Source organism: Thioclava sp. DLFJ5-1 (assembly GCF_002020115.1).
In the GTDB taxonomy this organism is placed as follows: domain Bacteria; phylum Pseudomonadota; class Alphaproteobacteria; order Rhodobacterales; family Rhodobacteraceae; genus Thioclava; species Thioclava sediminum.
In genome coordinates, this window is sequence record NZ_MPZU01000002.1 from 112,415 (window position 1) to 337,045 (window position 224,631).

217 protein-coding genes, 1 tRNA gene and 1 riboswitch (2 of these 219 only partly in view) are annotated in these 224,631 nt (G+C 64.4%); of the genes, 120 read left to right on the forward strand and 98 right to left on the reverse strand.

Annotated features, from left to right (window positions below):
* Positions 1–695: the 5' portion of an aconitate hydratase AcnA gene (acnA, locus tag BMI86_RS07870; protein WP_078540571.1), read on the reverse strand. It extends 2,056 nt beyond the left edge of the window; 695 of the gene's 2,751 nt are visible here — the first part of the coding sequence; its start codon is at positions 693–695; its stop codon lies beyond the left edge, outside the window.
* Between the two features lie 307 nt (positions 696–1,002).
* Between acnA and BMI86_RS07875 the strand changes: the two genes are divergently transcribed.
* The 6 genes from BMI86_RS07875 (at position 1,003) to BMI86_RS07900 (ending at position 5,027) form a co-directional block, all read left to right on the forward strand.
* Complete coding sequence (locus BMI86_RS07875; RefSeq protein ID WP_246831665.1) at positions 1,003–1,845, forward strand: DUF1223 domain-containing protein; 843 nt, start codon at positions 1,003–1,005, stop codon at positions 1,843–1,845.
* Positions 1,846–2,039: 194 nt separating this feature from the next.
* Positions 2,040–2,393 carry a 30S ribosomal protein S6 gene (gene rpsF, locus BMI86_RS07880; RefSeq protein ID WP_078520924.1) on the forward strand — a complete coding sequence of 118 codons (354 nt, stop codon included), beginning with the start codon at positions 2,040–2,042 and terminating at the stop codon, positions 2,391–2,393.
* Between the two features lie 22 nt (positions 2,394–2,415).
* Positions 2,416–2,640, forward strand: a complete 225-nt coding sequence (gene rpsR / locus BMI86_RS07885) for a 30S ribosomal protein S18 (RefSeq protein WP_038073027.1) — start codon at positions 2,416–2,418, stop codon at positions 2,638–2,640.
* Between the two features lie 12 nt (positions 2,641–2,652).
* A complete protein-coding gene (rplI, locus tag BMI86_RS07890; RefSeq protein WP_078540572.1) occupies positions 2,653–3,276 on the forward strand; it encodes a 50S ribosomal protein L9 in 624 nt (207 codons plus the stop codon).
* Between the two features lie 209 nt (positions 3,277–3,485).
* Positions 3,486–4,649 carry a YihY/virulence factor BrkB family protein gene (locus BMI86_RS07895; RefSeq protein ID WP_078540573.1) on the forward strand — a complete coding sequence of 388 codons (1,164 nt, stop codon included), beginning with the start codon at positions 3,486–3,488 and terminating at the stop codon, positions 4,647–4,649.
* A gap of 87 nt (positions 4,650–4,736) precedes the next feature.
* Positions 4,737–5,027 (forward strand): hypothetical protein, encoded by a 291-nt coding sequence (locus BMI86_RS07900; protein ID WP_078540574.1) that lies wholly within the window; start codon positions 4,737–4,739, stop codon positions 5,025–5,027.
* A gap of 109 nt (positions 5,028–5,136) precedes the next feature.
* Here BMI86_RS07900 and tig read toward each other — a convergent pair whose 3' ends face one another.
* Entirely contained in the window at positions 5,137–6,465 is a 1,329-nt protein-coding gene (tig, locus tag BMI86_RS07905) for a trigger factor (protein ID WP_078540575.1), read from the reverse strand.
* Positions 6,466–6,965: 500 nt separating this feature from the next.
* Positions 6,966–7,922: a hypothetical protein gene (locus BMI86_RS07910; protein WP_168173811.1), complete on the reverse strand. Its 957-nt coding sequence runs from the start codon at positions 7,920–7,922 to the stop codon at positions 6,966–6,968.
* A 331-nt stretch (positions 7,923–8,253) separates the two neighbouring features.
* On the opposite strand from BMI86_RS07910, the gene BMI86_RS07915 reads away from it, so the two are divergent.
* The 4 genes from BMI86_RS07915 (at position 8,254) to BMI86_RS07930 (ending at position 13,334) form a co-directional block, all read left to right on the forward strand.
* Positions 8,254–9,507, forward strand: coding sequence for a tyrosine-type recombinase/integrase (locus BMI86_RS07915; protein ID WP_078540577.1), 1,254 nt, complete (start codon positions 8,254–8,256; stop codon positions 9,505–9,507).
* A 179-nt stretch (positions 9,508–9,686) separates the two neighbouring features.
* Entirely contained in the window at positions 9,687–10,364 is a 678-nt protein-coding gene (locus BMI86_RS07920; RefSeq protein ID WP_078540578.1) for a VWA domain-containing protein, read from the forward strand.
* A gap of 4 nt (positions 10,365–10,368) precedes the next feature.
* Entirely contained in the window at positions 10,369–11,115 is a 747-nt protein-coding gene (locus BMI86_RS07925; RefSeq protein ID WP_078540579.1) for a PP2C family serine/threonine-protein phosphatase, read from the forward strand.
* 2 nt (positions 11,116–11,117) lie between these two features.
* Complete coding sequence (locus tag BMI86_RS07930) at positions 11,118–13,334, forward strand: topoisomerase DNA-binding C4 zinc finger domain-containing protein (RefSeq protein WP_168173812.1); 2,217 nt, start codon at positions 11,118–11,120, stop codon at positions 13,332–13,334.
* An 894-nt stretch (positions 13,335–14,228) separates the two neighbouring features.
* Here BMI86_RS07930 and BMI86_RS07935 read toward each other — a convergent pair.
* From BMI86_RS07935 to BMI86_RS07985, 11 genes are all read right to left on the reverse strand, one after another.
* Complete coding sequence (locus BMI86_RS07935) at positions 14,229–15,068, reverse strand: NgoMIV family type II restriction endonuclease (protein WP_078540581.1); 840 nt, start codon at positions 15,066–15,068, stop codon at positions 14,229–14,231.
* On the reverse strand, positions 15,068–16,039 hold the full coding sequence (locus BMI86_RS07940; RefSeq protein WP_078540582.1) for a DNA cytosine methyltransferase: 972 nt from the start codon (positions 16,037–16,039) through the stop codon (positions 15,068–15,070). Before BMI86_RS07940 ends, BMI86_RS07935 begins: the two co-directional genes overlap by 1 nt.
* 807 nt (positions 16,040–16,846) lie before the next feature.
* On the reverse strand, positions 16,847–19,990 hold the full coding sequence (locus BMI86_RS07945; protein ID WP_078540583.1) for a DUF927 domain-containing protein: 3,144 nt from the start codon (positions 19,988–19,990) through the stop codon (positions 16,847–16,849).
* A gap of 52 nt (positions 19,991–20,042) precedes the next feature.
* The gene (locus BMI86_RS21225; RefSeq protein WP_168173813.1) at positions 20,043–20,198 is read right to left on the reverse strand and encodes a hypothetical protein; all 156 of its coding nucleotides are present in this window, start codon (positions 20,196–20,198) and stop codon (positions 20,043–20,045) included.
* 550 nt (positions 20,199–20,748) lie between these two features.
* Positions 20,749–21,111 carry a hypothetical protein gene (locus BMI86_RS07955; protein WP_078540585.1) on the reverse strand — a complete coding sequence of 121 codons (363 nt, stop codon included), beginning with the start codon at positions 21,109–21,111 and terminating at the stop codon, positions 20,749–20,751.
* A gap of 137 nt (positions 21,112–21,248) precedes the next feature.
* Complete coding sequence (locus tag BMI86_RS07960) at positions 21,249–21,485, reverse strand: hypothetical protein (RefSeq protein WP_078540586.1); 237 nt, start codon at positions 21,483–21,485, stop codon at positions 21,249–21,251.
* Positions 21,482–21,721 carry a hypothetical protein gene (locus BMI86_RS07965; RefSeq protein ID WP_078540587.1) on the reverse strand — a complete coding sequence of 80 codons (240 nt, stop codon included), beginning with the start codon at positions 21,719–21,721 and terminating at the stop codon, positions 21,482–21,484. The genes BMI86_RS07960 and BMI86_RS07965 overlap by 4 nt, the downstream gene beginning before the upstream one ends.
* Positions 21,718–22,179, reverse strand: coding sequence for a hypothetical protein (locus BMI86_RS07970; RefSeq protein WP_078540588.1), 462 nt, complete (start codon positions 22,177–22,179; stop codon positions 21,718–21,720). Before BMI86_RS07970 ends, BMI86_RS07965 begins: the two co-directional genes overlap by 4 nt.
* A gap of 8 nt (positions 22,180–22,187) precedes the next feature.
* Positions 22,188–22,433 carry a hypothetical protein gene (locus BMI86_RS07975; protein WP_078540589.1) on the reverse strand — a complete coding sequence of 82 codons (246 nt, stop codon included), beginning with the start codon at positions 22,431–22,433 and terminating at the stop codon, positions 22,188–22,190.
* Positions 22,430–22,771: a hypothetical protein gene (locus BMI86_RS07980; RefSeq protein WP_078540590.1), complete on the reverse strand. Its 342-nt coding sequence runs from the start codon at positions 22,769–22,771 to the stop codon at positions 22,430–22,432. The genes BMI86_RS07975 and BMI86_RS07980 overlap by 4 nt, the downstream gene beginning before the upstream one ends.
* A 699-nt stretch (positions 22,772–23,470) precedes the next feature.
* Positions 23,471–23,555, reverse strand: a tRNA-Leu gene (locus BMI86_RS07985).
* Positions 23,556–23,728: 173 nt separating this feature from the next.
* Between BMI86_RS07985 and BMI86_RS07990 the strand changes: the two genes are divergently transcribed.
* Positions 23,729–24,268, forward strand: a complete 540-nt coding sequence (locus tag BMI86_RS07990) for a Hint domain-containing protein (RefSeq protein ID WP_168173814.1) — start codon at positions 23,729–23,731, stop codon at positions 24,266–24,268.
* A 280-nt stretch (positions 24,269–24,548) separates the two neighbouring features.
* Positions 24,549–25,211 (forward strand): Crp/Fnr family transcriptional regulator, encoded by a 663-nt coding sequence (locus BMI86_RS07995; RefSeq protein WP_168173815.1) that lies wholly within the window; start codon positions 24,549–24,551, stop codon positions 25,209–25,211.
* Between the two features lie 14 nt (positions 25,212–25,225).
* Here BMI86_RS07995 and BMI86_RS08000 read toward each other — a convergent pair whose 3' ends face one another.
* On the reverse strand, positions 25,226–25,981 hold the full coding sequence (locus tag BMI86_RS08000) for a Crp/Fnr family transcriptional regulator (RefSeq protein WP_078540593.1): 756 nt from the start codon (positions 25,979–25,981) through the stop codon (positions 25,226–25,228).
* A gap of 215 nt (positions 25,982–26,196) precedes the next feature.
* On the opposite strand from BMI86_RS08000, the gene BMI86_RS08005 reads away from it, so the two are divergent.
* From BMI86_RS08005 to BMI86_RS08020, 4 genes are all read left to right on the forward strand, one after another.
* Entirely contained in the window at positions 26,197–26,394 is a 198-nt protein-coding gene (locus tag BMI86_RS08005; RefSeq protein ID WP_078540594.1) for a hypothetical protein, read from the forward strand.
* Between the two features lie 76 nt (positions 26,395–26,470).
* Positions 26,471–27,871 carry a surface lipoprotein assembly modifier gene (locus BMI86_RS08010; RefSeq protein ID WP_078540595.1) on the forward strand — a complete coding sequence of 467 codons (1,401 nt, stop codon included), beginning with the start codon at positions 26,471–26,473 and terminating at the stop codon, positions 27,869–27,871.
* Between the two features lie 284 nt (positions 27,872–28,155).
* Positions 28,156–30,573 carry a calcium-binding protein gene (locus BMI86_RS08015; RefSeq protein ID WP_078540596.1) on the forward strand — a complete coding sequence of 806 codons (2,418 nt, stop codon included), beginning with the start codon at positions 28,156–28,158 and terminating at the stop codon, positions 30,571–30,573.
* Between the two features lie 26 nt (positions 30,574–30,599).
* The gene (locus BMI86_RS08020) at positions 30,600–31,205 is read left to right on the forward strand and encodes a hypothetical protein (protein ID WP_078540597.1); all 606 of its coding nucleotides are present in this window, start codon (positions 30,600–30,602) and stop codon (positions 31,203–31,205) included.
* A 175-nt stretch (positions 31,206–31,380) separates the two neighbouring features.
* On the opposite strand, the gene BMI86_RS08025 is transcribed toward BMI86_RS08020, so the two are convergent.
* The 3 genes from BMI86_RS08025 to BMI86_RS08035 form a co-directional block, all read right to left on the reverse strand.
* Positions 31,381–32,685: an HlyD family type I secretion periplasmic adaptor subunit gene (locus BMI86_RS08025; RefSeq protein WP_078540598.1), complete on the reverse strand. Its 1,305-nt coding sequence runs from the start codon at positions 32,683–32,685 to the stop codon at positions 31,381–31,383.
* Positions 32,682–34,349, reverse strand: a complete 1,668-nt coding sequence (locus BMI86_RS08030; protein ID WP_246831666.1) for a type I secretion system permease/ATPase — start codon at positions 34,347–34,349, stop codon at positions 32,682–32,684. Before BMI86_RS08030 ends, BMI86_RS08025 begins: the two co-directional genes overlap by 4 nt.
* Positions 34,350–34,541: 192 nt before the next feature.
* Entirely contained in the window at positions 34,542–36,107 is a 1,566-nt protein-coding gene (locus BMI86_RS08035) for an NAD(P)H-hydrate dehydratase (protein ID WP_078540600.1), read from the reverse strand.
* A gap of 186 nt (positions 36,108–36,293) precedes the next feature.
* On the opposite strand from BMI86_RS08035, the gene BMI86_RS08040 reads away from it, so the two are divergent.
* The 15 genes from BMI86_RS08040 (at position 36,294) to cysE (ending at position 50,737) form a co-directional block, all read left to right on the forward strand.
* The gene (locus BMI86_RS08040; RefSeq protein ID WP_075775041.1) at positions 36,294–36,632 is read left to right on the forward strand and encodes a P-II family nitrogen regulator; all 339 of its coding nucleotides are present in this window, start codon (positions 36,294–36,296) and stop codon (positions 36,630–36,632) included.
* A gap of 71 nt (positions 36,633–36,703) precedes the next feature.
* A complete protein-coding gene (gene glnA, locus BMI86_RS08045; RefSeq protein WP_078540601.1) occupies positions 36,704–38,110 on the forward strand; it encodes a type I glutamate--ammonia ligase in 1,407 nt (468 codons plus the stop codon).
* Positions 38,111–38,408: 298 nt separating this feature from the next.
* Positions 38,409–38,840, forward strand: coding sequence for a glyoxalase superfamily protein (locus tag BMI86_RS08050; protein ID WP_078540602.1), 432 nt, complete (start codon positions 38,409–38,411; stop codon positions 38,838–38,840).
* Positions 38,841–38,921: 81 nt separating this feature from the next.
* On the forward strand, positions 38,922–39,476 hold the full coding sequence (locus BMI86_RS08055; protein WP_078540603.1) for a sugar O-acetyltransferase: 555 nt from the start codon (positions 38,922–38,924) through the stop codon (positions 39,474–39,476).
* Positions 39,477–39,540: 64 nt separating this feature from the next.
* Positions 39,541–40,470 carry an ACP S-malonyltransferase gene (gene fabD / locus BMI86_RS08060; RefSeq protein WP_078540604.1) on the forward strand — a complete coding sequence of 310 codons (930 nt, stop codon included), beginning with the start codon at positions 39,541–39,543 and terminating at the stop codon, positions 40,468–40,470.
* 221 nt (positions 40,471–40,691) lie between these two features.
* Positions 40,692–41,429, forward strand: a complete 738-nt coding sequence (gene fabG, locus BMI86_RS08065; protein WP_078521048.1) for a 3-oxoacyl-[acyl-carrier-protein] reductase — start codon at positions 40,692–40,694, stop codon at positions 41,427–41,429.
* A gap of 215 nt (positions 41,430–41,644) precedes the next feature.
* Complete coding sequence (locus BMI86_RS08070) at positions 41,645–41,878, forward strand: acyl carrier protein (protein WP_075775036.1); 234 nt, start codon at positions 41,645–41,647, stop codon at positions 41,876–41,878.
* A gap of 106 nt (positions 41,879–41,984) precedes the next feature.
* A complete protein-coding gene (gene thpR, locus BMI86_RS08075; RefSeq protein ID WP_078540605.1) occupies positions 41,985–42,557 on the forward strand; it encodes an RNA 2',3'-cyclic phosphodiesterase in 573 nt (190 codons plus the stop codon).
* A gap of 120 nt (positions 42,558–42,677) precedes the next feature.
* Positions 42,678–44,087 carry a GGDEF domain-containing protein gene (locus BMI86_RS08080; RefSeq protein WP_078540606.1) on the forward strand — a complete coding sequence of 470 codons (1,410 nt, stop codon included), beginning with the start codon at positions 42,678–42,680 and terminating at the stop codon, positions 44,085–44,087.
* 121 nt (positions 44,088–44,208) lie between these two features.
* Entirely contained in the window at positions 44,209–45,471 is a 1,263-nt protein-coding gene (fabF, locus tag BMI86_RS08085) for a beta-ketoacyl-ACP synthase II (protein WP_078540607.1), read from the forward strand.
* Positions 45,471–46,637, forward strand: a complete 1,167-nt coding sequence (gene mltG, locus BMI86_RS08090; RefSeq protein ID WP_078540608.1) for an endolytic transglycosylase MltG — start codon at positions 45,471–45,473, stop codon at positions 46,635–46,637. Before fabF ends, mltG begins: the two co-directional genes overlap by 1 nt.
* A 106-nt stretch (positions 46,638–46,743) precedes the next feature.
* On the forward strand, positions 46,744–47,160 hold the full coding sequence (locus tag BMI86_RS08095) for a hypothetical protein (protein WP_246831667.1): 417 nt from the start codon (positions 46,744–46,746) through the stop codon (positions 47,158–47,160).
* Entirely contained in the window at positions 47,072–49,555 is a 2,484-nt protein-coding gene (locus BMI86_RS08100; protein WP_168173816.1) for a glycoside hydrolase TIM-barrel-like domain-containing protein, read from the forward strand. Before BMI86_RS08095 ends, BMI86_RS08100 begins: the two co-directional genes overlap by 89 nt.
* 1 nt (position 49,556) lies before the next feature.
* Entirely contained in the window at positions 49,557–49,901 is a 345-nt protein-coding gene (locus BMI86_RS08105) for a hypothetical protein (protein ID WP_078540611.1), read from the forward strand.
* Positions 49,902–49,930: 29 nt separating this feature from the next.
* Positions 49,931–50,737: a serine O-acetyltransferase gene (cysE, locus tag BMI86_RS08110; RefSeq protein WP_078540612.1), complete on the forward strand. Its 807-nt coding sequence runs from the start codon at positions 49,931–49,933 to the stop codon at positions 50,735–50,737.
* A 201-nt stretch (positions 50,738–50,938) separates the two neighbouring features.
* Here the strand turns inward: cysE and BMI86_RS08115 are convergent, their stop codons facing one another.
* The 4 genes from BMI86_RS08115 to BMI86_RS08130 all read right to left on the reverse strand — a co-directional run bounded on the left by BMI86_RS08115 (position 50,939) and on the right by BMI86_RS08130 (position 55,217).
* Positions 50,939–52,297 (reverse strand): pyruvate dehydrogenase complex dihydrolipoamide acetyltransferase, encoded by a 1,359-nt coding sequence (locus BMI86_RS08115; RefSeq protein ID WP_078540613.1) that lies wholly within the window; start codon positions 52,295–52,297, stop codon positions 50,939–50,941.
* 12 nt (positions 52,298–52,309) lie between these two features.
* A complete protein-coding gene (locus tag BMI86_RS08120) occupies positions 52,310–53,698 on the reverse strand; it encodes a pyruvate dehydrogenase complex E1 component subunit beta (RefSeq protein WP_078540614.1) in 1,389 nt (462 codons plus the stop codon).
* 14 nt (positions 53,699–53,712) lie between these two features.
* Positions 53,713–54,738, reverse strand: coding sequence for a pyruvate dehydrogenase (acetyl-transferring) E1 component subunit alpha (gene pdhA / locus BMI86_RS08125; protein WP_078520888.1), 1,026 nt, complete (start codon positions 54,736–54,738; stop codon positions 53,713–53,715).
* 182 nt (positions 54,739–54,920) lie between these two features.
* Positions 54,921–55,217: a septum formation initiator family protein gene (locus BMI86_RS08130; RefSeq protein WP_152844401.1), complete on the reverse strand. Its 297-nt coding sequence runs from the start codon at positions 55,215–55,217 to the stop codon at positions 54,921–54,923.
* A 266-nt stretch (positions 55,218–55,483) separates the two neighbouring features.
* Here BMI86_RS08130 and BMI86_RS08135 point away from each other — a divergent pair, with 266 nt between their 5' ends.
* The gene (locus BMI86_RS08135) at positions 55,484–56,428 is read left to right on the forward strand and encodes a glycosyltransferase family 92 protein (protein WP_168173817.1); all 945 of its coding nucleotides are present in this window, start codon (positions 55,484–55,486) and stop codon (positions 56,426–56,428) included.
* Here BMI86_RS08135 and BMI86_RS08140 read toward each other — a convergent pair.
* From BMI86_RS08140 to BMI86_RS08150, 3 genes are all read right to left on the reverse strand, one after another.
* Positions 56,390–57,313, reverse strand: a complete 924-nt coding sequence (locus tag BMI86_RS08140) for a hypothetical protein (RefSeq protein WP_078540616.1) — start codon at positions 57,311–57,313, stop codon at positions 56,390–56,392. The genes BMI86_RS08135 and BMI86_RS08140 overlap by 39 nt on opposite strands.
* Positions 57,314–57,524: 211 nt before the next feature.
* Entirely contained in the window at positions 57,525–58,418 is an 894-nt protein-coding gene (locus BMI86_RS08145; protein ID WP_078540617.1) for a fructose bisphosphate aldolase, read from the reverse strand.
* Between the two features lie 223 nt (positions 58,419–58,641).
* A complete protein-coding gene (locus tag BMI86_RS08150) occupies positions 58,642–59,838 on the reverse strand; it encodes a phosphoglycerate kinase (RefSeq protein ID WP_078540618.1) in 1,197 nt (398 codons plus the stop codon).
* A 181-nt stretch (positions 59,839–60,019) separates the two neighbouring features.
* On the opposite strand from BMI86_RS08150, the gene BMI86_RS08155 reads away from it, so the two are divergent.
* Both BMI86_RS08155 and BMI86_RS08160 read left to right on the forward strand, forming a co-directional pair.
* Positions 60,020–60,526 (forward strand): peptidylprolyl isomerase, encoded by a 507-nt coding sequence (locus BMI86_RS08155; RefSeq protein ID WP_078540619.1) that lies wholly within the window; start codon positions 60,020–60,022, stop codon positions 60,524–60,526.
* Positions 60,519–61,124, forward strand: a complete 606-nt coding sequence (locus tag BMI86_RS08160; RefSeq protein WP_078540620.1) for a peptidylprolyl isomerase — start codon at positions 60,519–60,521, stop codon at positions 61,122–61,124. Before BMI86_RS08155 ends, BMI86_RS08160 begins: the two co-directional genes overlap by 8 nt.
* Before the next feature lie 117 nt (positions 61,125–61,241).
* Here BMI86_RS08160 and BMI86_RS08165 read toward each other — a convergent pair whose 3' ends face one another.
* Positions 61,242–62,177, reverse strand: coding sequence for a nucleoside hydrolase (locus BMI86_RS08165; protein WP_078540621.1), 936 nt, complete (start codon positions 62,175–62,177; stop codon positions 61,242–61,244).
* Positions 62,178–62,372: 195 nt separating this feature from the next.
* On the opposite strand from BMI86_RS08165, the gene BMI86_RS08170 reads away from it, so the two are divergent.
* Positions 62,373–63,146: a hypothetical protein gene (locus BMI86_RS08170; RefSeq protein ID WP_078540622.1), complete on the forward strand. Its 774-nt coding sequence runs from the start codon at positions 62,373–62,375 to the stop codon at positions 63,144–63,146.
* Between the two features lie 87 nt (positions 63,147–63,233).
* Here BMI86_RS08170 and BMI86_RS08175 read toward each other — a convergent pair whose 3' ends face one another.
* Positions 63,234–64,235, reverse strand: a complete 1,002-nt coding sequence (locus BMI86_RS08175; RefSeq protein ID WP_246831668.1) for a Fe(3+) ABC transporter substrate-binding protein — start codon at positions 64,233–64,235, stop codon at positions 63,234–63,236.
* A gap of 231 nt (positions 64,236–64,466) precedes the next feature.
* On the opposite strand from BMI86_RS08175, the gene BMI86_RS08180 reads away from it, so the two are divergent.
* The 8 genes from BMI86_RS08180 (at position 64,467) to BMI86_RS08215 (ending at position 76,752) form a co-directional block, all read left to right on the forward strand.
* Entirely contained in the window at positions 64,467–67,841 is a 3,375-nt protein-coding gene (locus BMI86_RS08180) for a transglutaminase family protein (protein WP_078540624.1), read from the forward strand.
* 21 nt (positions 67,842–67,862) lie between these two features.
* Complete coding sequence (locus tag BMI86_RS08185) at positions 67,863–70,298, forward strand: circularly permuted type 2 ATP-grasp protein (protein WP_078540625.1); 2,436 nt, start codon at positions 67,863–67,865, stop codon at positions 70,296–70,298.
* Positions 70,299–70,302: 4 nt separating this feature from the next.
* Positions 70,303–71,181, forward strand: a complete 879-nt coding sequence (locus BMI86_RS08190; protein WP_078540626.1) for a transglutaminase family protein — start codon at positions 70,303–70,305, stop codon at positions 71,179–71,181.
* Between the two features lie 222 nt (positions 71,182–71,403).
* Entirely contained in the window at positions 71,404–73,002 is a 1,599-nt protein-coding gene (locus tag BMI86_RS08195) for an ABC transporter substrate-binding protein (RefSeq protein ID WP_078540627.1), read from the forward strand.
* 160 nt (positions 73,003–73,162) lie between these two features.
* Complete coding sequence (locus tag BMI86_RS08200; RefSeq protein ID WP_078520874.1) at positions 73,163–74,170, forward strand: ABC transporter permease subunit; 1,008 nt, start codon at positions 73,163–73,165, stop codon at positions 74,168–74,170.
* A gap of 5 nt (positions 74,171–74,175) precedes the next feature.
* On the forward strand, positions 74,176–75,075 hold the full coding sequence (locus BMI86_RS08205) for an ABC transporter permease subunit (RefSeq protein ID WP_078520873.1): 900 nt from the start codon (positions 74,176–74,178) through the stop codon (positions 75,073–75,075).
* Between the two features lie 4 nt (positions 75,076–75,079).
* Positions 75,080–75,913, forward strand: coding sequence for an ABC transporter ATP-binding protein (locus BMI86_RS08210; RefSeq protein ID WP_078520872.1), 834 nt, complete (start codon positions 75,080–75,082; stop codon positions 75,911–75,913).
* The gene (locus tag BMI86_RS08215) at positions 75,910–76,752 is read left to right on the forward strand and encodes a dipeptide ABC transporter ATP-binding protein (protein ID WP_078540628.1); all 843 of its coding nucleotides are present in this window, start codon (positions 75,910–75,912) and stop codon (positions 76,750–76,752) included. The genes BMI86_RS08210 and BMI86_RS08215 overlap by 4 nt, the downstream gene beginning before the upstream one ends.
* Before the next feature lie 359 nt (positions 76,753–77,111).
* Here the strand turns inward: BMI86_RS08215 and BMI86_RS08220 are convergent, their stop codons facing one another.
* The 5 genes from BMI86_RS08220 to BMI86_RS08240 all read right to left on the reverse strand — a co-directional run bounded on the left by BMI86_RS08220 (position 77,112) and on the right by BMI86_RS08240 (position 82,764).
* The gene (locus BMI86_RS08220; protein ID WP_078540629.1) at positions 77,112–77,879 is read right to left on the reverse strand and encodes a crotonase/enoyl-CoA hydratase family protein; all 768 of its coding nucleotides are present in this window, start codon (positions 77,877–77,879) and stop codon (positions 77,112–77,114) included.
* On the reverse strand, positions 77,876–79,552 hold the full coding sequence (locus tag BMI86_RS08225) for an AMP-binding protein (protein WP_246831669.1): 1,677 nt from the start codon (positions 79,550–79,552) through the stop codon (positions 77,876–77,878). Before BMI86_RS08225 ends, BMI86_RS08220 begins: the two co-directional genes overlap by 4 nt.
* An 89-nt stretch (positions 79,553–79,641) precedes the next feature.
* Positions 79,642–80,919 (reverse strand): organoarsenical effux MFS transporter ArsJ, encoded by a 1,278-nt coding sequence (arsJ, locus tag BMI86_RS08230; protein ID WP_078540631.1) that lies wholly within the window; start codon positions 80,917–80,919, stop codon positions 79,642–79,644.
* Positions 80,916–81,914 carry an ArsJ-associated glyceraldehyde-3-phosphate dehydrogenase gene (locus BMI86_RS08235; RefSeq protein WP_078540632.1) on the reverse strand — a complete coding sequence of 333 codons (999 nt, stop codon included), beginning with the start codon at positions 81,912–81,914 and terminating at the stop codon, positions 80,916–80,918. The genes arsJ and BMI86_RS08235 overlap by 4 nt, the downstream gene beginning before the upstream one ends.
* 10 nt (positions 81,915–81,924) lie before the next feature.
* Entirely contained in the window at positions 81,925–82,764 is an 840-nt protein-coding gene (locus tag BMI86_RS08240) for a helix-turn-helix domain-containing protein (protein ID WP_078540633.1), read from the reverse strand.
* Between the two features lie 474 nt (positions 82,765–83,238).
* On the opposite strand from BMI86_RS08240, the gene BMI86_RS08245 reads away from it, so the two are divergent.
* The 5 genes from BMI86_RS08245 (at position 83,239) to BMI86_RS08265 (ending at position 91,555) form a co-directional block, all read left to right on the forward strand.
* Positions 83,239–85,179 (forward strand): dynamin family protein, encoded by a 1,941-nt coding sequence (locus BMI86_RS08245; RefSeq protein ID WP_078540634.1) that lies wholly within the window; start codon positions 83,239–83,241, stop codon positions 85,177–85,179.
* Positions 85,176–86,252 (forward strand): dynamin family protein, encoded by a 1,077-nt coding sequence (locus BMI86_RS08250; RefSeq protein WP_078540635.1) that lies wholly within the window; start codon positions 85,176–85,178, stop codon positions 86,250–86,252. Before BMI86_RS08245 ends, BMI86_RS08250 begins: the two co-directional genes overlap by 4 nt.
* The gene (locus BMI86_RS08255) at positions 86,249–88,390 is read left to right on the forward strand and encodes a dynamin family protein (protein WP_078540636.1); all 2,142 of its coding nucleotides are present in this window, start codon (positions 86,249–86,251) and stop codon (positions 88,388–88,390) included. The genes BMI86_RS08250 and BMI86_RS08255 overlap by 4 nt, the downstream gene beginning before the upstream one ends.
* 13 nt (positions 88,391–88,403) lie before the next feature.
* Entirely contained in the window at positions 88,404–89,828 is a 1,425-nt protein-coding gene (locus BMI86_RS08260; protein ID WP_078540637.1) for a GTPase, read from the forward strand.
* A 206-nt stretch (positions 89,829–90,034) separates the two neighbouring features.
* A complete protein-coding gene (locus BMI86_RS08265) occupies positions 90,035–91,555 on the forward strand; it encodes a bifunctional UDP-sugar hydrolase/5'-nucleotidase (protein WP_078540638.1) in 1,521 nt (506 codons plus the stop codon).
* 263 nt (positions 91,556–91,818) lie between these two features.
* Here BMI86_RS08265 and BMI86_RS08270 read toward each other — a convergent pair whose 3' ends face one another.
* Complete coding sequence (locus BMI86_RS08270) at positions 91,819–92,286, reverse strand: Lrp/AsnC family transcriptional regulator (protein ID WP_075774978.1); 468 nt, start codon at positions 92,284–92,286, stop codon at positions 91,819–91,821.
* A gap of 114 nt (positions 92,287–92,400) precedes the next feature.
* Between BMI86_RS08270 and putA the strand changes: the two genes are divergently transcribed.
* Positions 92,401–95,820, forward strand: coding sequence for a bifunctional proline dehydrogenase/L-glutamate gamma-semialdehyde dehydrogenase PutA (gene putA, locus BMI86_RS08275; RefSeq protein ID WP_078540639.1), 3,420 nt, complete (start codon positions 92,401–92,403; stop codon positions 95,818–95,820).
* Between the two features lie 6 nt (positions 95,821–95,826).
* Here putA and modC read toward each other — a convergent pair whose 3' ends face one another.
* The 7 genes from modC to BMI86_RS08310 form a co-directional block, all read right to left on the reverse strand.
* Positions 95,827–96,903 carry a molybdenum ABC transporter ATP-binding protein gene (gene modC, locus BMI86_RS08280; protein ID WP_143594759.1) on the reverse strand — a complete coding sequence of 359 codons (1,077 nt, stop codon included), beginning with the start codon at positions 96,901–96,903 and terminating at the stop codon, positions 95,827–95,829.
* Entirely contained in the window at positions 96,903–97,598 is a 696-nt protein-coding gene (gene modB, locus BMI86_RS08285) for a molybdate ABC transporter permease subunit (protein ID WP_078540641.1), read from the reverse strand. The genes modC and modB overlap by 1 nt, the downstream gene beginning before the upstream one ends.
* Positions 97,595–98,344, reverse strand: coding sequence for a molybdate ABC transporter substrate-binding protein (modA, locus tag BMI86_RS08290; protein WP_078540642.1), 750 nt, complete (start codon positions 98,342–98,344; stop codon positions 97,595–97,597). The genes modB and modA overlap by 4 nt, the downstream gene beginning before the upstream one ends.
* Positions 98,345–98,484: 140 nt before the next feature.
* A complete protein-coding gene (locus BMI86_RS08295; protein WP_078540644.1) occupies positions 98,485–99,585 on the reverse strand; it encodes a c-type cytochrome in 1,101 nt (366 codons plus the stop codon).
* Positions 99,582–100,862 carry a c-type cytochrome gene (locus BMI86_RS08300; protein ID WP_168173818.1) on the reverse strand — a complete coding sequence of 427 codons (1,281 nt, stop codon included), beginning with the start codon at positions 100,860–100,862 and terminating at the stop codon, positions 99,582–99,584. Before BMI86_RS08300 ends, BMI86_RS08295 begins: the two co-directional genes overlap by 4 nt.
* A 16-nt stretch (positions 100,863–100,878) precedes the next feature.
* Positions 100,879–101,532 carry a cbb3-type cytochrome c oxidase subunit II gene (locus tag BMI86_RS08305; RefSeq protein ID WP_078540647.1) on the reverse strand — a complete coding sequence of 218 codons (654 nt, stop codon included), beginning with the start codon at positions 101,530–101,532 and terminating at the stop codon, positions 100,879–100,881.
* Positions 101,529–103,103: a cbb3-type cytochrome c oxidase subunit I gene (locus tag BMI86_RS08310; RefSeq protein WP_246831670.1), complete on the reverse strand. Its 1,575-nt coding sequence runs from the start codon at positions 103,101–103,103 to the stop codon at positions 101,529–101,531. The genes BMI86_RS08305 and BMI86_RS08310 overlap by 4 nt, the downstream gene beginning before the upstream one ends.
* Positions 103,104–103,734: 631 nt before the next feature.
* On the opposite strand from BMI86_RS08310, the gene BMI86_RS08315 reads away from it, so the two are divergent.
* Complete coding sequence (locus BMI86_RS08315) at positions 103,735–104,064, forward strand: DUF202 domain-containing protein (RefSeq protein ID WP_078540648.1); 330 nt, start codon at positions 103,735–103,737, stop codon at positions 104,062–104,064.
* Between the two features lie 60 nt (positions 104,065–104,124).
* Positions 104,125–104,970, forward strand: coding sequence for a fumarylacetoacetate hydrolase family protein (locus BMI86_RS08320; protein ID WP_078540649.1), 846 nt, complete (start codon positions 104,125–104,127; stop codon positions 104,968–104,970).
* A gap of 61 nt (positions 104,971–105,031) precedes the next feature.
* On the opposite strand, the gene kdsA is transcribed toward BMI86_RS08320, so the two are convergent.
* The 3 genes from kdsA to BMI86_RS08335 are packed head-to-tail and all read right to left on the reverse strand — an operon-like array spanning position 105,032 to position 108,354.
* Positions 105,032–105,865: a 3-deoxy-8-phosphooctulonate synthase gene (gene kdsA, locus BMI86_RS08325; RefSeq protein WP_078540650.1), complete on the reverse strand. Its 834-nt coding sequence runs from the start codon at positions 105,863–105,865 to the stop codon at positions 105,032–105,034.
* Between the two features lie 37 nt (positions 105,866–105,902).
* Complete coding sequence (locus tag BMI86_RS08330) at positions 105,903–107,717, reverse strand: capsule biosynthesis protein (RefSeq protein ID WP_078540652.1); 1,815 nt, start codon at positions 107,715–107,717, stop codon at positions 105,903–105,905.
* Positions 107,701–108,354 carry an ATP-binding cassette domain-containing protein gene (locus BMI86_RS08335; RefSeq protein WP_078540654.1) on the reverse strand — a complete coding sequence of 218 codons (654 nt, stop codon included), beginning with the start codon at positions 108,352–108,354 and terminating at the stop codon, positions 107,701–107,703. The genes BMI86_RS08330 and BMI86_RS08335 overlap by 17 nt, the downstream gene beginning before the upstream one ends.
* Positions 108,355–108,509: 155 nt before the next feature.
* Here BMI86_RS08335 and BMI86_RS08340 point away from each other — a divergent pair, with 155 nt between their 5' ends.
* Positions 108,510–109,091, forward strand: a complete 582-nt coding sequence (locus BMI86_RS08340) for a uracil-DNA glycosylase family protein (RefSeq protein WP_078540656.1) — start codon at positions 108,510–108,512, stop codon at positions 109,089–109,091.
* Positions 109,088–109,888, forward strand: coding sequence for an SseB family protein (locus BMI86_RS08345; RefSeq protein ID WP_078540658.1), 801 nt, complete (start codon positions 109,088–109,090; stop codon positions 109,886–109,888). The genes BMI86_RS08340 and BMI86_RS08345 overlap by 4 nt, the downstream gene beginning before the upstream one ends.
* A 21-nt stretch (positions 109,889–109,909) precedes the next feature.
* On the opposite strand, the gene BMI86_RS08350 is transcribed toward BMI86_RS08345, so the two are convergent.
* Together BMI86_RS08350 and BMI86_RS08355 are read right to left on the reverse strand one after the other, a co-directional pair.
* Entirely contained in the window at positions 109,910–110,818 is a 909-nt protein-coding gene (locus tag BMI86_RS08350; RefSeq protein ID WP_078540664.1) for a formate/nitrite transporter family protein, read from the reverse strand.
* Positions 110,819–110,866: 48 nt separating this feature from the next.
* Positions 110,867–111,844, reverse strand: a complete 978-nt coding sequence (locus BMI86_RS08355; protein WP_078540666.1) for a Gfo/Idh/MocA family oxidoreductase — start codon at positions 111,842–111,844, stop codon at positions 110,867–110,869.
* A gap of 118 nt (positions 111,845–111,962) precedes the next feature.
* Between BMI86_RS08355 and BMI86_RS08360 the strand changes: the two genes are divergently transcribed.
* Positions 111,963–112,196, forward strand: coding sequence for a hypothetical protein (locus BMI86_RS08360; RefSeq protein WP_078540668.1), 234 nt, complete (start codon positions 111,963–111,965; stop codon positions 112,194–112,196).
* 89 nt (positions 112,197–112,285) lie between these two features.
* On the opposite strand, the gene rpoH is transcribed toward BMI86_RS08360, so the two are convergent.
* The 3 genes from rpoH to BMI86_RS08375 all read right to left on the reverse strand — a co-directional run bounded on the left by rpoH (position 112,286) and on the right by BMI86_RS08375 (position 115,855).
* Entirely contained in the window at positions 112,286–113,185 is a 900-nt protein-coding gene (rpoH, locus tag BMI86_RS08365; RefSeq protein WP_078520844.1) for an RNA polymerase sigma factor RpoH, read from the reverse strand.
* A gap of 178 nt (positions 113,186–113,363) precedes the next feature.
* On the reverse strand, positions 113,364–114,806 hold the full coding sequence (gene cls, locus BMI86_RS08370) for a cardiolipin synthase (protein WP_168173819.1): 1,443 nt from the start codon (positions 114,804–114,806) through the stop codon (positions 113,364–113,366).
* Complete coding sequence (locus BMI86_RS08375; protein ID WP_078540670.1) at positions 114,803–115,855, reverse strand: RluA family pseudouridine synthase; 1,053 nt, start codon at positions 115,853–115,855, stop codon at positions 114,803–114,805. Before BMI86_RS08375 ends, cls begins: the two co-directional genes overlap by 4 nt.
* On the opposite strand from BMI86_RS08375, the gene BMI86_RS08380 reads away from it, so the two are divergent.
* From BMI86_RS08380 to queF, 6 genes are all read left to right on the forward strand, one after another.
* Positions 115,854–116,189, forward strand: coding sequence for a DUF6476 family protein (locus BMI86_RS08380; protein ID WP_078540671.1), 336 nt, complete (start codon positions 115,854–115,856; stop codon positions 116,187–116,189). The genes BMI86_RS08375 and BMI86_RS08380 overlap by 2 nt on opposite strands.
* Positions 116,179–116,676, forward strand: coding sequence for an rRNA maturation RNase YbeY (gene ybeY / locus BMI86_RS08385; protein ID WP_078540672.1), 498 nt, complete (start codon positions 116,179–116,181; stop codon positions 116,674–116,676). The genes BMI86_RS08380 and ybeY overlap by 11 nt, the downstream gene beginning before the upstream one ends.
* A gap of 162 nt (positions 116,677–116,838) precedes the next feature.
* Complete coding sequence (locus tag BMI86_RS08390; RefSeq protein ID WP_232621786.1) at positions 116,839–117,606, forward strand: hemolysin family protein; 768 nt, start codon at positions 116,839–116,841, stop codon at positions 117,604–117,606.
* Positions 117,607–117,624: 18 nt separating this feature from the next.
* Positions 117,625–119,190, forward strand: a complete 1,566-nt coding sequence (lnt, locus tag BMI86_RS08395; protein ID WP_078540673.1) for an apolipoprotein N-acyltransferase — start codon at positions 117,625–117,627, stop codon at positions 119,188–119,190.
* A 10-nt stretch (positions 119,191–119,200) separates the two neighbouring features.
* A riboswitch (SAM-SAH riboswitch) is annotated at positions 119,201–119,250 on the forward strand.
* A 7-nt stretch (positions 119,251–119,257) separates the two neighbouring features.
* Positions 119,258–120,424 (forward strand): methionine adenosyltransferase, encoded by a 1,167-nt coding sequence (metK, locus tag BMI86_RS08400; protein ID WP_078540675.1) that lies wholly within the window; start codon positions 119,258–119,260, stop codon positions 120,422–120,424.
* A gap of 322 nt (positions 120,425–120,746) precedes the next feature.
* Positions 120,747–121,208: a preQ(1) synthase gene (gene queF, locus BMI86_RS08405; RefSeq protein WP_078540677.1), complete on the forward strand. Its 462-nt coding sequence runs from the start codon at positions 120,747–120,749 to the stop codon at positions 121,206–121,208.
* 99 nt (positions 121,209–121,307) lie between these two features.
* Here queF and BMI86_RS08410 read toward each other — a convergent pair whose 3' ends face one another.
* Complete coding sequence (locus BMI86_RS08410; RefSeq protein WP_078540679.1) at positions 121,308–121,739, reverse strand: DoxX family protein; 432 nt, start codon at positions 121,737–121,739, stop codon at positions 121,308–121,310.
* Positions 121,740–121,934: 195 nt separating this feature from the next.
* On the opposite strand from BMI86_RS08410, the gene BMI86_RS08415 reads away from it, so the two are divergent.
* From BMI86_RS08415 to BMI86_RS08485, 15 genes are all read left to right on the forward strand, one after another.
* Positions 121,935–122,381: a DMT family transporter gene (locus BMI86_RS08415; RefSeq protein ID WP_078540681.1), complete on the forward strand. Its 447-nt coding sequence runs from the start codon at positions 121,935–121,937 to the stop codon at positions 122,379–122,381.
* A 33-nt stretch (positions 122,382–122,414) separates the two neighbouring features.
* A complete protein-coding gene (locus BMI86_RS08420; protein ID WP_078540683.1) occupies positions 122,415–123,161 on the forward strand; it encodes a tRNA (guanine(46)-N(7))-methyltransferase TrmB in 747 nt (248 codons plus the stop codon).
* Between the two features lie 59 nt (positions 123,162–123,220).
* The gene (gene aroA, locus BMI86_RS08425) at positions 123,221–124,570 is read left to right on the forward strand and encodes a 3-phosphoshikimate 1-carboxyvinyltransferase (protein ID WP_078540686.1); all 1,350 of its coding nucleotides are present in this window, start codon (positions 123,221–123,223) and stop codon (positions 124,568–124,570) included.
* On the forward strand, positions 124,567–125,076 hold the full coding sequence (locus BMI86_RS08430) for a hypothetical protein (RefSeq protein ID WP_078540688.1): 510 nt from the start codon (positions 124,567–124,569) through the stop codon (positions 125,074–125,076). The genes aroA and BMI86_RS08430 overlap by 4 nt, the downstream gene beginning before the upstream one ends.
* Positions 125,073–125,681: a d(CMP) kinase gene (locus BMI86_RS08435; protein WP_078540690.1), complete on the forward strand. Its 609-nt coding sequence runs from the start codon at positions 125,073–125,075 to the stop codon at positions 125,679–125,681. The genes BMI86_RS08430 and BMI86_RS08435 overlap by 4 nt, the downstream gene beginning before the upstream one ends.
* Before the next feature lie 9 nt (positions 125,682–125,690).
* Positions 125,691–126,257: a hypothetical protein gene (locus tag BMI86_RS08440; RefSeq protein WP_078540692.1), complete on the forward strand. Its 567-nt coding sequence runs from the start codon at positions 125,691–125,693 to the stop codon at positions 126,255–126,257.
* A gap of 96 nt (positions 126,258–126,353) precedes the next feature.
* On the forward strand, positions 126,354–126,959 hold the full coding sequence (locus BMI86_RS08445; RefSeq protein WP_168173820.1) for a glutathione peroxidase: 606 nt from the start codon (positions 126,354–126,356) through the stop codon (positions 126,957–126,959).
* 197 nt (positions 126,960–127,156) lie between these two features.
* The gene (gene rpsA / locus BMI86_RS08450; protein ID WP_078540696.1) at positions 127,157–128,836 is read left to right on the forward strand and encodes a 30S ribosomal protein S1; all 1,680 of its coding nucleotides are present in this window, start codon (positions 127,157–127,159) and stop codon (positions 128,834–128,836) included.
* Positions 128,837–129,138: 302 nt separating this feature from the next.
* Positions 129,139–129,426: an integration host factor subunit beta gene (gene ihfB, locus BMI86_RS08455; protein WP_075774953.1), complete on the forward strand. Its 288-nt coding sequence runs from the start codon at positions 129,139–129,141 to the stop codon at positions 129,424–129,426.
* Between the two features lie 6 nt (positions 129,427–129,432).
* Positions 129,433–129,789: a LapA family protein gene (locus BMI86_RS08460; protein ID WP_152844360.1), complete on the forward strand. Its 357-nt coding sequence runs from the start codon at positions 129,433–129,435 to the stop codon at positions 129,787–129,789.
* A 1-nt stretch (position 129,790) separates the two neighbouring features.
* Complete coding sequence (locus tag BMI86_RS08465; protein ID WP_078540697.1) at positions 129,791–130,471, forward strand: phosphoribosylanthranilate isomerase; 681 nt, start codon at positions 129,791–129,793, stop codon at positions 130,469–130,471.
* Between the two features lie 113 nt (positions 130,472–130,584).
* The gene (gene trpB, locus BMI86_RS08470) at positions 130,585–131,817 is read left to right on the forward strand and encodes a tryptophan synthase subunit beta (RefSeq protein ID WP_078540698.1); all 1,233 of its coding nucleotides are present in this window, start codon (positions 130,585–130,587) and stop codon (positions 131,815–131,817) included.
* A 139-nt stretch (positions 131,818–131,956) separates the two neighbouring features.
* Positions 131,957–132,490, forward strand: coding sequence for a PepSY domain-containing protein (locus tag BMI86_RS08475; protein ID WP_078540699.1), 534 nt, complete (start codon positions 131,957–131,959; stop codon positions 132,488–132,490).
* 82 nt (positions 132,491–132,572) lie between these two features.
* On the forward strand, positions 132,573–133,082 hold the full coding sequence (locus BMI86_RS08480) for a hypothetical protein (protein WP_078540708.1): 510 nt from the start codon (positions 132,573–132,575) through the stop codon (positions 133,080–133,082).
* Between the two features lie 30 nt (positions 133,083–133,112).
* Entirely contained in the window at positions 133,113–133,670 is a 558-nt protein-coding gene (locus tag BMI86_RS08485) for a LuxR C-terminal-related transcriptional regulator (RefSeq protein WP_078540710.1), read from the forward strand.
* 4 nt (positions 133,671–133,674) lie between these two features.
* Here BMI86_RS08485 and BMI86_RS08490 read toward each other — a convergent pair whose 3' ends face one another.
* Entirely contained in the window at positions 133,675–134,568 is an 894-nt protein-coding gene (locus tag BMI86_RS08490; RefSeq protein WP_078540712.1) for a LysR family transcriptional regulator, read from the reverse strand.
* Between the two features lie 127 nt (positions 134,569–134,695).
* Between BMI86_RS08490 and BMI86_RS08495 the strand changes: the two genes are divergently transcribed.
* Both BMI86_RS08495 and BMI86_RS08500 read left to right on the forward strand, forming a co-directional pair.
* Positions 134,696–135,100, forward strand: coding sequence for a DoxX family protein (locus BMI86_RS08495; RefSeq protein ID WP_078540714.1), 405 nt, complete (start codon positions 134,696–134,698; stop codon positions 135,098–135,100).
* A gap of 12 nt (positions 135,101–135,112) precedes the next feature.
* Complete coding sequence (locus BMI86_RS08500) at positions 135,113–135,916, forward strand: VOC family protein (RefSeq protein ID WP_078540716.1); 804 nt, start codon at positions 135,113–135,115, stop codon at positions 135,914–135,916.
* Positions 135,917–135,960: 44 nt separating this feature from the next.
* Here BMI86_RS08500 and BMI86_RS08505 read toward each other — a convergent pair whose 3' ends face one another.
* From BMI86_RS08505 to BMI86_RS08515, 3 genes are all read right to left on the reverse strand, one after another.
* The gene (locus BMI86_RS08505; RefSeq protein ID WP_078540718.1) at positions 135,961–137,025 is read right to left on the reverse strand and encodes a 5-(carboxyamino)imidazole ribonucleotide synthase; all 1,065 of its coding nucleotides are present in this window, start codon (positions 137,023–137,025) and stop codon (positions 135,961–135,963) included.
* Positions 137,018–137,503 (reverse strand): 5-(carboxyamino)imidazole ribonucleotide mutase, encoded by a 486-nt coding sequence (purE, locus tag BMI86_RS08510; protein ID WP_078540720.1) that lies wholly within the window; start codon positions 137,501–137,503, stop codon positions 137,018–137,020. Before purE ends, BMI86_RS08505 begins: the two co-directional genes overlap by 8 nt.
* A gap of 102 nt (positions 137,504–137,605) precedes the next feature.
* Positions 137,606–137,824 carry a DUF465 domain-containing protein gene (locus BMI86_RS08515; RefSeq protein WP_078520817.1) on the reverse strand — a complete coding sequence of 73 codons (219 nt, stop codon included), beginning with the start codon at positions 137,822–137,824 and terminating at the stop codon, positions 137,606–137,608.
* Positions 137,825–138,056: 232 nt separating this feature from the next.
* On the opposite strand from BMI86_RS08515, the gene BMI86_RS08520 reads away from it, so the two are divergent.
* Together BMI86_RS08520 and BMI86_RS08525 are read left to right on the forward strand one after the other, a co-directional pair.
* Positions 138,057–138,467 carry an Hsp20 family protein gene (locus BMI86_RS08520; protein WP_078540722.1) on the forward strand — a complete coding sequence of 137 codons (411 nt, stop codon included), beginning with the start codon at positions 138,057–138,059 and terminating at the stop codon, positions 138,465–138,467.
* 23 nt (positions 138,468–138,490) lie between these two features.
* The gene (locus tag BMI86_RS08525; RefSeq protein WP_078520815.1) at positions 138,491–138,718 is read left to right on the forward strand and encodes a DUF1150 family protein; all 228 of its coding nucleotides are present in this window, start codon (positions 138,491–138,493) and stop codon (positions 138,716–138,718) included.
* 33 nt (positions 138,719–138,751) lie between these two features.
* On the opposite strand, the gene BMI86_RS08530 is transcribed toward BMI86_RS08525, so the two are convergent.
* The 7 genes from BMI86_RS08530 to BMI86_RS08560 form a co-directional block, all read right to left on the reverse strand.
* Positions 138,752–139,189: a paraquat-inducible protein A gene (locus BMI86_RS08530; RefSeq protein WP_078540724.1), complete on the reverse strand. Its 438-nt coding sequence runs from the start codon at positions 139,187–139,189 to the stop codon at positions 138,752–138,754.
* 36 nt (positions 139,190–139,225) lie between these two features.
* On the reverse strand, positions 139,226–139,999 hold the full coding sequence (locus BMI86_RS08535) for a DNA repair protein (RefSeq protein WP_246831671.1): 774 nt from the start codon (positions 139,997–139,999) through the stop codon (positions 139,226–139,228).
* A 127-nt stretch (positions 140,000–140,126) separates the two neighbouring features.
* Entirely contained in the window at positions 140,127–140,873 is a 747-nt protein-coding gene (locus BMI86_RS08540) for an ATP-binding cassette domain-containing protein (RefSeq protein WP_078540730.1), read from the reverse strand.
* Positions 140,870–141,661, reverse strand: coding sequence for an ABC transporter permease (locus BMI86_RS08545; RefSeq protein WP_078520812.1), 792 nt, complete (start codon positions 141,659–141,661; stop codon positions 140,870–140,872). Before BMI86_RS08545 ends, BMI86_RS08540 begins: the two co-directional genes overlap by 4 nt.
* Positions 141,658–142,707: an alanine racemase gene (gene alr, locus BMI86_RS08550; RefSeq protein WP_078540738.1), complete on the reverse strand. Its 1,050-nt coding sequence runs from the start codon at positions 142,705–142,707 to the stop codon at positions 141,658–141,660. Before alr ends, BMI86_RS08545 begins: the two co-directional genes overlap by 4 nt.
* A 69-nt stretch (positions 142,708–142,776) precedes the next feature.
* Entirely contained in the window at positions 142,777–143,487 is a 711-nt protein-coding gene (locus BMI86_RS08555; RefSeq protein ID WP_078540740.1) for a hypothetical protein, read from the reverse strand.
* A 38-nt stretch (positions 143,488–143,525) separates the two neighbouring features.
* On the reverse strand, positions 143,526–144,281 hold the full coding sequence (locus tag BMI86_RS08560; RefSeq protein WP_078540750.1) for an RNA methyltransferase: 756 nt from the start codon (positions 144,279–144,281) through the stop codon (positions 143,526–143,528).
* A gap of 100 nt (positions 144,282–144,381) precedes the next feature.
* Between BMI86_RS08560 and BMI86_RS08565 the strand changes: the two genes are divergently transcribed.
* Together BMI86_RS08565 and BMI86_RS08570 are read left to right on the forward strand one after the other, a co-directional pair.
* Complete coding sequence (locus tag BMI86_RS08565) at positions 144,382–144,999, forward strand: thiamine phosphate synthase (protein WP_078540751.1); 618 nt, start codon at positions 144,382–144,384, stop codon at positions 144,997–144,999.
* A complete protein-coding gene (locus tag BMI86_RS08570) occupies positions 144,999–145,673 on the forward strand; it encodes an AAA family ATPase (RefSeq protein WP_078540752.1) in 675 nt (224 codons plus the stop codon). The genes BMI86_RS08565 and BMI86_RS08570 overlap by 1 nt, the downstream gene beginning before the upstream one ends.
* Positions 145,674–145,734: 61 nt before the next feature.
* Here BMI86_RS08570 and BMI86_RS08575 read toward each other — a convergent pair whose 3' ends face one another.
* From BMI86_RS08575 to BMI86_RS08620, 11 genes are all read right to left on the reverse strand, one after another.
* Complete coding sequence (locus BMI86_RS08575) at positions 145,735–147,108, reverse strand: cytochrome P450 (protein ID WP_078540754.1); 1,374 nt, start codon at positions 147,106–147,108, stop codon at positions 145,735–145,737.
* Complete coding sequence (locus tag BMI86_RS08580) at positions 147,105–148,379, reverse strand: hypothetical protein (protein ID WP_078540756.1); 1,275 nt, start codon at positions 148,377–148,379, stop codon at positions 147,105–147,107. The genes BMI86_RS08575 and BMI86_RS08580 overlap by 4 nt, the downstream gene beginning before the upstream one ends.
* Positions 148,380–148,435: 56 nt before the next feature.
* On the reverse strand, positions 148,436–149,128 hold the full coding sequence (locus BMI86_RS08585) for a M48 family metallopeptidase (protein WP_078541366.1): 693 nt from the start codon (positions 149,126–149,128) through the stop codon (positions 148,436–148,438).
* A gap of 47 nt (positions 149,129–149,175) precedes the next feature.
* Positions 149,176–149,796 (reverse strand): DedA family protein, encoded by a 621-nt coding sequence (locus tag BMI86_RS08590; RefSeq protein ID WP_078540758.1) that lies wholly within the window; start codon positions 149,794–149,796, stop codon positions 149,176–149,178.
* Positions 149,793–150,167, reverse strand: a complete 375-nt coding sequence (locus BMI86_RS08595) for a hypothetical protein (RefSeq protein WP_078540766.1) — start codon at positions 150,165–150,167, stop codon at positions 149,793–149,795. Before BMI86_RS08595 ends, BMI86_RS08590 begins: the two co-directional genes overlap by 4 nt.
* Positions 150,164–151,345, reverse strand: coding sequence for a VWA domain-containing protein (locus BMI86_RS08600; RefSeq protein ID WP_078540768.1), 1,182 nt, complete (start codon positions 151,343–151,345; stop codon positions 150,164–150,166). The genes BMI86_RS08595 and BMI86_RS08600 overlap by 4 nt, the downstream gene beginning before the upstream one ends.
* A 13-nt stretch (positions 151,346–151,358) precedes the next feature.
* Complete coding sequence (locus BMI86_RS21230) at positions 151,359–151,526, reverse strand: hypothetical protein (protein ID WP_165756950.1); 168 nt, start codon at positions 151,524–151,526, stop codon at positions 151,359–151,361.
* 52 nt (positions 151,527–151,578) lie between these two features.
* Positions 151,579–153,069: a DUF2927 domain-containing protein gene (locus tag BMI86_RS08605; RefSeq protein ID WP_246831672.1), complete on the reverse strand. Its 1,491-nt coding sequence runs from the start codon at positions 153,067–153,069 to the stop codon at positions 151,579–151,581.
* A gap of 373 nt (positions 153,070–153,442) precedes the next feature.
* Complete coding sequence (locus BMI86_RS08610) at positions 153,443–154,429, reverse strand: methyltetrahydrofolate cobalamin methyltransferase (RefSeq protein WP_078540773.1); 987 nt, start codon at positions 154,427–154,429, stop codon at positions 153,443–153,445.
* Positions 154,426–155,319: a 5,10-methylenetetrahydrofolate reductase gene (locus tag BMI86_RS08615; RefSeq protein ID WP_078540775.1), complete on the reverse strand. Its 894-nt coding sequence runs from the start codon at positions 155,317–155,319 to the stop codon at positions 154,426–154,428. The genes BMI86_RS08610 and BMI86_RS08615 overlap by 4 nt, the downstream gene beginning before the upstream one ends.
* 14 nt (positions 155,320–155,333) lie before the next feature.
* On the reverse strand, positions 155,334–155,645 hold the full coding sequence (locus tag BMI86_RS08620) for a virulence factor (RefSeq protein WP_078520799.1): 312 nt from the start codon (positions 155,643–155,645) through the stop codon (positions 155,334–155,336).
* A 315-nt stretch (positions 155,646–155,960) separates the two neighbouring features.
* Between BMI86_RS08620 and BMI86_RS08625 the strand changes: the two genes are divergently transcribed.
* On the forward strand, positions 155,961–156,401 hold the full coding sequence (locus BMI86_RS08625) for a hypothetical protein (RefSeq protein WP_078520798.1): 441 nt from the start codon (positions 155,961–155,963) through the stop codon (positions 156,399–156,401).
* A gap of 54 nt (positions 156,402–156,455) precedes the next feature.
* On the opposite strand, the gene BMI86_RS08630 is transcribed toward BMI86_RS08625, so the two are convergent.
* Positions 156,456–157,370, reverse strand: coding sequence for a LysR family transcriptional regulator (locus tag BMI86_RS08630; protein WP_078540777.1), 915 nt, complete (start codon positions 157,368–157,370; stop codon positions 156,456–156,458).
* Between the two features lie 373 nt (positions 157,371–157,743).
* Here BMI86_RS08630 and BMI86_RS08635 point away from each other — a divergent pair, with 373 nt between their 5' ends.
* The 5 genes from BMI86_RS08635 to BMI86_RS08655 all read left to right on the forward strand — a co-directional run bounded on the left by BMI86_RS08635 (position 157,744) and on the right by BMI86_RS08655 (position 162,501).
* Positions 157,744–158,961, forward strand: a complete 1,218-nt coding sequence (locus BMI86_RS08635; protein ID WP_078540779.1) for an ABC transporter substrate-binding protein — start codon at positions 157,744–157,746, stop codon at positions 158,959–158,961.
* Positions 158,962–159,033: 72 nt separating this feature from the next.
* The gene (locus BMI86_RS08640; RefSeq protein ID WP_078540781.1) at positions 159,034–159,807 is read left to right on the forward strand and encodes an ABC transporter ATP-binding protein; all 774 of its coding nucleotides are present in this window, start codon (positions 159,034–159,036) and stop codon (positions 159,805–159,807) included.
* Positions 159,808–159,818: 11 nt separating this feature from the next.
* Positions 159,819–160,526 (forward strand): ABC transporter ATP-binding protein, encoded by a 708-nt coding sequence (locus BMI86_RS08645; RefSeq protein WP_198453301.1) that lies wholly within the window; start codon positions 159,819–159,821, stop codon positions 160,524–160,526.
* A 54-nt stretch (positions 160,527–160,580) separates the two neighbouring features.
* Entirely contained in the window at positions 160,581–161,486 is a 906-nt protein-coding gene (locus tag BMI86_RS08650; RefSeq protein ID WP_078520793.1) for a branched-chain amino acid ABC transporter permease, read from the forward strand.
* Between the two features lie 94 nt (positions 161,487–161,580).
* Positions 161,581–162,501 carry a branched-chain amino acid ABC transporter permease gene (locus BMI86_RS08655; protein ID WP_078541367.1) on the forward strand — a complete coding sequence of 307 codons (921 nt, stop codon included), beginning with the start codon at positions 161,581–161,583 and terminating at the stop codon, positions 162,499–162,501.
* Positions 162,502–162,642: 141 nt separating this feature from the next.
* Here the strand turns inward: BMI86_RS08655 and BMI86_RS08660 are convergent, their stop codons facing one another.
* Positions 162,643–162,825 (reverse strand): hypothetical protein, encoded by a 183-nt coding sequence (locus tag BMI86_RS08660; RefSeq protein WP_078540785.1) that lies wholly within the window; start codon positions 162,823–162,825, stop codon positions 162,643–162,645.
* Positions 162,822–163,370 (reverse strand): hypoxanthine phosphoribosyltransferase, encoded by a 549-nt coding sequence (gene hpt, locus BMI86_RS08665; RefSeq protein WP_078520791.1) that lies wholly within the window; start codon positions 163,368–163,370, stop codon positions 162,822–162,824. The genes BMI86_RS08660 and hpt overlap by 4 nt, the downstream gene beginning before the upstream one ends.
* Positions 163,371–163,454: 84 nt before the next feature.
* Here hpt and BMI86_RS08670 point away from each other — a divergent pair, with 84 nt between their 5' ends.
* Complete coding sequence (locus tag BMI86_RS08670) at positions 163,455–163,913, forward strand: type II toxin-antitoxin system RatA family toxin (RefSeq protein WP_078520790.1); 459 nt, start codon at positions 163,455–163,457, stop codon at positions 163,911–163,913.
* 78 nt (positions 163,914–163,991) lie between these two features.
* Here the strand turns inward: BMI86_RS08670 and BMI86_RS08675 are convergent, their stop codons facing one another.
* From BMI86_RS08675 to BMI86_RS08690, 4 genes are all read right to left on the reverse strand, one after another.
* On the reverse strand, positions 163,992–165,170 hold the full coding sequence (locus BMI86_RS08675) for an ammonium transporter (protein WP_078541368.1): 1,179 nt from the start codon (positions 165,168–165,170) through the stop codon (positions 163,992–163,994).
* A gap of 179 nt (positions 165,171–165,349) precedes the next feature.
* Positions 165,350–165,823 (reverse strand): CinA family protein, encoded by a 474-nt coding sequence (locus BMI86_RS08680; protein WP_078540787.1) that lies wholly within the window; start codon positions 165,821–165,823, stop codon positions 165,350–165,352.
* Entirely contained in the window at positions 165,820–166,329 is a 510-nt protein-coding gene (locus BMI86_RS08685) for a phosphatidylglycerophosphatase A (protein ID WP_078540789.1), read from the reverse strand. The genes BMI86_RS08680 and BMI86_RS08685 overlap by 4 nt, the downstream gene beginning before the upstream one ends.
* 4 nt (positions 166,330–166,333) lie before the next feature.
* A complete protein-coding gene (locus tag BMI86_RS08690) occupies positions 166,334–167,461 on the reverse strand; it encodes a bifunctional 2-C-methyl-D-erythritol 4-phosphate cytidylyltransferase/2-C-methyl-D-erythritol 2,4-cyclodiphosphate synthase (protein WP_078540790.1) in 1,128 nt (375 codons plus the stop codon).
* A gap of 216 nt (positions 167,462–167,677) precedes the next feature.
* On the opposite strand from BMI86_RS08690, the gene dusB reads away from it, so the two are divergent.
* The 5 genes from dusB (at position 167,678) to BMI86_RS08715 (ending at position 174,849) form a co-directional block, all read left to right on the forward strand.
* Positions 167,678–168,658, forward strand: coding sequence for a tRNA dihydrouridine synthase DusB (gene dusB / locus BMI86_RS08695; protein WP_281480108.1), 981 nt, complete (start codon positions 167,678–167,680; stop codon positions 168,656–168,658).
* Entirely contained in the window at positions 168,655–169,722 is a 1,068-nt protein-coding gene (locus tag BMI86_RS08700; protein WP_078540791.1) for an ATP-binding protein, read from the forward strand. Before dusB ends, BMI86_RS08700 begins: the two co-directional genes overlap by 4 nt.
* A gap of 3 nt (positions 169,723–169,725) precedes the next feature.
* On the forward strand, positions 169,726–171,096 hold the full coding sequence (locus BMI86_RS08705) for a response regulator (protein ID WP_078540792.1): 1,371 nt from the start codon (positions 169,726–169,728) through the stop codon (positions 171,094–171,096).
* A 139-nt stretch (positions 171,097–171,235) separates the two neighbouring features.
* Positions 171,236–173,452 carry a PAS domain-containing sensor histidine kinase gene (locus BMI86_RS08710; RefSeq protein ID WP_246831673.1) on the forward strand — a complete coding sequence of 739 codons (2,217 nt, stop codon included), beginning with the start codon at positions 171,236–171,238 and terminating at the stop codon, positions 173,450–173,452.
* A complete protein-coding gene (locus BMI86_RS08715) occupies positions 173,449–174,849 on the forward strand; it encodes a sigma-54 dependent transcriptional regulator (protein ID WP_078520784.1) in 1,401 nt (466 codons plus the stop codon). The genes BMI86_RS08710 and BMI86_RS08715 overlap by 4 nt, the downstream gene beginning before the upstream one ends.
* 102 nt (positions 174,850–174,951) lie before the next feature.
* On the opposite strand, the gene BMI86_RS08720 is transcribed toward BMI86_RS08715, so the two are convergent.
* The 6 genes from BMI86_RS08720 to BMI86_RS08745 form a co-directional block, all read right to left on the reverse strand.
* Positions 174,952–176,280, reverse strand: coding sequence for a branched-chain amino acid ABC transporter permease (locus tag BMI86_RS08720; protein ID WP_078540794.1), 1,329 nt, complete (start codon positions 176,278–176,280; stop codon positions 174,952–174,954).
* Positions 176,277–177,284: a branched-chain amino acid ABC transporter permease gene (locus tag BMI86_RS08725; protein ID WP_078540795.1), complete on the reverse strand. Its 1,008-nt coding sequence runs from the start codon at positions 177,282–177,284 to the stop codon at positions 176,277–176,279. The genes BMI86_RS08720 and BMI86_RS08725 overlap by 4 nt, the downstream gene beginning before the upstream one ends.
* 3 nt (positions 177,285–177,287) lie before the next feature.
* Complete coding sequence (locus tag BMI86_RS08730; protein WP_078540796.1) at positions 177,288–177,992, reverse strand: ABC transporter ATP-binding protein; 705 nt, start codon at positions 177,990–177,992, stop codon at positions 177,288–177,290.
* Positions 177,989–178,849 carry an ABC transporter ATP-binding protein gene (locus tag BMI86_RS08735; protein WP_078540797.1) on the reverse strand — a complete coding sequence of 287 codons (861 nt, stop codon included), beginning with the start codon at positions 178,847–178,849 and terminating at the stop codon, positions 177,989–177,991. Before BMI86_RS08735 ends, BMI86_RS08730 begins: the two co-directional genes overlap by 4 nt.
* A 104-nt stretch (positions 178,850–178,953) precedes the next feature.
* Positions 178,954–180,138, reverse strand: a complete 1,185-nt coding sequence (locus BMI86_RS08740; protein ID WP_078540798.1) for an ABC transporter substrate-binding protein — start codon at positions 180,136–180,138, stop codon at positions 178,954–178,956.
* 191 nt (positions 180,139–180,329) lie between these two features.
* Positions 180,330–181,358 carry a GlxA family transcriptional regulator gene (locus BMI86_RS08745; RefSeq protein ID WP_108722344.1) on the reverse strand — a complete coding sequence of 343 codons (1,029 nt, stop codon included), beginning with the start codon at positions 181,356–181,358 and terminating at the stop codon, positions 180,330–180,332.
* A 222-nt stretch (positions 181,359–181,580) separates the two neighbouring features.
* On the opposite strand from BMI86_RS08745, the gene BMI86_RS08750 reads away from it, so the two are divergent.
* Positions 181,581–182,951, forward strand: coding sequence for a 3-deoxy-7-phosphoheptulonate synthase class II (locus tag BMI86_RS08750; protein WP_078540799.1), 1,371 nt, complete (start codon positions 181,581–181,583; stop codon positions 182,949–182,951).
* Positions 182,952–183,055: 104 nt separating this feature from the next.
* Here the strand turns inward: BMI86_RS08750 and BMI86_RS08755 are convergent, their stop codons facing one another.
* Positions 183,056–183,826 carry a PAS domain-containing protein gene (locus BMI86_RS08755; RefSeq protein ID WP_078540801.1) on the reverse strand — a complete coding sequence of 257 codons (771 nt, stop codon included), beginning with the start codon at positions 183,824–183,826 and terminating at the stop codon, positions 183,056–183,058.
* 174 nt (positions 183,827–184,000) lie between these two features.
* Here BMI86_RS08755 and BMI86_RS08760 point away from each other — a divergent pair, with 174 nt between their 5' ends.
* Genes BMI86_RS08760 through BMI86_RS08770 form a run of 3 tightly spaced genes read left to right on the forward strand, consistent with a single transcriptional unit; the run spans position 184,001 to position 186,107 of the window.
* The gene (locus BMI86_RS08760) at positions 184,001–184,939 is read left to right on the forward strand and encodes a YicC/YloC family endoribonuclease (RefSeq protein WP_246831674.1); all 939 of its coding nucleotides are present in this window, start codon (positions 184,001–184,003) and stop codon (positions 184,937–184,939) included.
* Positions 184,940–184,944: 5 nt separating this feature from the next.
* Positions 184,945–185,589 (forward strand): guanylate kinase, encoded by a 645-nt coding sequence (gmk, locus tag BMI86_RS08765; protein WP_078540803.1) that lies wholly within the window; start codon positions 184,945–184,947, stop codon positions 185,587–185,589.
* Positions 185,586–186,107, forward strand: a complete 522-nt coding sequence (locus BMI86_RS08770) for a gamma carbonic anhydrase family protein (protein WP_078540804.1) — start codon at positions 185,586–185,588, stop codon at positions 186,105–186,107. The genes gmk and BMI86_RS08770 overlap by 4 nt, the downstream gene beginning before the upstream one ends.
* On the opposite strand, the gene BMI86_RS08775 is transcribed toward BMI86_RS08770, so the two are convergent.
* Entirely contained in the window at positions 186,104–186,457 is a 354-nt protein-coding gene (locus tag BMI86_RS08775; RefSeq protein WP_078540805.1) for a hypothetical protein, read from the reverse strand. The two genes, BMI86_RS08770 and BMI86_RS08775, sit on opposite strands and share 4 nt — an antisense overlap.
* Positions 186,458–186,754: 297 nt before the next feature.
* Between BMI86_RS08775 and BMI86_RS08780 the strand changes: the two genes are divergently transcribed.
* The 4 genes from BMI86_RS08780 (at position 186,755) to BMI86_RS08795 (ending at position 190,921) form a co-directional block, all read left to right on the forward strand.
* The gene (locus BMI86_RS08780; RefSeq protein ID WP_078540806.1) at positions 186,755–187,813 is read left to right on the forward strand and encodes an ATP-binding protein; all 1,059 of its coding nucleotides are present in this window, start codon (positions 186,755–186,757) and stop codon (positions 187,811–187,813) included.
* Positions 187,814–187,944: 131 nt separating this feature from the next.
* Positions 187,945–189,090, forward strand: a complete 1,146-nt coding sequence (locus BMI86_RS08785; RefSeq protein ID WP_078520771.1) for a Ppx/GppA phosphatase family protein — start codon at positions 187,945–187,947, stop codon at positions 189,088–189,090.
* Positions 189,090–189,824, forward strand: a complete 735-nt coding sequence (locus BMI86_RS08790) for an RlmE family RNA methyltransferase (protein ID WP_078541371.1) — start codon at positions 189,090–189,092, stop codon at positions 189,822–189,824. The genes BMI86_RS08785 and BMI86_RS08790 overlap by 1 nt, the downstream gene beginning before the upstream one ends.
* Positions 189,825–189,949: 125 nt before the next feature.
* Entirely contained in the window at positions 189,950–190,921 is a 972-nt protein-coding gene (locus tag BMI86_RS08795; RefSeq protein WP_078520769.1) for a GAF domain-containing protein, read from the forward strand.
* 94 nt (positions 190,922–191,015) lie between these two features.
* Here the strand turns inward: BMI86_RS08795 and BMI86_RS08800 are convergent, their stop codons facing one another.
* From BMI86_RS08800 to BMI86_RS08820, 5 genes are all read right to left on the reverse strand, one after another.
* Positions 191,016–191,666 (reverse strand): aspartate/glutamate racemase family protein, encoded by a 651-nt coding sequence (locus BMI86_RS08800; RefSeq protein ID WP_078540807.1) that lies wholly within the window; start codon positions 191,664–191,666, stop codon positions 191,016–191,018.
* Positions 191,667–191,672: 6 nt separating this feature from the next.
* Positions 191,673–192,509: an ABC transporter permease gene (locus BMI86_RS08805; protein ID WP_078540808.1), complete on the reverse strand. Its 837-nt coding sequence runs from the start codon at positions 192,507–192,509 to the stop codon at positions 191,673–191,675.
* A gap of 3 nt (positions 192,510–192,512) precedes the next feature.
* Complete coding sequence (locus BMI86_RS08810) at positions 192,513–193,370, reverse strand: ABC transporter permease (RefSeq protein WP_078540809.1); 858 nt, start codon at positions 193,368–193,370, stop codon at positions 192,513–192,515.
* Positions 193,371–193,445: 75 nt separating this feature from the next.
* Complete coding sequence (locus BMI86_RS08815; protein WP_078540810.1) at positions 193,446–194,711, reverse strand: extracellular solute-binding protein; 1,266 nt, start codon at positions 194,709–194,711, stop codon at positions 193,446–193,448.
* Positions 194,712–194,742: 31 nt separating this feature from the next.
* Positions 194,743–195,717, reverse strand: a complete 975-nt coding sequence (locus tag BMI86_RS08820; protein WP_078540811.1) for an ABC transporter ATP-binding protein — start codon at positions 195,715–195,717, stop codon at positions 194,743–194,745.
* 228 nt (positions 195,718–195,945) lie between these two features.
* On the opposite strand from BMI86_RS08820, the gene BMI86_RS08825 reads away from it, so the two are divergent.
* The 4 genes from BMI86_RS08825 (at position 195,946) to adh (ending at position 202,098) form a co-directional block, all read left to right on the forward strand.
* On the forward strand, positions 195,946–196,632 hold the full coding sequence (locus BMI86_RS08825; protein ID WP_078540812.1) for a GntR family transcriptional regulator: 687 nt from the start codon (positions 195,946–195,948) through the stop codon (positions 196,630–196,632).
* On the forward strand, positions 196,629–197,447 hold the full coding sequence (locus tag BMI86_RS08830) for a GNAT family N-acetyltransferase (protein WP_078540813.1): 819 nt from the start codon (positions 196,629–196,631) through the stop codon (positions 197,445–197,447). Before BMI86_RS08825 ends, BMI86_RS08830 begins: the two co-directional genes overlap by 4 nt.
* Positions 197,448–197,928: 481 nt before the next feature.
* Positions 197,929–200,304: a S8 family peptidase gene (locus BMI86_RS08835; RefSeq protein ID WP_168173821.1), complete on the forward strand. Its 2,376-nt coding sequence runs from the start codon at positions 197,929–197,931 to the stop codon at positions 200,302–200,304.
* Between the two features lie 267 nt (positions 200,305–200,571).
* A complete protein-coding gene (adh, locus tag BMI86_RS08840) occupies positions 200,572–202,098 on the forward strand; it encodes an aldehyde dehydrogenase (RefSeq protein WP_078540815.1) in 1,527 nt (508 codons plus the stop codon).
* 104 nt (positions 202,099–202,202) lie between these two features.
* On the opposite strand, the gene BMI86_RS08845 is transcribed toward adh, so the two are convergent.
* On the reverse strand, positions 202,203–203,096 hold the full coding sequence (locus tag BMI86_RS08845) for a helix-turn-helix domain-containing protein (RefSeq protein WP_078540816.1): 894 nt from the start codon (positions 203,094–203,096) through the stop codon (positions 202,203–202,205).
* Between the two features lie 108 nt (positions 203,097–203,204).
* Entirely contained in the window at positions 203,205–204,089 is an 885-nt protein-coding gene (miaA, locus tag BMI86_RS08850; protein WP_143594745.1) for a tRNA (adenosine(37)-N6)-dimethylallyltransferase MiaA, read from the reverse strand.
* Positions 204,090–204,207: 118 nt separating this feature from the next.
* On the opposite strand from miaA, the gene pyrH reads away from it, so the two are divergent.
* The 14 genes from pyrH (at position 204,208) to BMI86_RS08915 (ending at position 217,067) form a co-directional block, all read left to right on the forward strand.
* The gene (gene pyrH / locus BMI86_RS08855) at positions 204,208–204,939 is read left to right on the forward strand and encodes a UMP kinase (RefSeq protein ID WP_078520757.1); all 732 of its coding nucleotides are present in this window, start codon (positions 204,208–204,210) and stop codon (positions 204,937–204,939) included.
* An 89-nt stretch (positions 204,940–205,028) separates the two neighbouring features.
* Positions 205,029–205,592, forward strand: a complete 564-nt coding sequence (frr, locus tag BMI86_RS08860; RefSeq protein WP_078540818.1) for a ribosome recycling factor — start codon at positions 205,029–205,031, stop codon at positions 205,590–205,592.
* 51 nt (positions 205,593–205,643) lie between these two features.
* Complete coding sequence (uppS, locus tag BMI86_RS08865) at positions 205,644–206,402, forward strand: polyprenyl diphosphate synthase (protein WP_093477136.1); 759 nt, start codon at positions 205,644–205,646, stop codon at positions 206,400–206,402.
* Entirely contained in the window at positions 206,399–207,196 is a 798-nt protein-coding gene (locus tag BMI86_RS08870; RefSeq protein ID WP_279627338.1) for a phosphatidate cytidylyltransferase, read from the forward strand. Before uppS ends, BMI86_RS08870 begins: the two co-directional genes overlap by 4 nt.
* A gap of 3 nt (positions 207,197–207,199) precedes the next feature.
* Positions 207,200–208,378, forward strand: a complete 1,179-nt coding sequence (gene dxr / locus BMI86_RS08875) for a 1-deoxy-D-xylulose-5-phosphate reductoisomerase (RefSeq protein ID WP_246831675.1) — start codon at positions 207,200–207,202, stop codon at positions 208,376–208,378.
* Between the two features lie 3 nt (positions 208,379–208,381).
* Positions 208,382–209,722 (forward strand): RIP metalloprotease RseP, encoded by a 1,341-nt coding sequence (rseP, locus tag BMI86_RS08880; protein ID WP_246831676.1) that lies wholly within the window; start codon positions 208,382–208,384, stop codon positions 209,720–209,722.
* Between the two features lie 123 nt (positions 209,723–209,845).
* Positions 209,846–210,019 (forward strand): hypothetical protein, encoded by a 174-nt coding sequence (locus BMI86_RS21235; protein WP_165756949.1) that lies wholly within the window; start codon positions 209,846–209,848, stop codon positions 210,017–210,019.
* 289 nt (positions 210,020–210,308) lie between these two features.
* A complete protein-coding gene (gene bamA, locus BMI86_RS08885) occupies positions 210,309–212,561 on the forward strand; it encodes an outer membrane protein assembly factor BamA (RefSeq protein ID WP_143594746.1) in 2,253 nt (750 codons plus the stop codon).
* Between the two features lie 9 nt (positions 212,562–212,570).
* Positions 212,571–213,458, forward strand: coding sequence for an OmpH family outer membrane protein (locus tag BMI86_RS08890; RefSeq protein ID WP_078540822.1), 888 nt, complete (start codon positions 212,571–212,573; stop codon positions 213,456–213,458).
* 122 nt (positions 213,459–213,580) lie between these two features.
* A complete protein-coding gene (fabZ, locus tag BMI86_RS08895) occupies positions 213,581–214,042 on the forward strand; it encodes a 3-hydroxyacyl-ACP dehydratase FabZ (RefSeq protein WP_078520753.1) in 462 nt (153 codons plus the stop codon).
* A 4-nt stretch (positions 214,043–214,046) separates the two neighbouring features.
* Entirely contained in the window at positions 214,047–214,844 is a 798-nt protein-coding gene (gene lpxA, locus BMI86_RS08900; RefSeq protein ID WP_078540824.1) for an acyl-ACP--UDP-N-acetylglucosamine O-acyltransferase, read from the forward strand.
* Positions 214,841–215,656 carry a UDP-2,3-diacylglucosamine diphosphatase LpxI gene (lpxI, locus tag BMI86_RS08905; protein WP_078540826.1) on the forward strand — a complete coding sequence of 272 codons (816 nt, stop codon included), beginning with the start codon at positions 214,841–214,843 and terminating at the stop codon, positions 215,654–215,656. Before lpxA ends, lpxI begins: the two co-directional genes overlap by 4 nt.
* Positions 215,653–216,804, forward strand: coding sequence for a lipid-A-disaccharide synthase (gene lpxB, locus BMI86_RS08910; RefSeq protein ID WP_078540828.1), 1,152 nt, complete (start codon positions 215,653–215,655; stop codon positions 216,802–216,804). The genes lpxI and lpxB overlap by 4 nt, the downstream gene beginning before the upstream one ends.
* The gene (locus tag BMI86_RS08915) at positions 216,804–217,067 is read left to right on the forward strand and encodes a hypothetical protein (RefSeq protein ID WP_078540830.1); all 264 of its coding nucleotides are present in this window, start codon (positions 216,804–216,806) and stop codon (positions 217,065–217,067) included. Before lpxB ends, BMI86_RS08915 begins: the two co-directional genes overlap by 1 nt.
* A 21-nt stretch (positions 217,068–217,088) precedes the next feature.
* Here BMI86_RS08915 and BMI86_RS08920 read toward each other — a convergent pair whose 3' ends face one another.
* The 4 genes from BMI86_RS08920 to BMI86_RS08935 form a co-directional block, all read right to left on the reverse strand.
* Positions 217,089–218,459, reverse strand: a complete 1,371-nt coding sequence (locus tag BMI86_RS08920; protein WP_078540831.1) for an aspartate aminotransferase family protein — start codon at positions 218,457–218,459, stop codon at positions 217,089–217,091.
* 47 nt (positions 218,460–218,506) lie between these two features.
* Positions 218,507–219,982, reverse strand: a complete 1,476-nt coding sequence (locus tag BMI86_RS08925; protein WP_078540832.1) for an NAD-dependent succinate-semialdehyde dehydrogenase — start codon at positions 219,980–219,982, stop codon at positions 218,507–218,509.
* Between the two features lie 102 nt (positions 219,983–220,084).
* The gene (locus BMI86_RS08930) at positions 220,085–220,567 is read right to left on the reverse strand and encodes an Lrp/AsnC family transcriptional regulator (RefSeq protein WP_078541375.1); all 483 of its coding nucleotides are present in this window, start codon (positions 220,565–220,567) and stop codon (positions 220,085–220,087) included.
* 61 nt (positions 220,568–220,628) lie between these two features.
* Positions 220,629–222,107: an MFS transporter gene (locus BMI86_RS08935; protein WP_078540833.1), complete on the reverse strand. Its 1,479-nt coding sequence runs from the start codon at positions 222,105–222,107 to the stop codon at positions 220,629–220,631.
* A gap of 499 nt (positions 222,108–222,606) precedes the next feature.
* On the opposite strand from BMI86_RS08935, the gene BMI86_RS08940 reads away from it, so the two are divergent.
* The gene (locus BMI86_RS08940; RefSeq protein ID WP_078540834.1) at positions 222,607–224,454 is read left to right on the forward strand and encodes an alpha/beta fold hydrolase; all 1,848 of its coding nucleotides are present in this window, start codon (positions 222,607–222,609) and stop codon (positions 224,452–224,454) included.
* Here the strand turns inward: BMI86_RS08940 and BMI86_RS08945 are convergent.
* On the reverse strand, positions 224,451–224,631 hold the final stretch of the coding sequence (locus BMI86_RS08945; protein WP_078540835.1) for a cisplatin damage response ATP-dependent DNA ligase. Its footprint extends 1,394 nt past the window's final position; 181 of the gene's 1,575 nt are visible here — the last part of the coding sequence; its start codon lies off the right edge, out of view; the stop codon is at positions 224,451–224,453. The two genes, BMI86_RS08940 and BMI86_RS08945, sit on opposite strands and share 4 nt — an antisense overlap.

Genomic DNA, 224,631 nt, shown 5'->3' on the forward strand with positions numbered 1-224,631 from the left:
CCAAGAACGGCCGCGCCGTTGACCATGGTGGTGTGGCTGTCGGTGCCGACGAGCGTGTCGGGATAGGCGACTTCGGTGCCGTCCTGATCCTTGTCGGTCCAGACGGTCTGGGCGAGATATTCGAGGTTCACCTGGTGGCAGATGCCGGTGCCCGGCGGAACCACGCGGAAGTTCTCGAACGCGGTCTGGCCCCACTTGAGGAACTTGTAGCGCTCGATGTTGCGCTCGTATTCGCGGTCGACGTTCATCTGGAACGCGCGCGGGTTGCCGAATTCGTCGATCATCACCGAGTGGTCGATCACGAGGTCGACGGGCACGAGCGGGTTGATCTTCTGTGCGTCGCCGCCGAGACCCTTGATGCCGTCACGCATTGCCGCGAGGTCGACCACGGCCGGAACGCCGGTGAAGTCCTGCATCAGCACGCGGGCGGGGCGGTAGGCGATCTCGCGCGGGTTCTTGCCGCCTTGCTCGGCCCATTCGCCGAAGGCTTTGATGTCGTCGGCCGAGATCGTGAAGCCGTTATCCTCGAACCGCAGAAGGTTCTCCAGAACCACCTTCAGCGAGGCGGGCAGCTTCGAGAAATCACCCAGGCCAGCCTCGGTGGCGGCGGGGATCGAGTAATAAGCATAGGTCTTCGAGCCGACGCTGAGTTCGCGGCGGGTCTTTGCGGTATCCTTACCGGTAACGATGGGCATGAGAATGGCCTCCCTTCAAGGGTCCTAAGGGTGTCGCTGGCGTGTGTTTGCCCCAAGCGCGCGATCCGTTCAAGAGGGTCGGGGCATTTTTAGTATACCATTGCACACAAAAACACGCGACTGGAGCGACCCAGCGTCATCTTGAACCGCGCTTGGGCCGTATACGTTGGACATATATCGTTTCGCGCGCCCGGACAGAAAGAAATCTCTCAAAACATTGATTAGGCATGGTCTGAGCAGAAACGCTAGGTATAAAGACGGCGAAGTGAGGAGTGTTTTTCGAGTGCGCGCAGGACGTTTGACCGCGATGGGAGCTGCTTTCGCCGCAGGGCTGGTAAGCTTTGCGGAATTTGCGTCTGCCCAAGGGGCAGCCGACGCGCCGCCCGGGATGCGTCTCAACGCGTCCGAGGCGCTCCTCGACCAGATGGCCTCCGAGAAGTCCGACACCCCCGCGAAGCCGAACCCCGTGGCGCCCGATCCCGACACCGAAGGCGAGCACGACCCGGTCGTGGTTGAGCTTTATACCTCGCAGGGCTGCTCGTCCTGCCCGCCGGCGGATGCGCTTTTGAAGGAGCTCACGGATCGGGACGATGTGATCGCGCTGGCGCTGCATGTCGATTACTGGGACTATCTCGGCTGGAAGGATCCCTTTGGAAAGCCTGAGTTTTCCGCCCGTCAGAAATCCTATGCGATCGCCGCGGGCGAGCGCACGGTCTACACCCCGCAGATGATCATCGCGGGCCGCGAGGCCCTGATCGGGCCGCAGGAAGCGGCGCTTGATGCCGCCATCGCGCGCGAGAGCGACGCCCATCCCGAGGTCGATCTAAAGATCACGGGAGAGGGCGATCATTACGAGATCGCGCTGAGCCCCGTCGATAAGCTTGAGACACCCGCGATGGTGCAGCTCGTGCGCTACAAGCCCTCCGCCACGGTCGACATCCTGCGCGGCGAAAATGCCGGGCGCACGGTGACCTACAAGAACATCGTCACCAGCCTGACCGGCATCGCCGAATGGGACGGGCGCGCGCCGGTGACACTCTCGGTCGATCTCGACGGGGATGCGCCCGCCGTGGTGATCGTTCAGGAATCCCGCCCCAGCAAGAACGGCCCGCTGCCCGGTCCGATCCTCGCCGCAGGTCAGCTCGACTGACCGGGCCGGGTCGAGCCCGTCAGGGCAGGGCGCAATCGCCCCTTCGGTACCCTGATTTTTCCTTGCATCCAGACGCGCATCCCGTATAAGGCCGCATCTTCCGCGTTTGCTATGAACCGGCGGAGCCTCTCGTGTTGGGTTGCGGAAGTATCAGACGCCCAACTTTGAAGCCGCCTCGAAATACAGGAGTTCGCATGCCGCTTTACGAGCATGTCCTCATCGCGCGTCAGGATCTGTCCAACGCGCAGGCCGAAGGCCTTGTCGAACATTTCTCCACGGTCCTGTCGGACAACGGCGGCAAAGTCGTCGATTCCGAATACTGGGGCGTGAAGACCATGGCCTACAAGATCAACAAGAACCGCAAGGGCCACTACGCCTACCTGCGCACCGACGCCCCGTCGGCAGCCGTGCAGGAAATGGAGCGTCTGGCCCGTCTGCATGACGACGTGATGCGCGTCCTGACCATCAAGGTCGACGAGCACGAAGAGGGCCCCTCGGTCCAGATGCAGAAACGTGACGAACGCGACAACCGTCGCGAGCGCCGTTGATCGGTAGACAGGAGTAGACACCATGGCAAAACCGTTTTTCCGCCGTCGTAAGGTCTGCCCGTTCTCGGGTGAGAACGCGCCGAAGATCGACTACAAGGACACCCGTCTTCTGCAGCGCTACATCTCTGAGCGCGGCAAGATCGTCCCCGCCCGCATCACCGCCGTCTCGGCGAAGAAGCAGCGTGAACTGGCCCGCGCGATCAAGCGCGCCCGTTTCCTCGCCCTGCTCCCCTACGCCGTGAAATAAGGAGACCGACCGATGGAAGTGATCCTTCTCGAACGCGTGGCCAAGCTCGGCCAGATGGGTGACGTCGTCACCGTCAAGGACGGCTTCGGCCGCAACTACCTGCTGCCGCAGGGCAAGGCGCTGCGCGCCAACGAAGGCAACATCAAAGCTTTCGAAGAGCGCAAGGCCCAGCTCGAGGCACGCAACCTCGAAACCAAGAAAGAAGCCGAAGCTCTGGCGTCGAAGCTCGACGGCGAGACCTTCGTCGTGATCCGCTCGGCCTCGGATGGCGGCAACCTCTACGGCTCGGTCACCACCCGTGACGCGGCGAATATCGCCTCGGAGCAGGGGTTCTCGGTGGACCGCAAGCAGGTCATCATCCGCCAGCCGATCAAGGTTCTCGGCCTGCATGACGTCGAAGTGCACCTGCACCCCGAAGTCGTCGCCGAGATCCAGCTCAACGTCGCACGTTCGCCTGAAGAGGCCGAACTGCAAGCGTCGGGCAAGTCGATCCAGGACGTGGCGGCCGAGGAAGAGGCTGCAGCCGAATTCGAGATCGCCGAACTGTTCGACGATATCGGCGGCGCGACCTCCGACGACGACGAGGGCGGCCCCGTTGCCACCCCCGAGTCGGCCGAAGACGAAGACAAGGCCTGATCGGTCGCTTCGACCTTTCAGTCTTAAAGATAGAGAACCGCGCCTTTCGGGGCGCGGTTTTTTCATGCTTGCCTGTTGGGGTATTCCTGTCGAAATATGTCTAATGACATGGTTGGGCCCCGACGCGCCGCGCAGACCCCGGAACCGCGTGCCGCAATCCGGCGTTGGCCCCTAAATAGCCTTCAGGGCTTTGAAAACAGGGGACACGCATGACGAAACGATCGGGGCAGGGCCCACGCGAAGACGCATCGAGCCGACGCGACCGGCTCGTGCAGGTGGGGCTTCTGGGCTTCGGCGCCTATCTCATGTGGCGGCGCTATCAGGACGATCGGCAGGCCGCGATCCACGGGCCGACCGAAGGCCGCAGCGCCCGTCATGTTCCCGCGACCCGCACTGATCGCTACGACCGGCCCGCCGACCGCGCGCTGGGGCGTCAGGCGGCCAGCCCGTTCGACATCCCCCGCGCGGGCTGGAAGGCCATCGCCAAGCGCGCTTACGGCCAGATCGACGAGGACCGCGTGCTGGCCGTCGCGGCGGGCGTGACTTTCTACGCATTGCTCGCGCTGTTCCCGGCGTTGACCGCAACCGTCTCGATCTACGGCATTTTCGCGGATCGCCAGACCATGCTGCAGGACCTCGATGCGCTGAAGAACGTCATCCCGCCCGAGGCCTTGACGTTGATCCGCAACCAGTTGGAGCAGCTCATCGGGTCGAGTTCGAACGCGCTCGGCCTTGCCTCGATCTTCGGCGTCCTTCTGGCGCTCTGGTCGGCCAATGGCGGCGCGAAGGCGATGATCGGTGCGCTCAACGTGGCCTATGGCGAAAAGGAGCGGCGCAGCTTCGTGCAGCTCAACGCCTTCGGGCTGGGCATGACGATCACCGGGATCGTCATGGTCTGCGCGCTGATCCTCGTCGCCGCCGTGCTGCCCGTGATGCTCGACTACATCCCGATGGGTGGGGCGCTGGATGCGGTGCTGCGCTGGGGGCGCTGGCCGGTGATGGCGCTGGTGCTGGTGGGGATGCTGATGCTGCTCTATCGCTACGCGCCCGCGCGCAACGCGCCGCGCTGGATCTGGGTGGTGCCGGGGGCGATCGCGGCGTCGATCCTGCTGCTGATCGTCTCGGCGGGCTTCTCCTTCTACACCTCGAACTTCGCGAATTACTCGAGCACCTATGGCTCGATCGGCGCGGTGGTGGTGCTGATGATGTGGATCTGGCTCTCGACGACGGCTGTTCTTCTGGGGGCCGAGATCAATTCCGAGGCCGAGCATCAGACCGCGCAGGACAGCACCATCGGAGACCCGCGTCCGCTGGGCGCGCGCAACGCCGTGGTGGCCGATGCGGTGGCGCCTGCGCCCGCGCGCAAGGGCTGAGCGGGGCGGGGCGCGCGAAACGAGCCTCAAAATCGCCGTTTTTACGGGGAATCCTGTTCGGGCAAGCAACCCTGACGAGGCCCCGACATGCGGCTGTTTTCGATCCTGCACTTCGCGCTGACCCACACGATCCTCGTGACGGGCGGGCTTTTGTACCTGCACGATCCCGAAGGCGCGCGCGACCGGCTCGCCTCGGCGGGCGAGGTGCTGCGCACCGCGATTTACGACCGGATCGAACCGGGCAATCCGGCGGCGGATCGCACGGCGTCCCTGAAGGTGGATCGTGCAGCCCAGAAGCTGCGCGAGGTGGCGACCGCGACCGATCTGCCCTCGCTGATCCCGAACGCGAAATTCCTGAAAGTACCGACCGCGGAGTGAGGCGCGAAGAGAGTGGCGGCGGGCGCGATCCGCGCCGCGTCCCATCCGCAAACGCAAAAGGCCGCCCCGAGAGGCGGCCTTCGCTATTACTGGGCTGAGCGCCCGAAGATCACAGCTCGTCGAGCTTCTCGATCTCTTTCTGCAGCTCTTCCTTGGTGACTTCCTTGTCGTCCACCTTGGCTTCGCCAGCGATGTAGTCGACGACCTTGTCTTCGAAGAGCGGCGCGCGCAGCTGCTGCTGCATCTGCGGGTTCTGCTGCACGAATTCGAAGAAGGCGCGCTCCTGACCCGGGTACTGACGTGCCTGGTTCATGATCGCCTGGGTCATCTCGGCGTCGGAGACCTCGATCTCCTGCTTGCGACCGATTTCGGCGAGCAGCAGGCCAAGGCGCACGCGGCGCTCGGCGAGGGTGTTGTGCTCCTCGGTGGTCTCGATCTCGCCATGGTCATGGCCGTGATCGTCCGGGTTCTCTTCGTGATAGAGCTGGTGCGCGATCTGCTTGGCCTCGGCTTCCACGAGCGAGGGGGGCAGGTCGAACTTCACCTGATCGTCGAGCTGGTCGAGCAGGCCACGCTTCATCACCTGACGCGCAGCGCCCTGGTACTCGGCTTCCAGACGCTCTGCGACCTGGGCTTTCAGCGCGGCGAGGTCTTCGGCGCCGAACTGCTTGGCCATCTCGTCGTCGATCTCGGCAGCCTTGGGCGCCTTCACTTCGTGGACCTTGCACTTGAACAGCGCTTCCTTGCCCGCGAGATGCTCCGCACCGTATTCGGTCGGGAAGGTCACGGTCACTTCGACGTCGTCACCGGCTTTCGCGCCGACGAGCTGCTCTTCGAAGCCCGGGATGAACGAGCCCGAACCGACTTCCAGCGGGTAGCCTTCGCCCTTGCCGCCTTCGAACGCTTCACCATCGACGAAGCCTTCGAAGTCGATCACGACCTGATCGCCGTTCTCGGCAGCGCCTTCTTTGGTTTCGAAGTTCTTGGCGGTCGCGGCGAGGCTTTCCAGCGCTTCGTTCACTTCGCCCTCATTGGCCTTCACGACCAGACGCTCGAGCTTGACGCCCGACAGATCGACATCCGGGATTTCCGGCAGCGCTTCGTACTCGACGGTCACGACCACGTCGTCACCCTCTTTCCAGTCTTCGCCGTCCTTCATCTCGATCTTCGGCTGCATCGCGGGGCGATCGCCGGTTTTCTCGAAATGCTCGCTCATCGCGCCGTCGACCGATTCCTGCATCGCTTCGCCGAGGATGCGCGGGCCGAATTGCTTGCGCAGCATCGCCATCGGAACCTTACCCTTGCGGAAGCCCTTCATCTCGATCTCGGGCTGCGCTTCGGAAAGCTTCGCGGTGACCTTCTCGTCGAGTTCCTTGGCGGTGATGGTGATCTCGTAGCCGCGCTTGAGGCCGTCGTTCTGGGTCTCGGTGACCTGCATGGTTTGTCCTTTGTCTCTGGGCGCCGCGCGGATCGCGGCCGGTTCTCGAATTTCAGGCGTCCTTCTATTGAGCCTCAGCCATGGTGGCAAGGCGAAAAGGGGCTGCGGGGCGGCCTCCGGGCGGTGAAATACGCGCGCGGGCGGGCGCGTGCGAGGAGATGCCGGGAACACAGGATCGAGAGCGGGCAGGGCGGGCGCTGACAAAGCGGCGCAAGGTGCGGCGCGCGGCTGTAGCGCATAGGGAGGGAAGTTGCAGCCGGGACGCACCACCCCACAATGGTCGCCCCGGCCGCGAATCCGGGATTGCGCCGAACGGGCGCGTTGTCGTGATCTCTCCCCGCTTCGGCGAATCCGCCCCCTTGTTTGCGGAGCCCAAGCAGGGACGTCACGATCTCCCTTACCGTCATCCTAGGTCAGAAGTGTTTGAAACTGATCGGTCATTTTCGGACAGATCGCGTCTTTGCGGCCCGTGTTGCGCCCGGAAAACCGCCCTCTCGTCCTTAGGCGGCGGCGCGCCAGCCGCGTTCGACGCATTCGAACTTCACTGCCTGCCTGCGGAAGTGATCGCGCACGAAACCGGGCGCGAGCCAGAGGCGGCCCCGCCTGCGCGGCAATTCCCATCCAAGGTGGCCCGCCTCTTCGGCCTTCTGGATCATCCGCTTGATCTTCGAGACCGAGATCAGGAATTGCTCCGCCAGAGCGGCGATGCTGACCGGTTCGAGATAGATGCGTCCCTCGGTCTCGCGCAGGTCGGTGAGCATGCGGATCAGCGCATGGAGCAGGATGCCGCCGGTGTCGGAGCCGAGGAAATGCGCCATCGAGGGCGGCGGCGCGCGCCATTCGGGATCGGCGCGGATGATCTCGACCATGTGCCGCTGCATCGCGAAGGGAAGATCGGGATCGCCCCGCGCCGCTGCCAGCCGCGCGCCACCGTCGAGCATATCGAGGCAATGCAGATGCCCCTCGCACCAGCGCCGCATCCCCTGTTCGGCGATGGGCGTCGTGGTGACGGGCCGCAAGCGCCGGTCGCCCTTCGTCTCGCTCGGCGGGGCGAGCAGGCCATGCACCTCCATCTCGCCCAGATACTGGCTCAACGTCTTGCGGTTGATCTCGACATGGGGCGTCAGCGCCGCAAGAAGGCGGCCCGGCGTCAGCTCCGGAGCGTCCGACCCCGTCTTCGCCCGCATCGCCAGCGCGAAGCTGGTCTGGCTGACGAGCCAGCGCCGATGCGAGGCCATGTGCCGCGCGATCCGCGGTGTCTGCGCCTGCACATCGAGCAGCATCGTTGCCACTACTTTCTGGGCGGCGAAGAAATTCGGATTGGCCGCAATCGCGTCGCGGCTGAGCGCGTGGCTGGAATTGGGGGAGCGCGAGCCGGACTCCGGCGCGTCTTCGACAGGCCGCCGGGGCGGCATTTGCGGGCCTTCGACCATCACGCCTCCCACGCTTTCGGTCACCAAAGCGGGGGCGTAGCAGGCCCGCGCAGCCATCCGAAATTAGCACGCTCGCGTGATAAGGCGAGGGTATCTTGTGATATTCCGCAAGTGGGAAGTGGTGCGGGTGAAGGGACTCGAACCCCCACGCCAAAGGCGCCAGAACCTAAATCTGGTGTTGGGACTATTTCGGGCGTCAGATGTGACATTTTGCGGAAAAGCGCGTCAGCTTGAAGCCCATTGATATTACAGGAAAAGTCAGCATAACTTGTCCCTGCAAAGCGATTTCAGGGAATCTGGTGCTTTGAGTGACTTTTTCATTCTCTGCGTAGCGGTATTGTAGCGGTAAGGACATATGGCAAGACGGATCAAACTGAGCAAGGCGACCATTGAACGGCTGGATTTCGAAAAAGACGGGCAGTGGGTAACCGACACTGAGGTCCCGCAGCTCCTTGTGCGAATCTATCCAACCTCGAAGAGATACGTCACCCGCTGGACCTCCGCGAAAGACGGCAAGCGCAAGCAAGAGGTGATCGGCGATGTAGCCGATATGAGCGTGGCAACAGCTCGTGATCGGGCGCGTAAACTGGTGGCAAATGACCGTGCCCGCGAGGTCGAGACGCTTGGCGATGTATTCGCAGAATGGGAGGAGCGACACGCCAGAAAGGTCAGTGTCGCCCACGCCGAAGAAATCCGGCGGACTTGGCGAAAGCACATCGAGCCTGACCTTGGCAAAATGAAGTTGGGCAGGATAACTCACCGGGTTTTGCAAGACTGGTATGACAAAAAGCGGCGAGAGCATCCCGTCACGCCTTCGGGTAGGCCACAAGCCAAGCCGAATTCTGCCGCGACCGTGCGGCGCTGGATCGCATATATCAGCAAGCTGCTGGCAATCGCCCGGACGCAGGGCTGGATGACTGGGAACCCCGCCGAGGGGTTGGAAATGTCCACGCCGCATAGGAGGTTGGACGTATTCACACAAGAGGACGTGCAGGAGCTGTCCGAGGCTCTGACGGCCCATCATGCCCGGTTTCCCATCGGAGTCGAGCTGATCCGCATGCTGTTGCTCTTCCCCTGTCGAGGCGTCGAGGCTCGCGAAATGCAGTGGGGCGATCTGGACCTAAAGGTAGGGACTTGGACGATCCCGGCATCCCGCTACAAAACACACAAGGACAAGGTTTTTCCGCTTGGGCCGTTGCAGGTAAAGCACCTCGAGAGCATCCCGAGGCGGTCCGAGAAATATGTTTTCCCCATGGTGACCGACTATGCGAGGCCCTGCGCGAAGAGCCATCAGCGCCATGTATGGGAAACCCTCAGGCCGAAGCCGCTGGGGATTCATGCGCTGCGCAAGACCATTGCGACGATGCTGCTCAACAAGCAGGTGCCGCTTGAGATGGTGTCGCTGATGCTCGGGCACTCTTCAACCTTGGTGACGCAACAGGCCTACGCGCACTTGAATCCGCAAGCCGCACGGCAGCACTTGGAGAAGTGGGGGGCGATCCTTGAAGATGATCTGCCCGAAGAGGATGACCCAGAAATGCGGGAACTGCTTGAGGCTCAGGCTTCGATCGCGAGACAGATTGCGAACAGGAAGCGGGGAGCGGGTTGAGGCACGGTCAATCGTCGTGTTTATCAAACGATCCGATGGGATATTGCCGCGAGGTGAACTCAGTCTTGACGAAGTCCTCTAAGTCATGCTGCTTATTTACGCAATCAACCGAGAGGCCTGAGACAGCACCGCTGAATAGGCCTCGAGGTTCTTTATGAAAAGTACCGTTGGAGATAAACATGAGCGATTTCGATCAAGAGCCATTCAGTGATGCGGAATTCGCGGAAAACCCAGAGCAGCGCTGCCCGGTAATCTTACTGTTGGACACCTCCTATTCCATGAGTGGCGCGCCGATTATGGAGTTGAACGAAGGGCTGGCCACTTTGCGGCAGGAGCTCATGGGTGATCCCATGGCTGCGAAGCGCGTGGAATTGGCGATGGTCACCTTCGGCCCCGTCGAAATTAAGTCGGACTTTGCGACGGTAGACTCATTTTTTCCTGAAACGCTCGTGGCGGACAGTATGACCCCGATGGGCGAGGCAATCGTAACCGGGCTAGATATGCTTCGAGAGCGTAAAAACCGCTACCGCGAGAATGGTGTGAAATATTACCGCCCGTGGGTGTTTTTGATAACTGATGGCGCTCCAACCGACAGTTGGGATGAAGCTAAGCGGCGTGTGCATGAAGGCGAAGAGCGTAAGGAGTTTATGTTCTATGCTGTAGGCGTGGATCAAGCAGATATGACCGTTTTGGGGCAGATTGCAGCGCGGCAGCCGCTAAAGCTAAAGGGATTGGCTTTCAAGGAGCTTTTCCAGTGGCTGTCCAGTTCGCTCAGCGCGGTGTCGCAGTCCAACCCCGGTGATGCCGTCCCGTTGGATAATCCTGCTGCCCCAGATGGGTGGGCGGTAGCGGAGTAATAAAATGGGGTGGCGATGGGCTTCCGCGTCCGTAATCGGAACTTCACACCTTCATAGCGGTGACAGATTGCAGGATGCATACGCGGTCTCGGAAGTCGAAAATGATGGGATTTTTGCGGTAGTTTCGGATGGTGCAGGCAGTGCTCAATTCGGTGCATATGGTGCGTGGCTCACGTGCCGTTTGCTTTCAGTGCGATTCCGAGAGTGGGTAAGGGCTAGTCACGGTCTGCCTTCCAACGAGATAATGGAAGACTGGATCGATGAGCTGCGGGATCGAATTTCGGCGATTGCAGCTCGACGTGGTTCGACGCCACGGCAATTTGCCTCGACTTTGGCTTCTGTCATTGTCACGCCGGATGAAGTGGTTTCGTTACACATCGGCGATAGCGCGATTGTGGGTAGGCGTGGATCGGAATGGGATGTGCTTTGCTGGCCTGAGAACGGAGAATATGCCTCCAGCACGTACTTTGTCACCGACGATCCTGCTCCGCGTTTGAATATGACACGTCTTCAACGAGAACATGACGCGTTCGCCTTGTTCTCTGATGGTGTCGGTGATCTAGCCCTGTCGCATTTAGAGCAGTCCGCTCACCTTCGTTTCTTCGAACCCATGTTTCGCCCGCTTGATGGTACATCGGATGAAGGACGCCTTGTCGGGCTGTCTGCTAAACTCTCCGATTATCTTGCAGGACCGTCGGTTTGTGGCCGTACCGACGATGACAAGACGCTAATCCTTATATCGGAGACGTGAGCGTGCAAGAGGTCATCATCGGTAAAGACCGACTGTCGCTTGTAGATTTGATCGGAAAAGGAGGTGAAGGCGAAGTTTATTCGGTCCAAGGCCGTTCCGGACAGGCTGTCAAAATCTACAGTCCGAGCTTACGCACCAAGCGAGAAAGCAAAGTGCGTGCGATGGTCGGCGAGGGGCTCGCAGTCAAGACTGATCTTGTCGCCTATCCCGGTGAGGTGGTCACAGACCATACTGGGAGCTTTCTCGGCTTCGCTATGAGGCTTGTTTCGGGTTATCGCCCCTTACACGAGCTCTACAGTCCGAAGTCTCGTCAGCGCCATTTCCCGAAATCGGATTACCGTTTCATTGTGCATGCGGCGCTGAACGTCGCTCGCGCAGTTGGGAATGTGCATCAGACTGGGTGTGTTATCGGAGATCTAAACCATTCTGGGGTGCTTGTGGCGCAAGACGCGACCGTCGCGTTGATCGATGCAGATAGCTTTCAGTTCACGCAGAATGGTAAGTCATATCCCTGCGTGGTCGGGGTGCCTGACTTCACCCCTCCGGAGCTGCACGGCAAAAATCTTGCCTCCGTTGAGCGTACCATCTCGCACGACAACTTCGGACTTGCGGTGGCGCTCTTTCAGCTTCTTTTCATGGGTCGTCATCCGTACGCAGGGCGCTATTCTGGCCCCGATATTTCTATGGGCGACGCCATCGCCCAAAACCGGTTCGCATTCTCACTTCTTCGCCAAGCCTTAACGCAGACGCGCCCACCACCCGGCGCGCTGACGCTCGACATGTTCCCGGATCAAGTTTCCGATGCATTCGAGCGTGCGTTCGGATTGATACCAAGCGAGCGACCTAGCGCTTTGGACTGGGTTCATGCCCTCAAGAAACTGGAAGTCTCGCTAAATCGCTGCAGCAAGGTAAAAACGCACTACTATCCCTATGCTGCTGGCGGATGCGTTTGGTGCAAGCTGTCCGCGAAAAGCAGCTTTGACATGTTCCCGGATTTAACCGCTGCCGAACCTAATATCGCGAGCGATGAACGAGGTACGGAGCAAGCGATCCGCGAGATTTTGGCGTTTCGCTTCCCGACGGCTGGTCAGCTTCTTCCTACGGTCAGTATCCCGTCGACTGCTAGTGACACATTGAGGCAGGCGCAGAACCAGGAGAAGTCTCAAAACAAGAAACGGGCCGTCGTCGGCTTCCTGATCGCGGCTGTGGGCATTGGAGGAGTTATGGCAGGAATAGTGGCGAACCCATTGTTCTTTCTTTTAGTGCCCGCCGCACTGTCGGCTACTTCTCTGCTTCCCGATGTCCCCACTGTTAGAAATTCTGCTTATCTGGAGGCCTTCACTTACGCCGACGAAAGAGTGCATCGCGAACTAAATGCCTTAGCGCAGCGAAGTGGCTTGAGCGAAGCGCTGAAAATGTATCGCGATCTTGAAGCAGCAATAGCTGACTACAAGGCTCATGATGACCGGCTCGCGCGAGAAGTCATGGTCATGAAATCCGGTAGGGAGGCGCGTCAGAGGCAAGCGTATCTGGATCGCTATTCGATCCGTCAGGCTAATATTTCTGGTATCGGCTCTGCTAAAAAGGCGACGTTGGTCTCTTTCGGGATCGAAACAGCCGCTGACGTAAACAGTTCTGCTGTGGGTCGAATTCCGGGCTTCGGTGATGTTATGACTGGTAAGCTTGTTGCATGGCGCCGGAGGCTCGAAACTGGGTTCAGGTATAACCCAACACCGAATGCGCAAGACGTCGCCGATGAACAAGCACTTCGTGGAAGGTATGCGGCAGAGAAGGCGAAGCTAGAAGCAACGATCCGCAATGGATTAGTCGCTCTTCGGAATGCCAAGGTTCGGCTAGATGCACTGCCCGATAAGGCTAAGCACGATAGCGCTTTGAATGAAGCTCTTACTACTCGCGCGCAAGCCGAACGTGATCTTCGCGAACTCGCTCTTTCCGTTCCGAGTTCCACGGTGGCGCTCACGGTTCCCTCGAAGGTGCCGGGAAACCTAGCTCCGAAGAACAAATACAAAGCCGTAGGGGCAGCCTCTACGGCAGCTCCTACGGCGCAATCATCTCCAGTCCGCTCGACTACTACGCCAACTTGCCCAAACTGCGGGTCAAGAATGGTCAAGAGAACGGCGCGGAGAGGAAGAAATCGGGGCGGACAGTTTTGGGGATGCTCGCGATACCCACATTGCAAGGGCACGCGAAGCCTGTGAGATGAACTGCGGAGGTGCGAATTGCCTACTTATGCTCACTAACAACGCGCTGTGTTCACCGTGCGCTCCGGCGCGTGTGTTAGCCCATTGAACAACGACATAGTTCACGTCTGAGGTGGACTAAGTGTAACGGAAGTTGCGCCCAGAGGTTGAAAAAGACAGGTTTCAGCTCACCCGAAAAGGTGAAGTTGCACTCAACTTCGTTCGCAGCCGCCGGGGGGCTCGATGGGGTAGGGGGTGTATCCCCTTGGGTCCCTTAATGCATTGAAAATAAATGAAAAATATCTCTCATAGATCGTCGCTCCCCTTTCATCTGAGCATTGTGAGGCAGTCTGATGAAGTTAGTAAGCAACTCGCGTCTTGCTATGAGCTAGGCGGCTCCGTACGTCGGACGAGCGGAAACTCCAAAGGGTTCAAGCGAGCTGTGGGGGCATTCTCCGATACTTTTGCACCCTTAGGCTAGTGAGAAGGCAGGCAGGTCTCACCGCGTAATCATGAGCTGGCCCGTGCGAGCGCATCCGGGTATGGTAGGGGGCGCAGCGGCGCTGGCGCGCGTTATCGCGGATGCCTGTTAGCCAAATATACTTGGATGATTCGTCCCTTGTGTGCTGCCTAGATGTTGGGTCAAGAGGACATTTTTCGACCGAGAAAATGGCCGATCCGGACCCGGTTTCCCGTAAGTCTATGTATTGTAAAGGCTTCGCGTTTCGGCGGGGGCGAAGTTGGTTTACATAATGCGGGCTATCGGACTCCACCTACTAAAAATCACGAAAAATTGAAGTCGGGCGGGGGCCACTCTCCTTTGAAGCGAGAGTGGGGCGCTAGCTTGCGTGATGTATCACATGCAACATTCGGAATGTGTTGCTGTGCTTCCGGTGTGCGGCGGCTTGATGGTCATATCACTAGGTCTAAGGGTAGATCGGAAATATCTCTCAGGCGCTGCCCCTCGATCATTGTCTCTACCAGTTCAAGGGTCTCGCGCTCTTGTTCGCGAAGAGTGTCGACAAGTTCAGGCAGCGCGAAGTGATACACGCAGTCCATGTCACCTGTCCCGAGCGCGATCGCTGCGATACGTGATGGCGCAGGCTCAGCGGTGACTGCCACGATATGGGGTAGGCGGCCTTTGCGATTTCGGACTAAGTTGAGGGCCTCAGAGCGCGTGTTTTGAACTCGATCCGAACGGATCGTGAGTTTGCAACTGATGGATGCGTGTAAGGTGGCGCGCGCGCCGTTACTCGCACGTAGCGGTGTTCGCCGCGCAACCGTCTCATCCACCAAGACGCCTTGACTATTGATTGTCTCGTCAGCCTCGGGCTGACGCAGTACGACCACGTCAGGCTTGATCAAGTAGTCGGTCCCGAGAAGCGTGCGCAGCTCTTTATTCTCCATAGCTAGCGCACGGAGTTCATCTAGATGGCTGTATTGGTCGAATTGGGAAATCGCGAGCCCTTTCTCAACCGCGAAGGTGCCGGGGCGTAGGTGTCCCAGTTGGGCAAAGCAAGCTGCCACAAAATGTTGGGTTGCGGTTTCGAACATGCTGCCAGAGGTCTGGCCTGCGGGCTTCTCAGCTACGCTCTGCGTTGCACCAATCTTCGCGACCACTCGTGTGGCGATTTCTCTACTTGGCCGGTTCGATACATCCGCGATTGAGGGTACGCCGTTCGTCTCAGTGATGGGACCGGCGAGACATTCCGCGTGGAATTTCTTCCGAGCTTCCTTTAGCCAAGCCTGCATCACGCCACCGCGTAGAGACGGCGCGCCGTGATCGCCTTGCGAAGGTTTCGCGCAACGGCCTGCGCGACCGGTGGGGGGAACGCATTCCCGACTTGCCGATAGGCGGCGGTTTTGCGTCCCGCGAACTGCCACTCGTCGGGGAAACCTTGAAGGCGGGCGACCATGCGAACCGTCAGCCGAGGCATCCCAACGAAATCAGCGTCGGGTGCTTCATCGGCGATGGTCTTGCCATTCACCCCTAAGGCTTCCCACGCACGCTTGGCGCGTGTCGGGCCTAAATCGGGTCCGCCGTGTTTTTTCGAGCCGCCCACGATAGTGGGGGCAATTTCGTCTGCTTGATCGGCCCACTCATCCGCGCCGTGCCAACCCTTCGCCGCCATGAGGTCATGAAGGCGCTCACCGACAGTAGGTGGGTGCATATTGCCGCCTTTTGGCCATTCGAAGTTTTCGGAATAGTTGTCATGCACAGCGACGATTACGACGCGGGGACGGAGCTGCGAAACGCCGAAATCAGAGGCATTGTAGAGATGCCACTCCGCAAACGTGTATCCCATTGCTTTCAGTTGGGATTTCAACTTTTGGCGGTAGTCGTGAAAGACCGCATCCAAGAACCCGCGCACGTTCTCGAGCATAACTGCCTTCGGACGCACTTCGTCGACGACACGGAGCGCGTCGGGAAACAAGTCACGTTCGTCCGCTGCACCAAGCTGTTTGCCAGCTTTCGAGAAGGGTGGGCAGGGCACACCGCCAGCAACGAGATCGACCCCGGCGAAAGGGCGTGCATCGAATCGCGTTAGGTCGGATTGAGGGCCTTCAAGGACGTTCCATTCGCTGCGGTTCAGGTTGAGTGTCTTTCGACACCAGTCATCAACCTCTACGCAAGCCTGATGCGAAAAGCCCGCTTGTTCGATCCCAAGCGCCTGTCCGCCCGCTCCAGCGCAAAGTTCGATTGAAGTGAGTCTGCCCCGCATTTCGTGCCTCTTATGAAGTCTTTCCCGATATACAGCGTGAACGCGAACAAAATGTCAACGCGAGGAGGAGGCCGAAAGCGCGCTTGCGCTGGAAAACGCACACTCTCTACAGTCCAGAATGTTCTTTTAATGTTCTTGCTGCTAGACACAGGTCATGCCGTCTTTGCAAACGCCCGCACATCCACACCCGTCGAAGCGCCCGTTCTCTCTTGGAGAGGCCGCTCGGGCGGGAATGCTCTTGGTCGTGCGCTGCAATCTGTGTCGCCGCACCGTTCACTATCTAGCTGCCGATCTCGTCGAGGTGGGGGCTCCACCAAAGCGCCCGGCGCGATCATGGGCGGGGGCGTGTCGGCAGTGCAGGAAAGCTGATTACCTGCGGGTTGATCTGCGCGCGCCGCATCCGGGCGACGTAGGGCAGCTCATCGTGAGGCGGCCCGGACCGGCTAGAGTGGTGCGGGACTGGCGGGACGTTCCGCTTTGACCTCGGGCGGAATTCGGGCGGCTCGGGCGGAATTTGAAAACCGAATTCCGCCCCGGATTCACCCTTATTTTATTGGCCGGGCGGCAAGGGCGGCCAAGGCGGAATTATATTTGAATGATTCTATAAAAAGGCTCTCTCTTCTTCTCTGCGTGAGGAAGTGCCTGCGCTTCACAGATTGCGCTGGAATTTTTCCGCCCTTTCCGCCCTTTCCGCCCGGCCCTTATTTTACTGGGCGAAACACGGGCGGAATTCGGTTTTCAAATTCCGCCCGTGTCCGCCCCAAGCCCCAAAACGGGAAGGACCGCCTAACGGCGGCCCTCTCCAACTCACGCAACCCGGTCGAACGCCGTTCGGCCTCGGGGTAGAAGCCCGAGCTTTGCTCGATCAATCCGGAGGTTCTTCACCTCGCCTCCAATCTCTGGGGGCAGCTTGTTGTGGAAGTTGTTCTTCCCGCTCGGCACGAGAGCTCCGCACTGCTTGAGCGCCTTCACCAAGCCCGAGCGGGTTCCGCTCAGCCCGAGCTTCCCGACATCCTCAACAGCCTTCCAGTCCAGCACGATCAGCTTGTCTGTGGTCCAGCCCAGCGCCTCACCGTAGTGGCGCGCGTCTTCGTCCTCGGCGTCGATCAGAGCCCGCCCGATGTTCCGCACCACCCACGACTTGAATCCTTCAAGCAGGGATGCTTCCCCCTCTGTGGCCTTGCCCTCGTCGCTGTTCTTAAACGTATCCCACGCTGTGGCGACCGCCGCGCGGACCTTCTCGGCGTCGGGCAGAAGATCGGCTTCACATGCCAGCTCGCCCGCCACCTGCATCAGAGCAAACACCTTTGACGCGCGCGCCTGTGCCGGGCTTGCGTCGCCTGCCAGCTTCTTCACGGCTTCGCCGATACGCTGGCGCAGCTCTGCTCCGCGCTCGTGCCAGCCCTCTGCAATGAGCCAGCGCACGAAGGCAGGCCCGGCGTGCCCGAAGTTTGCCTTCACGCTCTCAACGGTCTGGATCGTGTCCGCGCTGACGCGCGCCACCCCCGTCACATCCACGTCAGGAAAACGCGCTGACAGGCCTGTCTTGTAGTCGCCACCTGCGCTTGTAATCGTGGTGCGCAAGCTGCGCTCGTTCGAGAAGAAGGCGAAGACCCGGAAATCAGCTTCTTCGGCGAGCCCGGCACTTACGTCGCGCCCGCGCATCCGCGACTTGCCCGAGCCCGAAGCGAGGTTGAATAGGGTAGGCCCGAGGGTTTCGGCGTTCTGCATGCGCCCGATCTCGTCGAAAGCGCCGAACGACTCCGAGGTCCGCGCGGCAATCAGCTCGATGGAGTTTGCCGTGCCGGACATGCCGAACAAGACGCCCTTCTTGTCGCGCGGCGTGGCCCAGACCGATGCGCCGAGCGCGAGTGCCAGGGTCTTACCGAGACTCGAGTCCCCTGACAGGTTCACGCCGCACCCGTCCAGCTCGGCGAGGGCGAGGAGGGGGCCGCAGAAGCCGCCCGCGAGGCCCAGAAGCCAGTGGAAATTGGGAGGGGCTTCACCGACGCTCTGGCAGGCCGCGTTAGCGGCGTTTTTCCAGCCCTCCAGCGTGCCCATCGGATAGGGGTCTTTCACGGTCGCGCCCGTGTCGAGACGGTAGGGCGCGGCATCGGCGGGAGCCACCGGGATATATTCGCCCGTCGGACACATGAAGCCTGCGATCTTTCCCCCGCGATCTTGCACCCATCCAGAGCGGGGCACAGTCGGCACGTGCCGCCGGGGATGGATTTGGCGGAACAGGTTCAACAGCGGCTCGCGCGTCTTTCGCGTCACAAGGAGATGCATGCCAGCATCGGCCAGCTTTTCGATCACGCCGCCGCCGCCGTCGCGGACAAGGTCCGCCATTTGTAAGGTGGCTTCCACCTCAGCACCGTTCACGTTGGTGAAGGAGATGATCACGCCCGCGCCCGCATCCCCGGCGAGGTTCGACGCCCGCCCGATGACGTCAAACCGCTGGCAGAGCGGGGCTTCTTCGTCATCTTTGATCATCCCCCAGATCAAGCTGCCCTTGATCGTGAAAGCCTTCGGCAGCCAGTCCTTCTCGGGCTCGAAGCGCGTCTCGTCCTCGCCCGGCGTCGGATCGGTGGCCTCGTCGTCCGTGTCCTCGTCAGGAAGTGGCACAAGGTAGTCGTCGTCTGTCAGCGCCTCTTCGGGAAACCACCCATCGGCGATTGCCTTCTTGATCATATCGAGGCGGTCGCGGTCGGCGCAGGAGTTGTGCTTACAGGCCCACGTGAATCCCGTGTCGCCGTCGGCATCCCGCACGTGGCAGGCCGTGTCTTCCGGGTCGCCCGCGTTGCCGTGCCATTCGTCATGCGGACACTCGACCACCAAAAGCCCGCCCTTGTCGTCGCGCACCTTGTCTGGGGCCTCGGCCTCCAAGAGCCGGGCGATCTCCAAGCGCTTGCCATACTTCGCAGCCCACTGTCGCGCGGGCATGTCGGCAATCAGGTCGTTGTCAGCGCCTGCGCCTGCCTCTTCAAAGACGTTCTGCGGCCCATTCTTGCCGACCTCGGGCAGCTCCTGAATTGTCAGGCCCCGTCCACGGATCACGTCTAGCGCGAAGTCCGCGCCCGGTGGATGGGAGGGCATGTAGAAGACGCGCGAGACGTCGAGGCATGACTCGTCCAGTATCACCCCGATAAGCTGCGCGAGCCCGCGCAGTTTCGACATGTAGAGCGCCTGCGCGCCTCGTTGGGTGGTCGCAAGCGATGCGATCAACAGAGGTTCGGCAAGGGGGAACAGGAGACGGAACTTCTCAAGTGGAGCATGGTGCAGAACGATCTGCACACCTTTCTCGTCGTGGTCGGTTCCGACAACTTCAAGCGTTTCGATGATGTGCGGACGAAACTTGTCCGACAGGAGGCCGCGCATCTCTTCGCTCGTCGGATCGCGGTCGATCCCGAGCGTCTTCAAGGTCTTGTCACGGCCCACCCGCGTTTCGGTCGTGCCATCCGAAAACGAAGTGTAACCGATCACGGCAAGAGCCAGCTCTTCGGCTCGGTCGAGCGCCTTCAAGTAGGAATCTCCGGAGTCGATATCGAGCCCCATCATCTCGACGGTTTTCATGCCATTTGCGCTGCGCGAGGTGTATCCGGCAGCTTTGGCAGCCGCGCCCATGACAGAAGGGAAATACCCCTTTTTCTTCTTGGTGAGGTGCTTGGTGAATCCGCCCTTCTTGTCATCGCCTTCGAGCCACTGGCGGAAGCTCGCAGAGGGGCTGTTTGTCCAATCTGTCTGCTTTGCATCCCGGTTGATGTTCTTGGGCCACAGGAAGGTCATTTGGCGGTCGAGAAGGGCCTGCCATTCGGGCGAGTCCTTCCCGCTCACGCTGGCGTCGTTCAACTGCAAAGTCTCGTCACCTGAAAGCGAGTCGCCCGAAAGCGGGTCGTCAGGCTCTACGAGCGGGGCGCTGTCGTCGAAATCGGCGGGGTCGTGCTTGGTCATGTTTCCTCGTGGGTGTGGGTAGGTGGTGGCCCGCTGACGCGGGCCATGGGCGTCATGCCGCCTCTGCAAGGGCGGTGAGTTCGTCGCTCGTCCGCGCGATCTGGGCAGCCAGCTCGCGGGTCAGCGGCAGCTCGGTGAGGCGCACCAAATCGTGCGCGAGGCGTTGCAGGGCGATCTCGGTGGCAGTGTGGGTGGTAGTGTCGGTCACTTCGTGTCCCTCATTTTCGATTGGTTGAAGCGCGCTGATCCAAGCGCCTCACGAAGCTACGCAGAGCGGCAGAGTCGAGTCAACACGTTGTTTTACAAGTAAAAATTCGGCTTGAAGCTGAACTTGCGATTGGGCGAAATGGGGAAATGTCACATTCGCTGTCTCGGACCAAATCCCAGATTTCCGAGCGCTAGGAGTGGGCTAGGTGGCTGAACCTTCACGCGGTGAAAATCTTCGGTTCGGTGAAAAGGCACATCGGCCCGCAAAATGTCACTTTGCCTGACACACACGCCTCAAAATATTACGCCACGTCATCGCGAGCGGCGGCCCTCATCGGCGGGCGGGCAGCGCGTAATTCGGCCCTCACGCACGAGCGCTGCCACTTCGAGCTGGAGCCGTGCCTCTTCCTCTTCAACCTGTTCTGGCGTCCAAGATGCGCGGAGCGCTGCGACTTTGCGCTGACGCGCACCGGCTGCACGACGCTTTGCGCGGGTCTTGTCGTCGGATCGCACGCCGGGGAGCGGAATGATTGGTTGATCGAGCCACCCCATTACGCGACCTTCTTCGGCTGCTTGGCGAGTTCGCTTTCGACCCCGTCGGCAAGTATGCCGTCAACGTCTAGAAGGTCGAGAGCTAGCCCGAAGTCCTCGGCGTGGAGCCCCTCAACGGGCACAGGCGTGCCTTTCCCCCGTCCAGATCTCCACGAGCCATCCTCTTGGGGGCGAAAACCAGCAACGCGCGCGGCAATGTGCGCGAAGCGTGGCCCGATATAGGAGGTGATCTCGGTGAACTGGGCGGCGGAGAGGATATGTCGCTCGCGCTGGGTCCCGGCGTCGGGCATCTGATCAAGGAGGAGGCGGGATAATTCCATGATGAGGAGCCGTTCGAGCCAAACTTGATAGGCTGTTTTCATTTGTGGGTTCTCTGTCTTTTCGAGGAGGAGGAAGGAGCGCGGCGGGACGGTCTGGAGGCGTCCCGCCGCGAGCCCGGCGGCAAAATGGCAAACCGCCGGGGAAGCCGCGCGCGCAAGCACTGGCGCGCGGTGTTCTGTCAGGTGCGCGTCGCTGAGGCGCGCCCGCGTAGCGCGTTTCGGCGCGCTTCGTCGGTCGAGACGCTGGGGCGCAGCGCGCTCGCGACCATGGAAAAATCGGCGGCGCCGATAGGTTCACCGTCGATGAAGAGGCGAGTCAGGTCGCGCCGCACGGGCGAAAAGAAACGGCTCATGTCATCGAAGGTGCCGCCCTGACGCTTGATTTCCGCTAGGACATGTTTCGCGCGCGGGGTCATAACGCCACCTCGTGGAGCTGAGCGATACCATTCTGATCGGTCCCGGCGGGGCTCTCGCGCCATCCGAGTGCCTGCCCCAGAGCCCGGACCTGCTCGCCCTTGAGGTGGATTCCCTTGCCGCTGCCCTCGGGGGCGAAGAATGCTCCGGTCAGGCCTGCCCAGCGGATATGGCAGAGCCAATCGCCCCCGCCTGCGCGGCGGCAATATGTGATCAGTTCTTCGACGGTAACCATCATGCAAGCCCAACTTTGCGCGCGTAGCTGAGACGTGCACTCGCCGGAAGCGCTTGAATCGCGCGCATGGCGGCAGCCGTCTCTTCGGGACTGAGACGGGCGCGCTCTTCGCGGGGGCGGGCGGCTTCGATCTCGCGTCCAAGCGACATTTTCTGCGACGGATTCAAGCGCGAGATTTCAGCGTGAGCGGCGCTCTCGGGGTCGCTGAGTTGTCGCGCCAGCTCGGCTTTTTGGGCCGCAAGCGCCACCTGCGGCAGCCGCTTCGCCTCTTCCAGCGCGGAGTCGGTCAGCCCCATATCGGTAAGACAGGCGAGGCGCACGCTTGCCACTTGTTTGCAATCATCGGGCGTCAGCTCGATCCCGATTTGGGAGGCGTCGGCGATCAGCTTCGCGCTGGCAGCTTCAAACCGCGCCTGCGCAAGTTGGTCGCTCGCGAGGATGTTGTCGAATGTTTCCGTCATGGTGATCCTTAGTAGTGGGCCTGTATGAGGACCGTTTGCACGGCCCCGTCGAGGTCGATTTCTTGTGGGGGCGTCTGGCCCGCGAGCGCGTCGATCTCGACATTCGACAGGCGACAGGCAGAGCGGAGCGATCCCCGAAGGGCCTCCTCCATGCCCAGCGCCTGCGCGATGCCATCTTCGTCGCCACCGATCCGGGCAATGAGGCGGCAAGCTGGGGCGGATGCGAGAACATGGGGGAGGAGCGGAGAGGTCATGCTGCTAGCTCCAGCTCGGTGGGGGTTGGTGCGCTCGAATGCACGAGCGCAATAGCGCGCGCCCACGGTCCCCAATCAGGCAGCCCGCCGCGATCTCCCGAGATGACATAGGGAAGCGTTTGCGGCGTGGCGGTCACGATATGCCAGAGACGAGGGACGTCGCCGAGATACGCGGTCACGCCCCGAGCGGAGCCCGCGAGGGCAGCGAAGAAATTCCGGCGAACCGCCGAAGCTCGCCCCGCCATCTCTGGGTCGCAGGCGATCCAGTCGGACAGGTCTGCGAGGTGCGGCATCTGATCGAGCGTGGCGATGAACAGGGAGCCGTCATCGCGCGCCATGCGAACAAGCTCGGGGGCAGCTCCGCGATACTTCTTTTTCAGGCGCGGTAGGGCGAAGGGGAGCGGATAGCGCCGGGGGTGGCCGTCATACGGTAGCCCGGCAAGGTGCACCGAGGAGGTGTCGCGGCCTACGGCGCAGCATGCGGCCCAGTCTTCAAGTGTAGTTGTCAGCATTTTAGCGAATGATTTCCTTGACTTACAACTACATCATACATTTTGCTTGACTTTTTGTCAATGCTTTCGACAAAACGGTCGCTAAGGTCTGGGAAAACACAGATATGATTCGAAAAATACGAACTTTTCGACAGAAAAACAGGTATTTAGGTGGGGCATCACTGATTCGGTTTTGTGCCGCTAACGCGGCCCATCCCCCACGCTCCCAATCCCGGTCCCGGCGGCTCGGCGTCTCACCTCGTCGGCGCGCCAAAGAAAAACCCGCGCCGAGGTGGCGCGGGTGTGTGTGTTGGGTGGTGGTGTCGGCGGGGCGGTGTGCTCTGGTGGTCGTCGGCGTCAGCCGAGAGGTCATTCCCCCGGAAAATCAGCTTCAAGCCCACGGCGAAGGAAAAATATTCGGCTTCAAGCTGATCGGGGATTTACCGCTACAGTGGGCAGCCTTCGCGTAGCGGTAGTGGCGCGGTAGCGGCGATTTCGAGCTTCTGGGAGCTGGCGTTGATCAAGAATTTCTCTTGTATTTCAACGTGGTGCGGGTGAAGGGACTCGAACCCCCACGGATTGCTCCGCCAGAACCTAAATCTGGTGCGTCTACCAGTTCCGCCACACCCGCATCAGGGGCGTAATAGCAACAGCCTGAGGGCTCGGAAAGAGGAAGATGCGATTTTGCTCGTCTTAACGCGATGGTGAGGGTTAGCCTTTATCCAAAGGCGCGTCAGACGCCGAAGTTACGAGTAGGCAAGAGCAGGTATCGCCATGGGACAGGCACCAGGGCGGGGGGATGGCATGGCCATGCTCCGCCAGATCATCGAATCCAATCCACGCCACAGCCTTCCGGGCCCGGCCGGTCCGGATGTGGCCGAGCGCGCAGCGCCGCCCGAGGCGCGCAGGCCCACGCCGGATCTCAGCGCGGGGATCGCCGCCGGGGCGCGGGTCTACACACTGGACGGGGCCATCCCGATCGAATTTCTCGAACCCGGCGACCGGATCGTGACCCGCAGCGGGACATGCAGGCTCAAGGCGTTACGGGCGGGCGACTATGTGGGCGCGCTGATCCGCATCTCGCCCGGCGCGCTTGGCCATGACCGGCCCGGGGCGCCGCTGCTGATTGCGCAGGCCGCGCAACTGATGATGCGCGACTGGCGGGTACAGGTGATCTACGGCACGCGTGAGGCGCTTCTACCCGCGCAATCGGTCGTCGACGGCCACTATGTGACGTTGGGCCAAGGCCGCGCGCGGCTCTTCGTGCTGGAATTCGAGACGCCCGAAGTGATCTATGTCGATGGTGTGGAAATGGCCGCTGCAGTGGCAAGCGTCGACGCCTGATCGACGCGGAACTCCCGACAATTTTCATAAGTCTCAGGGGGTTGCGAGGCGTCGTCTCGTCACATCTGCGATAGTGATTTGACATAAACGTACCTGATCCCGCGCTTGTGTTGACAGGATGATATGTCATTTGCATAGTCTTATTATGCACTAGGGGACGAGTCCGCAGTTTCGCTGCGAAACGCGTGGTTAAATCTGTTCGGAGATTTTGATGACGGCACCTTTGCGAAATGCAGAGGCGATCTTGCATTGCGCGGGTTGCGCTGGACGTAACCATGGCGTGTGCGGATCCCTCTCGGATCGAACCCTCGCCCGGGTTGCGCAACGGGCGCGCGCGATCTCCGTCGCGGCCAATGACCGGCTGTGCGAGGAAGATGTCACCTGCCACCACATCGCGCTGGTTCAGAGCGGCATGTTGCGGATGCAGAGCCATTCGCTCGCGGGGCGTCGCAAGATCACGGGGCTCGTCGTTCCGGGCGACAGCATCGGGCAGATCATCCGGGGCACGCGGGACACCGCGATCGAAGCCGTGATCGACACCAGACTTTGCCTGTTCGAGTCGGCGAACTTCGCTCAGCTGATTGAGCAGGAGCCCGAATTGCGCCGGGCCCTGTGTCATCAGGCGGAAAACTGGACCGAGAAAGCGCGGCGGTTGAGCTTGCTACTGGGTGCCTATGGACCTGCGAGCCGACTGCGCGCGCTGCTGCTGCTGGCGCCCAGTATTATGCCTTGGAAAGCCCTGCGTGACGGGGGTGGCGTGTTGACGATGCTGCTGCCGCGTCAGGACATCGCCGATCTCATCGCCACGACGCAGGAGACGGTCAGCCGCTCGCTGCATCAGTTCCAGAAAGACGGGCTGATCGAGATCCTGAACGCACGGCAATTCCGCCTGAACGACCTCGAGGCGCTGTCCGAAGGGCTGGAGGAGGCCCTGGAAAGCTGAGCGCGCCCGCGCGCTCAGTCGTCGCGCATCTCCAGCGAATTCCCGGAGATTTCGATAAGCGTCTCGAGTTTGGCGATCTCGATATCATAAGGCGTGACGATCCGGATCGCGCCCTCGCGCTCGAGCTGATGGAACGCCCGGCTCAGAGATTCCGGCGAGGTGCCCAGCAGATGCGCTATATCGACCCGCTTGATATGGATATGCAGGCGCAGCTGGATGGGCGCATGCGCGGTGCCTTCGAGGGTCCGGTATTTGTGGCGGCTCAGGATGATCAGGAGCGAGGCGAGCCGCTCGACGACTTTCGAGCTTCCCAAGACCATCACCCACTCGCGCGCGGCGTCGAGCTCGTCGAGAATGCTCAGCAGGAACAGCCGCTCCGCCTCATGCGAGCGGGCGATGATCGCTTCGAATTTCTGCCGGTCGCAGGTCAGAACCGCCCCGTCGCTGAGCGCCTCGATCCGGTAGCCGGAGGGGCCGTTGAAGGCGCGCCCGAACATGTCCGACGGCGTGATCAGCCCGATGATGTGGCGGTGCCGGTCCTGCAGGGTTTTCGACATGGCGAGAAACCCGTCGGTCACGAAGCCAATCCGGTCCGCGACCTCGCCGTCTTCGATCAGCACATCGCCCGGCGAAAAGCGAATGCTTTGCCAGAGCGGCATCATCTCGCTGCGCAAATCCTCCGGGAGTACGTCGAGCAGGCGCTGCAATTTTCCCTGCGCCACCACGCCCTCGATCTCGACCGGCTGTCCGGATTTCGGATGCTCGTTCATGCGTCTCCTCTCCCTGTCGCGGGAAGGATTCTAGTCCGGGTAAGATCGGGATGCGAGAGCTACGAGGTCGAAAAGCCGGGATTGTGCCGGTCTTTTCTGCGCCTCTCATCATGAAGTTGCAGGAAAAATCGCGCGGCACGGGTAGCACGTTGATCGGCATCAAAGAATCACGCTGAACAGTCACGGTAAAATATCTTGCAACAAAGGAGAGACAGATGAAAAACCTGCTTATCATTCTTGGCCTGACTGCGGCTCTGGCTGGCTGCGAGACGATGACCGGTCCGGCAGCTTCCGACATGACCGATGAGGCGATGACCGCTCCGGCGGGCACCTCGACCGCCACCACGGACACCTCGGGCACCCACACCAATACGCAAGACCAGGATCGCTCGCGCGAGCAAGCGTCGCAATAATCTGACACGGGCGGCGAGGGGCTGATGCATCTCGCCGCCCGCATTGTCTGGGGCGCGCGACCTCAAAGGGGTGACGATGACCGAAGGCCATATCGACGGGCGCAAACTGCGGCGCGCTTGGCGTTTTCTGTGCGGCGGGGCGATGGCTCTGCTGCTTGTCTTGGGGCCCGGTCCCGCGGTCGCGGAGGCTCCCGTCGCTGGTGCTATCACCGACGCGGCGCTGTTGCAGGTGTTGCGGTCGGGCGATTGGCCCGCGGCGGAGGCAGCGGCGCGCGCGCGCTTGGCGCGCAATCCAGACGATGTGGGCGCGCTTGTCGTGCTGGCGCGGGCGCTGCGGGGGCAGGGCGACGCGGCAGGCGCGAAGGCGGCGGCCACCCGCGCCAATGCGCAGGCCCGGACGCAGCAGGAAAAATATGTCAGCGCGGTCGAGATGGCGGCGGCGAGCTACGATCTCGGGCATCCGTTCGCAGCCCAGCTCTGGCAACGCCGCGCGATCGAAATGGCGCCCAATGATGCGGTGCGCGCGTCGAGCGTGCGGGACTATCGCGTCCTGTCCGCGGCCAATCCGTGGAGCTTCTCGGTGAATTTCGACGCGGGCGCGTCGAGCAATGTCAACAATGGCAGTCTCGCGGATACGGTCGATATCGGCGGTATCGACTTCACGCTCAATCCCGATGCGAAGGCGCTGTCGGGCTACGAGATTTCGCTGTCGCTGAAGGCGCGCTACAAATTCGCAGGGTTTGGGGAGTTGCCCGCGAGTTTCGGGGCGCAGATCTACACCAAACAGGTGGTGCTGTCGGGCGATGCGAAGGACTCGGTGCCCGATGCGCGTGGCTCGGATTACGCGTTCAACGCGGTCGAGGCGACGCTGGGGCAGGCGCTCAGCCCGGCTGATGCCCCGCTGCGCTATCGCGTCGATCTTCTCGCGGGCAAGAACTGGTATGGCGGCGACGACCTGAGCAACTATCTGCGGGTTTCGGGCAGCGCGCAGTGGGGCGATCCACGGCGTTCGCTCACGCAGGTGACGCTCTCTGGCGAACGACAGTTGCGCCTCGACAATTTCCGCAACTCGGCGAATGTGGTCACCGCGAGCCTGAGCCATCACCGGCGGCTTGAGGGAGGGGATCGGCTGGGGCTGTCCTTTGCCCTGCGCGACGCGTCCTCGGAGGCGGTCGAGATCGATCATCGGGCGATGCTTGCGGGCGTATCTTACGATTTCGCCAAGCCTTTGGCCGGGACCGTCACCGTCGGCGCGGCGCTGGAACTGGAGCGACGCGATTATGATGCGACGCTTTACGGGCCCGGCGCACGGCGCGACACGCGCGGGCGGCTGGCGCTGCAATTCGGGTTCCCGAAGCTCGAGTTCTACGGCATCTCGCCGACCCTGCGGCTGGAGGGCGAAGAGACCCGCTCCAATGTCGATTTCTACGACAGCTCGCAGGTGAAATTGCGGCTCGGACTGCGGTCGAATTTCTGACCTCGCGCCCCGGTTTGGGGCTTTCATCTGTAAATATTGCGATTTCTGCGACTAAGTGGTCACGCTGCCCATCTCCTCTCGATTTCGTTGACACACATCAATGCGAATCACGAAGTGCTCACGGGAATGTGAGCCGTGGCTGACGGTAAATTCGCAGTGAAATCAGAGAGATAGGTCTCTATTTCCTGACTGGACGCCATTTGACGTGGGGACGCGGCGGATGACGGGAGGGCAGGTGCCTGAGGGGTCATCGGTTCGCTCATATGGATAGAGGGGACGCAGATATGGCGACACAAATTGACCCGAGTAACGTCGACGATTGGGACGAACCGCTGAACACCGACCCGATGTTCCGCTCGTCGCATGTTTTCAGCACGGCGGATATCACGGTGACCTTCGACGGGATGACGGTCGGGAACTCCGAAGACCCGCAGGCGGTCTTTGATACCGTCGACGATCCGAACGATCCCGAGGATACCAAGATCACCAAGGAGGGGGTGACGCTTTATCCGATCGACAGTGAATTCGGCTACTACGTCTCGGATTTTCAGAATGCCGAACAGAAAGAGCTCGATGGCGACTATGCCGAGGGTTGGGCGGGCGATGTCTACGATTCCGAGGGCAATCAGCTTGGCCTCGTGATCTCCGACGCGCCGACCGATACGTTCAAGACGCCTGCCGTTTACGGCACTTGGCTCGCGGGTCTGGGCGGCAACACGGTGAAGGCCTCGACCGAGCATTACGTCGTGATGCAGAACATCCTGTCGGACCAGCGTTTCCCGGGGGATACCGAGGCGCTCTATCCGCTCGACGACGAGCTTTTCATCGTCGGCGGTGAATATGATGGGAAGTCGGTGCGCGGCCTGCTCGAGGGAGAATATGAAGGCATCACGATCACCGACACCAACGGTGACGGCAAGGTCGACATCAAGGATATCCTCTCCGCCAACGAAACCGAGATCGACAGCAATATCGCGGTCAGCAGCGACTACTCGGTGACGCTGAAGGATGACGGAAAGCTGCTCTATCGCTGGGGCAACACGATCAAGAAGCCCAATGATGTGCGTCTTGAAGCGACGATGGACCTGCCCGACGAGTGGAGCGAGTACAACCCCTACACCTCGCTGCGTAACATCTACCACGTGACCGAGGCCGAGCTGGTCGTGCATCACACGATCACCAACAACCCCAACGACCAGATCCGTCCCGAGGATTTCGAGAACGAGGCCGCGATCGGCACGTTGCCGGAATATATCATCGTACCGGACTACAACCTTGACGGGCAGGGTGCCCGTGAGGTCTGGATCACCGCCGATGACTACTATGCGGGGGATGGCACGCTCTACGAGGCAGGCACGATCCTGCGCGACGATCTTCTGGCGCAGCAATGGGCAGCGAGCGATCTCGCGACGATCGGGGCCGAGGATGGGGCGGCGGGCTTCACCAATGCCTGGTACACCACGATGGACCGCGAGCCCTTCGAGCCGGTGCTGAACGAAGATGGCACCGAATATGCCGATAGCGGTCCGCGCTGGCGTCTGAAGACCGACAAATATGGGCAGGATCTGCCCTCGGTGGTGATCCCGATCGACCCGAGCGACGAGCCGCCTCCCACCAATGACGAGGTGAAATACGAGGTCGGCGCAGAGACCCAGACGGTGATCAACCTGCTCGATTGGGGCTATCCCGCCCAGCCGCTCTCGGTCAGCTCGGGCTGGCAGGACAAGCCCGGCGAGGTGTCGGTCAACGGGATGAACTATTCCGACGGCTTCGATATGGCGGTCTACATCAAGGGCGACATCAAGCCCGCGACGATCTACAGCGCCGAGCTGCTGATGGATTACGAGCTGGTCACGCCCTACGCGGTCGGAGCTGATGTCGTCGGCACGGACGGGAATGATTTCCTTGTCGGGATCGGCGCGAACGCCTTCACGGGCGGCGCGGGCACCGATCTCTTCGTCCTCACCTACGGCTCCTCGGTCGAGGGCGTGCCGCTGACTGCGAGCACGATCAGCGATTTCGAAGTTGGGACCGATGCGATCGGCCTGATCGGTCTGGGCGTCTCGGACACGAATTTTGCCGACAACATCTCGCAAGTGGTGAATGGGACCAATCTTGAAATCTACCTCGATACGGATGGAGCCGAAATCGGCGCCGAGCCGGTTCTGATCGCAACGCTGACCGACGTGGCGGGCGATCTCGGGCCGAGCGGAGGGCTCGTCATGGAGGAAGACTTCCTTCTGGCCAACCCGGGTGCGGGCGATGATCCGGACACAACGGGCCCCAACGAGATCATCGGTACCGATGCGAGCGAGACGCTGATGGGGACCCCGGGCGACGACATCATCACGGCGCTGGGCGGAAACGATATCCTCTACGGCCTTGCGGGCACCGACCTGCTCGACGGGGGTGCCGGGCTCGACCGTCTCTATGGCGGTCTGGACGCGGATGGGTTCGTCTTCGCAGAGGGCACCACGCTCGACATCGTCTACGACTTCGAAGACGGGGTCGACATGATCGCACTCGACGGGGGGCTGACCTTCGCCGACCTCGAGATCACCAGCTACCGCACGACGGGCACTCAAATCACCGCAGGTGACGACCGGATGATCCTGCGCGATGTGGATGTGAGCCTGATCACCGAGGATGATTTCACAACCGTCGATCAATTTGTCGCCGACATGACGCTCGTGAGCGTCTGATCCGGGTTTCTAGAAGGACAATACGAATGAACAACAAAGTAACTTTCATCGCACTGGCGGCTGCGGCCGCCACTCTCTCGGCCTGCGGCGGCAGCGGAACCACGGTCAACACCGCCCCCACCTATGCGGAACTCGTGGCGCGCGCCGATACGGCGGCGGCTGGGGTCGTGGATCTGAGTACCGGGGATGTGACTGGCGGACGCGACGATGTGCCGAATTCGGGTACGGCCAGCTACACCGGTTACGTCAAGGGCGACCTTGACAGCGGCGGGACGTTAATCGGCGAGCTATCGCTCGACGCGAATTTCTCGGGCGGGACGGTCACCGGCTCGGCGACGAATTTCCAGCACTCGACGAAGGACGCCTATACCGGCTCGCTTACGCTTTCCGGCGGGACGATCACCGATAGCGGCGTTGTCGGGACGGCCGATACCTTCGGAGGCAGCCTCGATGGGACGCTCTCCAACGGCGGCACCGATTACACCACCTCGATTTTGCTCGACGGCGAATTCGTCGGCGGGAGCGGAGCAACGCTGCCCGACAATATTGCTGGCTATGCAGACGGAACGCTTGATGACGGGGTGACGAACGATGCGTTCACCGGGGCGTTCATCACCACGCAAGCGCCCTGACCACCCCCGCTTTCATCAGTGGTACCGGAAGGGCCCGACGGAGCGATCCGCCGGGCCTTTCTCATTCCTCCCTCGTGGCGCAACGCTCTGCTACTGATCAAGATGAACGGCCCGGCGATGTATCCGCCGGGCCGTTCATCTTTATCGTTCGTGATGCTGCTTGAAGCGGCCCCCCTCATTCCCCCCGGAAGGCGCGGTTGAAATAGACCGTCAGCGGTTGGGTCAGGTAGGACAGCGGCGTCCGGGCATCGGTCTTGAGGAAGGCTTCCACCGGCATGCCGGGCATCAGCTTGACCTCCGGCAGGGCGGCCAGCGCTTCCGGATCGGGCTCCACCGTCGCCTCGTAATAGGTCTCGCGGTTCACCTCGTCGGTCTGCACGTCGGGCGAGACCCGCAGCACCTCGGCCGGGATCGCGGGGGTGGTGCGGCGATTGAAGGTCGAGAATTGCAGCGAGACCTGCTGGCCGGAATAGACCTGATCGATGCTCGTCGGATCCACGCGGACCGAGACGTAGAGCGGCTGATCGCTGGGCACGAGGAACATCATCGGCTGGGCGGGTTGAATGACCGATTGCAGCGCGAAGACCTGCGAGCCGAACACCACGCCATCGACCGGCGCGCGCACGTCGAGCCGTGCGAGCTTCTCGCGCAGGGTGTTTTCGCGTTCGACCAACGAAATCTCGTTATATTGCAGGTCGCGCAGCTGGGTGATCGCGGCCTCGCGGCGATCCTCGGACAGGCCCACCACTTCGATCTCGAGCGCCGAGATCCGCACGCGCGCTTCCGCAATGACAGAGTTCAGCCGCCCGATCTCGCCGGTCAGCTTGGCATGTTCGCGTTGGGTGGCGAGCACGCGCGAGGCTTCCATCAGCTTGCGCTCGTAGAGGCTCTGCTTGTCCTCCAGCTCCTGCGACACGAGATCGAGCTGCTCCATCAGCGAGACGCGCTGCGCCTCGACGCCTTCGATCTGCTTTTCGATCTGCTGCTGTTGCTCGCGCAGCTGGTTGATCTTCTTGGCCATCGTCGCCTGACGCGCGGCAAAGAGGTTGCTCTGGCCCTCGCGTTGCTGGGCGACCTGTTCGGGGTCGAGCATCGGGAAGTCGGGCAATACGGTGAAATCGACCTTTGCCAGATCGTCGCGCTCGGCGGCCAGCCGAGCCTTGCGCACCGCGATCTCCAGAAGCTGCGCCTGCACGATCGCAAGCTCCGAGCGCAGGAAGGTCCCGTCGAGGCGCAGCAGCACGTCGCCCGCGTGCACTTGATCGCCATTATGGGCGAGGATTTCGCCCACGACGCCACCATCGGGGTGCTGGATCACCTGCCGTTCGCTCTCGACCTTGACCACGCCGCGGGACACGACCGCGCCGTTGATCTTCGCGCCGACGCTCCAGGCGCCCATGCCGCCGACGAGGAGGGTGATCGCGCCGAAGCCTGCGGCGAGCAGAAGTCGGCTATTTGCGAAATCGGAGGATTTGCTCATTTCTCGGCCCTCATCGTCAGAATGCGTTGCACGTCCTGCGCGTTCTTGATCATCGACTGGATGACCTCGTCGCGCGGCCCCTGCGCGGTGATCTGGCCGCTCTCGAGGATCACGAGGCGCGAGCAGGCTTTGATCGCGTTGGTGCGGTGGGTCATCAGCACGACCGATTTGCCTTCCTCGGTCATCGCCTTCACCACGGCGTTCAGCGCCTCGGAGCCCTCGGAATCGAGTGCCGAGTTCGGCTCGTCGAGCACCAGAAGCACCGGATCGTTGTAGAGCGCGCGGGCCAGACCCAGCCGCTGGCGCTGGCCGCCCGAGAGCTGCGCGTCGCGCGCGCTGATCTGGGTGTCATAGCCCTTGGGCAGTTGCAGGATGATCTCGTGGATATGCGCTTTCTTTGCGGCGGCCACGACCCGCTCGGCATCCGGCGATTGGGCCATCTGCGCGATGTTCTCGGCGATGGTGCCGTCGAAGGTCTTCACCACCTGCGGAAGATAGCCGATGAACTGGCCCAGCCGTTCGGGGCTGTATTGGTCAAGCTTGGCGGCGGCGAGGCGCACCTCGCCCGCGGTGGGGGAGACGAGACCCACAAGCGCCCGCGCCAGCGTCGTCTTGCCCGAGCCGCTCTTGCCGATCACGCCGATGGCTTCACCCGGCGCGACATCGAAGCTCACGTTATACAGGATCGGACGCTCGCCGCGCTTGCGCGAGACCGAAACGCCGCGCACCGAGAGATCGCCCGTCGGCGCGGGCAGTTCGGTCGGCTTGCGCGCCTCGGGCACGGAGCCCAGAAACGCCCGCAGCGAGGCCCAGCCGTTGCGTGCGCGGTGCAGCAGCGTCCATTGGCCCAGCACCTGCTCGACCGGGGCCAGCGCACGGCCCAGCAGGACCGAGCCCGCAATGATCGCGCCCGCCGTCATCTCATGTTGCAGCACCAGATAGGCGCCTACGGCCAGCACTGCCGATTGCAGCAGCATCCGGAAGCCCTTGGAGAACGCGCCGAACGCGCCGGTCCAGTCGGCCGCGCGCAGCATCTTGCGTTGGCCCTCGGTCTGGGTGTCCTGCCAGCGCGCGCGCATGGTCTCTCCCATGCCTTGCGCCCAGAGGTAATCGGCCCCGTCCTCGACCTGACGCGCGATCTGGTTGCCCGCGAAAGAGGTGCCCTGCGCCTCGGTCAGGCGGGTCTGGGTGAGCCAGTGGTTGAGCAGCGAGGTCACGACCAAAAGCGCACCGCCCGCCAGCGCCAGCCAGCCCAGAAACGGGTGGAAGATGAAGATCGCAGCGGCGAAGACCGGCGTCCACGGAATGTCCAGCAGCGACAGCAGCACCGGCGAGGCGAAGACGGTTTTCACCGCATCGAGGTCCTGCAGCGCGCTCGCGCCCTTGTCGGTGCGCCCGAGTGCTGCGCGCTCCAGCGAGGCGCGGAAGACCCGGTCGGAGAGGTTGGCATGAAGCCGTGCGCCGACCCGCGCCATCACGCGGGCGCGGACGAATTCCAGAATGGTGTAGAAAAGGTAGAGGAACACCACGAGGCCGAACAGCGCGACCAGCGTCTCTTCCGAGCGCGAACCGATCACCCGGTCATAGACCTGCAGCATGAAAAGCGGCCCGGTCAGAAGCAGCAGATTGGTGAAAAAGCTGAACAGCACAGCCGAGCCGATCAACCCCCGGCTCCCGGAAAAAGCGCGCCGCATTTCCGACCGCGCGCCCGAAGAAGAAAGTCCCACGCCAATACCCCAAAGTTGCGTATCCCCGGGTTCATTTTCACGACGCGGTGAGGGGTATCATTGATTGATGTCAATTTTGCGCGAGGCAGGTCGAAAAAGCTGCGCGGGCAGCCGGGCGCGCGGGTAGCGTCAACCCTGCGCCATCAGCGCGCGCAGCACCTGCGGGACCGCTTCGGGGAGGTCCTCGGCGATCAGGCCGGGGCCGAAGCTGCGCGCGGCCTCGACATGGAGCCAGGCGGCGGAGGTCGCGGCGTCGAAGGGTTTGAACCCGCGCGCAAGCAGCCCCGCGATCAACCCGGCCAGCACATCGCCTGCGCCTGCGGTCGCAAGCCACGGCGCTGCGCGGTCCTGCGTCGCCGAATGCAGCGCGACGCGCCCGTCGGGGTCGGCAATCGCGGTATCCGCCCCTTTGAGCAGCACCGTGCAGCCCGCGCGCGCCGCGGCTTCGCGGGTGGCGTCCAGCTTGGAATAGGTCGGATCGTCGCCTGACAGCTTCTCGGCCAGATCGGGGAACAGCCGGTTGAACTCGCCCGGATGCGGGGTCAGCACGCAATCCGCGTGAAGCTGGCCGAAAAGCACGCTCGGATCCTCGGCAAAGGCGCTGAGCGCATCGGCATCGAGCACCGTCGCGCGTTTGCCCCAAAGGGCCGCCGGCACCATCTCCTGCGCGCGCGCCATGCCCAGACCGGGGCCGAGGCAGAGCGCGTTGAGACGGTCGTCGCCCAGCATCCCGCGCAAGGAATAGGCGTCGGGCAGGGCGTTCAGCATGATCGCGTCGAGATGGGCGGCGTTCTCGGCCAGCGCCTTGGGCGGGCAGGCGAGCGTCACCAGCCCCGCGCCGATCCTGAGCGCCGCACGTGCCGCCATCCGCCCAGCACCGCCTTTGCCCGCGCCGCCCGAGAGCACCAGCGCATGACCGTGGCTGTATTTGTGGCCCGCCTGCTTCATCAGGAAATTCGACGGGCGGTCGATCAGCTGCGCTGCCCCGGGGGGCGCATCCTGCGGCAGGCCGATATTGGTCACGATGAGATCGCCGCGCATCGACGCGCCGCCGCCGGGCCGGTCGGGCCCGTCCGAGGGGTCGAGGTAATGGCCGCATTTCGCGCGATGGAAGCTGACCGTCAGATCGGCCGGGAAAGCACCGCCGAGATTGCGCCCGCTATCCGAGGAAATCCCGCTGGGAATATCGACCGCGACAAAACGCGGGCGCGGTCCCGAGGGATTGGAAAAGCGTCGCGGATAAATCCCGCGCCATGTCTTCGCGGTGTCGTCGGGCATCGGACGGGTCAGGCCGGTGCCGAACAGCGCGTCGATCACCAGCCCGCCCTCCATCTCGTCGATCCGGTCCTCGATCGCGGCATCGTCCCAGGGCAGGACCGCGCCGATCTGCATCCAGCGGTCGTGATTGGTCTGCGCGTCTGGGGGCAGGCGGGTCGGGTCGCCATAGGCGTAGCAGGCGATGGTCCAGTCGCGCTCGGCCAGAAGCCGCGCGATCACATAGCCGTCGCCGCCATTATTGCCGGGACCGCACAGCACCACCGCCTGCGAGGGTCCCGGATCGGGCCAGCGCGAGAAGATCGCCGTGACGACGCTTTCCCCGGCGCGCTCCATCAATTCAAGGCCCGTCACCGCGCCGCTCTCGATCTCGGCGCGTTCGCATTGGCGCATTTGGCTCGCGGTCAGGATTTCGTGCATGGTCCTCGGGTCTTCAAAGGAATCGTTTTCAAACTGCTGCTTTTTTGTGCTACTTGCACGAATAGCGGGCGCGGCTTTCGGAATTCCGATCCCCATTCCGCTCCCGTCCAGCCTAGCCGATTGCGGGGGCTTTGGGAAAGTGGTCTGAGGGGGTCGGAACGAAGACCTGACGGAGGAGTCGGCGGCATGAAAAAGGTGGAGGCGATCATCAAGCCCTTCAAACTCGATGAGGTGAAAGAAGCACTTCAGGAAGTTGGTATTCAGGGCCTTTCGGTGATCGAGGTGAAAGGGTTCGGACGCCAGAAGGGCCATACCGAGCTTTATCGCGGCGCCGAATATGTCGTGGATTTCCTGCCCAAGGTGAAGATCGAGATGGTGCTGCCCGACGACCTCGTCGACGCCGCCATCGAAGCGATCACGAATGCCGCGCGCACCGAGAAGATCGGTGACGGCAAGATTTTCGTCTCTCCGATGGAGCAGGCGATCCGTATCCGCACCGGCGAGTCGGGCGACGACGCGCTGTAACTTCCGCCATTCCCGCCGGGCCTCGTTGCGGGTCCGGGGATAACCCAAGCTCAACGAAAGGGTAATGTGACATGAGCATCAAGGACGCTCTCAAACTGATGAAGGACGAAGACGTCGAATACGTCGACGTTCGCTTCACCGATCCGCGCGGCAAGCTGCAGCACGTGACGCTGATGCATACCGAGGTCGACGAAGATTTCTTCGAAGAAGGCTTCATGTTCGACGGCTCCTCGATCGCGGGCTGGAAGTCGATCGATCAGTCCGACATGAAACTGATCCCGGACGCGTCCTCGGTCTATATCGACCCCTTCTACGCCGAGAAAACCATGTGCGTGCACTGCACCGTGGTCGAGCCCGACACCGGCGAACCCTATGCCCGCGACCCGCGCGGCACCGCCGAGAAGGCCGAAGCCTATCTCGTCGCCTCGGGCATCGGTGACTCGGCCTTCTTCGGTCCGGAAGCGGAATTCTTCCTCTTCGACGACGTGAAGTTCTCGGTCTCGATGAACAAGGTCTCCTACGAGGTCGATGCGCTCGACGCGGCCTGGAACACCGACACCGATTACGAGATGGGCAACATGGGCCATCGTCCGGGCGTCAAGGGTGGCTACTTCCCGGTCAACCCGGTGGATGACGCGCAGGACCTGCGTTCGGAAATGCTCTCGACCATGAAGCGCATGGGCATGAAGGTCGACAAGCACCACCACGAAGTGGCCTCGTGCCAGCACGAGCTGGGCCTGATCTTCGGGACGCTGACCAAGCAGGCCGACGACATCCAGAAGTACAAATACGTGATCCACAACGTGGCGCACGCCTATGGCAAATCGGCGACCTTCATGCCGAAGCCGATCGCGGGCGACAACGGCACCGGCATGCACGTGAACATGTCGATCTGGAAGGACGGCAAGCCGCTCTTCGCAGGCGACAAATACGCCGACCTGTCGCAGGAAGCGCTGTACTTCATCGGCGGCATCCTGAAGCACGCGAAGACGCTCAACGCCTTCACCAACCCGTCGACCAACTCCTACAAGCGTCTGATCCCGGGCTTTGAAGCTCCGGTTCTGCGCGCGTATTCGGCACGTAACCGTTCGGGCTGTGTCCGTATTCCGTGGGCTGAATCCCCCAAGGCAAAGCGCGTCGAAGCCCGTTTCCCCGATCCGTCGGCGAACCCCTACCTGTGCTTCTCGGCTCTGCTGATGGCTGGCCTCGACGGCATCAAGAACAAGATCGACCCGGGCCCGTCCTCGGACAAGGACCTCTACGATCTGCCGCCGGAAGAACTGGCCGCGATCCCGACCGTTTGCGCCTCGCTGCGTGAAGCTCTGGAATCGCTCGAAGCCGATCACGACTTCCTTATGGCCGGTGACGTGTTCACCAAGGACCAGATCGAGGGCTACATCGCGCTCAAGTGGGAAGAAGTGTACGCGTTCGAGCACACCCCCCACCCGGTGGAATACAAGTACTACTACTCCTGCTAAACGGGAGAGGGACAGTGATAGGAAGGGGCGTCCGGTCGGGCGCCCCTTTCGCTTTTGAGCCTGAGATATCTTTGGGCCTCCGATATGGCGGTTTCGCATCGGCGGACGCCGGGTAAAGCCACATCCCTTGACAGACGCACCCGCGCCGCCCATCTGTCGGGCCTTGGCTGCCGGATGCCTGCCGCCCGCGGGGTGTGACCCATGGTGAAATCCGGTTCACGATCGCTCTCCATTCTTTCGGGGGCTCTTCGGCAATGCGGGCCCCGAAGCGGTGGATCATCCCCGTGGAGACGAGACGATGACTGTAAACACAGTGAAAGACGTGAAGGCGCAGGCGCGCCGGTTGAGCGAGGCGATGGCGCGCGCGGGGACTCCCGTTGCGCTGTCGAAAGCCTATGAGCTGACCGCGCAGGCGGCGGGGCATGCCGATTGGAACACGATGGTGGCGGCGCTCAAACGCGCCGAACCCGCGGCGCAGGCGCCGGGCTATGCCCTCGGCGATACGGTGCGCGGGCGCTATCTGGGCCATCCGGTGAGCGGGCGCGTCCATGCGCTGCGCCGCAAGGGCGAGACCCATTACGACATCGAGATCGCGCTGGATGAGCCCGTGGATGTGGTTGAAAGCCCGGCATTTTCCTCGATGCGGCGGCGTGTGCGCGCGACCATTGGCGCGGATGGGCGTTCGATCGGGCGGCGCTCCGACGGGGTCGCGCATCTCGAACTGGACTGAGCAGAAGGGGCGCATCTAGCGCCCCTTTTTCTTTGCGCGCGGCTGGGGCAGGATCGTCCGGCGAGATGGCGGGGAGGGATCATGCGCTCTGAGAAGGATAAGATGCTGGCGGGCGAATTGTATCGCGCCGAGGGCCCGGAGATCGAAGCCGATGTGGCACGGGCTGCTGCGTGGATGGATCGGTTCAACGCTACCGTCGCGCATAGTGCCGAAGAGTGCCACGCGCTGCTGACGGAGCTGTTCGCGGACGTGGGGCAGGGCGCGCGCATTCGCCCGCCATTTCATTGCGATTACGGCAGCAATATCCGGCTCGGGGCCGGGGTTTTCCTGAATTACGACTGTGTCATTCTCGATGTGGTTGCGGTCACGATCGGCGATCGGACGCAGATCGGGCCGAAGGTGCAGATCCTGACCGCCGATCATCCGCGCGATCCGGAGGCGCGCAGGACGGGGCTGGAATTCGGACGGCCCGTGCGGATCGGCGAAGATGTCTGGATCGGCGGCGGCGCGATCATCCTGCCGGGTATCACGGTGGGCGATGGCGCGTTGATCGGTGCGGGTGCGGTGGTGACGCGCGACGTGCCTGCGGGCGCTACGGTCGCGGGTAACCCGGCGCGGATCATCGGCAAGGCTTAGCGAAACTTGCCCCGCCGCGCCCTTCTCGCTAAGGGAAACCAAAGATCAATCAGGAGGATCAGGCATGAGCCGCGCATTCGTATTCCCCGGTCAGGGCGCACAGGTCATCGGCATGGGCAAGGCATTGGCCGACGCCTATCCCGCGTCGAAAGCGGTGTTCGAAGAGGTCGATGAGGCGCTCGGGCAAAAGCTGAGCCAGCTCATCTGGGAAGGCGAGCAGGACGAGCTGACGCTGACCGCCAACGCGCAGCCCGCGCTGATGGCGACCTCGATCGCAGCCCTGCGCGCGCTGGAGGCCGAAGGCCATGCAGTCACCGATGCGGCTTATGTCGCGGGTCACTCGCTGGGCGAATATTCGGCGCTTTGTGCGGCGGGTTCGCTGAGCCTGGCCGACACCGCGCGTCTGCTGCGCGTGCGCGGCGATGCGATGCAATCGGCGGTGCCGGTGGGCGTGGGCGCGATGGCCGCGATCCTCGGGCTCGATTTTGAGGCCGCGTCGAAAGTCGCAGCCGAGGCGGCGCAGGGCGAGGTCTGTCAGGCCGCGAACGACAACGATCCGAGCCAGGTCGTGATCTCGGGCGACAAGGCGGCGGTCGAACGCGCCACGGTGCTTGCCAAGGAAGCGGGCGCGAAGCGGGCCGTGATGCTGCCGGTCTCCGCACCGTTCCACTGCGCGCTGATGCAGCCCGCAGCCGATGCGATGGATGCCGCGCTGGCGGGCGTCGAGATCAAGGCGCCGGTGGTGCCGCTGGTCGCCAATGTCCGCGCCGAGGCGGTGAGCGACCCGGCCCTGATCCGCGAGCTGCTGGTCGAGCAGGTCACGGGCTCGGTGCGCTGGCGCGAGAGCGTGGCGTGGATGGCCGGTCAGGGCGTCGACGAGATCTGGGAAATCGGCGCCGGCAAGGCGCTTTCGGGCATGATCCGCCGGATCGCGAAAGAGGTGACCTGCCGCGCGGTCGGCACGCCGGAGGATATCGCCGCGCTGAAAGGCTGAGGGCTGCGCCGGGGGATCTTCCCCCGGACCCCCTGGGATATTTCCATCGAGAAGAAGCTTAGGCCGACCGGTTCGAAAGCGAATTGGTCGGCTTTTTCATGCGGTTGTGATCGCGATGCGCCTGTCGCTTTGATGCGCGCAACCATGGCGTGTGGCACTTAGAGTTCCCTAACGGCGCTTTCGCTGCTAAGAGAGCGCCAACTTAGATAAGAGGTAGCATGATGTTCGATCTGAAAGGCAAACGCGCGCTTGTCACCGGGGCTTCTGGCGGGATCGGCGCCGAAATCGCGCGGGCCCTCCATGCGGGCGGTGCATCGGTGGCACTGTCGGGCACGCGGGTCGAGCCGCTCGAGGCACTGGCCGCCGAGCTGGGCGAGGGCGCGTATGTTTGCCCGGCGAATCTGAGCGATCCGGAATCGGTCGAGGCGCTGCCGAAAGCGGCGATCGAGGCGATGGGTGGTCTCGACATTCTCGTGAACAATGCCGGCATCACGCGGGACCAGCTGACGATGCGGATGTCGGACGAGGATTGGCAATCGGTGATCGACGTGAACCTGACGGCGGCGTTCCGCCTGATGCGTGCGGTTCTTCGCCCCATGATGAAAGCGCGTTGGGGCCGGATCATCAACATCACCTCCGTTGTCGGGCAGACCGGCAATCCCGGTCAGGTGAACTATGCGGCCGCCAAGGCGGGTCTCGTTGGTGCGTCGAAATCGCTCGCGCAGGAAGTCGCGACGCGCGGCGTGACGGTGAACTGCGTGGCGCCGGGCTTCATCGAGACGCCGATGACGGAAAAGCTCACCGAGGCTCAGAAGGACGCGATCCTGTCGGGTATCCCGGCCGGGCGCATGGGCACGCCGGAAGAAATCGCGGCTGCGGTGCGCTACATCGCAAGTCCCGAGGCGGGCTACGTCACCGGTGCGGTGCTGCACGTCAATGGCGGCGGGACGATGGCCTGACGTCTTTGTGACCCTAGGGCACGAAGGCCTTTGATAGGATAGAGAAACGTCTTGCCATGGGCCACGGCAATCGCTAAGAGCGCTGCAGACGGGCCGGGCGGAAAAGCCACGGCTCTGAATTGCGGTCTTCGGGTTGACCCGGGGCGCGCGGGTTGAGACGCTCGTAATCGAGCAAGCATGAACGGGCTAGGCCCTATAAACTTTGAGGAATTGACATGAGCGACATCGCTGATCGCGTGAAGAAGATCGTCGTGGAGCATCTCGGCGTGGAAGAGGACAAGGTCACTGAGAGCGCCTCGTTCATCGACGACCTCGGTGCGGACAGCCTCGACACGGTCGAGCTGGTCATGGCCTTCGAAGAAGAGTTCGGCATCGAGATCCCCGATGACGCCGCCGAGAACATTCAGACCGTCGGCGATGCGGTGAAATTCATCTCGGAAGCGCAGTAAGCCTTTTACGGCTAACGCTGAGAGAGAGTTAAGGGCGGCGCTTCGGGGAACCGGAGCGCCGCTTTTCTTTTGCGCAAAGCGCGCGCCTGCGTTCGGGGGAGGGAAGATGCGGAGTTTCGTCGCGATCGAGCTGCCCGAGGCGCATGTCGAGGCCATCGAGCGGTTGCAGCAGGCTCTGGGCGCGGGCCGGATCGTGCAGCCCGAGAACCTGCACCTGACGCTGGCGTTTCTAGGCGAGATCGACGCAGGCCAGCTCGAGGCGCTGGACGAGGGGCTGCGGGCCATCGACTGGGCGCCCGGGCCGGAGGTGGTGCTGGCGGGGCTGGAGATTTTCGGCAGTGCCGCGCGACCGGAGGCGCTGGTGCTGGGCGTGCAGGCCGATCCCAACCTCGACCGTTGGCACCGCGCGGTGATGGGCGCTGCGCGTCTGGCGGAGATCGACCTGCCGCGGCGGCGGTTTCGCCCGCATGTCACCCTGGCGCGGTTCGGCAAGCGCGCATCTCCGGGGGATTTGTTGCGGCTGGGGCGACTCATGGCGGCGGAAGGCGCTGTGAAGCTGCCCGCCTTCACGCCCGAGCAGGTGGCGTTGATCCAGTCCATGCTGGGACACGGGCCGCCGCGGCATGACGTTTTAATGCGCTATCCGGATGAAAAATCTGTGCAATTCGCGAAGACCTGACCGAAAGTGCAATCGTGCCCGCGCGGCTGTTAACCCTTCGTTAACGAATTAGGCGTCCCTTGGAGAGGTCGCGGGTGCTTATGTAAAATGCCCTTCTGCCCGCGCAGTTGAGGTCACGTTATGTCTGTGTTTCGCCGGGCTCGGGTTCTGATCCGTCCTCTTTTGGTTTTCGCCGCCGCGCTTGCGGGGTTGGCTCTGCTGGCGCAGATGGCCACCGCGCTGTCGGGCGAGGATATGGTCGTGCGCGCGCTCACGTCGTGGAACGCGATGGGCGCGTGGACGGCGCTGGCCATTCTGGCGATGGCGGGCGCGATTGCGTTTCGGCGCGAGGCGCCGAATGTGGCGCGCGGGCTGGCGGCGGGAACGCTGTTGCTGTGCCTGTTCTCGAACTTTGCGGAGGTCTATGACCTGAGCGGTGCGCGGGCGATCGGGGGAGGCGCGGCCGCGCTCCTGGGGATCACCGCGGCGGGGTTCTTCGCGCTGGAGGCGGGTGCTTATCTGTTTGGAACGATTGCCTATCTGACGGTGTTCGGCGGGGCTTTGATGTACCTGCTGTCGCACAGTATCGCGACCAGCCGGCTGGCGGAGGGCGTGTCGATCGGGGCGGCGCTGGCGATCATGTGTCTCGCCTATGCGGGGCTCATCTGCCGCAGCGATCGTGGGGTGATGCGGGTGCTGCTCAACGAGCATGCCTCGGGGCGGCAGGCACGGGCGCAGATGCTTCTGGGGGTCGTCGCGCCCTTCCTGCTGGGCACGTTCTACCTGCTCAGCGATCAGGGGAGTCAGGTGCGCGCGGAGCTGCTGTTGCTGGTCGCGACCATCGTGGGGGTGAATATCGGGCTGATCATCCTGATGGCCGTGTCACTGGAGCGGGTGGATCATGCGCGCCGCAAGGCCGAGCGGGAGCTGGTGAACCGGGCGATGCGCGACGGGCTGACGGGGCTGTTCAACCGGGAGATGCTCGGGCGGCGTTTCGCGCAGTATTTCACGCAGGGGATGCGCGAGCAGGTGCCTTTCACGGCGCTGATGGTCGATCTCGACCATTTCAAGCAGATCAACGATCTGGGCGGGCATTCTCTGGGCGATCGCGTTCTGCGCCGCACGGCGCGGGCGATGCGGGCGCAGCTGCGGCTGGAGGATACGATGGCGCGGGTCGGCGGCGAGGAATTCTCGGTGATCCTGCCGGGGGCAGGGCTGGTCGAGGCGCTCGAAGTGGCGGAGCGGCTGCGCGCCTGTGTGGCGGGGCTGCGTTTCGAGGATCAGTACGGCGCGGCGCTGCAGGTCACTGTCTCGATCGGGGTGGCCGAATGGGAGCGCGGCGAGGAGCTGCGGAGCCTCTATGCGCGCGCCGACGGGGCGCTCTACGCGGCGAAGAATGGCGGGCGCGACCGGGTGTTGCTGGCGCCGCCCACCGCTCAGATGCGCTGTACCGCGCAGGCGTTGCCGCCCCTGAGCGCGGGGCGGGCGCCGACGGCTGTGCCGACGCTCCCGGCACGGCAGACTGAACCGGTTCGCGCCCCGCAACGCTAGCCCCCTCACGCGCCGTCCGTCCTGAACGGTAACCCGCCTGTCGCAATGGGTTATGATTGCGCCTTTGCGCGCCCCCGTGTATCAGGTCTGCCAAGATATTTGGCTGAGAAAGAGGTCGGGCATGCGTCGGGTAGTAGTCACGGGTCTGGGAATGGTCACGCCGCTGGCTTGCGGCGTCGAGGAGACCTGGTCGCGGCTTATCGCGGGACAATCGGGGGCGGGCGCGATCTCGCGCTTCGATGCGTCCAATGTGACCACGAAATACGCCTGCGAGATTCCGCTGGGCGACGGGTCCGACGGCACATTCAATGCCGATGACTGGATGGAGCCGAAAGAGCAGCGCAAGGTCGACGATTTCATCCTCTACGGGATGACCGCGGCGACGCAGGCGGTGAAGGATTCCGGCTGGGAGCCGCAGGACGAAGAGAGCCGTCTGCGCACCGGTGTGATGATCGGCTCGGGGATCGGCGGCCTCAGCTCGATCGCGGATACGGCCGTACTGATCAAGGAAAAGGGCGTCCGCCGGGTCAGCCCGTTCTTCATTCCGGGCGCGCTGATCAACCTCGTCTCGGGACAGGTCTCGATCCGCTTCGGCTTCAAGGGGCCGAACCATGCGGTCGTGACCGCCTGTTCGACCGGCGCGCATGCCATTGGCGATGCGGCGCGCCTGATCATGCTCGGCGATGCCGATGTGATGGTCGCGGGCGGCGCGGAGAGCCCGATCTCGGAGATCGGCATCGCGGGCTTCAATGCCTGCAAGGCGCTGTCCACGAAGCGCGGTAACGAGCCGGAGGCTGCGAGCCGTCCGTGGGATGCCGATCGCGACGGGTTCGTGATGGGCGAGGGCGCGGGCTGCGTCGTGCTGGAGGAATATGAGCACGCCAAGGCGCGCGGCGCGAAGATCTATGCCGAGGTGCTGGGCTATGGTCTGTCGGGCGACGCCTATCACATCACCGCGCCGTCCGAGGATGGCGATGGTGGCTTCCGCGCGATGAAAGCCGCGCTGGAGCGGGCCGATCTGAACCCCGATCAGGTGGATTACATCAACGCGCATGGCACTTCGACCATGGCCGACGTGATCGAACTGGGCGCGGTGCAGCGCCTGCTGGGCGACGCGGCCTCGAAAGCCACGATGAGCTCGACCAAGTCCTCGGTCGGCCACCTTCTGGGGGCTGCCGGCGCGGTGGAGGCGATCTTCTCGATCCTCGCGATCCGCGATCAGATCGCACCGCCGACGCTGAATCTGGAAAATCCGCCGGAAGAGGCCGTGATCGACCTCGCGCCGAAGACCGCGGTCAAGCGCAAGATCGACGTCGCGCTGTCCAACAGCTTCGGCTTCGGTGGCACCAATGCGAGCCTCGTGATGGGCAAGGTGGATAGCTGATGTGGCGTAACATCGTCTCGAATTTCCTGACGCTGCTGATCGTCATTCTCGTCGCTCTGGGCGGGTTGGTCGCCTGGGCGAAGAACCAATATGTCGAGCCGGGCCCGCTGGCCGAGGCGATGTGCCTTCGCGTCGCGCCGGGCGAAAGCCTGCAGGGCGTGTCGTCCAGTCTGAAAGACAAGGGGGCGATCTCGTCCTCCTATCTGTTCCGCACGGGCGCGCAGTATGAGGAAAAGGCCGACAAGCTTAAATTCGGCTCCTACCTGATCGAGCCGAACGCTTCGATGCAGTCCATCGTCGGGCAGATCACGTCGGGCGGGCCTTCGACCTGCGGCTCGGAACTGGTGTTCCGGATCGGCGTGAACGGCAACGAAGTGCTACTGCGCGAGCTGGACCCGACTACGGGCGATTATCAGAAGGTCGCGGAGTACAATCCCGAGAGCGAGAAGCCGCCCGAAGGGTTCGAGGACAAGGCCGACCGTGCCGATGTCCGCACCCGCGTGACGGTGGTCGACGGTGTGACCAGCTGGCAGATCGTGCAGGGGCTGCAGGAAGCGAGCTTCCTGTCGGGCAAGATCGACGGGGTGCCGGGCGAAGGCACGCTTGCACCTGACAGCTACGAGGTGACGCGCGGCGCCGACCGGCAGGCACTGATCGATCTGATGGCCGATCGCCAGTCGAAAATCCTCGCGGATGCCTGGGACGGACGCGCCGAGGGGCTGCCCTATGACAATCCGCAGCAGGCGCTGACGATGGCGTCGATCGTCGAGAAGGAAACCGGTGTGCCGCAAGAGCGCCCGGAAGTGGCGAGCGTCTTCATCAATCGCCTCGAGAAGGGGATGCGTCTGCAGACCGACCCGACGGTGATCTACGGCGTGACCGAAGGCAAGGGCGTGCTGGGCCGCGGTCTGCGCCAGTCCGAGCTGCGCAAGGCGACGCCCTACAACACCTATGTCATCGACGGGCTGCCGCCCGGACCGATCGCGAATCCGGGCAAGGCGGCCATCGAGGCGGCGCTGCATCCCGATTCGACCGACTACCTGTTCTTCGTAGCCGATGGCTCCGGTGGACATGCGTTCTCGAGCACGATCGAGGAGCATAATCGGAACGTAGCGAAGTGGCGCGAGATCGAGAAACAGCGTCAGGAAGACGCGTCAAGCAACTGATAAAGCAGAAAGAACCCCGGTTTGCGCCGGGGTTTTTTCTTGACCAGATTGCACAACCCAGAATTTAGAGCTTGACTTTGCGAACGCTCTCGGGTAGAGATTTGGCATGCTAGGAGAAGTGGGCAAGCGCCGCGGGGAAACCCGACGGCGTTTTTTCATGACTCTCGAACGAACCAACTTGGAACGGGTGGGTTCGTCAGTGATGCAAGACAACAAAGTGAACGAGGCGGGGGCGCCGGTCGATCTTCTGGATCAGACCGAAGCGCTCTATCGGGACGTGGCCGAGGAGCTGGCGCAGGCGCTGCAGGGGGTGCGGCGCGGCGACATATCCGAGGCGAAAGCGGCGGTGCAGGCGGTCAAGGACCTCCGCACCGCTTTTCATTTGGTGATGGAGGAACGATCGCGTGTCGAGAAACTCCGCAGACAGCTGGCAGGTGTCGCCGCCGGACGCGATGGCGCGCTCGACTTCGATGCCGCCAGAGCTGAAATCGGGCGCCGCCTGGCTCGCCTCCGCGACGCCTGAGAGCGTCGAGGCGTTTCTCGACGGGCTCGACGACAATGCATTGCTCGCGCTGCCCTGGATCTTCGAGTTCTGGGCGCTCGATCATCAGCTTCCGCCCGAGGGGGATTGGAAGTCCTGGGTGATCATGGGCGGACGCGGCGCGGGCAAGACGCGGGCCGGGGCCGAGTGGGTGCGTGCGCAGGTGGAAGGCGCACGCCCGCTCGACCCCGGGAAGGCGCGGCGCGTGGCGCTGGTCGGCGAGACCTTCGATCAGGTGCGCGATGTGATGGTGATGGGGGAGAGCGGGATCTTGGCCTGCTCTCCGCCCGACCGCAGGCCCGATTGGGAAGCGGGGCGCAGGCGGCTTGTCTGGCCGAACGGGGCGACGGCGCAGGCCTTCTCGGCCTATGAGCCCGAGGCGCTGCGGGGCCCGCAATTCGACGCGGCCTGGGTCGATGAGTTGGGCTGCGCGGCGATCGACAAGGGTACGAACGAGCCCAACAAGTTCCTCGACCCGAAAAGCTCGGAAAGCGCGCTGCCGCATTACTCGGATGGGCGGCGCGATGATTACATCCAGATGCAATATCTGCGGGCGATGACCGAGTATTGGGGGGCAGAGGCCAACAATCCGATCTCGGAATATTACGGTGGGCCGATGGTGGATATGGCGCGCGCGCATGTCTGGGCGTGGGATGTGCGGCCCTATCCGCAATTTCCCGGTCTGCCGGAGGTGTGGGACGACGCGGCGAATTACGCGCGGGGGCATTGGATTTCGGGGCGGGCGACGGCACAGCCTCTGGCGCATGTCGTGGGCGAGATTTGTGCGCTGGCGGGGGTCGAGGTGTTCGATGTAAGCGCGCTGCACGGGGTGGTGCGCGGATATGCGATGCCCGGGGGGATCACGCCGCGCGGCGCGTTGCAGTCGCTGAGCCTGATCTACGGTTTCGATGCGGTGGAGCGCGACGGGGTGCTGGTGTTCCGGATGCGCGATGCGTCAGTCGATGCGGAGGTGATGCCTCCGCTACTGGCGCTGGATGGCGACGATCAGAGCCTTGAGACGCGCCGCGCGCCGGAGGCGGAGATCGCGGGACGTGTGCGACTGGCCTATGTCGAGGCCGATGGCAGTTTCGAAACCCGCGCCGTCGAAGCGATCTTCCCCGACGAGGAAAACGGACCCGCCTCTGCGAGCGAGGCGCCCCTGGCGCTGACGCGGGCGGAGGGAATGCGCGTGGTGAACCGCTGGCTCTCGGAGGCGCGCGTGGCGCGCGATACGGCGCAGTTCACGCTTCCACCCTCGATGGGGTGGCTCGGGCCGGGGGATGTCGTGGTGCTGCAGACCGAGGAGGGCGCGCGGCGCTACCGGATCGACCGGATGGAGCGCGCCGAAGCGATCCGCGTGGAAGCGGTCCGGGTGGAGCTGGGGATCTATGAGGCCTCGGAAGAGACCGACGAAGTTGCGCGGATCGAGAGCTTCACGCCGCCTGTGCCAGTCACACCGGTATTCCTTGATTTGCCATTGCTGACAGGCGCGGAAGATCCTTATGCGCCGCATCTGGCCGTCACGGCGAGCCCTTGGCCGGGAGCGGCAGCTCTGTATTCCGCGCTCGAGGATGCGGGCTATGCGCTGAATACCAAGATCGAGACGCAAGCCGCGATCGGGGTGACACAGACGATCTTGCCGCATGCGCAGAGCGGGCTCTGGGATCGCGGGCCGAGCTTGCGCGTAAAGATGCTGTCGGGGGCCTTGGAAAGCGCGAGCGAAGAGGGTGTGTTGGCGGGACTGAACGCGATGGCGATCGGGGATGGCTCGTCTGATCTCTGGGAGGTGTTCCAGTTCCGGGCCGCCGAGCCCGTGGAGCCGGGCGTCTGGGATGTCTCGATGCGCTTGCGCGGGCAGGCTGGGAGCGATGCGCTGATGCCCGGTGCGTGGCCGGAAGGTTCGGTCGTCGTGCTGCTCGACGGGGCGCCGCGCCAGATCGAGGTGCCGCCCTCGGCGCGAAATCAAGCGCGTCACTACCGGGTGGGACCGGCGGGGCGGGGCTATGATGACCCGTCCTATATTCATACGGTTCAGGCCTTTGCGGGCATCGGGCTGCGACCCTTGTCGCCCTGTCATTTGCGCACGCAGGCGCTGGGCGGTGATCTGCGGCTGAGTTGGCTGCGGCGGACCCGGATCGGGGGCGACGACTGGGAGGCGCTGGACGTGCCTTTGTGCGAGGTGTCGGAGCGCTATCGGGTGAGGGTGCTCGAAGGGCAGGCGGTCCGGCGCGAGGTGATCGTGAGCGCGCCGGATTGGACCTATGGCGCGGCAGAGCGCGCGGAAGACGGGATGATCGGCGCGCCGAGCTTCGAGGTGGCGCAGGTCTCGGATGTCTTCGGGCCGGGGCTGCCGGCGCGGCTGACCTGGGCGGGGTGAGATGCGCGCGGTACTGGACGGCGATGTGATGGCGTTGGCGCGGGTGGTGATGCTCTGGCCCGATGCGCGGCGCATGGACCGGCTTCACCGACTCCTCGACCGGGTTCATGCGGCGGACCTCTATTGCAAGCGATTCCGCCGCGCGCATCCGCACTGGGGGAACGGCTCGGTTCTGAGCATGGCGCTGGGCCTGCCGCGGGCGAAGGCCGGGCCGGGCGATCCGCGCTATCTGCAGGCGCTGGGCTATGTCTGTGCGGGGATGGCCGCGTGGCGCTTGACGCGACAGCCCCTTAAGCGAAATGACGAAACGCCCCTTCCTTTATTCGCCGGAAAGCCTATGTGTTAAGTTCTTGCGCGCGAAGAGGGAGTAATCCGATGAACAAGCAGATGGCCAAGGTTACCACCGTCGATCCGGTCTGGACGCAGATTTGCGACGAGGCGCGGGCTGCGGTGCGCGACGAGCCGCTTCTGGGGTCCTTGATCCATGCCGGGCTCTTGCATCATCCGACGCTCGAACGGGCGCTGGCCTATCGTTTCTCGATGAAATTGGCCTCGGCGGAGATGAGCGAGCAGCTTCTGCGTGAGATCGCCGAGGAAGCTTTCGCTGCCGATCCTGCCTTGGGGCAGGCGGCGCGGGCCGATCTGGTGGCCGTGCACGAGCGCGACCCGGCCTGCCACCGGCTGATCCAGCCGCTGTTGTTCTTCAAGGGGTTTCAGGCGCTGCAAAGCTACCGGATCGCGCATTGGCTGTTCACGAACGGTCGCCGCGACATGGCCTATTTCGTGCAGATGCGGACCTCCGAGCTGTTCGGCGTGGACATCCATCCCGGCGCGAAGATCGGGCGCGGCATCATGATGGACCATGCCCATTCGATCGTGATCGGCGAAACGGCTGTCGTGGGCGACAATGTCTCGATGCTGCATTCGGTGACGCTTGGCGGGACCGGCAAGGAAGACGAAGAGCGTCACCCGAAGATCGGCAATGGCGTGCTGATCGGGGCGGGTGCGAAGGTGCTCGGCAATATCCATGTCGGCGATTACAGCCGGATCGCGGCGGGTTCGGTGGTGCTGGAAGACGTGCCGTGCTGCAAGACCGTAGCCGGGGTTCCCGCGAAGATCGTGGGCGAGGCGGGCTGCGACCGTCCCGCGCGCGAGATGGATCAGCTTTTGCACAGCAAGTGAGAGCATTTCATATGGATTAGACAGGCGGGGCTTCAGCCCCGCTTTTTTCATGTCGCGAACAGGTCTGCGATGAGCACGCTCGCGAATTCAGACCTCGCGCATGGGTCTTCCCCTTGGTGGAAATATCCCGGGGGGTGAATTCGCGAATGCGAAAAGGGGGGCAGCGCCCCCCTTTCCTGCGTTTCAGACTGTACGGCCCGATCAGGCCAGCATCAGCATCGGGTTCTCAAGGTTCTCGCAGATCGCCTTCATCAGCTCCGCGCCGAGCGCCCCGTCGATCACGCGGTGATCGACCGAGAGCGTCATCGACATGACGGTCGCCACTTCGATCTCGCCCTCGTCATTCACGACCGGCTGTTTGATCCCTGCGCCGACGGCGAGGATCGCGCCATGCGGCGGGTTGATGACCGCGTCGAAATTCTCGATCCCGAACATGCCGAGATTGGAGATCGCGAAGCTGCCGCCCTGATATTCATGCGGCGCGAGCTTGCGGTCGCGCGCACGGGTGGCGAGGTCCTTCATCTCCGCGGACAGCGTCGAGAGCGACTTCATCTCCGCATCCTTCAGCACCGGGGTGAACAGCCCGCCTTCGATTGCGACCGCGACGGCCACGTCCGAGGGCTTCAGCTTGAACACCTTGTCACCGGCCCAGACCGCATTCGCATCCGGCACCGATTGCAGCGCCAGCGCGCAGGCCTTGATGATGAAGTCGTTGACCGACAGCTTCACGCCGCGCCCCTCGAGCTGCTTGTTGAGCTGCGAGCGGAATTTCATCAGCGCGTCGAGCTTGACCGAGCGGCGCAGGTAGAAATGCGGGATCGTCTGCTTGGCCTCGGTGAGACGCGCGGCGATCGTCTTGCGCATCCCGTTGAGCTCGATCTCCTCGTAGTCGCGCCCCTCATACATCTTGGCGATGGCCGAGGAGGAGACGGTCGGTGCTGCCGGGGCAGGGGCCGCGGCCTCCGCTTTCGGCGCGTCCGCCTTGGCCGGGGCTGCCTTGCCACCTTCAGCGGCTTCGACATCGGCCTTCACGATACGACCTTTCGGACCCGAGCCCTTGAGCGCGGACAGATCGACGCCCTTGTCGGCGGCGATGCGGCGTGCGAGCGGCGAGGCGAAGACGCGCTTGCCATCCGCATCCTGCGGGGCGGCGGGCGCTTTCTCGGTCTTCGGCGCGGCGCTCGGGGCCGACTTCGATCCGCTTTGCTTCGCGGGCGCGCTGTCGGCGTCCTTGGTCTCTTTCGCATCCTCGGCGGCTTCGGCTTGCGCCTCACCGGGAACGGGGCTCTCGGCCTCGTCCACGGCGGAGGCATCCTCGCCCTCTTCCAGCAGCACGGCGATCGGGTCGTTGACCTTCACGCCGGAGGTGCCTTCCGAGACGAGGATCTTGCCGATCACGCCTTCATCCACGGCCTCGAATTCCATCGTGGCCTTGTCGGTCTCGATTTCCGCGATGATGTCGCCAGAGGAGACTTCGTCCCCCTCTTTCACGAGCCATTTCGCGAGCGTGCCTTCCTCCATCGTGGGCGACAGGGCGGGCATCAAAATCTGGGTTGCCATTGCGCTATCCCCTTACCGGTAGGTGACTTTTTTGACCGCATCGACGACCTCGTCCGAGGTCACGAGCGCCATTTTCTCGAGGTTGGCCGCGTAGGGCATGGGCACGTCCTTGCCGGTGCAGTTGATCACCGGCGCGTCGAGCCAGTCGAAGGCGCGCTCCATGATCACGGCCGACAGGTGGTTGCCGAAGCTTGCCACGGGGAAGCCTTCCTCGACGGTCACGCAGCGGTTGGTCTTGCGCACCGAGGCGAGCACCGTGTCGTAATCCACCGGGCGCAGGGTGCGCAGGTCGATCACTTCCGCGTCGATGCCCTCTTTCTCGAGCTTGTCGGCGGCTTCCAGAGCGTGGCTCATGCCGATGCCCCAGCTGACGATGGTGACATCCGACCCTTCGCGCCAGATCTTCGCCTTGCCGAAGGGGATGGTGAAGTCCTCCAGATCCGGCACCTCGAACGAACGCCCGTAAAGGATCTCGTTTTCGAGGAAGATCACCGGGTTCGGGTCGCGGATCGCCGATTTCAGCAGGCCTTTAGCATCGGCTGCCGAATAGGGCTGCACCACTTTCAGACCCGGAACATGGGCATACCATGCGCCGTAATCTTGGCTGTGCTGGGCCGCCACACGGGCTGCTGCACCGTTCGGACCGCGGAACACCATCGGCGCGCCCATCTGGCCGCCCGACATGTAGAGCGTCTTCGCGGCCGAGTTGATGATCTGGTCCATCGCCTGCATGGCGAAGTTGAAGGTCATGAATTCGACGATCGGGCGCAGGCCACCGAAGGCCGCACCGACGCCGAGACCGGCAAAACCATGCTCGGTGATCGGGGTGTCGATCACGCGGCGGTCGCCGAACTCGTCCAAGAGCCCTTGCGTGACCTTGTAGGCGCCCTGGTATTCGGCGACTTCCTCGCCCATCACGAACACGCTGTCGTCGGAGCGCATCTCTTCGGCCATCGCGTCGCGCAGCGCCTCGCGGACGGTCTGCGTCTTCATCGGCGTGCCTTCGGGCCAATCCGGCGTGGTGTCGGGCTTGGGCATGTCGTCGTCCGAGGATTTCGCCTGAGCGGGAGCCTTCGCGGGCTCGCCTTCGTCGTCGCTTTCGGCGGCGTCCGACCCGGTATCGGGCGCTTCGGCCTCTTCGGCGGCGGAGGCGTCTTCGCCTTCTTCCAGCATCACCGCGATCGGGTCGTTGACCTTCACGCCGGAGGTGCCTTCGGCGACGAGGATTTTGCCCAGCGTGCCTTCGTCGACCGCTTCGAATTCCATCGTGGCCTTGTCGGTCTCGATCTCGGCGATGATGTCACCGGCCGAAATCTCGTCACCCTCTTTCTTGAGCCATTTCGCCAGCGTGCCCTCTTCCATCGTGGGCGAGAGCGCGGGCATCAGAATCTTGGTTGCCATCTGTCTTTCCCCCCTCAGGCGTTCTGCGGCGCGACATCGGTATAGATGTCGGTGTAAAGTTCATCCGCGGAGGGCTCGGGGCTCTCCTTGGCGAAATCGGCGGCGCCGTTGACGATCGCCTTGATATCCTTGTCGACCTGCTTGAGCTCGTCCTCGGTCGCGTGCTTGCCGGTCAGCAGAAGCTGGCGGATATGCTCGATCGCGTCGCGCTCTTCGCGCATCTTCTGCACCTCTTCGCGGGTCCGGTATTTCGCCGGGTCCGACATCGAGTGGCCGCGATAGCGATAGGTCTTGATCTCGAGGATGTAGGGGCCCTTGCCCGAGCGGCAGTGCGCGACGGCCTTCTCGCCGGCCTGCTTCACCGCCAGCACGTCCATCCCGTCGACTTCTTCGCCCGCGATGCCATAGGCGATGCCGCGCTCGTAGAAGTCGGGCGACTTGGTCGCGCGCTTCACGCTGGTGCCCATGGCGTATTGGTTGTTCTCGATCACGAAGACGACCGGAAGATCCCAAAGCTGCGCCATGTTGTAGGTCTCTGCGACCTGACCCTGGTTCGCCGCACCATCGCCGAAATAGGTGAAGGTGACGTTGTCGTTGCCCTTGTACTTATCCGCGAAGGCGAGGCCCGCGCCGATCGGCACCTGCGCCGCGACGATGCCGTGGCCGCCGTAGAAATGCTTCTCTTTCGAGAACATGTGCATCGAGCCGCCTTTGCCCTTCGAGTAGCCGCCGTCGCGGCCCGTGAGCTCGGCCATCACGCCTTTCGGGTCCATCCCGCACGCGAGCATGTGTCCGTGGTCGCGATAGGAGGTGACGCGCTTGTCGCCTTCCTTCGCCGCAGCCTCGAGGCCGACGACCACCGCTTCCTGCCCGATATAGAGGTGGCAGAAGCCGCCGATCAGACCCATGCCGTAAAGCTGACCCGCCTTCTCTTCGAAGCGCCGGATCAGCAGCATGTCATGGTAATATTGCTTGAGTTCCTCGGCCGAGACATTCGCGCCCGCTTTGGCGCCGCTCGCCGAGCCTTTCCGTGCTGCCATTGGTCAGACCTCCCTTGGCCGGAATAGTTTAGCGTTAAACCATTCCTTACAACAATGCCGGGCCGAAGGCAATGACCCTGCGGTATCGCAGGGCAGGAATGGCGCTCACGTTTCAACTAGGGCCGGTGAGGCGGTTTTCGAGCGATGTTTGTGCCGCGAAAATGGGCAGACCTGTAAGGCTCTCAGCGGATCACGATCTCGTCCGAGCGCATCGCGCCCAGCACTTCGCGCGCCCGGCTGTCGAGGAGGTCCAGATCGAGGTAATCGTCGGAGAGGCGATGGGTCAGGTTGGCCATCCGGTCGACCTTGGCGCGCAGGGCATCACGCTCGGCGCGCTTGGCGTCGATCTCCGCTTCGATCTGCACGCGGCTGAGAATCCCGTAACGCCCCTGCACGGCGGCAAAGGCGAAATAGGCGCCCAGCACCACCGCTACGGTCACGAAAATCAGAGGCCCGATCGTGGGGCGTCTCATCACCATTGTCCTGCCTCGCTTCTTCGCTGGTCGCGTGCCTGTCCCCCAGACCCGCGCCACGGCCTCTGACGGGCCCTGTGTCTCGAATCATGTCACATGTGATTCGTCATTGGAATCCCCCGGATGATCAATTCTGCAAAGATTTCGCATGCCGTTGCGCACTGTGTTGCGCATTCAGCGGTCCGCCTCGCACGCGTGGCCCCGCATGCGCGCAGACTTGCCCCCGCGCGCGCATCTGGCTAGGCAGGTTTCGCAGCAGGAAAGGCGCGTATGTGAGCATCTCCGGGTTCATCAAGGCGGTCGGGTCGAAGAAGATGCGTCTCTTCGGCATCACCGCGCCGCCCGCAGCCGAAGGGCGCGAGGGGCTGGCCCTCGTCGCCATCGTGAAGAACGTGGGCGACTACATTCTCGAATGGCTGGAATTTCATACGGCGGCCGGGGCGCGCCACGTCTTTCTCTATGACAATGGATGCGCTGACGACACGCTGGCCAGGATCGCGGCGTCGCCCTTCGCGCCGTCCGTGACGGTCACGCCCTGGCGCATGGCGGGTTATGATCCGGCAACGCAGCGCCGCATCTCGCAGCAGGTCGGGGCCTATGCCCATGCGGTGACGACCTTCGGCGCCGATTTCGAGCGCATGGCCTTCATCGATATCGACGAATTCCTCGTCCCCGATCCCGGGCTGAGCCTGATGGACGCGATCACGCAGCATGGCGATCACTCGAACATCTCGCTGCCCTGGCACATGTTCGGCCATGCGGGCCATGAGACGCGCCCCGACGGCTGGGTGACGCGCGCCTTCACCGATCGCGCGCCGGTTCCCTACGCCCGCGACAGCGATCTTCTGCGCTTCAAATGTATCGTCGATCCGTCCCGCGTCTCCGCGGTGGGCGTGCATAGTTTCGAGACCGTGGATATGGGCGACCGCACCGCCAACGCGGCGGGGCAGGTGGTGTCGAACCGCGCCCGCAAGCAGGAGAGTTTCTTCACCTCCAGCCCGCTGCAGCTGAACCACTACTATCTGCTGTCGAAAGCCGAGCTGGAAACCAAACTCGCGCGCGGCCCGATCAATTTCGGCGGCGCCGAAGGGTATCGCAAACGCGTGCTAGAAAAAGTGGCCGAGATCGAACGCGCGCCGGTCGAGGATCGCAAGGCGGTGGCGTATTATGACGCGCTCTCAGCCCAGCGGGGCGGCGCGGGTAATAATTTCGGTTAACTGCCGCGCGAGGGCGGCCGGCTCGACCGCCGCGCGCATCGCCTCCATCCGGTCCAGCGCGTCACGCCAGAGCGGTCCGCCGTAGCTGTCCCGTGCCAGCCGGAACGTCTTGGTGATGCTCTCGGGCGTCGGGTCGGTCAGAAACGGATAATCCGCACCGAGCATTTCCACCGCATCGTCGACATCGCGATTGACGAGGATATTCGCGTTGCAGGCCGCGGCGGTGAAGCCCTTCGTAAACGGTTTGTAGCCGCGATTGACGCCATGCGCGGTCTGGCTCTCGGGGCGCACCCCATAATGCAGCGCGAAGCTCCCGATCCGGGGCAGGGCGCGTTCGAAATCCTCGACGACCGAGATATCGACCGTTTCAACCTCGGCGCGGATCGCCTCGGGGATCATCGCATTGTCCGGTCGCCCGATATAGCCGCAGGAGAAACCGGACCGCTCGGGCAGCGGCAGCGCCTGCAGGCGTGGGTCGAAATGGTGATGCAGCAGCTCGACCGGGCAGGACAGTCCCTTGTCGGCGCAAAGGTCTCGCAGCGCCTGTTGGCCGCGCAGTGAGGCCGCAATCAGCAGGTCGAACAATTCGGGCCGCACATGGCGCAGCTTCATGTCGACCACATCCTGCGCGACGGTGATCCCGCGTTTGCGCAGCGGGGCCAGATGCGCGCGCGTCAGGTGTTTCGCGGCCGATTTCACGAAGATACACAGCGCGCCGCGCGGAATGCTGCGCGCCACTGCGCGCATCGCAATCGGCGGCATCACGAGCGCATGGAACGGATGTACAAACAGAGTGATCCCCGGATCCAGATGGGGTCTCAGCAATTCGACTAGCTGCTCGGCCCGCATATAGGCCGACCCACGCTGCGCGAGCGGCCGCGCCATGCGACGAAACAGAACGACATGTCGTTGCACGGAGCCTGCACCTTTCCTGTCTGGGATGTTCAGCTTTAGCGTGTCCCGGCGCGACGCCGCAAGGTCGTGTGCGATGCAAAAAGCGGGCCGCCTCCCGACGCCCCGCTTCGGCTTGGTTCAAATATCCCGGGGGAACTCCCGCAGGGAGTGGGGGCAGAGCCCCCTGATCGGTTAACCGACCTTACCCCGCCACCGAGGCTGCGTGGATCGAGGTGATCGCCTCTTCCAGCATCGCGTTGAACTCCGCGTCCGACTGCTGGGCCGAGAGGCCCTCCGTCAGCGCACGCGAGAAGGACGCGATCATCCCGGTGTTCTTGGCCAGCTTCTCGTTCGCCTCGTCGCGCGAATAGCCGCCCGAGAGCGCCACGACCTTCAGCACCTTCGGGTGATCGACCAGCGGCTTGTAGCGGTTCGGCTCGGTCGGCAGCGAAAGCTTCAGCATCACCTGCTTGCCCTCGGGCACCGTGTCGAGATGGCTGAGGATCTCGGCCAGCAGCATCTGCTCGGCCTCGTCCTTGTCAGCAATCGAGATCGTCACTTCCGGCTCGAGGATCGGCACCAGACCGTGGCTCAGCACCTGCATCCCCAGCTCGAACTGCTGATCGACGATCGCCTTGATGCCGCCGACATTGGCCGCCGAGATCACCGACCGCTCCTTGGTGCCGAAGATGCCCGCCTTGACCGCGCGCGACAGCAGATCGTCGAGGCCTGGGATCGGCTTCATAAGCTGCACGCCGTTCTCTTCGGCCTCCAGCCCCTTGTCGATTTTCAGGAAGGGCACCACGCCGCGCTTTTCCCAGAGGTAAGTGGCGGTGGGCGTGCCATCGATCTCGCGATCCATCGTCTCCTCGAACAGGATCGCGCCGACCACTTTCTCGCCGGTGAAGGCGGGGGATTTGATGATCCGCGCGCGCATCTGGTGGATCAGGTCGAACATTTCCTCTTCGCCGTTATAGGCGTCTTCCTCGATCCCGTAGAGCCGCAGCGCCTTGGGGGTGGAGCCGCCCGATTGGTCGAGGGCTGCGATGAAGCCGTTGCCCTCGCGCATCTGCTCGGTCTGCTTGGCGTTGGACATGGAAATTCCTCCTGCGGGATATGGTGTTGTCAGAAGGGATAGTTTCCGCGCCGGGGCGATGCAACGCTGGTGACGCTAACATCGCGAAATGGCGTGAATTTTGGCGTGACCTCGCCGCTACGCGCCGTCCTGCGCCGCGAAAAGACGCGCAAATGAAAAGGGCCGGGGCGCTCTCGCAGCCCCGGCCCGATCGGTCTCTGCGCCCTGTCACAGGGCGCGAAGTTCAGCTTTGCTGGTCGAGCGCGGCCACGCCCGGCAGGACCTTGCCTTCCATCCATTCGAGGAAAGCACCGCCCGCGGTCGAGATATAGGAGAAGTCCTTCGCCGCATCGGCCTTGTTGAGCGCCGCGACCGTATCGCCGCCACCTGCGACCGAGATCAGCTTCTCGTCGCGGGTCAGTTCGGCCGCTTTTGCCGCCGCCGCATTGGTCGCCGCATCGAAGGGCGCGATCTCGAACGCGCCGAGCGGGCCGTTCCAGATCAGCGTGCGCGAGTTCTCGAAGACCTTCGTGATTTCCTCAACGGATTTCGGACCAGCGTCGAGGATCATCGCATCCGCCGGGCAGGCGTCATTGGCCACGGTCTCGTTCTCGGCGCCCGCCTTGAACTCGCGCGCCACGACCACGTCGACGGGCAGGTGGATCTTGCAGCCCGCATCCTTGGCCTTCTCCATGATCTCTTTCGCCGTGCCCGCCATGTCGCGCTCGGCCAGCGATTTGCCGACATCGATGCCCTGCGCCACGAGGAAGGTGTTCGCCATGCCGCCGCCGATGATCAGGTGATCGACCTTGGCCACCAGATTGCCCAGCAGGTCGAGCTTGGTCGAGACCTTCGCGCCGCCCACGACCGCCGTCACCGGGCGCTCGGGGTCGCCAAGGGCCGCCTCGAGCGCCTTCAGCTCGGCTTCCATCAGGCGGCCGGCGGCTGCGGGCAGGATCTTCGCAATGCCTTCGGTCGACGCGTGCGCGCGGTGCGCAGCCGAGAAGGCGTCGTTGACATAGACCTCGCCAAGCGCGCCCATCTCGGCGGCCAGCATCGGATCGTTCTTCTCTTCGCCGGCGTGGAAGCGGGTGTTCTCCAGCAGCAGAACCTCGCCTTTCTGCAGCGCGCCCACGGCTTCCTTGGCGGGGCCGCCGACGCAGTCCTTGGCGAATTTCACCGGGAAGCCGAAGGCCTTCTCCAGCGCGGGCACCAGCGGCTCGAGGCTCATCTCGGGCACGACCTGACCCTTGGGGCGACCGAAATGCGCCAGCAGCACCGGCTTGCCGCCCTTCGACATGATGTCCTGCACGGTCGGCACGATCTTCTCGATGCGCGTCGCGTCGGTCACTTTTCCGTTCTCCACGGGCACGTTGATATCCACGCGCACCAGCACGACCTTGCCGTCCAGATCGACCTCGTCGAGGGTTTTCCAAGCCATGAAATCACTCTCCCTATCTGCGCAGGGGACCATCGTGAATGTGGCCCGCTCCCGCGGCTTGCATTCTTCATGCCTGCGGCGATGGGTCGCGTCAACACGGCTGACCGAACTGCGGCGCTTTGTCCTTGCCGCGCAAGGGTCTCGCTCCTATGGTCAGCCCAAATTTTCAACGGAGGACCCAATGGCCGATATCAAGGATCCCGAGAACACGATCATCATCGAGCTCAAGGACGGGCCGGTCGTGATCGAGCTTCTCAGCGACGTCGCCCCGAAACATGCCGAGCGCATGAAGCAACTCGCCCGCGACGGCGCCTATGACAACGTGGCCTTCCACCGCGTGATCGAGGGCTTCATGGCCCAGACCGGCGATGTCGCGAACGCGAATATGGAAAAGGACTACAATCCGGGCCGCGCGGGCACGGGCGGCTCGCAATATCCCGACCTTCCGGCGGAATTCTCGAAGCTGCCGCATGATCGCGGGACGCTCGGGGCTGCGCGCTCGCAGAACCCGAATTCGGCCAACTCGCAGTTCTTCATCAACTTCAAGGACAACCATTTCCTCAACGGTCAATACACGGTCTATGGCCGCGTGATCTCCGGGATGGAGAATGTCGACAAGATCGCGCGCGGCGAGCCGCCGCAGAACCCCGACCGGATGATCTCGGTGAAGGTGGCCGCCGATGCGTAATATCCTGCGCCGCACCGTTCTCGCCGCCGCCGCAAGCCTCGTCGTCGCAGCCCCCGCTGCTTTCGCACAAGACAGCTCGGGCGTGGCCGATACCGGCGGGCCGAAGCTCGTCCTGCAAATCGGCGGTCAGACCGAAGGCAAGGTCGTGATCGACCTGCTCACCGACAAGGCCCCGAAATCCGCCGAACGCCTGATGACGCTCGCCAAGGAAGGCAAATACGACGATGTCGTCTTCCACCGCGTGATCGACGGCTTCATGGCCCAGACGGGCGATGTGCAGTTCGGCAAGAAGGGCGGAGATACGTCGATGGCCGGTATGGGCGGCTCCGATCTGCCCGACCTTCCGGCGGAGTTTTCGAACATCTCCTTCCAGCGCGGCATCGTGGGCATGGCCCGCTCGGCCGATCCGAACTCGGCCAATTCGCAGTTCTTCATCATGTTCGCCCCCGCGCCCCATCTCGACGGGCAATATACCGTCGTGGGCCATGTCGTGAGCGGCATGGATGTGGTCGACAAGATCAAGAAGGGCGACGCCGCGCGCAACGGCGTGGTCGACGACCCCGATTACATCGTCAAGGCGACGGTGGAAGACAAGTAAACCGGGCAAGGGGGCTTCGGCCCCCTTTCTCTTGCGCAGGCTTCCACTTTCGGCTTGGCCCAAATATCCCGGGGGGGCTTCGCGTCAGCGAAGCGGGGGCAGAGCCCCCTGCGCGTGTTACAGCCGCGCGATCCGCTCTGTCAGGAGCGTGTAGAACCCGTCCGCATCCAGATCGCCCATGAACATCGCATTCGGCGCCCGGTCGGTCACGCGCCACCAGTCGGCGACGGTCATGCCCATGGTCAGCTCCGATGTGGTCTCGATCTCGACATTGATATGCCGCCCCGTGAACAGGTCGGGCTTGAGCAGATAGGCGATCACGCAGGGATCGTGCAGCGGCGCGCCCTCGGAGCCGTATTTCGCCATGTCGAAGCGCTCGAAGAAATCGGTCCAGCTCGCGACCGCGTGGCCGACGCGGGTGCCGAGATTGCGGAACGCCTCGATGCGGGCGCGGGTGGTGAGCGCCTTATGCGTCACGTCGAGCGGCATCACCACCAGCGGCACGCCCGATTTGAATACGATCTCGGCGGCCTGCGGATCGACATGGATGTTGAATTCGGCGGCGGGCGTGGTGTTACCCACCTCGAAATAGGCGCCGCCCATCAGCACGATCTCGGCGATCTTCTCGGCGATGTCGGGGGCGCGTTGGAGCGCGGTCGCGATATTAGTGAGCGGGCCCAGCGGGCAGAGCGTGATGCTGCCGGCGCGATGGGCGCGCAGCGTCTCGATCAGGAAGTCGACCGCGTGTTGGTCCTGCAGCGGCATCTGAGGCTCGGGCAGTTCGATCCCGTCGAGCCCGGTCTTGCCGTGGACATATTCCGCCGTGACCAGGTCTCGCGCGAGCGGCCGGTCGCAGCCCGCATAGACCGGCACATCCGTCCGCCCGGCCAATTCGCAGACCACGCGCGCGTTCTTGGACGTCAGCGGCAGCGGCACGTTCCCGGCGACACAGGTGATCCCCAGAACTTCGAGGTCGGGGCTGGCCAGCGCCAGCAGGATCGCCACCGCGTCATCCTGTCCGGGATCGGTATCGATGATGATCTTGCGCGCCATTTTCGCCTCCTTCGCGGGTCCGGCGCGACCTTGGCGTGGTGTCGCGGCGATGTCCAGATATGGGGAGGGGTGACCCTCGGGCACACCAAATCGACATTACCTATGCGTGTGTTCGCCGCGAAGCTTTCCTGCGAGCGGCCACATTTGGCCACATTCGGTCTCTAGACCACTATCTGCAGGGAAGGACACCCAGACATGAACCAGCATCACATCTTCATCGCAGCGCCCGCTTCGGGTGGAATGAGTGGCCAGATGGCACGCACGCTTGGCTGTGGGCAGGACGCTTTGGCTCGCGCAGGCTATGGTCCGGCGGTGATCGGGGCTGCGGCTGGCGGACGTGTCCATCTCGATTCGCAATTGATCGGCGATGCGGCGGCGGGGCTCTATCACCTTTTCGCCCGGGCTCAGGAACGGGCCGAGCGGTTCCGCGAGGCGCTGAGCGGTTCGGTCGGGCGCGTGGTGCTCTACGCACCGAGCTATGAAGACTATTACCCGGCGCTCTGGCGTGATCTCGCCGCGCGCCGTCCGCTCAAGCCCTTCGCAGAGTTGACGCCGCGCCTGATGGCGCGTCCGCGCCGCTGGGTGAACGTGGTGCGCGATCTGAAAGCCGGTCTCAACCCGCGCGAAATCATCGTGTTGCCGCATGGCTCGAAGATCGGCGAGGCGATGGCCGCGCTGGTGCCGGGCGCCTCGCTCGATCCCGCGCCCGATGCTGAGACCGCCCATGCCGATACGGTGATCGCGATGATGCAGCGCCTGCACCATTCGGGCGTCGTGATCGGGCCGAAACAGAAACGCCGTCTGGCGCGGTTCCATCACCAGCAGCCGCAAGGCACGCCGATCGCCGAGTTCGATCCGCTCGACCGGGCCTCGCTGCAGCGTCGCTACGAGCAGGATCTGGAACAGATGGCCGCTATCGACGGCGTGCGCATCGGCCCCGACGAGGCGCTGCAGATCGCGGCCCAGTAACCGCTGCGGTTGCGCTCCAATTCCGGACAATGAGAAAAGCGGCGCCCGCTGGACGCCGCTTTCTGTGTTTTTGATGCGGGAGCGCGATCAGCCGTCGAGATCGACCTCGTCGATCAGCTTCAGCGCGGTCGGGCGCAGCTCGGCCAGTTTCGCGAGGTCCAGCGTGTCCGGCGTGAATTCGCCCCAGCTTTGCACCAGTTCGGAGCGCGCAACGCCCGGCTTGATCGGGAATTCGTGGTTGGTCTGGGCGTAGATTTCCTGCGCCTCATCCGAGACGAGGAATTCCATCAGCTTGAGCGCGTCCTCGCGGTTCGGCGCGGATTTGGTCATCGCCATGCCCGAGACGTTCATATGGGTGCCGCCTTCCTCGAAAACCGGGAAGGTGATGCGCACGGAATTGGCCCATTGCGCCTGCTCGGGATCGGCGAGCATCTGACCCATGTAATAGGTGTTGCCCAGCGAGATGTCGCATTCGCCCGCCCAGATCGACTTCACCTGGCTGCGGTCGTTGCCCTCGGGCGTCTTGGCGAGGTTCGCTTTCAGACCTTCGAGCCATTCCTTGGTCGCCTCTTCGCCGTGATGGGCGAGATAGGCCGAGGTCAGCGCGACGTTGTAATCCGAGGTGAAGGAGCGGGTGCAGATGCGGCCCTTCCATTTGTCGGAGGCGAGGTCTTCATAGGTCGTCACCTCGCCATCGGCCACGCGCTCTTTCGAGGCATAGACGATGCGGGCGCGCGAGGTCAGACCGAACCAGTGGTTCTCCGGGTCGCGGAATTCGGCGGGGATCGCGTCTTGCAGCGCCGGGTCCTCGACCGCCTGCGTCACGTCCGCATTCACCACTTCGCTCAGCCGCGCGATGTCGACGGTCAGCACCAGATCGGCGGGGGAGCGGTCGCCCTCGGCTTTCAGGCGCTCGACCATGCCTTTCTCGACATAGGCGATGTTCACCGCGATCCCGGTCTCTTCGGTGAAGGCGTCGAGCACGGGCTGGATCAGTTCGGGCTGACGGTGGGAGTAGATGTTCACATCCGCAAGCGTCGGCGTGGCGAGGGCCGTGCCCATCAGGGCGAGGGCGAGGGTCCGGGTCATTGAAGTCTCCATTCGCGTTTTCGTGAGCGAAGAGGTAGCGGTCGCTCACGAACGCGTCAATGCCTGAGTGAATTGATCGGAAATATTTTGCCGCTGCCTGCCTGCCCGCTTTTTGGGCGTTCGATTGACCAATGGGCAGGGGCAGGGCGCATTTTTTGAAATTGCGGCTTTTACCGGAGCGCCGCCTCCGTCATCGTGAAATCGCGAAGACTTATTGCGGGAGCGAGACTTATGGCGATCCATGCCAGTATCTATCACCTGACCCATTACACCTATGACCGCCCCGTGACACTCGGCCCGCAGATCATTCGCCTGCGGCCTGCGCCGCATTCGCGCACCCGCGTGATCTCGCATTCGCTCAAGGTCTCGCCCGGCGGGCATTTCGTGAATCACCAGCAGGACCCCTACGGCAACTGGCTCGCGCGCTTCGTCTTTCCCGAGCCGGTGACCGAGCTGAAGATCGAGGTGGACCTGACGGCGGACATGACCGTCTACAACCCGTTCGATTTCTTCACCGAGGAATTCGCCGAGGAATGGCCCTTCGACTATCCCGAGGAGTTGCGCGACGACCTGTCGATCTACCGCACCCCAGAGCCGGAAGGCCCGCTGTTGGCGCAGTTCATCGGCGAGATCGACTACACGATCAAAGGGACGGTCAATTTCCTCGTCGCGCTGAATGCGCATGTCTCCAAGGTGGTCGATTACACGATCCGCATGGACCCCGGCGTGCAGACGCCCGAGGAGACCTTGCAGAAACGCTCTGGCTCGTGCCGGGACAGCTCGTGGCTCTTGGTGCAGGTGCTGCGGCATCTGGGGTTCGCGGCGCGGTTCGTGTCGGGCTACCTGATCCAGTTGAAGCCCGATCTGGAGGCGCTCGACGGGCCATCGGGCACCGATCACGACTTCACCGACCTGCACGCGTGGTGCGAGGTCTTCATCCCCGGCGCGGGCTGGATCGGTCTGGACCCGACGTCCGGATTGCTGACCGGCGAGAGCCATATCCCGCTGGCCGCGACACCCCATTTCCGCAATGCCGCGCCGATCTCGGGGGGCTTTTCCTCGGTCGGCAGCCCGGAGGTGAGTTTCGCCTTCGACATGACGGTGGACCGGGTGGCCGAACATCCGCGCATCACCAAGCCGTTTTCCGACGAGGCCTGGGACCGGCTCAATGCGCTGGGGCGCAAGGTGGATGAGAGCTTGAAAGCGGGCGATGTGCGCCTGACGATGGGGGGCGAGCCGACCTTCGTCTCCATCGACGATTTCGAGAGCGACGAATGGAACACCGCCGCCGTGGGGCCGCAAAAGCGTGCGCTGGCCGATGAGCTGATCCGGCGGCTGCGGGATCGCTTCGCGCCGGGGGGCTTTCTGCATTACGGGCAGGGCAAATGGTATCCGGGCGAGAGCCTGCCGCGCTGGACCTTCTCGCTCTACTGGCGGCGCGACGGCAAGCCGATTTGGCGCGACGAGGATCTGATCGCCAAGGAGGGCGACAAGACCGGCGCGGGGCCGGAAGAGGCGGGTACGCTGATGCGCGGCATTGCCGAGCATCTGGGGATCGAGCCCGATCACGCCCAGCCCGCCTATGAAGACCCGGCCGAATGGATGCTGAAAGAGGGCAATCTGCCGGAGAATGTCACGCCCGAGGACAGCAAGCTGAAGAACCCCGAGGATCGCGCGCGTTTCGCGCGGGTCTTCAATCGCGGGCTGGAGACGCCCACGGGTTACATCCTGCCGGTGCAGCGTTGGCAGGCCAAGGCGCAGCCCGGCCATCGCTGGCGCTCGGAGAAGTGGAAGACCCGGCGCGGCAAGCTGTTCCTGATCCCGGGTGACAGCCCTGCGGGGTTCCGTCTGCCGCTGGGCGCGCTGCCCTATGTGCCACCCGCGCAATACCCCTATCACTACGTCACCGACACCTCGCTGCCCAAAGGCGATTTGCCCGACTTCCATGCCGAGATGGAAAAGGCCGCCGAGAAGGGGCTGGTCGACAAGCCCACGGAGGAACACAGCCAACCCGTCTCCGAGGCGCAATCGGCCGAGCCGGGGCAGCGGATCGTCGAGCAGGATCTTGATACCATCGACGGCGTCGTGCGCACCGCGATCTCGGTCGAACCGCGCGATGGGCGGCTCTGCGTCTTCATGCCGCCGACCGAGGATCTGGAGGATTACCTCGAACTGATCGCCGCCGCCGAGGAAAGCGCCAAGGCGATGGGACTGCCGATCCATATCGAGGGCTACGCGCCGCCGCACGATCCGCGCCTCAACGTGATCCGGGTCGCGCCCGATCCCGGCGTGATCGAGGTGAATATCCATCCCGCCCATAGCTGGGAGGATTGCGTCGCCACCACCGAGGCGATCTATGAAGAGGCCCGCCAGTCGCGGCTGGGCGCCGACAAGTTCATGATCGACGGGCGGCATACCGGAACAGGGGGCGGCAATCATGTGGTTGTCGGGGGAGAGACGCTGCTCGACAGCCCCTTCCTGCGTCGCCCCGATCTGCTGAAGTCGCTGATCCTGATCTGGCAGCGGCATCCCTCGCTGTCCTACCTGTTCTCGGGCCTCTTCATCGGCCCGACAAGTCAAGCCCCACGCATCGACGAGGCGCGGCACGATACGCTCTATGAGCTGGAAATCGCACTGAGCCAGATCCACCCGCCCGAGGCTGGCAATGTGCCGCCGCCGTGGCTGGTGGACCGGCTGCTGCGCAACATGCTGACCGACGTCACGGGCAATACCCACCGGGCGGAGATCTGCATCGACAAGATGTATTCGCCTGATGGGCCGACCGGTCGCCTTGGCCTCGTCGAGTTCCGCGGCTTCGAGATGCCGCCGGACCCGCGCATGTCGCTCGCGCAACAACTGCTGCTGCGCGCCATCATCGCGCGGTGCTGGAATGCGCCGATAGAGGGGCGTCCGGTGCGCTGGGGGACGGTGCTGCATGACCGCTTCATGCTGCCGCATTACCTTTGGGAGGATTTCACCGATCTTCTCGCCGATCTGCGCCGCCACGGTTTCGATCTCGATCCGCAATGGTTCGAGGCGCAATCGGAGTTCCGTTTCCCCTTCTGCGGTCAGATCGAGGCGGAAGGCGTGCATCTCGAGATCCGTCAGGCGCTGGAGCCGTGGCATGTGCTGGGAGAGACCGGCGCCATCGGCGGCACCGTGCGCTATACCGACAGCTCGGTCGAGCGTTTGCAGGTGAAGATGACCTCGCTCCATCAGGACCGCTACAAGGTGATGTGCAACCGGCGTCCCGTGCCGCTCGCTCGGACGCAGGAAAGCGGTGTCTCGGTCGCCGGGGTACGCTTCAAGGCGTGGCAACCTGCCGAGGCGCTGCATCCGACGCTGCCGGTCAATGCGCCGCTGACCTTCGACATCTATGACGACTGGACGGGTAGGGCGATCGGGGGCTGTGTCTATCACGTGGCCCATCCGGGGGGGCGCAACTACGATACCTTCCCGGTGAACGGCAACGAGGCGGAAGCCCGCCGATTGGCGCGCTTCGAGGGGCATGGTCATACACCGGGGGCCTATCGCCCGGAACCGGAGACCCCCCATCCGGAGTTCCCCCTGACGCTTGACCTGCGACGTCCTGTCGGGCTGAGTTGATCCGAGCCTAACGGAGACCCGATGCAGAGCCCCAATACGTCCGACGCTGCGAGCCCGCTCGAACAGCACCCGCTTCTGGCGGGCTATGCGCCCGTGCCGGGCGTGGCCGACGAGCTGTTCGAACGCTCCGGTGCGATGCGGCGCGTCTGGCGGCCCTTCGTGGAGAAGTTCCTGAAGCTCGAACCCGGGGAAATCCCGCAGCGCTTCGAGCGCGCCAACCAATACCTGCGCGATGCGGGCGTCTATTACCGGCAATATTCCAACGACGTGCTGGCCGAACGCGAATGGCCGCTGAGCCATATCCCCGTCATCCTGCATGAAAGCGAGTGGTCCGGGATCTGCGAGGGGCTGGCACAGCGCGCCGATCTGCTGGAGGCGGTGATGGCCGACCTCTACGGGCCGGGAAATCTCGTCTCGAACGGGCATCTGCCGCCGGAACTGATCGCGGGCAATAAGCACTGGATGCGCCCGATGGTGGGGGTGCAGCCCAAGGGGGGGAATTACCTGCATTTCCTCGCCTTCGAGATCGGGCGCTCGCCGGACGGGTCGTGGTTCGTGCTGGGGGATCGGACGCAGGCGCCCTCGGGGGCGGGTTTCGCGCTGGAGAACCGGATGGCCACGGGGCGCATCTTCCCCGAGAGCTTCCCGCGCGATCACATCCACAAGCTCGCGACTTTCTTCGGCGATTTCCGCGCCGCGCTAGAGACGCTTGCGGGGCGGGGCGAGGGCGATATGCGCCGCGCCGCGATCCTGACGCCGGGCCCGGCCAATGACAGCTACTATGAGCATACCTATATCGCGCGCTACCTCGGCCTGTCGCTTCTCGAAGGCGAGGATCTGCTGGTGCAGAATGGCGAGGCGATGGTGCGCACGATCGAGGGGCCGCAACCCTTGGGTGCGCTCTGGCGGCGGATGGATGCGGGCTTCGTCGATCCGCTGGAGATGGACCCCGACACCCAGATCGGCACGCCCGGCCTGATGGAGGCGGTGCGCGAGGGCAATCTCGCGATGGTCAATGCGCTGGGCGCAGGCGTGCTGGAGACACGCGCGCTGATGGCCTTCCTGCCGAAGATTTCGCGGGTGCTGACCGGGCAGCCGCTCGCCATGCCCAATATCGCGACATGGTGGTGCGGCGGCGCGTCAGAGCGTGCCCACGTCCGCGCCAATGCCGAGAACATGATGATCGGCCCCGCAATGGCGGTGAACCTGCCCTTCGATCTGGATGCAGCGACCGCGCTGGGCGGGCAGTTCCGCTCGGGCGCGGAGGCGCCGATCGCGGATTGGCTGGAGGCCGAGGGCCGGCATCTGGTGGGTCAGGAGGCGGTGACGCTGTCCACGACGCCCGCATGGCATGACGACGGGCAGGGCGGCGGCTCGGTCCGGCCCTGTCCGATGACGGTGCGGGTGTTCGCCGCGCGCACGCCGCAGGGCTGGCAGTTCATGAAGGGCGGCTATGCCCGGATCGGGCCGGAGGGCGATGCGACCGCTCTGTCGATGCAGCAGGGCGGGGCCGTGGCCGATGTCTGGATCGTCTCGGACAAGCCGGTGCCCTCGGCGAGCATGGCGCCGCGCCAGACCGGCACCTTCCGGCGCAAGATCCCCGGCACGCTGCCTGCACGCGCCGCCGACAACCTCTATTGGCTCGGCCGCTACATCGAGCGCTGCGAAGACTCGATCCGGGTGATCCGTGCCTATCACCTACGCCTCGCCGCGACAGGAAGCCCGGAAGACGAGCGGTTGGCTCGCCTGGCGCAGTTCCTCGGCGCGCACGGGTTCGATATCTCGCAACCCGTGCCGGATGCACTTTTGCAGCGGCTCGATGCGGCGCAGGCCTGTGCGTCGAAAGTGCGTGACCGCTTCTCGATCGATGGGTGGCTCGCGCTGAAGGACCTGTCGAAGACCGCCCGCGGGATGGTGAGCACCGCGCGCCCCGGCGACGATACGGCGCGCGCGATGGGGGTGCTTTTGCGCAAGATCACCGGCTTCTCCGGTCTCGTGCACGAGAACATGTATCGCTTCGAGGGCTGGCGCTTCCTGTCGATCGGACGGGCGCTCGAACGCGCCGACGGGATTGCCGCGCTGCTCATCCGTTTCACCGCCGAGGATGCGCCGGAAGGTGCGCTCGATCTGGCGGTGGAGGTGGCCGACAGCGTCATCACCCACCAGCGCCGCTACCGGGTGCGCACCAATCTGGAGACGGTGCTGGACCTGCTGGTGCTCGACGCCGCCAACCCGCGCGCAATTCTGTTTCATCTCAATCGGTTGAAGGGTCTTCTTGATGAGCTTCCCGAGGCTGAGGTGGCCGGGCGTCCGGGCGATCTGCTGCGCGCGCTGATGCCGTTGCGCACCCAGCTCTCGGTGATCGAACCCGAGGAGGTCACGCCCCAGATGTTGCAGCAGATCCGGTCGGATCTGTTCCGGCTCTCCGATCTCGTGTCGCAGAAATATCTGAGGTAATTCGATGCGTTACGAGGTGAAGTTAAAGCTGAGCTACCGATATAACGCGCCCTCCGATCACGCGCGGACCGTGCTGCGGGTGCTGCCTTCGGACATCGCGGGGATGCAGACGGTCACGTCGCGCCTGCTCAGCTTCGATCCGCCGCCCGATGAGCGCCACGACTCGCGCGATTTCTTCGGCAATACGATGACCTCGGCGGTCTGGCACGCGCCAATTGCCGAGATCGGCGTCACCCTTAACGCCAAGATTGACCGGGGGCTCGCGGAGCCGGGGCTGGACCTGTCTTCTCCCCGTGAGGAGCTGGCGCAGGAGATCGCCCAGTTCCGCAGCCTCGCGCCCAACGCGCCGCATCATTTTCTCGCGGCCTCGCGCCGTGCGGCGCCGACGAAGGAGATGACGGAGTTCGCTCAGGCGCAGTTGCAGCCAGGCCAGACCGCGCGCGGCGCGATCGAGGCGGTGGGCCGCGCGTTGCATCGTGAGATGCGCTTCGATGCGGGCGCGACCGATGTGAACACGCCCGCAGCCGAGGCCTTCGCGAACCGCCACGGCGTCTGTCAGGATTTCAGCCATATCATGATCTCCTGCCTGCGCGGGGTGGGGATCCCTGCGGGCTATGTCTCGGGCTTCCTGCGCACCTATCCGCCGCCCGGCCAGCCCCGTCTGGAAGGCGCGGACGCAATGCATGCCTGGGTGCGCGCCTGGGCGGGCGCCGAGACCGGCTGGGTCGAGTTCGACCCGACCAATAATCAATATGCGGGCGAGGATTACATCACCGTCGGCTACGGGCGCGACTATGACGACGTGCCGCCTTTGCGCGGGGCGATGCGCGGCGCGGGCGGTCAGCAAAGCGCGCAGGCGGTGGATGTGATCCCGCTCGATTGAGGCTGCGTAACCCCGGTGCGCGATTGTGCGGCGCGCCGAAGGATTCGCACGAAAGCTTCACTGGCTCGTGACCCGCGACGTCGCGGCATTCATTGACCACGTGATCAAAGCACGATTTACTCCTCACCAGTTTGTGTTTGAACCGTCCCACGATGTCGCGGCTGTGCGACCGGAGGGGGCGGCAGCACTCACGAAAAGACCAACCAACAGGAAGGACAGACCATGACCATTCGCTCGATGCTTTTGGCGGGGGCTGCCGCGGTGATGATGACCGCAGGCGGAGCCGGCGCCAAGACGCTCGTATATTGCTCGGAAGCGTCGCCGGAAGGCTTTGATCCCGCGCCCTACACCTCGGGCACGACGTTCGACGCCTCGTCGCACCCGGTCTACGACCAACTCGTGGAATTCAAGCCGGGCACGACCGAGATCGAACCGGGCCTCGCAGAAAGCTGGGACGTCTCCGACGACGGCCTGACCTACACGTTCAACCTGCGCAAGGGCGTGAAATTCCACTCGGTCGAGGGCTTCACCCCCAGCCGCGATTTCAACGCCGATGACGTGATTTTCTCGTTCGACCGTCAGGGCAACAAGGACAACCCCTATTACGCTTACGCGCCGGGCGTTTCCTATGAATACTATGCCGGCATGGACATGCCGACGATCATCAAATCAATCGAGAAAGTCGACGATTACACGGTGAAGTTCACCCTGTCCGAGCCGAACGCGCCGTTCCTTGCCGACCTCGCGATGGACTTCGCGTCGATCATGTCGAAGGAATATGCCGACAAGCTCGCCGGCGAAGACCGCAAGGCCGACATCAACAACGTGCCGGTCGGCACTGGTCCGTTCTCCTTCGTGGCCTACCAGAAGGACGCCGTGATCCGCTACAAAGCGAACCCGGACTACTTCAAGGGCAAGACCCCGGTCGACGATCTGATCTTCGCGATCACCCCCGATCCGGCGGTGCGCATGCAGAAGCTGCAGGCGGGCGAATGCCAGATCATGCCGTACCCGTCGCCGGCCGACATTCAGGCGCTCAAGGACGACTCGAACATCAAGGTCGACGAGCAGCCCGGTCTGAACGTGGCTTACCTCGCCTACAACACCACGCAGGCGCCGTTCGACAAGCCGGAAGTCCGCAAGGCGCTGAACATGGCGATCAACAAGGACGCGATCATCGACGCGGTCTTCCAGGGCGCTGGCCAGGTTGCCAAGAACCCGATCCCGCCGACCATGTGGTCCTATAACAAGGACATCAAGGACGACGCCTACGATCCTGAGCAGGCTAAGAAAATGCTCGACGAGGCTGGCGTCAAAGATCTCGAGATGAACATCTGGGCGATGCCCGTGCAGCGGCCCTACATGCCGAACGCACGCCGCACCGCGGAACTGATGCAATCGGATCTCGCCAAGGTCGGCGTCACCGCGAACATCGTCTCCTACGAATGGGGCGAGTATCTGAAGAAGTCGAAAGATCCGACCCGTGACGGTGCGGTGATCCTCGGCTGGACCGGCGACAATGGCGACCCGGACAACTTCCTCGCGGTTCTGCTGGGCTGCTCGGCGGCTGAAAGCGGTGCGAACCGTGCCTTCTGGTGCGATCAAAAATTCGACGATCTGATCACCAAGGCGCGTCAATCGAGCGATCAGGCCGAGCGCACGAAGCTCTATGAGCAGGCTCAGGAAGTCTTCAAAGAGCAGGCGCCGTGGGACACCATCGCCCACTCGACCGTGTTCATGCCGATGTCGACCAAGGTCAGCGGCTACGTGATGAGCCCGCTGGGCGGTCACGACTTCTACGGGGTGGACATCTCGGAGTGATCCTGAGAATACCCGCGTGATTGGGGCGTCCGGGAGACCGGGCGCCTCGCAATACTTTTAGGGGCCAAACATCGGAGACCGATGACCGCTGGCGCAACTGGGTGCGGCGGGCAGGGGCTCCCCACAGGTTCCGAAGAGAACCGCAAACAGGACCGGTGACATGTTACGTTTCATAATCGGCAAGATCCTCTGGCTGATCCCCACACTGATCGGCATCACGATCGTGGCCTTCGGGTTCGTTCGGGTGCTGCCCGGGGACCCGGTGCTGCTGATGGCAGGCGAGCGCGGGCTTAGCCCCGAACGCCATGCCGAGCTGGCGCATCAGCTCGGCTTCGACCGCCCGCTCTGGCAGCAATATCTCGATTTCATCTGGCAACTCGCCCATGGCAATCTCGGCGACAGCCTCGTTACCCACAAGCCGGTGCTGGGCGAGTTCTTCGCGCTGTTCCCGGCCACGCTGGAGCTGGGCGTCTGCGCGATGTTCCTCGCCGTCGTGATCGGCGTTCCGATCGGCGTGCTGGCCGCGATCAAGCGCGGCTCGTGGTTCGATCAGGCGACGATGGGCACCGCGCTCGTGGGCTATTCGATGCCGATCTTCTGGTGGGGCCTGCTGCTGATCATCCTGTTCTCGGGGATCCTGCAATGGACGCCGGTCTCGGGGCGCATCTCGCTGATGTATTACTTCCCCAACGGCACGGGCTTCATGATCTGGGACGCGCTGATGTCGGGGCAGTCCGGCGCGCTGACCTCGGCGCTGAGCCACCTGATCCTGCCTGCGGTCGTGCTCGCCACGATACCGCTCGCGGTGATCGCGCGCCAGACCCGCTCGGCGATGCTCGAAGTGCTGGGCGAGGATTACGTGCGCACCGCGCGCGCCAAGGGGATGCCGCCGCGCCGCGTCGTGGGCGTCCATGCGTTGCGCAATGCGATGATCCCGGTGATCACCACGATCGGCCTGCAGGTCGGCATGCTGATGGCGGGCGCGATCCTGACCGAGACGATCTTCTCCTGGCCGGGCATCGGCAAATGGATGGTCGATTCGATCTCGCGGCGCGACTACCCCTCCGTGCAGGGCGGTCTGTTGATGATCGCGCTGATCGTGATGTTCGTGAACCTGATCGTGGACCTGCTCTACGGTCTGATTAACCCGCGTATCCGGCATAGGTGAGTGACATGTCCGAAGTGACCGAAACCGATATCCCGGCCGGCACGCGCCGCGCGCAATTCGCCGAGTTCTGGTTCTATTTCAAAGAAAACCGTGGGGCCGTGATCGGTCTGGTGGTGTTCGCGTTGATCGCGCTGGCCGCGATCGCGGCACCGCTGATCTCGCCCTTCGATCCCGACACGCAGTTCCGCGACGCGCTTCTGGCGACGCCGCTGACGCATGATGCCAACGGCACCTTCCTGATGGGCACCGATGCGGTCGGGCGCGATATCCTCTCGCGTCTGCTGTTCGGCGCGCGCTTCTCGCTGTTCATCGGCGTGATGGTCGTGCTGCTCGCGCTCTCCGTGGGCGTGATCCTTGGCCTGCTCGCCGGTTGGTTCGGCGGCTGGGTCGATACAGTCATCATGCGGGTGATGGATATCATCCTCGCCTTCCCGTCGCTGCTCTTGGCACTCGTCTTCGTGGCGGTGCTCGGCCCGGGGCTGATCAACGCGATGATCGCCATCGCCATCGTCTATCAGCCGCATTTCGCGCGTCTGACCCGCGCGGCCGTGCTGTCCGAGAAGAACCGCGATTACGTCATGGCAGCCCAAGTGGCGGGCGCGGGCCACATGCGCCTCATGTTCCGCACGGTGCTGCCGAACTGCCTCGCGCCGCTGATCGTGCAGGGCACGCTGAGCTTCTCGAACGCGATCCTCGACGTGGCGGCCCTTGGCTTCCTCGGCATGGGTGCGCAGCCGCCGACCCCGGAATGGGGCACGATGCTGTCGGAAGCGCGCGAGTTCATCCTGCGCGCGTGGTGGGTCGTAACCTTCCCGGGTCTCGCGATCCTCGTGACCGTGCTGGCGATCAACCTGATGGGCGACGGCCTTCGCGACGCGCTCGATCCGAAACTGAAGCGGAGCTAAGCCAATGTCCTTGCTGAAAATCCGCAATCTCACCGTCGAATTCGACACCGCTCAGGGTGCGTTCCGCGCCGTGGACGGGATCGATGTCGAAGTCTCGGGCCGCGAAGTGCTCGCCATCGTGGGCGAATCCGGCTCGGGCAAATCGGTCTCGATGCTCGCGGTGATGGGGCTTTTGCCGCCCACCGCGACGATCACCGCCGACGAGATCACCTATGACGGGCGCGACATGCTGAAAATGTCGGGCCGCGAACGTCGCCAGATCATCGGGAAAGAAATCTCGATGATCTTCCAGGAGCCGATCTCCTCACTCAACCCCTCCTTCACCTGCGGTTATCAGGTCGAGGAAGTGCTGACGCGTCACCTTGGCCTGAAGGGCAAGCATGCCCGCAAACGCGCGCTGGAGCTGTTCGAACAAGTCGGCATCCCCGATCCCGAGCGGCGGCTCAACAGCTACCCGCACCAGCTTTCCGGCGGGCAGTGCCAGCGCGTGATGATCGCGATGGCCATCGCCTGCAAGCCGCGCCTGCTGATCGCCGACGAGCCGACCACCGCGCTCGACGTGACGATCCAGAAGCAGATCCTCGATCTGCTGATGAGCCTGCAGGAGGAATACGGCATGGGGCTGATCATGATCACCCATGACATGGGCGTCGTAGCCGAGACCGCCGACCGCGTCTCGGTCCAGTTCAAAGGCCGCAAACTAGAGGAGGCCGACGTGCTCTCACTCTTCGAGAACCCGCAGCATCCCTACACGCGCGCGCTTCTGGCCGCGCTGCCGGAAAACGCGACCGGGGACCGTCTGCTGACCGTCGCCGATGGCTGGGAGGGCGTGCAATGAGTGTGATCCTCGAAGGGCGCGACATTACGCGCGACTACATCGTCTCGGGCGGGTTCCTGCGCGGGGCGAAGACGATCCGGGCGCTGCACGGCATCTCCTTCTCGCTCGAGCAGGGCAAGACGCTGGCCATCGTCGGCGAATCCGGCTGCGGCAAGTCCACGCTGGCGCGAATCCTGACGTTGATCGACCCGGCCAATTCGGGCGATCTGTATATTCAGGGCGAGAAGATCGACATCAAGGAAACCAAGGTGACGTCCGCGTTGCGCGCCAAGGTTCAGATCGTCTTCCAGAACCCCTATTCGTCGCTCAACCCGCGCCAGAAGGTAGGCGAGGTCCTGACCGAGCCGCTGATCATCAACACCGACATCCCCGCCAAGGAGCGCCGCAAGCGCGCCGAGGAGATGCTGGAGAAGGTCGGCCTCGAGCGGCAGCACTACAACCGCTACCCGCATATGTTCTCGGGCGGTCAGCGCCAGCGGATCGCGATTGCGCGCGCGCTGATGCTGAACCCGCAGATCCTCGTGCTGGACGAGCCCGTCTCGGCGCTCGATCTGTCGGTGCAGGCGCAGGTGCTGAACCTGCTCAAGGATCTGCAGGACGAGTTCGACCTGTCCTATATCTTCGTGAGCCATGACCTGTCGGTCGTGCGCTATTTCGCGGATGATGTGATGGTGATGAATGCGGGCGAGGTGGTGGAATACGCCTCGCGCGATCAGATCTTCGCCAACCCGCAGCACGAATACACCAAGACCCTGCTGGCCGCGACGCCGATCGCCGATGTCGAGAAGATCCGCGAGCGGGTCGAGCGCCGCAAGGCGTTCTTGGCCGCGGAGAGCTGAGGGCAGGGCGGTGCCTTAGGGCCGCTGGGAGTTAGGAAATGGGCCCGAGGCGATGCGCCTCGGGCACATTTTTTTTGGGGGGCAACGTTCGCAGCCCACATCTTGGCGCGGGGCGACTAGCCCCGGGCCGCGCCCGACCCTCCCCCCGGGAGGGCGCATTGGCGATGTCATCGCAGAAACAGCCGACATGCGGGCTTGAAAGATAAAGCGCCCAGCCACAAGCGGATCAAGGCGCCCGCCCGAGGCTCGGGCGCGGCCCTTTCCGCGAAACACAGTCGCCCCTTGCGCCGCGACGCGCGGCGCGTTCGCCACTGGAAGCCTTCCGAGACGCGGCTCACCCCAAGGCTCGGGCGCGTCCCTTATCTCCCCGACCACTCCGGCGCGCGTTTCTCCAGGAAGGCGCGGGCACCTTCGGCGGCGTCCTCGCTCGCCATCACGGCTTTCAAGGTCCGCGCATTCTCCTCCCAAAGCGGGTCGACCGCGCGGCGCTCGATCTCGCGCGACAGGCGCAGGGTCTCGCGCAGGGCCAAGGGCGCGTTCTTCGCGACCTCCTCGGCCAGCGCCAGCGCCGCGTCAAACGCTTGCCCGGCCTCGGCGCGCCGGGCGATCAGGCCCAGATCCCACGCTTCCGCCGTGTCGAACAGCCGCCCCGTCAGGAGCAATTCGCGCGCCCGGGCCGGGGGGATGAGGCTCGCCAACCGCAGCGCGCCGCCCGCGCCCGCCACCAGACCGCGCAGCACCTCTGGCAGGCCGAAGCGGCAGCCCTCTTCGGCGACGATCATGTCGCAGCCCAAGGCCAGTTCGAACCCGCCTGCGAGCGCGGCGCCATGGCAGGCGGCGATGATCGGCTTGCTGCGATGGGACTCGGTCAGGCCGCCGAAACCGCCTTCAGCGAATAGTAACTCCTCGACCTTACCTTCGGTGAAAGCGGCGAGGTCCATCCCTGCGCAGAACACTGCGCCTTCGCCGCGCAGGATGCCGATCTGCAGCGCGTCATCCGCTTCCAGACGGGCCACCGCCTCGGCCAGGGCGTGGCCGGCCTCGGCATTGATCGCGTTGCGCCGCTCGGGGCGGTTGAGGGTGATGATCGCGATATTGCCGCGGGTCTCGAACAGGACGGGGCTCATAGGGCGGGCTCCATGGGTAGGCGGGCGCGTAGCGCGTTGCGGATGATTTTGCCGGTGGTGGTCACGGGCATGTCGTCGATCACGTAGATCGCGCGGGGATATTCGTATTTCGCAAGCCGCGCGCGGACATGGGCGGCAAGGTTTTCGCGCAGCGCCTCGGTATCGGTATGGCCGGGGCAGAGCGTGACGAAGGCCGCGACGATCTCACCGCGCAGCGGATCGGGCTGGCCCACGACGCCCGCCATCTGCACCGCCGGATGCGAGATCAGGCAATCCTCGATCTCGGCGGGGCCGACACGGTAGCCGCCGGTCGAGATGATATCGTCGTCGCGCCCCTTGAAGCGCAGCCGCCCGCCGTCGCCGCTGACGCCCCGGTCGCCGGTCAGCAACCAGCGCCCGTCGAGGCCGGTGACGAATTTCGCCTCTGTCGCGTCGGGTTGATTGAAATAGCCAAGAAACATTGCCGGATCGGGCGCGCGCACCGCGATCGCGCCTTCTTCGCCATCGGGCAGGATCTGACCCGTCTGGCTGTCGACGATCGCGACCTCGTGGCCCGGCACCGGCCAGCCCATCGCGCCGGGCTCGGGCGCATCGAGGCTCGCGGCGGACGACACCACCATGTTGCATTCGGTCTGGCCGTAGAATTCGTTGATCGTGACGCCAAGCGCCTTGCGCCCCCAGTCGAGGAGCTGCGCGCCGAGCGGTTCACCCCCCGAGGCGACCGAGCGCATATCGAGGCTCCACGTCAGGCTCTCGGGATCGGCCTTCATCATCTTCAGCGCGGTGGGCGGCAGGAAGGCGTTGCGCACGCGCAGCCGCCGGATCAGATCGGCGGCCGCCTGGGCCGAGAACTTGCGGAAACGGCAGGCCACGACCGGCACGCCGTGATGCAGCGCCGGAAGCAGCACATCCAAGAGCCCGCCGATCCATGCCCAATCGGCGGGTGTCCAGATGCGGTCGCCCTCCTGCGGCAGGAAATCATGGCTCATCTCGACGCCGGGCAGGTGGCCCAGCAGCACGCGATGGGCATGGAGCGCACCTTTCGGATTGCCCGTGGTGCCCGAGGTGTAGATCAGCACGCCGGGGGTCTCGGCGCTGGTATCGACGGGGGTGAATTCGGGCGAGGCCTCGGCGAGGGCTGCGTTGAAATCGGCCACGCCATCCGCCCCGGTCCCGCCGTCATCGGTGACGAAGACGGTCTGCAGATCGGGCAATTCGGCGCGGATCGCCGCGATCACCTCGTAGCTCGCCGGGTCGGTCACCAGCACCCGCGCGCCGCTGTCGCGCAGCCGGTGCAGCAGAGCCTCGGGGCCGAACAAGGTAAACAGCGGCAGCGAGACGCAGCCCGCCTTGAAGGCCGCGATATGGGCGATGGCGGTCTCGCGGCGTTGCGGCAGCAAGATCGCCACCCGGTCGCCGGTCTCACGCCCATCGCCGCCCACGCCCATCCCCGCCAGCACATTGGCGAAGCGGTTGGACGCCTCGCGCAACGCGCCGAAACTGGTCTCGCGCACCGCGCCGTAGCCGTCCTCTTCGACCTCGATCAGCGCGATGCGGTCAGGCTCGCGCGCGGCCCATTTGTCGCAGGTGTCGACGCCGATATTGTAGCGTTCGGGTATGTCCCATCGAAACGCAGCCCGCGTGGCCGCGTAATCCTTGCCGCGTGACAGCACCGGCTTTCCTCCCATTATGCAAGCGGCGCGGGGGCCGCTCTCCTCCGCGCGCTACCAAAGCGTGGACGGGGCGGAATGTCCATCTCTGCTCACGGGCTCGTGAGGGTCGCCTCGGGCGCAAGCCGCCCTGCCGCCAGCGCGCTCAACCCCACCATCACCGTCGCGGTGATCATCACGGCGGGCAGCCCGCCCATCTGGTAGCTCAGCCCCGACAGCAGCGTGCCGATCAGCCGCCCGCCCGCATTGGCCATGTAGTAGAAGCCCACATCCATCGTCACCCGCTCGGCCTGCGTGAAGGCGAGGATGAGATAGGAGTGGAGCGAGGAATTCACCGCGAAGATCGCACCGAAGGCCAGCAGGCCCACGACCAGCACGGTGCTGAGCCACAGCGACGGCGTCGGGTCGATCAGCACGGCGGCGCTGAGAAGGGCAGGCACCGCGAGCAGCGCCAGCGCCCAGTGCCGCGCGGCGCCGATCAACTCACCCTCGGGGCGGGATCTGGCCTTCAGGATGCGCGGGGCGGCGGCCTGCACCGCGCCGTAAAGGATGATCCAGAGCGCCATGAAGGTGCCCACGAGGAAGAAGGCCGCGCGGTCGCCTGCATGGGTGCCGTCCGACAGGACCGCGTAGAAATAGATCGGGATACCGACGACGAACCAGACGTCGCGCGCGCCGAACAGGAAGACCCGCGCCGCCGACAGCCAGTTCACATTGGCCGACTTCGAGAAGACTTCGGAGAATTTCGCGCCCTTGCGCCCGCGCGGCAGGCTCGGCGGCATCGCCACGACGATCGCGGCGAGGATCAGCGCCAGCACCACCGCCATCGCGACCACCGCGTAATCGAAGCCGAGCGCGGCCAGCAGCACCGCGCCGAGCAGGAAGCCCACGCCCTTCACTGCATTTTTCGACCCGGTCAGCACCGCGACCCATTTGAAGAGCCCGCCATTGCCGGTGGGCGCCAGCAGCTTCACCGCCGATTTCGAGGACATTTTGGCAAGGTCTTTGGCGACCCCGCTGAGGCCCTGCACCACCATCACATAGGTCACTGACGCACCAATCGCCCAGGACGGGTTCAGTTGCGCCAGCGCGATCAGCGCCACGACCTGCAGCGACAGCCCCGCATAAAGCGTCGAGACCAGCCCGAACCGCGCCGCGATCCAGCCCGCCGAGAGGTTTGTCACCATCCCCGCGACCTCATACAGGATGAACAGGTAAGCCAGCTGCACCGGGGAAAACCCGAGCGTGTGGAAATGCAGCAGCACCAGCATCCGCAGCGCGCCGTCGGTGAGCATGAAGGCCCAATAGGCCGCCGTCACCGCGATATAGGCGGAGAAGCCTTCGGGGCTGCTGGCGGGGTTGTCGGTCACAGGGACGCCCCCACCATCAGCGCGACATCGGCCAGCCGATAGGCATAGCCCATCTCGTTGTCATACCACGCATAGACCTTCACCTGCGTGCCGTTCACCACCATCGTCGAGGGCGCATCGATGATCGAAGAGCGGATATCGTTGGTGTAATCCGAGGACACGAGCGGGCGCGTCTCGTAGCCGAGGATACCGGTCAGATCGCCCTCCGCGGCGGCCTTGAACAGCGCGTTGACCTCTTCGGCGGTCGTTTCGCGTTCGACCTCGAAGACGCAATCGGTCAGCGAGGCATTGAGCAGCGGCACCCGCACGGCATGGCCGTTCAGGCGCCCCTTCAGCTCGGGATAGATCAGCGTGATCGCGGTGGCCGAGCCGGTCGTGGTCGGGATCAGCGAATTGAGCGCCGAGCGGGCGCGGCGCAGGTCTTTCGCGGGGCGGTCCACGATGGTCTGGGTGTTGGTCACGTCATGGATCGTGGTGATCGCGCCGTGCTTGATCCGCAGGTTTTCGTGGATCACCTTCACCACCGGGGCGAGGCAATTGGTGGTGCAACTGGTCGCCGTCACGATGCTATGCGCAGCCGGATCGTAGGCGTCATTGTTCACACCATAGACGATATTCGCGGTCGGGCCATCCTTCACCGGGGCCGAGACGACCACCTTCTTCACGCCAGCTGCGAAATAGGGAGCGAGTGCTACTTCGGATTTGAAGACGCCGGTGCAGTCGATCACCACATCGACCCCGTCGAGCGGCAGGTCTTCGATATTGCGCGTGCCGATGAAGGGCAGGCGGGTGCCGTCGATGGTGACGCTGCTCTCGTCGCTCGCGAACTCCGCGTCCCAGCGGCCATGAACGGAGTCGAATTCCAGCAGATGCGCCTGCATCGTCGCATCGCCCACCGCGTCGTTGATCCATGCGATCTTCGCGCCGCGTTCCAGAAGCGGCTTCAGGGCGAGTTTCCCGATGCGGCCGAGGCCATTGAGGGCGTAGGTGGTCATGGTCGTTCCTTCAGTTGCGGCCGATGTCATCGACGGCGGATTGCAGCGCGATGCGGTCGAGCGTTGTCAGAGGCAGGGCGGTGAAGGCCTCGATCCGGCGGTGAAGCGCGCCATAGGCCTGCTGGAAGGCGAGCGCCTTTTCGGCCTCGGTGCCGGTCGCCTTTACCGGGTCCGCCATCCCCCAATGGCCGCTGATCGGCTGGCCGGGCCAGGGCGGGCATTCCTCGTTCGCGGCGAGATCGCAGACGGTGAAGACGAAATCGAGCGGGGGCGCGTCCTCGCCCTGAAACTCCGCGATGGTCTTGGCCCGCAGGGGGGTGACATCATGGCCCTTGTCACGCAGCACCTGCACCGCGAAAGGGTTCAGCTCGGAATAGGGCTTGGTTCCGGCGGAATAGGCGTTGAACCGGTCACCGGCCCGCGCCCGCAGGATCGTCTCGGCGAGGATAGAGCGCGCCGAATTGCCAGTGCAGATGAAGAGCACGTTGAATTTCCGACCCGCCGCAGATCGCGTCATCGCGCTGTCTCCGTTTGGGTCGGTGTGCGTAATAGGGGAGCAGATATCGGGGCGGCCCTGACAGCAGTCGATCAGCAGCGCGTCGAAGAGGCTGCGCACGCTCTCCATCTCGATCCCGTAGCGCAGCGAGGTGCCCGCCCGCGTCTGACCGATCAGCCCGACCTCGCTGAGTGCGGCCAGATAGGCCGAGAGCGTCGAGGGCTTCAGCTCCAGCGCCGCGCCGATCTCGCCGGCGGGCAGCCGGTCGGGATACCGGCGCATCAAGAGCCGGAAGATCGCGAGGCGTTGCGCATGGCCCAGCACGGTGAGCCGCTGAGGTGTCATCTGATCCATATTTCGAGGTTTTACGAAATAAGAGAGTCGGATCAAGTGAAGCTTTGATGACAGGGCGCTTTACATGCGTGAGTTGTAAACAATCCTACCAAAACCCCCGTGATATCAACGCACCCGGAAACACTCACAAATTCGTGAAGAGTCAACAAAATAGGGCCGAAACGAGACTGCCCTAACGTCATGCAAATGCAGAATCGTCAGCAAAGCAAAGAGAATAAACGAGAATTCGCGTCGCACGCGAAAGGACAAACGGCACTGAGAACGGCAATTATGGTCGGTCTGCCATAATTCCTGCCGCATTTCGGACATGACTGGGCAAGAGAACTTTAAGCACGAACCGACCCAGCCGGTGCGTCGCCAAGAAGGGGGCGCGCGCCGTCCCTGTAACATTGGTGGTCGCGGTCGGCATGGGCGTGCCGGACCGTGTGTCACCCAAAAATCCGCATCGCCCCTGCGGAAAAGGAGAGCTCCCTCGTGTATGAAGCGAATTCCATCTTTGATTGGCATCGCCGTGGTTTCGAGGCGCTCAATTCTTACTGGGAGACGCTCGACCAGCTCGAACAGGCCGTAAAGGACGTCTCGGACGCCGATCTTGGTTTTGTCGAAGATCAGCTCGACACCGTTCTCGAGATGATCGATGCGTTCGAGCCGACCGTCAGCGTCATCGGTCAGGTCAAAGCGGGAAAAAGCACCCTTCTCAACGCGTTGATCGGCAAGCCGGGGATGCTGCCCTCGGATGTGAACCCGTGGACCTCGGTCATCACGGCGCTGCATCTGAACGCGCGCCACCGCCCGATGGACACGCGCGCGCTGTTTCGCTTCTTCGACCGCCACGAATGGGATCGGCTTGTGGCGACGGGCGGGCGTCTGGGCGAGATGGCCAACCGCGCGGGCTTCGAGACCGAGGCCGAAAGCGTGCGCAAACAGGTCACCGCGATGCGCGATGCGACCGAGGCGCGGCTTGGCGAGCAATTCGAAGACCTTCTGGGCACCAGTCGCGCGTTCCCGACGCTCGATAAGGCGGTGCTGGATCAATATATCTGCTACGGCGATCCCGACGATCTGGCCGAAGGGGCCAGTGAGGGCACCTATGCCGATCTGACGAAATCCGCCGATCTCTATCTCGATCTGCCGCATCTGCCGCGGGGGCTGTGCCTGCGCGACACGCCGGGTGTGAACGACACGTTCATGATGCGCGAGCAGATCACGCTGAACGCCATCGGCGACAGCCGCGCCTGTATCGTCGTGCTCTCGGCCCATCAGGCGCTAACCACGATGGATCTCGCGCTTTTGCGCATCATCTGCGCGATCGACGCGCGCGAAGTGGTGATCTTCGTCAACCGTATCGACGAGCTGGAAGATCCGCGCGGGGCGCAGACCGCGATCCGCAACTCGATCCGCAAGACGTTGGGGCGCATGGGGCTGGGCGAGGAGATCGAGATCCTCTTCGGCTCGGGCTACTGGGCCAATTGCGCGATGGGCGATGTGAACGAGATGGCGCCCGCCAGCCGCGCCGCGCTGGAGAAGATGACCGGCACCACGCCTACCAGCGAGACCGAACTGCGCCAGCGCGCGATGGAAGCCTCCGGGATCGGCGCACTGATGCAGGCCGTGGTCTCGCGCATCGTCGAGGGGCCGGGGCAGGCCGTGCTGGGCGATGTGCAGGATGAGCTGGAGCGCATCATCGAACGCGCCGAGACCGTCGATAGCGTCGCCCGCGTGGCCGATCCGTCCACCATCCTCAGCGAGTCGAAATTGATGCTCCGCCTCGCCGAGATCGAGGAAGAGGCGGTGTCGGCCTTCAATAACGAGGCGGCGGGGCTGCGCGCGGAGCTGCGCGAGCGGCTCGACCGGGCGCAGGAGCAATTCGTGGCGTCTGCGCTGGAGGCGCTGCAATCGCATATCGACACTTATGGCGAGATCGGCGCGTGGACCCATGATCCGACCGCGCTGCGCATGGCGATGAAGACGGCTTTCGCGTCGAATTGCGCGCGGCTGCGGCGCAAAGGTGAATCGGCGCTCGATATGGTCAGCGACGGGATCGACACTTTCCTCGCCGCCGAGTTCGGCGTGATCCGCGAGGCCGATGTCAGCCGCTTTCCCGAACAGCCGCAACATCGCGCGCCGACCGTGCTGGCGCGGATGATCACGCTGGATATGCAGGGCGCATGGTGGCGGCGCTATTGGCGCTTCAATCGCAAGGGGGCGGCGCAGGCGCGCTACCGCGAGGTGATCATCGCGGAAACCACGCCGCTGATCGAAGATCTGATGACCGAGTATTTCGACCCCGCCATCGCGCGCAGCCGCGAGATCGTGGAGCGCTTCGCCTTCGATCAGGGTCAGTTCTGCAAAGCGGTGCGCGAGCGCTGCCTGTCGGGCGCGTCCGGTCACGATAAGGAAAGGCTCTCGGCATGAACTCGCTGCGCAAACGTGAACGCCCCGACTTGCCGGATCTGTCGAAAGCGCAAGCCCCGCAGGCCGCATTGAAAACGCGCAAGCTGCGAGTGCTCGTGGCGGGCGAGTTTTCGGCCGGGAAGACCAGTCTCATCAACGGGTTGCTGGGCGAGAAAGTGCTGCCCTCGCATGTCACCGCGACCGCGCTGCCGCCGATATGGCTGGTGCGCGGCGGGGACCGGGCGCAGCTTTGGATCGACAAGGAAGAGGTCGCGCGCCCGCTCTCTGATCTGGCGCAGCTCAATCTGGAAAAGGCGCGCTATTGCGTGATCGCTCATAACGCGCCGATCCTCGATCGGATCGACATCATCGACACGCCCGGTTCGTCTGACCCGAACATGCCGATGGAAAGCTGGCAGCGGATGCTGCGCTATGCCGATCTGGTGATCTGGTGCACCAATGCGACGCAGGCATGGCGGCAGAGCGAGAAGGCGGTCTGGGACGAGATGCCCGAGGCGCTGCTGGAACAGCCGATGCTGGTGGTGACCCATGGCGACCGTCTGCCTGATGAACGCACCCGCGCGCGGCTGATGCGCCGCGTCGAGCGCGAGGCGGGGGAGGTTTTCCCGACGATCCGTCTGGCCGCGCTGACCGAGCCTTCGGACGTGGCGCAGATCGCGCGCGAGATCGAGCGGCTTGTCGGGCAGATCGACAAGCCATCGGGGGCCGCGAACGAGACGGTCGCGAAATTCGTGGGCGAGCGCGACGTGATCGCCTTCCCGAAACCGCGCACGCCGGTCAAGCCGCGCCGTTTGCGCTCGGCGCGTCTGGTGAAGGCGGAAAGCGCGGAGCTGCCCGAGGTGACGGATGCAGAGCCGTTGATCCTCGACTCGCCGCTGCCCGACTATCCGCCCGCCGAGACCGCCCCGATGCCGGGCCCGGCCCGCGCGCTCTGGGAGGAGCTCACGGCGGGCCACGCCTTCACGGATGCCGCGGATGTCCTCGCCCATGTCGAACATCTGCTTGATCGGCTGGATGCCGAACCCCCGATCGAATCCGAGCCAGCCTACGCGAGCAAGAGGACCAAGCCATGAAGATTGCCCCGCAACTGCGTAAGGAACTCGACTTTCTCAACGGCGCGCTCGATCGGATCGAAGCCTCCGTCGAGCGCAGCGCTCGTCCGCGCATCCGCGATCTGCGCTTGCGGCTGCATGACTGGGCCGCGCGCGTGGCGGTGATCGGGCAGGTGAAGGCGGGCAAATCGACCTTCCTCAACGCCTTCCTGCACCAGCATGACTTCCTGCCCTCGGACGTGAATCCGTGGACATCGGTCGTGACGAATATGCGTATCAACCTGCCCGAAGACCCGGTGACGGGCGCGCGGTTCGAGTTCTTCTCGGAGGCCGATTGGGACGAGATCATCAATGGCGGCACCCGCATCCGCAAGCTGACCGAAGAGTTGCTGCCGGGGTTCGACACTGACATCCTGCGCGAGCAGTCCGAGCAGATGCGTCGCCGCGCCCAGCGACGTCTCGGCAAGCATTACCAGATGCTGCTGGGTCAGCATCATGACTATGACTTCCTCGCCCCCGATCTGCTGCAACGCTATGTCTGCGCGGGGCCCGGGGCGGATGACGGGTTGGAGCGCGAGGCGCTTGGCCGCTATGCGGCGCTGACGAAAAGCGCCAACATCTACATGCGCTTGCCCGAGTTTCAGGTGCCCACGATCATCACCGACACGCCCGGCGTGAACGACCCGTTCCTCGTGCGCGACGAGTTCACCTGTCGCTCGCTCGACCGCTCGGACGTGTTCATCATGGTGCTCTCGGCGCATCAGCCGCTGACCGATGTCGACCTCGCCCTGATCCGCATTCTCGCCAAGCAGGACGACAAGGATGTGCTGATCTTCCTCAACCGGATCGACGAGCTGGACGATTACGCGGTCGAAGTGCCGCGCGTGATTGCCGATGTGTCGCGCCGTCTGCGCGCGGCGATCCCCGATATCGATTTCAAGATCGTGGCGGGCAGCGCCTATCTCGCCGACCTGACGCAGCGCTCCGACGAGGAAGCCGCCTGGGCGCGCGCCGAGATGGATTCGATGGAGCTGGCGCAATACCTCTATTCGCGCTTCGGCCGCGTGCCCGAGGATCCGATCGACCGGCTGCTGCTGGCCTCGGGCGTCGAAGAGGTCAAGCATGTGCTCTCTGCCGTGATCGACGGCGGGGTGGGGCGTCAGCAGCTCGCTCAGCTGCGCGGCGATCTGCGCGCGGAGCTGTCGGGGATGCAATTCGTCGCCCGCCGCGAACGCGACACGCTGCAGATGCAGATCGAGAGCATCCGCTCGGACGTGGCGGAGGCTGCGATCGAGGAAATGAGCGGCGAGATCGCGGCGACGGAATCGCTGCGCGGCGCGCTCGAAAACCATGTCGAGAGCGCCGAGCATCAGATCGAAGCGGTGCTCAACCGCGGCTGGTCGGCGCTGGAGACGCGGCTCAACAAGAGCATCGAGGATTTCGTCCTGAGCCAGCGCGACCGGTTCGAGGATGTCCTGCGCACCAACCGGATCCGCGACGGCCGTCCGCCGCGCAGCTTCGAGACCGACACGACCGCGCTGCAGATCGCGCTCGAACGCGAGGTGACGAAAAGCTACGCCCGGTCGCGTGCGGCGATCGACGTGCTGCTCGACAATGCGATCCATGCCTGCCGCACAACGGTCGCGGACCGGTTCGACGATCCCAGCGAAGAGATCGACCTGTCGGATATGCCGCATGACACTTTCACCTCGACACTGACGCTGACCCGGCGCGCGCTGCGCATCAACTTCGCGCTGGAGCGGGGCTGGGCCTTCTGGCGCGGTCCGACCGTGAATATCGAGAAGACCCTCGACGGGTTGCGGATCGTGGCGGCGGAAGAACTGCGTCCGGCGGTGGAGAAGATCCTGCAGGCCTATGGCGAGGCGCTGGTGGAACGCGCCAGCGCAGGCGGGTCGCGGCTGCGGGTGATGGTGCGGATGATGGAGATGATCGTGCGCGAGCGGACCTTGCAGCTCAAACAGGAGCGGGCCGAGTTGGAACGGCTGGCCCGTGATCCGCAGATGCAAAGCCGCCTGGCGTCCCGAATCCAGAGCAAGCTGGAAGTGCTCGAACGGCGTCTGATCAATCTCGGGGCGATCGAGAGCGCCGTCAGCAGCACCATGATGCCGCGGCGCAAACCCGCGACGCGCGCAGCGTAAGGGCGAAAGGGCAATGATTTTCAAGCAAGAGCTCAACCGCGAGGACGCGCCGCCCGATCCGCATCGCGCGCCCCTTCGGGTGGCGATCTGCGGCGAGGTCAATTCCGGCAAGTCCACCGTGCTCAACGCGATTTTGCGCGCGCGGAGCATCGGCGACAATCTGGGCCGGACCGAGCGTCCGACGGTCGTCGCGCGCTACCGGGCGACGCCGGGCGTGGTGATGCGCGACGCGACGGGGCGTGAGATCGACGCGGCGGAGGTCGAAGAAGGCTGGGCCGTGCCCTCCGAGATTTACGTCTATTCCGCGCAGCCGCATCTGCAAGGGTTCGAATTCGTCGAAGTGCCGCTGAGCCGCCCCGAAGACGTGAACGAAGAGCAAATCGGGCTGATCGCGACCTGCGACGTGATGATCTGGGTGACGATCGCCTCGCAGGCCTGGCGGCTGACCGAAAAGACGATGATCGAGCGGCTCGGGCCGGCGCGCCCGTCGGACTGTCTGCTTGCGATTTCGCGCGGCGACAAGCTGCGCAACGACACCGATCGGGCGAAGCTGAAAGCCCGGGTGCAGCGCGAGTCGGCGGCCTATTTCTCGCGGGTCGCTTTCCTGTACGGGTCGCGCGATCTCCTGCGCGAGGCCGAAACCTCGGATGAAGCCTTCCAGCGCAGCGGCGGTGCGGCGCTGATCGCGGCGCTCGGGGCGATGACGGGGCGCGCGGTGGCCGGGCTCGATACGCTCGATCCCGAGACCGAGGCGGATCTGGCGATCGGCACCCATGACGCGCCCTCTCCGCTGCTCTCCGAACATGGGGGCGCGGTGCTGCCGTTCCGCTCGCGCAGCGTGCGTAAACGAAGTTCGGAGCCAGCAAATTCCGGCGCGCCCGTCGCGCCGCCCGGGGCCGAACCCGAGTTTCGGCCTGACCCGCATCCCGTCGACCGCACACCCGAGGTGTCGCCGAGGCGGGTCACGCGTTCGTCCAAGCCGGGCCGCGACGCGGAGCGTGAGCCCGTTCGTGAGCCGGGGCCGAATGTCACCGGGCCCGTCATGCCCGAAACCGAAGCCGAGATGGAAACCAAGCAGGACAGCCCGCTGCTGCTGGCCACCACGCGGCTCAGGCTCGGTATCGAGCTGCCCGAAGGGTTGCAGCTTGCCGGGCGGATCGGCCCCAGAGACCGGATCTTGCGGCCCGTCAAAGGGTCGTCGGACGAGATCGTGGCCTGCGCCAAGGCACTGGAGAACCTGATGGCCGGGTTCGCCGGGAACTACACCACCGTGTTCGGCGGCCAGCTCGACACGATCACGGAAGCCGGCGACGATGTGCGCATCATGTTCGCAAGCGCGCCCGAGACCGGCCTGACCTTCGCGCAATTCACCGTCGACCTGATCGACGAGCCATCGGCGCATGCGCTGTTCGCACGTTTGGCGGGCACCTTGGTCTGATCGGGGCGGCAGGTCGCCTCCGCGATCTTCCTTCGCCCGCGAAGTGACGCGAAAACAGGCGCTGCCTATCACGAGAACGCAAGGTCATCTGACTATCGGTTTGCGCCGTGGCAGAGTGCGGCTAATCTTTCTTTCACGTCACAGCGCGCCGGGAACTGCGGCCGCTTGGGGTCTATGAAAAAAGTTTATTCCGCAGGGAGACCGAAATGTCCGATTTCAAGCGCCGTCTGGCTGCCCTCATGCTGGGCGCCGCCTCGACCGGGCTTCTGGCCGCAGGGCCTATTCAGGCCGAGACGGTGAAGCTCACGATCCTCGGGGTCGGCGATATTTACAATTTCGACGGCGATGGCGAGCGTGGCGGTTTCGCGCGGCTCAACGCGGTCGCCAAGAAGGAGCGCGCGGACAATCCCAACACGCTCTATGTCTTCGATGGCGACATGCTCTCGCCCTCGCTTCTGTCGGGGATCGACGAAGGCCAGAACACGATCGATCTGACCAATATCGTGCCCTTCGACATCGCGGTGCCTGGCAACCATGAGTTCGATTTTGGGCCGGAGAATTTCGAGAAGAAGATGGAAGGCTCGAAATACCCCTGGGCCGCGATCAACATCACCCAGGCCGACGGCTCGCCCATTCAGGGGCTTGGCGGCGTGATGATGAAGGAGATCGCAGGGCTCAAGGTCGCGCTCGTGCCGGTGGCCCAGGACACCACGCCCGAGGTCGCCAATTCGGGCGATCTGAAATTCCAGCCCACCGTCGACACGGCAATCGCGGCCGCCAAGAAAGCGCGTGAGGACGGCGCGGATCTGGTGATCGGCGTCGTGCAGACCGACCAGTCGAACGACCGTAAGCTGATCGCGAGCCAGGATTTCGACGTGATCATGTCGGGCGACGACCACCTCAACGCGATGTTCTATGACGGGATCACGGCTTACGTGGAGACCTCGATCGACGCGCGCTACCTGCAGCCGCTCGATCTGACCGTCGACATCTCCGAGAAGGACGGCAAGCGCAAGATCAGCTGGACCCCGAATTTCCGCTGGATCGACACCGCGAATGTCACGCCGGACCCGGAATCGATGAAGCTGGTCAATGGCTTCAAGAAGCAGCTCGACGACAATCTCGGCCAGCAGATCGGCACGTCGGAAACCGAGCTGGACTCGCGGCGCAATGTCGTGCGCTCGCAGGAGAGCACGATGGGCGATCTGATCGCCGATGCGCTGCGCGATGCGACGAAGGCCGATGTCACGCTGATCAATGGCGGCGGCATCCGGGGCGATACGACCTATGACGCGGGCCACAAGATCACCCGCAAGGACGTGCTGACCGAGCTGCCCTTCGGCAACAAGACGGTGGTGACCGAGATCCCCGGCTCGCAGATCCTGAGCGCGCTGGAGAACGGCTTCAGCCAAGTCGAGAAGGGGGCAGGCCGCTTCCCGCAAGTCTCGGGCATGAGCGTGGTCTATGATCCGAGCGCGCCTGCGGGCTCGCGCGTGGTCTCGGTCGAGGTGGGCGGTCAGCCTCTCGACACCGACAAGGTCTACAAGGTCGCGACCAACGATTACATGCTGGGCGGCGGCGACGGGTATGGCGCGCTTGGCGGTGGCAAGGTCATCGTGAACGCGGGCAATGGTAACCTGATGGCCAATGACGTGATGACCTATGTCGAGAACAAGGGCACGGTCGCGCCCAAGCTCGACGGGCGGATCAAGAAACAGGGCGAGTGAGTTCGGCCTTATCGGAATGAGAGGCGGCGGGGAGACCTGCCGCCTTTTTCTATTGCGCGGCCCGGGGCAGGTTGCCCCGTGCCAAGTGGAGGCTTTGCCCGGAATAGCCGCGAAGCGGCCCGGGCAGCGCCCGGCCGCCCCCTCGGGCGGGCGCTTGGGGGCTAAGCGCGCGGATCGAGGTCATCCGGATTTGGCCGCGATAAAGCGCAGACCACATGGCGAGGGACGCCCGCCCGGCGATCGGGCGCGGCCCTGCGCTCACCTCACTCCAGCGGCGGCGCGCTGGCCTCGACCACGGTCTCCATCGCGACATAGCTCGAGGAGGAATGGACATGGGGCAGGGTGGACAGCTCCTCCGACATGATCCGCCGGTAATCGGCCATGTCGCGGGCGCGGATCTTCACCAGATAATCGAAACCGCCGGCGATCATGTAGCACTCTTCGACCTCGGGGATCGCACGCACCGCGGCGTTGAACGCTTTCAGTGCGGTCTCTCGCGTATCGCTCAATTTCAGCTCGATATAGGTGACATGGGTCAGCCCCAGCTTGATCGGCGAGATCATCGCGCGGTAGCCCTTGATGAGCCCGGTTTCCTCCATCTGGCGGATGCGCGCGGCCACCGGCGTCTTCGACAAGCCGACCCTGCGCGCTATCTCAGCCACGGGGAGGCGTGCATCGGCGATAAGCTCGTTTAGGATTCGCCTGTCGATCGCATCGATCTCTTCACTCATGGGCTGCAGAGTCTCCAAAAATAAGTCTTAGAGACCATCGCTTAGCAAATCTTTGAGCCAATCGCCTAGGGGAAATCGCATAATATCGGACAATCAGATTTAAGGGAGGATCGCATGGGCGACACGTTCGATCAGTTCACAACGCAGGCGAAATTCGCCGATGAAGCCGCACTTCTGGAGCGCCTGAAGGGCCAAGCCGAACTGAGCGAGAGTGATCGCACGCAGATCTCTGCCCGCGCGGCAAAGCTCGTGCGCCGTATCCGGACCGAAGCCAAACCGACGCTGATGGAGCATTTCCTCGCGGAATACGGTCTGTCGACGCAGGAAGGCGTGGCGCTGATGTGTCTGGCCGAGGCGATGCTGCGCGTGCCCGATGCCGAGACGATCGATGCGCTGATCGAAGACAAGATCGCACCGTCGGACTGGGGCAAGCATATGGGCACGGCGTCGTCCTCGATGGTCAACGCCTCGACCTGGGCACTGATGCTGACGGGGCGCGTGCTCGAAGACGAAAAGCCCGGCATGGCAGGCGTGTTGCGCGGTGCCGTGCGCCGTCTGGGTGAGCCGGTGATCCGCGCCGCCGTCAGTCGCGCGATGAAGGAGATGGGCCGCCAGTTCGTTCTCGGCGAGACGATCAAGGACGCGCTGAGCCGAGCCAAGAAGCTCGAAGATCGCGGCTATACCTACAGCTACGACATGCTGGGCGAGGCCGCCCGCACCGCGCGCGATGCCAAGCGCTACGCGAAGGATTACGCCGACGCGATTGCCGCCATCGCGAAGGTCTGCAAGGACCGCCCCGTGGCCGAAAACCCCGGCATCTCGGTGAAGCTTTCGGCGCTGCATCCGCGCTACGAGGTCGCCAAGGAAGAGCGCGCCATGGCCGAAATCGTGCCGGTGCTAAAGGATCTGGCGAAGGCCGCGAAGGCCGGGAACATGGGCCTCAACATCGACGCCGAGGAGCAGGACCGTTTGGTGATCTCGCTCAAGATCATCAAGGAGGTTCTGTCGGACCCCGAGCTTGCCGGCTGGGACGGGTTCGGCGTCGTCGTGCAGGCTTACGGCAAACGCGCGAGCCTCGTGATCGACTGGCTGGGTGCGCTGGCCGAAAAACTCGACCGCAAGATCATGGTGCGTCTGGTGAAGGGCGCCTATTGGGACACCGAGATGAAGCTCGCGCAGGTCGAAGGCCTGCCGGACTTCCCGCTGTTCACCACGAAGGCTGCGACCGATGTCAGCTACCTTGCCAATGCGCGCAAGCTGTTCAGCTACACCGACCGCATCTATCCGCAATTTGCGACCCATAACGCCCATTCGGTTGCGGCGATCCTCGAGATGGCCGACGGCCGTCCCTACGAGTTCCAGCGCCTGCATGGCATGGGCGAGCGTCTGCACGAGATCGTCCACCGCGAGGAAGGCACCCGCTGCCGCATCTACGCCCCCGTCGGCGCGCATCGCGATCTGCTGGCCTATCTGGTGCGTCGCCTGCTGGAGAACGGTGCGAACTCCTCCTTCGTGCACCAGATCGTCGATGAGGACGTGGCCCCCGAGACCATCGCGGAAGACCCGTTCGTGCAGCTTGCGAATGCCGAGCGTTCGGCGATGCTCAAGCTCCCCTCGGAAGTGTTCGCCGAGTCCCGCGAGAATTCCATGGGCTTCGATCTGACCGACGAGGGCACGCTGGCGCGCATCGACGCGGCCCGCAATGTCGCGATCCCGGATGCGGGACCCCTTGTGGCGGGCGAGGCGACCGGCGAGGCCGTGGCCGTCATCAACCCCTCGACCGGCGAAGAAGTGGCCCGCGTCACCGAGGCCGACGAGGCCTGTGTCGCAGCCGCCATCGACGCCGCGCGTCCTTGGACTGCGCCTGTTTCCGAGCGCGCCGCCGTTTTGCGTCGCGTGGCGGAGCTTTACGAGGAAAACTTCGGACCCTTCTTCGCGGTGCTCGCGAAAGAGGCTGGCAAGAGCCAGCTCGACTCCGTGGGCGAACTGCGCGAGGCGGTCGACTTCCTGCACTACTACTCCGCGCAGGCCGAAGAGAGCGACCCGACCGCACGCGGGATCTTCGCGGCGATCAGCCCGTGGAACTTCCCGCTGGCGATCTTCACTGGGCAGATTTCGGCGGCGCTCGCGGCCGGCAATGGCGTGATCGCGAAACCGGCCGAGCAGACGCCGCTCGTTGCCGCCATCGCTGTGCGCCTGATGCATGAGGCGGGTGTGCCGCGCGACGTGCTGCAACTGCTGCCCGGTCAGGGTGAGACGGTGGGCGCGGCCCTGTCGTCCAACCCGAAGATTGCGGGCATCGCCTTCACCGGCTCGACCGAGACGGCGAAGATGATCCGCCGGTCGATGGCCGACAATCTCGATCCGACCGCGCCGCTGATCGCGGAAACCGGTGGTCTGAACGCGATGATCGTGGACTCCACCGCGCTGCCCGAACAGGCGACGCGCGACATCATCGCCTCGGCCTTCCAGTCGGCGGGGCAACGCTGCTCGGCGCTGCGCTGCCTCTATGTGCAGGAAGACGTGGCCGAGGGTCTGATCTCGATGATCAAGGGCGCGATGGACGAGCTGTCGCTGGGCGATCCGTGGTATCTGTCGACCGATGTCGGCCCGGTGATCGACGGCGAGGCGCAGGCTGATATCGCCGCCTATATCGCGAATGCCGAGAAAGAGGGCCGCGTGCTGCACAAGCTCGACGCGCCGTCCAACGGGCATTTCATCGCTCCGACGCTGGTGAAAGTCTCCGGCATCGAGGCGCTGGAGCGTGAGGTCTTCGGCCCGGTTCTGCATATCGCGACCTATCGCGCCGAGGATATCGAGAAGGTGTTCGCCGCGATCAACGCCACTGGCTACGGGCTGACGGCGGGTCTGCACAGCCGGATCGACAACCGCGTGCAGGAGGTCTCGGACGCCCTGCATGTCGGCAACCTCTACGTCAACCGCAACCAGATCGGTGCGGTCGTGGGCTCGCAGCCCTTCGGCGGTGAGGGGCTGTCGGGCACGGGGCCCAAAGCGGGCGGTCCGCTGTATCTCACGCGCTTCGCGATGGCGCCCGAGGCGTCGTCGAAGAATGGCGAATGGGGTCACAAGGCCGATCTCGATGCGCTGCGCAAGAAGCTGGCGAAAGCGGCAGCGAAGGCCGAGGCGAGCGAGCCGCTCGAAGCGCTCGAACTGCCGGGACCGACGGGCGAGGCGAACACGCTGCGTCGCTATCCGCGCGGGCCGATCCTGTGCCTCGGGCCGGGCGAGGCTGCGCAGGTCGCGCAGATCAAGGCGGTCGAGAAGCTGGGCGGCGTGGCCGTCGGGGCCGATGGCAAGATTGCCCCGGAAGTCCTTGAAACGCTTGAGGATATCGCGGGCGCCATCTGGTGGGGCCACGACACGCGCGCCCTTGTGAAAGCGCTTGCGAAACGCGAAGGCCCGATCCTGACGCTGACCACAGGCGCGGTGCAGAAGGCCGATGTCCTCCACGAGCGGCATCTCTGCGTCGACACCACGGCGGCGGGCGGCAACGCGGCGCTGCTAGCCGGGTAAACCCCGCTAGCCCACATCCTCGGAGGCCACCGACATCGCCTTGATGATCGCGTGGCACGCCATCCCCTCGGTCAGGCCCAAGGCTTCGACCGAGCGGGTGGTGAGCCGGGCCAGCAGATGCTCGTCGCCCATCTTCAGGCGGGCGTAGACGCTGGGCGGGTCGGCGGGGCGCAATTCCGCGACCGTGACGGGCAGGATGTTGAGCGCGGAGAGGCCCTCGGGCCGTCCAACCGCCAGCGTCACGTCGCCCGCATGGATGCGCAGCCGCAGCGATTGGCCGGGCTGGCCTGCCGGATAGGGCAGCAGCACCGGCCCGCTCGCGGTCTCGATCCGGGTCAGCCCATCGTCCTCCTGCGCCTGAACCCGGCCCGAGATCACCGCGCCGGCTTCGCGCTGCCCAAGGGCGGGGGCCAGTGTCGGGTCAGACAGGATTTCGCGCGCCGGGCCGAAGCCGCGGAGGCGTCCGGTCTCGATTAGCGCGATCGAAGTCGCAAGCCGTGCGACCTCGGCGGGGGCGTGGCTGACATAGAGGATGGGCAGTTTAACTTCGTCCCGTAACCGCTCGATATATGGAAGAATTTCCGCCTTCCGTGCGGCGTCCAGTGCGGCCAGTGGCTCGTCCATCAGAAGCATGCGCGGGTTCGACAGGATCGCGCGTCCCAAGGCGACACGGCTCTTCTCGCCGCCAGAGAGCGCGGCGGGACGACGGTCGAGCAGCGCGCCGAGGCCGAGTATCTCGATGATGCGGTCGAACTCCGGCGCGGTCTTGGATGAATTAAAGCGCTGTCCGTAGAGAAGGTTCGATTTCACGCTCAGATGCGGGAACAGCCGCGCGTCCTGAAAGACATAGCCGATGCGGCGCTTGTGGGGCGGCAGGCAGATCCCGGCCTCGGTGTCGAGCAGTACCTCGCCATTCACCACGATCCGCCCCCGGTTGGGCCGCAGCAGCCCCGCGACCGCGTTCACCACCGTCGTCTTGCCCGCGCCGGACGGGCCAAACAGCGCGGTCACGCCCTCGGGCGCGGTGAAATCGACGTCGAGATCTAGCGCGGGCAGGCGATGGCTGAGCGAGATTTCCAGCATCAGTTCTGCCCCGCGATGCGCGCCGCGATCCACCGTGCCAGCCATTCCGAGACCAGTAGCGCGCCAAGCGCGAGCGTGACCGAGATCACCACCAGCCGCGCGGCCTCCGCCTCGCCGCCCGGCACCTGCAATTGCGAATAGATCGCGAGCGGTAGGGTCTGGGTCTGGCCGGGGATGTTCGACACGAAGGTGATCGTCGCGCCGAATTCGCCCATCGCCTTGGCGAAGGCGGTGATGCTACCGGCAAGGATGCCGGGCAGGATCAGGGGCAGGGTGATCGTTGCGAAACTGGCGATGCGCGAGGCCCCGAGGGTGGAGGCCGCCTGTTCCAGCTTTGGGTCCACCGCCTCGATCGCGAGCCGGATCGCGCGCACCATCAGCGGGAAGGCCATGATCCCGGCGGCCAGCGCCGCCCCGCGCCACGAGAAGGCGACCGTGATCCCGATCTTCGCCAGCGCCGCCCCGATCACCCCGTTCGGCGCGAAGCCGATCAGCAGCAGGTAGCCGGTGACGACGGGCGGCAGGATCAGCGGCAGATGCACCAGCCCGTTGACGAGGCTGCGCCCGGGAAAGCGCCAGCGCGCCAGCGCATAGGCCACGAACAGGCCCGGCGGCAGCGAGAGAGCCGTCGCCCAGCCTGCCACTTTCAGCGACAGGACAACCGCTTGCCAGTCGGAGGGCGACAGCCAGCTCATTTCAGCGTCTCGAAGCCTTGCTCGTGGAAGATTTTCGCGGCTTCATCCGATTTCAACTCGGCGTAGAAGCTTTTGGCCGCGTCGGTATCGGTGAGGCGGGCCGCAGGGTAGCGGATCGGCGGGTGGCTGTCCGCGGGGAAGGTCGCCACGACATGCACGCGCGGCTCGGCCACGGCATCGGTCGCGTAGGTGATGCCATAGGGTGCTGCGCCTAGCGCCACCATCGCAAGCGTCGCGCGCACGTTATCAGCCTGCGCGACTTCGGGCGCCACCTTGGACCAGAGCCCGTAATGCTCCAGCGCCGCCTTGCCGTATTGGCCCGCAGGCACCGCGTTCACCAGCGACATTGCAAGCTTGCCGCCATTCAAAAGTTCATCGAAATCCAAATCGGGAGAGATCGTCACCGGCGCGGCCTTCGGGTCATGGGCTATCAGCACGAGGTGGTTCGCCAGCAGGTCCTCTTGCGTCTCGATGCGGCCCGTCTTCGCGACCGTTTCCATCCAGCCGGGATTGGCGGAGATGTAGATGTCCGCAGGCGCCCCGGCGGCGATCTGACGGGCCAGCGCGCCCGAGCCCGCGTAGGAGATATGCGCCACATCGCCGGTCTTTTCTTCCCAGCCTTTCGCCACCTGATCGAGCGCGGTCTTCATCGAGGCGGCGGCAAAGATCGTGACGTCCTCGGCGCGGGCGGGCAGCGCGAGGCTCGCCGGGATCAGCGCAAGGGCGAGGATGCGGGGCAGGGACATGGGGCCTCCTTCGATATGTTCCGCCATACATATTGCAGCGCAGGCCGCCAAAGGCAAGCGCACGGAGGACCGATTGGGGCGCAAAAAAATGGGCCGGCGCATCGCTGCGCCGGCCCGTTCGGGTCGTCTAAGGGAAAGGCTTAGCCGCCCGAGTTTTCGTTTTGTGCGGGCACGGAGGCCTGATCGCCGGACGGGTAGCCCGGACCCATCAGCTCACCATCGACTTCCTTGCCGTAGTAGCCCTGATGCTTGTGGTGCCATTTGTCGAAGGCGTCCTTCACCGTTACGTCGCCGATCTGGCGCGGGTCGTTCGGGCGCGGATGGCTGTCGACGAAGGCGGCCACGTCCCAGGCTTCCTGCACGCTGAGCTTATTCGGCTCCGACAGCGGCATGTTGTGCTTGATGAAGGCAGCGGCGGCATCGACCTTGTGCATGCCCGCCCCCCAGTTGAAGCTGTGCGGCCCCCAGAGCGGCGGGAAGACGACCTTGCCGTTGATGTCCTTCTGGCCCTGACCGTCGGCGCCGTGGCAGACCGCGCAGTTCTGAGCGAAGACCTCTTCACCGCGCTGGCGCGAGGGGTCTTGCGCGGGTTTGTCGATCTTTCCGAAGCCTGCACCTTCCGGTTTCTCGCCCGTGGGCAGGCCCTTGGACATCCAGAAGAAATAGGCCTGCAGGTCGCGATAGACATCCGAGCCATAGGGCGGCGGGCCGCCCGAGGGCGAGCCTTGCGCGTTCATCGAATAGGTGAAGCAGCCCTTGATGCGGTCCTCCATGGTGTTCACCATTTTGTTCTTGCCGCGATATTTCGGATAGACCGGGTAGGCGGCCCACATCGGCGCGGAATAGGCCTGACGGCCCGCGTCGAGGTGGCAGTTCGAACAGGACAGGTCGTTGCCCACGAAGTCATGCGCGTTGGTGCCGGTGTCGTTGAAGATCGCCATGCCGCGGCGCACCGATTTGCCGAAATCGTCATCGGGGATGGTGCTTTCCGCAGGCGGATGGAACAGCGCGGCCTGCTTGCCGTCGCTGCCGCTCTGCGCCGCGGCGGTCTCGGCTTCGCTCTGGTCGCGGGTGGCGCCGGTCAGCCAGCTGGGGGCGAGGCCGAAATCGACGAGGAGCGAGCCCAGCACGACCAGCACGAGGCCGCCGCCCACTGCGAGGATCGCCCGCAGCACGGTTTGCCCGCGGGAGGATTTGGTCTCTCCGCGCGGCGGGATATCGGACGGGTGCTTGTTACTCATTGATCCACTCCTTCACGGACCGGGATGTTGCTCTCCATCGCGGCCAGTTCGGTTTTGTCCATCGCCGGCATCGGGGCGAGCGACGCGAGGTAGTCGGCCACGGCGCGGCGATCCGAGTCGTTCAGGGCCTTGCCGATCCCCGCCATTAGGCCGAGCGGCGAGTTATGGCGCGCGCCGCCCGCCCACATGGCGAGCTGATGCGCGACATAGCTGGGCTGTTGCGCGGCGATCCCGGGGAAGTTCGGCGCGACGCCGACGCCCGAGGGGCCGTGACAGGTGAAGCAGGCCGGAACGCCGATCGACCAGTCGCCTTGTTTGGCGAGCTGCGCGCCGCGTTTGAGATCGCCCTGCAGCGAGGGTTTCGCGCCCGAGGGGCTGCTCATGCTCGCGTAGTAATTGGCCAGCTCGCCGATCTCGCGATCGCTGAGACCCTTCGCGACATAGGCCATCGAGTCGTTGAACCGGGTGCCTTTCTGGAAGTCATGCAACTGTTTGGCCAGATAGGGCGCCGGAAGACCCGCCAGACGCGGCACGGTCTCGATGCCTTCACCCTTGTCGCCGTGGCAGCTTGCGCAGGCCCAGACGGTGTCGGTGCCCTGACCCACAAGCTGGGCGACGCGCTCGGAATCGGCGCCCTGATCGGCCGCTTCGGAGTTCGGCTGCGCGGGCAGGTCGTTGATCAGCCCCGCAAGACCGGCCCCGCCATCGAACGGGTCCTTGTCGCCTGCGACCTTGCGGATATCGGCAACCTCGGGGGCGCTGATCGACTTGGCGTCGTCATTGAGCCCGGTCGCGACATAGGACGCGATTTCGGAAATCTCGGTGTCGCTGAGAACCGAGCCGAAGGCGGGCATCTGGCCCTCATAGCCGTCGCCATTGACGTTGAGCTTGCCGCCGATGCCGCGCATCACGATATGGGTCACGGCTTTCGCGCCGCCCAGCTTCACGACATCCGAGCCGTGCAGCGGAGGGAAGGCGCCAGCCACGCCTTCGCCCGCATCGCCGTGGCAGGTGGCGCAATTGTCGGCGAACAGCGTCTTGCCCGCGTCCAGGTCGGGCGCGGCGGCCTGAGCGAGTTTGGTGCTATCCTCCTTGGCCACCTCTTCTTGCGTCTTGTCGGCAACCTGAACGGCGGTGCTGGTCTGGACCAGCATGATCACCCCCCAGATCGCGAGGGCGATCGCGATCGAATAGACGGGCCACGGGATGCGGCGGGTTTCCTCGAACGGTTCGAAGGTTTCGTCGGGACGCCGGGGATCGGGTTTCTTATCGGTCATTCTTGTCTCCCTGGTCTCAGTTCGAGGCCGTGGTGGCATCGGTCGCGTCGCGTTGCTTTTCGGCGATCAGCGCGTAGCCGTTGTCGCGCAGGCCGTCCTTCGGCGGGGCGTATTGGCGCTTCATGCCCTGCAGATAGGTCACGAGGTCGAGCGCATCCTGCTTGGCCACGATCACACCGGATTTCGGCGCATATTGCGCGGGCAGCTTGACCACCACATCGTCGGGCCCGGCCTTGTCCTTATGCTCGAAGAGGTAGGGGTAGGCGGGCATGATCGACCAGCTCGCGATGGCGCGGGGCTGGTAGAGGTGGGTCAGCTGCCAGGCCTGCGAGGGCAGGCGGTCGCCGATATCCATCAGGTCCGGCCCGGTGCGCATCGTGCCCAGCTGGTGGGGGTCGTCATAGGCATAGTCGCCCGCGACCGAGGCCCGGCCCCAGCCACGTTCGGCATCGGGGGCCTGCGCCAGCGAGCGCGGCTGCTGCGAGTGGCAGTAGAGGCAGCCCATCGAGACATAGACGGCACGTCCGCGCGCCTCGGCCTCGGTGTAGGGTTTGAGCCCCTGCGACGGGCCTTGCGCGCTGATCTGCATGCCCGGCGCGATCACCAGGAACAGGGTCGCGAGCGCAAGGATCGCCAGCGCCGTGATTGCGAGAGGAAGATAGCGGTTCATTCTGCAGCCACCATGTTTTCGGTTTCGGTCTCACGGGTCTTCTTGGCGAAGCCGATCGCGATGAGGTTGATCGCCAGCAGCACGTGGCCCAGCGTCATCAGCCCGCCGCCGAGCGAACGGCCTTCGAGATAGGGCTTGAGCAGGATCACGCTGTCGGCGAAAGGCTTGGTCGCATCGAGCTGGGCGAGGCCCTGCAGGATGCCGCCGATGGTCAGCGAGAAGAAGTAGACGGCAAAGCCGATCACGTTCAGCCAGAAATGCCATGCGATCATGCGCGGGAAGGGCCAGTATTTGCCCGTTGCGCGCGGCACGATCTGGTAGATCGCGCCCATCAGCACCAGCGACACGAAGGCATAGGCGCCCAGATGCGCGTGCGCCACCGTGTAATGGGTGAAGTGGGTGATCGTGTTGACCGAGCGCAGCGCCTCGATCGAGCCCTGGAACGAGGCCAGCGTATACATCACCGCCCCGAAGGAGATGAAGCGCAGCGGCATCGACTCCTTGAGCGCCCAGAGGTTGCTCGCCACCGTGACGTGCTGGTTGATCGCCACCGCGATGACGGGAACGAACATCATCACCGAATGCACGACCGAAAGCGTCACCAGCCAGGTGGGGACGGGGCCGCCGATCAGGTGGTGGATGCCGACCTGGCTGTAGAACAGCGCCAGCGCCCAGAAGCCCACCAGCGACAGCGCGTAGGAATAGACCGGTTTACCGATGATTTTCGGGATGAAGTAATAGGCCGTGCCCACGCCCAGCGGCGTCAGCCACAGGCCCAGAACGTTGTGGGCATACCACCAGTTCATCGTGGCCTGCTCGACGCCGTGATGGACGCCGGGGATGTTGGCGACGATGAACAGCACCGGGAACCACAGCACGCCCGCGAGGAAGTACCAGCCCGAGACATAGATGTGATGGACGTTGCGGTTCTTCGCGGTCGCGATCAGCGGGGCCACGAAGCACGCCGCGCCGGCGGCGAGGATGATGTCGATCTGCCACGGGATCTCGAGCCATTCGAGGCCGTCGGTCCAGCCGTTCGCGATGGCCAGAACGCCGGCCGCCAGACCGATGTTCCACAGCACGATCCCGATCTTCAGAAGGCCCGTCATGCGCAGGTTGGTGCGGAAGATGCGCGGGATGATCCAGCAGACCGCCGCAAGCCCGCCCTGGCTCGCCCAGCCATAGGCGACCGAGTTCAGGTGAACGGTGCGCATCCGCCCGAAGGTCATCTGCGCGGTCCCCGACATCAGGTCGGGCAGGTGGAGTTCGAGCGAGGCGGCCAGCCCGTGCAGCGAGCCGTAGATCAGCCAGAACACCGCCGCCGCGATGAGCCACATCACGACGCTGGAAGAGTTTGCGTCGATGCCGCTGCGGGCGGTGTCGAAATGGTGGGGCTTGTCGGGGTAGTCGATATCCGCGCCCTCGCCGGGCTCGAAAATGGTCCGCGCGTCATCGGCGTCTGGCGTGTGGACCTGCTTGTTCGCGATCGCCCAGATCAGGATCGTCAACGCCAGAAGCGAGATGACGAAGCTGAGCGCGAGCAGCAGGCCGAGCGTTTCGGTGATTTGCATAGGCTGGCTCCGGTGTCAGACTTGACCCGGGCCGAGCCGGTGCGACGCGTGGATGCTCGTCACTGTTCCATTCTCCCTTTAGCCCGGTTGGTCGGTTTGTTTTCATGTCTCTTTCACGAACAATGCACGGCAGCGTGACCAGTTCCCAAACATTCAGATGTGTGCAGATGTCGGGCGCTCCGACCCCCGCTCAGGGACGATCACGACCATGTGGCACGGGGCCGTATGTTCGCGAACGCTAAGGATGGTGCAGTCACGGGGGCGCGACCACCTCACCTCACGCGATGATGAATTTGGTTGAACGGACCCTGCGGCATGCTTTCCTGCGCGGAAAGCGCACGCGTCCGGGTGCGTCATATTTTTAACGCGGAAAGCCGTCGCTGGGGCGCTCGCAATGTGCTCCCGCGGTCCTGATCGGGGCAACGAATGCGTGATCCGTGCCTCACGTTTGCCGTGAGACGGGTTGAAGCGTGGGCCGAAGTTCCAAGGGGAAGGGCGGCGTGCCGATTTGCGGGGCCCGGGAACCGGGCGGGGCCTCGGCGCGATTCTGGTGCAGGAACGGCGACAAGGGCGGCCTCTCGGACCCGCCCACGGCGCGCCGCGACGGGGGCGATGGAAAGGCAGGACGACAGTGGCCACGAAGGAGAATTTCAAGGACCACGCCGCGAACGAGCGGACCTTTCTGGCCTGGCTGCGCACGGCCATCGCGATCGTCGGCGTCGGGCTGACGGCCGCGAAGCTGACCCGGGCGGATATTCCTGGCTGGTCCGATCTCGCGATGGTGCTGAGCGGCGGGGTGGTGGTGATCCTCGCCTTCGTGCGGATGCGGATGCTGCGCGCGCTGATCGACGCCGAGGAAGCGCCGGACGAAAAAGGCACCAACTGGCCCGATCTGCTGCTCTTCGCGCTGGTGATCGCGCTCATGGTCCTGCTCGGGATTTTCATCCTGCATGTCCGCTGACGCCCTTGCATCTTCGCCGCGGCACGGGCTTGATGCCGCCAAAATGAAGGAGGACATCACATGAAACTTCTGCGTCATGGGCTGATCGGGGCCGAGAAACCGGGGTTGATCGACGATCAGGGCGTGATCCGCGACCTGTCGGGGCAGGTGGCCGATATCGGGGGCGCGGTGCTTTCCGATGACGGTCTGGCCGCAATCGGCTCGCTCGATGCGTCGGAGCTGCCTGTCGTGCCGGAAGGCACGCGTCTGGGCGCGCCGGTGGCCGGGATCGGCAAGATGATCTGCATCGGGCTGAACTATGCCGATCACGCCGCGGAATCCGGTGCGCAGGTGCCGCCCGAGCCGCTGATCTTCATGAAGGCCACCTCCGCGATCCAGGGCCCGAACGACCCGATCGTGCTGCCGCGCGGCTCCGAGCAGACCGACTGGGAGGTCGAGCTGGGCATCGTGATCGGCAAGCCCGCGAAATATGTCTCGGAAGAGGACGCGATGGATTACGTCGCGGGGTTCGTGCTCGCCAATGACGTCTCCGAGCGCAGCTATCAGAAGGATCGCGCGGGCCAGTGGACCAAGGGCAAGAGCTGCGACAGCTTCGGCCCGCTCGGCCCGTATCTCGTGACGCGCGACTCCGTGGCCGATCCGCAGAAGCTGGCGATGAAGCTGAGCGTGAATGGCGAGGTGATGCAGAACGGCTCGACCGAGACGATGGTCTTCGGGGTGAAGAAATTGGTGAGCTACCTCAGCCAGTTCATGACGCTGCATCCGGGCGACGTGATCTCGACCGGCACCCCTCCGGGCGTCGCGATGGGGATGGAGACGCCGCGCTTCCTGCGTCCGGGCGACGTGGTGGAGCTGGAGATCGAAGGCTTGGGCAAGCAGCGCGCCGAGGTCGTGGCCGACGCCTGAGGTCAGTCATTGAAGACAAGGGCAGGGCGCGCGGATCTCGCGCGCCCTTTTCCATGGGCGCTTACAGCCGGATCGGGTCGTCCTTGGCGATCCGGTCGAACTCCATCAGAGTCTGCACGAGCTTCGGCATCTGGTTCAGCGGGATCATGTTGGGCCCGTCCGAGGGCGCGGTATCGGGCGCTTCATGCGTCTCGATGAACACGCCCGCGATACCGAGGCTGACGGCGGCCCGCGCCATCACCGGTGCGAATTCGCGCTGACCGCCCGAGGAGCCGCCCTGGCCGCCGGGCTGCTGCACCGAATGGGTCGCATCCATGATCACCGGGTAGCCGGTCTTGGCCATCTCGGGCAGGCCGCGCATATCGGCGACCAGCGTGTTGTAGCCAAACGACGTGCCGCGCTCGGTCAGCAGGATCTTCTCGTTGCCCGTCGAGGCGACCTTGTCGGCCACGTTCGGCATATCCCACGGCGCGAGGAACTGGCCCTTCTTGATGTTCACGACGCAGCCGGTCTCGCCCGCCGCCAGCAGCAGGTCGGTCTGGCGGCACAGGAAGGCCGGGATCTGGATCACGTCGACGACGGCGCCGGCGATCCGGGCCTGCTCGGCGTCATGGATGTCGGTCAGCACCGGGCAACCGATCTCTGCGCGCACCTCTTCGAGGATCTTCAGACCCGCGTCGATTCCGAGGCCGCGCTTGCCCTTGAGGCTGGTGCGGTTGGCCTTGTCGTAGCTCGCCTTGAAGATGAATTGCGCGCCCGCCTGATCGCAGGCGCGGGCCATGTCCTTCGCGATCATCATCGCATGGTCGCGGCTTTCCAGCTGGCAGGGCCCCGCGATCACCGTCAGCGGGCGGTCGTTCGAGACGGTCAGCCCGCCGATTTTCACGTCTTTCATATCTCTCTCCGCAGCCTCGTGACGGGCCGCTCAGGGGTCAGCTCGAGACCTGCTCGCGCAGGACCGAAGCTGTGAGCGACAGCATCAGATAGATGCCCGAGAAGATCAGGAAAGCCAACAGCGTGTTCTCGAAAGCGCGCGGATAGGTAGGCTCGTCCGGGGCGACGGGGCGCACGCCCATCTCCAGATAGCGCACCTGCTTGTTGGCCTCGATCCGCGCGGTTTCCATCTGCTGGGCGGCCGCCGACAGCAGCATCTGCCGGGTCTGCAACTCGCCCTGAGCGATCTGCAGCTGGCCGGTGACGGCGGCGAGCGACTCGCCCCCCGTGGATTGCCGCGCGGTCGTCAGCTGGCCGCGCGTGGTGTCGAGAAGCGCCTGAATGCGCTTGATGTCGCCTTGCACGCCCGCAACCCGCGCCTGATTGGGCCGCGGATTGTCGAGCAGCTGCCCCAGTTCGAGACGCTTCTGCTGCAACTGGTTTTCGAGATTGGCGACCTGACCCATCACCATCGAATTTTCGCTAACGGGATCGAGCACGCCGACCTTTTCCTGCAGCTGCTGCACCTTGGATTGTGCCGCGAAGACCTTGGCCTCGGCATCCTCATAGCTTTCGCGCGCGCCCTTCATCTGGTCGTCGCGCAGCCGCGAGGTCAGCTGGTCCACCTGCTGTTCGGCATAGGAGATCAGCGACTCGGAGAATTTCTGCGATTTCGCCGGATCGGGGGCGACCACTTCCATCTTCACGATGCCCTCGGAGGGGTCGTAGCCGATCTGCACCATCTTGGAATAGAGCCGGTAGGCCTGCTCGTCGGTCGCGTTTTCCGGCAGCCGCTGCAGCGGGTCGATGCTCTGATCCTCGAAGATCTTCTTGAACCCTTGATCGCGGTCGAGCCGCTTCATCGCATCGCGCGATTGCAGATAGGACTGCACCGTGACCGAGTCCTGATTGGTGGCGAGCTGCGTGCCCGAGAACAGCGAGCCCAGCCCGGAATTGCCCATCCCTTCGGCTTTCTGGATCACGAAGGCGGATTTCGTCGCATACATCGGCGTGGCCATCGCGAAGTAGTAATAGGCGGCCATCAGCGTCGGCAGCACCACGAAGAAGCCCAGCCGCGCGCCCAGCAGCATCAGCTTGCGGCGGCGGCGTTTGGCGATGTCGCGCTGGATGCGCAGAATCTCGGCGGCGCGGCGGTCCGCGTTCATTACCTCGGTGGAGGGGACCTGACCCTGCTTGATCGTCTGCGGCAGGTTCACGCGGGTATCGGCGCCCGGCCCGTCGGTGCGCGCCAGCGCCCGCGAGGTCGCTTCCGCCTCGCCGGGTTTCACCAGCGCCACGATATTCGAGCGGTCGAACGGGTCGATCCCGCGGCGGCGCAGGAGCAGCACGGCCTCGAAATCGGAACTTGCCTGAACGCCGTGCTTCTGGGCCATGCGACGCGCGAGCCGCAACTGGCGTCCGGTCAGCCCCTCGGCGCGGATTGCGTCGATTTCTTCCTCGGGGGTGCGCTGGCCCGCGTCGATCACCTCGGAGTCGGTCTGGCCTGCGGTCGGGAATTTCTGATCGCCGAACCCGTCATCCTGCGGCTCGAACAGGTTGGAGGGATCGTCCGGCTGGCGCTGCGGGTGCGGCTTGCGCTGTCGTTGCGGCTGCGGTGCCTCCGCGGAGGGCGCGCTTTGCGCAGCGGAGGCGGCGGAGGCATTGGAAGCGCGCGGCGTGGCCGCCTCGGAGGCGGCGTAGCCCGTGCCCGATTGCAGCGGCATGGCCCCCAGTTGCAGCGAGCCATCGCTCCCCGTGATCACCGGACCATCGCGGCGGATACGGAATTTCGGGGCCTTAGGACTGGTAGTCATACAACCGCTTCGCTTCTTCCAGAGTGTCGAACTGATAAAGTTGCCCGTCGCGCAGCACCGCGGCGCGATTGCAGAATTTCTCGATCGTGGCGGGCTGGTGCGAGACCACGACCACGGTGGAATCGCGCAGCCGGTCGCGCAGGATCGAGCCTGCCTTGCGGTTGAATTCCACATCGGTGGTCGAGGGCATCCCCTCGTCGATCAGGTAAATGTCGAATTCCAACGCCAGAAGCAGGGAAAACGTGAACCGCGCGCGCATCCCCGAGCTGTAGGTGCCCACGGGCTGGTCGAAATATTCCGCGATGCCGGTCAGCCAGCGCGAGAAGGCTTCGACATAGTCCGGGTCGAGCCCGTAGAGCCGCGCGATGAACCGGGCGTTTTCGCGCGCCGAGTGTTTCGAGACGACGCCGCCCATGAAGCCCAGCGGGAACGAGACGCGGCTGGTGCGGCGAATGTCGCCTTCGTCGGGCTTTTCGAGCCCCGCCATCATGTTGATGATCGTGGTCTTTCCGGTGCCGTTGGGCGCGAGAATGCCGAGGCTATGGCCCAATTCCACACGGAAGCTGGCGCGTTCGAGGATCACCTTGCGCTGCTTACCGGTCCAGAAGGATTTGGAGACGTTCTCGAATACGATCATAAGCTCTCGGTCCGGGTCTCCAATTATACGCGCCTCGCCACTAAATCACGGGGGGCGCAGGCTGAGAACCCACCTAACCTTGGATTCGGGCAGGATTATGTTCACTTGGAGGAGGGTTATGCAACGAGGAACACATTGACACCAGAGAGGAAACTATGACCCGACCCGTGCAAGAGGAGATCCGGGCCTGTCGCATCTGCGCGGCGCGGTTCCGGGCGACGGCCACGGGGCATTCTCCGCGTCCTGTCGCGTGGTTCGGGGCGGGTGCGCGGGTGCTGATCGTGGGGCAGGCGCCGGGGCTGCGGGTGCATGAGACGGGCGTGCCTTTCAACGACCGCTCGGGGGACCGTCTACGCGACTGGATGGGCGTGGACCGCGAGACCTTCTACGACACGTCCCGCATCGCGATCGCGCCGATGGCGTTCTGTTTTCCGGGCTATGACGCGAAGGGCTCGGACCTGCCGCCGCCTTTGATCTGCGCCGAGACATGGCGCGAGCGCGTCATGGCCGAGATCGGCCCGGTCGATCTGACCCTTCTGGTGGGCGGTGCCGCGCAGCGCTGGCATCTGGGCAGTCGCAACGTGACCCAGACCGTGATGGCGTGGCGAGACCACGCGCCGCGCCTCTTCCCCTTGCCTCATCCGTCCTGGCGCAATACGGGATGGCTGAAGAAAAAGCCGTGGTTCGAGGCCGACCTGCTGCCGGTCCTGCGCGCGCGGGTGAAGGAGCTGACATGACCCCCTATGACCGCGCCCATGCCGCGATGGAAGCCGAACCCGACAATGAGGCCAAGCGCCTCGCCGTGTTCGACCGTCTCGCCGATGCCGAGCTTTTCCTGCTTCTCGAGGAAGAACCCGAGGACGAAAACATCAAGCCGCAGGTGTTCTCCACCGAAGAGGGCGACTTCGTCCTCGTCTTCGACACCGAGGATCGTCTGGGAGAGTTCGCCGATGGCCCGCAGCCCTATGCCGCGCTGCCGGGCCGGGTGATCGCGCAGCATCTGGTGGGCGAGAATATCGGGCTGGGCGTCAATCTTGCGGTGGCGGACTCGGCGATGCTTCTGCCGCCCGAGGCGCTCGACTGGCTGACCGAGACGCTCGCGCATACGCCGTCGGAAGCGCAGGGCCGTCCGGTGGAATTCACCGCTCCGGGGCTGTCGCCTGCGGTGATCGCGCTGCTGCTGCCCGCCTTTGAGGCGAAGCTGCATCAGCTGGCAGGCATCGCGCAGGCCGCCGTGCTGGGCGGCGTGACCTACGAGGACGGCCACCGGGGCCATGTGCTCGCGGTGATCGGCGCGCATGAGCATTTCCGCGCCGGGATCGCCAAGGCGATGGGCGAGGCGCTGACTTTCTCGGGGCTGGATGCGGGCGAGCTGGACGTGACCTTCCTCGAGCCCGAGGAGAAGGCCGCGCAGCTTCTGCTGGACAAAGGCCTCGTGCTGCATGTGCCCGAGCCGGAAGAGGAAGAGGTGCAGGAGATCGTTCCCGGTTCGGCCCCCGGCATGGACCCGAACAAGCCCCCGAAGCTGCGCTGAGGCGCGCCCGGCGGCGCTCGCTTATCGGTCGGACGAGGTTTCTGCCTCGTCCTGTTCGCCCGTCACCTCGTTCTTCACCTGACCCCATGTGAGCAGCGTGAAGACCGCCGTGCCGCCCGCGACATTGCCCGCGAGCACCGGCAGGAAGAACCGGCTGAACGCCTCGGCAAGGCTCATCTGGCCTGCCCAGACCAGCAGCCCCGCCTCGACCGAGCCCGCGATGACGTGGGCCGAACCGGAGGCGGCGAGCAGCCATGTCATCGCGAGGATCACGAGGAAGGAACTGCCCTGCGCGGCGGGCATGATCCATACAACGGCCGCGATGATGATGCCCGCAGGCATCGCGCGGTAGAAGTTCTGCCCCATATCCCCATCGGTCGCGTGACGCGCCACCGCGAGCAGGCTGTCGGTCATCTCGTCCGGGATAACATGCGGGATGCTCAGGAAGCCCGAGGCGATTGCGCAACCCAGCACGTTGGAGGCCAGCACAATCGCCCAGAGCCGCAGCATCTTCAGCAGGCAGGTCAGCGAGCGGTCCGCCACCACGGGCAGCACGGTCGTGATCGTGTTCTCGGTAAACAGCTGCATCCGCCCGAAGATCACCACCATGAACCCGGCCGAATAGCCAAGCGACTCGACCAGTATCCGCCAGTCCTCATCGGGCAGACGGGCATGCAGGCTCGCCTGCGCGATGACCGAGAGGCTGATGAGGATGCCCGCCGCGAGACCCGACCACACGAGCGAGATCAGCGGGCGGTTCAGCTCTTCGTCGCCGTCATGGCGGATCACGGCATAGATCAGCCGCGCCGAGAGGCGCGACGCCTGCATCACCGAGCGCTTTTCGTGTCTTTCGCGCACGGCATTCGAGGCTTTCGCGCCCTCGTCGTCGGGCTGGTTTTGATCGTTACTCTGGGAACCATGTGATTTCATAAATCCAGAACACCGCCAGGCGTTCTTTGTTCCCGAGCCGCGACCGCATCATCCCTGTTCGCTGGCGAACACCTTGTCGATCATCGCCTGCGTGCCGCGGGCGTCCTCAAGCGTCCACATATAAGGGGCGCCCTCGGTGACATGGCGCACGAAGGCCTCCACCTGGATCACGTATTGATTGACGCCCGGATAGCGGATCACCTCGTCCGGTTTGCCTTTGCGGATCAGGGTGACTTCGGCCTGATCGAAGACATTCGCGTTGAACGGGCAGGTGACGCGGATCACGCCTTCGGAACCTTGGAACACCGCTTCCTGACGCGGGTGCAGCCGGGTCGAGGTCATCGCGCCATAGGTGAAGCGGCCTTTGTCGGAGATCATCTCGCCGGTGACCTGCGCGAAGGTGTCGACATCGTTCTCGCGATGGATGACGGCGCGCAGTTCGCCCGGCTCGGCCCGGGCTGCGAAACGCACGCAGGAATAGGCATAGACGCCGATATCGGGGATCGAGCCGCCGCCCATCTCCGGCTTGTTGCGGATATTGGTGGGGTCGGGGTTGTTGAAGGTGAAGGCCACATCGGCGTGACGCAGCTCGCCGATCGCGCCCGCATCGAGCCAGTCGCGCACCTGCTGCCATTGCGGGTGATGCACGATCATATAGGCTTCGGTCGCGAATTCACCGGAGGCGTCGCGCGCGTCTATCAGCCCGTCGATCTCTTCGGCCTTCATCGCGATCGGCTTTTCCGTCAGCACATGCTTGCCTGCCGCCAAAGCCTTCTTCGTCCATTCGACATGAAGCGTGTTGGGCAGCGGGATATAGACCACGTCGATCTCGGGGTCTGCGAGCAGCGCGTCATAGCTGTCATGAACCTTAAGATCGGGCGCGAAGGCCTTGAACGGATCGGCTTTTTCGGGGCTCGACGTCGCGAGCGCCGCCAGCCGCGCGCCCTCAGCCGCGTGGATCGCCCGGCCCATATGTTCGCGCGCGAATTTCGCAGCTCCCAGAATGCCCCAGTTCAAAACGGTCATGTGATAGCCTCCCTTTCTCGCCGCGATGGTAGCGCAATCAGGGCCGGGTGCAACGGGGGCGCGTTGACCGGGTGTCGCGCATCGCTAGGCTGGGTCGAAACGGAAGGGGGCGCCGGAGATGCGCGTGATTACGATGCTTCTCAGCCTCGGGCTGACGCTTGCCTTCGGCTATGCCTATTACGCGCAATATTTCCGCTGGCGGGGCTGCTTCAACGAAACGGGGCGCTGCTTCGATCCGGAGGAGGGCGTTGTCTATCATGCGCAATCCGGCGCGGTCTGGCTGGCGCTCACCAGCATGGCCTTCGTCGTTTTCCTGTACCAATTGCGGCACATGATGCGGGCGCGTCGATAGCTTTCGGCGCTGCGCAAAGAGGCACAAAGAAAATCGCCGCCCCCAGATGGGAACGGCGAGATACTTCGACACTCGTTACCAGTCGCGCGTCAGTCGGGCACGTTCATACCTTTTTCGCGTGCCAATTCGGTCATGCGCTTTTGCAGCTTCTCGAAGGCGCGGACCTCGATCTGGCGGATACGCTCGCGCGAGACGTCATAGACGCCCGAAAGCTCCTCCAGCGTGACCGGGTCGTCGCGCAGGCGGCGCTGCATCAGGATGTCCTTCTCGCGATCGTTGAGGACATCCATCGCGTCCATCAGCATCTCGCGGCGGGCTTCCATCTCTTCGGTCTCGGCATAGGCCTCGGCCTGATCGGCATCCTCGTCTTCGAGCCAATCCTGCCATTGCGCCGCCCCGCCTTCGTCACCGGCGCCGATCTGCGCGTTCAGCGAAGCGTCCGAGCCCGACATGCGCCGGTTCATCGAGATCACTTCTTCCTCGGTCACGTTCAGATCGGTCGCGATCTGCTTGACGTTCTCGGGGCGCATATCGCCGTCTTCATAGGCGCCGATCTTGGACTTCGCCTTGCGCAGGTTGAAGAACAGCTTCTTCTGCGCCGAGGTGGTGCCCAGTTTCACGAGGCTCCACGAGCGCAGGATGTATTCCTGAATCGCGGCGCGGATCCACCACATCGCGTAGGTCGCGAGGCGGAACCCCTTTTCGGGATCGAAGCGCTTCACGGCCTGCATCAGACCGACATTGGCCTCCGAGATCACCTCGGCCTGCGGCAGGCCATAGCCGCGATAGCCCATCGCGATCTTCGCGGCGAGACGCAGGTGCGAGGTCACCATCTGGTGCGCGGCCTCGGTATCCTGATGATCGGCCCAACGCTTGGCCAGCATGTATTCTTGTTCCGGCTCCAGAAGCGGGAACTTCCGGATTTCCTGAAGATAGCGGTTCAGCCCCTGCTCAGGACTCGGGGCCGGAAGGTTTGTATAGCTCGTCATCGTCTCCCATGTCTCCCTTTTGGCGGCTGCTCAATATGGGGATATCTCCCCGTTCTTTCAAGAAACGCAGGGCAGTGGCGATTGGTTCACCGAAAGCCGCCCTGACGCAGTCGCATAGAAAGATCAACGTATCGTAACGGGATTTCCGTCGCGCATGTGTAAAAAAACATCTGACGCCTCACAAGATCGGGGCGAGGACCGACATCAGATTGTTGATGATTTTCCAGTGAAGGGGCCATTCCGCGATGCGTTCCGGACCGATCCGGCGGGCCTGCGCGATCCAGTGACGCTGGCGTTCGCCAAGCGCGAGCCCCAGTTCGTGATCCTCGATCAGCACGCAGTTCTCGTAGTTCAGCTCGAAGCTGCGGCGGTCGAGATTGGCCGAGCCGAGGATCGCCACGCGGCCATCGGCCAGCAGGGTCTTGGCGTGCAGTAGGCCCGGCCCATGCTCCCAGATCTCGACGCCCGCCTCGGCCAGCACCGGATAGAAGCTGCGCGCGGCATGGGCGACAAAGCGCGAGTCGTTGCGCCTTGGCACGATCACCTGCACCCGCACGCCCCGGCGCTTGGCGGCGCGCAGCGCCGAGGCGATTTCCTCGCCCGGCACGAAATAGGGGGTCGAGAGCGTCAGCGTCTCGCGCGCGGCCCCGATCACCGCAAGGAAGACATCCGGCACCCCGCGCGTGTCCAGCATCGGCCCCGTCGCGAAGGCGACCGCTGTTCCGGGCCGCGCGGTTGGCGCGGCGGGGGTCGGGATCACGAGGTCCGAGATTTCCTCGTGGCTATGTGTCACCCAGTCGGTCGCGAAGATATGCTGATGCTGGGCGGCGAGCGGCCCCTCGATCCGGAGCATCACATCGGTCCAGGGCGCGAAGCGCGCCTTGATGCGGAATTCGGGGTCGGCGAGGTTGCGCGAGCCGGTATAGGCCACATGCCCGTCGATTACGGCGAGCTTGCGGTGATTGCGCAGATCGATCCGCATCGTCGCGAGCTTGAAAAGCGGCCAGCGGAAGGAAAAGGCGATCGCGGTCTTCACGCCAGCCTTCTTCATCGCCCGCCAGTGGCGCGACTTGATGAAGGCGCGCGCGCCAAGCCCGTCGACGAGGATGCGCACCTGCACCCCGCGTTCTGCCGCACGGGTCAGTGCCTCGGCCATGGCGATGCCGGTCAGATCGCTCAGCCAGATATAGGTGATGAGGTGCACGCTCTGGGTGGCGGCGTCGATATCGGCAATCAGCGGTTCCAGCTGATCGGCCGGGTCGGGCAGGAAGGTGATCGCATCGCCGGTGCTGGGCGCATAGCCGTTGATGGCGGCGGCCCGTGCAAAGGCCGCGCGATATTCCGGTGTGACGGCCTCGAGGTCTTCAGGCTCGACCGGATCGGGGGCGGGCAGGGCGTCCACCGTCGCCTGCAGCTTGCGCGCGATGCGCTGGTTGAGCCGCGTTTCGCCGATCAGGATATAAAGGATGACGCCGAGGAAGGGCACCGACAGGATCAGCACGGTCCAGCTTGCGCGCACCGCAGGCGGTTTGTCGGGCCGGGTGAGCACCCGCAAAAGCGCGAGCACCTGAGAGCCGAAGTGAATCAGCAGCGTCAGAAGCTCGGCCCACCAGACGTTCACGGGCCCGTGCCGCCGGTTGGGGGCGCGGAGGCGGCGCGCAATGCGTCGATCAGCGCGGTCATGTCCTCGGGCAGGGGCGCCTCGAAGGACAGTTCCTCCTCGGTGACCGGATGGATGAAGCCCAGCGTTGCCGCATGGAGCGCCTGACGCGGGAAGGCGCGCACGGCCTCTGCCGCTGCGGCGCCCACCGCTTTTTCCGAGATCTTGCGCTTGCCGCCATAGGTCTGATCGCCGATCAGCCCGTGGCCCGCATAGGCCATGTGGACGCGGATCTGATGGGTGCGCCCGGTCTCCAGCCAGCAGTCGATCAGCGCGGCCGTGCCGTTGAAATCCTCGATCGTGCGGGCGCGGGTCACGGCGTGGCGCCCGCCATTGGCGACCACCGCCTGCTTCTGCCGGTCGGTCTTGTGGCGCGCAAGTTGCGTTACGATCTTCAGCACACCGCCTTGCTCGAAGCTGACGCCGTTAAGCCCGCGCAGACGCGGATCGGAGGCCTGCGGCACGCCGTGGCAGAGCGCGCGGTAATGGCGATGCACCGTGTGCGCCTCAAATTGCGCCGCCAGCCCGTGATGCGCCCGGTCCGATTTCGCGACGACCAGCAGCCCCGAGGTGTCCTTGTCGATGCGGTGCACGATGCCGGGGCGCGCCTCGCCGCCGATACCCGAGAGATTGCCGCCGAAATGGTGCAGCAGCGCGTTCACGAGCGTGCCTTCCGGCGTGCCCGGCGCGGGGTGCGTAACCATGCCAGCAGGCTTGTTCACCACGATCAGGTCGTCGTCCTCCCACAGCACTTCGAGGGGGATGTCCTGCGCGACCGTCTCGACCTCTTTCGGAGGCTCCAGCGCGATCTGATAGACCTCGCCCTCGGCGACCTTGGTCTTCTGGTCTGTCACGGCCACGCCTTCGCGGCTGACCGAGCCCTCCGCGATCAGTTTCGCCAGACGCGAGCGCGAGAGGGCCGCTTCCTCTGGCACAGCCGCCGCCAAGGCCTTATCAAGGCGGGGGCCCATGCCGGGTCCGATCTCGATGCTGAGGATTTCCTTATTCATGTCCGACCTGCCTGACGAAGAGCCTGCCACCACGCTGCCACCCGATCTTCGCTTTCTCAAGATACTGGTGACCACGCTTGCGGCTGTGATGATCGTCGGGCTTGTAGCGATCGTGGCGCTGCTTGTCATCCGCTTGCAGCAACCCAATCCGCTGCCGCAGCTGCCCGCTGCGATCACGCTGCCCGAAGGCGCTGCGGCCGAGGCCGTGACCTTTGCGCGCAGCTATACGGTGGTCGTTACCGATGGGGGGCAGGTGCTGGTCTATGACAAGGCCGGGCAGAAGGTCGGCGATCTGACGCTCGGCGCTGAGGGTGGGATGACCGATGGAAATTGACCTCGAGATCGAAGACCCCCGCTGGGAAACCGTTGGCCTGGAAGACCTGATCACCCGTGCCGCAACGCTGGTGCTGGAGGATCGCGGGATCGAGGCGGAGCTCTGCCGCCTCTCGGTTCTCGCCTGTGACGACGCCCGCATCGCAGAACTGAACGGCGAATATCGCGACAAGGCGAAGCCCACCAATGTGCTCAGTTGGCCTGCCGAGGAGCGCGGCGCGGAAGAGCCCGGCGCGCATCCCGAACCGCCCACGCCCGATGTCTTCGGCGAAATCGAGCTCGGCGACCTCGCGATTGCCTATGAAACCTGCGCCCGAGAGGCTGAAGAACAAGGCAAATCCGTCGAAGATCACACGCTGCATTTGCTCATCCACGCGGTGCTGCATCTGTTGGGCTATGACCATATTCGCGACGAAGATGCGCAAGTTATGGAACAAATCGAAATCCGCCTTCTTGAAAGCGTAGGAATTCGTAACCCATATGTGTAAGACTAGGCGCAACGCCGCGTCATCTTTCGGAAAGGAACAATGGGACAGGTCGCCGACGGAGTTACCTCCGCCAATACCGGTAGTTCGGAAAACGCAGAACCCGGTCAGTCTTCGGAGCCCGCTTCGCGCGGGTTGCTCAGCCGCTTCTTCGGGCAACGCCCCATGGAAGAAGAGGCACCACAGGTAGAGATGCCGCCCAAACCCGCGCCAGCGCCGCTGGGGCTCGGGAACCTGCGCAAGATGCGGGTGGGCGATGTCGCCATTCCCAAAGTCGAGATCGAGGCCGTTCCGGTCTCCATCACCCGCGACGAGTTGGTGGAGAAGTTCCGTCAGCACGGTTATTCGCGGCTGCCGGTCTTCAAGGAAACGCTCGATACGCCGCTGGGCCTTGTTCACTTGAAGGACTTGGCGCTGGAATACGGCTTCGGCTCGGGCAATGGCCGGTTCTCGCTGCGCAAGCTGATCCGTCCGCTTCTTTACGTGCCGCCGTCGATGCCGATCGGTGTGCTTCTACAGAAGATGCAGGTGCAGCGGACTCATATGGCGCTGGTGATCGACGAATATGGCGGGGTCGACGGGTTGCTCACGCTCGAGGACCTGATCGAACAGGTGATCGGCGAGATCGAGGACGAGCACGACGAGGCCGACGACGCCTATTGGCGCGAGGAAAAGCCCGGCCAATGGGTCGTGCAAGCCCGCGCGCCGGTCAACGAGTTCGAAGCGCAGATCGGGATGCGGCTGTCCGACGAGGAAGCCGATGACGAGATCGATTCGATGGGCGGTCTGGTCTTCATGCAGCTTGGCCGTGTGCCCGCCCGTGGCGAGGTCGTGGTGACCGAGAACGGCGTCGAATACGAGGTGGTCGATGCCGATCCGCGCCGCATCAAACGTCTGCGCGTACGTCTGCCGGGAGTGGCGCCCGCCGAGTGAGCGGGCTATGACGCGCCCATGATCGCGACCCTCCGAAACGGCTTTCGCGCACCGTTGCGCCCGCGCTGGCAGAGCTTGGTTCTGGCAGCGCTCTTCGGCGTGCTGTTCGCCGCCGGGCAGGCGCCCTTGGGTCTATGGTGGATCGCGCTGCCCGCGCTGGCGGCCTCCGTCTGGTTCGCCTCCGCCGAACGCTGGCGGGCTTCCGTGATCTGGATCGGGTTCGCCACCGGCTTCGGCTATGCGCTGGCCGCGATGTTCTGGATCGTCGAGCCTTTCATGGTCGAGGCCGATGTCTATGGCTGGATGGCGCCGTTTGCGCTGGTCCTGATGGCTGCGGGCATGGGCGCGTTCTGGGCGATCGGCTACGGGCTCGGGGCCTATGCGGGGCAGGGGCCGCGCTCGCGGGCCTTGGGAATAGCGCTTGGCATGGCGGCCTCGGATGCGCTGCGCTCCTACGTCTTCACCGGGTTTCCGTGGGTGCTGGTCGGCCATATCTGGATCGGCACGCCCATCGCGCAGGCGGCGGCCTTTGTCGGGCCGCTGGGGCTGAGCCTGATCACGATGCTGATCGCAAGCGCACCCGCGATGACGCGCGGGATGCGGATGCCTACCGCCTTCGGGATCGTGGGCGCGGCGCTGGTCGTGCTGGTCGGGCTGTGGCTTGGCGGGGTAGCGCGGCTCAATGCGCCGGTGGCGCCGAGGGCTGAGCCGATCACCCTGCGGCTGGTGCAGCCCAACGCGCCGCAGAACCTGAAATGGCTGCCGGAATACCGGATGAAGTTCTTCCAGCGGCTGCTGGACCTGACGAAGGCCGATCCCGCGCCCGGTCAGCCCAAGCCGGACCTGATCGTCTGGCCTGAAACTGCGGTGCCTTTCCTGCTTGATCGTCCGCAGGGCGGGCTCGAGATGTCGACCGAAGCGGCAGGGGGCATTCCGCTCGCGATGGGGGTGCAGCGCAGTGAAGGCAGCCGCTATTTCAACTCGCTGGCCGTCATCAGCCCCGATGACCAAATCGAGGCGCTTTACGACAAATCCCACCTCGTGCCCTTTGGCGAATACATGCCCTTCGGCGATACGCTGGCGAAGATCGGGATCACCGCCTTCGCGGCGCAGGTCGGCAATGGCTATTCGGCGGGGCCGGGGGAGAAGCTTCTCGATCTGGGCAAGCTCGGCCATGTCGCGCCGCTCATCTGCTACGAGGCGATCTTCCCGCAGGACCTGCGCGGCTTCACGCAGCGCCCCGACTGGATCTTGCAGGTCACGAATGACGCGTGGTTCGGCACGCTTAGCGGTCCCTATCAGCATTTCGCGCAGGCGCGGCTCCGCGCGATCGAGCAGGGCCTGCCGCTTGCGCGCGATGCCAATACCGGCGTCACCGCGATGGTGGACGCGAAGGGGCGGATCACGGCGAGCCTCGGGTTGGACAAAATGGGCAAGCTGGACGTCGAATTGCCGCCGAGCCTGCCGCCGACGCTCTATTCCAAGCTGGGTGACGCACCGTTCATCGCGCTGATTGTTGCAGCGTTAGCGCTTCTTTCAATCTTTGCGCGTATTTCGATTGACCCGGCCGGCAGGCGCTCCTAGCTAGAAGGCCGAACCACCCCAACGGCTTCCTGACGGGGTGGGGATATCAACAACGGAGCACCCCTTCATGGCACGCGCGAATTACGTCTTCACCTCCGAATCCGTTTCGGAGGGGCATCCCGATAAGGTCTGTGACCGGATTTCGGATGCCGTTCTCGATACTTTCCTGGCAGCTGAGCCCAACGCGCGGGTGGCCTGCGAGACCTTCGCGACGACCAACCAGGTCGTGGTCGGCGGCGAGGTCGGTCTGGCCGACAAAACGAAACTCGCCGAATATCTCGAAGGCATCGACAAGATCGTGCGCGAATGCGTCAAGGATATCGGCTACGAGCAGGACGAGTTTCACTGGGCGACGCTGAAAGTCGCGAACTTCCTGCACCCGCAATCGGCCCATATCTCGCAGGGCGTCGACAAGGACGGGGCCGGCGATCAGGGGATCATGTTCGGCTTCGCTTCGGACGAGACGCCCGAATTGATGCCCGCACCGATCCATTACTCGCACGCGATCCTGCGCCGTCTCGCCGAGGCGCGCAAATCGGGCGCCGAGCCCGAGCTGCGCCCCGACGCGAAATCGCAGCTGTCGGTGCGCTACGAGAATGGCCGCCCGGTGGGTGTGAGCCAGATCGTGCTCTCGACCCAGCACGCGCATGAGCATCAGACCTCGGACGATATCCGCGCCATCGTGGAGCCCTATATCCGCGAGACCCTGCCCGAGGGCTGGATCACGCCGGAGACCGAATGGTGGGTGAACCCGACCGGCACCTTCGTGATCGGCGGTCCGGATGGCGATGCGGGCCTCACTGGGCGCAAGATCATCGTGGATACTTATGGTGGCTCGGCCCCGCATGGCGGCGGTGCGTTCTCGGGCAAGGATCCGACCAAGGTGGATCGCTCCGCGGCCTATGCGGCGCGCTATCTGGCGAAGAACGTGGTCGCTGCCGGCATGGCGCGCAAATGCGTGATCCAGGTGTCCTACGCGATCGGCGTGGCGAAACCGCTGTCGATCTATGTCGACACGTTCGGCACCGGCGAAGTGCCTGACGAGGTGATCGAAAAGGCCGTGGCGCAGGTGATGGACCTGACGCCGAAAGGCATCCGCGACACGCTCGATCTGTGCAAGCCGATCTACGAGCGCACTGCGGCTTACGGCCATTTCGGTCGCGCGCCGGAGGCTGATGGCGGCTTCTCGTGGGAGAAAACCGATCTGGTCGAGGCGCTGAAGAAAGCGGTCTGAGGCGAGAGCTTCCGGAATTAGCGACGGGCAGGGGGGAACCTCTGCCCGTTTTCTTTTTGCCGCGTTCGATAATGAGGGGCGCGTCCGACCCTTGGGTGGGCGCTTTCCTCCGCTTGTGGCTTGGCGCTTTATCTCGGAAGCCGCGAACGAAGTGAGAGCCCGCACTATCATCGCCAAAGCGCCCTCCCATGGGGAGGGTCGGGCGCGGCCCGGCCTAGCCGCCCGAGCCATTCGTTCGATACGGGGCCGCGAGGTTTGATTTGACGGCGGGTCTGCGTGGCCTTAGTGCCGCGCGAACGCTTCTCGACGGAAAGACCATCCCATGAGCACCGACACCTCCGGCCTGACCCAGCTGGGCCAATCGACCGACCTGCCGCAAACGCCCGACGAGGCCGTGCTGGAACGCGTGCCCCAGCCGCGCAAAGGCGAGCGCTATCTCGTGCGGTTCACAGCCCCCGAATTCACCTCGCTTTGCCCGCTGACCGGCCAGCCCGATTTCGCGCATATCATGATCGACTACGTCCCGCGCGACTGGCTGGTGGAGAGCAAATCGCTGAAGCTCTTCCTCGGCGCGTTCCGCAATCACGGGGCGTTTCACGAGGATTGCTCGGTGATGATCGGCCAGCGTCTGCGCGATCTTCTGGAGCCTGAATGGCTGCGCATCGGCGCCTATTGGTACCCGCGCGGCGGCATCCCGATCGACGTTTTCTGGCAGAGCGCGCCGAAGCCCGAGGATATGTGGATCCCCGATCAGGGCGTGCCGCCCTATCGCGGGCGTTGCTGAGCTGATCTTGCAATGAAAAAGGCCCCGTATCGGCGGGGCCTTTTCCGTTTTTCGGAGGGTGGGGCGCTGCCCTTGGCTGGTCGCCTCGGGCGTTGTCGCTTACGCGGTGACCCGGCCGCTGTGCTGGGTGTTTTCGCGGGCATCGAGCGACCATTTGCCCGCGCCCTGCGCCACGATCATCAGCATGCCGCCCGCGATCGAGATGTTCTTCATGAAGTTGATCATCTGGCCCTGCGCTTCCATGCCGGTCATGCCGAGGCTCGGGACGTAGTGGAACAGGAAGCCCGAGATGAGGCTGAAGCCCGCGAGCAGGAAAGCCACGATCCGCGTCTTCCAGCCAAGCAGCAATGCGATGCCGCCGCCCAGTTCGGTCAGGATCACGAGCGGCAGAAGCGCGCCGGGCACGCCCATCGCTTCCATGTAGCCTTGGGTCCCGGCATAGCCGGTGATTTTTTGAAAGCCCGCGATGATGAAGATCTGGGCGAGGAGGAGGCGGCCGAGCGGGGCCGCGAGGTCGGTGAGTTTCGTCATGGAATCTATCCTTTGTGTCGTCGTCTGATGGGCCCGGAGGCGATGGCGACAGGGTCTACATTGTGCGGAAAAATTTGGAATACCGATAAAATTACAGAATATGCGCAAAAACGAACAGAACTAGCGCTTTGCGATCCACCTTGCACCCCCAGCCCTTCCGCGCCACTCTCCGCCGAAAACCGGAGGAGAAAGACCATGCCCGACGCCCTGCGCTATGCCGCGATCATGCTTGCTGCCGGGATCGGCATTCCGGTCCTCGCCGCGCTCAACGCCCAGCTTGGCAGCCGCATCGGCTCGCCTGCGGTGGCGGCGGTGGTGCTGTTCTCCGTGGCGCTTCTGGGCGCGGTGCTGGCCGTCGCGGTCACGACAGGGCCCTCGGGCTTCGCGCGTATCCCCGATCAGCCGAAATACCTGTTTCTCGCAGGCGTGCTGATCGCCTTCTACGTGCTCTCGATCACCTTCATCGCGCCGCGGTTTGGGGTCGGCAATGCGGTGTTCTTCGTGCTGCTGGGCCAGATGATTTCGGCCGCCGCGATCGACCAGTTCGGGCTCTTCGGGGCACTCGTGCGACCGATCACCCTGCTGCGCGGGGCAGGGATCGGTTTCATGTGCCTCGGACTGTTCCTCATTCAGAAGGCTTGAACCTTTCGAGCGACGCGGCTAGAGGCCCCTCCCATGAGCGAGAATGACACCCCCGAACAACCCTGGCGCAACTTCTATGGTCGCCGCCACGGCAAGACGCTGAACAAGGCGCAGAAGGAATATCTGCGCGAGGACCTGCCGGGCCGTTTGCCCGGTCCCGTCGGTTGGGAGGAGAACCCCGACCGCGAACCGCTCGACATGGAGACGCGGTTCAAGGGCAAGCCGGTCTGGCTCGAAGTGGGCTTCGGCGGGGGCGAGCATCTGGCGCATATGGCGCAGAGCTATCCGGAGGTGGAGTTCATCGGCTGCGAGCCTTTCGTGAACGGCGTCGCGATGCTTCTGGGCAAGCTGCGGCGCGAGAAGATCGCGAACGTCGCGGTCCATCCCGGCGATGCGCGCGACCTGATGGACGTGCTGCCCGCGGGCTCGATCTCGAAGGCGTTTCTGCTTTATCCCGATCCGTGGCCGAAATCGAAGCACCACCGCAGGCGCTTCGTGACGCAGGAGCATCTCGAGCCGCTGCACCGCGCGCTCAAACCGGGATCGGAATTCCGCGTGGCGACCGACATCCCCGATTACGTCCGCCAGACCGTCGAGGAAGTCCCGCAGGCCGGATTCGAGCCTCTGTTCGACGTGCCCGCCGCCTTCGATTTCGACGATCCGCAGCCCGTTTCGGGCGATTGGGATACGCCGTGGGCGGACTGGCTCTCGACGCGCTACGAGCAGAAAGCGCTGCGTGAGGGCCGCAAGCCGCATTACCTGACCTATCGGCGGATCTGAGCCCTTCCGCCTCCCGCCAGATCGCGCTAACAGGGGCGCGTTGAAATAAGGGAGGCACTATGTCCGGCCACGGCACTCCGATCAAAATGACCTCGCGCGCTTGCGGGCCCCTGAAGGGCACGGCGGAGGTTCCCGGCGACAAGTCGATCAGCCACCGCGCGCTGATCCTTGGCGCGCTCTCGGTGGGCGAGACGAAGATCACCGGCCTGCTCGAAGGCGAAGACGTGCTCGACACGGCCAAGGCGATGCGCGCCTTCGGGGCCGAGGTGACGCAGCACGGTCCCGGCAGCTGGTCGGTGCATGGCGTGGGCGTGGGCGGCTTTGCCGAGCCCGAGGACGTGATCGATTGCGGCAATTCCGGCACCGGCGTGCGCCTGATCATGGGCGCGATGGCGACCTCGCCGATCGTTGCGACCTTCACCGGTGACGGCTCTTTGCGCAAACGCCCGATGGGCCGCGTGACCGACCCGATCCGGCTATTCGGGGCGCAGGCCTTCGGGCGTCATGGCGGGCGTCTGCCGATGACCATCCTCGGCGCGCCGAGCCCCGCGCCTGTGCGCTACGCGACGCCGATGGCCTCGGCGCAGGTGAAATCGGCGGTGCTGCTGGCGGGGCTGAACGCGCCGGGTCAGACCGTCGTGATCGAGAAGACCCCGACCCGCGATCATACCGAGCGGATGCTGCGCGGCTTCGGCGCCGAGATCACCACCAAGGTGACCGAGCAGGGCCATGTCATCACGCTGCAGGGCCAGCCGGAGCTGAAGGCCCAGGAGGTCGCCGTGCCGCGCGATCCGTCGTCTGCCGCCTTCCCGGTCTGTGCGGCGCTGATCGTGCCGGGCTCCGAGATCGTCGTGCCGGGCGTCAGCCAGAACCCGACGCGCAACGGGATCTTCATCACGCTGCGCGAGATGGGCGCCGATCTGACCTTCGAGAACGAGCGCGAAGAGGGCGGCGAGCCGGTGGCCGATCTGCGCGTGCGCTACTCCAAGCTGCACGGGATCGATGTGCCCGCCGAGCGCGCCTCGGCGCAGATCGACGAATATCCCGTCCTCTCGGTCGTGGCAGCTTATGCCGAAGGCGTGACCCGGATGCCCGGCGTGCATGAGCTGCGCGTGAAGGAAAGCGATCGGATCGACGCGATGGCGCGCGGGCTGGAAGCCAACGGCATCAAGATCGAGGAAGACGAGGACACGTTGATCGTGCATGGCTGCGGCCCCGAGGGCGTACCGGGCGGCGGCACCGCCGTGACCCATCTCGACCACCGGATCGCGATGAGCTTCATGGTGCTGGGCATGGCCGCGCAACAGCCGGTCTCGGTCGATGATGGCTCGCCCATTGCAACCTCCTTCCCGATCTTCGAGGACCTGATGGCCGGGCTTGGCGCGGAGATCGTCCGGGCGGACCGGTGAGCCGGGCGCAGGTCGCCTTTATCCTGCTCGCGGCCCTGACGGGGGCGGTCTATCTTGCGATGACGCTCGTTACCTTGCCGCATCTTCGGGATGCGGCGGGCGGTCTGGCGCCGTTCGATTTGCGTCCGGGTGGCTATAGTACTGCGCAGGCCCGTGCGCTCCTCGATGCGCTCGATGCTCCGGCGCGGCAGTATTACCTCTCGGTTCAGCAGCGGCTCGATCTTGTCTTTCCGGCCCTGGAGGCGGTGACGCTGATTGTCGCCTTCCGTACCCTTGCAAAGGGCTGGCTTGCCGTGGTGTTGTCGATCGTGGCTGCTCTTGGTGCTGTGTTTGACTATCTCGAAAATCATGCCGTCGCCGCATTGTTGCGGACCGGCACGGTCACGGATGACATGATCGCCTTTGCGAGCAGATGGACGCTTCTGAAGAGCGTCGCAGTCACTTTGAGCCTGACGGCCCTGGCGCTATTGATCCTGCGGGCAGTTTATTTGCGGATGAAACGATGAAATTCACAGTCGCCATCGATGGCCCCGCCGCTGCGGGCAAAGGTACGATCAGCCGGGCCGTGGCCGAGCGGTTCGGGCTGGCGCATCTCGATACCGGTGCGCTCTATCGCGCGGTCGGCATGAAATCCGAGACCGAGGGGCTGGAGCCCATCGATGCGGCCAAGGCGCTTTGTCCCGAGGATCTGGAGCGCGACGACCTGCGCACGATGGAAGCGGGGCAGGCGGCCTCGATCGTGGCCGCGATCCCCGAGGTGCGCGCGGCGCTGGTGGCGTTTCAGCGCGATTTCGCGGCGCGCGAGGGCGGCGCGGTGCTCGACGGGCGCGACATCGGCACGGTGATCTGCCCGCAGGCGGAGGTGAAGCTGTTCGTGACCGCCTCGCCGGAGGTGCGCGCGCATCGGCGCTGGCTGGAACTGGGCGGTGACGAGGCCGACGTGTTGGAGCAGGTGCGCGAGCGCGACGCCCGCGACATGGGCCGCGCCGACAGCCCGCTGCGCCCGGCGGTGGATGCGCTGGTGATCGACACCTCCGAGCTGAGCATCGAAGAGGCGGTCGCCCGCGCTGCCGATCAGATCGAGGCCCGCCGCGCGGGCGATCTGGACTAGGGGGCGGGGATGCTGCGCTGGGTTCTCCTCTCGCTGGTTCTTGCAACGCAGGCCACAGCCGAGGGGCGTCCGCAGGGCCTGCTGTGGAGCGAGACCGACCTGCCGCGCACCATGCCGCTGCAGATCAAATCCGCCCCGGACCGCGACCTTTATATCGTGCTGCGCGATGTCACGACCGGGCAGGACGTGATGGGCGCCTATGCGCAGGGCGGTGAATTCTTTCGCCTGCTGGTGCCTCCGGGACGGTTCGAAGTGCAGGTGGCGCTTGGGCCCGCAGAGGACTGGCAGGGCGGTGCTGCGCTGTTCGGCCCCGAGACGGAAAGGCTACGCCTCGACCCGCCGCTCGATTTCGGGGTCACAGGCTATGCGCGGAAAGGCGGCCATCTGATCGATCTGCGCGATCTCGGCGATATCGGCCAGAAAAGCCTTGGAATTTGCCAGCGCCTCGCGCTCGATTTCGACAGCGTGAACACTGCGCCGGAGGCGGTGCGCCCCGGCGTAAAGCCCCGTGATCCCATGGAAATACCGGAGTTCCCGGAGCCGAAATACCGCCGCGTCGACCGCATTTGCGATTGAAGAAAAGGGACGCGTGAAATATATCTTCACGAAGTGGTGAACTTTTTCCCCGACTCTCGCGTTGGGTATTGGTGGATGTATTTCGAGGGTGGACCGATGCGCTTGTCCCTGATTTTGGCCTGCATGCTGTCATGCGTGTCCTTTGCGACGACTCCGGCACGCGCCGACGGCCCGGCGGCGACGCCCGAACCGATCGCGGTGAAAGCCCGGTCCGCGATGCCGGTGCCGGGGGATCTGTCATTCGATCTGGTGGAGGGCGAGACGGTCTCTCTTGCCGATTTCCGCGGCAAGGTCGTGCTTGTGGTCAATACTGCCTCGAAATGCGGCTTCGCCCCGCAATTCACCGAGCTGCAGGAAATGTCCGAAACCTATGGCCGCGACGGTCTGGTGATCCTCACCGTGCCGTCGAACGATTTCCGGCAGGAACTCTCCACGGCGGAAGAGGCCAAGCGCTATTGCGCGCTGACTTTCGGGGCCGAATTGCCGATGGCGCAGCTCGCCAAGGTGAAGGGGCCGCAGGCGCATCCGTTCTATCGCTGGATGCGCGAAACGGAGGGGTTCGAGCCGAGCTGGAACTTCAACAAGGTGCTACTGGGCCGCGACGGATCGGTGATCGCGACCTATCCCGCCAGCGCAGAGCCCCTTTCGACCTGGATGCTGGGCGACGTCAAAGCCGCTCTCGCCACCGCGAGCCGAGGCTGAGCGAAAGGCGCTCGCGCCCTGCCTATGACGCAATAAATGCTTGCGATACTGGCCGATCGCGCCTATATGGGCGCGGTCTGAGACAGGTTGGGACTCACCCGACCCGTATGCTATTGCAGCACAGACATTCCAACGAAAGACCGGCGGAGCCAACCGCAAGGCCAGAAAACCGAAGATGAAAAGGAAAATCTGAACGCATGTCGCAAAATGCAACCATGGACGAATTCGAAGCCCTTCTGAACGAGAGCCTCGAAATCGACACCCCGAACGAAGGTTCGGTTGTTAAAGGCAAGGTCATCGCCATCGAGGCGGGCCAGGCCATCATCGATGTCGGCTACAAAATGGAAGGCCGCGTCGAACTCAAAGAATTCGCCAACCCCGGCGAGGCTCCGCAGATCGAAGTCGGCGACGAAGTCGAAGTGTATCTCGACCGTGTCGAGAACGCTCGCGGCGAAGCCGTTATCTCGCGTGAGAAAGCCCGCCGCGAAGAGGCATGGGATCGTCTCGAAGCAGCTTACGCCAAAGAAGAGCGCGTCGAAGGCGCAATCTTCGGTCGCGTCAAAGGCGGCTTCACCGTCGATCTGGGCGGCGCTGTCGCGTTCCTGCCCGGCTCGCAAGTGGACGTGCGCCCGGTGCGCGACGCTGGCCCGCTCATGGGTCTCAAGCAGCCGTTCCAAATCCTCAAGATGGACCGTCGTCGTGGCAACATCGTTGTCTCGCGTCGTGCGATCCTCGAAGAGAGCCGCGCCGAACAGCGCGCCGAAGTCATCGCGAACCTCTCCGAAGGTCAGGTCGTCGATGGTGTGGTCAAGAACATCACCGAATACGGTGCGTTCGTTGATCTGGGCGGCGTCGACGGTCTGCTGCACGTCACCGACATGGCATGGCGCCGCGTGAACCACCCGTCCGAAATCCTGTCGATCGGCGAGACCGTCAAGGTCCAGGTCGTCAAGATCAACAAGGAAACCCACCGCATCTCGCTCGGCATGAAGCAGCTGCAGTCGGATCCGTGGGACTCGGTGGAATCGAAGTACGCTCTGGGTTCGGTCCACACCGGCCGCGTGACCAACATCACCGACTACGGCGCGTTCGTCGAGCTGGAGCCGGGTGTCGAAGGTCTCGTGCACGTGTCCGAGATGTCCTGGACCAAGAAGAACGTCCACCCCGGCAAGATCGTTTCGACGAGCCAGGAAGTCGACGTCATGGTCCTCGAGATCGACACCGCGAAGCGCCGCGTCTCGCTTGGCCTCAAGCAGACCATGCGCAACCCGTGGGAAGTCTTCGCAGAGACCCACCCGGTCGGCACCGTCATCGAAGGCGAAGTCAAGAACATCACCGAATTCGGTCTGTTCGTTGGCCTCGAGAACGACATCGACGGCATGGTGCACCTTTCGGACCTCAGCTGGGAACAGCGTGGCGAGGATGCGATCCAGGACTACCGCAAAGGCGACATGGTCAAGGCCGCTGTCACCGAAGTGGACACCGACAAGGAACGTATCTCGCTCTCGATCAAGGCGCTCGACGCCGACACGTTCTCCGATGCCGTTGACGGCGTGAAGCGTGGTTCGATCGTGACCGTGACCGTGACCGCGATCGAAGACGGTGGCGTCGAGGTGGAATATAACGGCATGAAGTCGTTCATCCGCCGTTCGGACCTCGCCCGCGATCGTGCCGACCAGCGCCCCGAGCGCTTCCAGGTTGGCGATCACGTCGATGTCCGCGTGACCAATGTCGACTCCAAGACCCGCAAGCTGGGTGTGTCGATCAAGGCGCGTGAGATCGCTGAAGAGAAAGAAGCCGTGGAACAGTACGGTTCGTCGGACTCGGGTGCGTCGCTGGGCGACATCCTGGGTGCCGCGCTCAAGGGCGACCAGTAAGAGATCGAGCCGCTTGGCTCAACGAGAGGCCCCGCCGATTGGCGGGGCCTTTTTCGTTCCGCAAAGCCTTGGCGATCTGCGAGGACGATTCGCGCAACGGGTGACGCGTGGGCGGGCGAAGCGCCGAATTTCTGCGTTTGCGAAGGCGCTTCCGTCGGCGGCAGACCGCTAGGGGCGCGAATTTACGTGGATTTTCCGGGTCTTTGCTGTTCCGCGTTGCACCGATTGGTCCTATAATTGGGAAATGACGCATGTGAGAGCCGGGGGGACATCCGGCCAAGCCCGTGGGGGGAGATAGAAAGATGATCCGCTCTGAGTTGATCACGAAGATTGCCGAGGAGAATCCGCATCTCTACCAGCGGGATGTCGAAAAAATCGTAAATACGATCTTCGACGAGATCACCGAGGCGCTGGCCTCGGGCGACCGCGTCGAGCTTCGTGGGTTCGGGGCTTTCTCCGTCAAGAAGCGCGATGCGCGCACCGGTCGGAACCCGCGCACCGGCGAGGCGGTTGAGGTCGAGGAAAAACACGTACCCTTCTTCAAGACCGGTAAGCTGCTGCGCGACCGGCTGAACGGGAAAGAGGAATAAGAGCTAATGATTCGAGCGCTTCGGCTGCTGTTTCTCGGTCTGCTCGCCGTGGTCCTGATCGGGCTGGCGCTGGCCAATCGTCAAATCGTCACGCTGCGGGTGCTGCCGCTCGAGGCGGGCAGCTTCCTTGGCTGGGACTGGGCGGTTCAGGTGCCGTTGTTCCTCGTGATCCTCGCGGGCGTCCTGCTGGGCCTTCTGATCGGCTTCGTCTGGGAATGGGCGCGCGAGTCCCGCCTACGTCGCAATGCCCGCCAGTCGGACCGCAAGGCGCGCAAGCTCGAAGCTGAAGTTCAGACGCTGCGCCACGACAAGACCGGCCCGAAGGACGACGTGCTGGCGCTGCTCGAACAGCCCTCGCGCTGAGATGCCCACCGTTGCCATAGACCGCAACGCGCAGGGTCTCGCCCGCGTCAAGATTTGCGGACTGCGCAAGGCCGAGGACATCGCCGCCGCCGTCGAGGCGGGCGCGCGCTATGTCGGCTTCGTCTTCTTCCCCAAATCCCCGCGCCATCTGGAGATCGCCGAGGCGCGTACTTTGGCGCAGGATGTCGAACCCGGCATCGCCAAGGTCGGTCTGGTGGTGAACCCCACTGATGAGCTTCTCACCGAGATCCTCGATGCCGTGCCGCTCGACATGATCCAGCTTCACGGTTCGGAGACGCCTGAGCGCGTGACGGAGATCCGCACCAAGTTCGGCCTGCCGGTGATGAAAGCCGTGGGCGTGGCCGATGCCGCCGATCTGCCGAAGATCGCGGAGTATGAGGCGGTGGCCGACCAGATCCTGCTCGATGCCAAGCCGCCGAAAGAGGCGGAGCTTCCGGGCGGCAACGGGCTTTCCTTCGACTGGCGGCTGATCGCCGGGCGCACGTGGGAAAAGCCGTGGATGCTGGCCGGGGGGCTGACGCCGGACAACGTGGCCGAGGCGATCCTGCTGACCGGCGCGCGGCAGGTCGATGTCTCCTCGGGCGTGGAGAGCGCACCGGGCGTCAAAGATCCCGAGAAAATTCGCGCTTTCATCCAGGCGGCCCGTCAGGGCGCGGCCTGAGCGGCGCCTGACCCCGCGCAGACGCGAGTATTTTTGGCCAGATGCAGGGGCGGGGATTTATCTCGCCCCGCTTTGACGCTAGACCGATCCTCACGACAAGCGCGAGGTGTGCCATGGCTGACGATCTGATCAATTCCTTCATGAATGTGCCCGATGAAAACGGGCGCTTCGGCATTTTCGGCGGCCGCTTCGTGTCCGAGACGCTGATGCCGCTGATCCTCGCGCTCGAAGAGGAATACGAGAAGGCCAAGACCGATCCCGATTTCTGGGCGGAGATGGACGATCTCTGGAAGCACTATGTCGGCCGTCCGTCGCCTCTGTATTTCGCGCCCCGCATCACCGAAGAGCTGGGCGGCGCGAAGATCTATCTCAAGCGCGACGAGCTGAACCATACCGGCGCGCATAAGATCAACAACGTGCTGGGCCAGATCCTGCTGGCGCGGCGCATGGGCAAGACCCGGATCATCGCCGAGACCGGCGCGGGCCAGCATGGCGTCGCCACCGCGACGGTCTGCGCGAAATTCGGCCTCAAATGCGTGGTCTATATGGGCGCCACGGATGTCGAGCGTCAGGCGCCGAACGTCTTCAGGATGCGCCTGCTGGGCGCCGAGGTCGTGCCGGTGAAATCGGGTCGCGGCACGCTGAAGGATGCGATGAACGATGCGCTGCGCGACTGGGTGACCAATGTGCGCGACACGTTCTATTGCATCGGCACGGTCGCCGGGCCGCATCCCTATCCGGCCATGGTCCGCGACTTCCAGTCGATCATCGGCAAGGAGGTGCGCTGGCAGCTTGAAGAGCAGGAAGGCGAGGGCCGTCTGCCCGACACCGTGATCGCGGCGATTGGCGGCGGCTCTAACGCGATGGGCCTGTTCCATCCGTTCCTCGACGACAAATCCGTGCGCATCATCGGCGTCGAGGCTGGCGGTCACAGCGTCGACGAGAAGATGGAGCACTGCGCCTCGCTCACCGGCGGGCGCCCGGGCGTGCTGCATGGTAACCGGACCTATCTGCTGCAGGACGAGGACGGGCAGATCCTCGAAGGGCATTCGATCTCGGCCGGGCTCGACTATCCGGGCATCGGGCCGGAGCATAGCTGGCTGCACGACACCGGCCGCGCGGAATATGTGAACATAACCGACAAGGAGGCGCTGGAGGCGTTCCAGTTCTCCTGCCGTCTCGAAGGGATCATCCCCGCGCTCGAGCCCTCGCACGCGCTGGCCCATGTGATGAAGATTGCGCCTGACCTGCCCAAGGACCATATCATCGTGATGAACATGTGCGGGCGCGGTGATAAGGACGTTTTCGCGGTCGCGAAGCATCTCGGCTTCGACATGGACGCATAAACTCAGGTTTACGGCGTACAACCTGAGGTTTATTGCTCCTCCATAACCCAATTGGCAATGGACCGGCGGGCGTTGTCCGCCGACCCTTTGCGCTGACGTCGCAGCCCGCGGCGGACAATTGTTCCGGAGGAGATAGAAGATGAAAATGAAATCCACCCTCGCCGCGCTGGCGGCTCTCGCGGTCTCGGCACATATGGCACAGGCTGAAGTGTCCACGGACGGTATCGCTGCCGATCTGCAGGCCAATGGCTTCACCAATGTCGAGATCAAGGTCGGCCCGACCCAGGTGAAGGCCGAGGGTTACAACCCGAACGGCACCAAGATCGAAGTGGTCTACGACCGCGCCACCGGCAAGATCCAGAAGCAGGAAATGTCGCGGACGCGCGCCGGCTATGACATGACGCAGGGCGTCAGCGTCCGTCAGCAGTCGGAAGATTTCTACGACGGCAGCGACGACGACCATATGGACGATCACGGCGACGACCATTCGGGCAGCGACGATCACATGGATGACAGCCACGACGACGACCACACCACGTCCGATTCCGATCACAGCTCGGATGACGGCGGCTCGCATGAGAGCGGCTCTGACGATGGCGGTTCGCACGACAGTGGCTCCGACGGCGGCGGGTCGCATGACAGCGGCGGCGACGACGGTGGCGACGACGACTGATCCGAACGGACTTGCCCGGTGCCATGTGCGCCGGGCATAATCCTCTGAAATGCCGCGTTCGCGCGCGGAGGGAGTTTTGCCGATGAGACTGCGCAGAGATCTGGCGATAGCCGCGTTGATCGGCGCGCTGAGCGTGCCCGTGGCGCCAGGGCTCGCGCGGGCCGAGACCGCGAGCGAAGCGGTCACCCGGCAACTCAAATCCTACGGCTACCAGAATATCGATGTGCACCGGACCTTGCTGGGCCGCGTGCGCATCACCGGCACCCGCAAAGGCGTCGAGCGCGAAATCGTCCTCGATCCGCGCAGCGGCGAGATTCTGCGCGACCTGTCGCGCTCCAGCCGTACGCCGATCCTAAACAATAGCCCTCTGGGCGGCAGCGCCTCGGGGAGCTATACCGCGACCTCCACCTCCGACCGCACAACGACGACCTCCGATAGCGACTCCTCCGACGACTCCTCGGACGATAGCAGTAGCGCATCGGGCAGCGACGATGGCGGAAGCCACGACAGCAGCGATAGCGACAGTAGCGGTGGCGGCGGCGGCGACAGCGGTGGCGGCGACGATGGCGGCGGGGAAAGCGACGATGATTGACGCCTCGGACCGACCGGCGGGAGCGGCGCGATGACGTCGCGGCTGCGCCGTGCGGTGCTTGTCGGGGCGATCTTGCTGTTTCAGGCGGTCTGCGCGCTGTTCTTCATCTCCGATATCCTGCTGTCGGTCTTCGGCCTCTATCCCGCGCCGATCAGCTGGCAGAACCGCGAAATCCTCGAACTCGGGGCGGCGCTTGGCCTCATTCTGGGGCTCGCGCTCGGCGCCTTCGCCCTGGCAGGTGCGCTGCGAGAGGGGGCACGGGCGAAGGCGCGTCTGCGCCGGGCGACCTCGGCCTTTGAGGACCTGCTGGAAGAGCGTTTCTCGGACTGGGGCCTCACGGCGGCCGAACGCGAGGTCGCGCTTTTTGCGATCAAGGGGCTGAGCACGGCGGAAATCGCGGCGCTCCGCGAGACCTCCGAGGGCACCGCCAAGGCGCAAAGCGCCGCGATCTACCGCAAGGCGGGGGTGAACGGGCGCGGCGCGCTTCTGAGTCTTTTCGTCGAGGACATGATGGACCAGCGTGCCGACGCGGCGCAACGCAGCGACACGACGGCGAAGCAGGGCGTGACGGCGGTGGCCAAGGGCTGAGCGCTCAGGCCCGGAGCGAGCGCGTATCCTCATAGGCGAACTCGATCAGCGCGCGCAGCTTGCGCGGCAGGCGCGGCCCGTCGAGATAGACCGCATGAAGCGGGATGCGCAGCAGCGTCTCGGGCGGAAACAGTGAAACCAGCCGCCCCGCCGCGATCTCCGGCTCCAGCACGAATTCCGGCCCGTAGGTGATGCCATGCCCCGCCAGCGCCAGTTCGCAGGCGGCGCGCCCGCTATTGACGCGGATTTGCGCCGGAACGGGCAGGGCGGCGATCTCTCCGCCCGCGCGATAGCGCCAATGCGGGATCGCACTGTGATTGGTGTCGTGGATGCAGCGGTGATCCGCCAGATCGGCGATTTGACCCGGGCGGCCCACGCGTTCGAGATAGGCCGGAGAGGCGACCACCCGCATCCCGATCTCGCCCAGCTTGCGCGCCCGCAGCGCCTGATCGCGGAGCTGCCCGATCCGGAAGGCGAGGTCGATCCCCTCGGCGGCCAGATCGGTCGCGGCATCCGAGAGCGTCAGGTCGATCACCAGATCGGGGTGGGGGGTTGCGAAGCGCGCGAGCATCTCCGCCAGATAGACCTCGCCGAAAGTGACCGGCGCGGAGATCCGCAGCACGCCCGAAAATCCGCGAGATTGCTCCGATACCGCGCCCAGAAGATCGTCGAGCCCGTCGAGCACGCTTGGCGCCTCGGCCAGCAGACGCTCGCCCGCGGGCGTCAGTCCGATCCGCCGCGTCGTGCGTTGCAACAGTCGCGTGCCAAGGCGGTCCTCCAGCTCGGCCACGTATTTCGAGGCGAGCCGGTTGGAGATGCCCAGCTGCTCTGCCCCTGCAGTGAACGAGCCCGCGCGGGCGGTCGCGACGAAGGCGCGGAGTTGTTCGGTGATGTCCATCGCTATTCAGAACAAAATGGTAAAAGTCATTCCTGATAATATCCATTTTATTCGCTAACGGAATGGCTAATTTCCTCGCTGTAACGCGAACACACCGCACAGAGCTTGCGGTTACAGGAGACAGACCATGATCGACACCAAACTCGCCCCTTACGGCATCCTCGTCCTGCGCCTTCTGACCGGCGCTCTGTTCCTCGTCCACGGGCTGACGAAGCTGTTCGTCTTCACCCCGGCCGGCACGATGGGCTTCTTTGAATCGCTGGGCCTGCCCGGCTGGCTCGGCATCCTCACGATGGCGGCGGAAATTCTCGGCGGTATCGCCTTGATCACCGGCATCTATGCGCGGATCGTATCCTTCGGGCTCGGGTTCATCCCGCTCGGCGCGGCCTTCACGGCACACTGGGGCAACGGCTTCGGCTTCTCGAACCAGGGCGGCGGCTGGGAATACCCGGTGATGTGGGCCATCGTGCAATTCGCGCTCGCGGCTCTGGGTGACGGCCTCTATGCGCTGCGCCCGACCAAACTGAAGTGACAGGAGGAGACGATGGCTACCAGTGATGCAAATGTCGAAATCGGCCATGTGACCCTCGTGGTGCATGACCTCCCGGCGGTGGGTGCGTTCTACGAGAGCGTGCTCGGGCTGGAGCGGATCTCGGGCGACGCAACCGAGGCGCGCTACGGCGTCGACGGCAAGGTGCTCGTGATCCTCAAGGCCGACGCATCGGCGCGCAAATCGAGCCGGTCGGAAGCGGGGCTGTTTCACACCGCCTTCCTGCTGCCCGAGCGGGCCGATCTGGGCGCCTGGCTGACCCACGCCGCCGAGACCGGCATCCGGCTCGACGGGGCGTCCGATCACCTCGTCAGCGAGGCGGTCTACCTGCACGACCCCGAGGGCAACGGCATCGAGATCTACCGCGACCGCGCCCGCGAGGACTGGCCGCGCAAGGACGGGATGATCGCGATGGTGACCGATCCGATCGACCTGCGCGACGTGATGGCAGAGGCCCGTGGCCCGTGGCGCGGTGCGCCGAAAGGCACGGTGATCGGCCACGTTCACCTTCAGGTGGGCGCGCTCGACCCGGCGGAGCCGTTCTATGCCGAGACGCTCGGCGCGGATGTGATGGCGCGCTATCCGGGGGCGAATTTCCACGGCTGGGGCGGCTATCACCACCACCTCGCCACCAATGTCTGGAACAGCCGCGGGGCCAAAGAGCGTCACCAGCCCGCGACCGGTCTGGTCGAGGTCGGACTGAAGGCGGACGCCGAACCGCTCGCCGCCTTTCGCGAGGCCTATGGCGACAGCGTGGCCGACCCGTGGGGCACGCGCTTCACATGGTCCGCGAAGTGATCGAGAGATAAGAGAAAGGCGCCCGCGATGGGCGCCTTTTCCGCTTACAGGATGTGGTTCACATGGCCCATCTTGCGGCCCGGCTTCACCTCGGCCTTGCCGTAGAGATGCACCTGATACCGCGCGAGCTTCGCCAGTCCCGGCACCCGGTCCATATCGTCGCCGATCAGATTTTCCATCTCGACATCGCAATGGCGCGAGCCGTCGCCCAGCGGCCAGCCGGTCACGGCGCGGATATGCTGCTCGAACTGGTCGACAGCGCAACCCGCCTGTGTCCAGTGGCCGGAATTATGCACGCGGGGCGCGATCTCGTTCACGATCAGCGCGTCGCGGGTGACGAAAAGCTCGACCCCCATCACGCCGACATAATCGAGCTTGTTCAGGATCTTGGCCGCCAGCAGAACCGCATCGGTGCGCTGGTTGTCGGTGATCGCGGCGGGGACCAGCGTGGTGCGCAGGATGCCGCCCTCATGCTTGTTCTGGCCCGGATCGAAGCAGGAGATCGCGCCATCCTCGGCGCGCGCGCCGATCACGGAGATCTCCTTGAAGAACTCCACGAAGCCTTCGAGGATCGCGGGCGCGCCCTTCATATCCTCCAGCGCGGCGGCGGCCTCTTCGGGCGCGTTGATCACAACCTGACCCTTGCCGTCATAGCCGAAGCGACGGGTCTTCAGGATCGCGGGGCAGCCGATCTCGGCGATCGCTTCCTGCAGGTCCTCGAGATCGTCCACGGCGGCGAAAGGCGCGGTGGCGAGGCCCAGATCGTTGAGGAAGGCTTTCTCGACCAGACGGTCCTGACTGACCGCGAGCGCCTTGCGGCTCGGGCGGATCGGTTTGAGGCTCTCCAGCAGATCGAGCGCCGAGGTCGGCACGTTCTCGAATTCGTAGGTGATGACGTCCACCGCCTCGGCGAAGGCGCGCAACGCGGCCTCGTCCTCGTAGGGCGCGGTCGTCACCGCATGGGCCACGTCGCCTGCGGGCGGGTTCGCGCCCGGCTCGAAGATATGGGTCTTGTAGCCCAGACGCGAGGCCGCGACCGAGAGCATCCGGCCCAGCTGACCGCCGCCGAGGATGCCGATCACCGATCCATAGGGCAGGGGCTCACTCATCTTCCGGCTCCTCCTTGATCGAGGCCGAGAGCTTCTCGCGCCAGTCGTCGAGCCGCTTCGCCAGACCTTCATCCGACACCGCGAGGATGCCAGCCGCCATGAGGCCGGCATTGGCCGCGCCCGCAGCCCCGATCGCCATGGTCGCGACCGGGAAGCCCTTGGGCATCTGCACGATGGAATAGAGGCTGTCGACGCCCGAGAGCGCCCGGGTCTGCACCGGCACGCCGATCACCGGCACGCGGGTTTTTGATGCCATCATGCCCGGCAGGTGCGCCGCACCGCCAGCGCCTGCGATGATGACGTGCAGCCCACGCTCCACGGCCGTCTTGCCATAGGACCAGAGCCTGTCGGGAGTGCGATGGGCCGAGACGATCTTCGCCTCGTATTCCACACCGAGTTCGTCGAGAATTTCCGCCGCCTCTTTCATCGTGGACCAGTCGGACTGGCTGCCCATGATGATTCCCACTTTCACGCTCATGACGCCCCCTTTTCAGATGGAGCGCGCACTATAGGAATCTGTGCCGTCGCGGCAAGCCCCGGAGGCGCGCAGGCGCCGATCGGATTGGTCGAGAGGTCAGGTTCAGGCGATGATGTCGGGGGTGAGCTGGTCTTCGATCCGCGCGATCTCGTCTTTCAGGGCCAGCTTTTGCTTTTTCAGCCGCACAAGGCGCAGCTGATCTGAATGCACGGCCTGCGTGAGCGCCAGGATCGCCTCGTCCAGATCGCGGTGTTCGCGGCGCAGCACTTCCAGTTTTACCCGCAGCACTTCTTCATGATCCATCTCGAGATGGGCGTTCATATCCGTATCGTCCGGTTCTGGTTGCGCAAAATATCATCCGCCCGACTCGGCCAAGGCGGTCAGGTGGGAGGGTCAATATAACAGGTTTCGAACGGGTTAGGAGAAAATTTGCCGTCAGCGTAAATGGTCGGCGGGGTCTTGCAGGGGGCTTCCACGCCGCCCATATTTGATCAGTGGGCTGCCGAAGATCGGGGCCCGAACTTGCAACGTCGCTTGATCAAGGGCTTGCCGAATGACGAAACTGAGTTTTGGCGCACATCCCTACCTGCTGGGCTTCGACCAGTTGGAACGGTTGGTGGAACGCACCGCCAAGGGATCGGATGCCTATCCGCCGTATAACATCGAACAACGCGGCGAGGATGCATTCCGCATCACGCTCGCAGTGGCAGGCTTCCGCGAGGAAGACCTCGCGATCACGCTCGAAGACCGGGCACTCGTGATCCGCGGCCGTCAAAGCGAAGAGGACAGCGAACGCCTGTTCCTTCATCGCGGGATCGCCGCACGGGCCTTTCAGCGCAGCTTCGTGCTCGCAGAAGGGGTCGAGGTCGCAGCCGCGACGATCGAGAACGGTCTTCTGCATGTCGATCTGAACCGGGCCCCGCCCGAGACGATCGTGCAGACCATCCCGATCGAGCGGAAATGAACAGGCAGGAAAGGAAACGCGCAATGAATACGGAATATGATTTCGGCGATAATGCCGAGCATCCCATCGTCTATGTCCGCGAAGTCGCGGTCGTCGATCTGCCCGAGGAAATCCGGGCCGAGCTGGACGATGTCGATCACCTCTATGCGGTGCATGACAGCGATGGCGAACGGCTCGCGCTGGTGAAGGACCGCAAGCTGGCCTTCTCGCTGGCCCGGCAGAACGATCTGGACCCGGTCTCGGTCCATTGATCGGCTGAAAGGACGCGAAAGGCGCCCGGGGGATCACCCTCGCGGCGCCTTTTTCATTTCCAGATGCGAGATCGCGAAAGAGGCCGCGACGCATCCGGTAAACAGGTACAGCCCCCAGGCCGTCTCGAGCCGCCCGACGCCCACGCCCTTCGCCACCACGATATAGATCGCGATCAGGAAGATGTCGGCCATCGCCAGCTTGCCGAGGATATTGAGCGCGGGCAGCAGGCGCGGCGCGGCCAGATCGAACTGGATCAGCGCGACGCCGATCACCTTCAGATAGGGGGCAAAGAGCGCGAGGAAGCTGACGAGCAGGGCGAGGAACACATCCGTCCGCCACAACGTCTGCAACCCGCTGAGCACCGAGATCTCTTCCAGCCCGAAGAAGGGCAAGAGCCCCGCGCGCAGAAGCGGCGCGGCCCAGGCGAGGGGGAAGAGAAGCAAGAGCGCCAGATTGGCGAATTTCAGCATCGACCGGCGCTCACCCCTAGGGGCGCTCAGACCCCGTTACGACTTGGATTCTTTCTTCGCGATCGGCACCACATTGGGCTGCGGGCCGTCTTCGATTTCGTAGCCCAGCAGGGGCAGGATGTCACGCAGGTCGCGCTCCAGCAGGCTGAACTCGGCACTGACCTCGCGCTCTTCGGTCTCCACATCGGTCAGCCATTCGCGCAGCTCCGAGCATGTCCGGCGGGCGACCGAAATCTGATCGCTCAGGGTCTCGGCCTCTTGCTGGCGCTGTTCGAGGAAGGCGCGGGCGCGTTTGACTTTCTCGGCGGAATAGACCTCAGCGAGATCGCGCGATTGCAGACTCATCTGCGCGGCCAGTTCCAGAAGTTCGGGCTCCAGCCCGCCCAGATCGGGATGCTGGCGCAGATGGGTGATCCGCTCGCGCACCGCGTCGAATTCGCCCGAGAGCGCGAAGACGCCCGCGCGATCGGAATCGTGGGCGCTGCGATAGGCGCGGGCCACGTCATCCATGCCGACATGAAAGCGGCGATGGCTGCCTTCGAGCTTGGACACGCGCGAGCAGGAGGGCAGATAGAGCAACAGGATCAGCGCCAGCAAGGCCGCGCCCACCTGCAGCCAGACACCGAAATCGGGCAGGGCGGTTTCGCCGAATTGCGCCTCGAGGCTGAGCCACGGCATCAACCCGAGCGAGGCGGCTGCGACCGCGCCGATGGCGGCGAGTGCGGTGATTGCGACAGTGACGGTGAGCGTTTGGCCAATTGCCGCGTTGAAACGGTCTAGATTGGGGCTTCCTACCTGTTCGGTTTGCATGATGTGACCTCCCCCCGGTTCCCATATTGAAGATAGCGGCCAGTTCCGGTCCGAGATTGAGTCTCGTTGGCGGATCAAGCACTTGGGGAGAATGCGCGGAAATTCGCTTGGTTCCGCAGCCTGTGTATTAACGAAGCGTTTCGATCGGCCCTTCGGCGCGCCCGTGGATGAACTGCTGGACGTAAGGGTCGGAAGTTTCGTCCATTTCCGCGATCGGGCCTTCCCAGCGAATTTTGCCCGCATGAAGCATCGCAACGCGGTCGGCAATCGCGCGGACCGAGGACATGTCATGGGTGATGGTCATCGCGGTCGCGCCCATCTCGGTGACGATCTCGCGGATCAGCTCGTTGATGACGCCCGCCATGATCGGGTCGAGCCCGGTTGTGGGCTCGTCGAAGAAGATGATCTCGGGCTCTGCCGCGATGGCGCGGGCGAGGCCGACGCGTTTCTGCATCCCGCCCGACAGTTCCGCCGGATACAGGTCCGCCACATCGGGCGACAGCCCCACGCGACGCAGCTTCTCGATGGCGATCTCGCGCGCCTCCGCCTTGGGTCGTTTCAGCGCGCCGCGCAGCAGGCGGAAGGCCACGTTTTCCCAGACCGAGAAACTGTCGAACAGCGCGCCGCCCTGAAACAGCATCCCGAAGCGGGCGAGGAACGCGTCGCGCTCGCCCTCATGCACGTCGACCCCGTCGAGGGTGATCTTGCCGCCATCGGGCTCGATCAGCCCGAGGATGCATTTCAGCAGCACCGATTTGCCGGTGCCCGAGCCGCCGATGATGACGGTGGATTGCCCCGTCGGCACCACCAGATCGACGCCGCGCAGGACGTGTTTCGATCCGAAACTCCGCGTTATGCCGTCGAGGGTGATCATGCCGAGAAGAAGGCCTCCGTCAGCACGTAATTCGCGGCGAGGATCGCGACCGAGGCGGCGACCACCGCCGATTTCGTGGCCCGGCCCACGCCCTGCGCGCCGCGGCCCGAATTCATCCCGTGATAGCAGCCCATCGTGGCCACGATGAAACCGAAGGCCGCCCCTTTCACGAGGCCCGATCCCACATCCCAGAATTCAAGGAAGTCCCATGTGTTCTTGAGATAGGTGGCCGAGTTGAAGCCGAGGCGGTTCACGCCGACCATCCAGCCGCCCATGATCCCGATCACGTCGCCCACGCCGACCAGCATCGGCACGCAAAGCGTCGCGGCCAGCACGCGCGGCACGGTGAGATATTTCATCGGATTGGTCGAGAGCGTGGTGAGCGCGTCGATCTGCTCGGTCACTTTCATCGTGCCGATCTCGGCGGCGATACTCGACGCGACGCGTGCCGCCACCATCAACCCGCCCAGAACCGGGCCCAGCTCGCGCACCATGCCGATTGCGGTGATCGAGGGCACGACCTGTTCGGCCGAGAAGCGCGCGCCGCCCGCGTAGATCTGCAGCGCCAGCGCGGCGCCGGTAAACAGCGCGGTCATCCCCACGACCGGCAGCGACAGCCAGCCGATATTGAGGCACGCAAGCCAGAATTCGCGCAGGTAGAAGGGCGGGCGGAGCAGGTGGCTCAGCGTCTCGCCCACAAAGAGCGACAGCCGCCCCGTCGCCGCCATCAGCGCGAGCGTGGCCCGCCCCAGCGCGGCCAGCGGTCGGCTGAGCGCCGCTGCATTCATGCGGTGGGCTCCGCGTAATTCCGGGCATAGCGGGGACCGAGCGAGGTCAGGATTTCATAGCCGATCGTGCCCGCCAGATCGGCCAGCGTATCGACGCCCTGATGCGCGCTAAGCAGATCGAGCGTGTCGGGCACCGTATCGAGATCGGTCACATCCACCGTCAGCAGGTCCATCGAGACGCGGCCCCGCAGCGGACATGCCGTGTCGCCCGCGTAAAGCGCGGTGATGTTCGACAGCACGCGGTGAATTCCGTCAGCATAGCCCGCCGAGAGCGTCGCGATCTTCGTCTCGCGCTCGGCGGTCCAGGTGTTGCCGTAGCCCACGGTTTCGCCGGGTTGGACCACGCGGGTCTGGATCACCGGCAGCGACAGGGTCGCGACATGGCGCGCCTCCTCGAAGGGGCGCCCGCCGTAGAGGCCAATGCCGGGCCGCGTCACGTCGAAATGATAGTCCGGGCCTAGCAGAATGCCGCCCGTCGCCGAGAGCGAGCGGCTCAGCCCCATCCCGTCGGTCATCCGTTTGAACTCGGCCAGCTGCTTGGCGTTCATCTCGTGCTCGGGCTCGTCGGAACAGGCGAGGTGGCTCATCACCAGCTCGATCCCGCGCTCCATCAGCTGCGGCGCGGTGGCCTGCCACTCGGCTGCCTCCATCCCGAGCCGGTTCATTCCGGTGTCGAGCTGCACGCCCACGGGGCTCTCGGGGATCGCCTGCAGATGCCGCTGGGCCTGTTCGGCGGAGTTGAGCATCGGGATCAGCCGCGCGTCGCGCAGGAAGCCAGCATCGCCCGCCATGTGACCGCCGAGGATGAAGATTCGCGCGTCCTCGCCCAGATGCGGGCGCAGTCGCGCGCCTTCCTCGGCCAGCGCGACGAAGAAGTCCCGCGCACCCGCCTGATACAGAGCCGGGGCCACGCGCCCTGCGCCCAAGCCGTAGCTGTCGGCTTTCACCACCGCCGCCGTGCGCGTCGCCGCGCCCGATTGCGCATCGAGAGCGCGCCAATTGCTGACCACTGCGTCGAGGTCGATATGAAGATTTGCCTGTGCCATGGCCCCTTTTTCTGCGCACACGGCCTCAGGTCAAGGGCAATCCGCGCAAGCCGCGCGCATGGCTGCGTTTCAGGGAAAGCTGCGCCCGTCTTCCAGCCGCGCAAGGATGGCCTCCGGCCCGCCCTGATGCGCCTCCCAGATCAGCACGGCGCAGGCGGCCTCGGCATAAAGCCCGTTGTCGCGCCCGGCCTGCGGCGCCCAGTCGAAAGGCGAGCTGGGCAGGTCGGCGCGCGGCAGCGCCTGACAGCGCTCGATACCCGAGCCCGGCCCGAGATAGCGCGGATCGTTCGAGACCAGCACCGAGAGCCCCTCGTCGAACCACGCGGGCATCCGACCGCGCACCTGACCCAGCACGCCCAGCCGGGCATGGGTCTCTGTATGGGTCAGCTCATGGGCGAGGATCGTCTCGGTCAGCCCGCGCGGGGCCACGCGCACCACCGCCCAAGCCCCGAGCGAATAGGTCACCGCCGCAGCGCCCCGTCCGCCGAGGCGGCGGTCGCAGGCGTCGCTCGTGCAGGCGAGAATGCGGGTATGGGCTTCGCGCGTCGGGTAGAATTGGCCGACCGTATCGCGCGCCGCATCGACCGTCTCGACCAGATCGCGCCGCTCTGTGCGGCTCATCTCATGTTCGACGAAAATGCCCGGCGCGGCCCGGTCCATCCCGAAACAGCGCGGGCACAGCCCCGCCGCCAGCACCGGGTAGAACCACAACAGCGCGAGCAGACCCAAAAGCCCACCCGCCAGAAGTGCCAATACTGAGACCCGGATCACGCGCCACATGCTGCCAAGATGGCGCAAGCCGCGTCTTTGACCAAGCGTCAGTCGCGCGGGCGGAGAATTTGTCGCAGAGCGCCGTGCAGCGTCTGCACCTCCGAGCGGGTCATCGCAAAGCGCGTCCACATGTTGCGCAGGTTGCGCTTCATCATCGGCGCTTTCGCAGGCGGGTGGAAGAAGCCCGCCTCCTCGAGCCGCTGCTCGAAGTGATCGCCCAGCTTCTCGACCTCGACCGCGCTCGCCGGATCATGGCCCGCAAGGCCGGGATCGACCGGCACCGACTCGAGCGTGTGGCGCGAATATTCATAGGCCGACAGCAGCACCGCCTGCGCGAGGTTGAGCGAGAAGAATTCCGGGTTCACCGGCACGGTGATGATCGCATTGGCGCGCAGGATGTCGTCATTCTCCAGCCCCGTGCGCTCGGGCCCGAAAAGCACGCCGACCTTCTGGCCCGCGACGATGCGTTTGCGCGCCTCCTCCATCGCCGCCTCGGGCGTGTAGATCGGTTTGGGCAGCTCGCGGCCCCGCGCGGTGGTCGCGAAGACGTAATCGCAGTCGGCCACCGCGTCCGCCACGCTGTCATAGACGCCCGCGAAGTCGAGCACTTGACCGGCCGCGCCCGAGGCCATCGCCACCGCTTTCGGATTGGGCCAGCCGTCGCGCGGCTCCACCAGCCGCATCTTGCGCAGCGAGAAGTTCAGCATCGCGCGCGCCGCCGCTCCGATATTCTCGCCCATCTGCGGACGCACGAGGATGAAGGCGGGCTGGGCGGGATCGGGAATTTCGGGCGTATTGGGCATGGGCGGTCCTTTCGCGCCTCTCCTAGTCGCGCAAGCTGGCACTGGCAAGGCCGCGCCGCTTGCGTTAATAGGCGGCCAAGACCCGCAAAGGAGCCTGCCCATGGCCGAAGACCGCCCGCAGATTTACCTGATCACGCCGCCCGCTTTCGACGCCGAGGAATTCGCGCCGAAACTGGCCTCGGTGCTCGATGCGCATGACATCGCCTGCATCCGCCTGTCGCTGGCCAGTCGCGACGAATACGAGATCGGTCGGATCGCCGATGCGATGCGCGAAGTGGCCCATACCCGCGACGTGGCGCTGGTGATCGAATCCCATGTCGCTCTGGTGGAACGCCACGGGCTCGACGGGGTGCATTTCACCGACGGCGCGAAGCAGATCCGCTATGGCCGCAAGGAGCTGGGTGACGACGCGATCGTCGGAAGCTACTGCGGCAATTCCCGCCATGAGGGGATGAACGCGGGCGAGGCTGGGGCCGACTATGTCTGCTTCGGTCCGATCGGCGAGACCAATCTCGGCACCGCCGAACCCGCCGAACATGAGCTGTTCGCCTGGTGGTCGGAAGTGATCGAGGTGCCGGTGGTGGCTGAAGGTGCGCTCACCGAAGAGCTCGTGACGAAATTCGCCCCCGTCACCGACTGGTTCGCCTTCGGCGACGAGGTCTGGCGCGAGGACGACCCTGCCGCAGCTCTGGGACGGTTCATCAAGGCGATGTCGTGATGCCGGATTGGCTCGGCGATAGCGACGGCCCGATGGGCGATCACGGGGCCTTCATGGAGAGCGAGCTGCAGGTGCCGCGCGCCGATCTGGCCTCGCATATCCGCCAGCTTCCGGGCGAACGGCTGCTGGTCGGGCTGGTCGGCGGCCCCGGTGCGGGCAAGTCGCATCTCGCGCATGAGCTGGCCGAGGCGCTCGGGACGCAATCGGCTATCGTCGCGATGGACGGGTTTCACCGCGACAATGACTGGCTCGACGAACGCGGCTTGCGTAACGTGAAGGGCGCGCCGGAAACCTTTGATACGGAAGGGTTTTTTCAGCTTCTTGCACGGCTGAAATCGAGCCGTGAGGACGAGCCCGTGCCGACCTTCGACCGCGATCTGGACGCGACCGTTCCGGGCGGCGCAAGCGTGCCGGGCTCGGCGAAATACCTTATCGTCGAGGGCAATTACCTGCTGCTGACGCGGCCCGGTTGGAGCGATCTCTACCCGCTCTTCGATCTCACGATCCGCATCGATCTGCCAGAAGAGGTGCTGCGCGAGCGGCTCACTCAACGCTGGCGCGATCAGGGCTGCGATCTGGCCGAGACGCGCCGCCGCGTCGAAGAAAACGACCTGCCCAATGGCCGCACCATCACGCGCGAGAGCCGCGCCGCCGATCTGGTCGTGCGCGACTGATCCGTTCGGCTTGGTCGAAATATCCCGGGGGGCTGGCAGGGCCAGCGGGGGCAGAGCCCCCTCAACGCTCTGAAACTCTGAGGTAAATCCCGTCCTTGCCGCGCACCGTCAGATGCGCGACGGGGACCGGTTCGCGGCCTTCGACCGCCTCGAACCGAAACGCCCGCAGCAGCATTGCCAGCACAAGCGGCCCCTCCGCCATTGCGAAGCCTGCGCCGGGACAGACCCGCGCGCCCGAGGAGAACGGGATATAGGCGCGGCGCTGACAGGCCTTGCCGTTCTCGGTCTCCCAGCGGCTCGGGTCGAACCCGTCGGGGTTGTCCCAGAGCCGCTCGTGGCGATGCAGATGCCACGGTGAGATGACGACCTGGCTGCCCGGTTTGACCGCGCGGTTGCGGAAACGCTCCGGGCAGGTCGCCTCGCGGACGAACATCGGCACGGGCGGATAAAGCCGCATCGCTTCGCGGAAGGTCGCGCGGTTCAACTTCAGCGTGGAAAGCACGGAAAAGTCGTGACTTTCCGCCAGCGCGGTCTCGGCTTCTTCGGCCAGCCGATCCTGCCATTCGGGATGCGTCGCCAGCAGATAGAGCGCCCATGCCAGCGCCGAGGCGGAGGTCTCGTGGCCCGCGAGGAAGAAAATCGCGACCTGATCGACCATCTCGGCGGTGTCGAAGGTCTCGCCGGTTTCGGGATCGGCGGTCGTCATGATCTTGGTCGCCAGATCGTCGGGCGCGGTGCCTGCGGCGATCCGGGCGGCGCGCTCTGTCGTCAGCCGCTCGATCAGCGCGCGGATACGGGCCGCGGTGCGTTTCGTCTCGCGCGCATGGAACCGCGGAAACCACCGCGGCAGCGGCAGCAGCGCACCGAGATTGACCACCGGAGAGGCACGTTGATGGCGCTTGAAAGCGGCGAACACGGCGCTGGCGGTCGCATCCTCGATCGGGATCGAGAACAGGGTACGGAAGATGATATCCGCGGCGACGTGAGAGGTTTCCGTTTCAATATCAAACGGTTCGGCGTCGGTCTTCATATTCAACCGATCGACGCAATCCTCACCCGCCGCCCACATCGCGGGGAAGGTCTCGCGCAGTTTGCCGCCCTCGAAGGCCGGGTCGATGATCCGGCGCTGGCGCTGCCATTGCGCGCCATTGGTGATGAAGACACTCTCGCGCAGAAGCGGTTTCAGCCCCTCGCGCACGCGGTCGGATTTCGGGAAATCCATCGGGCGTTTGTTGAGCACCAGATCGACCAGATCGGGGTCGTTGCACATATAGGAGCGGAAGAACGGCGTGCGGAACTCGGCCATCCAAGCGCGGTAGAGACGCGCGGGCTGGGCCGAGAGGATGTCGGATTTGAACAGCCGGAAATAGCGCCAGAGCGAGACGCGATCCGGGCGCGGGGTCGGTTTCGGGGGCAGGCGGGACGGCTGGTTCATGTGACGCTCGTGAAGCGGTTCGCGGGCGTCGTGATCCGGCTTTTCGACGGGGCGCGGCCGTGGAAGCGGTCGGCCAGCGTCAGCGGCCCGGCGGTCAGGCGGAAATAGTCGTAATCCCCGGGCCGGTCGAAGGCGCAGAGATATTGGAAATGCAGCCGGAAGAAGCGCCAGCGGAGGGTGCGCCAACGCTCGGGGCTGAGCGTCTGGGTGAAGGCGGCGGAGATCACCAGCGGGTGGATCTTGTCGTCCGGTGCCACGCCCGACACGGCGACCGGATCGCAGAGCGCGAAGGCGCAGCCATCGCCCGGCGCAGTCACGTCGAGCCAGAACAGCTCGGACCGCGTGGCGAGGTAGGCGAGATTGGCGCGCAGGCGGGTCGCGCGGGGCAGGTAGCTTACCATCGGGACGACCTGACCGAGCGACAGGAAGGAGAGCGCCGGGGGCGCTGCCCCCCGGCCTGACGGCCTCCCCCCGGGATATTTTTGCCAAGAGGAAGGGGCGAGGCGGTTTTCGCGGATCAGGTCGGCGAGGATCGAGACGGCGAGGTGGGCGCCCGAGGAATGGCCGACGATCAGCACCTCGTCCCAGTCCTCGCGCATCGCCTCTTCGATGCGGGCGGCGAATTCGGCCATGCGCGCTTCGAGTTCTGGCGGGTTCGCGCCGCCCCAGCGCGCGGTGAATGCGTAGTCGTGCATCAGGTAATAGGCGAAGAGCTTCCCGTCCTTGGCGCGGAACCAGCGTAGGGTGAGCGTGAGGATCGCGGCGCCGAGGATGAGGCCCGCGAGCCAGTCGAGCGGGAAGCCGGGCAGGAGCGCCAATGCGAGTGCGGCCGCTGCCCAACCGAGGCCGCCCCCGATCAGCGCCTGCACGATCAGCGCCACGATCGGATAGAGCGCTGCGATCACCGGGCCTTTGCGCAGCCGCATCAGCCGGAACAGCGCGCCGGAGGCGATATAGGCCCAGGCGGTGCGGATCAGTTGCGCGTAGGTCGCGGGGATCGACTTGCCCATCGATGAGCGCACGATATCGGACCAGACCAGCACTTCGACATCGGCCTCGACCTCCGCGCCGTCCTGGGTGGAGGTGACATGCCAGCCATAGGGGCCGCCTGCGCGTTTCGGGGCCAGTGCGATCTCGTAGCCAGAGATGCGGGCTTGGTCTGCGCCTTCCTTGCGGTAGAGCTCGCGGTAGCGGCGGGGATGAATCGGGTCGTAGCCGGGGATGTAGAACACCCGGCGCCTGTGCACCCGCGCTAGAGACCCGCTTGTCATTCACTGCCCTTCCTCGCGGGCAGATTAGCGGCCCTGCGCGGCGAAAGTAAGGAAAATCAGTGCTCTGCGCGCGACCAGCGCAGCTGGTTCGCCTCGATCGCGGCGATGCGCTTTTCGGTCTTGGGGTGGGTGAGCAGCCAGGCGGGCGTGGTCTGGCCCGCGTTCTTGGTCAGCGCGTCGAGCTTGTGGAACAGCGTGACCTGCGGCTCGGTGCCGAAGCCCGCCTTGATCATCAGCGCGGAGGCAAACTCATCGGCCTCGAACTCGTCGCGTTGGCTAAGGCGCGCAGCGAGGGCTGCGGTGATCAGATTTGCGATCCACGGGCCGATGAAGGGGATGAAGCGGCCCAGCACCGTCATGAGCACGGCGCGCAGGGCGTTCTGGCCGGAAAAGTCGATCATGCGGCGGCGCGAATGGCCCAAGGCGACATGGCCCAACTCATGCGCGATCACCGAGGTCAGTTCCTCCGGGGACACTTCGCCGCTGCGATATTTGCGCATGAAGCCTTCGGTGATGAAGACGCGGCCATCGGGAGCGGCGAGGCCGTTCACCGGCTCGATCTGGTAGACATGGACGGGGATCTCCGAGACTTCGAGCGCGGCGGCGAGCCGGTCGAGATAGGGCTCCAGCTTGCTGTCGCGCAACCGGCGCGAATTCCCGTTCAGCTGGCGTTTGAGTTGCCAGGTCGAGAAATGCCACATGGCGAAGCCGTAGAGGACCAGCAGCAGGATCGGGAGAAGGCGGAACAACATGGGATGGATATGGCGGCTCGCGGGCCCGTGATCAAGCGTCGTGATCAGGCGTCGGATTGAGGGGCTTTCGGGGCGCGCTTGGCCGCGTGCCACAGCCACCAGCCGAAGGCGAAGGCGGCAGCACCCGCGCCCAGCAGCCCCAGCGCGTTGCCCGCAAGCTCGGCGGCGGCGTCCAGATTGGCTCCGAAGGTGATGCCGAGGCCCACATAGGTGGTGACCCAGACCGCTTCGCCCGCCAGATCGGCCAGGGTGAAGCGCCGATGCGCGAAGCCGGACGCTCCGGCTGCGAGGTTCACCCAAGGCCCGAGCGCGGAGAACATCCAGCGGGTGAAGAAGACGGTAACCGCGCCGCGCTTGCGCAGGGCGGCCATCGCTTTCGCGACCAGTGCGCCGCGTTTCGTGTCGGGGTGTGGCAGGAAGCGCTCGGCCCGGCGGCCCAGCTGGAAGCCCACCTGATCGCCGATCACCGCGCCGGTGAAGGCTGCGCCGCCGACGGTCGCGAGGTCCAGATCGCCCGAGGCCACGAAGGCTCCGCTTGCAATCATCATCAGCGAGGAGGGGGCCGGGATCGCGAGGCAGCTGAGGAAGGTCGTGAGGCCCAGAAGCCACGGCCCGTAGAGCGGCACCTGTGCGAGCAGCCAATCTGAGAGGTCGGAGAAGCTCATTGCTCTGGCTGCGCCTCTTTGTCGGCGATGGTCTTGGGCAGGCCGAGCGAGAGTTTGCGGATCAGATCCTGCAGCGGCTCGCCCTTGGCCTTGGCGATACGTTCCAAGGTCGGGCGGCCCGCGCCGACCAGCGCACGCCCATCCTCAATGCCGAGGATCGCGTCGACCTCCTCGATCTCCAGATGCCAGCTGCGCGCGATATAGCCCGGCGTCATCCATTCCTCGGGGCTTTGATGCAGATGGGCGGGGTCGGACCAGTAGATCGCGCGGGAGACGAACCTCGCGCCGAAGAACAGCGACAGCGCGACCGCGAGGATGAAGCCCAGCGAGGCGATCTTGTGATGCCCCCAGAGGTAGCGCAGCCGGTTCATCCGAGTTCCTTCATGGCCGCGGTGATCCCCTCAAGCGTCAGCGGATGCATCCGGTTCTCGAAGATCTCGCGAATGATCTGGATCGACTGCGTGTAGCCCCAGCCGCGCTCCGGGATCGGGTTGAGCCATGTGTGATCGGGCCATTGCTCGCGCGCACGGGTGAGCCAGACATGGCCCGCCTCGTCGTTCCAATGCTCGTTCGCGCCGCCGCGATGGGTGATCTCATAGGGGGACATCGAGGCGTCGCCCACGAAAATGCATTTGTAATCGGGGCCATAGCGATGCAGCACGTCCCAGGTCGGCGTCGCCTCGTTCCAGCGGCGCTTGTTCGATTTCCAGACGCCCTCGTAGAGGCAGTTGTGGAAATACCAGTGCTCGAGATGCTTGAACTCGGACTTGGCCGCGGAGAACAGCTCCTCCACCAGCTGCACATGGGCGTCCATCGAGCCGCCGACATCTAGGAAGAGAACCACCTTCACCGCATTGTGCCGCTCGGGCCGGGTTTTGACGTCGATATAGCCCGCCTCGGCAGAGGCGCGGATCGTGCCGGGCAGGTCCAGTTCCTCATTCGCGCCGTGCCGCGCCCATTGGCGCAGGCGCTTCAGCGCCACTTTGATGTTGCGGGTGCCCAGTTCCACCGTGTCGTCGAAATCGCGGAACTCGCGCTTGTCCCAAACCTTTACGGCGCGCTGGTGGCGGCTCTCTTTCTGGCCGATGCGGACGCCTTCGGGGTTGTAGCCGTAAGCGCCGAAAGGCGAGGTGCCTCCCGTTCCGATCCATTTATTGCCGCCCTGATGGCGGCCCTTCTGTTCCTCAAGCCGCTTTTTCAGCGTCTCCATCAGGTTGTCGAACCCGCCAAGCGCCTCGATCTGCGCTTTTTCTTCCTCGGTGAGGTGTTTCTCCAGCTGTTTGCGCAGCCATTCCTCGGGCAGATCGACGGCGTTGAGCACATCGTCCGGGGTGATCGCCTCCAACCCCGAGAACGCCTCGGAAAACGCCCGGTCGAACCGGTCGAGGAAACGTTCGTCCTTCACCATCGCGGCGCGGGCGAAATAGTAAAACCCGTCGATATCGTAGGTGCAAAGCCCCGCAGCCAGCCCTTCGAGGAAGCTCAGATATTCGCGTAAGGAGACGGGGACACCGCCGCGCCGCAGAGCATCGAAGAATGGCAGGAACATCGCCGCCCTCCGATTATGCCCAGATGCGGTTGATGATCACGGTGACGAAGAGGCCCACCAGCGCCAGCCCGATCGCATGGACAGCGGCATATTGCGCCCGGTCGAGCTTGTTGCCGCCGCGTTTGCGGGCCTTCCAGTCGCCCCAGATCAGCCCGATCACGACACCTGCCAGAACATACATGCTGCGCCCCCTTACAGTCTTGGTCCGGGCGCGCCCGGTCCGCCTTTTGCGGTCAGTTCACGTGAGCGCCCGCATTGGCGAGGGCCGCCACCTCATCCGCGCGGCGTTTCACCGCCGCGTCAGAGCCAAAGCCATAGCGCGCCCATTGCTGCATGTCGAGACGGGCCTGATGTTCCTGTGCCGCGTCACCCAATTGGCCATAGGCCTCGGCGCGGATCATGTAGAGCGTGGCCATCAGCGAGGCGTTCTCGCTCGACACATCCGAGGCCAGCGCGCGGTTCACCAGCGACACTGCCTCCTGCGCGCGGCCCGTGCCAAGCGCGTAGGCCGCAAGCTGCATGTCGATATGGGCGGCCTGAATTTCCGCGCCCGGCGTCGCGCGATAGATCCGGCCCGCTTTCTTGTAGGCCGCGACCGCTTTCTCGGGGTCGGTCTTCATGGTCAGCCGCCCGACCGCGAACCACGCGAAGGCGGCGCGGCTGTCATGCCAGCCCCGGCTGGTGGCGATCTTGGTGGCGCGTTCGGCAGCGGCACGGCGGCGCTTGTCGCTCGCGCCGTGGCCGAGCGCGGTGGTGATCGCTTTCACATAGGCGCGCGGCGTCGGATCGGCGGGCAGCGTGCGCATCGAACCGCCCGACGGGTGGATCTTCGACAGGATCGCGGGCAGGGCCGCGCGCACTTCGGCGGGACTCATGCCGGTATGCAGCGCCGGATCGTAATAGGCGCGCAGGATCGTCATGTCGAACTTGGTCAGCACGGTGTGGAAATTGTCGTCGTTCCAGATCGTGTCGGGCAGGCGGTAGAGATCGTTCACCGGCCCGAGCGCCTGGCTGACCTCTTCATGCAGGCAGTCGCGGATTTCCTGCGGGGTGGAGTCGGCGGGGATGAACACGGTGGCGGATTGGCGCCGCGTCAGCTTGGCCCAATCGCTGGCCTCGTCGCCATGCGAATTGCGGTAATCCGTCCAGCTCTCGACGTTCGGCACCACGAAACAGGCGACATTTGGAACCTCTTGGCGCATCTGCCGTTTGGGTACGAATTGCACCGAGATCGTGTTGGCATTGCCCGGCTCGGTCGAGACGTTCAGCCCCGCCTCGCTCTGCAGCCGGTGGACCAGATGGCCAAGCTCGGTCTGCGCCACGGGCGGCGCGTTGCCTGCGAGCGTGATCGAGACCGGGCCTTCGAACCGGGTGAAACGCGGCAGGGCGCGACCGGATTCGAGGAAGAAGCTGAGTTCCATGAAGTCGGCGCCCAGATGGCTGTTATCGGGCAGTCGCTCGGTCGGGGGGGCGTTCTTCAGCCCCGGCGCCAGATCGGGCGCGGACAGGTCGAGAAGCTGGGCCGTGCCGCGGGTCGTCGTCACTTCGGGGCCGTTGGTCGAACAGGCGGCGAGGGCGCCCGCGATCGTCAGCGCGGCGAGCATGCCCGCCCGTGCTGCAACACGTCCGGCGGACGCGCCTTTCAGCAGGCCTGAGCGCGGTGCCGTCCCGACGCGCGTTGGCTCCGGAGCGGCCGCGCTGAGCGGTTTGAATGCTAAGCGCATGGCAGCGTGTGATCCCTGTTCGTTGCCGCAAAGGTACACATACGGGTTTAAGCCCGACCAGTAAATCTTTGCCTTATAATTGGAATTTTGACCCTGCGCGCCCTGAAGCGGCGACATCCCGCCGGTTTGCTGCACAGCCAAGGCTGCAAAGCGCTGAGTGAGACGGTTTCTGTGCGTGGGCGCTCGGATTGATCACGGATCCGCGAATCGCGCCGTGATCATCGCCATTGTCGCGGATCTACGGACGTTTTGTGGCTGTTTGCGTAACAATCGCCGCTGAAAGGGCCGCAAATCCGGCGTGGAAGAAACGCGATGCGCAAAATGCGAAACGCCCGGAGCAAGCCCGGGCGTTCGACAGTCTTCGTGGGTCGGATCAGGCGCGGCGACGGCGCCCGCCGCGACGCCCACCAACGGAGGAGGTCGCTGCTGCGGCGGAGGCTTCGGCGAAGCTGAGGCCGCCCTCCTTCATCGCGTCGAGCGTCTTCGACAGGCGGATCCATTCCATCCCGTTCGGATCGTGGTTCATCAGCAGGTTGGCGGCGCGGATCGCCTCCATCTCCTGATTGCGCACCGGGTTCATGATGGCCGAGGTCATGCCCGCGCCGATCGCCATCGGCAGGTAGGCCCCGTTGATCCCGTGGCGGTTCGGCAGGCCGAAGGAGATGTTCGACGCGCCGCAGGTGGTGTTCACGCCCAGCTCGTCGCGCAGACGGTTGACCAGCGTGAAGACCTGACGGCCCGCGGAGGCCATCGCGCCCACCGGCATCACCAGCGGATCGACGACGATGTCATGCGCGGGGATGCCGAAATCGGCGGCGCGCTCGACGATCTTCTTGGCCACGGCGAAACGCACGTCCGGGTCTTCGGAAATCCCGGTGTCGTCGTTCGAGATCGCGACGACCGGCACGTTGTATTTCTTCACCAGCGGCAGAACCAGTTCCAGACGCTCTTCCTCGCCGGTGACCGAGTTCAGAAGCGGGCGGCCTTCGGCGGCTTCGAGACCTGCTTCGAGAGCCGCCGGGACCGAGCTGTCGATGCACAGCGGCACGTCGATCACGCCCTGCACGCAGTTGATCAGGTCGCGCATCAGCGAGGGTTCGACGAAGTTGTTATCCGCGTAGCGCGGGTCTTCGGCCATCTTGTTCGAGAACACCGCGCCCGAGTTGATGTCCAGAACCGTGGCGCCGCAGGCGACCTGCTCGAGCGCGTCTTTCTCGACGGTCGAGAAATCGCCTTGCTCCAGCTCGGCGGCCAGCTTCTTGCGGCCGGTCGGGTTGATCCGCTCACCGATGACGCAGAAGGGCTCGTCAAAGCCGATCACGACGGTTTTGGTTTTGGACTCAAGGACGGTGCGGGTCATTCATGGCCTCTCTGTTCGGCGATCCAATTGGCTGTCGCGGTGATACCGCCCAGCGGGAAGAAATGCACGGCTTCGATATTCGACGGGCAATCGGCGGCCAGATCGGCCAGCAATTCGGTCGGCTCGAAGGGCATGAGCAGCTTGGTCACGTCGCGGGCGCGCTTTTGCAGCACTTTCAGCGAAGGGCCGACGCCGCAGGCGATGGCGAATTTCAGAAGCGTCTGCAGCTTCGCGGGGCCCGCGATGCCCAGATGGACGGGCATTTCGATGCCGTTGGCTTCCAGACGCTTGGCCCAGTCGCGGATCGGACCGGCCTCGAAGGCGAATTGCGTGGCGATCGCCATATCCGCATCGGTGCGGTTCGCGAAATCCTGCTTGAGTTTGAGCGCGGCCATCACCTCGGCCTCGCCGCCTGTGGGGTCGATGTCGCGGTTGCCCTCGGGGTGGCCGGCGACGTGCAGACGGGCGAAGCCGTCGAAGGCGCCGGTTTCGATCATCTGCATCGCGCAGTGGAACTCGCCCTTCGGCTCGGCCACGCCGCCACCCAGCAGCAGCGCCTGCTCGACGCCTGCCTCGCCGCGATAGCGCGCGACCCAGTCGTTGAGCTGTGCCTCGTCGCGGATGATGCGCGCGGGGAAGTGCGGCATCGGCTCGAAACCCTCTTCGCGCAGACGCTTGGCGGTGGCGAGCATCTCCTCGATCGGGGTGCCGTCGATATGAGCGATATAGACGCGGGAGCCCTTCGCGAACAAGGGCGCGAAGCTTTCCACCTTGGCGGCGGTGCGGGGCATCACCTCGACCGAGGCGCCCTCCAGCAGAGCCGCCATCTTGCCGTTCACCGGCGGACGAGCCGGGGTCTTGGCCTCGCGGCGGAAATTCACAAGAGCCATGCGCCTATTCTCCCTTACGCGTCGGGCTGGGTGTTCCAGCCGTCATTGGCAATCAACGCACGCAATCGCGCGTCGTCGTAGTCAGAGAGAATACGTGCCAGCACGGCCTCGGCCGCCTCGGCATCGTCGCCGGGCTCTTCACCCGAAGCCACCTTACGCCACTCGGCCAGATAGGCGTCGCTGTCGCGTGCGCCGATCTTCATGGCCGCGCGGTCGATCGCCTGCTCGAACCGTTCGGGCAGCGGTTTCTTGACGCCACGCCGTCCCTTGCCCGCAATGATCTGGGCCGGGATGTCACGCCAATAGACCAAGGTGATCTGTGCCATGCGAATCTCTCCTCGTATGCGCAGAATTGCCCGAAACCGACGCGGGACAGGGTGGATTTTCGACATTCCGTCGCGGCTGAGCGACGTGCCGGTGACTGTGGGGCAGGTGATAGCAGCCGGGCAGGGGGCTGGGCCACCTCTGTGCATCGGAATAATCCGCGCCAAGATCATGAGCCCCGCTCAAGCTGCCTGCGGCACAAACGCCGCGCGGCGATCTGGCACATTCTGAAGCGCGCGGCGCTGCATACATCCTCCGGGCAACCCGAAAACAGGCCGCCCCTGTGCGGTGCGGCCAAGTCAGAGAGATGATCCGAGATGACCAAGACCTCCATTCTGATCGCGGCGCTTTTCACCGCGCTCCCCTTCGCCGCTCAGGCCGAGACCCCCGGCGAGCAGTTCATGTCCACTTGGGATCTCGATGGCGACGGCACGGCGACGCTGGCCGAGCTGGAGCAGATGCGCTCGGATGTCTTCGCGTCTTTCGATGCCAATGAAGACGGCAAGCTCGACGCCGAGGAACACGCTGTCTTCGACGAGGCGCGCGCCAATGACGTGGCGGGCTACGAGGGCCAGCAGCGCGCGCAGATGCAGAAGATGGCCGATGGCATGACGATGGCCGCGACCGATGCCGATGGCGACAAGCTGGTGACGCTGGCCGAGTTCCAGACCAGCACGGCCAAGTGGTTTGCCCAGCTCGACAAGAATGCCGATGGCGGGATCACCATCGACGATTTCGCGCGCAAGCCCGCACAGTAACGCCCGCACAGTCAGGGCAGCGCCATGACGCCCGGTCGCCTTGCGGTCGGGCGATCAGGTGCTGGTGGCGGTAATCCGGGGCAGGAACTCTGCGCGGTTCTTGGAGACCTCCTCGGCGATGAAGCGCATCGCGGCGCGGACGCGGGCGATTTCGTGCAGGTCTTCATGGGTCACCAGCCAGAAGGTGCGGCGGATCTCGATCTCGTCTGGCAGGATCGGCACCAGCTTCGTCGAATGGCGGGCGAGGAAATCGGGCAGCACCGCGATCCCGCGCCCGGCCTCGGCGACATGCTTATGGGCGAAGAGGTTGGTCGAGGACAGGCGCGGCGTGTGATCGCCCAGCGTGACCGAGAGGTAATCCAGCTCCGGCGTGTAGATCAGCTCGGGGATATAGCCGACCAGCGGGTGCTTCAGCAGATCCTCCTTGCGGTTGATCGCCGAGTTGCGGGCGAGGTAATCGGGGGAGGCGTAGAAATGCAGCGTGTATTCGGTGAGCTTGCGTGACACGAGCCGCCCCTTTTCGGGCCGGGACAGGGTGATCGCGATATCCGCCTCGCGCTTCGACAACGAAAACAGGCGCGGGGTGGCGACCAGCTGCGCCTCCAGTTCGGGATTGGCCTTGATGAATTCCGCCAGACGCGGCGCGAGGAAGAACGCCCCGAACGCATCGGGCGCGCCGATCCGCACCGTGCCGGACAGCGCATAGAGCGTGCCCGAGAGTTCATCCTGCACGCGGGCTGCGACATTCTCGATCTGCTCGGCCTTCGCCAATAGCCGCTCGCCATGTTCCGAGAGTGCATAGCCGCGCGGGCTGCGCTCGAACAATTGCGCGCCAAGCTGGGTCTCCAGAGATTTGACCCGACGTGATACAGTGGCATGATCGGTGCCCATCGCACGGGCTGCGACGGTCAGGCGACCGGCCCGGGCCACCGAGAGAAAGAATCGGAGATCGTCCCAATCGAAGCTCATTGACGGTCCTTTTTGCGGTCTCGCGTCGGAAAAACGGGAGATATGGGCATTTTCGCACATGCGTTTGGCAATACGTGGCATGGTCGCGTGCATTTTCCCACCTAGCCTTTTGCACATGGCCGGTTTCTGCCTAAGGTGCGTGCACTGACAGGAAGTTTATCGGGTCATCGGGAACCGCGGCGGCGCAAGCACTTGAATGTCCGCCCGTTTCCACGCTGAATTCACTGGCGGCCGCGTTGAGGAGCAGGGACGGCCGCACGAGGAGAAACACAAGATCTTATTCCGGCAGGGACCGAAAAGGCGTCCCGTCGGTGTGCTCTCATGGCGCCGCGCGCCGGGGAGCCAAATCTATCAACCAACGGGAGGAATGTTGATGAAATCAGCTATTTACGCAGGTGTGAGTGCCGCGGCGCTGAGCTTGGCCGCAGGCGGCGCGATGGCGCAGGACGCGATCTCGAACGGCTCCGTGAAAATCGGTGTGCTGGGCGATATGTCCGGCGTCTATTCGACCGGTTTCTCGGGTAAGGGCGCGGTCGACGCGGTCAAGATGGCCGTGCGCGACTTCGGCGGCGAGGTTCTCGGCAAGCCGATCGAAGTGATCTCGGCCGACCACCAGAACAAGGCAGACGTCGGTTCGGCCACCGCTCGCGAGTGGATCGACCAGGAACATGTCGACATGATCGCCGACCTGACCAACTCGGCCGTGGCGCTTGCCGTGCAGCAACTCGCCTCCGAGAAGAAGACCATCACCTTCGCCACCGGCGCTGCCACCGCGGCCCTGACCGGCGAGAACTGCTCGAAATACGGTATCCACTACGGCTACGACACCCACGCGCTGCCGGTCGGCACCGCAACGGCCGTCGTGAAGAATGGCGGCGACAGCTGGTACTTCATCACCGCCGACTACGCCTTCGGTCACGCGCTGCAGGACAACACGTCCTCGGTCGTGGAAGATCTGGGCGGTTCGGTCGTGGGCAGCTCGGACGTGCCGCTCGCAACCACCGACTTCTCCTCCTATCTGCTGCAGGCGCAAAGCTCGGGCGCGAAGGTGATCGGTCTCGCGAATGCGGGTCAGGACACCGTCAACGCCATCAAGCAGGCGCATGAATTCGGCATCGTCGCAGGCGGCCAGCAGCTCGCTGGTATGCTCGTGCTGATCTCGGACGTGAAGTCGCTCGGCACCGACGTCGCCAAGGGCCTCCAGTTCACCAGCGGTTGGTACTGGAACATGGATGACGAGAGCCGGAAGTGGAAAGCGGAGTACGAGAAGTTCTCGGGCGGCGAAGCGCCGACCTTCGTGCACGCAGCCGACTACTCGCTGACCATGGCCTATCTCGAGGCGATCAAGGCGGCTGGCACCGACGACGCCGACAAGGTGCGTGAGCAGCTTGGCAAGATGAAGATCGACGACTTCTTCGCCAAGGGCGGCACCATCCGTTCCGACGGCCTGCTTGAGCACGACATGTACCTGCTCAAGGTGAAAGACGGCGGCGAAGATCCGTGGGATGTGGCCGACGTGGCACGCACGATTCCGGGCAACGAGGCCTATGCCTCGCTCGAAGCGGGCGGCTGCAAGCTGGTCAACAAGTGATCTGAACAAATCCTTGGCGCAGGGCGGCATTGCGACCGCCCTGCGCCTGCGTATCAGTCCGAAAGCGAGACCATGAGCGACGATATCATTCTCGAGGCCAAGAACCTGACCAAGAGTTTCGGCGGCTTCGTGGCCGTCAATGACGTGAACCTGCGCATCAAGCGCGGCGCGATCCACGCGATCATCGGCCCGAACGGCGCGGGTAAGACGACGATGTTCAACCTGCTGACGAAATTCATCACGCCCACATCGGGCAAGATCCTCTTCAACGACCGCGATATCACCAATCGCAAACCCGCGGAGATCGCCAATATGGGCATCGTGCGGTCGTTCCAGATTTCCGCCGTGTTCCCGCACCTGACGGCGCTGGAGAACGTGCGCCTCGCGCTGCAGCGCTCGCTGGGCGTGAGCTACCAGTTCTGGCGCTCCAAATCGGTGCTGCACGATCTCGACGCGAAAGCGGTGGCGGCGCTCGATCAGGTGGGTCTGAAGGAGTTCGCCCATCTCAAGGCGGTGGAGCTGCCCTACGGGCGCAAACGCGCGCTGGAGATTGCGACGACGCTGGGGCTGGAGCCGGAACTCATGCTGCTCGACGAGCCGACCCAGGGCATGGGCACCGAGGACGTGGGCGCCGTGACCGAGCTGATCGGCCGTGTCCGCGAGGGGCGCACCATCGTCATGGTGGAGCATAACCTCGGCGTCGTGGCCGAACTGGCCGACACGATCACCGTGCTGGCGCGCGGCGAAGTTCTGGCCGAAGGGCCCTATTCCGAAGTGTCGAAGAACCCGGCTGTCATGGAGGCCTATATGGGCGTCTCCGCCGATGAGCAGGAGGAGGTCGCATGAGCACCGAAACGATGATCAAACCGATGCTCAAGATCGAGAACCTGCATGCATGGTATGGCGAGAGCCACGTCCTGCACGGGATCAATCTCGAACTGGGCGAGGGGCAGCTGATCACCCTTCTAGGCCGCAACGGCGCGGGTCGTTCGACCACGCTGCGCTCGATCATGGGGATGGTCGATCGCCGCGAAGGCTCGATCAAGATCAATGGCGAGGAGTTCCTGACGAAACCCACGCACAAGATCTCGCCCGATGCGCGGATTGGCTATTGCCCCGAGGAGCGCGGCATCTTCGCCTCGCTTAATGTCGAGGAAAACCTGATGCTTCCGCCGAGCGTGGGCGAGGGCGGCATGTCGGTGGAGGAACTCTTCGAGATGTTCCCGAACCTCGCCAATGTCCGCAAGCGGATGGGCACGCGGCTTTCGGGCGGCGAACAGCAGATGCTGGCCATCGCGCGCATCCTGCGCACCGGCTCGCGACTGCTGCTCCTTGACGAGATCACCGAAGGTCTTGCGCCCGTGATCGTGAAAACCCTGGGGCGCGTGATCCGCGACCTGAAATCGCGCGGCTATACGATCGTTCTGGTGGAGCAGAACTTCCGCTTTGCCGCCCCGCTCGCCGACCGCCATTACGTCATCGAACATGGCGAGGTGATCGACGTGATCGAAGCCGATCAGGTCGAAGCCTCGATGGACCGGCTGAACCATTACCTGAGCGTGTAACGAGAAACCGGGCCGGGCTCAGGCGCCCGAGACCCGACAGGGAGGACAACCCCGATGGATCCGATGATCCGACTTATTCTTGCCCAGGGGATGCTGGGCCTAAACAACGGCGTGTTCTACGCGATGCTGAGCCTCGGGCTCGCGGTTATCTTCGGCCTCTTGAACGTGGTCAACTTCGCGCATGGCGCGCTCTATATGCTGGGCGCGTTCCTCGCGCTGATCATGTATTCCTATGTCGGTCAGTGGATCGGCATGGCGGATCTGCATATCGGCTTCTGGCCGGCGCTGATCCTCGCGCCGATCCTGGTGGCCTGTTTCGGGATGCTGATCGAGCGCTTCCTGCTGCGCAGGCTCTACAAGCTCGACCCGATCTACTCGCTGCTGCTGACCTTTGGGATCACGCTGGTGCTGCAGGGCCTGTTCATCAACTTCTTCAACGCGTCGGGCACGCCCTATCCGGGGATGCCGGAGAGCATGAAGGGCGTGACCAATCTCGGCTTCATGATGTTCCCGAAATACCGCCTCTTCGTGATCGTCTTCTCGATCGTGGTCTGTTTCGTGACCTGGTTCGTGATCGAGCGGACCCGGATCGGCGCACGGCTGCGCGCGGGCACCGAGAACCCCGAGCTGGTGAAAGCCTTCGGGATCAACGTGCCGCTGATGGTGATGCTGACCTTCGGCTTCGGCACGGGCCTCGCGGGTCTCGCGGGCGTGCTGGCGGCGCCGATCTACTCGGTCAGCCCGCTGATGGGCGCGAACCTGATCATCGTGATCTTCGCGGTCGTCGTGATCGGCGGCATGGGCTCGATTGCGGGGGCGGTGATTACCGGCTTCTCTCTGGGGCTGATCGAGGGCGTGACTAAGGTCTTCTACGCGCCCGCTGCGAACACGGTGATCTTCCTGCTGATGGTGATCGTGCTTCTTGTGCGCCCGTCGGGCCTCTTCGGACGTCAAGGGTGAGGGTGAAGACATGAGCAATACGACAAGTACGACGAGCGAAATCGGCGAATTCGAACAGGACGACGTCAGCCCCGAGACCCATAAGCGCGGCCGCATGGTGCAGGCGGTGTTCTGGGTGGTGCTGCTGGGCTTCCTCGCGGTGGCCCCGTTCTTCCTCTACCCGGTCTTCGTGATGCAGCTGCTGTGCTTTGCGCTGTTCGCGGCGGCCTTCAACCTGCTGATCGGCTTCACCGGCCTTCTCAGCTTCGGCCATGCCGCCTTCTTCGGGGGCGCGGCCTATGTGGCGGGCCATGTGCTGAAGGTCTGGGGCTTCCCGCCGATCCTCGGCATCATCGCAGGCACGCTCGCAGCCGCTGCGATGGGCTGGGTCGTGGGCTCGCTCGCGATCCGCCGGCAGGGCATCTACTTCGCGATGATCACGCTGGCGCTCGCGCAGATCGTGTATTTCTTCGCGCTGCAAATGCCCTTCACCGGGGGCGAGGACGGCCTGCAAGGCATCCCGCGCGGCAACCTGCTGGGCATCTTCAACCTCAGGGATCCGATCACGATGTATTACTTCGTGGCGGCCGTCTTCATCGTCGGCTTCCTCGCGATCTACCGCATCGTGCATTCGCCCTTCGGTCAGGTGCTGCAGGCGATCCGCGAGAACGAGCCGCGCGCGCTGTCGCTGGGCTATAACGTGGACCGGTTCAAGCTGCTGGCCTTCGTGCTCTCGGCGGGTCTGGCAGGGCTTGCGGGCTCGACCAAGGCGCTGGTGTTCCAGTTCGCCTCGCTGACGGACGCGCATTGGCAGATGTCGGGCGAGGTGATCCTGATGACGCTCTTGGGCGGCATGGGCACGATCTTCGGCCCGGTCGTGGGCGCGTTCATCGTGGTCACGCTGCAGCACTTCCTGTCGGGCATCGGCTCGTGGGTGCAGGTCGTGATCGGCGGCACGTTCATCGCCTGCGTGCTGCTGTTCCGCCGCGGCATCGTCGGCGAGATCGCGCGTCTGCTGCGCATTTCGTCGCTGTAAAACTAGCGTGGCGGGGGCTTTGCCCCCGCTCGTCACGGCCCGCCGCTTGCGCGTCGGGCGTTCGGCGGGGCGTCCTTCCACTGGAAGGCCGCTTCTCCCGCCTCACCCCCCGGGATATTTACGCCAAGAGGAAGAGGGCGCTCAGGGTCTGGGCGCGCGCAGGGCGCGCGGGTTCACCGTCGCCCAATCCGGCCAGTATCCCAGCTTTTCAATGATAACGATCGCGATCACGGCCAGCGCCACGACGGCGACGATCTTCACCTGCGTCATCGACGGTGGGCGACGTGCCCACCGCGCCATGCGCAGCAGCCACGTGTAATTCACGAAGCATCCTCGGTGAAGCGCACCTTGCCGATGAAGGGCAGATTGCGATTGCGCTGTGCGAAGTCGATGCCGTAGCCCACGACGAATTCATCGGGGATCTCGAAGCCGGTCCAGGTCGCGCGCACATCGACCTCGCGCCGCGAGGGTTTGTCGAGCAGGGCGCAACATTCGATGCGCCCCGGTTTGCGCGCACGCAGCATGCCCATCACGTGATGCAGGGTGAAGCCGGTATCGACGATATCCTCGACCACCAGCACGTCGCGGCCTTCGATGCCTGCGCGCAGGTCCTTGAGGATGCGCACCTCGCGCGAGCTGGTCATCGCGTCGCCGTAGCTGGAGGCTTCGAGGAAATCGACCTCCACCGGCAGGTCGATCTCGCGCACCAGATCGGCGATGAACACGAAGGAGCCGCGCAAGAGCCCCACCACGACCAACTTGTCGGTGCCCTTGAATGTCCGGGTGATCTCGGCGGCCAATTCCTCGACTCGAGCGGCGATCTGCTTGGCCGAAATCATCTGGTCGATCACATAGGGGCGCTGCGTCATGATGTCGGGCCTCGAAACGGGTTGTAGGGCTTGAACTCGGGCTTAGCTTTAGCGCATCAAGAGGCGCAAGAAAACGGGAGAGACATGCCTAAGCATCACGAGAACCGGGTCATGCCCTATAGCGCGCAACAGATCTACGATCTGGTGGCCGATGTGGGGAGCTATCCGAAATTCCTGCCGTGGAATTCGGCAGCCCGCGTGCGCTCGCGCGAGGAGCGCCCGGACGGCTCTATCCTGATGCTGGCCGATCTGGTGATCTCGTTCAAAGTGTTCCGCGAGAAGTTCGGCTCGCGCGTGGTGCTGCATCCCGACGAACATCACATCGAGACCGAATATCTCGACGGGCCGTTCAAATACATGCACAGCCACTGGCGGATGAGCGATCGCGACGACGGCTCTTGCGAGGTCGATTTCCATGTCGATTTCGAGTTCAAGAACGCGATCCTGCAGGGCGTGATCGGGGTCGTTTTCAACGAGGCGATGCAGCGGATCGTGCGCGCCTTCGAGAAACGCGCCGAGGAGTTGTATGGGCCGAAGGGCTGAGGGCATCTCAGCTCAAGTGCCACGAAAAAGGCCGCCCTTCGGGGGCGGCCTTTTCCATTTCGGGTCAACCCCCTGCGATCAGGAGTTCATGTCATAGGCGCGTTCGCCATGGGTGGACAGGTCCAGCCCGTTGGTCTCGTGCTCGTCGCTGACACGCAGCGGGAAGACCAGCCGCACCAGCATCGCCAGCGCCCAGCTGCCCGCGACGGTGAAGACCCCGACGACGGCCAGCGCGCCGAGTTGGGCGACAAAGCTGCCATGGCCGAAGACCGCGATCATGATCGTGCCGAAGATGCCGCCCACGCCATGGACCGCGAAGACGTCGAGGCTGTCATCGACATGCAGCCTCTCGCGGATCAGCACGACGAATTCCTGACAGATGATCCCGGCGGCGAAGCCGATCACCAGCGCTTCGATCGGACCGACGAAGCCCGAGGCCGGGGTGATCGAGGCGAGGCCTGCGATCGTGCCGGTCACGAGGCCCACCATCGAGGCGCGGCCGAACTTGATGCGCTCCCACAGCGCCCAGCTCAGCGAGGCGGCCGCGGCGGAGATATGGGTGACGGTGATCGCCATGCCGGCCACGCCATCGGCGGCCAGTTCAGAGCCGCCGTTGAAGCCGAACCAGCCGACCCAGAGCAGCCCTGCGCCCATCGCGACCATGCCGGGGTTATGCGGCGGCGTGGTGCGCTTCACCCGCGGGCCGATCATCAGCGCCAGCACGAGGGCCGCAAGGCCCGCGGTTTCGTGCACCACGATGCCGCCCGCGAAATCCTTGGTGCCGACCGCACCCCAGATACCGCCATCGGACATGATGCCACCGCCCCAGATCCAATGCGCGACGGGCGCGTAGATCAGCAGCATCCAGAGCCCCGTGAAGACCATCACGAAGCCGTAGTTGATCCGCTCTACGAAGGCGCCGACGATCAGCGCGGGCGTGATGATCGCGAAGGTCATCTGGAAGGCGAAGAAGACGATTTCCGGGATGGAGCCCGACAGCGTGTCCGGCGTGATGCCCAGCAGCGCGAATTTACCCAAGCCGCCCCAATAGCCATTGGCGTCCCCGAAGGCGATCGAATAGCCGAACAGCAGCCACAGCACGCTCATCAGCGCCGCGATCGAGAAACACTGCATGAAGATCGACAGCACGTTGCGCGCCCGCACGAGCCCGCCGTAAAACAGCGCCAGCCCCGGCAGCGTCATCAGCAAAACCAGTGCCGTCGCTACCATGATCCACGCGGTATCGGCCGCGTTCATCCCCGCTTCCATCTCGACAAATCCTCCTCGAAGTTCCCTCTGGAGGGCAGGGGCCATAAGCGCCGCGCGCAATAAAGAGACATTTTGCGCAAAACCCGCCTATTCGCGCGTCACTTTTGGAACTGCACTAAAAATAAGCAATACGGGGTGGGTGTGCCTGATCCGTGGGCGGAATAGAGTCAGGCTTGCACCGCCGAAAGCAGCAGAGCGAGCGCGTGATCGCGGGCCGCTTCGCGCACCTTGTCGCGGCCGAGCGCGCCGAATTCGACCGTCTCGACTTGGGTTTCGGCGCCCTCGCGGGCAAGGCCGAAACAGACGCGGCCCTCGGGTTTGAATTCCGATCCGCCCGGTCCCGCGATGCCGGTGATCGCGACCGCGATCTGGGAGTGGGAGTGGCTCAGCGCGCCCTCGGCCATCTCGCGCGCGACAGTCTCCGAGACCGCGCCGTGGGCGTCGAGGCTTTCCGCGCTGACGCCCAGCATCTCGCGTTTGGCGTCATTGGTGTAGGTGACAAAGCCGCGCTCCACGACCGCGGACGATCCCGGAATATCGGTAAGGGCTGCGGCGACCATCCCTCCGGTGCAGCTCTCGGCGGTCGCGACCATCAGGCCGCGCGCCTTGCAGGCGTCGAGAACGTCCGACGCGCGGCTCATCCCATCATGCCCAGAAAGACGATGTGGTAGAGGCCTGCGAGGATGATCGACACGATCCCGGCGAAGACCCCGGCCCAGATGTCATCCAGCATCACGCCCGTCGCGTCATGGCGGCGATCGGCGCGGCCCACGAGCCACGGCTTCCAGATGTCGAACAGCCGAAACAGCAGGAACGCCGCGACCGGGCCGGGCCAGACCATGTGCAGATCGACGCCCGTGGAGAGACCGCGCTGCCAGAAGCCGAAGGCCGGGAAGAGGAGCGCGACCCATTGGCCCGCCACCTCGTCGATGACGATCTCGGAAGGGTCGTCGGCGCTGTCGCCCAGCTGCGCGCGCACCGACCAGAAGCCGAGCGCGGTGACCGCGATGGTGGCGATCACCAGCGGGATGAAGCCCAGGTAATGCTCGATCGCCCAGCCGACCAGAACGGCGACCAGCGAGCCCCAGGTGCCCGGCGCGGGTTTCAGCAAGCCGACAAATCCGACCGTGTTGATGGCGCGCAGCATGGGGTTACTCCTTGATCAATGTTGCGGTGGCGATGGCGGCGATGCCTTCCTCGCGCCCGGTGAAGCCCAGACGCTCGGAGGTGGTGGCCTTGACCGAGATCCGGCCCGGCTCGATCCCGATGATGCGCGCCAGAGCCTGAGCCATTTCAGCGGCATGCGGGCCGATCTTGGGGCGCTCGCAGATCAGCGTGACATCGGCATTTCCCAGACGAAAGCCCCGCGTCTCGGCCAGTTTTACGGCGTGGTCGAGGAATATCTCCGACGCGGCACCCTTCCACTGCGGGTCCGACGGCGGGAAATGCCGCCCGATATCGCCCTCGGCCAGCGCGCCATAGATCGCATCGGTCAGCGCGTGCATGCCCACATCGGCGTCGGAATGGCCCTTGAGCTTCTTGTCATGCGGCACCGCGATTCCGCAGAGCGTCACATGATCGCCCGGCTCGAACGCGTGCACGTCGTAGCCATGGCCCAAACGGATATCCATCTTGTCTCCCAACAGTCTCTCGGCCCGGGCGAAATCCTCCGGGTAGGTGATCTTCAGATTGTCTTCCGAGCCGCGCGTGATCGCAACCGAAAGACCGGCCGCGCGGGCCACTTCCACGTCATCGGCAGCCCCGCCCGGATGGGCGCGATGGGCGCTGAGGATCGCGTCGAAATCGAAGCCCTGCGGGGTCTGCGCGCGGTAGAGACCATGGCGATCCTGCGTGCCGGTAACCTGGCCGTTTTCGCCGGTCCAGAGCGCGTCCGACACGGGCAGGGCGGGCGCTGCCGCCTGTGCGCTATCCAGCGCCTCGAGCACGCCCTCTATCACCGCGCGGCTCACCAGCGGGCGCGCGCCGTCATGGATCAGCACCTTCTCGACGCCCGAGCCCTCCAGCATTTCCAGCGCATTGCGTACCGAGGCATCGCGGCTCGCACCGCCCGCACAAAGCGCGACCTCGCCCTGAAACTGCGCGATGCCGCGCGTCATGTCTTCGGGATGCAGAACGACCACGATCCGCCCGATGCCTTTGAAAGCGGCAACGGTATGGGCCAGCACCGGCTGCCCCGCGAGGCTCTGCCATTGCTTCGGGGTTTCTCCGCCAGCGCGGGTGCCACGCCCGGCGGCGACGATGATGATGGCGTTGCTCATGGCGGCTCCCTGATCGCCCAAGGGCTTAGGCGAAGACGCGGCTCTGCGCAATCGGTGCCGCCGGACGCGATACGCTGCGGGATGTGACAACTGGCCACAGTTAAGTGATTAAAAATTAGGCGAGTGCTGATTTTCCCACCTAAAAAGGGGTGGACGCAATTGTGATTCTTTGGTCAAACGCCTAATTCGAAGGAAGACGAGTGACAGGACACCTCCGTGCCGCAGATTTTAGTTCTCGACGACATCACACTGACCCCACCGGTCTTTCTCGCGCCCATGGCCGGGATCACCGACCTTCCGTTCCGGCGGATGGTGGCGCGTTTCGGCGCGGGTCTCGTCGTGTCCGAGATGGTGGCCTCGGGAGAGATGCTGACCGCGAAACCCTCGGTGCGCGCGAAAGCGCGGGTCGAGATGGGGCTGGAGCTGCCGACCTCGGTGCAGCTGGCCGGGCGCGAGCCCGAACCGATGGCGGAGGCCGCGAAGATGGTCGCCGACATGGGCGCGCGGATCATCGACATCAATATGGGCTGCCCGGCCAAGAAGGTGACGGGCGGGGCTTCGGGCTCGGCGCTGATGCGCGATCCCGATCATGCGCTGCGGCTGATCGAGGCGACGGTGGGCGCGGTCGACCTGCCGGTGACGCTGAAGATGCGGCTGGGCTGGTGTGACGACACGCATAACGCGGCCGAGATCGCGCGCCGGGCCGAGGCCGCGGGTGTGAAGATGATCGTCGTGCATGGGCGCACGCGGATGCAGTTCTACAAGGGCAGCGCCGATTGGGAAGCGATTGCCGAGACGGTCGACGCGGTCTCGATCCCGGTGATCGCCAATGGCGACGTGGTCGATGCGAGCTCCGCGCGCGCAGCCCTTTCGCAATCGGGCGCGGCGGGTGTGATGGTCGGTCGCGGGGCGCAGGGCGCGCCGTGGCGGCTGGCTGAAATCGGTCATGAAATCTTTGGATCGCCGAAGCCGCAGGTTCCTTATGGAAATGCGCTTTGCGATTACATTTCAGAGCATTACGAGGCGATCTTGAGTTTCTACGGACGTGATCTCGGGCTGCGTCTCGCGCGTAAGCATCTGGGCTGGTATTGCGAGGCGGCGAATGCGCCGCTGCGCGCCGAGATGATGGTCAGCCAGACGCCGGAGGCGACCTTGGCGCTGATCGAGCGCGCTTTCGGGGAAAGGTGCGCCGCATGAACCTTCCGGCCCCCGGCATTATATGGACCTCGCTGCCGACCCCGGCGTTGCTGATCGATGGCGATGATCTTGTCGACGAGGTGAACCCCGCCGCCGAGCTGTTCCTTAACCTTTCCGCCAAGGCGCTGAGGGGTAAGGCGATCGGCGAAAGGCTCGCGATTTCCGCACCTTTGGAGGAAATCTTCTACCGGGTCCGGAAGAACCGCGCCTCGCTCTTCGTTAACGATGTCGAGCTGACGACGGGCGAAAAAGCCCCGGTGCAATGCAATCTGCAAGCCGCGCCTGTCGGCGAAGACCCCGACCGCGTGTTGCTGCTGATCGAGCCGCGCGAGCTGGCTGATCGGTTGGGCCGCGCGAGCCTCGTGAAATCTGCTGCGCGCTCGGCCATCGGCATGGCGGAGATGCTGGCCCATGAGATCAAGAACCCGCTCGCCGGGATCGCCGGGGCGGCCCAGCTTCTGAGCATGAACTTGTCCGGCGAAGACCTTGAATTGACAGACCTAATCGTCGACGAGACGCGCCGTATCGTGAAGCTGCTCGAACAGGTCGAGCAGTTCGGCAATGTCCGCGCGCCCGAGAAGAAGCCGGTCAATATCCATGACGTGCTCGACCGCGCGCGCAAATCCGCAGGCGTCGGCTTCGGTGCGCATATGACGATCAAGGAGGATTACGATCCCTCGCTGCCGCCGACGCTGGGCGATGCGGATCAATTGACTCAAGTCTTCCTGAACCTGTTGAAGAACGCCGCAGAAGCCTCGGAAGGGAATGGAGAAATCAAGATCCGTACCTTCTACGAACACAGCCTGCGTCTGCGTCGCGCCGATGGATCGGGGCAGCCGCTGCCGCTGCAGATCGAGATCATCGACGACGGCCCCGGCATCCCGCCGGAAATCTCCAACGAAATCTTCGAGCCCTTCGTTTCGGGGCGTGAGAACGGCACGGGGCTTGGTCTCGCGCTTGTCTCGAAGATCATCAACGATCACGACGGCTGGGTCACGCTCGACTCGGTCCCGGGCAAGACCCGGTTTCGCATTTCACTTCCCGTTGCGCCAAAGGAGGCCTGATCCATGGACGGCACCGTACTTGTCGCGGATGACGATCGTACAATCCGCACCGTTCTGACCCAGGCCCTGACCCGGGCGGGCTGTAAGGTTCATGCCACTGCCTCGCTGGTGACGCTGATGCGTTGGGTCGAAGAGGGCAAAGGCGATCTGGTGATCTCGGATGTGATCATGCCTGACGGAAACGGGCTCGAGGCGTTGCCCAAGATCTCCGAGGAGCGCCCGGGCCTGCCGGTCATCGTGATCTCGGCGCAGAACACGATCATGACCGCGATCCAGGCGGCCGAGGCCGAGGCTTACGACTATCTGCCCAAACCGTTCGATCTGCCGGACCTGATGAAGCGCGCGCAAAAGGCGCTGGAGCAGAAGCGCCGCAGCCCGACCGCTCCGCGCGAGATCGAAGGCGGCGGCGACGCGGGCGATCTGCCTCTGGTCGGGCGGACGCCGGCGATGCAGGAGCTTTATCGGCTTGTCGCACGGGTGATGAATGCCGATCTCGCGGTGCTGATCGCGGGTGAGAGCGGCACGGGCAAGTCCCTGATCGCGAAGGCGATTCACGACTTCTCCGACCGCCGCACGCTGCCCTTCGTGGTGGCGCAGGCGGGCGATCTGCAGGGGGCGGACGGCCCGGCGGCGCTGGTGGCGAAAGCCAAGGGCGGCTCGCTCGTCTTCGACGAGGTTGGCGATTACGACGACGAGACGCAGGCGCGGATCGTGCGGATGCTCGACGCGCTGCCCGATCCTGCGCCGCGGATCATGGCGACGACGCAGATCGACCTCGCGGGGCTGATGGAGGCGGGCAAGTTCCGTCAGGACCTGTTCTACCGCTTGGGCGGCGTGACGCTGAACGTGCCGAGCCTGCGCGAGCGCGTCGAGGACATCCCGCTTCTGGCCGAGCATTTCCTCGCCCGCGCCGAACGCGACGGGCTGGGACTGCGCCGCTTCACGCCCGAGGCGCTGCAGCTCGTGCGCGCCTATTCCTGGCCCGGCAACGTGCGCCAGCTAGAGAACACGATCCGCCGTCTCGCGGTGACCTCGCCCGAGGAAGAAATCACCCGCGCCGAGGCCGAATTCGTTCTGGGCAACCAGCCCGCGATCGAGCCGCTGCGTCAGGGCGGCGAGGGCGAGAAGCTCTCGGCCTCCATCGCGCGCCACCTGCGGCGCTATTTCGACCTTCACGGCGGCACGCTGCCGCCTCCGGGCCTTTATGACCGGATTCTGAAGGAAATGGAGGCGCCGCTGATCGAAATCGCGCTCGACGCGACCGGTGGCAACCAAGCCAGATGTGCCGATTTGCTCGGCATCAACCGCAATACGTTGCGTAAAAAGATCACCGATCTGGATATTCAGGTGACACGCCGCCGCAAACTGATGTAAACCCGCAACAGGGGGCTGTGGCTTTTCCGTTCACACGGATTCGCGAGCCACGGTCTGGAATGAGGGGGCATTAGTGCAGGGCAGCACGGCATATCGCTCAGGCTGGGACCGTTTGGCGCGCTTTCGCCGCCAAAAGCGGGTGCGCAACCTGTTCACCTTCGGTCTGGTCGTTCTGGGCCCGGCGCTCGCGATTGCGACCTTCATAGTTCTCGGGCCCTTGGGACAGGGGGCGGACAGCACCGCGCTGCGCCTAATCCTGCTCGCCGATTTCGTCTATTTCCTGCTGCTCGCCGGTCTGATCCTGATGCGGCTGGTGCAGATCATCGCCGCAAGGCGTGCCCATTCCGCCGGGTCGCGGCTGACCCTGCGCCTGACGGGCGTTTTCGCGGGCATCGCGCTGGTGCCGACGATCCTTGTCGCGGTCTTCGCGTTCCTCACCGTGAATATCGGTCTCGAGGGCTGGTTCTCGGATCGTGTGCGCTCGGTCGTGGGCACGTCACTGCAGGCCGCCGAGGCCTATCAGTCCGAGCATAAGCGCGATCTGGTGCAGGACAGCCGGGCGCTCGCGAATTTTCTCAATCTGCGGCGGCAGGCTTCGACCTTCATGTCCGATGGCGAGCTGCGCGAATTGCTGATCACCGGGCAGGCGGGCATCCAGCGCGGCGTGAAAGAGGCCTATGTGATCGACGGCACGGGCCGGATCGTCGCGCGGGGCGATCGCTCCTATCTCTTTGATTACGAAGAACCTTCCCCGCGCGACATCGTCGAAGCGCAGAAGGGCGAGACGGTGCTGATCGAGGATTGGCCGAACTCGGAACTGCGCGCACTGATCCGGCTCGATGCTTTCGTGGACCGCTATCTCTATATCTCGCGCAAGGTGGACGGGCAGATCCTCGCGCTGCTCGATAAGACGCGAGAGACGGTGACGCTCTATCAGCAATTGGAAAGCGCACGCGGCCGGGTGATTTTTGAGTTCGGGCTGCTCTATTTCGGCTTCGCGCTGATCCTGATCCTCGCCGCGCTCTGGATGGGCTTGTGGTTCGCAGAGCGCCTGTCGCGCCCCATCGGGCGGCTTGCCGCCGCGGCAGAGCGTGTCGGCTCGGGCGATCTGGATGCGCGGGTGATCGAGGCCGAGGGCGACGACGAGATCGCGACCCTGGGCGAGGCGTTCAACCGGATGACCGGGCAGTTGAAGGGTCAGCGCATGGCCCTGATCGAGAACCACCGCGAGACCGAAGAACGTCGGCGGATGTTCGATTCCGTGCTGTCCTCGGTGACCTCGGGGGTGATCGGGCTGGATGCAGACGGGCGGATAGATTTCGTGAACCGGGCGGCGATGACCTTGCTGGCGCTCGATAGCGCGCGCGACAATGCCCGCGATCTCTCGACCGCCGTTCCGGAATTCGTCGGGCTTTACAATCGCTTGCAGGACGGCCTTAACGAGGTCGCGCAAGAGGAAATCCGGGTCTCCCGCGGTGGGCGGCTGGAAAGCCTGCTGGTGCGTATGGCGGTGCGGCGCAACGATCTGGGCACGCCCGAGGGATACGTGGTGGCCTTCGAGGATGTGACCGATCTGGTCTCGGCGCAGCGGATGGCGGCATGGGGCGACGTGGCGCGGCGCATCGCGCATGAGATCAAGAACCCGCTGACGCCGATCCAGCTCTCGGCCGAGCGGATCAAGCGCAAATTCGGCAAGATGACCGAGGGCGAAGATCTCGAGACGCTCAATCAGCTCACCGGCGTGATTGTGCGGCAAACCAATGACTTGCGGCGCATTGTGGACGAGTTTTCGCGCTTCGCCCGGATGCCGGAACCCGACCGCGCGGATCACGATCTGGCTCAACTGGTGCGCGACGCCGCGACCTTGCAGCAAGACAGCCTGCATGGCGCGAAGCTGGTGACGGATGTCCCGACCGAGCCGGTGATCGTCGAGCTGGACGCGACGATGATTTCGCAAGCGGTGACGAACCTTGTGAAGAACGCAGGCGAAGCGATTGAATCCTATACGGAAAAAGGGGACGTGGAAGAGGGCTTCGCGCCCGAGGTTCGCCTCGATATGCAGGTCGCGCCCGACCATGTGACGATCCATATCGCGGATAACGGGATCGGCCTGCCGCCCGACCGCTCGCGCCTGTTCGAGCCTTACGTGACGACGCGCGAGAAAGGCACCGGGCTGGGCCTTCCCATCGTCAAGAAGATCATCGAGGAACATGGTGGAACGCTGACGCTGAGCGACGCGCCCGCCTTTGCAGAGGGTGCCCATCGCGGGGCGCTCGCCGAAATCAGGCTCCCACGCGCCCGAGCAGCGCTCAGAGCCATCAAGGAGAGGGGCGAAGCCCCCGGGGAAGTGACATGAGCGACATTCTGATCGTCGACGACGAGAAAGACATCCGCGAGCTGATCGCCGATATCCTGCGCGACGAAGGTTTCAAGACACGGCTCGCGGCGAATTCCAACGAATGCATGGATGAGATCAACGCCCAGGAACCGGCGCTGATGATCCTCGATATCTGGCTGAAGGACAGCAAGATGGACGGGATCGACATCCTCAAGACGGTCAAGCGCGACAACCCGGACGTGCCTGTCATCATCATCTCGGGCCACGGCAATATCGAGATCGCGGTGGCGGCGATCAAGCAGGGCGCGTACGACTTCATCGAGAAGCCCTTCAACATCGACCAGCTGATGGTGGTGATTTCGCGCGCGATGGAGACCGCGCGGCTGCGGCGCGAGAACTCGACGCTGAAGCGCCGCGACATGTCCTCGGGCGAGATGATCGGCGACTCGGCGGCGTTCCGGCGGCTGAAGGATCAGCTCGACAAGGTCACCAAGTCCAATGGCCGGGTGATGCTGACGGGCGAGCCGGGCTCGGGCAAGGAGATGGCCGCGCGCTATATCCACCAGTTCTCGACCCGCGCGGCGGGGCCCTTCATCACCGTGAACTCCGCCTCGATCGAACCCGACCGGATGGAAGAGGTGCTGTTCGGGCGCGAAACACCAGAGCGCGGCGTCGAGAAGGGCCTGTTGGAACAGGCGCATGGCGGCGTGATCTATTTCGACGAGGTGGCCGAGATGCCGCTCGGCACGCAGTCGAAAATCCTGCGGGTGCTGACCGAGCAGCAATTCCTGCGCGTGGGCGGGGCCGACAAGGTCCGCGTCGATCTGCGGGTGATCTCGTCGACGACCCGCGATCTGATGACGCAGATCCGCGAGGGTCTTTTCCGGCAGGAGCTCTACGACCGGCTGAACGTCGTGCCGATCGAGGTGCCGCCGCTCTCGGAGCGGCGCGAGGACGTGCCGCTTCTGGCAGACCATTTCCTGCGCGGGTTCAACGAGACCCAGGGCCTGCCGCTGCGTGAAATCTCGGAAGAGGCCGCGGCGCTGATGCAGACGATGGATTGGCCCGGCAACGTTCGCCAGCTGCGCAACGTGATCGAGCGGGTGCTGATCCTCGGCGAAGGCACGGGCGCGATCGAGGCGCGCGAGCTGCCCGGTCAGGAAGGCCCGGCGGATGAGGGCCGCATCGTTTTGGGCGGCGCGCTCGCAACGCTGCCTTTGCGCGAGGCGCGCGAGCTGTTCGAGCGCGAATACCTGCTCACCCAGATCAACCGTTTCGGGGGCAACATCTCGCGGACTGCGAATTTCGTCGGCATGGAACGCTCGGCGCTGCACCGCAAACTCAAATCGCTCGGCGTCGTCACCACGAACAAGGCGGGCGCCCGCGTCGCCCAATTCGACGGCGGCGAGGAGTAACGGAAAACGCGCGCCTCCTTTCGGGGCGCGCGCCTTGTCTTCGTTTTGGAAGAAATATCCCGGGGTGAGCCCGGAACGGGCGAGGGGCAGAGCCCCTCGTTTTTATTTCTCCGGCAGCAGGCCGCGCGGGCTGAAGCGCAGCACCATCAGCAGGATGATCCCCATCACCAGCATCCGCATATGCGGGGCCGACTGGATCAGGTGATCCTTGAGCCCGCCATCGGGGAAGGGTGCGGCCAGCGCGCCCATGATATCCGGGCCCCAGTCGCCTGCCTTGACCCAGACATACCAGATCAGCACGCCACCCAGGATCGAGCCCCAGTTGTTGCCCGAGCCGCCCACGATCACCATCACGAGGATCAGGAACGTGTAGCGCAGCGGGTTGTAGGAAGTCGGCGTCATCTGCCCGTCGAGCGAGATCATCATCGCGCCCGCAAGCCCGATCACCGCCGAGCCCAGCACGAAGATCTGCAGGTGGCGGCGGGTGACGTTCTTGCCCATTGCCGCAGCCGAAATCTCGTTGTCGCGGATCGCGCGCATCATCCGGCCCCAGGGCGATTTCAGCGACATCTCGGTCAGCCAGATCAGCGCGAGGATGACGATCACGAACAGCACGAGGAAGGCCAGCTTCACCGCGATGGTGGAGCCCAGCTGCGGGTCGAGACCCCAAGCTTGCATCTGCGCGACGAAATCGGGCGAGTTCTGCAGGTCGATCTCGTAGGGCACCGGCCAGGGGCGCGGGATGCCGTTGACGTTCAAGACGCCCCGGTCGAGCCATTGCTCGTTCTTCAGGATCGCGACGATGATCTCCGCGATGCCGAGCGTGGCGATCGCGAGATAATCCGAGCGCAGGCCGAGGGCGGTCTTGCCGACCAGCCAGGCCGCGCCTGCGGCGAGAACCGCACCCACCGGCCAAGAGATCAGCGTCGGCAGGCCCAGCCCGCCGAGGTTGCCCTGTGCCGAGGGGTTGATCGCCTCGATCACCTCGACCGCCGGATCGAACAGCCAGCGATAGGTGAAGAAGCCGACGATCAGCACCGCGGTCACGGCGAGACCGCGCGTCTTGCCGCGCAGGTTGCGCCAGATCCAGACCGCCGCGAACACCGCGACGATGGCCACGAAGAAGGCCGCCATGATGCCCGGACCGCCGCCCGAGAAGGCGCCGGGGGTGGGCGGCATGGAGATCAGCACCGGGGCGAGGCCGCCAAGCGCGAGGAAGCCCATCGCGCCCGCGTTGAACAGGCCCGCATAGCCCCATTGCATGTTCACGCCGAGCGCCATGATCGCCGACAGCAGTCCCATGTTGAGAATGCCGAGCGCCGAGTTCCAGCCCGAGGTGAAGCCCTCGAGCAGGATGAGCGCGGCCATGATGGCGAAGAAGAGGGGCGCACGGATGCGGCTGGTCTCGCCAGCCTGACGATTGCTGCTCATACGATTTTCCCCTTGAAGAGGCCGGTCGGCTTGAAGATCAGGACGAGGATCAGGATCGTGAAGCTGACTGCGTATTTGTAATCGGTGGAGAGAAGCTGGACGAGCCCGTCCGGCTCCCAGCTCGGGACCAGATAGGTCGCGACCTTCTTCCATGCGTAGGTGAGGCCCACCTCCGAGAAGGAGATCACGAAGCCGCCCGCGATCGCGCCCACCGGGTTGCCGATGCCGCCGACGATGGCCGAGGCGAAGATCGGTAGCAGAAGCTGGAAATAGGTGAAGGCTTTGAACGACTTGTCGAGCCCGTAAAGCGTGCCTGCGATGGTCGCGAGCGCGCCGGTGATGATCCAGGTGACGGCCACGACCTTGTTCGGGTCGATGCCCGACAGCAGCGCCAGATCCTCGTTATCGGAAAACGCGCGCATGGATTTGCCGGTGCGCGTCTTGCCGAGGAACCAGAACAGGGCGGCCACGGTGATGATCGCGGTGACGACGGTGATGACTTGGGTCGAACGCAGCGTCAGCGGCTCGTGCAGACCCGTCATCTCGCGCCATTGCCGGGCGTTGATGACGAAGCGGGTGCCGTCGTCGAAATTGATCTGGTCGACGCCGATCAGGAAGCGGGTGAGCGCGTTCATCACGAACATCACGCCGACCGAGACCATGACCATGACCACGGGCGCAGCCCTGACTTTTCGGTAATATTGGTAAACGACCTTGTCGGTCCCGAGCATCAGCGCCGCGGTGACCGCGATGCCGAAGGGCAGGGCGAGAAGGGCGGTCGGCAGCGGGCCGAAGCTGATCCCCATCGCCTGGAAACCCCAGGTGATCAGGATCACGACCCCGGTGCCGAAGGCCATCGTGTCGCCATGGGCGAAGTTGGAGAACCGCAGGATCGAGTAGATCAGCGTGACCCCGAGCGCCCCGAGCGCAAGCTGCGCGCCATAGGCGGTGGCGGGGATGATGACGTAATTGGTGACCGCGACAAGCGCGTTGATGAGTTCCATTGCTCAGCCCCCCAGGAAGGTGCGGCGGACTTCCGGGTCGGCCAGAAGGGCCTCGCCAGTGTCGGTGTACTTGTTCGCGCCTTGCACGAGGACATAGCCTTTATCCGCGATCTCAAGGGCTTGGCGGGCGTTCTGTTCGACCATCAGGATCGAGATGCCGCTGCGGGCGACCTCGATGATGCGATCGAAAAGCTCGTCCATCACGATGGGCGAGACACCCGCGGTCGGCTCGTCGAGCATCAGGAGCTTCGGCTGGGTCATCAGCGCGCGGCCCACGGCCACCTGCTGACGCTGCCCGCCCGACAGCTCGCCCGCATTCTGGCGACGCTTTTCCTTCAGGATCGGGAACAGGTCGAAGACCTGATCCATCGTGCCCCGGAAATCGTCGTCGCGGATGAAGGCGCCCATCTCGAGGTTTTCCTCGACCGTCATGGTCGGGAAGACGTTGTTCACCTGCGGAACGAAGCCCATACCTTTCTTAACGCGGTCCTGCGGCGAGAGGCCGGTGATGTCCTGCCCGTCGAGCGTGACCTTGCCTTCGCGCAGGCCTAGCATGCCGAAGACCGCCTTCATCGCGGTGGATTTGCCCGCGCCGTTGGGGCCGACGATCACGGCGATCTCGCCCTTTTCGACGGTCAGCGTGCAGTCGTGCAGGATGTCGGCCTTGCCGTAGCCGCCGGTCATGTTGGAGGCGTTGAGATAGCTCATTGGGCGCCCCCTTTGCCGGCTTCATCGCCCAGACCGGGCTGCGCGCCGTGGTCTTCATGGGCGGCGGTCTCGGCGGTTTCCTCGGCCTTGACCTTGTTCTTCAGCCCGGTGCCCAGATAGGCCTCGATGACGGCCTCGTTTTCCATGATGTGATCGGCAGACCCCTGGGCCAGCACCTTGCCCTCGGCCATCACGATGACCGGGTCGCAGAGGCGGCCGATGAAATCCATGTCGTGTTCGATCACGCAGAAGGTGTAGCCGCGTTCCTTGTTGAGGCGCACGATGGCATCGCCGATCGTGTTCAGAAGCGTCCGGTTCACGCCCGCGCCGACCTCGTCGAGGAAGACGATCTTGGCTTCGACCATCATCGTGCGGCCCAGCTCCAGAAGCTTCTTCTGACCGCCCGAGAGGTTGCCCGCCTTCTCGTCCTTGAGATGCGAAATCGTCAGGAAATCAAGCACTTCATCGGCCTTCTTCAGAAGTGCCGCTTCCTCGTCGCGGATGTGTTTTCGCCCGAACCATGTGTTCCAGAGCGTCTCGCCCGCCTGTCCGGTGGGCACCATCATCAGGTTCTCGCGCACGGTGAGCGAAGGAAACTCATGCGCGATCTGGAAGGTGCGCAGCAGCCCCTTGTGGAACAGCTCGTGCGGCGCAAGCCCGGTGATGTCCTCGCCATCCATCGTGACACGGCCCGCGGTAGGTTCGTGCACGCCTGCGATGACGTTGAAGAGCGTGGATTTGCCGGCGCCGTTCGGGCCGATCAGCCCGGTGATCGAGCCGGTCGCGATTTCGAGGCTCGCGCCATCGACCGCGCGGAATCCGCCGAAGGATTTGACTAAGTTTTCAACCCGGATCATAGGGTCCCCTGAGTTGTAGGCGCGTTAGCTTCACGCCGCATCTTGTTGTTTTATAATTGAAAACAGCCCGGATCGCTCCGGGCTGCTTCAGCTCTGATGACCGCTTAGCGGTATTTCACCGTCTCGATCTTGTCGTCCTTGATCGCGATTTCGCGGAAGGTGCCCGCGGCTTCGCCATTGCCGATCAGGTTGACGGCGGTCGCGCCTTCATAGTCGACCGGCTTGCCTTCCTTGATCAGGTCGAGCGCCTTGCCCAGCTCGCCGGGATAGATCTTCTCGCCGGGGCCGTTCGCGACTTCCATGACCTTGTCCTTGTAGACTTTCGGGTCGGTGGAATCCGCCGCCTGCATCGCGAGCAGCATCAGAGCCGCTGCGTCATAGGCGCCGCCCGAATAAGCCGACGAGCCGTCGAAGCCGGCTTTCTCGGCCATGCCGAGATAGGTCTTCATGCCGTCGCCTGCCGAGTCGGGAAGCTGGCCGAAGGAGCCGTTGATTTCCGAGCCGAAATTGTCTTCGAGCGTCTGGCTGACCATGCCGTCGGGGAAGACGAACTTCTCGAAGGCGCCGGTGTCGAGTGCGCCGCGCAGGATGCCCGAGCCGCCCTGGTCGATATAGCCGACGATGACGAGCGCGTCGCCACCTGCGGAAGCGAGCGAGGCGACTTCAGCGGAGTAGTCGCCCTTGCCGTCTTCGTGCGCGGCCGAGATCGTGACGCTGCCGCCCTTGGCCTTGTAGGCCTTCTCGAAGCTGTCCGCGAGACCCTTGCCGTAGTCGTTGTTGGTGTAGGTCACGGCGACGTTCTTGATGCCCTTCTCGAGGATCTCGTCGGCCATGACTTCGCCCTGACGCGCATCCGACGGAGCGGTGCGGAAGAACAGGCCATCATCCTCGAGCGTCGAGAGTGCCGGCGAGGTTGCCGAGGGCGAGATCATCACGACGCCGTTCGGCATTGCGACGTTTTGCAGGACAGCGGTGGTCGCGCCCGAGCACATTGCGCCCATGATGCCAGCGACCTTGTCGGTAGTGACCAGCGTTTCGCCTGCCGCGGTGGCGGCTGCTGCGTCGACGCAGGTCGAGTCGCCGCGGACTGCGGTCACGGTGTCGCCACCCAGCAGCTTGCCGGAATCGGAGACTTCCTTGATCGCCATCTCGGCACCCTGCGCCATCGGCGGGGCGAGCGATTCAAGCGGGCCGGTAAAGCCCAGCAGGACGCCCATCTTCACGTCATCGGCATATGCGCCAGTCGCGCCAAGCGCGATCGCAGCCGAAGCCAGAAGCAGTTTTTTCATGTGTTCACTCCCGTGTTGGAACTCGCGTTCTTGCGCGAGGTTAGTGCGCGGTTTGTCAAATGTGAAGAACCGCGAGTGGCGCGATGACGCGAAAAACGGACCCGAAGGTCAAGGTGCGCGCAATGCGACGTAACGGCAATTTGGGGTTATGTGCAAATTCGTGAAAGCCGCGGGGGGTGATTGCGCAATTTTCAGTCGAGCGAGTCTTCCGGCCCTAAATCCACGGTGGAGTCCAGGCTTTCCTTTTCGCCCGCAGCGCTCGCGCCGCGTTCACGGTAAGGTGTGGTCTGGTAATGCGCGCGGTAGCATTTCGAGAAATGCGACGGGCTCGCAAAGCCGCAGGCCATGGCCACGTTGATCACGCTCATTTCCGTTTGCATCAACAGGTTACGCGCCTTTTGCAGCCGCAATTCCATGTAATAGCGCTTCGGCGAGCGGTTGAGGTAGCGACGGAACAGCCGCTCCAGCTGGCGCGCGGACATGCCCACTTCGGTCGCGAGCGTCGCGGGGCTGATCGGGTCTTCGATATTGCGCTCCATCCGGCCGATGACCTGCGCGAGTTTGGGGTGACGCACCCCGATCCGGGTGGGAATCGACAGCCGCTGCGTGTCGCGATCCGAGCGGATCGAGGAATGGATGAGCTGATCGGCGACGGTATTGGCCAGTTCCTCGCCGTGATCGCGGGCGATCAGCCGCAGCATCAGGTCGATCGAGGCGGTGCCGCCCGCCGTCGTCACCCGGTTGCCGTCGATCACGAAAACACCCTTGGTCAGCTCGATATCGGGGAAATCCTCGGCGAAAGCGTCGACATTCTCCCAGTGGATCGTCGCGCGCTTGCCGTCGAGCAGGCCTGCGCGGGCCAGCGCATAGGACCCGGTGCACAGGCCCCCGATCGTCGCGCCACGCCGTGCCTCGCGCCGCAGCCAGTTCAAAAGCGGCTTGGTGACCGCCTCGGCCACGTCGATGCCGCCGCAGACCAGCACCATCGTGTCGCGGCCCAGTTCCTCCAGCCCGATATCGGTGCGGAAGGTCGTGCCGTTCGAACAGGTGACATCCTCGCCGGTTTCCGAGGCCAGTTTCCATGTGTAGAGCGTGCGGCCCGAGACCTGATTGGCGAGGCGCAGCGGCTCGATCGCGCTGGCGAAGGCCATCATCGTGAACCGGTCGAGAAGCATGAAGACGACCGAGCGCTGGCGCGCGTCCGGGGCGATCCGGATCATCCCCTGCGAAGGGGCTGGGCGACGGGTGGGGCGGGGATCAGGCATGTCGTCAATCCGTCATCTGTGGTGAATCACCGAAACAGGAAATTGGCGCCCGCCGCAAGAGGGGGAACTTACGGAGGGGCTCGCAGGCGTGCGGAAATGCAATTTCGGGTTTGTTTCCCTGACCCGCGCCGTCTATAAGCGGCGCCGAATGAAACGACCACGCTTTTGGAGGATCAGATGGGCAAGGGTTGGAGCAAATCGGACTGGCGCGCGAAACCGCGGGTTCAGATGCCCGACTATCCCGATCAGGGGGCGCTGAACGCTGTCGAGGCACAGCTGTCGCGGATGCCGCCGCTGGTCTTCGCGGGCGAGGCACGCACGCTGAAGTCGGAGCTGGCGAAAGCCGCGCGCGGCGAAGCATTCCTGCTTCAGGGCGGCGATTGCGCCGAGTCCTTCGGGGAATTCTCGGCCGATAACATTCGCGACACCTTCAAGGTGATGCTGCAGATGGCGGTCGTGCTGACCTGGGGCGCGAAGGTTCCGGTCATCAAGGTCGGCCGTATGGCGGGGCAGTTCGCCAAGCCGCGTTCGGCACCGACCGAGACCATCGACGGCACCGAGCTTCCGAGCTACCGCGGCGACATCATCAATGGCTTCGAGTTCACCTCGGAGGCGCGTCTGCCCGATCCGAACCGGATGCTGCAGGCCTACACGCAGGCGGCGGCCTCGCTGAACCTGCTGCGCGCCTTCTCGACGGGTGGTTTCGCCGATATCCACCGCGTCCAAAGCTGGATCGCGGGCTTCACCGATGCCGACGACGCCGAGAAATACCGTCAGGTCGCCGATCAGATTTCGGAGGCGATGGACTTCATGCGGGCCGCGGGCGTGACCTCGGAAACCGCGCATGAGCTGGCTTCGGTCGATTTCTACACCTCGCACGAGGCGCTGCTGCTGGAATATGAAGAGGCGCTCTGCCGCATCGATTCCACCTCCGGCCTGCCGATCGCGGGCACCGGCCACATGCTCTGGATCGGCGACCGCACCCGTCAGCCCGACGGCGCGCATGTCGAATTCGCACGTGGCGTGCAGAACCCGATCGGCCTGAAATGCGGCCCCACCACCACCGAGGACGACCTCAAGGTGCTGATGGAGAAGCTGAACCCGGAAAACGAGGCGGGTCGTCTGACCCTGATCGCGCGCTTCGGCGCGGGCAATGTCGGCGATCACCTGCCGCGCCTGATCCGCACGGTCGAGGCCGAGGGCGCGAATGTCGTCTGGTCCTGCGATCCGATGCACGGCAACACGATCAAATCGGCCTCGGGCTTCAAGACCCGGCCCTTCGAGTCCGTGCTGCGCGAGGTGAAGGAATTCTTCGCGATCCACAAAGCCGAGGGCACGATCCCGGGCGGCGTGCATTTCGAGATGACCGGCAAGGACGTGACCGAATGCACCGGCGGCGTGCGCGCCGTGACCGATGGCGATCTGTCCTCGCGCTACCACACCGCCTGCGACCCGCGTCTGAATGCGAGCCAGTCGCTGGAACTGGCCTTCCTCGTCGCCGAGGAACTTCAAGACCGTCGCAAGTTCGCGAAAGCGGCGTCGCAATAAGCGCGCGCCGCGCTGCGGCAGGTTTCAACGGATTGATTGGCCCGGACCTTCGTGTCCGGGCCTTTTTATTTGCGTCGCGAGGCAGGGCTCACCCAATAAGGGACTCAGCCCTCCTGACGCACCACTCGGAACATCGCGCGGCGCTCGTCCGGCGTCATCTCTGCCAGATGCTCGGCACGGGCTTTCGGGCGTGGCGTGTAGGGCGTCTGGCCCTCCGCGAAACCTGAAGTTGCAGGCATCGGCGAGGGCTGCTCGAACGACTGTGACGCGCGGGGGTTGCGCCCGGCGGGTTGGGGATCGCGCAGCGGCGGCATCTCCAGTGGCTTGATCCGGGCGCCCGTGACCGTGAAGCGGCGCGGGGCGCGGCCCGCATCGTGAATGTCTTCCGCCTCGCCGGTATTGCGCAGCGGCTCTGCCACGAAACATCCCAGCACCCGCGTCACCGCGCCGAAATCATCCGTCAGCGGCAGCATCACCAGATGGCCCGCCAGCCCCGGCTTGCCGATCCCGGCCTCCGAGACCAGCTGCGCCTCGGCGATGGCGGGGCGCGCGAAGACGGCCTCGGTCAGATCGGCGATCTGCTTGCGGCCCTCGGGCGCGAAAAGCGAGGTCAGGGGCATTCCGCGTACCTCCATCCCCATCAGGTCGCAAATGTGCTGCCCTGCGAGGCGAAACCGCCCCATGCCCGGCGCGACCCGTTCGAGGATGAAGGCGAATTCCAGCGCGCGGTCGATGCCGCGCGGATCGATATCGGCGCGCGCGGGCATTGGGCGGCCGGCCAGCAGCGCCTCCCAATAGGCGCGCAGCTCGTTGCCGATCCGGCGACCTTTGGCCGAGGCGGGGGCTGCGGCGTTGCTGTCGGTCTCGCGATCCATTTCAATCACCTTTGCGTCGTCCCGCGCGGCACTTGCGCGGGGTGGCTGTCTCGCGCCCGGCGATCCGGCGGCACATGCCGCCTTGCGGTTGACCGTCAGGGCGAAATCGTTACTGAACTCTTACCAAGGCCAAGTTAGGCCATTTTTTCGTCACATGGGGAAAGAAACTCTTAAATGGTTAAACCCGCTCCAGATCTGCGCCCGGAGGGGGCGCCCGCCGCCGCCGCGACTGTCTCGATGACCGGATTTGCCGCCGGACAGGGGAGTGGCGCGGGGCATGACTGGAGCTGGGATCTGCGCTCGGTCAATGGCAAAGGGTTCGACCTGCGGCTGCGGCTGCCCGATATCGAGGGGCTGGAGCCCGCGCTGCGCAAGGCGGTGGGCGAACGCGTCGCGCGGGGCAATGTCACGCTGAACCTCAAGCTCACGCAGGCCGCAGGCAGTGCCGCGATGCGGATCGAGCCCGACGTGCTGAATGCCGCCCTTGCCGCCGTCGACAAGGTCGAGCGCGCCGCCGAGCGCAAGGGCGTGGCGCTCGCGCCGCTCAAGCCGAGCGATCTGATGGCGATGCGCGGAGTGGTCGATCACTCGGGCAGCACGATCGAGGATCCCGCGGCGCTGCTGGCCGCGCTGCTGGAGAGTTTCGAGCCTGTGCTGGAGAGTTTCGTCGCGATGCGCCGCGAAGAAGGCGCCCGGACCGGCGCTTTGCTGGCCGCGCGCATCGACGAGATCGCCGCGCTGACCGACGAGGCCGCAGAGGCTGCCGCCGCGCGCGCCCCGAAGGCTGCAGAGACGCTGAAGGCCGCGCTTGCGCGGGTGATGGAGGCGACCGAGGCCGATCCCGACCGGGTCGCACAGGAGCTGGCCCTGATCGCGATCAAGGCCGATGTCACCGAAGAGATCGAGCGGCTCCGCGTCCATGTCGAGGCCGCCCGTGCGCTTCTGGCCGAGACCGGACCCGTGGGCCGCAAGTTCGAATTTCTCGCGCAGGAATTCGTCCGCGAGGCCAATACGCTGTGCTCGAAATCGGGCGATGCGGAGTTGACGCGGATCGGTCTGGCGTTGAAATACGCGATCGACCAGCTGCGCGAGCAGATCCAGAACGTAGAGTAATACCGATGCCCGATACCAGCCGCCGCGGCCTTCTCATCATCCTGTCTTCGCCCTCGGGCGCAGGTAAATCCACGCTTGCCAAACGGCTGATGACCTGGGACCCCACGCTGCGCTTCTCGGTCTCGGCCACGACGCGCGATCCGCGTCCGGGTGAGAGCGACGGGGTGGAGTATTTCTTCAAATCCCGCGCCGAGTTCGAGAAGATGGTCGATCAGGGCGACATGCTGGAACATGCCGAGGTGTTCGGCAATTTCTACGGCACGCCGAAAGGGCCGGTGGAGGCCGCGATGGGCGAGGGGCGCGATACGCTGTTCGACGTCGACTGGCAGGGCGGGCAGCAGATCCGCAACTCCTCGCTGGGCAAGGACGTGGTTTCGATCTTCATCCTGCCGCCCTCGATTGCGGCGCTGGAAGAGCGTCTGCGCAGCCGCGCGCAGGACAGCGATGCCGTGATCAACGGCCGGATGGAAAAATCGCTCGCCGAAATCAGCCATTGGTCGGAATATGACTATGTTCTGGTCAATGACGATCTCGACCGCGCGGAGGAGCAGTTGCGCACCATCCTGACCGCCGAGCGCAGCCGCCGCGATCGTCAGACCGGGCTGAATGAATTCGTGCGAAAACTGAACAGGGAGTTCGAGACGAGATGATTTACGAACTGGACGGGATCGCCCCCGAAATCGCCGAAGACGCATGGGTCGCGCCGGACGCCAATCTGATCGGCAAGGTTGTCCTTGAGGCCGAAGCCTCGGTCTGGTTCGGCGCCACGCTGCGCGGCGATAACGAGGAAATCCGCGTGGGCGCGGGCTCGAACCTGCAGGAAAACGTCGTCTGCCATACCGATATGGGCTTTCCGCTGACCATCGGCGCGAATTGCACGATCGGGCACAAGGCGATGCTGCATGGCTGCACGATCGGGGACGGCTCGCTGATCGGGATGGGGGCGACGGTGCTCAACGGCGCGAAGATCGGCAAGGGTTGCCTGATCGGCGCGGGCGCGCTGATCACCGAAGGCAAGGAAATCCCCGATGGCAGCCTCGTGATGGGCGCGCCGGGCAAGGTGGTCCGCCAGCTCGACGAGAAGGCGCTGCAGGCGCTGCTGGGCTCGGCCGCGCATTACCGCGAAAACGCTGCGCGCTTCTCGAAGGGGCTCAAAGCGATCGGTTAATTGTCGCGAAACTCACCTACCGGCAGGGTGAATATATCGAAGTCGAGCTGGGGATGCGCAGCGCGCACCTCCTGTCGGATGGCGGCGATATTGGGCAGCGGGCGGGAATAGGCCCGCAGCTTGCCGGTGAACCCGAATTCCTCGAGCCGCTTCGCGAGGTCTAGAATGTCGAACCTCTCCGACAGAAGCGGGGCCAGCACCAGTTCGGGGCGCAGCTTCACCATCTTTTGCGCGGTGATCTGGTCGTATTGAAGCACCTGAATCGCCTGGCCGGAGATCTCTTTGAGCGAAGACGGCAGCTCACGCGCGGGGTCGACCAGCAGCAGGTTGCTGGTCTCAGACGCCTTCACACATTGAAAGAGAACGGCTTGTAAGGCGAGACGGGAACGGGGGGTTCTTGACATAGTAATAGTGCAAACCTCATCGCCCCCGCGGTGTAAGTGACGGGATCCGGAAAGATCCCATGAAATACACGCCTAGGTTTAGCGTTTTTTCACTTATTTCACAAGGCACTGATTGTTGACTGCGAAGCGTGAGTTGCAAAACCGAAGCAGGGGTCGGTTTTTCGGGGATGGCAAGGCTTTACAGCTCGCGCCGCATCGCTCAACCCTTGCCGCGACAGCGATGGCAGGCGGGGAGGCATGGCAATGAGCCAAGGGGCGATCGGACAGGTTCTCGACGCGCTGCCGAGCGCGGTTTTGCTGATCGGGCGCGACGAGCGGATCGCGCAGGGCAATGTCGCGGCCAACCGGCTTTTCGGCACGCAGTTTCTCGGGCGGCCCTATGTGACGGTGCTGCGCCAGCCCGGTTTCGGCGCAGCGGTGAGCGCGGCACTTCGCGGCGCGCGGCCCGACCCGGTGCGCTTGCGGCTGCATCCCACCGGTCAGGCCGAGACGATCACGCTGGTGCATTTCTCTCCGCTGCCGCCCGCGCCGGAAGGCCCGCTTTCCACGAATTCGGTTCTGGCGAGTTTCGAGGACATCACCGCGCTGGAGACCGCCGAAGCGATGCGGCGCGATTTCGTGGCCAATGTCAGCCATGAGTTGCGCACGCCGCTGACCGCGCTGATGGGCTTCATCGAGACGCTGCGTTCGAGCGCGCGCGACGATGCGGCGGCGCGCGATCGGTTCCTGTCGATCATGGAGCGCGAGGCCGCGCGGATGAACCGTCTGGTGGGCGATCTTCTCTCGCTCAGCCGCGTCGAGGGCGAGGAACGGATGCGCCCGACAACCAAGGTCGATCTGGCGCTGGTGCTCAAGGGCGTCACGCAGACGCTCGAACCCGTTGCCGAGGCGGCACAGGTGAAGCTGATCTCCGAGGGCGAGACCGGGGCATTGCCGGTGCAGGGCGATCCCGATCAGCTCACGCAGGTCTTCTCGAACCTCGTGGAGAACGCGATCAAATATGGCGGGCAGGGCGGCGAGGTGCGGCTGCGCGTCTCGGCGATCGCGCATGAACCGGTGCTGCGCGGCAGAGCCTATCGCGTCGATGTGATCGACCGCGGCGAGGGGATCGACGAACAGCATCTGCCGCGCATCACCGAGCGCTTCTACCGCGTCGACACCCACCGCTCGCGCGAGAAGGGCGGCACCGGGCTGGGGCTCGCCATCGTCAAGCATATCGTGGCGCGCCACCGTGGGCGCTTCCGCGTCGACAGCAAGAAGGGCGAGGGCAGCTGCTTCACGGTGATCCTTCCCGCGGTCTGAGGGCGCGCCGGGGCGACCCGGTTGCGGCCCGCGAAAACGTCTGACCTTCTATCACTTCCGCGTCGCGCTCCCTTGAACCGGGAGGCGCAAACCGATAGCTTTAGAGCAACTTCAAATCGGAGGGCGTAATCATGGCGCCCAAGCGTCCCCGGTCGGCGGGCGCGCTCCCGACAGCTGCATCGCCCGCGCGGGCGGTGAAACCGGCTCAGGTCGAGTCCCCCGCGACCAAATCCGCCAAGTCCGGCGAGGGGCTTTATGCCGCTCTCGACCTTGGCACCAACAGTTGCCGGATGCTGATTGCCCGTCCAAGGGGTTCTCAGTTTCAGGTCGTGGATAGCTTCTCAAAAGCCGTCCAGCTGGGCCAAGGTCTTGAAACCTATGGCCGGTTGTCGCGCAGCTCGATGTCGCGCACCGTTCAGGCATTGCAAATCTGCCGCCGCAAGATCGAAACGCACGGGGTCACCCGGATGCGGCTGGTGGCGACCGAAGCCTGCCGTCGCGCCAAGAACGCGCGCGATTTCATCCGCTACGTGCGCCGCGAGACCGGCCTGCCGCTGGAGATTATCCCGCCCGAGGAAGAGGCGCGGCTGGCCGTGATTTCCTGCGCCTCGCTGGTGTCGCCCAATTCCGAGCAGGTGCTGGTGGTCGATATCGGCGGCGGCTCGACGGAGCTGGTCTGGATCGACCTCGAAGACGTGCCGCCTGGCGACCGCGCCCGCGCGATCATGCGGCTCTCGCAGGGGTTCAACCAGCCCGACGGGCCGGACCCGGCGGCGCGGGTGGTCGACTGGATTTCGGTGCCGCTGGGGGTCGCGACGCTCAAGGATCAGTTCGCCGATGTCGAAGATGACGCCGCGCGTTTTGCGCTGATGAGCTGGTTCTTCGAGGAAAAGCTTGCCGATTTTACGCCCTATGCGGCGGGCAGCCCGCAGGACGGCTTCCAGATCATCGGCACCTCGGGCACCGTGACGACCGTCGCGGCCTGCCACCTCAACCTGAAGCGCTACGACCGCAACCGGGTCGACGGGCTGACCATGACCTCGGGCGAGATCGACGCGGTGATCCGCTCCTTCCTGCAACTCGGGCCTGCCGGGCGGCGCTCGGATCCGCGGATCGGGCGCGACCGGCACACTTTGATTATGTCGGGGGCTGCAATCCTGCAGGCCCTGATGCGGGTCTGGCCCACCGACCAGATGTCCATTGCCGACCGTGGCCTGCGCGAGGGGCTCCTCTATGCGCAAATGGCCGGTGACGGCGTGTTAGAAGAGATGAAATGATGGCGAAGACACCCAGCGGCAAGAACACTTCCGGACGTGGGCAGCGCGACCTGCGCGTGCGCGTGAAGACGGCGAGGGGGCGCAGGCTGTCCTCGACCCTCTGGCTGGAGCGGCAGCTCAACGACCCTTACGTGCAGCGCGCCAAGAAAGAGGGCTATCGCGGACGCGCGGCCTACAAAATCCTCGAGCTGGACGACAAGTATCGCTTCCTCGTGCCCGGCGCGCGGGTGGTCGATCTGGGCTGCGCGCCCGGCGGCTGGTGTCAGGTGGCGGTCAAGCGCGTGAACGCCTTGGGCGAGAAATCGGGCAAGAAGGTCGGCACCGTTCTGGGCGTCGATCTGCAGGAGGTCGATCCGATCCCGGGGGCCGAGATCCACGTGCTCGATTTCCTCGAGGAAGGCGCCGACGACAAGGTCAAGGAATGGCTCGGCGGGTCTGCGGATGTGGTGATGTCGGATATGGCGGCCTCGTCCTCGGGGCACCAGAACACCGATCACCTGCGCATCATCACGCTGTGCGAAGCGGCGGCGGAGTTCGCCTTCGACGTGCTCGAAGAGGGCGGCACTTTCGTTGCCAAGGTCCTCGCAGGTGGCGCGGAGCAGGGGCTGATGACGATCCTGAAGAAAAACTTCACCAAAGTCGCGAATGTGAAGCCGCCGGCCTCGCGCTCGGACAGCTCGGAGAAATTCGTGGTCGCACAGGGATTTCGCGGGCGGCGGCACGAGGAGGACTGAGCCGCGACTGTCTCACCCCCGAGACAGGTTCCGGCCCGCTCAGCGGGAATTTACGTTGTGTAAGGTCCGAATCGGCCTAACCTGCTTGAGCTTTCATAGGCTGCGCAAGAGAGGGAGGCTTTCGCATGCCGTCACTGCATACAGGCGTTCCGCGCCAACATGCCGATATCGTGCGCGAGGTCGTCTCTTCGCCGAAATCCGCCACGCGGGCGGGGTTCGCTGCGAGCTGGCGCCGCTCGATGATCCATCACCGTATCGACCCCGAAACCGGCGGGCGCAACGAGCGTCTGACCCAGGCCGAGATGCGCGAGAGGCGCGAGCGGGCGGGTCTGATGATGCGGATCGCCTCGCCGGTGCTCGACCGGCTGTCGCGCGCGGCAGGCGATGCGGGCTGCACGGTGCTTCTGTCGGATGCGGGCGGGTTGGTGCTGGACGAGCGTTTGCGCGACGCCGATGTCGATGACTTCCATTCCTCGAACCTCGCGCCCGGCTCGGACTGGTCCGAAGGGGTCGAGGGCACGAACGGCATCGGCACCTGCGTGGCCGAGGCGCGCCCCGTCACCGTCTGGCGCGATCAGCATTTCCGCACCCGCAACACCGTGCTGACCTGCATGGGCTCGCCCATCTTCGGCGCGCAGGGCGATCTTGCGGGGGTGATCGATGTCAGCTCGGCGCGCTCGGACATGACCGAGGGCTATGCGCGGCTCGTCGCGCTGACCGTGCAGGACGCAGCCCACCGGATCGAGGCGGACCTGTTCCGTGCCTCCTATGACGGCGCGCGCATCCTCTCGACCGGCTCGGGCGAGACAGGGGCGCAGGGCGTGATGCTCTTGGCGCTCGACCGCGACGATCTGGTCGTCGGCGCGACTCGCGCCGCGCGGCGGCATCTCGGGATCGAGGCCGGGCAGATCGGCCAGCTTCCGGCGTCGGACCTGCTGGAACACGGCATCCGCAACGGGCTCGAAGAGGCGCAACGCTCCGAAATGGCCCGCGCGCTGGCCCGCAACGGCGGCAATGTCTCGGCGGCCGCGCGCGATCTCGGCATCGGCCGGGCGACGTTCTACCGCAAGGCCAAGGCGCTCAATCTCGGGGTCTGAGCCGTGGGTGCGCGGGGCAGGGTACCTAGCCCGGCCCTAGGCCTTCAGGGTCTCGTTGTTCGTTGATGAAATGGCGACCACGTCGCCTCTGATCTCAAATCAGGGTCGCCCGGATCGCCCGCGCCAGATGCGCCGAGGCGATGACACCGTCGATCAGCGGAACGCGGGTTCTCTCGAAGAGATCGGCGCGCAGATGCGACATGCCTGCGCATCCCATCGCAACAGCGCGCGCGCCTTCCTTCCCGGCTGCGGCGATCTCTTCGGAGAGGCGCACGCGGACAGGCTCGGATCCCTCTTCGACGGCCAGCACCGGGATCCCACTCGCGCGCACCGCGATGCACGCACCCGCAAGCCCGTACTGCGCGATGTTCTCCTCGAGGACCGGCACCGACACAGGCAAGGTCGTCACCACCGAGAACGCCCCGAACGCCAGCGCGCCGATCACATAGGCGGCCTGACCGATCCCGATCACCGGGCAATGGGCGGCGGCGCGCAGCTCCTCGAGCCCGGTATCGTCGAAACAGGCGATCACGATCAGATCGGCGCCAATCCCCTTCGCCTCGGGCAGCAGTTTCTTCAGCCCGATCACGGCATGCGCGCCATCCTCGGGCCCCTCGATGGCCGGTGGCCCCTCCGCATTCGTCCAGCCGACGATCTCGGCGTCCGGCAGCGCGGCCCGCGCAATGCCCACGATCTGATCGGTCATCGACGCCGTCGAATTCGGGTTGATGTAGAGAATGCGCATCGGGGATCAAACGCCTTTCCCGGCATCCGATCCAAGCCGGGCGCGCCGCCGTGCCATGACCCAGGCGGCGATCAGGAACGCCCCGATGATCAGCAGCGAAAACGCCGTGGTGAGCGTGCCCAGGGCATAGACCACGGGCGTCGTCACATTCGTCGTCATGCCGAAGATCTCGAGCGGCAGCGTGTTGTAGCTGCCCGCCGTCAGAAGCGTGCGCGCGAATTCGTCATAGCTCAGCGTGAAGCCAAACAGCGCCACACCGATTAGCGACGGCGCGATGATCGGCAGCACCACGAAGCGGACCGTCTGCCATGCGCTTGCGCCCTGATCGCGCGCGGCCTCCTCGAAGCTTTTGTCGAACCGGTTGAAGACCGCGAACATGATCAGTAGGCCGAAGGGCAGCGTCCATGTCAGCTGCGAGCCGAAACCCGAGGTCGCCCAATGCACCTTCAGCCCGAACTGGTTGAAGATCAGCCCCACGCCCAGCGAAATCAGGATCGAGGGGATCACCAGCGAGGCGATCGTCAGGTAGAAGAGGATGCCGGAGCCGGGGAATTTCTTGCGAAACGCGAGGCCCGCCATGACCGAGACGACGACCGTCGTCACCATGACCAACAGGCCGAGCATGAAGGACCGCCGGAACGCGCCCCAGATATCGCCCACGGCTTGCTGCTGGAACAGCTCGTGGAACCAGTTGAGCGACACGCCCCGCATTGGGAAGGTCAGCCCGCCTTCCGGCCCCTGAAAGCTCAGGATGCCGATGGTGATCGTCGGCCCGTAAAGGAACAGCACGAAAAGCGCGAAGATGACGGTCAGAACGTAGAAGCTGCGCGGACGTTTCTCCATGGCTCAGAGCTCCTTGCGGATGTTGACGAAGCGCAGCAGGATCCCGATCACGATCAGCACGGTACACAGCAGCACCACCGCCGTGGCAGCCGCGGACGGGTATTGCAGCAGCGCGATATCGTTGGAGATCAGCCGCCCCACATTGGCCCGCTGCGAGCCGGACATGAAGCGCACGGTGATGAAGTCGCCCATCACCAGCGTCAGCACGAAGATCGTGCCGATCATGATGCCGGGTTTGGTCAGCGGGATGATCACATGAACCAGCGTCTGGAACCCGCTCGCACCGTTGTCGCGCGCCGCCTCGATCAGGTTGCGGTCGATCCGCATCATCGTGTTGAAGATCGGCACGACCATGAACAGCGTGTAGAGATGCACGAAGGCGAGGATCACCGAGAAATCGGAATAGAGCAGCCACTCCAACGGCTGGTCGATCACGCCCCATGAGATCAGCGTCTGGTTCGCAATCCCGTTGCGCCCGAGGAACGGGATCCACGAGATCATGCGAATGATATTCGAGGTCCAGAACGGGATCGTGCACAGCAAAAACAGCGCGATCTGCATCGTCTGGCTGCGGATGTGAAAGGCGAGGTAATAGGCGACGGTGAAGCCGATCGCGAGCGTCATCGCCCATGTCAGGAAGGCGTATTTGAAGGTCGCGGCGAAGACCTTGTAGGTCACCGGCGAGCCGAACAGGAACTCGTAATTCTCAAAGCTGAAGGCGGGGATGATCGAGAACTCGGTCGCCTGCCAGAAGCTGACGATCACGATGGTGATGATCGGCGCGACCAGAAAGCCCAGCAGCACCACCGTCAGGGGCGCTGCCTGCAACCATCCCGTCACCGTCTCGCGGGTCACTTTCATCGCGATCCTGCCCTTCGACTTGGCTCAAATATCCTCGGGGGGGTGTGGGGGGCGGATAGCCCCCCACCACGGTCATCACGAGGCGATGAACTCGTTCCACTTGCGAACCATGTACTGGTTCTCGTCCATCACGGCGTTCCAGCACGCGACATGGCCCATTCGGTCGTAGAAGGAGCCGCCGTCGCGGGTCTCGCCGGCTTCGGCCAGCTTGTCGCCGGTCGGGCTGGTGATGACATCCGTCGCGGGCTTGCCTTCGAACCAGTAGCCCCACTCGTTGTCGGACATGAAGTCCTTCGAGGTTTCCGGCACGGCCGAGTAATAGCCCTGACGCATCAGGTAGCCGCCGACCCAGCCCGAGAGATACCAGTTGATGTATTCATAGGCCGCATCCAGCTCCATGCCCGAGAGCGACTTGGACAGGCCGAGACCGCCGCCCCAGCTGCGATAGCCCTCTTTCAGAGGCTGGTAGACGCAATCGATGCCGCGCGATTTCACCGCGGTGATCGCGGGCGACCACATCGACTGGATCACCACCTCGCCCGAGGCCATCAGGTTCACGCTCTCGTCGAAGGTCTTCCAGAAGGCGCGGAACTGGCCGTTCTTCTTCGCTTCGGTGAAGATCGCCATGGTCTTGTCGATCTCTTCGCGGGTCATGTTGCCCTTGTCGCCATACTGGATCTCGCCCATCGCCTCGCAGACCATGGCCATGTCCATGATGCCGATCGAGGAGATGTCGAGGATCGAGGCCTTGCCCTTGAACTCGGGGTTCAGGAGTTCCGTCCAGCTCTCAATGGGACGGCCGATCAGGTCGGGACGGATGCCCAGCGTGTCGGCGTTGTAGATGGTCGGGATCAGCGTCATCCAGCCGGTTTCACTCTCGGCGAAGGTGGTGCCGCCGGGGCCCTCGACGAAGCCCACGGTCGAGGGCGCGGTGCCTTGGGCGATCTCGCTCTCGGGCGTCAGCTTGCCGGATTTGAAGATGCCGACGATCTTGTCGTAATTCTTGATCTTTGAGGTATCCATCGCCTGCAGGTTGCCGGTCGGCCAGACCTTCTTGCAGATCCAGTATTCGATATCGGCGATGTCGAAGCTGTCGGGCTGGGTAGCCGCGCGCTGGGTCACCGCGTCGGAATCGAGCGCGGTCATCTCGAGCGTGAAGCCAAGGTCTTCCTTCACCTTGTTGGCCACGTCATTGAGGTTCGACACGCCCGTGCCGAACTGGCGCAGCGTGATGTTTTTGATTTCCTGCGCCCAGATCATCGGCGCGGGCAGGGCGGAGGCGCCAAGCGCGGCCGCTCCGGTTTTCAGAATCGAGCGGCGGGTATAACCGGTTTTCGACATTGTCACGTATCCCTCTGTTGGAGTGTCGATTTCAGGCACGGAGGCGGTGCAGCCGCCCCTCATCCCAAGCAAGGCGCACTTGCTCGCCCGGGTTTATGTTGTCGGAGTAGAAGGCCTCGTCGCTCATCAGCGCGATGATCGGCTCCTGACCCTCGGCCTGGGCCGTCACCGCGACGCGGTCGCCCTGATATTCGATCGCACTGACCGTCGCGGGCATCCCCTCGGGGCCAAGTCGCACCGCATCCGAACGGATCGCATGGAGTTTTCCGTCGAGCGTGACCACGTTGTGACCGCCCATGAAGCGCGCCACGAATTCGGTCCGGGGCGTGTTGAACACCTCGCGGGCCGGTCCGGCCTGTTCGATGACGGCGTTGTTCATGACCACGACCTCGTCGGCGAGCGCGAGCGCCTCGTCCTGCCCGTGGGTGACATGAAGGAAAGTGATGCCGAGCTCACGCTGCAGCCGCTTGAGCTCGGCAGGCATCCGCACCCTCAGGAAGGGGTCGAGTGCGGAAAGGGGTTCGTCGAGCAGCAGCACTTCCGGTTCGGTGACCAGCGCGCGCGCCAGCGCGACGCGTTGCTGCTGCCCACCGGAGAGCTGCGTGGGAAGACGCTCGGAGAGATGCGCCATATCGACGAGTTCGAGAAGCTCCATCGCCTTGGCATGGCGCGCGGTCTTGTCGACGCCCTTCATCCGCAGCGAGAAAGCGACATTGTCCTTGACCGAAAGGTGCGGAAAGAGCGCGTAGTTCTGGAACATCATCGCCGTGCCGCGCTTGGCCGGGGGCAGGGCGGAGACATCAACGCCGTTCAGGCGGATCGCGCCTTCGCTCACGCTTTCATGGCCCGCGATCATCCGTAGCGTCGAGCTCTTGCCGCAGCCCGAGGGGCCGAGCAGGCAGACATAGCTGCCCGGCGCGAAGACATGGTTGATCGCGTCCACCGCGACCGTGTCGCCGTACCGCTTCGTCAGATTCACCAGTTCGAGATCATGTGCCGTTCGCATCGCATCGCTTCCCTTCGATCTGGGTTCAGCCTTCGGTGCGAAGCGGACAGCTCGCCATCATTTTCCGAACTCACGGCGTCGTGAATCCGATCTTGCCTCGAATTTGAGCAGAAAAATTTTCTGCATGCGCAAATTTGCGACACAACATTGTATACAATCCGAATCGAAGCGATCCAGCTTGTCCTCCGCGGATCGCCCGAGGCATCGTGTGAGCGAAAGGACCTCAAGATGAACGACCCGCTCCCCGCTGCCCCGATGCCCGACACGATCGCCAATGATCTGGCGCTCGCGATCCACGAGCATCGTCTGATGCCGGGCACCAAGCTGTCGGAAGAGGAGCTGGGGGAGATCTATGGTGTCTCGCGGACCATCATCCGCGCCGCGCTGCAGCGGCTGGCCCATGACCGGCTGGTGGAGCTGAAGCGCAACCGCGGGGCCTATGTCGCGCAGCCCACCGTGCGAGAGGCGCGCGAGGTTTTCGAGGCGCGCGCTCTGCTCGAGCCGCGCACCGCGCGCTCAGCGGCGGAGCGGATCACCGAGGACGACCTCGCGGCCCTCCAGCGTCATATCGACGAAGAGCACGCGGCGATCGACGAGGGCGAGGCGGGCCGGGCGCTCTTTCTCTCGGGGCAGTTCCACCTCGAGATCGCACGGATTGCCGATCAGGCTACGATCACCGAATTCATCACCCAGCTGGTCGCGCGGTCTTCTTTGATCATCGCGCTCTATTGGCACCGGCGCGGGGCGCTTTGCGAAAGCCATGCGCACCATGCCTTGATGCGCGCCTTTGCGGAACGCGATGCCGACTTGGCGGAGGAGCTGATGAAAAATCACCTTCTCGACCTCCTCAGCTCTCTCGACTTGCGAAACCGCACGTCCGCCCCTGCCAGCTTGCGCGAGGCCTTGGGGGCATGATCCTGCGCAATGCCGATCTCTCAGAGCTGAAGACGGTTCTCGACTGGGCCGCCGCCGAGGGATGGAACCCCGGTCTCGCGGATGCCGAGGCGTTCTACGCAGCCGATCCCCAAGGGTTCTTCGTCGCGGAGGCGGATGGCGCGCCGGTGGCTGCGATCTCTGTGGTCAATCATGATGCGAAGAATGCGTTTCTGGGGCTCTACATCTGCAAGCCCGAAGTCCGGGGGCAGGGCATCGGGTTCGCCCTGTGGCAACATGCGCTGCGCCATGCGGGAGATCGCAGCGTCGGCCTCGATGGCGTGGCCGCGCAGCAGGACAATTACGCGCGTTCCGGGTTCCGACGTCAGGGCGCGAGCTTGCGGCTCACGGGCATGCTTTCGCGCGAAGACGACACAGGCGTCGTGCTGGCCGAGCCCTCTGACCTGGAGCACCTCATTGCGCTTGATGCGCAGGCATCTGGCGTGCGGCGAGACGCTTTCCTGAGCTGCTGGCTCGCCCCCGGCCCATCTCGCCAGACGGTCTGGCTCAGCGATGGCACAGGCTTCGCGACCGTGCGGCAATGTCGCGAGGGGCTCAAGATCGGGCCGATCATTGCCGTGCGGAGTGACGATGCAATGCGGCTGGCACGCGCCGCGGCGCACCGCTTTCCGACTGCGCCCGTCTCAATCGATCTGCCTGAGAGCAACGCGATGCTCAGGGCCCGTCTGTCGGACTGTGGCTTCACCCCGGCTTTCGAGACGGCGCGCATGTATCGCGGCACCGCTCCGAAGACGACGGCATCCTTGCAGGCCATCGCAACGATGGAGCTTGGTTGAGCGCGCATCGACGTAGGTCAGACGCGGGGCGTTTGGCCGCCTGTTCTGTCATAGATGCGTGCTGTTCGCTCAACGTCGCGCGCCGCGGTACGCGACCCGCTACGCTGCAGATTGTGCCGAAAGGGGCCGATGCAACCCGACCGAGCGAGCGATGACGTTTCAATTGTTCGTGTATCCGAAGCGACCGGCATGCTTGCGAGGCGCAGCGCATCCGACCTCCCACCATCTGCGACTTCGTGAAGTAGGGCCAAGAAACATTGAGATTTCGCACCGTGTCTCCTGCGTTTCCAAGTGCGCCCTGATGAATTTTCCGAGGGCGCCCTGCGTCGCTATCGACACATGCCAGCGCGTTTAACCGATGCTTAACTCAAGTGTCGTTGAAGCAAGGGGAGAAGCACAGTATCGCTGAGGCTATCCAGACAAAAAGAAGACCGGACCTCCGCGAAGCAGGCATTTTTCCGCGAAAGGGATTTTGATGACGATGGGACGTATTCTGGCGGCGACGGCTTTGACCTCGCTTGCCGTCACACAGGTGCATGCACAGGATCTCACTCAACGGATCGCGCTCGCGGGTCGCACGACGGTCTCCTACGGTCTCGCGCAGGCTCCCGCCGCCGCGCCCGGTTCGCCTGATACCACTTCGGGAAATACTGCGGACACTGCCGCGGCCAGCACGACATCGGTGACCGGCTCCAACAGCATGCTCTTGCTCCTTGGCCTTGGTGTGGTGGGGCTGGCCGCCGCTGCGGGGGGAGGAGGAGGCGGGTCCTCGAGCTCATCCGGCTCCTCGAGCAACACCCAGCCGCCACCCTCGGGCAACGCGCCGTATACCGGCACTGGCGGCAGCGTCAGCAGTTTTGAGACTGACGAGTATTATGCAAGCGGCGGCCTTGCGCAGACCGAGGCAGCCTATCGCTACGCCGAGGGGGCCTATGGGCTGGGAACGCTCGTGTCGATCTACGATTCCGGCGCGGATGTGACCCATCCCGATCTCGCTGGCAACATCGATGGCGCGCTCTCCTACAGCTATTTCGACAACACCTCTGACGTCACCGACACCGACGGGCACGGCACGCATGTGGCCGGGATCGTTGCCGGTGTGCAGAACGGGCAGGGGATCGAGGGGATCGCCTGGGGGTCCAAGCTGATGATCCTGCAAGGCGTCGGAGGCTCGGTGCCTGCGGGCAGCTACGCCGATGCGGTCACGCGCTCGGTCAATGCCGGTGCGGTCTCGATGAACAACAGCTGGGCCTATGTCGACGGCAATAACAAGACACTCACGATCGACCAGTTTTCGAGCGCCGACCAGATCCGCCAACAGCTTGGGTCGGCCACCATCGACTCGCTCGACGCGGCGGCAAAGGCGGGCATGGTCAGCGTGTTCGCCGCGGGCAATGACGGTGGAGCCAATCCGAGCCTGATGGCGGGCCTGCCGGAGTATTTTCCGGAAATGGAAGGCTCGATCCTTGGTGTCGTGGCCGTGGACAGCAACCACCAGATCGCCAGTTTTTCCAACCGCTGTGGCGAGGCGATGAATTACTGTCTCGCCGCGCCGGGCGTGGATATCCTCTCGACCTACCCGAGCGATCTCGGGAGCGATTACGCCTATATGAGCGGGACCTCGATGGCGACGCCCTATGTCACCGGCGCGGTCGCGGTGCTCAAGAGCGAGTTCCCCGAGCTCACCGGTCAGCAAATCGTGCAGATCCTCGAAAACAGCGCGACCGATCTCGGTGCGGTGGGGATCGACCCGATCTATGGCTGGGGCGAGCTCAATCTCCGGCAGGCTCAGGCACCGGCCGGAACGCTGAAAGTCGAGACGACGAGCTCGCTCGACGGCCCGTCCGTGCCGGCAACCCAGAGCACGATCAGCGCAACCCGCGGTGTCGCAGGCGCGCTGCGCGCGACACTCTCCAATCAGCGGATGATCGTCACGGATGCCTATGATCGCGGCTATCACGTGGCGGCGAGCAGCTTCGTGGCCGACTATGCCGATGCCCGCGCCGCGCAGGCCTCCACCGAGACTTTCGCGATGGGGGCGACCGCTCCGGTCAATTTCAGCGCAGGCACCGGTACCCTGTCGCTGTCGCATGGCGATAGCTCCGCGATTGCCGGAACGAAATGGGTCGACAGTGCCGCGATGGCCGCGCCCTATCTGAAATCTTTCGACACCGACTCCGCGCTTCACTACGAAATCGGTCTCGGCGATGGCGTATCGGCCTCGATTTCGCAGGCAGGCGGCGGCGCGGGCGATGTTAGCTCGCAATATATCGCCGGTTCGCTCAATGCCCGGTTCGGGGCCAGCACGCTTTCGATGACCGTCGGCAATCTGCACGAAGACGGCGGTTTCCTGGGCACCTCGGTGGGGGGCGCGTTTGGCGGCGGGCTTTCGAGCAATACCCATTTCGTACAGCTTGGGATGAATGTCGCTCTCGGAGACGGGGCAACTCTCGAGCTTACGGCCGCCAATGGCAGCTCCAGCTTCTCCGGGAACGGTTTGCTCCAATCCGGCAGCGGGCTGAGGTCGAACGCCTATGCCGTAGGCCTGAGCAAGACCGGTTTTCTGACCGGGGACGACCGCATCACTGTCGGGGTTTCGACGCCGATCGCGCTCGCCTCGGGGAAATTGACGATGAGCGTTCCGACCGCTGTCGGCGCAGCCGTCGGAAATACGCGGTCCGAAAAGGTCGTGATGACAACAGCCTCGGTGAATATCGAAAGCGCGGCCCCCCAGACCGACCTGCAGATCGGCTATTCGCGCAAGGCCGGGATCGGGCGACTCGGTGCCGGGCTCGTCTACGAGCCGGGGCAGAGTTCGGCGATGGGGGTTTCGCTGGGATGGACGGCGCGTTTCTGATCCGGGCGGGATGTCCCCGAACGACTTGCCGTCGTGAAATCCACGTGTCTAAGGACTTCGCTTACTGACGCGAGCGCGACACACGCTGTCTTCGATAGTCTCAGCGCCCCTGCAAATCCTCAATGCTGCGGCTGCACCTGTCTCAGCCGCGAGACAGATGATGCATTCCACCAGCGCAGAGCGGCTATGCGCAGGGCGCGCGGTTGGGCAGTCTGATCTCCATGGCGCGCAGCCCTGTCGGTTGCGTTCAATCTGGGAGGAAGACCAATGGCCAACGATATGGCACCTGAATTCAAGGGCGTTTCGGTTTCGCCGTTCCGCGACCGTTATGACAACTTCATCGGCGGCAAATTCGTGCCCCCGAAAAACGGCAAATATTTCGACAACATCACCCCGATCACCGGCGGCAAGGTTTGCGAAGTCGCCCATTCGTCGGCGGAGGATATCGAAGCCGCGCTCGATGCTGCCCATGCCGCGAAAGACGCCTGGGGCAAGACTTCGGCTGCCGAGCGCTCGAACGTGCTTCTCAAGATCGCCGACCGGATCGAGGAAAATCTCGACCTGATCGCCGCCGCCGAGACCTGGGACAACGGCAAGCCGATCCGTGAGACCACGGCGGCCGACATTCCGCTCGCCGTCGACCATTTCCGCTATTTCGCGGGCGTTCTGCGCAGCCAGGAAGGCACGATGTCGGAGATCGACAACGACACCGTCGCCTATCACTTCCACGAGCCGCTGGGCGTCGTGGGTCAGATCATCCCGTGGAACTTCTCGGTGCTGATGGCGGCATGGAAACTGGCGCCGGCTCTGGCGGCGGGCAACTGCATTGTGCTGAAACCGGCCGAGCAGACCCCGGCGGCGATCCTCGTCGTGATGGAAGTCATCGCCGACCTGCTGCCCGATGGTGTCCTGAACATCGTCAACGGCTATGGCGCGGAAGTCGGCGCGGCGCTCGCGAGCTCCTCGCGTATCGCCAAGATCGCCTTCACCGGCTCCACAGCGACGGGCCGCAAGATCATGCAGGCCGCGACCGAGAACCTGATCCCGGTCACGCTGGAACTGGGTGGCAAATCGCCCAACATCTTCTTCTCGGACGTGATGGCTGAGGATGACGCCTTCCTCGACAAGGCGGTCGAAGGCTTCGTGCTGTTTGCCTTCAATCAGGGCGAGGTTTGCACCTGCCCGAGCCGCGCGCTCATTCAGGAAGACATCTACGAGAAGTTCATGGAGCGCTGCATCGCCCGCGTCGAAGCCATCAAGCAGGGCGACCCCCGCGCGATGGAGACGATGGTCGGTGCGCAGGCCAGCCAGGAGCAGCATGACAAGATCATGTCCTATCTGAGCATCGGTCGCGAAGAGGGGGCCGAGGTGCTGACCGGCGGTGACGCCGCGCGCTTCAACGGCGATCTGGCGAACGGCTTCTACATCCAGCCGACGATCCTGAAGGGCCACAACAAGATGCGGGTCTTCCAGGAGGAAATCTTCGGCCCGGTGGTGTCGGTCACGACCTTCAAGGACGAGGCCGAGGCGCTCGAGATCGCGAATGACACGATGTACGGTCTTGGCGCCGGTGTCTGGACCCGTGACGGCTCGCGTGCCTATCGCTTCGGGCGCGGCATCGAGGCCGGTCGTGTCTGGGTCAACAACTACCACGCCTATCCGGCCCACGCGGCCTTCGGCGGGTACAAGCAGTCGGGCATCGGGCGCGAGACCCACAAGATGATGCTCGATCACTACCAGCAGACCAAGAACATGCTGGTCAGCTACAATCCGAACAAGCTCGGGTTCTTCTGATAGGGTTTACCTCCCCAAACCCCGGGCCGCGTCTGCAAAGGCGCGGCCCTTTTTCATGTCTCTGGGTCGGGGAAGATCGGGCAGGCGGCCTGTCCCGGCACGGGTCAGCTCGCGCGGCGGAAGGCGTTAGGCGTGCTGCCGGTGCCCGCTTGGAAGGCGCGGGAGAAATAGCCCGGGCTGCGATAGCCCAAGAGCTGCGCGATATCCTTGATCGGGACGGGCGTGTCGCGCAGCAGGCGGCGCGCCTCGTAAAGCCGTCGCTCCTGCATCAGTTCCAATGCGGATTTCCCGCAGGCATCGCGGCAGGCGCGCGACAGATGCGTGGGCGTGACGCCCAACTCGCGCGCGATATCCGCGACCGGCGTTCCCGCGCGATACTCGCGCTCGACCAGAACGGCGTAGCGCGTGACCAGACGGCGCGCAGCGCTCGGGCGGATCGCCTCGTTTGCATTGCTCGCGATCTGCCGCTCGAGCCAGACGCTCAGCAGGCCCAGATGACTGCGCAGCGCGCGGTCGGCGGCAGGGCGCGTGCTCTCGCTCTCGCGCTGGATCGCCTCCAAGATCGAGCCGATCTCGCCCTGCGCGATCGCTTCGCGGATCCGCAGGTGATGGGCGGCGGGCGGCAGAGTGATGTCGGTGTCGCGGCCGAAGAACAGCGCCTGACCGTGAGTCTGGTTGGAAATCTCGAAGCCGTGCATCACGCCCGGCGGAATGAAGATCGCGTTATTGGGGCCGTAGCCGCGGGTCACACCGCCCAGTGTGATCCGGCCTTGTCCGCGCGAGAACCACAGCAGGCAGGGTTCGGAATGGGCGCGCATCGCCTCCACCCGCCAGCGCCCGCCCTTTGCCAGATGCGCGATCTGCACCAGCCGCGGCTCACTCGGGGGGCTCGGCAGGTCGCTCGCGGTCGGCGCCGGGCCGGGTGAGCCGCTTGCGCCGGGCTTCACGGTTTTGGCCTGCGAGAGCTGCGAAAGGGGCGGTGTCGAAAAGAGCTTCACGATGCTTTGATCCTACGCGATTTCGGCGGGAGGATAGCCCGCAACTCTCGCGTGAACCAAGGAATTTTCCACAGAATCCCGGGCACCCAGTTGCCGCAGGGTCACAGTCTACGTGATCTTGTGCCACGCCTTCATGCGGCCACGAAACCAAGTGCGCTGGCGCTTGGCATATTGGCGACTTGCCGCCTGTGCGCGCTCTCGCGCCTCGCTCAGATCGAGCTCGCCATGCAGATGCGCGATCAGTTCCGGCGCCCCGATCGCCTTCGCCCAGAGCGCGTTCGGATCCCAGATCGGCTCCACCGCGCGGACCTCGTCGAGCGCACCCTGTTCGAGCATCAGATCGAAGCGGCGGTCGATGCGCTCTGCCAGCCAGTCGCGATCCGGATCGAGGTGAAGCGGCGCCACGGCGTCGAGCGGCAGGAGGGGCGGCGGGGTGCGGGCCTGCCACGTGGCGAGCCCCTCACCGGTGGCACGCAGCACCTCCCAGGCGCGCTGGACGCGCATCGGGTTCTGCGCGTCGATCTTCGCGCGGGTCGCATCGTCGAGCTCGTCCAGCATCCCGGCATGACCCTCCGAGAGCCGCCGCTCGTCGGCCTTGGCGCGGATTTCCGGCGGCGTTTCAGGGATTTCTGCCAGGCCTTGCGTCAGGGCGGTGAAATAGAGCCCGGTGCCGCCCACGATGATCGGGCGCGCCCCGCCTGCGTGAAAGGCCTCCAGATACGGGGTGACGTCGCGCAGCCAATGGCCGACGGAATAGTCGGCGCCGGGATCGAGATGACCGTAGAGCGCATGCGGCGCGCGGGCCTCTTCCTCGGGCGAGGGGCGCGCGCTCAGCACCCTCCAGCACGACCAGACCTGCAGTGCGTCGGCATTGATCACCACGCCGCCCTCGGCTTCGGCGATCGACAGCGCCAGCGCCGATTTTCCGCACGCCGTCGCTCCCGCGATCAGCACGGGCGTTCGCGGCGATATTTCGGGCAGGGCAGGCGGCATCGGCGGCTCTTGCAGGCTTTCTGGCGGGCTCGGGGCTCTACGCTTTCGCAAGAGGTTGAACCCCGGCTCTATTTGGATCATTTTGCGCGCCAATGACAACAGCCCATCGGAGGATCAGATGAGCACCGAGACGCATCCCGCGGCCAAATACAATCGCGTGCTACTGAAGATCTCGGGTGAGGCGCTGATGGGCGATCAGGGCTACGGCCTGCATCCGCCGACCGTCTCGCGTATAGCGCATGAAGTTAAATCGGTGCGCGATCTGGGCGTCGAGATCTGCATGGTAATCGGCGGCGGCAACATCTTCCGCGGGCTTGCGGGCTCGGCTCAGGGGATGGAGCGCACGACGGCCGACTACATGGGGATGCTCGCGACGGTGATGAACGCACTGGCGATGCAATCCGCGCTGGAAGGCCTCGGCGTTTTCACCCGCGTGATCTCGGCTATTCCGATGGATCAGGTCTGCGAGCCCTATATCCGCCGCCGCGCGGTGCGCCACCTCGAGAAGAAGCGGGTCTGCATTTTCGCCGCCGGCACCGGCAACCCCTATTTCACGACCGACACGGCCGCCACGCTGCGCGCCAACGAGATGTCCTGCGAGGCGATCTTCAAGGGCACCAAAGTCGACGGCGTCTATGACAAGGACCCGCAGAAATTCGATGACGCCAAGCGGTACGATACCGTCAGCTACGACGAAGTTCTGCAAAAGAACCTCGGTGTGATGGATGCCTCGGCGATCGCGCTCGCACGCGACAATAACAAGCCGATCATCGTGTTCTCGCTTGACGAGCCGGGTGGCTTCCGCGGCATTCTGGCAGGCGAGGGCACCTACACCAAAGTGCAGGGCTGAGCGCCGCGCGACGGTCACAAATGCTAGTTTTCGCCTGCGAGCTGCGCTAAAGCTCGGCCCGAGGCTCAACAAGAACGGGGAAATACCCAATGTCCGACGATTTCGAGATCGACACCGATGACCTTGCACGCCGCATGGATGGCGCGATGAGCGCGCTCAAGCATGAATTCGCGTCGCTGCGCACGGGCCGCGCCTCGGCCTCGATGGTGGAGCCGGTTCAGGTCGAAGCCTATGGCCAGATGACCCCGATCAACCAGGTCGGCACCGTGAACGTGCCCGAGCCGCGGATGGTCACGATCAACGTCTGGGACAAGTCGATGGTCGGCAAGGTCGAGAAAGCGATCCGCGAATCCGGTCTGGGCATCAACCCGCAGACCAACGGCACGATCATCATGCTGCCGATCCCGGAGCTGAACGAGGAACGCCGCCGCGAGCTGACCAAGGTCGCCGCTCAATATGCCGAGCACGCCCGCGTCGCGATCCGCAACGTGCGCCGCGACGGCATGGACCAGATCAAGAAGGCCAAGGCCGACGGCATGTCCGAAGACGACGTGAAGATCTGGGAGAGCGAGGTTCAGGACATGACCGACGCGCATATCGCCAAGGTCGACAAGGCGCTCGAAGACAAGCAAGCCGAGATCATGCAGGTCTGAGGCTTTTGCCTCAGTCCCCCTGCGTCTTGAGCGAAAAGGATCACATCGCCGATGGCCCCTAGCATTCCCGACATCGCCCAGACCCCGCAGGGGCATGAGGGGGGCGCCCCGGCGCCGCTGCATGTCGCGATCATCATGGATGGCAACGGCCGGTGGGCCACCCAGCGGGGCTGGCCGCGTCTGGCCGGTCACCGCAAGGGGGCCGAGCAGATCAAGAAGGTCGTGCAGGCCGCGCCCGATCTCGGCATCCGCTACATGACGATCTACGCCTTCTCGACGGAGAACTGGAAGCGCTCGACGCAGGAAGTTCTCGGGTTGATGAAGATGTTCCGGCTGATGATCAAACGCGAGGCGGCGGAGCTGTCGCGTCAGGGCGTCGAGCTGCGCTTTATCGGCGACCGCACGCCGCTCGACCCGCTGCTGCGCGAGACGATGGACGCGATCGAGACCCGCACCAAGGGCAATTCCAAGCTGACGCTGGCGGTTGCGATCAATTACGGCGGGCGCGACGAGCTGAAACGCGCAGCGCAGTCGATTGCGCGCGACGTCGCCGAGGGCAAGATCACGGCCGACGAGGTGGACGAGGCGATGATCTCGTCGCGGCTCGACAGCGCCGGCATGCCCGACCCCGATCTGGTGATCCGCAGCTCCGGCGAGACGCGGACCTCGAACTTCCTGCCGTGGCAGGCGGCCTATTCGGAATATGAATTCACGCCGACGCTCTGGCCCGATTTCACGCCGGACGAGCTGTCCGATATTCTCGATCGGTTTGCCGGGCGCGAGCGGCGCTTCGGCGGGGTCGCCTCGTGACGGAGACGCCGCGGACCGGCAAATGGGGCGATCTCGTCCCGCGGCTTGCCTCCGGGCTTGCGATGGTCGCGATCGGGCTCGCCGCGATCTGGTGGGGCGGACCCGTCTTCGCGGCGCTCTCGGTGCTTGTGACGGGTCTGATGATCTGGGAGCTCACCGCGATGCTGCGCCCCGAACGCCCCGGCAAGGCGGTCGGTCTGGGGCTGGTGGCGGCGGCTGCACTGACGTTCGTCCTCGCCATCCATGAGCCTTATGGCCTGCTTTATCTGCTGATCGTTCCGATCATGGCGGCGGTGATCTGCACCGGGCGGCGCTGGCTTGGCGCGGGCTATGCGCTGGCGATCATGCTGACGGGCTATGGGCTTGTCGCGCTGCGCGAAGGGGCGGGACTTGGCGCGATCACATGGATCGTCGCGGTGGTCGTTGTCTCTGATATCATGGGATATTTCGTGGGCCGCACGGTGGGCGGGCCGAAATTCTGGCCCAAGGTCAGCCCAAAGAAAACATGGTCGGGCACGGTCGGCGGCTGGGTCGGTGCGGCGCTGGTGGGCTTTCTCTTCGCCCAGATGGGCGGCGGGCTCGCGATGATCTGGATCTCGCCGCTTCTGGCCTTTGCAGGCCAGCTGGGCGACATCGCCGAAAGCGCGATCAAGCGCGCGACCGGCGTGAAGGACAGCTCCTCGCTGATCCCGGGCCATGGCGGCGTGCTGGACCGCTTCGACGCGCTGACCGGCGCGGTCGTGTTCCTGATGCTGATCTCGCAGGTGATGACCCTGCCGCTGACGGAAGGCTGAACGATGCGGAAGGTTTCGGTCTTCGGGGCGACCGGCTCGATCGGCGAAAGCTGCTTTGATCTGCTGATGGCGCAGGGCGGGGCGGAGGCCTACGACGTGGTCGCGCTCAGCGCAGGCCGCAATGTCGCACGGCTGGCCGAGCAGGCCGTGGCGCTGAAGGCCGATCTGGCCGTGACGGCCTTCGACGAGTGTCTGCCCGCGCTACGCGATGCGCTGGCCGGGACCGGGATCGAGGTGGCCGCCGGGTCGCAGGCGCTGATCGAGGCGGCGTATCGCCCGGCGGATTGGGTTCTGTCGGGTATCGTCGGCGCGGCGGGGCTCGCCCCGGGTTTCGCGGCGCTCTCGCAAGGCGCGACACTGGCGCTGGCCAACAAGGAATCTCTGGTGACCGCGGGCCCCTTGCTGATGGCCGAGGCGCGCGCACATGGCGCCACGATCCTGCCGGTCGACAGTGAGCATTCCGCGATTTTCCAGGGGCTCGTCGGCGAGGATATCGCCGCGGTCGAGCGGGTGATCATCACCGCCTCGGGCGGTGCGTTCCGCGACTGGCCGATGGAGAAACTCGCCCATGCCACCGTGGCCGAGGCCTCGGCACATCCGAACTGGGACATGGGTCAGCGGATCACGATCGACTCGGCGTCGATGTTTAACAAAGCCTTGGAAGTCATTGAGGCGAAAGAGTTCTTCGGCTTCGCGCCGGAGCAGATCGAAGTCCTCGTCCATCCGCAGAGCATCGTCCATTCGCTGGTCGGGTTCCACGATGGCGGGCTGATGGCGCATATGGGCGTGCCCGACATGCGCCACGCGATCGGCTATGCGCTGAACTGGCCCGCGCGCAAACCGCTGCCGGTGGAGAAGCTCGATTTGGCGAAGATCGGACAGCTCGATTTCCGCACCCCGGATCTGGAGCGGTTCCCCGCCCTGCGGCTGGCGCGCGAGGTGATGGAAACCGGCGGTCTGGCGGGCACCGTGTTCAACGCCGCCAAGGAAGTCGCGCTCGATCTTTTCATCGCGGGCCGGATCGGATTTCTCGACATGGCCACGCTGGTCAAGAAGGCTCTGGGCGAGATGTCGCGGGACCAGGGTCTTGGAATCGCCGCAAAAGACCTCGATATGGTTCTGAGCTGCGACGCCGAAGCGCGGGCGCGCGCGATGGCGATTTGTGAACACGGAAGGATCTGAGTTTTGGACCTGCTGCCCCAATTCGGCAATCTGCTCTATACCGTGGTGGCCTTCGTCGTCGCGCTCTCGATCATCGTCGCGGTGCATGAATATGGCCATTACATCATCGGGCGGATTTCCGGGATCAAGGCGGAGGTCTTCTCGCTCGGCTTCGGGCCGAAGCTGATCAGCCGCGTCGACAAGCATGGCACGCGCTGGCAGATCGCCGCCGTGCCGCTTGGCGGCTACGTCAAGTTTCTGGGCGATGCGAATGCGGCCTCTGCCGGGGTCGACTCGGAGGAAATGGCCCATCTGAGCCCCGAGGAACGCCGCCACACGATGCACGGCGCGCCGCTTTGGGCACGGGCTGCGACCGTGGCGGCCGGGCCGGTCTTCAACTTCATCCTGTCGATCTGCGTGATCGCGGGGCTGAGCCTCTGGACGGGGCAGGCCACCGAGACGCCCGCGATCCAGACCGTCGTGGCGCTGCCCGGCGGGTCGGGCGATCTGCAGCAGGGCGACGTGATCGACGCGGTGGCGGGCAAGCCTACGCCGGATTATCAGGCGCTGTCCGATGTGGTCGATCAACTGCCCGCAGGGCCGACGCTCGATTACACCGTGACCCGCGACGGCAGCAAAACCGACGCGACGGGGCCGCAGCTTTTCCCGGCGCGGTTTGCGGGCGTTCAGCCGGGCTCTGCCGCCTATGATGCCGGGCTGCGCGCGGGCGACGTGATCACCGCGATCGATGGCAAGCCGGTCTATCGCTTCGTCGATCTGCAGGACGCGGTGAAGGCGGGCGAGGGCAAGGCGGTCTCGCTCGATATCTGGCGGCCCGAGGGTGATGCGGGCAAGACCTTCTCCGTGACGCTGGCGCCGCGCCGCACCGATCTGCCGGTGGGCGACGGGCAGTTCGAGACGCGCTTCCTGATCGGGGCTACGGGCTCGTTCATGTTCGAGCCGGTGACTCAATCGGTCGGTCCCGTCGATGCGCTGGTGGGCGGCGCGCGGCAGACCTGGGGCATCATCACGCAATCGGTCTCGGGCATTCAGGCGATGATCGCGCAGCGGATTTCCAGCTGTAACCTGACCGGCGCGCTGCGCATTGCCGAGACCTCGGCGGCGGCTGCGAAATCGGGTGTGCTCGATTTCATCTGGTTCATCGCAGTTCTGTCGACGGCAGTGGGCTTCCTGAACCTCTTCCCGATCCCGGTGCTCGATGGCGGGCATCTGATGTTCCACCTTTACGAGGCGATCACGGGCAAGCCGCCCTCCGATCAGCTGATGAATGTCTTCATGTCGATCGGGCTGGCGCTGGTACTGACGCTGATGGTCTTCGGGCTCTGGAACGACCTGACCTGCTGAGCGGGGAATGGCCGGGGCCCGTGACGGCGGTGACGGCCCAGATTTCGCCACAATTGCCTCGCAATGCGGTCATGAAGACAGGGTAGGGAACTCTTAGCGCAAATCGCGCGAAGGAGACCGCTCATGTCCGAGATCATCGCGCATCACTATCGCGAACTTCGCCCGTTGGTGGAAATCGTCGGGGACCGGCTGCTGTTCATCGCAGCGGTTCTGGTCGCGCTGTTCGGCGCGGCGCTGATCGGTGTTCAATTGATCGACATTCTCGGCGGCGACGCGTCCAGCTTCCAGCGCATCTGAGCCGGTCCGAAAAGGGCACGAAACGCCCGCAAAACTCGTTCTTCGTCGATCCCGGGGCCGCCTTCGCGGCCCTTTCTTTCGTGGCAAGATGATCGCGCTCCACAAAATCTCGGGTCTGAGCCCCCATCCCAGCTTTGACATCGCTTACGCCCTTCGGTACGACCCTTATCAAAGGGAAAAAGTGAACTTCCGGCGGGAGAGGGCGATGTCTATGAGCGTGCAAACTATGCTGAGACTCTGTGCGACGCGAAAGGCACTGCGGGCCAGCGTAGTATTTCCAGCAGTTGCAATGAGTTGCCTTGCGGTTCCCGTGATCGCTCAGGCGCAGCAATACAGTTTCTCCCAGGTGGTGATCACCGGTAACGAGCGCGTCGACGCGGCGACGATTCTGTCCTTCGCCAGAATCGCCCGTAATCAGGCCGTCACCGCCGCCGATCTCAATGCCGCTTACCAGCGTTTGACGAATTCCGGCCTGTTCGAGAATGTGGCGATCACGCCGCAGGGCAACACGCTCAAGATCGCCGTGACCGAATATCCGACGATCAGCGTGATCAATTTCGAAGGCAACAAGATCATCAAGGACGAGCAGCTCGCGACGATCATTCAGGCGAAGCCGAACCGCGTCTACAATCCCGCCCAGATCGAAGCCGACGCCCAGCGTCTGGCGCGCGCCTATTCCGAGGATGGCCGCATGGCCGCCCGCGTGGTGCCGAAGGTCATTCGCCGCGACAATAACCGCGTCGACGTCGCCTTCGAGATCAAGGAAGGCAAGGTCACCTCGATCGAGCGCGTGACCTTCACCGGCAACCGCTCCTATTCGGACCGTCGTCTGCGTCAGGTGCTCGAAACGAAGCAGGCGGGGATCTTCCGCACCTTCGTGAAGAACGACACCTTCAACGCGAACCGGATCCCGGTCGACCGTCAGAAGCTGATCGATTTCTATCAGGCGCGCGGCTACAAGAACGTTCAGGTCACGGGTGTGTCCTCGCAAATGTCGCGCCAGCGCGATGCGTTCTTCATGACCTTCAACATCATCGAAGGGCAGAAATACCACTTCAACTCGATCAACACGACTTCCGAGATCGACGGCGTCGCGCCTGACGATTTCGCGCCGCTTACCAAGATCCGCCAGGGTCAGACCTTCTCGCCGAAAGCGATCGAGCTTGCCGTGACCCGGATGGAGCAGCTTGCGATCAAGAAGGGCATCCAATTCGCCCGCGTCGAGCCGCGCATCACTCAAGACCCGCGTACGCAGTCGGTCAATGTCGATTTCGTGCTGGTCCGTGGTCCGCGCGTCTTCGTGCAGCGCATCGACATCGAGGGCAACACCGCGACGCTCGACCGGGTGGTCCGGCGCGAGTTCCGGACGGTTGAAGGCGACCCCTACAACCCGCGTGAGATCTCGAACGCCGCCGACCGCATCCGCGGCACCGGCTACTTCAAGTCGGTCGACGTGAACACGAAACCGGGCTCGAGCTCCGATCAGGTCGTCGTCGACGTGAACGTCGAAGAGCAGCCCACCGGCTCGCTCGGCTTCGGCGCCTCCTATTCGAATTCGGACGGGATCGGTTTCAACGCCTCGTTGGAAGAGAAGAACTTCCTCGGTCGCGGGCAGTATCTCGGCGTGTCGATCGGCACGACCAAGGACAATAACAGCTCCAGCTTCCGGTTCATCGAGCCGGCGTTCCTCGGACGTGACGTGGCGCTGAAGTTCTCGGCCGCCTATGCGACCTCGAGCTCGGCGTCGAACACCGCTTACGACACGCGCCGCATCAGCGTCGAGCCGGCACTGGAATTCCCGGTCTCCGAGCGCGGCCGTCTGCAGGTGAGCTACAAGATCGGCGAAGACACGTTGAACAACGTGCCGAGCGACTCCTCGGCAATCCTGCTGAACGAAGAAGCCGACAAGGGCACGCAGCGTTACAGCGGCCCGGGTCTGCGCTATAGCTACGATACGTCGCGCGAACAGATCGACCCGCGCTTCACCTGGCGTTTCAACGTCGATCAGCAGTTCTGGGGCCTTGGCGGTGACGTGAAAGGCGGCCAGACCACCGCGAAGATCGTCGGCGAGCGTAAGATCTTCAACGAGGAAGCGACGCTGCGCGCCTCGCTCGAAGGTGGCGCGATCGACGCCACGGGCGGCTCGACGATCCTGCAACGCTTCTCGGGCAGCCAGATCCGCGGCTTCGAGAGCTATGGCATCGGTCCGCGTGATCAGGATGCCGGGAATACCGACGCGCTTGGCGGTAACTACTACTGGGTCGGCAAGGTCGAAGCCGAATTCCCGATCGGTCTGCCCGAGGAATACGGCATCACCGGCGGCGTGTTCTGGGACGTGGGCTCGGTCTGGGGTCTGGACGACACGACTGGGACCGGCGGCAACGAAGTCGACGACTCGATGCATGTCCGCTCGGCGGTCGGTGTCTCGATCTTCTGGAAATCCGCGATCGGTCCGCTGCGTCTGAACTTCTCGCGGGCGATCAAGAAAGAAAGCTACGACAAGACCCAGAACTTCGATCTGTCGCTTTCCACGCAGTTCTAAGGGCGCGCGATGCGTCTGAGCAGCGTCACCGCTTCCTTCATTGCAGCCGCGCTGGCCTTCGGGCCCGGCGCGGCTGTCGCGCAATCGGCGGTGCAGACACCCCACACGCAGGCGCCTGCAGCCGGGCCGCGCGTCCAGCAGAGCGCGGTCCTCACCCTCGATTGGGAGCGGCTTTACGACAACTCGCTGTGGGGCAAGCGGGTGCAATCCGAGATCGAGTCCGCGTCGAGCGCGCTGCGCAAGGAAAACGACCGGATCGCCAGTCAGCTCGAGGCAGAAGAGCGCAAGCTCACCGAGGAGAGGCTGACGATGCCCTCGGATCAGTTCCAGCAAGCCGCCGATGCCTTCGACACGCGGGCGACCGATATTCGCAAGGCCCAGAAGGCCAAGGCCGATGCGATCCAGCGCCAGTTGAATCAGGAACACCAGACCTTCGTGCAGACCGTGGTGCCGCTGCTCGACGAGGTGCTGAAGGCGCGCGGCGCAGTCGTGGTGCTCGATTCCCGCGCGATCATCCGCGGGCTCGCGCAGGCCGATGTGACGGCCGAACTGGGCGCGCGGGTCGACAAGGAAATCGGTGACGGGGCCGGGCGCGTGACGCCCTTGGTTCCGCCGACGTCGAACGGGGGCTCGGCGGATGCGGCTCAAGGTGCGCCCGCGACGCCGGACCAGCCTGCTTCGAACCAGCCCGCTTCGGGCCAATCGTCAAGCGGCGCAGGCGCGGATCAAAGCGGCGAGGCAGGTGTATTTGTCGACAGCAGCCCCAACTCCGCAGGCAAATCGGGCGGCAATTCCACGCTCGACGGGGCGACCCGCGACGCGCCCGGTCTGCCGCTTGGCCTGCCGGTCGTGAATGGCACTCAGGGCACGCAAAGCGACGCCACGACGGCGCAATAGCAGACGCGCGCTGCTTGCCAAGCGGGGCCGCGATTGCTAGCAACAATCCAAAAGCGACGATCGCGTGATGCGGCAAACTGATACCGCCGCAGGCGCAGTGCGCCCAAGAACGAGGACAGCTAATGACCGAACCCGCCCCCTATACCGAAGCCGATCTGTCGCTCATCAAGCGCATCATTCCGCATCGGTATCCGTTCCTGCTGATCGACAAGGTGCGCGACATCGTCCCGAACAAGGGCGCGGTCGGCATCAAGAACGTCACCGCGAACGAGCCGCATTTCCAGGGCCACTTCCCGGAAGAGCCGATCATGCCCGGTGTCACCATCGTCGAGGCGATGGCGCAGACCTCTGCCGTGGTGGTGGGGATTTCGCTCGACGTGATCGACAAGCCGCTGCTGACCTATTTCATGGGCATCGACAAGTGCAAGTTCCGCCGCAAGGTGGTGCCGGGCGACGTGCTCGAACTGCATGTCACCGTGAAGCGCGGCGGCGGCAAGATCTGGAAATTCGAAGGCCGGGGCACGGTGAATGGTGAATTGGCGGCCGAAGCCGAGTTCACCGCCATGATGGACCTTCAGGGCTGAATGCATGAGCATTGACCCAAGCGCGCAGATCCACGCGTCCGCGGTGATCGAACCCGGCGCGGTGATCGGTCCGGACTGCCGGATCGGCCCGTTCTGCGTGGTCGGTCCCGAGGTAGTGCTGGGCCGGGGGGTGTCGCTGCAAAGCCATGTCGTGCTGCAGGGTGCGACCGAGATTGGCGAGGAGACGCAGATCTTTCCCTTCGCTTCGCTCGGCCAGATCCCGCAGGATCTCAAATTCAAGGGCGAGAAGACGCGGCTCAAGATCGGCAAGCGCAACCGCATCCGCGAATATGTCACGATGAACACCGGGACGGATGGCGGCGGCGGACTCACTCAGGTGGGCGATGACGGACTGTTCATGTCGTCCTGCCATGTCGGGCATGACTGCAAGATCGGCGACCGTGTGATTCTGGTAAATTCCGTGGCGCTCGCGGGGCATTGTCAGCTCGAGGATGACGTCATCGTCGGCGGCCTGTCGGGTGTGCACCAATTCGTCCGCATCGGGCACGGCGCGATCATCGGCGCGCTTTCGATGGTGACGGCGGATGTGATCCCGCATGCCTTGGTGGCGGGACCGCGCGCGGGGCTCGAAGGGTTGAACCTCGTGGGGCTGAAACGCCGTGGCACGCCGCGCGAGGAAATCTCCGCGCTGCGCAAGACCGTCGAGGCGCTTGGCCAGGGCAGCTTCCGCGAAAGCGCCCGGACCCTCTCGGAAGAGGGCGTCGAGGGCGAATTGGCGCGCGAAGTGCTCGATTTCATCCTCGGCCCGTCCGACCGCAGCTTCCTGACGCCCGGCAAATGAGCGGGGGCACGCATACCGCGCTGATCGCCGGGGCTGGCCGTTTGCCCGCGATCCTGACCGAGGCTGCGCCGGATATTCTGGTCTGCGAGATGATCGGCGCGCCTTGCGATCTGGACGGCGAGCATCTGCGCTTCCGGATCGAGCGGCTGGTGCCGTTTCTCGACGAACTGGCCGATCGCGGGATCGAGCGGGTGGTGTTCGCGGGCGCGATGCAGCGTCCGGCGATCGATCCCGAGCAGTTCGATCCCCGCTCGGCGCAGCTGGTGCCGCGGCTCGCGATGGCGATGCAGGCGGGCGACGATGTGACGCTGCGTGCGGTGATCGAGGTCTTCGAGGAATTCGATCTGGAGGTCGTCGGCGCGCATGAGATCGCGCCCGCGCTGCTGCCCGAGGCAGGCGTGCTGTGCGGCAAACCGTCGGTCGTGGACGAAGAGGATGCCGAGCGCGGGGCCGAAATCGTGGCCGCGCTTGGGGCGTCGGATATCGGTCAGGGCGCAGTGGTCGGGCGCGGGCTTTGCCTTGCGGTCGAGACCCTGCCGGGTACCGATGCGATGCTGGATTTCGTGCGTCACCACAAAGGCTTGCGCGGCGATCTTAAAGCGGTGAAAGGGGTCTTCTACAAGGCGCCGAAACCCGATCAGGACCGTCGTGCCGATCTGCCTGCCATCGGCGTCGAGACGGTCAAGAACGCCGCCGCCGCTGGCCTTTCAGGGATCGCTTTCGAGGCGGGCGGCGTGATGCTCTTGGACCGCGACGCGGTCATCGAGGCCGCCGAGGCAGCGGGCCTCTTTCTTTGGGCGCGAGCGTCATGAGGCTCTACGTCATCGCGGGCGAGGCATCGGGCGACAAGCTCGGCGGCGCCCTGATGGCGGGGATCAACGGGCTTGCGCCGGGCGTGGACTGGTCCGGCATCGGCGGCGAGGAAATGGGCGCACAGGGGCTGACCAGCCTTTTCCCGATGGAAGAACTGTCGGTCATGGGGCTTATGGAGGTCCTGCCGAAATACCGCCATCTGAAACGGCGCATCGCCGAGACGGCGGATCATGTGATCGAGAGCGGTGCCGAAGCGCTGATCACCATCGACAGCCCCGATTTCTGCCTCCGCGTGGCGCGGCTGGTGAAAGAAAAATGCCCTGATCTCAAAGTGATCCACTATGTCGCGCCCTCGGTCTGGGCATGGCGTCCGGGGCGCGCGGCGAAGATGGCGCAGGTGGTCGATCATGTCCTTGCGCTGCTGCCTTTCGAGCCGCCCTACATGGAAGCCGCCGGGATGAGCTGTGATTTCGTGGGCCATCCCGTCGTGGCCGAGCCGCGCGCGACGGGGGCCGACGCGGCGGCCTTCCGCGAGACCCATATGATCGGCGAGGAACAACCGCTCGCGCTGTGTCTGCCGGGCTCGCGGCGCGGCGAGGTCAAGCGGCTTGGGGCGCGCTTCGACGAGGCGCTGATGCAGCTGCGCGACCGCGAGCCTGGGCTGCGGGTGGTGCTGCCGACGGTGCGGGGCGTCGCGCCGATGGTGCGCGAGATGACGGCGCGCTGGCCGGTCGCCCCGATCGTGGTCGAGAATGCCGATGACAAGCGCGCGGCCTTTGCTGCTGCCGATATCGCGCTGGCGGCCTCGGGCACGGTCAGTCTGGAACTGGCGGCGAACCGGGTGCCGATGGTGATCGCCTATGACGCGAATTTCCTGACCTGGCACGTGATCTCGCGGATGCTCAAGATCGACACGGTGACGCTGGTCAATCTGGTCTCCGAGACGCGGGTGATCCCGGAATTCCTCGGGCCCGATTGCAAGCCGCGTGACATTTCGGCGAAGATGCTGGAATTGCTGGAAGAAGACGCGGCCCGCGACGAGCAGATGGCCGCGATGGAAGAGGTGATGCGCCGTTTGGGCGAGGGCGGCGAGCCGCCCGGCCTGCGCGCGGCGCGTTCGGTTCTGGAGTTTCTCGGGAGGGCGTGATGCGCGTCTTTTTGACTGTTTTTCTGACAATCTGGGCCGGGGCCGCCTTGGCCGAGACCGATCCCGCGCAGCTTTTCGCGCAATCCTGCGGGCGATGTCATCGCGATGCGGTCAGGATGGTCGCAAAGATCGACTGGGCCGCAGATGCGCAATCGCCCGAGGCGCGGCGCGACTGGTTCGACGATTTCATGGTGCGTCACCATTCACCCGATCCAGACAGCCGCGCGGCGATTGCAGAATGGCTGGCAGGGCTCGCCTCGTAAGGCGACCCCTGCCGAGGGGCCTTAGCCCAGAACCGATTTCACCGCATCGGCGGTGACTTCGACGATCTTGTCGGCCTCCGCCTCGGTGAGGCACAGCGGCGGGGCAAGGCCGAGGATGTCGCCCTGCGGCATCGCGCGCCCGATCACGCCACGCTCGACCATCGCGCCGGCGATCTTCGCGCCGATCTTGTCGGAGGCGTCGAAGAAGCTGCGGTTGTCGCGATCGGCCATGAATTCCACCGCGCAGAGCATCCCTTCGCCGCGGATATCGCCGACATTCGCGTGCTCGCCGATGGCGGCGCGCATCTGGTCGTTGAGGTATTTGCCGACCGAGCCCGCATTCTCGACGAGGCCCAGCTTGTCGATCAGATCGAGGTTCGCGACACCGGCCGCCGCCCCGATCGGGTGCGCCGAATAGGTCCAGCCGTGGCCGATCGGGCCGTTCTCGTCGGTGCCTTGCTCGAGCACTTTCCACATCTTGTCGCTCACAATCGTGCCCGAGAGCGGCGCATAGGCCGAGGTCAGGCCTTTCGCGATGGTGATCAGGTCGGGCTTCATGCCGTAGTGATCGGAGCCGAACATCGAGCCCAGACGCCCGAAGCCGGTCACGACCTCATCGGCGATCAGCAGGATGTCGTATTTGTTCAGAACCTTCTGGATCGCTTCCCAGTAACCGGCCGGCGGCGGAACGATGCCGCCGGTGCCCAGAACCGGCTCGCCGATGAAGGCGGCGATGGTGTCGGGGCCTTCGCGTTCGATCAGCTGCTCCAGCTCGGATGCGCAATAGGCGGTGAAGGCCTCTTCCGACATCGCCTCATCGGGGCGGCGGTAGTAATAGGGCGCCTCGGTGTGGATCACCTGGCTCAGCGGCAGGTCGAACTTCTTGTGGAACAGTTCCAGACCCGTCAGCGAGCCGGTCATCAGACCCGAGCCGTGATAGCCGCGCCAGCGCGAGATGATCTTCTTCTTCTCGGGGCGGTTCAGGATGTTGTTGTAATACCAGACCAGCTTGATGTTGGTCTCGTTCGCGTCCGAGCCCGACAGGCCGAAATAGACCTTCGACATGTGATCGGGCGCACGGTCGAGGACCATATGCGCCAGCGTGATCGAGGCCTCGGTGCCGTGGCCGACATAGGCGTGGTAATAGGCCAGTTCCTTCGCCTGCTCGGCGATGGCTTCGGAGATTTCGGTGCGCCCGTAGCCCACGTTTACGCAGTAAAGGCCTGCGAAGGCGTCGAGCAGTTTGTTGCCGTCGCGATCCTCGATGAACACGCCCTTGCCGCCGGTGACGATGCGGTTGGGGGACTCGCCGCGCGCGTGCTGGGCGAGATGCGTCGAGGGGTGGAAGAAGCTTTCGCGATCCCACTTGTCGAGTTGGTCATTGGTCAGCAATTTTCTCTCCTTCTTCTTGTCTTGGGCCGTCCGAGCGGGCGGGGGAGTTAACCCCAATCCCGACAGACGTATTTGATTTCCATGAACTCTTCCATTCCGCGACGCGAGCCTTCGCGGCCGAGGCCGGATTGCTTCATGCCGCCGAACGGGATCGGCGCGCCGGTGACCTTGGTGCGGTTGACCGCGACCATGCCGAATTGCAGCGCGCGGGTGGCGCGGTAGATGCGTTTCGGGTTCTGGCTGTGGACGTAGGCGACGAGGCCGTATTCGGTCGCGTTGGCTTTGGCGAAGACCTCTTCTTCCGTGTCGAAGACGGTGATCGGGGCGACCGGGCCGAAAGTCTCTTCGTGCATGATCTTGGCATTATCGGGCACGTCGGTCAGCACGGTCGGCGCGAAGAACAGCGGGCCGCGATCGAGCCGCTTGCCGCCGCAGGCCAGTTTCGCGCCTTTTGCGAGCGCGTCGGCCACGTGCTCCTCCTGTTTGGCCACGGCCTTTTCGTTCATCAGCGGGCCGATATCGGGGTCCTCCATGCCGATGCCCACGCTGAGCGCCTGCGTGGCCTCGGTGAAGCGGCGGCAGAATTCGTCATAGACAGGACGCTCGACATAGATCCGGTTCGCGCCGAGGCAGTCCTGCCCGGAGGTCGCGAATTTCGCCTTGATGACCTCTTCGACGGCCTGATCCAGATCGGCGCCCTTGAAGACGATGACCGGCGCGTGCCCGCCCAGTTCGAGGACCAGCCGCTTCACGGTTTCCGCCGATTGGCGATAGAGCAGGCGGCCCACTTCGGTGGAGCCGGTGAAGGAGAGCGCGCGCACGCGGGTGTCGTCGCACCAGGGCTCGACGATTTCCGGGGCGTGGCCGGTCAGCACGTTGAACACGCCTGCGGGCAGACCCGCGCGCTCGGCCAATTCCGCCAGCGCCAGCGCCGAATAGGGCGTCTCATGCGAGGGGTGCGCGACCACGGTGCAGCCAGCCGCGATGGCGGCGGCGGCCTTGCGGGTCAGCATCGCGGCGGGGAAGTTCCACGGCGTGACGAGGCCCACGACGCCCACGGGTTCGAGCCACAGCTCCACCTCTGCGTCATGCAGATGCGAGGTGACGCCCTCGATATTCGGGCGCTTGGCCTCTTCGGCGTAATATTCGATGAAGCTCGCCGCGTAGTCGATCTCGCCCAGAGCTTCGCTCAGCGGTTTGCCCTGTTCGAGCACCATGATCCGCGCCAGATCGTCCTTCGCCGCGATGATCAGGTCGAACCAGCGGCGCAGAATGGCGGAGCGTTCCTGCGGCAGCGTCATCGACCAGTCGAGAAAGGCGGCTTGGGCGGCATCGACCGCCGCGCGCGACTGGCTGCGGTTGAGCGCGGTGATATCGCCCAGACGTTCGGCATTGGCGGGGTTGGTGACGGGGATCACCTCGCCCGTCTCGCCCGCGATCCAGCGGCCATTCACATAGGAAAAGCTGCGCAGCAGGCGCTTGTCGGCGATATCGGGGCGGGCGGAAATGGCGGTATCGAGCATGAGAGACCTCCTTGGTTGAGATCACTCTGCGCTAGATTTCGCAGGGTAATAGTCCGTATGGCCTGCGCGGGCCCCGGATTTGGGCTGAAATAGCGCCGTCCGTCAGTCCATTTGGTCTGCGAAGAGATCGAAGGGCGGCATGGCGGCGTTCTTCACCTCTTTTGTGACGATATAGGTGAAGTAGCGCGCGATGCCGATCCGCGCGTCCAGCATCGAGTCGATCAGCCGCTGATAGGCGTCGATGTCGCGGGTGACGATCTGCATCAGGTAGTCGAAGCCGCCGCCCAGAGCCCAGCAGCCCACGACCTCGGGGTGCTGGTCGAGCGAACGCTCGAAGGTCTGGAAAGTCGCGGCGGTATGATCGGCCAGTTCGGCTGCGACGAAGAGCGTCACATGCGGCCCGAGCTTCTTGAGGTTGAACGTCGCGCGATAGCCCGCGATCAGCCCGGCCTTCTCGAGCTTCTTCAGCCGCTCCCAGGCGGGCGTGGGCGAGAGGTTGATCTTCTCGGCCAGCGCCGCCTTGGTGATGCGGCCCTCGCGCGCGAGCACGCGCAAGATCTCGATATCGCGGGGGTCGAGCTTGATCATGGCGCCACGCTACACCGGCTCAACGCCTTGCGCATCCCCGATTTTCCGGTTTCCCGGCTCACTCGGCGGCTTCGCGGCTGTCTTTCGGCTGCGGGGCGTGGAAACGTTCGCGCGATGAGCCGTAGGGCTCCACCGTCCGGCGTTTGCGGCGCAACCCGTCGGCATCGCCCCGGCGCAGGCGCAGGAAATAGAGCGCCGAGAGCGGCCCCGTCGCGCCCGCAATCGCAAAGCCCCAGAGGAAGGCGTGGATCGGGATCATCTCGGCCCCGGTGGTGGTCGCCGCTGACCCTGCGGTCAGCTCCAGCACCACGCCCGCCAGCGCGATGCCGAGCGCAAGTGAGACCTGACGGCTCATCGCGGTGAAGGCGGTGGCGGGGCTCATCTCGCGCGTATCGAGATCGGCGAACCCGATGGAGTTGATCGCGGTAAAGACGACCGATTGCGCGGCGCCGCCGATCAGCAGAAGCGGGATCAGCTGCCAGTCATGGATGCTCGTCACGGTGAGGAAGCCGAAGATCGTCGCGCCGCGGATCACCGCCGCCCAGATCATCACCCATTTGAAGCCGAACCGGTCGAGGATGCGCGGCACGAAGGTCCGCAGGCTTACCGCGCCCACCGCGTTCAGACCCGTCAGCGCGCCCGAGACCATCACGGACGCGCCAAGCCCCAGCTGAAAGAACAGCGGCAGCAGAAGCGAGATCGCCCCGTTCGACAGTCGGAATATCAACCCGCCGGTGATCGAGACATCGAAGGTGCGGTGCCGGAATAGCCGCAGATCGAGAAGCGGTTCCTCCGTGTTGCGCGCCCGCAGCCAGTAGAGGATCAGAAGCGCCACACCCGCGACGCTGAGGCCCGCGGCGGCCTGCCATGGCAGGATATGCTCGCCCAGCGCGGAGAAGCCAGTCATCACGGCCGCAAGCCCCACGGCAGACAGCAGGAAGCCGGGGAAATCGAACGGCTTCGGCTCGGGCGGGCCGTCGGCGGGCATGTGGCGCAGCGTCAGCCAGATCGCCAGCGCGCCGAGCGGCAAGTTCATCAGGAAGATCGAGCGCCAGCCGAGGAAGGTCGTCACTGTCGCGCCCACGAAGGGGCCCAGCGCCGGGCCGATCAGCGCGGGCAGGGTGACATAGACCATCGCGCGGGTCATCTCCTCCTTGGAGGTGTGGCGCAGCACGATCAGCCGGCCCACGGGGCTCATCATCGCCGCCCCGATGCCCTGCAGCGCGCGGGCCAGCACCAGCCCGGTCAGGCTCGTCTGGATGGCACAGAGAAGCGAGGCCACAAGAAACACGCCCATCGCCGCGAGAAAGGTGCGCCGCGCCCCGATCCGGTCCGCGATCCAGCCCGAGATCGGTACGAAAGCTGCGAGCGCGATCAGATAGGTCGCCATCGCCATCTTGAGCGAAAGGACGGGCACCGACAGGTCCCGCGCGATCACCGGGATCGCGGTCGCCAGCACGGTCGCGTCGATCAGCTCCATCAGGAGCGACAGCGCCACCGTCAGCGGAATGATATTGTCTCGAAGCCTGCTCAACATGACCGGGCATAGCTAGCACGCGGGCGCACGGAGTCACCCCGCGGCCGCGCGCAGGCTTGCGTGCTCTATCGCGCAGGTAAGGCGGGCAAAGAAAAGCCCCGCCCGAGAGGGGCGGGGAGTTGGGAGTGAAGGGGCCTGCTTCCGGGCAAGAGAGACAGGAGAACCCGGAAGCAGGTCGGTCGGAAACCCGGGCGGGGAGGGGTGGAGAGAGAAAACCCGGTCTTTCCGTATGTCGTCGGGCATCGGCAGTGGACAGCGGTCCCCGGGGGTGGCGTGTCCCGGTTTGCCATCTCGCCTATGCCTTGCGTCTCGAGATGTGCAGGGTGAACCGATGCAGCAATGCCTCAGTTCCGATATTTCATGCGCCTCCCGCCCATGTGAGATCGGCTCTTATTTGCGTGAAGAGTCGCGAAGGCGCGTTCTCTTGCGTCAGGTCAAACCGTTGTCATCGTTTTTGCGGTAAGTTCTGCGCGGAATCGCAACGCTAGGAGGCTGCGGGATGAAGGATCTGGCCGGGGACAAGACGCCGCCGCGCAAGGGCGCTCGCAAGGGCGCGGGCAACGCCGCCGGGAAGGCTGCGGGCAAATCTGCACAGGCCGACACGCCTCAGGCCGAGGAGCACAGCGCGGCGCTGGCCTCGTTCGAACGTCTCGATCGGTTGTCTCATGCGCTGATGGGCCGGGCCGAGGGCGGGTTGTCTCCGATTTCGCTCGGGCTCGCGTTTTCCGATTGGGCGACCCATCTTGCGCTCAGCCCCGGTAAGCAGGCCGAGCTGGGCTGGAAAGCGGGTCGCAAATGGATGCACCTGATGCGCGAGATGGCACCGCACCGGAGCGACGACGAGGGCGCGCAGCCGCTCGAGCCGCTGCCGCAGGACCGCCGGTTCTCTGCGCCCGATTGGGAGAAGTTCCCGTATTCCCTCTATGCGCAAAGCTTCCTCCATGCCCAGCAATGGTGGCACAACGCCACGACCGATGTGCGCGGGGTCGAGGCACGCCACGAGCAGATGATGCAGTTCTACGCGCGGCAATGGCTCGACATGGCGTCGCCCACGAATTTCATCGCGACCAATCCGCTGGTCCTTGCCCAGACGTTGAAAGAGGGCGGCGTGAACCTGATGCGCGGGGCGCGCTATTGGGGCGAGGATGCGGTCAAGGTGATGACCGGCGACACCAAGCCGGAGCCCACGTTGATCCCGGGAACCGATGTCGCGCTGACGCCGGGCAAGGTGGTGCTGCGCAACGATCTGATCGAGTTGCTGCAATACGAGCCCAGCACGCCGAAGGTCCATTCGGTGCCGCTGCTGATCGTGCCGGCATGGATCATGAAATATTACATCCTCGATCTGGAGGAGACGAATTCGCTGATCCGCTGGCTCGTGGGGCAAGGTTTCACCGTCTTCGCGATCTCGTGGAAGAACCCCGACGAGGGCGACCGCGATCTGGGCTTCGACGATTACCGCGAAGAGGGCGTGATGACGGCGCTCGATGCGGTCTGCGAGATTACCGGGGCGGAGAAGGTTCACGGGCTGGGCTATTGCCTCGGCGGCACGCTTCTGTCGGTCGCGGCGGCGGCGATGGCGCGCGATGGCGATGAACGGCTGGCCTCGCTGACGATGCTGGCGGCGCAGGTCGATTTCACCGAGGCCGGAGAATTGAGCCTGTTCACCAATGAAGACCAGCTCAGCCTGATCGAAGACATGATGTGGGAGGAGGGCTATCTCGACAAGACCGCGATGGCGGGCACTTTCACCATGCTCAAATCCAAGGACCTGATCTGGTCGCAGGCGGTTCATACCTATCTGATGGGCGAGCGCGAGACGGATGGCGCGATGGCCTCGTGGAGCCACGACGCGACGCGGATGCCCTACAAGATGCATTCGCAATATCTGCGCCGGCTGTTCCTCGACAACGATCTGGCCGAGGGGCGGATGGACACGCGCGGCACGCCGGTCTTCCTGCAGGATATCGAGACGCCGGTCTTCGCCGTCGCGACCCAGACCGATCACATCGCGCCCTGGCATTCGGTCTTCAAGCTGACATGGTCGCTGCCGGGCGCCGTCACCTTCGCGCTGGTCTCGGGCGGGCACAATACCGGGATCGTGCGTCCGCCGGGCGCGCCGCGCGCGAGCTACCGTTTGATGGAGCATCGCCCCGGCATGCTGCACCCTTCCGCGTCGGACTGGGCTGCGGAATGCGCGCCCCGCGAAGGATCGTGGTGGGTGCCGTGGGCGAAATGGCTGCGCAAGACCGGCGACGGGCAGGAGATCGCGCCGCCGCCCATGGGCAAGGGGCGCAAATACCGCCCGCTCTGCGATGCGCCGGGATCTTATGTGCTGACCCGCTAGGGCTGCTCGACCTCGGGGAGAATTGCGTGCAGCGTCTCGATCCGGTCGGCCTCGCCTGCGGGCTTGTCCCAGCGGATGCGCGAGATGCGCGGGAAGCGCATCGCGACGCCGGATTTGTGCCGGGTGGAGCGGTTGAGCCCCTCGAAGGCGACCTCCACCACCAAATCGGGCGACAGG

Bases quoted from the DNA above. Each gene is read 5' to 3' on its own strand.
- BMI86_RS07875 (WP_246831665.1), top strand. From the start codon at position 1,003: ATGGGAGCTGCTTTCGCCGCAGGGCTGGTAAGCTTTGCGGAATTTGCG.
- BMI86_RS08330 (WP_078540652.1), bottom strand. From the start codon at position 107,717: ATGACTACCAGTCCTAAGGCCCCGAAATTCCGTATCCGCCGCGATGGT.
- lpxB (WP_078540828.1), top strand. From the start codon at position 215,653: ATGAGGCTCTACGTCATCGCGGGCGAGGCATCGGGCGACAAGCTCGGC.
- lnt (WP_078540673.1), top strand. From the start codon at position 117,625: ATGATCGCGACCCTCCGAAACGGCTTTCGCGCACCGTTGCGCCCGCGC.
- BMI86_RS08485 (WP_078540710.1), top strand. From the start codon at position 133,113: ATGACGTCGCGGCTGCGCCGTGCGGTGCTTGTCGGGGCGATCTTGCTG.
- rpoH (WP_078520844.1), bottom strand. From the start codon at position 113,185: ATGACGAGCTATACAAACCTTCCGGCCCCGAGTCCTGAGCAGGGGCTG.
- BMI86_RS08540 (WP_078540730.1), bottom strand. From the start codon at position 140,873: ATGATCACCCTCGACGGCATAACGCGGAGTTTCGGATCGAAACACGTC.
- BMI86_RS08145 (WP_078540617.1), bottom strand. From the start codon at position 58,418: ATGTCCAACGCCAAGCAGACCGAGCAGATGCGCGAGGGCAACGGCTTC.
- BMI86_RS08080 (WP_078540606.1), top strand. From the start codon at position 42,678: ATGTCTGTGTTTCGCCGGGCTCGGGTTCTGATCCGTCCTCTTTTGGTT.
- BMI86_RS08190 (WP_078540626.1), top strand. From the start codon at position 70,303: ATGCGTTACGAGGTGAAGTTAAAGCTGAGCTACCGATATAACGCGCCC.
- purE (WP_078540720.1), bottom strand. From the start codon at position 137,503: ATGAGCGTGAAAGTGGGAATCATCATGGGCAGCCAGTCCGACTGGTCC.
- BMI86_RS08445 (WP_168173820.1), top strand. From the start codon at position 126,354: ATGCGCTTGTCCCTGATTTTGGCCTGCATGCTGTCATGCGTGTCCTTT.
- BMI86_RS08200 (WP_078520874.1), top strand. From the start codon at position 73,163: ATGTTACGTTTCATAATCGGCAAGATCCTCTGGCTGATCCCCACACTG.
- BMI86_RS08610 (WP_078540773.1), bottom strand. From the start codon at position 154,429: ATGACCCGCACCGTCCTTGAGTCCAAAACCAAAACCGTCGTGATCGGC.
- BMI86_RS08495 (WP_078540714.1), top strand. From the start codon at position 134,696: ATGATCGACACCAAACTCGCCCCTTACGGCATCCTCGTCCTGCGCCTT.
- BMI86_RS08600 (WP_078540768.1), bottom strand. From the start codon at position 151,345: ATGTTCCTGCCATTCTTCGATGCTCTGCGGCGCGGCGGTGTCCCCGTC.
- BMI86_RS08000 (WP_078540593.1), bottom strand. From the start codon at position 25,981: ATGAACGAGCATCCGAAATCCGGACAGCCGGTCGAGATCGAGGGCGTG.
- BMI86_RS08050 (WP_078540602.1), top strand. From the start codon at position 38,409: ATGACTGTAAACACAGTGAAAGACGTGAAGGCGCAGGCGCGCCGGTTG.
- BMI86_RS07965 (WP_078540587.1), bottom strand. From the start codon at position 21,721: ATGATGGTTACCGTCGAAGAACTGATCACATATTGCCGCCGCGCAGGC.
- frr (WP_078540818.1), top strand. From the start codon at position 205,029: ATGTCCGACGATTTCGAGATCGACACCGATGACCTTGCACGCCGCATG.
- BMI86_RS08635 (WP_078540779.1), top strand. From the start codon at position 157,744: ATGAAATCAGCTATTTACGCAGGTGTGAGTGCCGCGGCGCTGAGCTTG.
- BMI86_RS08440 (WP_078540692.1), top strand. From the start codon at position 125,691: ATGCTGCGCTGGGTTCTCCTCTCGCTGGTTCTTGCAACGCAGGCCACA.
- BMI86_RS08735 (WP_078540797.1), bottom strand. From the start codon at position 178,849: ATGATCCGGGTTGAAAACTTAGTCAAATCCTTCGGCGGATTCCGCGCG.
- BMI86_RS08195 (WP_078540627.1), top strand. From the start codon at position 71,404: ATGACCATTCGCTCGATGCTTTTGGCGGGGGCTGCCGCGGTGATGATG.
- BMI86_RS08295 (WP_078540644.1), bottom strand. From the start codon at position 99,585: ATGAGTAACAAGCACCCGTCCGATATCCCGCCGCGCGGAGAGACCAAA.
- BMI86_RS08705 (WP_078540792.1), top strand. From the start codon at position 169,726: ATGGACGGCACCGTACTTGTCGCGGATGACGATCGTACAATCCGCACC.
- rplI (WP_078540572.1), top strand. From the start codon at position 2,653: ATGGAAGTGATCCTTCTCGAACGCGTGGCCAAGCTCGGCCAGATGGGT.
- BMI86_RS08615 (WP_078540775.1), bottom strand. From the start codon at position 155,319: ATGGCTCTTGTGAATTTCCGCCGCGAGGCCAAGACCCCGGCTCGTCCG.
- BMI86_RS21235 (WP_165756949.1), top strand. From the start codon at position 209,846: ATGTCCGAGATCATCGCGCATCACTATCGCGAACTTCGCCCGTTGGTG.
- BMI86_RS08935 (WP_078540833.1), bottom strand. From the start codon at position 222,107: ATGTTGAGCAGGCTTCGAGACAATATCATTCCGCTGACGGTGGCGCTG.
- BMI86_RS08105 (WP_078540611.1), top strand. From the start codon at position 49,557: ATGCGCGCGGTACTGGACGGCGATGTGATGGCGTTGGCGCGGGTGGTG.
- BMI86_RS08095 (WP_246831667.1), top strand. From the start codon at position 46,744: ATGCTAGGAGAAGTGGGCAAGCGCCGCGGGGAAACCCGACGGCGTTTT.
- BMI86_RS08800 (WP_078540807.1), bottom strand. From the start codon at position 191,666: ATGCGCATTCTCTACATCAACCCGAATTCGACGGCGTCGATGACCGAT.
- BMI86_RS08500 (WP_078540716.1), top strand. From the start codon at position 135,113: ATGGCTACCAGTGATGCAAATGTCGAAATCGGCCATGTGACCCTCGTG.
- BMI86_RS08570 (WP_078540752.1), top strand. From the start codon at position 144,999: ATGCCGGATTGGCTCGGCGATAGCGACGGCCCGATGGGCGATCACGGG.
- BMI86_RS08355 (WP_078540666.1), bottom strand. From the start codon at position 111,844: ATGACCGTTTTGAACTGGGGCATTCTGGGAGCTGCGAAATTCGCGCGC.
- lpxA (WP_078540824.1), top strand. From the start codon at position 214,047: ATGAGCATTGACCCAAGCGCGCAGATCCACGCGTCCGCGGTGATCGAA.
- BMI86_RS08305 (WP_078540647.1), bottom strand. From the start codon at position 101,532: ATGAACCGCTATCTTCCTCTCGCAATCACGGCGCTGGCGATCCTTGCG.
- BMI86_RS08700 (WP_078540791.1), top strand. From the start codon at position 168,655: ATGAACCTTCCGGCCCCCGGCATTATATGGACCTCGCTGCCGACCCCG.
- modB (WP_078540641.1), bottom strand. From the start codon at position 97,598: ATGAGCTGGCTGTCGCCCTCCGACTGGCAAGCGGTTGTCCTGTCGCTG.
- fabD (WP_078540604.1), top strand. From the start codon at position 39,541: ATGAGCCGCGCATTCGTATTCCCCGGTCAGGGCGCACAGGTCATCGGC.
- BMI86_RS08235 (WP_078540632.1), bottom strand. From the start codon at position 81,914: ATGACCACCTACGCCCTCAATGGCCTCGGCCGCATCGGGAAACTCGCC.
- lpxI (WP_078540826.1), top strand. From the start codon at position 214,841: ATGAGCGGGGGCACGCATACCGCGCTGATCGCCGGGGCTGGCCGTTTG.
- fabG (WP_078521048.1), top strand. From the start codon at position 40,692: ATGTTCGATCTGAAAGGCAAACGCGCGCTTGTCACCGGGGCTTCTGGC.
- gmk (WP_078540803.1), top strand. From the start codon at position 184,945: ATGCCCGATACCAGCCGCCGCGGCCTTCTCATCATCCTGTCTTCGCCC.
- BMI86_RS08015 (WP_078540596.1), top strand. From the start codon at position 28,156: ATGGCGACACAAATTGACCCGAGTAACGTCGACGATTGGGACGAACCG.
- BMI86_RS08420 (WP_078540683.1), top strand. From the start codon at position 122,415: ATGAGCGAGAATGACACCCCCGAACAACCCTGGCGCAACTTCTATGGT.
- BMI86_RS08720 (WP_078540794.1), bottom strand. From the start codon at position 176,280: ATGAGCAGCAATCGTCAGGCTGGCGAGACCAGCCGCATCCGTGCGCCC.
- BMI86_RS08300 (WP_168173818.1), bottom strand. From the start codon at position 100,862: ATGACCGATAAGAAACCCGATCCCCGGCGTCCCGACGAAACCTTCGAA.
- BMI86_RS08545 (WP_078520812.1), bottom strand. From the start codon at position 141,661: ATGAATGCAGCGGCGCTCAGCCGACCGCTGGCCGCGCTGGGGCGGGCC.
- miaA (WP_143594745.1), bottom strand. From the start codon at position 204,089: ATGCCGCCTGCCCTGCCCGAAATATCGCCGCGAACGCCCGTGCTGATC.
- BMI86_RS08630 (WP_078540777.1), bottom strand. From the start codon at position 157,370: ATGAGCTTCGATTGGGACGATCTCCGATTCTTTCTCTCGGTGGCCCGG.
- BMI86_RS08650 (WP_078520793.1), top strand. From the start codon at position 160,581: ATGGATCCGATGATCCGACTTATTCTTGCCCAGGGGATGCTGGGCCTA.
- BMI86_RS08525 (WP_078520815.1), top strand. From the start codon at position 138,491: ATGAATACGGAATATGATTTCGGCGATAATGCCGAGCATCCCATCGTC.
- BMI86_RS08140 (WP_078540616.1), bottom strand. From the start codon at position 57,313: ATGGCGCGGCCGCTCGCGCAGCGTGGGTCGGCCTATATGCGGGCCGAG.
- BMI86_RS07935 (WP_078540581.1), bottom strand. From the start codon at position 15,068: ATGCAGGCTTGGCTAAAGGAAGCTCGGAAGAAATTCCACGCGGAATGT.
- BMI86_RS08025 (WP_078540598.1), bottom strand. From the start codon at position 32,685: ATGAGCAAATCCTCCGATTTCGCAAATAGCCGACTTCTGCTCGCCGCA.
- BMI86_RS08255 (WP_078540636.1), top strand. From the start codon at position 86,249: ATGAAGATTGCCCCGCAACTGCGTAAGGAACTCGACTTTCTCAACGGC.
- BMI86_RS08915 (WP_078540830.1), top strand. From the start codon at position 216,804: ATGCGCGTCTTTTTGACTGTTTTTCTGACAATCTGGGCCGGGGCCGCC.
- BMI86_RS08780 (WP_078540806.1), top strand. From the start codon at position 186,755: ATGAGCCAAGGGGCGATCGGACAGGTTCTCGACGCGCTGCCGAGCGCG.
- BMI86_RS08620 (WP_078520799.1), bottom strand. From the start codon at position 155,645: ATGGCACAGATCACCTTGGTCTATTGGCGTGACATCCCGGCCCAGATC.
- rpsA (WP_078540696.1), top strand. From the start codon at position 127,157: ATGTCGCAAAATGCAACCATGGACGAATTCGAAGCCCTTCTGAACGAG.
- adh (WP_078540815.1), top strand. From the start codon at position 200,572: ATGGCCAACGATATGGCACCTGAATTCAAGGGCGTTTCGGTTTCGCCG.
- BMI86_RS08005 (WP_078540594.1), top strand. From the start codon at position 26,197: ATGAAAAACCTGCTTATCATTCTTGGCCTGACTGCGGCTCTGGCTGGC.
- BMI86_RS08680 (WP_078540787.1), bottom strand. From the start codon at position 165,823: ATGAGCCGCGCGTCGGACGTTCTCGACGCCTGCAAGGCGCGCGGCCTG.
- BMI86_RS07925 (WP_078540579.1), top strand. From the start codon at position 10,369: ATGGGGTGGCGATGGGCTTCCGCGTCCGTAATCGGAACTTCACACCTT.
- BMI86_RS08175 (WP_246831668.1), bottom strand. From the start codon at position 64,235: ATGACCCGGACCCTCGCCCTCGCCCTGATGGGCACGGCCCTCGCCACG.
- BMI86_RS07900 (WP_078540574.1), top strand. From the start codon at position 4,737: ATGCGGCTGTTTTCGATCCTGCACTTCGCGCTGACCCACACGATCCTC.
- BMI86_RS08805 (WP_078540808.1), bottom strand. From the start codon at position 192,509: ATGGAGAAACGTCCGCGCAGCTTCTACGTTCTGACCGTCATCTTCGCG.
- BMI86_RS08055 (WP_078540603.1), top strand. From the start codon at position 38,922: ATGCGCTCTGAGAAGGATAAGATGCTGGCGGGCGAATTGTATCGCGCC.
- modC (WP_143594759.1), bottom strand. From the start codon at position 96,903: ATGCTGGAAATCTCGCTCAGCCATCGCCTGCCCGCGCTAGATCTCGAC.
- BMI86_RS08685 (WP_078540789.1), bottom strand. From the start codon at position 166,329: ATGCTGCGCGCCATCAACACGGTCGGATTTGTCGGCTTGCTGAAACCC.
- BMI86_RS07945 (WP_078540583.1), bottom strand. From the start codon at position 19,990: ATGACCAAGCACGACCCCGCCGATTTCGACGACAGCGCCCCGCTCGTA.
- BMI86_RS08785 (WP_078520771.1), top strand. From the start codon at position 187,945: ATGGCGCCCAAGCGTCCCCGGTCGGCGGGCGCGCTCCCGACAGCTGCA.
- BMI86_RS08310 (WP_246831670.1), bottom strand. From the start codon at position 103,103: ATGCAAATCACCGAAACGCTCGGCCTGCTGCTCGCGCTCAGCTTCGTC.
- BMI86_RS08755 (WP_078540801.1), bottom strand. From the start codon at position 183,826: ATGGATCGCGAGACCGACAGCAACGCCGCAGCCCCCGCCTCGGCCAAA.
- BMI86_RS08890 (WP_078540822.1), top strand. From the start codon at position 212,571: ATGCGTCTGAGCAGCGTCACCGCTTCCTTCATTGCAGCCGCGCTGGCC.
- BMI86_RS08205 (WP_078520873.1), top strand. From the start codon at position 74,176: ATGTCCGAAGTGACCGAAACCGATATCCCGGCCGGCACGCGCCGCGCG.
- BMI86_RS08185 (WP_078540625.1), top strand. From the start codon at position 67,863: ATGCAGAGCCCCAATACGTCCGACGCTGCGAGCCCGCTCGAACAGCAC.
- putA (WP_078540639.1), top strand. From the start codon at position 92,401: ATGGGCGACACGTTCGATCAGTTCACAACGCAGGCGAAATTCGCCGAT.
- BMI86_RS08940 (WP_078540834.1), top strand. From the start codon at position 222,607: ATGAAGGATCTGGCCGGGGACAAGACGCCGCCGCGCAAGGGCGCTCGC.
- BMI86_RS08115 (WP_078540613.1), bottom strand. From the start codon at position 52,297: ATGGCAACCCAGATTTTGATGCCCGCCCTGTCGCCCACGATGGAGGAA.
- alr (WP_078540738.1), bottom strand. From the start codon at position 142,707: ATGGCACAGGCAAATCTTCATATCGACCTCGACGCAGTGGTCAGCAAT.
- mltG (WP_078540608.1), top strand. From the start codon at position 45,471: ATGTGGCGTAACATCGTCTCGAATTTCCTGACGCTGCTGATCGTCATT.
- BMI86_RS08590 (WP_078540758.1), bottom strand. From the start codon at position 149,796: ATGAGCTTCTCCGACCTCTCAGATTGGCTGCTCGCACAGGTGCCGCTC.
- BMI86_RS08150 (WP_078540618.1), bottom strand. From the start codon at position 59,838: ATGGCTTGGAAAACCCTCGACGAGGTCGATCTGGACGGCAAGGTCGTG.
- BMI86_RS08460 (WP_152844360.1), top strand. From the start codon at position 129,433: ATGATTCGAGCGCTTCGGCTGCTGTTTCTCGGTCTGCTCGCCGTGGTC.
- BMI86_RS08750 (WP_078540799.1), top strand. From the start codon at position 181,581: ATGGGCAAGGGTTGGAGCAAATCGGACTGGCGCGCGAAACCGCGGGTT.
- BMI86_RS08625 (WP_078520798.1), top strand. From the start codon at position 155,961: ATGACCAAGACCTCCATTCTGATCGCGGCGCTTTTCACCGCGCTCCCC.
- BMI86_RS07955 (WP_078540585.1), bottom strand. From the start codon at position 21,111: ATGAAAACAGCCTATCAAGTTTGGCTCGAACGGCTCCTCATCATGGAA.
- aroA (WP_078540686.1), top strand. From the start codon at position 123,221: ATGTCCGGCCACGGCACTCCGATCAAAATGACCTCGCGCGCTTGCGGG.
- BMI86_RS08350 (WP_078540664.1), bottom strand. From the start codon at position 110,818: ATGAAATCACATGGTTCCCAGAGTAACGATCAAAACCAGCCCGACGAC.
- BMI86_RS08745 (WP_108722344.1), bottom strand. From the start codon at position 181,358: ATGATCCGGATCGCCCCGGACGCGCGCCAGCGCTCGGTCGTCTTCATG.
- rpsR (WP_038073027.1), top strand. From the start codon at position 2,416: ATGGCAAAACCGTTTTTCCGCCGTCGTAAGGTCTGCCCGTTCTCGGGT.
- BMI86_RS08070 (WP_075775036.1), top strand. From the start codon at position 41,645: ATGAGCGACATCGCTGATCGCGTGAAGAAGATCGTCGTGGAGCATCTC.
- BMI86_RS08575 (WP_078540754.1), bottom strand. From the start codon at position 147,108: ATGAACCAGCCGTCCCGCCTGCCCCCGAAACCGACCCCGCGCCCGGAT.
- BMI86_RS08475 (WP_078540699.1), top strand. From the start codon at position 131,957: ATGAAAATGAAATCCACCCTCGCCGCGCTGGCGGCTCTCGCGGTCTCG.
- BMI86_RS08040 (WP_075775041.1), top strand. From the start codon at position 36,294: ATGAAAAAGGTGGAGGCGATCATCAAGCCCTTCAAACTCGATGAGGTG.
- BMI86_RS08830 (WP_078540813.1), top strand. From the start codon at position 196,629: ATGATCCTGCGCAATGCCGATCTCTCAGAGCTGAAGACGGTTCTCGAC.
- BMI86_RS08810 (WP_078540809.1), bottom strand. From the start codon at position 193,370: ATGAAAGTGACCCGCGAGACGGTGACGGGATGGTTGCAGGCAGCGCCC.
- BMI86_RS08760 (WP_246831674.1), top strand. From the start codon at position 184,001: ATGGTTAAACCCGCTCCAGATCTGCGCCCGGAGGGGGCGCCCGCCGCC.
- BMI86_RS08345 (WP_078540658.1), top strand. From the start codon at position 109,088: ATGACCCCCTATGACCGCGCCCATGCCGCGATGGAAGCCGAACCCGAC.
- rpsF (WP_078520924.1), top strand. From the start codon at position 2,040: ATGCCGCTTTACGAGCATGTCCTCATCGCGCGTCAGGATCTGTCCAAC.
- BMI86_RS08670 (WP_078520790.1), top strand. From the start codon at position 163,455: ATGCCTAAGCATCACGAGAACCGGGTCATGCCCTATAGCGCGCAACAG.
- tig (WP_078540575.1), bottom strand. From the start codon at position 6,465: ATGCAGGTCACCGAGACCCAGAACGACGGCCTCAAGCGCGGCTACGAG.
- pyrH (WP_078520757.1), top strand. From the start codon at position 204,208: ATGAGCACCGAGACGCATCCCGCGGCCAAATACAATCGCGTGCTACTG.
- BMI86_RS08120 (WP_078540614.1), bottom strand. From the start codon at position 53,698: ATGGCAACCAAGATTCTGATGCCCGCGCTCTCGCCCACGATGGAAGAG.
- BMI86_RS08715 (WP_078520784.1), top strand. From the start codon at position 173,449: ATGAGCGACATTCTGATCGTCGACGACGAGAAAGACATCCGCGAGCTG.
- BMI86_RS08675 (WP_078541368.1), bottom strand. From the start codon at position 165,170: ATGAACGCGGCCGATACCGCGTGGATCATGGTAGCGACGGCACTGGTT.
- BMI86_RS08415 (WP_078540681.1), top strand. From the start codon at position 121,935: ATGCCCGACGCCCTGCGCTATGCCGCGATCATGCTTGCTGCCGGGATC.
- BMI86_RS08340 (WP_078540656.1), top strand. From the start codon at position 108,510: ATGACCCGACCCGTGCAAGAGGAGATCCGGGCCTGTCGCATCTGCGCG.
- BMI86_RS08515 (WP_078520817.1), bottom strand. From the start codon at position 137,824: ATGAACGCCCATCTCGAGATGGATCATGAAGAAGTGCTGCGGGTAAAA.
- BMI86_RS08435 (WP_078540690.1), top strand. From the start codon at position 125,073: ATGAAATTCACAGTCGCCATCGATGGCCCCGCCGCTGCGGGCAAAGGT.
- BMI86_RS08690 (WP_078540790.1), bottom strand. From the start codon at position 167,461: ATGAGCAACGCCATCATCATCGTCGCCGCCGGGCGTGGCACCCGCGCT.
- ybeY (WP_078540672.1), top strand. From the start codon at position 116,179: ATGGAAATTGACCTCGAGATCGAAGACCCCCGCTGGGAAACCGTTGGC.
- BMI86_RS08410 (WP_078540679.1), bottom strand. From the start codon at position 121,739: ATGACGAAACTCACCGACCTCGCGGCCCCGCTCGGCCGCCTCCTCCTC.
- cysE (WP_078540612.1), top strand. From the start codon at position 49,931: ATGAACAAGCAGATGGCCAAGGTTACCACCGTCGATCCGGTCTGGACG.
- ihfB (WP_075774953.1), top strand. From the start codon at position 129,139: ATGATCCGCTCTGAGTTGATCACGAAGATTGCCGAGGAGAATCCGCAT.
- BMI86_RS08480 (WP_078540708.1), top strand. From the start codon at position 132,573: ATGAGACTGCGCAGAGATCTGGCGATAGCCGCGTTGATCGGCGCGCTG.
- BMI86_RS08925 (WP_078540832.1), bottom strand. From the start codon at position 219,982: ATGCTCGATACCGCCATTTCCGCCCGCCCCGATATCGCCGACAAGCGC.
- BMI86_RS08250 (WP_078540635.1), top strand. From the start codon at position 85,176: ATGAACTCGCTGCGCAAACGTGAACGCCCCGACTTGCCGGATCTGTCG.
- glnA (WP_078540601.1), top strand. From the start codon at position 36,704: ATGAGCATCAAGGACGCTCTCAAACTGATGAAGGACGAAGACGTCGAA.
- BMI86_RS08605 (WP_246831672.1), bottom strand. From the start codon at position 153,069: ATGCGCTTAGCATTCAAACCGCTCAGCGCGGCCGCTCCGGAGCCAACG.
- dxr (WP_246831675.1), top strand. From the start codon at position 207,200: ATGCGGAAGGTTTCGGTCTTCGGGGCGACCGGCTCGATCGGCGAAAGC.
- BMI86_RS08520 (WP_078540722.1), top strand. From the start codon at position 138,057: ATGACGAAACTGAGTTTTGGCGCACATCCCTACCTGCTGGGCTTCGAC.
- BMI86_RS07975 (WP_078540589.1), bottom strand. From the start codon at position 22,433: ATGACCTCTCCGCTCCTCCCCCATGTTCTCGCATCCGCCCCAGCTTGC.
- BMI86_RS08010 (WP_078540595.1), top strand. From the start codon at position 26,471: ATGACCGAAGGCCATATCGACGGGCGCAAACTGCGGCGCGCTTGGCGT.
- BMI86_RS08790 (WP_078541371.1), top strand. From the start codon at position 189,090: ATGGCGAAGACACCCAGCGGCAAGAACACTTCCGGACGTGGGCAGCGC.
- BMI86_RS07970 (WP_078540588.1), bottom strand. From the start codon at position 22,179: ATGACGGAAACATTCGACAACATCCTCGCGAGCGACCAACTTGCGCAG.
- BMI86_RS08645 (WP_198453301.1), top strand. From the start codon at position 159,819: ATGATCAAACCGATGCTCAAGATCGAGAACCTGCATGCATGGTATGGC.
- BMI86_RS08165 (WP_078540621.1), bottom strand. From the start codon at position 62,177: ATGGCGCGCAAGATCATCATCGATACCGATCCCGGACAGGATGACGCG.
- BMI86_RS08360 (WP_078540668.1), top strand. From the start codon at position 111,963: ATGCGCGTGATTACGATGCTTCTCAGCCTCGGGCTGACGCTTGCCTTC.
- BMI86_RS08820 (WP_078540811.1), bottom strand. From the start codon at position 195,717: ATGCGAACGGCACATGATCTCGAACTGGTGAATCTGACGAAGCGGTAC.
- hpt (WP_078520791.1), bottom strand. From the start codon at position 163,370: ATGACGCAGCGCCCCTATGTGATCGACCAGATGATTTCGGCCAAGCAG.
- BMI86_RS08215 (WP_078540628.1), top strand. From the start codon at position 75,910: ATGAGTGTGATCCTCGAAGGGCGCGACATTACGCGCGACTACATCGTC.
- BMI86_RS08320 (WP_078540649.1), top strand. From the start codon at position 104,125: ATGAAACTTCTGCGTCATGGGCTGATCGGGGCCGAGAAACCGGGGTTG.
- BMI86_RS08180 (WP_078540624.1), top strand. From the start codon at position 64,467: ATGGCGATCCATGCCAGTATCTATCACCTGACCCATTACACCTATGAC.
- BMI86_RS08730 (WP_078540796.1), bottom strand. From the start codon at position 177,992: ATGAGCTATCTCAACGCCTCCAACATGACCGGCGGCTACGGCAAGGCC.
- BMI86_RS07895 (WP_078540573.1), top strand. From the start codon at position 3,486: ATGACGAAACGATCGGGGCAGGGCCCACGCGAAGACGCATCGAGCCGA.
- BMI86_RS08035 (WP_078540600.1), bottom strand. From the start codon at position 36,107: ATGCACGAAATCCTGACCGCGAGCCAAATGCGCCAATGCGAACGCGCC.
- BMI86_RS08740 (WP_078540798.1), bottom strand. From the start codon at position 180,138: ATGAAAAAACTGCTTCTGGCTTCGGCTGCGATCGCGCTTGGCGCGACT.
- BMI86_RS08160 (WP_078540620.1), top strand. From the start codon at position 60,519: ATGCGTAATATCCTGCGCCGCACCGTTCTCGCCGCCGCCGCAAGCCTC.
- BMI86_RS08835 (WP_168173821.1), top strand. From the start codon at position 197,929: ATGGGACGTATTCTGGCGGCGACGGCTTTGACCTCGCTTGCCGTCACA.
- BMI86_RS08210 (WP_078520872.1), top strand. From the start codon at position 75,080: ATGTCCTTGCTGAAAATCCGCAATCTCACCGTCGAATTCGACACCGCT.
- BMI86_RS07915 (WP_078540577.1), top strand. From the start codon at position 8,254: ATGGCAAGACGGATCAAACTGAGCAAGGCGACCATTGAACGGCTGGAT.
- BMI86_RS08505 (WP_078540718.1), bottom strand. From the start codon at position 137,025: ATGAGTGAGCCCCTGCCCTATGGATCGGTGATCGGCATCCTCGGCGGC.
- BMI86_RS08535 (WP_246831671.1), bottom strand. From the start codon at position 139,999: ATGCAAACCGAACAGGTAGGAAGCCCCAATCTAGACCGTTTCAACGCG.
- uppS (WP_093477136.1), top strand. From the start codon at position 205,644: ATGGCCCCTAGCATTCCCGACATCGCCCAGACCCCGCAGGGGCATGAG.
- BMI86_RS08815 (WP_078540810.1), bottom strand. From the start codon at position 194,711: ATGTCGAAAACCGGTTATACCCGCCGCTCGATTCTGAAAACCGGAGCG.
- BMI86_RS08530 (WP_078540724.1), bottom strand. From the start codon at position 139,189: ATGCTGAAATTCGCCAATCTGGCGCTCTTGCTTCTCTTCCCCCTCGCC.
- queF (WP_078540677.1), top strand. From the start codon at position 120,747: ATGAGCACCGACACCTCCGGCCTGACCCAGCTGGGCCAATCGACCGAC.
- kdsA (WP_078540650.1), bottom strand. From the start codon at position 105,865: ATGAAAGACGTGAAAATCGGCGGGCTGACCGTCTCGAACGACCGCCCG.
- BMI86_RS08725 (WP_078540795.1), bottom strand. From the start codon at position 177,284: ATGGAACTCATCAACGCGCTTGTCGCGGTCACCAATTACGTCATCATC.
- BMI86_RS08240 (WP_078540633.1), bottom strand. From the start codon at position 82,764: ATGGATCAGATGACACCTCAGCGGCTCACCGTGCTGGGCCATGCGCAA.
- bamA (WP_143594746.1), top strand. From the start codon at position 210,309: ATGAGTTGCCTTGCGGTTCCCGTGATCGCTCAGGCGCAGCAATACAGT.
- BMI86_RS08580 (WP_078540756.1), bottom strand. From the start codon at position 148,379: ATGACAAGCGGGTCTCTAGCGCGGGTGCACAGGCGCCGGGTGTTCTAC.
- BMI86_RS08795 (WP_078520769.1), top strand. From the start codon at position 189,950: ATGCCGTCACTGCATACAGGCGTTCCGCGCCAACATGCCGATATCGTG.
- BMI86_RS08655 (WP_078541367.1), top strand. From the start codon at position 161,581: ATGGTGCAGGCGGTGTTCTGGGTGGTGCTGCTGGGCTTCCTCGCGGTG.
- BMI86_RS07960 (WP_078540586.1), bottom strand. From the start codon at position 21,485: ATGACCCCGCGCGCGAAACATGTCCTAGCGGAAATCAAGCGTCAGGGC.
- BMI86_RS08335 (WP_078540654.1), bottom strand. From the start codon at position 108,354: ATGATCGTATTCGAGAACGTCTCCAAATCCTTCTGGACCGGTAAGCAG.
- BMI86_RS07990 (WP_168173814.1), top strand. From the start codon at position 23,729: ATGGCCATGCTCCGCCAGATCATCGAATCCAATCCACGCCACAGCCTT.
- trpB (WP_078540698.1), top strand. From the start codon at position 130,585: ATGGCTGACGATCTGATCAATTCCTTCATGAATGTGCCCGATGAAAAC.
- fabZ (WP_078520753.1), top strand. From the start codon at position 213,581: ATGACCGAACCCGCCCCCTATACCGAAGCCGATCTGTCGCTCATCAAG.
- BMI86_RS07980 (WP_078540590.1), bottom strand. From the start codon at position 22,771: ATGGCGCGCGATGACGGCTCCCTGTTCATCGCCACGCTCGATCAGATG.
- BMI86_RS07940 (WP_078540582.1), bottom strand. From the start codon at position 16,039: ATGCGGGGCAGACTCACTTCAATCGAACTTTGCGCTGGAGCGGGCGGA.
- BMI86_RS08465 (WP_078540697.1), top strand. From the start codon at position 129,791: ATGCCCACCGTTGCCATAGACCGCAACGCGCAGGGTCTCGCCCGCGTC.
- BMI86_RS21230 (WP_165756950.1), bottom strand. From the start codon at position 151,526: ATGTATGTTCTGGCAGGTGTCGTGATCGGGCTGATCTGGGGCGACTGG.
- BMI86_RS08380 (WP_078540671.1), top strand. From the start codon at position 115,854: ATGTCCGACCTGCCTGACGAAGAGCCTGCCACCACGCTGCCACCCGAT.
- BMI86_RS08825 (WP_078540812.1), top strand. From the start codon at position 195,946: ATGAACGACCCGCTCCCCGCTGCCCCGATGCCCGACACGATCGCCAAT.
- BMI86_RS08555 (WP_078540740.1), bottom strand. From the start codon at position 143,487: ATGTGGCGCGTGATCCGGGTCTCAGTATTGGCACTTCTGGCGGGTGGG.
- BMI86_RS08595 (WP_078540766.1), bottom strand. From the start codon at position 150,167: ATGAACCGGCTGCGCTACCTCTGGGGGCATCACAAGATCGCCTCGCTG.
- fabF (WP_078540607.1), top strand. From the start codon at position 44,209: ATGCGTCGGGTAGTAGTCACGGGTCTGGGAATGGTCACGCCGCTGGCT.
- BMI86_RS08565 (WP_078540751.1), top strand. From the start codon at position 144,382: ATGGCCGAAGACCGCCCGCAGATTTACCTGATCACGCCGCCCGCTTTC.
- BMI86_RS07920 (WP_078540578.1), top strand. From the start codon at position 9,687: ATGAGCGATTTCGATCAAGAGCCATTCAGTGATGCGGAATTCGCGGAA.
- BMI86_RS08260 (WP_078540637.1), top strand. From the start codon at position 88,404: ATGATTTTCAAGCAAGAGCTCAACCGCGAGGACGCGCCGCCCGATCCG.
- BMI86_RS08170 (WP_078540622.1), top strand. From the start codon at position 62,373: ATGAACCAGCATCACATCTTCATCGCAGCGCCCGCTTCGGGTGGAATG.
- modA (WP_078540642.1), bottom strand. From the start codon at position 98,344: ATGTCCCTGCCCCGCATCCTCGCCCTTGCGCTGATCCCGGCGAGCCTC.
- thpR (WP_078540605.1), top strand. From the start codon at position 41,985: ATGCGGAGTTTCGTCGCGATCGAGCTGCCCGAGGCGCATGTCGAGGCC.
- BMI86_RS08220 (WP_078540629.1), bottom strand. From the start codon at position 77,879: ATGAGCCCCGTCCTGTTCGAGACCCGCGGCAATATCGCGATCATCACC.
- BMI86_RS08560 (WP_078540750.1), bottom strand. From the start codon at position 144,281: ATGCCCAATACGCCCGAAATTCCCGATCCCGCCCAGCCCGCCTTCATC.
- BMI86_RS08375 (WP_078540670.1), bottom strand. From the start codon at position 115,855: ATGAATAAGGAAATCCTCAGCATCGAGATCGGACCCGGCATGGGCCCC.
- BMI86_RS08265 (WP_078540638.1), top strand. From the start codon at position 90,035: ATGTCCGATTTCAAGCGCCGTCTGGCTGCCCTCATGCTGGGCGCCGCC.
- BMI86_RS08640 (WP_078540781.1), top strand. From the start codon at position 159,034: ATGAGCGACGATATCATTCTCGAGGCCAAGAACCTGACCAAGAGTTTC.
- BMI86_RS08020 (WP_078540597.1), top strand. From the start codon at position 30,600: ATGAACAACAAAGTAACTTTCATCGCACTGGCGGCTGCGGCCGCCACT.
- BMI86_RS08130 (WP_152844401.1), bottom strand. From the start codon at position 55,217: ATGGTGATGAGACGCCCCACGATCGGGCCTCTGATTTTCGTGACCGTA.
- BMI86_RS08390 (WP_232621786.1), top strand. From the start codon at position 116,839: ATGGAAGAAGAGGCACCACAGGTAGAGATGCCGCCCAAACCCGCGCCA.
- BMI86_RS08490 (WP_078540712.1), bottom strand. From the start codon at position 134,568: ATGGACATCACCGAACAACTCCGCGCCTTCGTCGCGACCGCCCGCGCG.
- BMI86_RS08270 (WP_075774978.1), bottom strand. From the start codon at position 92,286: ATGAGTGAAGAGATCGATGCGATCGACAGGCGAATCCTAAACGAGCTT.
- metK (WP_078540675.1), top strand. From the start codon at position 119,258: ATGGCACGCGCGAATTACGTCTTCACCTCCGAATCCGTTTCGGAGGGG.
- BMI86_RS08770 (WP_078540804.1), top strand. From the start codon at position 185,586: ATGATTTACGAACTGGACGGGATCGCCCCCGAAATCGCCGAAGACGCA.
- BMI86_RS08155 (WP_078540619.1), top strand. From the start codon at position 60,020: ATGGCCGATATCAAGGATCCCGAGAACACGATCATCATCGAGCTCAAG.
- pdhA (WP_078520888.1), bottom strand. From the start codon at position 54,738: ATGGCAGCACGGAAAGGCTCGGCGAGCGGCGCCAAAGCGGGCGCGAAT.